General features: G+C 55.6%; 230 protein-coding genes, 3 tRNA genes and 4 rRNA genes (2 of these 237 running past the window's edge). 87 read left to right on the forward strand and 150 right to left on the reverse strand.

The window, feature by feature from the left end; all coding sequences use genetic code 11:
- On the forward strand, positions 1-878 hold the 3' portion of the coding sequence (gene aaeR / locus FA92_RS15660; RefSeq protein ID WP_013359201.1) for an HTH-type transcriptional activator AaeR. 40 nt of this gene lie to the left of the window's left edge; the window shows 878 of its 918 coding nt (coding positions 41-918); its start codon lies off the left edge, out of view; the stop codon is at positions 876-878.
- Positions 879-911: 33 nt separating this feature from the next.
- On the opposite strand, the gene tldD is transcribed toward aaeR, so the two are convergent.
- From tldD to csrD, 8 genes are all read right to left on the reverse strand, one after another.
- Positions 912-2357, reverse strand: coding sequence for a metalloprotease TldD (gene tldD, locus FA92_RS15665; protein ID WP_033784121.1), 1446 nt, complete (start codon positions 2355-2357; stop codon positions 912-914).
- Positions 2358-2421: 64 nt separating this feature from the next.
- Positions 2422-6252, reverse strand: a complete 3831-nt coding sequence (gene yhdP, locus FA92_RS15670; RefSeq protein WP_033784122.1) for an AsmA2 domain-containing protein YhdP — start codon at positions 6250-6252, stop codon at positions 2422-2424.
- Between the two features lie 132 nt (positions 6253-6384).
- Entirely contained in the window at positions 6385-7854 is a 1470-nt protein-coding gene (rng, locus tag FA92_RS15675; protein WP_003855268.1) for a ribonuclease G, read from the reverse strand.
- Complete coding sequence (locus FA92_RS15680) at positions 7844-8437, reverse strand: Maf family protein (protein ID WP_013359204.1); 594 nt, start codon at positions 8435-8437, stop codon at positions 7844-7846. The genes rng and FA92_RS15680 overlap by 11 nt, the downstream gene beginning before the upstream one ends.
- Positions 8438-8445: 8 nt before the next feature.
- Positions 8446-8934: a rod shape-determining protein MreD gene (mreD, locus tag FA92_RS15685; protein ID WP_013359205.1), complete on the reverse strand. Its 489-nt coding sequence runs from the start codon at positions 8932-8934 to the stop codon at positions 8446-8448.
- Complete coding sequence (gene mreC, locus FA92_RS15690) at positions 8931-9959, reverse strand: rod shape-determining protein MreC (protein WP_013359206.1); 1029 nt, start codon at positions 9957-9959, stop codon at positions 8931-8933. The genes mreD and mreC overlap by 4 nt, the downstream gene beginning before the upstream one ends.
- Positions 9960-10107: 148 nt before the next feature.
- On the reverse strand, positions 10108-11151 hold the full coding sequence (gene mreB, locus FA92_RS15695; RefSeq protein ID WP_003855260.1) for a rod shape-determining protein MreB: 1044 nt from the start codon (positions 11149-11151) through the stop codon (positions 10108-10110).
- Positions 11152-11462: 311 nt separating this feature from the next.
- Positions 11463-13412 carry an RNase E specificity factor CsrD gene (csrD, locus tag FA92_RS15700; RefSeq protein ID WP_033784123.1) on the reverse strand — a complete coding sequence of 650 codons (1950 nt, stop codon included), beginning with the start codon at positions 13410-13412 and terminating at the stop codon, positions 11463-11465.
- 284 nt (positions 13413-13696) lie between these two features.
- Here csrD and msrP point away from each other — a divergent pair, with 284 nt between their 5' ends.
- From msrP to FA92_RS15770, 14 genes are all read left to right on the forward strand, one after another.
- Positions 13697-14701 carry a protein-methionine-sulfoxide reductase catalytic subunit MsrP gene (gene msrP, locus FA92_RS15705; RefSeq protein WP_013359209.1) on the forward strand — a complete coding sequence of 335 codons (1005 nt, stop codon included), beginning with the start codon at positions 13697-13699 and terminating at the stop codon, positions 14699-14701.
- Positions 14702-14704: 3 nt separating this feature from the next.
- The gene (msrQ, locus tag FA92_RS15710; protein ID WP_033784679.1) at positions 14705-15307 is read left to right on the forward strand and encodes a protein-methionine-sulfoxide reductase heme-binding subunit MsrQ; all 603 of its coding nucleotides are present in this window, start codon (positions 14705-14707) and stop codon (positions 15305-15307) included.
- 232 nt (positions 15308-15539) lie between these two features.
- Positions 15540-15992 carry a type II 3-dehydroquinate dehydratase gene (gene aroQ / locus FA92_RS15715; protein ID WP_033784680.1) on the forward strand — a complete coding sequence of 151 codons (453 nt, stop codon included), beginning with the start codon at positions 15540-15542 and terminating at the stop codon, positions 15990-15992.
- Positions 15993-16017: 25 nt separating this feature from the next.
- The gene (accB, locus tag FA92_RS15720) at positions 16018-16479 is read left to right on the forward strand and encodes an acetyl-CoA carboxylase biotin carboxyl carrier protein (RefSeq protein ID WP_013359212.1); all 462 of its coding nucleotides are present in this window, start codon (positions 16018-16020) and stop codon (positions 16477-16479) included.
- Positions 16480-16490: 11 nt separating this feature from the next.
- Positions 16491-17840: an acetyl-CoA carboxylase biotin carboxylase subunit gene (gene accC / locus FA92_RS15725; RefSeq protein WP_033734071.1), complete on the forward strand. Its 1350-nt coding sequence runs from the start codon at positions 16491-16493 to the stop codon at positions 17838-17840.
- A gap of 72 nt (positions 17841-17912) precedes the next feature.
- On the forward strand, positions 17913-18155 hold the full coding sequence (locus FA92_RS15730; protein WP_033784124.1) for a YhdT family protein: 243 nt from the start codon (positions 17913-17915) through the stop codon (positions 18153-18155).
- Entirely contained in the window at positions 18145-19590 is a 1446-nt protein-coding gene (panF, locus tag FA92_RS15735; RefSeq protein WP_013359215.1) for a sodium/pantothenate symporter, read from the forward strand. The genes FA92_RS15730 and panF overlap by 11 nt, the downstream gene beginning before the upstream one ends.
- A 16-nt stretch (positions 19591-19606) precedes the next feature.
- The gene (gene prmA, locus FA92_RS15740; RefSeq protein ID WP_033784125.1) at positions 19607-20488 is read left to right on the forward strand and encodes a 50S ribosomal protein L11 methyltransferase; all 882 of its coding nucleotides are present in this window, start codon (positions 19607-19609) and stop codon (positions 20486-20488) included.
- A gap of 367 nt (positions 20489-20855) precedes the next feature.
- On the forward strand, positions 20856-21821 hold the full coding sequence (dusB, locus tag FA92_RS15745) for a tRNA dihydrouridine synthase DusB (RefSeq protein WP_013359217.1): 966 nt from the start codon (positions 20856-20858) through the stop codon (positions 21819-21821).
- Positions 21822-21844: 23 nt separating this feature from the next.
- Positions 21845-22141 (forward strand): DNA-binding transcriptional regulator Fis, encoded by a 297-nt coding sequence (fis, locus tag FA92_RS15750; protein ID WP_003855228.1) that lies wholly within the window; start codon positions 21845-21847, stop codon positions 22139-22141.
- A 544-nt stretch (positions 22142-22685) separates the two neighbouring features.
- On the forward strand, positions 22686-23711 hold the full coding sequence (locus tag FA92_RS15755) for an amino acid ABC transporter substrate-binding protein (RefSeq protein WP_033784126.1): 1026 nt from the start codon (positions 22686-22688) through the stop codon (positions 23709-23711).
- A gap of 68 nt (positions 23712-23779) precedes the next feature.
- Complete coding sequence (locus FA92_RS15760; RefSeq protein ID WP_033784127.1) at positions 23780-24958, forward strand: amino acid ABC transporter permease; 1179 nt, start codon at positions 23780-23782, stop codon at positions 24956-24958.
- Positions 24959-24973: 15 nt separating this feature from the next.
- On the forward strand, positions 24974-26074 hold the full coding sequence (locus tag FA92_RS15765; RefSeq protein WP_013359220.1) for an amino acid ABC transporter permease: 1101 nt from the start codon (positions 24974-24976) through the stop codon (positions 26072-26074).
- A gap of 8 nt (positions 26075-26082) precedes the next feature.
- Positions 26083-26844, forward strand: coding sequence for an amino acid ABC transporter ATP-binding protein (locus FA92_RS15770; protein ID WP_013359221.1), 762 nt, complete (start codon positions 26083-26085; stop codon positions 26842-26844).
- A 202-nt stretch (positions 26845-27046) separates the two neighbouring features.
- On the opposite strand, the gene rrf (FA92_RS15775) is transcribed toward FA92_RS15770, so the two are convergent.
- The 7 genes from rrf (FA92_RS15775) to FA92_RS15805 form a co-directional block, all read right to left on the reverse strand.
- Positions 27047-27162 (reverse strand): 5S ribosomal RNA (gene rrf / locus FA92_RS15775).
- Between the two features lie 34 nt (positions 27163-27196).
- Positions 27197-27272 (reverse strand) — tRNA-Thr (locus FA92_RS15780).
- A 14-nt stretch (positions 27273-27286) separates the two neighbouring features.
- A 5S ribosomal RNA gene (gene rrf / locus FA92_RS15785) occupies positions 27287-27402 on the reverse strand.
- A 90-nt stretch (positions 27403-27492) separates the two neighbouring features.
- A 23S ribosomal RNA gene (locus FA92_RS15790) occupies positions 27493-30401 on the reverse strand.
- A gap of 207 nt (positions 30402-30608) precedes the next feature.
- Positions 30609-30684, reverse strand: a tRNA-Ala gene (locus FA92_RS15795).
- 141 nt (positions 30685-30825) lie between these two features.
- Positions 30826-30902, reverse strand: a tRNA-Ile gene (locus tag FA92_RS15800).
- Between the two features lie 74 nt (positions 30903-30976).
- A 16S ribosomal RNA gene (locus tag FA92_RS15805) occupies positions 30977-32516 on the reverse strand.
- The 16S, 23S and 5S rRNA genes sit together here with 3 tRNA genes alongside, the layout of an rRNA operon.
- A 491-nt stretch (positions 32517-33007) precedes the next feature.
- On the opposite strand from FA92_RS15805, the gene FA92_RS15810 reads away from it, so the two are divergent.
- Positions 33008-33562 carry a gamma carbonic anhydrase family protein gene (locus FA92_RS15810; RefSeq protein ID WP_013359223.1) on the forward strand — a complete coding sequence of 185 codons (555 nt, stop codon included), beginning with the start codon at positions 33008-33010 and terminating at the stop codon, positions 33560-33562.
- Here FA92_RS15810 and FA92_RS15815 read toward each other — a convergent pair.
- The 6 genes from FA92_RS15815 to dprA are packed head-to-tail and all read right to left on the reverse strand — an operon-like array spanning position 33529 to position 37323.
- Positions 33529-33786, reverse strand: a complete 258-nt coding sequence (locus FA92_RS15815) for a DUF1488 domain-containing protein (RefSeq protein WP_033784128.1) — start codon at positions 33784-33786, stop codon at positions 33529-33531. The two genes, FA92_RS15810 and FA92_RS15815, sit on opposite strands and share 34 nt — an antisense overlap.
- Positions 33783-34601, reverse strand: a complete 819-nt coding sequence (gene aroE / locus FA92_RS15820; protein WP_033784129.1) for a shikimate dehydrogenase — start codon at positions 34599-34601, stop codon at positions 33783-33785. Before aroE ends, FA92_RS15815 begins: the two co-directional genes overlap by 4 nt.
- A gap of 3 nt (positions 34602-34604) precedes the next feature.
- Positions 34605-35177, reverse strand: coding sequence for an L-threonylcarbamoyladenylate synthase type 1 TsaC (gene tsaC / locus FA92_RS15825; protein WP_013359226.1), 573 nt, complete (start codon positions 35175-35177; stop codon positions 34605-34607).
- Between the two features lie 3 nt (positions 35178-35180).
- On the reverse strand, positions 35181-35729 hold the full coding sequence (locus FA92_RS15830) for a type I DNA topoisomerase (RefSeq protein WP_033784130.1): 549 nt from the start codon (positions 35727-35729) through the stop codon (positions 35181-35183).
- Between the two features lie 24 nt (positions 35730-35753).
- Entirely contained in the window at positions 35754-36227 is a 474-nt protein-coding gene (gene smg / locus FA92_RS15835) for a DUF494 family protein Smg (RefSeq protein ID WP_033784131.1), read from the reverse strand.
- A complete protein-coding gene (gene dprA / locus FA92_RS15840) occupies positions 36199-37323 on the reverse strand; it encodes a DNA-protecting protein DprA (protein WP_033784132.1) in 1125 nt (374 codons plus the stop codon). Before dprA ends, smg begins: the two co-directional genes overlap by 29 nt.
- Positions 37324-37438: 115 nt before the next feature.
- Between dprA and def the strand changes: the two genes are divergently transcribed.
- From def to mscL, 5 genes are all read left to right on the forward strand, one after another.
- A complete protein-coding gene (def, locus tag FA92_RS15845; protein ID WP_033784133.1) occupies positions 37439-37951 on the forward strand; it encodes a peptide deformylase in 513 nt (170 codons plus the stop codon).
- Between the two features lie 20 nt (positions 37952-37971).
- Positions 37972-38916 (forward strand): methionyl-tRNA formyltransferase, encoded by a 945-nt coding sequence (gene fmt / locus FA92_RS15850; protein ID WP_033784134.1) that lies wholly within the window; start codon positions 37972-37974, stop codon positions 38914-38916.
- Positions 38917-38965: 49 nt separating this feature from the next.
- Entirely contained in the window at positions 38966-40267 is a 1302-nt protein-coding gene (gene rsmB / locus FA92_RS15855) for a 16S rRNA (cytosine(967)-C(5))-methyltransferase RsmB (protein WP_013359232.1), read from the forward strand.
- An 18-nt stretch (positions 40268-40285) separates the two neighbouring features.
- Positions 40286-41662, forward strand: a complete 1377-nt coding sequence (gene trkA, locus FA92_RS15860; protein ID WP_013359233.1) for a Trk system potassium transporter TrkA — start codon at positions 40286-40288, stop codon at positions 41660-41662.
- A 124-nt stretch (positions 41663-41786) separates the two neighbouring features.
- Positions 41787-42197, forward strand: coding sequence for a large-conductance mechanosensitive channel protein MscL (gene mscL / locus FA92_RS15865; RefSeq protein WP_013359234.1), 411 nt, complete (start codon positions 41787-41789; stop codon positions 42195-42197).
- Here mscL and FA92_RS22790 read toward each other — a convergent pair.
- From FA92_RS22790 to rpsJ, 32 genes are all read right to left on the reverse strand, one after another.
- Positions 42133-42429, reverse strand: coding sequence for an alternative ribosome-rescue factor A (locus FA92_RS22790; RefSeq protein WP_071822199.1), 297 nt, complete (start codon positions 42427-42429; stop codon positions 42133-42135). The two genes, mscL and FA92_RS22790, sit on opposite strands and share 65 nt — an antisense overlap.
- Before the next feature lie 59 nt (positions 42430-42488).
- Entirely contained in the window at positions 42489-42905 is a 417-nt protein-coding gene (zntR, locus tag FA92_RS15870; RefSeq protein WP_033784135.1) for a Zn(2+)-responsive transcriptional regulator, read from the reverse strand.
- On the reverse strand, positions 42906-43277 hold the full coding sequence (locus FA92_RS15875) for a DUF1992 domain-containing protein (protein WP_033784136.1): 372 nt from the start codon (positions 43275-43277) through the stop codon (positions 42906-42908).
- 95 nt (positions 43278-43372) lie between these two features.
- On the reverse strand, positions 43373-43759 hold the full coding sequence (gene rplQ, locus FA92_RS15880) for a 50S ribosomal protein L17 (protein ID WP_003850180.1): 387 nt from the start codon (positions 43757-43759) through the stop codon (positions 43373-43375).
- A 40-nt stretch (positions 43760-43799) separates the two neighbouring features.
- Positions 43800-44789 (reverse strand): DNA-directed RNA polymerase subunit alpha, encoded by a 990-nt coding sequence (gene rpoA, locus FA92_RS15885; protein WP_003850179.1) that lies wholly within the window; start codon positions 44787-44789, stop codon positions 43800-43802.
- Positions 44790-44814: 25 nt separating this feature from the next.
- Positions 44815-45435 (reverse strand): 30S ribosomal protein S4, encoded by a 621-nt coding sequence (gene rpsD, locus FA92_RS15890; RefSeq protein ID WP_008927131.1) that lies wholly within the window; start codon positions 45433-45435, stop codon positions 44815-44817.
- Positions 45436-45468: 33 nt separating this feature from the next.
- On the reverse strand, positions 45469-45858 hold the full coding sequence (gene rpsK / locus FA92_RS15895; protein ID WP_004160563.1) for a 30S ribosomal protein S11: 390 nt from the start codon (positions 45856-45858) through the stop codon (positions 45469-45471).
- A 16-nt stretch (positions 45859-45874) separates the two neighbouring features.
- Entirely contained in the window at positions 45875-46231 is a 357-nt protein-coding gene (gene rpsM, locus FA92_RS15900) for a 30S ribosomal protein S13 (RefSeq protein WP_003850176.1), read from the reverse strand.
- Positions 46232-46377: 146 nt separating this feature from the next.
- Entirely contained in the window at positions 46378-46494 is a 117-nt protein-coding gene (rpmJ, locus tag FA92_RS22795) for a 50S ribosomal protein L36 (protein ID WP_010252805.1), read from the reverse strand.
- A gap of 32 nt (positions 46495-46526) precedes the next feature.
- The gene (secY, locus tag FA92_RS15905) at positions 46527-47858 is read right to left on the reverse strand and encodes a preprotein translocase subunit SecY (RefSeq protein WP_003850175.1); all 1332 of its coding nucleotides are present in this window, start codon (positions 47856-47858) and stop codon (positions 46527-46529) included.
- 7 nt (positions 47859-47865) lie between these two features.
- Entirely contained in the window at positions 47866-48300 is a 435-nt protein-coding gene (gene rplO / locus FA92_RS15910; RefSeq protein WP_003850168.1) for a 50S ribosomal protein L15, read from the reverse strand.
- A 3-nt stretch (positions 48301-48303) separates the two neighbouring features.
- Positions 48304-48483 carry a 50S ribosomal protein L30 gene (gene rpmD / locus FA92_RS15915; protein WP_003850166.1) on the reverse strand — a complete coding sequence of 60 codons (180 nt, stop codon included), beginning with the start codon at positions 48481-48483 and terminating at the stop codon, positions 48304-48306.
- A 5-nt stretch (positions 48484-48488) separates the two neighbouring features.
- Positions 48489-48989, reverse strand: a complete 501-nt coding sequence (gene rpsE / locus FA92_RS15920; protein ID WP_003850164.1) for a 30S ribosomal protein S5 — start codon at positions 48987-48989, stop codon at positions 48489-48491.
- Between the two features lie 14 nt (positions 48990-49003).
- Positions 49004-49357, reverse strand: a complete 354-nt coding sequence (rplR, locus tag FA92_RS15925) for a 50S ribosomal protein L18 (RefSeq protein ID WP_003850163.1) — start codon at positions 49355-49357, stop codon at positions 49004-49006.
- 9 nt (positions 49358-49366) lie between these two features.
- Positions 49367-49900 (reverse strand): 50S ribosomal protein L6, encoded by a 534-nt coding sequence (gene rplF, locus FA92_RS15930; protein WP_013359237.1) that lies wholly within the window; start codon positions 49898-49900, stop codon positions 49367-49369.
- Between the two features lie 13 nt (positions 49901-49913).
- Positions 49914-50306 carry a 30S ribosomal protein S8 gene (gene rpsH, locus FA92_RS15935; protein ID WP_003850158.1) on the reverse strand — a complete coding sequence of 131 codons (393 nt, stop codon included), beginning with the start codon at positions 50304-50306 and terminating at the stop codon, positions 49914-49916.
- A gap of 32 nt (positions 50307-50338) precedes the next feature.
- Entirely contained in the window at positions 50339-50644 is a 306-nt protein-coding gene (gene rpsN, locus FA92_RS15940; RefSeq protein WP_008927132.1) for a 30S ribosomal protein S14, read from the reverse strand.
- A 14-nt stretch (positions 50645-50658) separates the two neighbouring features.
- Complete coding sequence (gene rplE, locus FA92_RS15945) at positions 50659-51198, reverse strand: 50S ribosomal protein L5 (RefSeq protein WP_003850155.1); 540 nt, start codon at positions 51196-51198, stop codon at positions 50659-50661.
- 14 nt (positions 51199-51212) lie between these two features.
- Entirely contained in the window at positions 51213-51527 is a 315-nt protein-coding gene (rplX, locus tag FA92_RS15950) for a 50S ribosomal protein L24 (protein WP_003850150.1), read from the reverse strand.
- 10 nt (positions 51528-51537) lie between these two features.
- A complete protein-coding gene (gene rplN, locus FA92_RS15955) occupies positions 51538-51909 on the reverse strand; it encodes a 50S ribosomal protein L14 (RefSeq protein WP_006120590.1) in 372 nt (123 codons plus the stop codon).
- A gap of 248 nt (positions 51910-52157) precedes the next feature.
- Positions 52158-53510 carry an 8-oxoguanine deaminase gene (locus FA92_RS15960; protein ID WP_033784137.1) on the reverse strand — a complete coding sequence of 451 codons (1353 nt, stop codon included), beginning with the start codon at positions 53508-53510 and terminating at the stop codon, positions 52158-52160.
- Positions 53511-53868: 358 nt separating this feature from the next.
- Positions 53869-54123: a 30S ribosomal protein S17 gene (gene rpsQ, locus FA92_RS15965; RefSeq protein WP_003850147.1), complete on the reverse strand. Its 255-nt coding sequence runs from the start codon at positions 54121-54123 to the stop codon at positions 53869-53871.
- Positions 54123-54314, reverse strand: a complete 192-nt coding sequence (gene rpmC, locus FA92_RS15970) for a 50S ribosomal protein L29 (RefSeq protein WP_003850146.1) — start codon at positions 54312-54314, stop codon at positions 54123-54125. Before rpmC ends, rpsQ begins: the two co-directional genes overlap by 1 nt.
- Positions 54314-54724: a 50S ribosomal protein L16 gene (rplP, locus tag FA92_RS15975; protein WP_008927134.1), complete on the reverse strand. Its 411-nt coding sequence runs from the start codon at positions 54722-54724 to the stop codon at positions 54314-54316. Before rplP ends, rpmC begins: the two co-directional genes overlap by 1 nt.
- 12 nt (positions 54725-54736) lie before the next feature.
- Positions 54737-55435 carry a 30S ribosomal protein S3 gene (gene rpsC, locus FA92_RS15980; RefSeq protein WP_008927135.1) on the reverse strand — a complete coding sequence of 233 codons (699 nt, stop codon included), beginning with the start codon at positions 55433-55435 and terminating at the stop codon, positions 54737-54739.
- A 17-nt stretch (positions 55436-55452) separates the two neighbouring features.
- On the reverse strand, positions 55453-55785 hold the full coding sequence (gene rplV, locus FA92_RS15985) for a 50S ribosomal protein L22 (RefSeq protein ID WP_008927136.1): 333 nt from the start codon (positions 55783-55785) through the stop codon (positions 55453-55455).
- Between the two features lie 13 nt (positions 55786-55798).
- Positions 55799-56077: a 30S ribosomal protein S19 gene (gene rpsS / locus FA92_RS15990; protein ID WP_001138115.1), complete on the reverse strand. Its 279-nt coding sequence runs from the start codon at positions 56075-56077 to the stop codon at positions 55799-55801.
- Positions 56078-56093: 16 nt separating this feature from the next.
- A complete protein-coding gene (gene rplB / locus FA92_RS15995; RefSeq protein ID WP_013359239.1) occupies positions 56094-56915 on the reverse strand; it encodes a 50S ribosomal protein L2 in 822 nt (273 codons plus the stop codon).
- 17 nt (positions 56916-56932) lie between these two features.
- The gene (gene rplW / locus FA92_RS16000; protein ID WP_033784138.1) at positions 56933-57235 is read right to left on the reverse strand and encodes a 50S ribosomal protein L23; all 303 of its coding nucleotides are present in this window, start codon (positions 57233-57235) and stop codon (positions 56933-56935) included.
- Entirely contained in the window at positions 57232-57837 is a 606-nt protein-coding gene (rplD, locus tag FA92_RS16005) for a 50S ribosomal protein L4 (RefSeq protein ID WP_003850711.1), read from the reverse strand. The genes rplW and rplD overlap by 4 nt, the downstream gene beginning before the upstream one ends.
- A gap of 10 nt (positions 57838-57847) precedes the next feature.
- On the reverse strand, positions 57848-58477 hold the full coding sequence (rplC, locus tag FA92_RS16010; protein WP_003850712.1) for a 50S ribosomal protein L3: 630 nt from the start codon (positions 58475-58477) through the stop codon (positions 57848-57850).
- Between the two features lie 32 nt (positions 58478-58509).
- The gene (gene rpsJ / locus FA92_RS16015) at positions 58510-58821 is read right to left on the reverse strand and encodes a 30S ribosomal protein S10 (RefSeq protein WP_001181005.1); all 312 of its coding nucleotides are present in this window, start codon (positions 58819-58821) and stop codon (positions 58510-58512) included.
- Positions 58822-59214: 393 nt separating this feature from the next.
- Between rpsJ and FA92_RS16020 the strand changes: the two genes are divergently transcribed.
- On the forward strand, positions 59215-59982 hold the full coding sequence (locus tag FA92_RS16020) for an A24 family peptidase (RefSeq protein WP_033784139.1): 768 nt from the start codon (positions 59215-59217) through the stop codon (positions 59980-59982).
- On the opposite strand, the gene bfr is transcribed toward FA92_RS16020, so the two are convergent.
- The 11 genes from bfr to fkpA all read right to left on the reverse strand — a co-directional run bounded on the left by bfr (position 59969) and on the right by fkpA (position 68210).
- Positions 59969-60442 carry a bacterioferritin gene (gene bfr, locus FA92_RS16025; protein ID WP_013359241.1) on the reverse strand — a complete coding sequence of 158 codons (474 nt, stop codon included), beginning with the start codon at positions 60440-60442 and terminating at the stop codon, positions 59969-59971. The two genes, FA92_RS16020 and bfr, sit on opposite strands and share 14 nt — an antisense overlap.
- 100 nt (positions 60443-60542) lie before the next feature.
- Positions 60543-60737 (reverse strand): bacterioferritin-associated ferredoxin, encoded by a 195-nt coding sequence (bfd, locus tag FA92_RS16030; RefSeq protein ID WP_033784140.1) that lies wholly within the window; start codon positions 60735-60737, stop codon positions 60543-60545.
- A 172-nt stretch (positions 60738-60909) separates the two neighbouring features.
- On the reverse strand, positions 60910-62094 hold the full coding sequence (tuf, locus tag FA92_RS16035; RefSeq protein WP_013359243.1) for an elongation factor Tu: 1185 nt from the start codon (positions 62092-62094) through the stop codon (positions 60910-60912).
- Between the two features lie 68 nt (positions 62095-62162).
- Positions 62163-64277, reverse strand: coding sequence for an elongation factor G (gene fusA / locus FA92_RS16040; protein ID WP_033734130.1), 2115 nt, complete (start codon positions 64275-64277; stop codon positions 62163-62165).
- Positions 64278-64367: 90 nt separating this feature from the next.
- Complete coding sequence (rpsG, locus tag FA92_RS16045; RefSeq protein ID WP_009087603.1) at positions 64368-64838, reverse strand: 30S ribosomal protein S7; 471 nt, start codon at positions 64836-64838, stop codon at positions 64368-64370.
- A 96-nt stretch (positions 64839-64934) separates the two neighbouring features.
- The gene (gene rpsL, locus FA92_RS16050; RefSeq protein WP_003852912.1) at positions 64935-65309 is read right to left on the reverse strand and encodes a 30S ribosomal protein S12; all 375 of its coding nucleotides are present in this window, start codon (positions 65307-65309) and stop codon (positions 64935-64937) included.
- Positions 65310-65433: 124 nt separating this feature from the next.
- Positions 65434-65721 carry a sulfurtransferase complex subunit TusB gene (tusB, locus tag FA92_RS16055; RefSeq protein WP_033734132.1) on the reverse strand — a complete coding sequence of 96 codons (288 nt, stop codon included), beginning with the start codon at positions 65719-65721 and terminating at the stop codon, positions 65434-65436.
- Positions 65722-65730: 9 nt separating this feature from the next.
- Positions 65731-66090 (reverse strand): sulfurtransferase complex subunit TusC, encoded by a 360-nt coding sequence (tusC, locus tag FA92_RS16060; protein WP_033784141.1) that lies wholly within the window; start codon positions 66088-66090, stop codon positions 65731-65733.
- Positions 66090-66476 carry a sulfurtransferase complex subunit TusD gene (tusD, locus tag FA92_RS16065; protein WP_033784142.1) on the reverse strand — a complete coding sequence of 129 codons (387 nt, stop codon included), beginning with the start codon at positions 66474-66476 and terminating at the stop codon, positions 66090-66092. Before tusD ends, tusC begins: the two co-directional genes overlap by 1 nt.
- Positions 66476-67198 carry a transcriptional regulator gene (locus tag FA92_RS16070; RefSeq protein ID WP_013359249.1) on the reverse strand — a complete coding sequence of 241 codons (723 nt, stop codon included), beginning with the start codon at positions 67196-67198 and terminating at the stop codon, positions 66476-66478. The genes tusD and FA92_RS16070 overlap by 1 nt, the downstream gene beginning before the upstream one ends.
- 166 nt (positions 67199-67364) lie before the next feature.
- Positions 67365-68210, reverse strand: coding sequence for an FKBP-type peptidyl-prolyl cis-trans isomerase (gene fkpA, locus FA92_RS16075; RefSeq protein ID WP_033734136.1), 846 nt, complete (start codon positions 68208-68210; stop codon positions 67365-67367).
- 269 nt (positions 68211-68479) lie between these two features.
- Here fkpA and FA92_RS16080 point away from each other — a divergent pair, with 269 nt between their 5' ends.
- Positions 68480-68698: a SlyX family protein gene (locus FA92_RS16080; protein WP_013359251.1), complete on the forward strand. Its 219-nt coding sequence runs from the start codon at positions 68480-68482 to the stop codon at positions 68696-68698.
- Positions 68699-68795: 97 nt separating this feature from the next.
- Here FA92_RS16080 and slyD read toward each other — a convergent pair whose 3' ends face one another.
- From slyD to kefG, 4 genes are all read right to left on the reverse strand, one after another.
- Positions 68796-69356 (reverse strand): peptidylprolyl isomerase, encoded by a 561-nt coding sequence (slyD, locus tag FA92_RS16085; protein WP_033784143.1) that lies wholly within the window; start codon positions 69354-69356, stop codon positions 68796-68798.
- Between the two features lie 197 nt (positions 69357-69553).
- A complete protein-coding gene (locus tag FA92_RS16090) occupies positions 69554-69748 on the reverse strand; it encodes a YheV family putative zinc ribbon protein (RefSeq protein WP_010253033.1) in 195 nt (64 codons plus the stop codon).
- A 23-nt stretch (positions 69749-69771) separates the two neighbouring features.
- Entirely contained in the window at positions 69772-71580 is a 1809-nt protein-coding gene (gene kefB, locus FA92_RS16095) for a glutathione-regulated potassium-efflux system protein KefB (protein WP_013359253.1), read from the reverse strand.
- Positions 71581-72132 (reverse strand): glutathione-regulated potassium-efflux system ancillary protein KefG, encoded by a 552-nt coding sequence (kefG, locus tag FA92_RS16100; protein WP_033784144.1) that lies wholly within the window; start codon positions 72130-72132, stop codon positions 71581-71583.
- Positions 72133-72244: 112 nt separating this feature from the next.
- Here kefG and FA92_RS16105 point away from each other — a divergent pair, with 112 nt between their 5' ends.
- Positions 72245-74149, forward strand: coding sequence for an ABC transporter ATP-binding protein (locus tag FA92_RS16105; protein WP_033784145.1), 1905 nt, complete (start codon positions 72245-72247; stop codon positions 74147-74149).
- 31 nt (positions 74150-74180) lie between these two features.
- On the opposite strand, the gene tauD is transcribed toward FA92_RS16105, so the two are convergent.
- From tauD to tauA, 4 genes are read right to left on the reverse strand one after another with little or no spacing between them, the layout of a single operon-like run.
- Positions 74181-75020 carry a taurine dioxygenase gene (gene tauD, locus FA92_RS16110; protein ID WP_033784146.1) on the reverse strand — a complete coding sequence of 280 codons (840 nt, stop codon included), beginning with the start codon at positions 75018-75020 and terminating at the stop codon, positions 74181-74183.
- The gene (tauC, locus tag FA92_RS16115) at positions 75017-75844 is read right to left on the reverse strand and encodes a taurine ABC transporter permease TauC (protein WP_013359257.1); all 828 of its coding nucleotides are present in this window, start codon (positions 75842-75844) and stop codon (positions 75017-75019) included. Before tauC ends, tauD begins: the two co-directional genes overlap by 4 nt.
- Positions 75841-76608 (reverse strand): taurine ABC transporter ATP-binding subunit, encoded by a 768-nt coding sequence (tauB, locus tag FA92_RS16120; protein WP_033784147.1) that lies wholly within the window; start codon positions 76606-76608, stop codon positions 75841-75843. Before tauB ends, tauC begins: the two co-directional genes overlap by 4 nt.
- 9 nt (positions 76609-76617) lie before the next feature.
- Entirely contained in the window at positions 76618-77595 is a 978-nt protein-coding gene (tauA, locus tag FA92_RS16125; protein WP_033784681.1) for a taurine ABC transporter substrate-binding protein, read from the reverse strand.
- A gap of 236 nt (positions 77596-77831) precedes the next feature.
- Here tauA and FA92_RS16130 point away from each other — a divergent pair, with 236 nt between their 5' ends.
- Entirely contained in the window at positions 77832-78812 is a 981-nt protein-coding gene (locus FA92_RS16130) for a LacI family DNA-binding transcriptional regulator (RefSeq protein WP_033784148.1), read from the forward strand.
- 1 nt (position 78813) lies between these two features.
- Here FA92_RS16130 and FA92_RS16135 read toward each other — a convergent pair whose 3' ends face one another.
- Complete coding sequence (locus FA92_RS16135; RefSeq protein WP_033784149.1) at positions 78814-79416, reverse strand: LysE family translocator; 603 nt, start codon at positions 79414-79416, stop codon at positions 78814-78816.
- A 57-nt stretch (positions 79417-79473) separates the two neighbouring features.
- On the opposite strand from FA92_RS16135, the gene FA92_RS16140 reads away from it, so the two are divergent.
- The 3 genes from FA92_RS16140 to FA92_RS16150 all read left to right on the forward strand — a co-directional run bounded on the left by FA92_RS16140 (position 79474) and on the right by FA92_RS16150 (position 81644).
- Entirely contained in the window at positions 79474-80490 is a 1017-nt protein-coding gene (locus tag FA92_RS16140) for a hydrolase (protein ID WP_033784150.1), read from the forward strand.
- Positions 80491-80494: 4 nt separating this feature from the next.
- The gene (locus FA92_RS16145) at positions 80495-80713 is read left to right on the forward strand and encodes a YheU family protein (protein WP_013359263.1); all 219 of its coding nucleotides are present in this window, start codon (positions 80495-80497) and stop codon (positions 80711-80713) included.
- 61 nt (positions 80714-80774) lie between these two features.
- Positions 80775-81644, forward strand: a complete 870-nt coding sequence (locus tag FA92_RS16150; RefSeq protein WP_013359264.1) for a phosphoribulokinase — start codon at positions 80775-80777, stop codon at positions 81642-81644.
- A gap of 544 nt (positions 81645-82188) precedes the next feature.
- Here the strand turns inward: FA92_RS16150 and FA92_RS16155 are convergent.
- Positions 82189-82593, reverse strand: a complete 405-nt coding sequence (locus FA92_RS16155; RefSeq protein ID WP_013359265.1) for an OsmC family protein — start codon at positions 82591-82593, stop codon at positions 82189-82191.
- Between the two features lie 303 nt (positions 82594-82896).
- On the opposite strand from FA92_RS16155, the gene crp reads away from it, so the two are divergent.
- Positions 82897-83529: a cAMP-activated global transcriptional regulator CRP gene (gene crp, locus FA92_RS16160; RefSeq protein WP_003852956.1), complete on the forward strand. Its 633-nt coding sequence runs from the start codon at positions 82897-82899 to the stop codon at positions 83527-83529.
- Positions 83530-83586: 57 nt separating this feature from the next.
- Positions 83587-85662, forward strand: coding sequence for a YccS/YhfK family putative transporter (locus FA92_RS16165; protein ID WP_013359266.1), 2076 nt, complete (start codon positions 83587-83589; stop codon positions 85660-85662).
- A gap of 1 nt (position 85663) precedes the next feature.
- Here FA92_RS16165 and FA92_RS16170 read toward each other — a convergent pair whose 3' ends face one another.
- The 5 genes from FA92_RS16170 to ppiA all read right to left on the reverse strand — a co-directional run bounded on the left by FA92_RS16170 (position 85664) and on the right by ppiA (position 89008).
- Positions 85664-86884 carry an aspartate aminotransferase family protein gene (locus FA92_RS16170; RefSeq protein WP_013359267.1) on the reverse strand — a complete coding sequence of 407 codons (1221 nt, stop codon included), beginning with the start codon at positions 86882-86884 and terminating at the stop codon, positions 85664-85666.
- Between the two features lie 81 nt (positions 86885-86965).
- The gene (locus tag FA92_RS16175) at positions 86966-87541 is read right to left on the reverse strand and encodes an aminodeoxychorismate/anthranilate synthase component II (protein ID WP_033784151.1); all 576 of its coding nucleotides are present in this window, start codon (positions 87539-87541) and stop codon (positions 86966-86968) included.
- A gap of 41 nt (positions 87542-87582) precedes the next feature.
- On the reverse strand, positions 87583-88176 hold the full coding sequence (locus FA92_RS16180) for a putative adenosine monophosphate-protein transferase Fic (protein WP_033784152.1): 594 nt from the start codon (positions 88174-88176) through the stop codon (positions 87583-87585).
- Positions 88166-88336 (reverse strand): YhfG family protein, encoded by a 171-nt coding sequence (locus FA92_RS22800; protein ID WP_013359270.1) that lies wholly within the window; start codon positions 88334-88336, stop codon positions 88166-88168. The genes FA92_RS16180 and FA92_RS22800 overlap by 11 nt, the downstream gene beginning before the upstream one ends.
- Before the next feature lie 99 nt (positions 88337-88435).
- Positions 88436-89008, reverse strand: coding sequence for a peptidylprolyl isomerase A (ppiA, locus tag FA92_RS16185; protein ID WP_003852970.1), 573 nt, complete (start codon positions 89006-89008; stop codon positions 88436-88438).
- A 261-nt stretch (positions 89009-89269) separates the two neighbouring features.
- On the opposite strand from ppiA, the gene tsgA reads away from it, so the two are divergent.
- Positions 89270-90448 carry an MFS transporter TsgA gene (gene tsgA / locus FA92_RS16190; RefSeq protein ID WP_013359271.1) on the forward strand — a complete coding sequence of 393 codons (1179 nt, stop codon included), beginning with the start codon at positions 89270-89272 and terminating at the stop codon, positions 90446-90448.
- A 35-nt stretch (positions 90449-90483) separates the two neighbouring features.
- On the opposite strand, the gene FA92_RS16195 is transcribed toward tsgA, so the two are convergent.
- Positions 90484-91761 carry a cytosine deaminase gene (locus tag FA92_RS16195; RefSeq protein WP_033784153.1) on the reverse strand — a complete coding sequence of 426 codons (1278 nt, stop codon included), beginning with the start codon at positions 91759-91761 and terminating at the stop codon, positions 90484-90486.
- 221 nt (positions 91762-91982) lie between these two features.
- Between FA92_RS16195 and nirB the strand changes: the two genes are divergently transcribed.
- Genes nirB through cysG form a run of 3 tightly spaced genes read left to right on the forward strand, consistent with a single transcriptional unit; the run spans position 91983 to position 96256 of the window.
- The gene (gene nirB, locus FA92_RS16200) at positions 91983-94523 is read left to right on the forward strand and encodes a nitrite reductase large subunit NirB (RefSeq protein WP_033784154.1); all 2541 of its coding nucleotides are present in this window, start codon (positions 91983-91985) and stop codon (positions 94521-94523) included.
- Positions 94520-94846 carry a nitrite reductase small subunit NirD gene (gene nirD, locus FA92_RS16205; RefSeq protein ID WP_013359274.1) on the forward strand — a complete coding sequence of 109 codons (327 nt, stop codon included), beginning with the start codon at positions 94520-94522 and terminating at the stop codon, positions 94844-94846. The genes nirB and nirD overlap by 4 nt, the downstream gene beginning before the upstream one ends.
- A gap of 45 nt (positions 94847-94891) precedes the next feature.
- A complete protein-coding gene (gene cysG, locus FA92_RS16210) occupies positions 94892-96256 on the forward strand; it encodes a siroheme synthase CysG (RefSeq protein WP_033784155.1) in 1365 nt (454 codons plus the stop codon).
- Between the two features lie 55 nt (positions 96257-96311).
- Here cysG and trpS read toward each other — a convergent pair whose 3' ends face one another.
- The 12 genes from trpS to pilM form a co-directional block, all read right to left on the reverse strand.
- Positions 96312-97313 (reverse strand): tryptophan--tRNA ligase, encoded by a 1002-nt coding sequence (gene trpS / locus FA92_RS16215; RefSeq protein ID WP_013359276.1) that lies wholly within the window; start codon positions 97311-97313, stop codon positions 96312-96314.
- A gap of 16 nt (positions 97314-97329) precedes the next feature.
- A complete protein-coding gene (locus FA92_RS16220) occupies positions 97330-98007 on the reverse strand; it encodes a phosphoglycolate phosphatase (RefSeq protein ID WP_033784156.1) in 678 nt (225 codons plus the stop codon).
- Positions 97991-98674 carry a ribulose-phosphate 3-epimerase gene (gene rpe / locus FA92_RS16225; protein ID WP_013359278.1) on the reverse strand — a complete coding sequence of 228 codons (684 nt, stop codon included), beginning with the start codon at positions 98672-98674 and terminating at the stop codon, positions 97991-97993. Before rpe ends, FA92_RS16220 begins: the two co-directional genes overlap by 17 nt.
- 67 nt (positions 98675-98741) lie before the next feature.
- Complete coding sequence (gene dam, locus FA92_RS16230) at positions 98742-99557, reverse strand: adenine-specific DNA-methyltransferase (protein ID WP_013359279.1); 816 nt, start codon at positions 99555-99557, stop codon at positions 98742-98744.
- A gap of 93 nt (positions 99558-99650) precedes the next feature.
- Positions 99651-100703, reverse strand: coding sequence for an SPOR domain-containing protein (locus tag FA92_RS16235; RefSeq protein WP_033784157.1), 1053 nt, complete (start codon positions 100701-100703; stop codon positions 99651-99653).
- Between the two features lie 72 nt (positions 100704-100775).
- Positions 100776-101864, reverse strand: a complete 1089-nt coding sequence (aroB, locus tag FA92_RS16240; RefSeq protein WP_033784158.1) for a 3-dehydroquinate synthase — start codon at positions 101862-101864, stop codon at positions 100776-100778.
- Positions 101865-101902: 38 nt separating this feature from the next.
- Complete coding sequence (gene aroK, locus FA92_RS16245; RefSeq protein ID WP_003852989.1) at positions 101903-102424, reverse strand: shikimate kinase AroK; 522 nt, start codon at positions 102422-102424, stop codon at positions 101903-101905.
- Between the two features lie 361 nt (positions 102425-102785).
- Complete coding sequence (hofQ, locus tag FA92_RS16250) at positions 102786-104057, reverse strand: DNA uptake porin HofQ (protein ID WP_072008988.1); 1272 nt, start codon at positions 104055-104057, stop codon at positions 102786-102788.
- A complete protein-coding gene (locus FA92_RS16255; RefSeq protein WP_033784159.1) occupies positions 103996-104379 on the reverse strand; it encodes a DNA utilization family protein in 384 nt (127 codons plus the stop codon). Before FA92_RS16255 ends, hofQ begins: the two co-directional genes overlap by 62 nt.
- On the reverse strand, positions 104369-104866 hold the full coding sequence (locus FA92_RS16260) for a hypothetical protein (RefSeq protein WP_033784160.1): 498 nt from the start codon (positions 104864-104866) through the stop codon (positions 104369-104371). Before FA92_RS16260 ends, FA92_RS16255 begins: the two co-directional genes overlap by 11 nt.
- Entirely contained in the window at positions 104859-105401 is a 543-nt protein-coding gene (locus tag FA92_RS16265; RefSeq protein WP_033784161.1) for a PilN domain-containing protein, read from the reverse strand. Before FA92_RS16265 ends, FA92_RS16260 begins: the two co-directional genes overlap by 8 nt.
- The gene (gene pilM, locus FA92_RS16270) at positions 105401-106207 is read right to left on the reverse strand and encodes a pilus assembly protein PilM (protein WP_033784162.1); all 807 of its coding nucleotides are present in this window, start codon (positions 106205-106207) and stop codon (positions 105401-105403) included. Before pilM ends, FA92_RS16265 begins: the two co-directional genes overlap by 1 nt.
- A 117-nt stretch (positions 106208-106324) precedes the next feature.
- On the opposite strand from pilM, the gene mrcA reads away from it, so the two are divergent.
- Positions 106325-108874, forward strand: a complete 2550-nt coding sequence (gene mrcA / locus FA92_RS16275; protein ID WP_033784163.1) for a peptidoglycan glycosyltransferase/peptidoglycan DD-transpeptidase MrcA — start codon at positions 106325-106327, stop codon at positions 108872-108874.
- Between the two features lie 75 nt (positions 108875-108949).
- Here the strand turns inward: mrcA and nudE are convergent, their stop codons facing one another.
- Positions 108950-109513, reverse strand: a complete 564-nt coding sequence (nudE, locus tag FA92_RS16280) for an ADP compounds hydrolase NudE (protein ID WP_033784164.1) — start codon at positions 109511-109513, stop codon at positions 108950-108952.
- A gap of 391 nt (positions 109514-109904) precedes the next feature.
- On the opposite strand from nudE, the gene FA92_RS16285 reads away from it, so the two are divergent.
- From FA92_RS16285 to pckA, 5 genes are all read left to right on the forward strand, one after another.
- Positions 109905-112040 (forward strand): intracellular growth attenuator family protein, encoded by a 2136-nt coding sequence (locus tag FA92_RS16285; protein ID WP_033784165.1) that lies wholly within the window; start codon positions 109905-109907, stop codon positions 112038-112040.
- A gap of 56 nt (positions 112041-112096) precedes the next feature.
- The gene (gene yrfG / locus FA92_RS16290; protein ID WP_033784167.1) at positions 112097-112744 is read left to right on the forward strand and encodes a GMP/IMP nucleotidase; all 648 of its coding nucleotides are present in this window, start codon (positions 112097-112099) and stop codon (positions 112742-112744) included.
- 13 nt (positions 112745-112757) lie between these two features.
- Positions 112758-113159 (forward strand): ribosome-associated heat shock protein Hsp15, encoded by a 402-nt coding sequence (gene hslR, locus FA92_RS16295; protein ID WP_013359290.1) that lies wholly within the window; start codon positions 112758-112760, stop codon positions 113157-113159.
- A 50-nt stretch (positions 113160-113209) separates the two neighbouring features.
- Positions 113210-114076, forward strand: coding sequence for an Hsp33 family molecular chaperone HslO (gene hslO / locus FA92_RS16300; RefSeq protein WP_033784168.1), 867 nt, complete (start codon positions 113210-113212; stop codon positions 114074-114076).
- Between the two features lie 368 nt (positions 114077-114444).
- Positions 114445-116064: a phosphoenolpyruvate carboxykinase (ATP) gene (gene pckA, locus FA92_RS16305; RefSeq protein WP_013359292.1), complete on the forward strand. Its 1620-nt coding sequence runs from the start codon at positions 114445-114447 to the stop codon at positions 116062-116064.
- Positions 116065-116103: 39 nt separating this feature from the next.
- On the opposite strand, the gene envZ is transcribed toward pckA, so the two are convergent.
- Positions 116104-117471 (reverse strand): two-component system sensor histidine kinase EnvZ, encoded by a 1368-nt coding sequence (gene envZ / locus FA92_RS16310; protein ID WP_013359293.1) that lies wholly within the window; start codon positions 117469-117471, stop codon positions 116104-116106.
- On the reverse strand, positions 117468-118187 hold the full coding sequence (gene ompR, locus FA92_RS16315; RefSeq protein WP_003853014.1) for a two-component system response regulator OmpR: 720 nt from the start codon (positions 118185-118187) through the stop codon (positions 117468-117470). Before ompR ends, envZ begins: the two co-directional genes overlap by 4 nt.
- Before the next feature lie 535 nt (positions 118188-118722).
- Between ompR and yjbE the strand changes: the two genes are divergently transcribed.
- From yjbE to FA92_RS16335, 4 genes are all read left to right on the forward strand, one after another.
- The gene (gene yjbE / locus FA92_RS16320; RefSeq protein WP_013359295.1) at positions 118723-118971 is read left to right on the forward strand and encodes an exopolysaccharide production protein YjbE; all 249 of its coding nucleotides are present in this window, start codon (positions 118723-118725) and stop codon (positions 118969-118971) included.
- A gap of 179 nt (positions 118972-119150) precedes the next feature.
- Complete coding sequence (gene greB, locus FA92_RS16325) at positions 119151-119624, forward strand: transcription elongation factor GreB (protein ID WP_013359296.1); 474 nt, start codon at positions 119151-119153, stop codon at positions 119622-119624.
- Positions 119625-119727: 103 nt separating this feature from the next.
- On the forward strand, positions 119728-122055 hold the full coding sequence (locus tag FA92_RS16330) for a Tex family protein (RefSeq protein WP_033784169.1): 2328 nt from the start codon (positions 119728-119730) through the stop codon (positions 122053-122055).
- Between the two features lie 128 nt (positions 122056-122183).
- The gene (locus FA92_RS16335; protein WP_033784171.1) at positions 122184-123869 is read left to right on the forward strand and encodes a sugar phosphorylase; all 1686 of its coding nucleotides are present in this window, start codon (positions 122184-122186) and stop codon (positions 123867-123869) included.
- Here FA92_RS16335 and FA92_RS16340 read toward each other — a convergent pair whose 3' ends face one another.
- Together FA92_RS16340 and bioH are read right to left on the reverse strand one after the other, a co-directional pair.
- The gene (locus FA92_RS16340) at positions 123870-124139 is read right to left on the reverse strand and encodes a YdgH/BhsA/McbA-like domain containing protein (protein ID WP_003853019.1); all 270 of its coding nucleotides are present in this window, start codon (positions 124137-124139) and stop codon (positions 123870-123872) included.
- Positions 124140-124309: 170 nt separating this feature from the next.
- Positions 124310-125086: a pimeloyl-ACP methyl ester esterase BioH gene (bioH, locus tag FA92_RS16345; RefSeq protein ID WP_033784172.1), complete on the reverse strand. Its 777-nt coding sequence runs from the start codon at positions 125084-125086 to the stop codon at positions 124310-124312.
- Positions 125087-125120: 34 nt separating this feature from the next.
- Between bioH and gntX the strand changes: the two genes are divergently transcribed.
- Positions 125121-125801, forward strand: coding sequence for a DNA utilization protein GntX (gntX, locus tag FA92_RS16350; RefSeq protein ID WP_033784173.1), 681 nt, complete (start codon positions 125121-125123; stop codon positions 125799-125801).
- A 58-nt stretch (positions 125802-125859) separates the two neighbouring features.
- Positions 125860-126435 (forward strand): Fe-S biogenesis protein NfuA, encoded by a 576-nt coding sequence (gene nfuA / locus FA92_RS16355; RefSeq protein ID WP_010253194.1) that lies wholly within the window; start codon positions 125860-125862, stop codon positions 126433-126435.
- Between the two features lie 35 nt (positions 126436-126470).
- Here the strand turns inward: nfuA and malQ are convergent, their stop codons facing one another.
- The 5 genes from malQ to glpE all read right to left on the reverse strand — a co-directional run bounded on the left by malQ (position 126471) and on the right by glpE (position 133091).
- The gene (gene malQ / locus FA92_RS16360) at positions 126471-128552 is read right to left on the reverse strand and encodes a 4-alpha-glucanotransferase (RefSeq protein ID WP_033784175.1); all 2082 of its coding nucleotides are present in this window, start codon (positions 128550-128552) and stop codon (positions 126471-126473) included.
- Positions 128553-128561: 9 nt separating this feature from the next.
- A complete protein-coding gene (gene malP, locus FA92_RS16365) occupies positions 128562-130967 on the reverse strand; it encodes a maltodextrin phosphorylase (protein ID WP_033784176.1) in 2406 nt (801 codons plus the stop codon).
- A 155-nt stretch (positions 130968-131122) separates the two neighbouring features.
- Complete coding sequence (locus FA92_RS16370) at positions 131123-131881, reverse strand: DeoR/GlpR family transcriptional regulator (protein ID WP_013359303.1); 759 nt, start codon at positions 131879-131881, stop codon at positions 131123-131125.
- A 32-nt stretch (positions 131882-131913) separates the two neighbouring features.
- Positions 131914-132735 carry a rhomboid family intramembrane serine protease GlpG gene (gene glpG, locus FA92_RS16375; protein WP_033784177.1) on the reverse strand — a complete coding sequence of 274 codons (822 nt, stop codon included), beginning with the start codon at positions 132733-132735 and terminating at the stop codon, positions 131914-131916.
- 29 nt (positions 132736-132764) lie between these two features.
- Complete coding sequence (glpE, locus tag FA92_RS16380; RefSeq protein WP_049788879.1) at positions 132765-133091, reverse strand: thiosulfate sulfurtransferase GlpE; 327 nt, start codon at positions 133089-133091, stop codon at positions 132765-132767.
- A gap of 230 nt (positions 133092-133321) precedes the next feature.
- On the opposite strand from glpE, the gene glpD reads away from it, so the two are divergent.
- From glpD to mdcH, 9 genes are all read left to right on the forward strand, one after another.
- Positions 133322-134827 carry a glycerol-3-phosphate dehydrogenase gene (gene glpD / locus FA92_RS16385; RefSeq protein ID WP_013359306.1) on the forward strand — a complete coding sequence of 502 codons (1506 nt, stop codon included), beginning with the start codon at positions 133322-133324 and terminating at the stop codon, positions 134825-134827.
- Positions 134828-135182: 355 nt separating this feature from the next.
- The gene (gene mdcA / locus FA92_RS16390; RefSeq protein ID WP_033784179.1) at positions 135183-136838 is read left to right on the forward strand and encodes a malonate decarboxylase subunit alpha; all 1656 of its coding nucleotides are present in this window, start codon (positions 135183-135185) and stop codon (positions 136836-136838) included.
- On the forward strand, positions 136839-137699 hold the full coding sequence (locus FA92_RS16395; protein ID WP_033784180.1) for a triphosphoribosyl-dephospho-CoA synthase: 861 nt from the start codon (positions 136839-136841) through the stop codon (positions 137697-137699).
- An 8-nt stretch (positions 137700-137707) separates the two neighbouring features.
- Entirely contained in the window at positions 137708-138007 is a 300-nt protein-coding gene (gene mdcC / locus FA92_RS16400) for a malonate decarboxylase acyl carrier protein (protein ID WP_033784182.1), read from the forward strand.
- A complete protein-coding gene (locus FA92_RS16405) occupies positions 138000-138833 on the forward strand; it encodes a biotin-independent malonate decarboxylase subunit beta (RefSeq protein ID WP_013359311.1) in 834 nt (277 codons plus the stop codon). The genes mdcC and FA92_RS16405 overlap by 8 nt, the downstream gene beginning before the upstream one ends.
- Positions 138833-139633 (forward strand): biotin-independent malonate decarboxylase subunit gamma, encoded by an 801-nt coding sequence (gene mdcE / locus FA92_RS16410; RefSeq protein ID WP_033784183.1) that lies wholly within the window; start codon positions 138833-138835, stop codon positions 139631-139633. Before FA92_RS16405 ends, mdcE begins: the two co-directional genes overlap by 1 nt.
- A 133-nt stretch (positions 139634-139766) precedes the next feature.
- Positions 139767-140726: an AEC family transporter gene (locus FA92_RS16415; RefSeq protein ID WP_013359313.1), complete on the forward strand. Its 960-nt coding sequence runs from the start codon at positions 139767-139769 to the stop codon at positions 140724-140726.
- Between the two features lies 1 nt (position 140727).
- The gene (locus FA92_RS16420) at positions 140728-141345 is read left to right on the forward strand and encodes a malonate decarboxylase holo-ACP synthase (RefSeq protein ID WP_033784185.1); all 618 of its coding nucleotides are present in this window, start codon (positions 140728-140730) and stop codon (positions 141343-141345) included.
- Entirely contained in the window at positions 141342-142244 is a 903-nt protein-coding gene (gene mdcH / locus FA92_RS16425; protein WP_033784186.1) for a malonate decarboxylase subunit epsilon, read from the forward strand. Before FA92_RS16420 ends, mdcH begins: the two co-directional genes overlap by 4 nt.
- Here the strand turns inward: mdcH and FA92_RS16430 are convergent.
- The 6 genes from FA92_RS16430 to glgB all read right to left on the reverse strand — a co-directional run bounded on the left by FA92_RS16430 (position 142234) and on the right by glgB (position 152818).
- Complete coding sequence (locus FA92_RS16430; RefSeq protein WP_033784187.1) at positions 142234-143160, reverse strand: LysR family transcriptional regulator; 927 nt, start codon at positions 143158-143160, stop codon at positions 142234-142236. The genes mdcH and FA92_RS16430 overlap by 11 nt on opposite strands.
- 228 nt (positions 143161-143388) lie before the next feature.
- Positions 143389-145836 (reverse strand): glycogen phosphorylase, encoded by a 2448-nt coding sequence (glgP, locus tag FA92_RS16435; RefSeq protein ID WP_013359317.1) that lies wholly within the window; start codon positions 145834-145836, stop codon positions 143389-143391.
- A gap of 19 nt (positions 145837-145855) precedes the next feature.
- The gene (gene glgA / locus FA92_RS16440) at positions 145856-147289 is read right to left on the reverse strand and encodes a glycogen synthase GlgA (protein ID WP_013359318.1); all 1434 of its coding nucleotides are present in this window, start codon (positions 147287-147289) and stop codon (positions 145856-145858) included.
- Positions 147290-147352: 63 nt separating this feature from the next.
- Complete coding sequence (glgC, locus tag FA92_RS16445; protein ID WP_013359319.1) at positions 147353-148645, reverse strand: glucose-1-phosphate adenylyltransferase; 1293 nt, start codon at positions 148643-148645, stop codon at positions 147353-147355.
- A 10-nt stretch (positions 148646-148655) separates the two neighbouring features.
- A complete protein-coding gene (gene glgX / locus FA92_RS16450; protein WP_033784189.1) occupies positions 148656-150638 on the reverse strand; it encodes a glycogen debranching protein GlgX in 1983 nt (660 codons plus the stop codon).
- Entirely contained in the window at positions 150635-152818 is a 2184-nt protein-coding gene (gene glgB / locus FA92_RS16455) for a 1,4-alpha-glucan branching enzyme (RefSeq protein WP_033784191.1), read from the reverse strand. The genes glgX and glgB overlap by 4 nt, the downstream gene beginning before the upstream one ends.
- 221 nt (positions 152819-153039) lie before the next feature.
- Here glgB and FA92_RS16460 point away from each other — a divergent pair, with 221 nt between their 5' ends.
- The gene (locus FA92_RS16460) at positions 153040-153312 is read left to right on the forward strand and encodes a hypothetical protein (RefSeq protein WP_033784193.1); all 273 of its coding nucleotides are present in this window, start codon (positions 153040-153042) and stop codon (positions 153310-153312) included.
- A gap of 415 nt (positions 153313-153727) precedes the next feature.
- Here FA92_RS16460 and asd read toward each other — a convergent pair whose 3' ends face one another.
- Positions 153728-154837, reverse strand: coding sequence for an aspartate-semialdehyde dehydrogenase (gene asd, locus FA92_RS16465; RefSeq protein ID WP_013359322.1), 1110 nt, complete (start codon positions 154835-154837; stop codon positions 153728-153730).
- Between the two features lie 217 nt (positions 154838-155054).
- Here asd and FA92_RS16470 point away from each other — a divergent pair, with 217 nt between their 5' ends.
- The 4 genes from FA92_RS16470 to FA92_RS16485 all read left to right on the forward strand — a co-directional run bounded on the left by FA92_RS16470 (position 155055) and on the right by FA92_RS16485 (position 157094).
- On the forward strand, positions 155055-155648 hold the full coding sequence (locus FA92_RS16470) for a YhgN family NAAT transporter (RefSeq protein WP_013359324.1): 594 nt from the start codon (positions 155055-155057) through the stop codon (positions 155646-155648).
- A gap of 128 nt (positions 155649-155776) precedes the next feature.
- Positions 155777-156358 carry a hypothetical protein gene (locus FA92_RS16475; RefSeq protein ID WP_013359325.1) on the forward strand — a complete coding sequence of 194 codons (582 nt, stop codon included), beginning with the start codon at positions 155777-155779 and terminating at the stop codon, positions 156356-156358.
- Positions 156355-156780: a hypothetical protein gene (locus FA92_RS16480; RefSeq protein ID WP_013359326.1), complete on the forward strand. Its 426-nt coding sequence runs from the start codon at positions 156355-156357 to the stop codon at positions 156778-156780. The genes FA92_RS16475 and FA92_RS16480 overlap by 4 nt, the downstream gene beginning before the upstream one ends.
- The gene (locus FA92_RS16485; protein WP_081463855.1) at positions 156777-157094 is read left to right on the forward strand and encodes a DUF805 domain-containing protein; all 318 of its coding nucleotides are present in this window, start codon (positions 156777-156779) and stop codon (positions 157092-157094) included. The genes FA92_RS16480 and FA92_RS16485 overlap by 4 nt, the downstream gene beginning before the upstream one ends.
- Before the next feature lie 24 nt (positions 157095-157118).
- On the opposite strand, the gene gntU is transcribed toward FA92_RS16485, so the two are convergent.
- From gntU to FA92_RS16505, 4 genes are all read right to left on the reverse strand, one after another.
- Positions 157119-158459: a gluconate transporter gene (gene gntU / locus FA92_RS16490; protein WP_033784194.1), complete on the reverse strand. Its 1341-nt coding sequence runs from the start codon at positions 158457-158459 to the stop codon at positions 157119-157121.
- 2 nt (positions 158460-158461) lie between these two features.
- Positions 158462-158998: a gluconokinase gene (gene gntK / locus FA92_RS16495; RefSeq protein ID WP_033784195.1), complete on the reverse strand. Its 537-nt coding sequence runs from the start codon at positions 158996-158998 to the stop codon at positions 158462-158464.
- A 140-nt stretch (positions 158999-159138) separates the two neighbouring features.
- Positions 159139-160134, reverse strand: coding sequence for a gluconate operon transcriptional repressor GntR (gene gntR, locus FA92_RS16500; RefSeq protein ID WP_033784196.1), 996 nt, complete (start codon positions 160132-160134; stop codon positions 159139-159141).
- Between the two features lie 102 nt (positions 160135-160236).
- Positions 160237-160932, reverse strand: coding sequence for a pirin family protein (locus tag FA92_RS16505; protein WP_013359331.1), 696 nt, complete (start codon positions 160930-160932; stop codon positions 160237-160239).
- A gap of 348 nt (positions 160933-161280) precedes the next feature.
- Here FA92_RS16505 and FA92_RS16510 point away from each other — a divergent pair, with 348 nt between their 5' ends.
- Positions 161281-161775, forward strand: a complete 495-nt coding sequence (locus tag FA92_RS16510; protein WP_033784198.1) for a GNAT family N-acetyltransferase — start codon at positions 161281-161283, stop codon at positions 161773-161775.
- A 316-nt stretch (positions 161776-162091) separates the two neighbouring features.
- Here the strand turns inward: FA92_RS16510 and ggt are convergent, their stop codons facing one another.
- Positions 162092-163843 (reverse strand): gamma-glutamyltransferase, encoded by a 1752-nt coding sequence (gene ggt, locus FA92_RS16515; protein WP_033784200.1) that lies wholly within the window; start codon positions 163841-163843, stop codon positions 162092-162094.
- Positions 163844-164051: 208 nt separating this feature from the next.
- Here ggt and FA92_RS16520 point away from each other — a divergent pair, with 208 nt between their 5' ends.
- Positions 164052-164339, forward strand: coding sequence for a DUF2756 domain-containing protein (locus FA92_RS16520; protein ID WP_013359335.1), 288 nt, complete (start codon positions 164052-164054; stop codon positions 164337-164339).
- Here the strand turns inward: FA92_RS16520 and ugpQ are convergent.
- From ugpQ to FA92_RS16570, 10 genes are all read right to left on the reverse strand, one after another.
- Positions 164336-165079 (reverse strand): glycerophosphodiester phosphodiesterase, encoded by a 744-nt coding sequence (gene ugpQ, locus FA92_RS16525; protein WP_013359336.1) that lies wholly within the window; start codon positions 165077-165079, stop codon positions 164336-164338. The two genes, FA92_RS16520 and ugpQ, sit on opposite strands and share 4 nt — an antisense overlap.
- Positions 165076-166149 carry a sn-glycerol-3-phosphate import ATP-binding protein UgpC gene (locus FA92_RS16530; protein ID WP_013359337.1) on the reverse strand — a complete coding sequence of 358 codons (1074 nt, stop codon included), beginning with the start codon at positions 166147-166149 and terminating at the stop codon, positions 165076-165078. The genes ugpQ and FA92_RS16530 overlap by 4 nt, the downstream gene beginning before the upstream one ends.
- A 1-nt stretch (position 166150) precedes the next feature.
- Complete coding sequence (gene ugpE / locus FA92_RS16535; protein ID WP_033784201.1) at positions 166151-166996, reverse strand: sn-glycerol-3-phosphate ABC transporter permease UgpE; 846 nt, start codon at positions 166994-166996, stop codon at positions 166151-166153.
- A complete protein-coding gene (ugpA, locus tag FA92_RS16540; RefSeq protein WP_033784202.1) occupies positions 166993-167880 on the reverse strand; it encodes a sn-glycerol-3-phosphate ABC transporter permease UgpA in 888 nt (295 codons plus the stop codon). The genes ugpE and ugpA overlap by 4 nt, the downstream gene beginning before the upstream one ends.
- Before the next feature lie 53 nt (positions 167881-167933).
- Complete coding sequence (ugpB, locus tag FA92_RS16545) at positions 167934-169250, reverse strand: sn-glycerol-3-phosphate ABC transporter substrate-binding protein UgpB (RefSeq protein ID WP_033784203.1); 1317 nt, start codon at positions 169248-169250, stop codon at positions 167934-167936.
- Between the two features lie 499 nt (positions 169251-169749).
- A complete protein-coding gene (gene livF / locus FA92_RS16550; RefSeq protein WP_013359341.1) occupies positions 169750-170463 on the reverse strand; it encodes a high-affinity branched-chain amino acid ABC transporter ATP-binding protein LivF in 714 nt (237 codons plus the stop codon).
- Between the two features lies 1 nt (position 170464).
- A complete protein-coding gene (livG, locus tag FA92_RS16555) occupies positions 170465-171232 on the reverse strand; it encodes a high-affinity branched-chain amino acid ABC transporter ATP-binding protein LivG (protein WP_013359342.1) in 768 nt (255 codons plus the stop codon).
- A complete protein-coding gene (locus FA92_RS16560) occupies positions 171229-172500 on the reverse strand; it encodes a high-affinity branched-chain amino acid ABC transporter permease LivM (protein WP_033784204.1) in 1272 nt (423 codons plus the stop codon). The genes livG and FA92_RS16560 overlap by 4 nt, the downstream gene beginning before the upstream one ends.
- Positions 172497-173423 carry a high-affinity branched-chain amino acid ABC transporter permease LivH gene (livH, locus tag FA92_RS16565; protein ID WP_009087789.1) on the reverse strand — a complete coding sequence of 309 codons (927 nt, stop codon included), beginning with the start codon at positions 173421-173423 and terminating at the stop codon, positions 172497-172499. The genes FA92_RS16560 and livH overlap by 4 nt, the downstream gene beginning before the upstream one ends.
- Before the next feature lie 134 nt (positions 173424-173557).
- A complete protein-coding gene (locus FA92_RS16570) occupies positions 173558-174670 on the reverse strand; it encodes a branched-chain amino acid ABC transporter substrate-binding protein (protein WP_013359345.1) in 1113 nt (370 codons plus the stop codon).
- 395 nt (positions 174671-175065) lie between these two features.
- Here FA92_RS16570 and panM point away from each other — a divergent pair, with 395 nt between their 5' ends.
- A complete protein-coding gene (panM, locus tag FA92_RS16575) occupies positions 175066-175461 on the forward strand; it encodes an aspartate 1-decarboxylase autocleavage activator PanM (protein WP_013359346.1) in 396 nt (131 codons plus the stop codon).
- A 60-nt stretch (positions 175462-175521) separates the two neighbouring features.
- On the opposite strand, the gene rpoH is transcribed toward panM, so the two are convergent.
- The 4 genes from rpoH to ftsY all read right to left on the reverse strand — a co-directional run bounded on the left by rpoH (position 175522) and on the right by ftsY (position 179966).
- Positions 175522-176379 carry an RNA polymerase sigma factor RpoH gene (gene rpoH / locus FA92_RS16580; protein WP_003852201.1) on the reverse strand — a complete coding sequence of 286 codons (858 nt, stop codon included), beginning with the start codon at positions 176377-176379 and terminating at the stop codon, positions 175522-175524.
- 239 nt (positions 176380-176618) lie between these two features.
- On the reverse strand, positions 176619-177608 hold the full coding sequence (ftsX, locus tag FA92_RS16585; protein ID WP_033784205.1) for a permease-like cell division protein FtsX: 990 nt from the start codon (positions 177606-177608) through the stop codon (positions 176619-176621).
- Complete coding sequence (gene ftsE / locus FA92_RS16590; RefSeq protein ID WP_013359348.1) at positions 177598-178266, reverse strand: cell division ATP-binding protein FtsE; 669 nt, start codon at positions 178264-178266, stop codon at positions 177598-177600. The genes ftsX and ftsE overlap by 11 nt, the downstream gene beginning before the upstream one ends.
- A 5-nt stretch (positions 178267-178271) precedes the next feature.
- Positions 178272-179966, reverse strand: coding sequence for a signal recognition particle-docking protein FtsY (ftsY, locus tag FA92_RS16595; RefSeq protein ID WP_033784683.1), 1695 nt, complete (start codon positions 179964-179966; stop codon positions 178272-178274).
- 231 nt (positions 179967-180197) lie between these two features.
- Here ftsY and rsmD point away from each other — a divergent pair, with 231 nt between their 5' ends.
- Positions 180198-180797: a 16S rRNA (guanine(966)-N(2))-methyltransferase gene (gene rsmD / locus FA92_RS16600; protein ID WP_033784206.1), complete on the forward strand. Its 600-nt coding sequence runs from the start codon at positions 180198-180200 to the stop codon at positions 180795-180797.
- Entirely contained in the window at positions 180787-181059 is a 273-nt protein-coding gene (locus FA92_RS16605) for a DUF1145 family protein (protein WP_003852192.1), read from the forward strand. Before rsmD ends, FA92_RS16605 begins: the two co-directional genes overlap by 11 nt.
- A 24-nt stretch (positions 181060-181083) precedes the next feature.
- Here FA92_RS16605 and FA92_RS16610 read toward each other — a convergent pair whose 3' ends face one another.
- A complete protein-coding gene (locus FA92_RS16610; RefSeq protein ID WP_033784207.1) occupies positions 181084-181440 on the reverse strand; it encodes a DUF2500 domain-containing protein in 357 nt (118 codons plus the stop codon).
- A gap of 137 nt (positions 181441-181577) precedes the next feature.
- On the opposite strand from FA92_RS16610, the gene FA92_RS16615 reads away from it, so the two are divergent.
- On the forward strand, positions 181578-182207 hold the full coding sequence (locus FA92_RS16615; protein WP_033784208.1) for a lysoplasmalogenase: 630 nt from the start codon (positions 181578-181580) through the stop codon (positions 182205-182207).
- Positions 182208-182300: 93 nt separating this feature from the next.
- On the forward strand, positions 182301-184577 hold the full coding sequence (locus FA92_RS16620; RefSeq protein ID WP_033784209.1) for a zinc/cadmium/mercury/lead-transporting ATPase: 2277 nt from the start codon (positions 182301-182303) through the stop codon (positions 184575-184577).
- A 52-nt stretch (positions 184578-184629) separates the two neighbouring features.
- Here FA92_RS16620 and tusA read toward each other — a convergent pair whose 3' ends face one another.
- Entirely contained in the window at positions 184630-184881 is a 252-nt protein-coding gene (gene tusA, locus FA92_RS16625; protein WP_010253330.1) for a sulfurtransferase TusA, read from the reverse strand.
- A gap of 204 nt (positions 184882-185085) precedes the next feature.
- Here tusA and FA92_RS16630 point away from each other — a divergent pair, with 204 nt between their 5' ends.
- On the forward strand, positions 185086-185751 hold the full coding sequence (locus FA92_RS16630) for a 7-cyano-7-deazaguanine/7-aminomethyl-7-deazaguanine transporter (RefSeq protein WP_033784210.1): 666 nt from the start codon (positions 185086-185088) through the stop codon (positions 185749-185751).
- Positions 185752-185868: 117 nt separating this feature from the next.
- Positions 185869-186423 (forward strand): DcrB family lipoprotein, encoded by a 555-nt coding sequence (locus tag FA92_RS16635; protein ID WP_033734745.1) that lies wholly within the window; start codon positions 185869-185871, stop codon positions 186421-186423.
- A gap of 293 nt (positions 186424-186716) precedes the next feature.
- Here FA92_RS16635 and iolE read toward each other — a convergent pair whose 3' ends face one another.
- The 3 genes from iolE to iolD form a co-directional block, all read right to left on the reverse strand.
- Positions 186717-187613 carry a myo-inosose-2 dehydratase gene (iolE, locus tag FA92_RS16640; RefSeq protein WP_033784211.1) on the reverse strand — a complete coding sequence of 299 codons (897 nt, stop codon included), beginning with the start codon at positions 187611-187613 and terminating at the stop codon, positions 186717-186719.
- Between the two features lie 47 nt (positions 187614-187660).
- Positions 187661-188671, reverse strand: a complete 1011-nt coding sequence (locus tag FA92_RS16645) for a Gfo/Idh/MocA family oxidoreductase (RefSeq protein WP_033784212.1) — start codon at positions 188669-188671, stop codon at positions 187661-187663.
- Positions 188672-188733: 62 nt separating this feature from the next.
- Positions 188734-190674, reverse strand: coding sequence for a 3D-(3,5/4)-trihydroxycyclohexane-1,2-dione acylhydrolase (decyclizing) (gene iolD / locus FA92_RS16650; RefSeq protein WP_033784213.1), 1941 nt, complete (start codon positions 190672-190674; stop codon positions 188734-188736).
- A 544-nt stretch (positions 190675-191218) separates the two neighbouring features.
- On the opposite strand from iolD, the gene iolC reads away from it, so the two are divergent.
- Both iolC and FA92_RS16660 read left to right on the forward strand, forming a co-directional pair.
- On the forward strand, positions 191219-193132 hold the full coding sequence (gene iolC, locus FA92_RS16655) for a 5-dehydro-2-deoxygluconokinase (RefSeq protein WP_033784684.1): 1914 nt from the start codon (positions 191219-191221) through the stop codon (positions 193130-193132).
- Positions 193133-193693: 561 nt separating this feature from the next.
- Complete coding sequence (locus FA92_RS16660) at positions 193694-194542, forward strand: MurR/RpiR family transcriptional regulator (protein ID WP_033784214.1); 849 nt, start codon at positions 193694-193696, stop codon at positions 194540-194542.
- A gap of 79 nt (positions 194543-194621) precedes the next feature.
- On the opposite strand, the gene iolB is transcribed toward FA92_RS16660, so the two are convergent.
- The gene (gene iolB / locus FA92_RS16665; protein WP_033784215.1) at positions 194622-195440 is read right to left on the reverse strand and encodes a 5-deoxy-glucuronate isomerase; all 819 of its coding nucleotides are present in this window, start codon (positions 195438-195440) and stop codon (positions 194622-194624) included.
- 112 nt (positions 195441-195552) lie between these two features.
- Positions 195553-197058, reverse strand: coding sequence for a CoA-acylating methylmalonate-semialdehyde dehydrogenase (locus tag FA92_RS16670; protein ID WP_033784216.1), 1506 nt, complete (start codon positions 197056-197058; stop codon positions 195553-195555).
- A gap of 420 nt (positions 197059-197478) precedes the next feature.
- On the opposite strand from FA92_RS16670, the gene FA92_RS16675 reads away from it, so the two are divergent.
- Entirely contained in the window at positions 197479-198294 is an 816-nt protein-coding gene (locus FA92_RS16675) for a TIM barrel protein (RefSeq protein WP_033784217.1), read from the forward strand.
- A gap of 84 nt (positions 198295-198378) precedes the next feature.
- Here FA92_RS16675 and FA92_RS16680 read toward each other — a convergent pair whose 3' ends face one another.
- Positions 198379-199593, reverse strand: coding sequence for an MFS transporter (locus FA92_RS16680; protein WP_033784218.1), 1215 nt, complete (start codon positions 199591-199593; stop codon positions 198379-198381).
- A 276-nt stretch (positions 199594-199869) separates the two neighbouring features.
- Here FA92_RS16680 and FA92_RS16685 point away from each other — a divergent pair, with 276 nt between their 5' ends.
- The gene (locus tag FA92_RS16685) at positions 199870-200925 is read left to right on the forward strand and encodes an AI-2E family transporter (RefSeq protein ID WP_033784219.1); all 1056 of its coding nucleotides are present in this window, start codon (positions 199870-199872) and stop codon (positions 200923-200925) included.
- On the opposite strand, the gene FA92_RS16690 is transcribed toward FA92_RS16685, so the two are convergent.
- Positions 200914-201597 carry a FadR/GntR family transcriptional regulator gene (locus FA92_RS16690; RefSeq protein WP_033784220.1) on the reverse strand — a complete coding sequence of 228 codons (684 nt, stop codon included), beginning with the start codon at positions 201595-201597 and terminating at the stop codon, positions 200914-200916. The genes FA92_RS16685 and FA92_RS16690 overlap by 12 nt on opposite strands.
- A 148-nt stretch (positions 201598-201745) precedes the next feature.
- Here FA92_RS16690 and uxuA point away from each other — a divergent pair, with 148 nt between their 5' ends.
- The 5 genes from uxuA (at position 201746) to FA92_RS16715 (ending at position 208941) form a co-directional block, all read left to right on the forward strand.
- The gene (gene uxuA / locus FA92_RS16695; RefSeq protein WP_013359369.1) at positions 201746-202930 is read left to right on the forward strand and encodes a mannonate dehydratase; all 1185 of its coding nucleotides are present in this window, start codon (positions 201746-201748) and stop codon (positions 202928-202930) included.
- A 282-nt stretch (positions 202931-203212) separates the two neighbouring features.
- Entirely contained in the window at positions 203213-204820 is a 1608-nt protein-coding gene (locus FA92_RS16700) for an EAL domain-containing protein (protein ID WP_033784221.1), read from the forward strand.
- 438 nt (positions 204821-205258) lie between these two features.
- The gene (gene proP / locus FA92_RS16705; RefSeq protein ID WP_033784222.1) at positions 205259-206764 is read left to right on the forward strand and encodes a glycine betaine/L-proline transporter ProP; all 1506 of its coding nucleotides are present in this window, start codon (positions 205259-205261) and stop codon (positions 206762-206764) included.
- Between the two features lie 127 nt (positions 206765-206891).
- Positions 206892-207869: a porphobilinogen synthase gene (hemB, locus tag FA92_RS16710; RefSeq protein ID WP_033784223.1), complete on the forward strand. Its 978-nt coding sequence runs from the start codon at positions 206892-206894 to the stop codon at positions 207867-207869.
- A 103-nt stretch (positions 207870-207972) separates the two neighbouring features.
- Entirely contained in the window at positions 207973-208941 is a 969-nt protein-coding gene (locus tag FA92_RS16715; protein WP_013359373.1) for a sensor domain-containing diguanylate cyclase, read from the forward strand.
- 26 nt (positions 208942-208967) lie between these two features.
- On the opposite strand, the gene FA92_RS16720 is transcribed toward FA92_RS16715, so the two are convergent.
- Entirely contained in the window at positions 208968-209990 is a 1023-nt protein-coding gene (locus FA92_RS16720; RefSeq protein WP_033784224.1) for an alpha/beta hydrolase, read from the reverse strand.
- A gap of 345 nt (positions 209991-210335) precedes the next feature.
- Here FA92_RS16720 and FA92_RS16725 point away from each other — a divergent pair, with 345 nt between their 5' ends.
- The gene (locus FA92_RS16725) at positions 210336-210836 is read left to right on the forward strand and encodes a helix-turn-helix domain-containing protein (RefSeq protein WP_013359375.1); all 501 of its coding nucleotides are present in this window, start codon (positions 210336-210338) and stop codon (positions 210834-210836) included.
- On the opposite strand, the gene FA92_RS16730 is transcribed toward FA92_RS16725, so the two are convergent.
- Positions 210837-211496, reverse strand: coding sequence for an epoxyqueuosine reductase QueH (locus FA92_RS16730; RefSeq protein ID WP_013359376.1), 660 nt, complete (start codon positions 211494-211496; stop codon positions 210837-210839).
- A 271-nt stretch (positions 211497-211767) separates the two neighbouring features.
- Here FA92_RS16730 and FA92_RS16735 point away from each other — a divergent pair, with 271 nt between their 5' ends.
- Complete coding sequence (locus FA92_RS16735; protein ID WP_013359377.1) at positions 211768-213156, forward strand: sugar porter family MFS transporter; 1389 nt, start codon at positions 211768-211770, stop codon at positions 213154-213156.
- 15 nt (positions 213157-213171) lie between these two features.
- Here the strand turns inward: FA92_RS16735 and FA92_RS16740 are convergent, their stop codons facing one another.
- On the reverse strand, positions 213172-213849 hold the full coding sequence (locus FA92_RS16740; RefSeq protein ID WP_033784225.1) for an SDR family oxidoreductase: 678 nt from the start codon (positions 213847-213849) through the stop codon (positions 213172-213174).
- 227 nt (positions 213850-214076) lie between these two features.
- On the opposite strand from FA92_RS16740, the gene FA92_RS16745 reads away from it, so the two are divergent.
- Positions 214077-215096, forward strand: a complete 1020-nt coding sequence (locus tag FA92_RS16745) for a LacI family DNA-binding transcriptional regulator (protein ID WP_013359380.1) — start codon at positions 214077-214079, stop codon at positions 215094-215096.
- A gap of 58 nt (positions 215097-215154) precedes the next feature.
- On the opposite strand, the gene FA92_RS16750 is transcribed toward FA92_RS16745, so the two are convergent.
- Positions 215155-215982, reverse strand: a complete 828-nt coding sequence (locus tag FA92_RS16750; protein ID WP_033784226.1) for a hypothetical protein — start codon at positions 215980-215982, stop codon at positions 215155-215157.
- Between the two features lies 1 nt (position 215983).
- Positions 215984-216181, reverse strand: a complete 198-nt coding sequence (locus FA92_RS16755) for a hypothetical protein (protein ID WP_013359382.1) — start codon at positions 216179-216181, stop codon at positions 215984-215986.
- Between the two features lie 293 nt (positions 216182-216474).
- Between FA92_RS16755 and FA92_RS16760 the strand changes: the two genes are divergently transcribed.
- Complete coding sequence (locus FA92_RS16760; RefSeq protein WP_033784227.1) at positions 216475-217461, forward strand: aldo/keto reductase; 987 nt, start codon at positions 216475-216477, stop codon at positions 217459-217461.
- A gap of 7 nt (positions 217462-217468) precedes the next feature.
- Here the strand turns inward: FA92_RS16760 and FA92_RS16765 are convergent, their stop codons facing one another.
- The gene (locus FA92_RS16765) at positions 217469-218653 is read right to left on the reverse strand and encodes an NAD(P)/FAD-dependent oxidoreductase (RefSeq protein ID WP_013359384.1); all 1185 of its coding nucleotides are present in this window, start codon (positions 218651-218653) and stop codon (positions 217469-217471) included.
- Positions 218654-218896: 243 nt separating this feature from the next.
- On the opposite strand from FA92_RS16765, the gene pitA reads away from it, so the two are divergent.
- Complete coding sequence (gene pitA / locus FA92_RS16770) at positions 218897-220399, forward strand: inorganic phosphate transporter PitA (protein WP_133163748.1); 1503 nt, start codon at positions 218897-218899, stop codon at positions 220397-220399.
- Between the two features lie 36 nt (positions 220400-220435).
- Here the strand turns inward: pitA and uspB are convergent, their stop codons facing one another.
- The gene (gene uspB, locus FA92_RS16775; protein ID WP_013359386.1) at positions 220436-220771 is read right to left on the reverse strand and encodes a universal stress protein UspB; all 336 of its coding nucleotides are present in this window, start codon (positions 220769-220771) and stop codon (positions 220436-220438) included.
- A 414-nt stretch (positions 220772-221185) separates the two neighbouring features.
- Here uspB and uspA point away from each other — a divergent pair, with 414 nt between their 5' ends.
- Complete coding sequence (gene uspA, locus FA92_RS16780) at positions 221186-221623, forward strand: universal stress protein UspA (RefSeq protein ID WP_013359387.1); 438 nt, start codon at positions 221186-221188, stop codon at positions 221621-221623.
- 60 nt (positions 221624-221683) lie between these two features.
- Here uspA and rsmJ read toward each other — a convergent pair whose 3' ends face one another.
- Positions 221684-222430: a 16S rRNA (guanine(1516)-N(2))-methyltransferase RsmJ gene (rsmJ, locus tag FA92_RS16785; RefSeq protein ID WP_033784229.1), complete on the reverse strand. Its 747-nt coding sequence runs from the start codon at positions 222428-222430 to the stop codon at positions 221684-221686.
- An 8-nt stretch (positions 222431-222438) separates the two neighbouring features.
- On the reverse strand, positions 222439-224481 hold the full coding sequence (prlC, locus tag FA92_RS16790; protein WP_013359389.1) for an oligopeptidase A: 2043 nt from the start codon (positions 224479-224481) through the stop codon (positions 222439-222441).
- Positions 224482-224887: 406 nt separating this feature from the next.
- On the opposite strand from prlC, the gene FA92_RS16795 reads away from it, so the two are divergent.
- Complete coding sequence (locus FA92_RS16795) at positions 224888-225730, forward strand: 23S rRNA (adenine(2030)-N(6))-methyltransferase RlmJ (RefSeq protein ID WP_033784230.1); 843 nt, start codon at positions 224888-224890, stop codon at positions 225728-225730.
- 6 nt (positions 225731-225736) lie between these two features.
- Positions 225737-226555, forward strand: coding sequence for a CPBP family intramembrane glutamic endopeptidase (locus tag FA92_RS16800; RefSeq protein WP_033784231.1), 819 nt, complete (start codon positions 225737-225739; stop codon positions 226553-226555).
- On the opposite strand, the gene rnz is transcribed toward FA92_RS16800, so the two are convergent.
- Positions 226552-227463, reverse strand: coding sequence for a ribonuclease Z (gene rnz, locus FA92_RS16805; RefSeq protein WP_033784232.1), 912 nt, complete (start codon positions 227461-227463; stop codon positions 226552-226554). The two genes, FA92_RS16800 and rnz, sit on opposite strands and share 4 nt — an antisense overlap.
- Positions 227464-227591: 128 nt before the next feature.
- On the opposite strand from rnz, the gene gorA reads away from it, so the two are divergent.
- Positions 227592-228944 carry a glutathione-disulfide reductase gene (gorA, locus tag FA92_RS16810; RefSeq protein WP_033784233.1) on the forward strand — a complete coding sequence of 451 codons (1353 nt, stop codon included), beginning with the start codon at positions 227592-227594 and terminating at the stop codon, positions 228942-228944.
- 110 nt (positions 228945-229054) lie between these two features.
- Here the strand turns inward: gorA and FA92_RS16815 are convergent, their stop codons facing one another.
- The 3 genes from FA92_RS16815 to FA92_RS16825 all read right to left on the reverse strand — a co-directional run.
- Entirely contained in the window at positions 229055-229951 is an 897-nt protein-coding gene (locus FA92_RS16815) for an alpha/beta hydrolase (RefSeq protein ID WP_013359394.1), read from the reverse strand.
- Positions 229952-230119: 168 nt separating this feature from the next.
- Complete coding sequence (locus FA92_RS16820) at positions 230120-230464, reverse strand: hypothetical protein (RefSeq protein WP_033784234.1); 345 nt, start codon at positions 230462-230464, stop codon at positions 230120-230122.
- 22 nt (positions 230465-230486) lie between these two features.
- Positions 230487-230686 carry the 3' portion of a cation:proton antiporter gene (locus FA92_RS16825; RefSeq protein ID WP_033784235.1) on the reverse strand. 1147 nt of this gene lie beyond the right edge of the window, so only the last 200 of its 1347 coding nucleotides appear in the window; the start codon falls outside the window, past its right edge; it ends in the stop codon at positions 230487-230489.

Raw genomic sequence — 230686 nt, forward strand, 5'->3', positions numbered from 1 at the left:
TCGAACTCGGTTCGTTTACTGCTGCGGCGCGTCAGCTCCATCTGAGCGTCTCATCCATCAGCCAGATCGTCGCGAAACTGGAGGATGCATTGCAGGTTAAGCTGCTGAATCGCAGTACCCGCAGTATCGGGCTGACCGAGGCGGGTAAAATCTATTATCAGGGCTGCCGACGTATGCTGGCGGAAGCGACGCAGGTGCATGAACAGCTCTACGCGTTTAACAATACGCCGATTGGTGTGTTGCGCATTGGCAGCTCTTCGACCATGGCGCAGAATGTGTTAGCCGGTATGACCAGCGATATGCTGCGGGAGTATCCGGGGCTGAGTGTGAACCTGGTTACTGGCGTTCCGGCCCCGGATTTGATTGCGGATGGTCTGGATCTGGTGATTCGGGTGGGCGCATTAAAAGATTCCAGCCTCTTTTCGCGTCGTCTTGGCGCGATGCCGATGGTGGTATGCGCCGCAAAAAGCTATCTGGCCCAGCACGGCACGCCGGAGAAGCCGGGCGATATCGATAATTTTTCCTGGCTGGAATATAGCGTACGGCCCGACAACAATTTTGAGCTGATTGCACCAGAAGGCTTAGTCACCCGCCTCGCGCCACAGGGGCGTTTCGTGACCAACGATTCGCTGACGCTGATTCGCTGGCTCAAGTCGGGCAATGGCATCGCCTATGTGCCGATGATGTGGGTGATTGATGAGATCACCGCAGGCGAGATCGATATTCTGTTTCCGCACTATCAGTCCGACCCGCGTCCGGTGTATGCGCTCTATACCGAGAAGGATAAACTGCCGCTGAAGGTGCAGGTCTGCATCGATTATCTGACCGACTATTTTGAACAGGTGGCTGAACAGTATCAGCAGCACCGTAAAAGCTAACAACCCGCCGGGCGGCGGGTTGTTGAGGTCACATCAGGCGGTGCCGCCGATGGTCAGTTTATCCAGCTTCAGGGTTGGCTGACCGACACCGACCGGCAGGCTCTGACCCTCTTTACCGCAGACGCCCACGCCTTTATCCAGCGCCAGGTCATTACCCACCATTGAGATCTGCTGCATCGCTTCAATGCCGGAGCCAATCAGCGTCGCGCCTTTGACCGGTTTGGTGATTTTGCCCTTCTCAATCAGATAAGCCTCTGAGGTGGAGAAGACAAATTTGCCGGAGGTGATATCCACCTGACCGCCACCAAAGTTCGGCGCATAGATGCCGTATTCAACGCTCTCAATAATATCCTGTGGCGATGACTTGCCTGCCAGCATATAGGTGTTGGTCATGCGCGGCATTGGCAAATGCGCGTAGGATTCACGGCGTCCGTTACCGGTCGGGCTGACGCCCATCAGTCGCGCATTCAGCTTGTCCTGCATGTAGCCTTTCAGCACGCCGTTCTCAATCAGCATGTTGTACTGACCGGGAACGCCTTCATCATCGACCGCCAGTGAGCCGCGCAGACCTTCGAGGGTGCCGTCATCCACCACGGTACAGAGTTCAGAGGCAACCTGCTGACCGATTTTACCGCTGAACACCGAGGTGCCACGGCGGTTGAAGTCGCCTTCCAGACCATGACCGACTGCCTCATGCAGCAGCACACCAGGCCAGCCAGCACCCAGCACCACCGGCAACGCGCCAGCAGGTGCCGCCACGGCTGAGAGGTTAACCAGCGCCATACGCACCGCCTCACGCGCCCATGCATCAGCACGTACGTCGCCATTTTCATCTTCAAGGAAGAACGCATAGCCGGTACGTGCACCGCCGCCGCTTGCGCCGCGCTCACGCTTGCCCTGATCTTCAACCTGGACGCTGATAGAGAGGCGAACCAGCGGACGAACGTCTGCCGCCAGCGTGCCATCAGTGGCCGCCACCAGCACCTGCTCGTAAACACCGGTCAGGCTGGCATTGACTTCCTGCACGCGCGGATCAGCCGCACGGGCGACTTTATCGACGCGATGCAGCAGGGCAATTTTGTCTTCACGCGTCAGGCTGCTCAGCGGATCGACCGCCGAATAGAGCGAACGGTTCATCACGGCAGAAAGCGTATGGGCCTTGCCGTTTCCCTGTTCGCGTACAATGCTGCGAGCCGCTTCAGAGGAAAGACGCAGCGCATTCAGCGTAATCTGGTCGGCATAGGCGAAGCCGGTTTTCTCACCGCTGACCGCGCGCACGCCGACGCCCTGATCGATATGGTATGAGCCATCTTTAATGATTTTGTCTTCCAGCACCCAGGATTCGTGAAAGCTGGACTGAAAATAGAGATCGGCATAATCCAGACGACGTTCTGAAAGCTGCCCTAACAGGGAAAATAGGTCCTGCTGATTAATGCCGTTAGCAGTCAGTAACTGCTCACTTACCAGGTTCAGAGTCATCGTTTCTCACTCATTATGTGCTCAGATAATCATAGCCTGCGGTAATTCCGGTACGGCGTCAAATTCACTTGTTGTCTGTTTCACGCGGTTTACGCAGCACTTCATTGATTTCCGGTTTATCCAGCGGGCCACTGATGTGATAACGCAGCAGCGATATCTTGTTCCACAGGGGTCCCAGAACTTTACTGGCGGCAAATACCGCCGCGCCAATCACCGGATTAATGGCAAAGGCAGTCGCTACGCCGACAGAGGCAGAGATCTCAGGCGCAACCACCGCTTCCATATCTATCTGACGTTTCACCAGGTCGAGATTGCCCTGCATGGCGATGTCTGCTTCCAGTCCATCCACCAGCAGGTTATCGGTGCGCATGACGCCGTTTTCGATCCAGGCCGTGCCGTTAATCGAATCGAAATAGAACGAGTTGGTAAAGGTGTCGCTGAAGTCGAAGCGCAGCTTGCGCAGCAGCGCATCGAAGCTCACCAGTCGCAGGATTTTTCCCGCCGTGCCGGTGTTCACATCCGCGATCTGGCCTTTGCCAAAGTGGGTCTTAAGGGTGCCGCTCAGCGTCTCTGCCGAGGGCTGCCACGGTGCAGAGCGCCAGTGCAGGTCGTAAGCAATATCAAAAGGCGCATCGCGCAGCGGGGTATTCACGCCAAACCAGTTGGTCGCATTATTAATATTCGGCCCCTTAAGCGTGCCCTTCAGCGAGGTGCGCTGGTCGTCCGCGCGATTAACCCACTCACCGTTAATTTTAAGCTGCGAGCTGCCGGTATCCACTTTTCCGTTAGTAAGCGCTAACGTATCTCCTTTAGGCTGCAGCATCGCGGAGACCTGACCATATTTCTGGCCCAGTACCCAGCACTCTTTACAGCGCAGCTGTAAGGCGGGCCACTGACTGAAGTTAATGTTTGTGGTTTGCTGAGAAGACGCTTTGCCGCCCTTGCCTGCCTCGTTTTCCCATTGCGGATTGTAGTAGAGGTAATCGAGGTTCACCTGCCATGGTGCTCTGGGGGCCATCGCCAGTTCACCGCGCAGCTCTTTCGCATTGACGCTGACCTGACCTCGGCCACCTGAACTTTGTGCCAACGTCGCCTCAACCTCATGCCATTGCTGTCCGGCCAGCGTAACCGCAGGACTGCGCAGCGTAATGTTACCCGGCAGTGTAACGCCACCGGTCTGGAAGTCGCTCCCGCCGCCCGACACACCCGCTCCCGCAGAGCCGCCTGCAGCCATCATCGCTACCCAGGCCTCACCATCCAGCGCGGGCAGATTCAGTACCATGCCCTCATGATCAGGTAGCGCAGGCGTTTTCTGTGCATCATTCAGCCAGATGCCACGATCAACGCGCAGCGTCGGCTCCAGCAACCAGCGGCTGTTAAAACGGTGGTTTGCATCGACGCTGCCGCTGAGATCGAAATGGTTCAGGTCGCCGCTGGCCTGAATGGCAACTGGCATCGCCTCACCGGCTTTTTTATCGAGTGATGCAGGTAAGTGACTGCTTACTTCTTTGGCATTACCGTTCAGCGTCACGTCATAACGTGCCCCGCCATGATGCGGCAGCGTAATATTGACGTCCCCCTGCCACGGCAGATGCCCGCCGAGCTGCTTGCTGACAGCTGCCGGAACCTGGCTGATTTTCGCGGGTTGCCAGTCGCCCTGAAGTTTGACGTTAACGCCAAAGTCATCCGGATTCTCCCGGGTGCTGAAACGGACGCCCATCGGCTGCCCAAACCAGTTCGCCCGCAGGTCCTCACTGGCCAGATTGCCGTTGTCATAACGGAAGCGGCCAGAAAGATTGTTGATGGTGGTTTTTAACGGTTTGATAAACAGCGAATTGTTATTGAGATCGACATTGCCGCGGGCGTGGACCTGCTCTCCATCCAGTGGAATATCCAGATTCAGATGACCACCGACACGGCCTTTAATTTCCAGTTGCTCCAGCGCGGCACCCAGTGACGGCTTAAGCGGCGTCTGATCGAAATAGTCAGCGATCTGCTGGCCTTCACCACTGATATCCCCGTCGATGATCAGTTTTTCTTTCAGGTAGTCAGGGATCACCGCCGTGACGTTGCGAGCATCTACTTCGCCCAGTCTGGCCACTGGCGCTTTCATCCACAGACCGTCGTTCAGGAAATTGAGGTCGACATCGAGATTGCTCAGCGCCGGCCATTTGGGCTGAAATGCATAGGTCGCCTGGCGAAGCGGCACCCAGACCTGGAACATGCCATCATTGTGCTTGAAAGGGAACAGCGCCGGGTTACCGGCAAACAGCAGCGTGGCGTTGTCCACCCTGCCACCCTTCACTGCCCCACTCAGATAGTGCGTCAGGCTGTTACCCATCAGCGGCACCGGGAAGTAGCGCCAGGCATCGCCCGCATCGGTAAGCCGGATACCCGCCAGAATATCCAGACGGGGCTCGCCGCCGCTATTCTGCTGGTAGCTGAAGTCGCCGCGCGCCCAGAGTGAGCGCGCTTCGAGGTCAAGGTTTTCACCCGCCAGCGTCAGGCCATGTTCATCTTTAAGCCAGCGCAGTGCCCCGGTCACCCGCTTAATCTCTAAGGGTGCCTGGAACATGTCGCCATAGGGGACGGTTGCCGCGCCCATATCCACACTGACCTGACCATGGCTCAGGCTGCCGCGTGCTTCTCCACTCAGGTGACTGATGCCCGGCAACAGTTTCCAGTGCTGCCAGCTGAAATCACGCCACTTCACCTGTAAGCGGGTTTTTTCAGGCTGCTGTAATGGAATATCCAGCGCCAGGCCATCGATGGTGCCCTGTGGCTGCAGCGTCTGCCAGTTTTCAAACAGCGTCGGAGAGAGCGGCGCAAATAACGGAACGATCGGCGCAATATGACTCAGCACCAGCTGTGTGGCGCGCACCCGCACTTCCTGCTGACCATCCGGCCCCAGCAACTGCTTATCTTCAGGACGCCATAGCAGCGAGAAGTGACCGGCAGGCCAGGCCTCGCCGTCAGTACTGAGCCGCGTCTGCGGCACATTGACCACCCAGCCATTCTGGAAGCGTGACAGATGCGCGGTCAGCCCATCGACTTCTATGCGGTGTCGTCCGGTTTCGCCCTGCCAGCTGGCGCCGCCCTTGCGCAGCAGCAGATCGCCAGCATAGATGTCGCCATCACGCAGGTTAACCCAGGCCGCCAGGCTGAAGCGGGCGCTGTCCAGCCGAGTATTGTCGCGCACCCAGCGGCCCAGCCATGGACGCATGTCGACATCGTCGGCCTGCATCCAGATGCGGCCGTCATTAAGTAAACCGTTGCTGTCGTTAAGGTCGAGCCGCACCTGAACCACGCCGTGCTGACCGGTAAAGCTCGACAGACTGACTTCGCCTTCGGCGCGATGGCGGTTATCTTCATTGACCCAGGTGAGTCGGGGGATCGCCAGCTCAGCATGCTGGCCGGAAGGCGTACGGAAACGAATGGTGCTGTCGCGCAGGTCAAAGTGGTCAAACTGACGCAGGAAAAGTTCGTTAATCTGCGCCGGACGGAAACTGTTTTTCTCTTTGTCGTTGTCGAGTAAGGGGCGATTCGTGTCGAGGTGCAGCTGCCAGAAGGTCAGATCGCGGAACTGCCAGCGCCAGTGCAGCAGAGACTGCCAGACGTCGAGCGCCAGATTGATACGTTTAATCGTGAGTTTGCCGTTTTCATGCAGATCGACGCTGAGGTCACGAACCTGCAGGGTTGGGCCGAAATTCTCCCATTTACCCTGTAACTGGCTGGCGTTGACCGGCACATCCGTTTTGTCGGAGATGAATTGCAGAAGGTTGTTGCGATAGCTGTCGAGATGCGGCATCACCAGACGCAATCCGCTGACCAGCAGCGCGACAATCACGATGATTGCCGCGACCAGCAGTAACAAAATCCTCGGCAACTGCCTCACTCACGCCTCTCCTTGTGTTCCGTAAACGACGGATAGTTGGTTCTCATACCCGACCGTCTTCGAATAAAAGCGTTAAAGATACGCATTTTATCCCAAACAAGGGCGTTTATTCAGCCCGATTACGGGCTGACGTTACATCATTACCACGTCGAACTGCTCCTGAGTGTAGAGCGCTTCAACATGAACTTTCACCTGCTTACCCACAAAGATTTCCACTTCAGCCAGCGCATGAGACTCGTCGGTTTTTAGCGCCTCACCGACTGTCGGTGAAACATAGACCAGGAAACGGTCAGAATCATAAGCGTGGTGAACCCGCACAATCTCACGCATGATTTCATAGCAGACCGTTTCAACCGTTTTCAGCGTGCCGCGCCCTTTGCAGACCGGGCAATCCTGGCACAGGACATGCTCAATGCTTTCACGGGTACGCTTACGCGTCATCTCCACCAGACCCAGCGCCGAAAAACCATTAATCCCGGTTTTAACCCGATCTTTACTGAGCGCGCTTTCCAGTGAATGCAGTACCCGGCGTCGATGGTCTTCATTGCTCATGTCGATGAAGTCGATAATGATGATACCGCCCAGATTACGCAGTCGCAGCTGACGCGCAATCGCCTGAGTGGCTTCAACATTGGTGTTGAATATCGTCTCATCGAGATTGCGATGCCCAACAAATGCACCGGTATTAATATCGATAGTCGTCATCGCTTCGGTCTGATCGATGATCAGATATCCGCCTGACTTTAGTTCAACTTTGCGATCCAGCGAGCGCTGAATCTCATTTTCAACGTCAAACAGGTCAAAAATAGGCTGTTTACCGTTGTAGAGCTCCAGTTTACCGGCCATCTCCGGAATATATTCGCCGGTAAATTCCACCAGCATGTCGCAGGTCAGACGCGAATCGACCCGAATGCGATCCAGCGCTGCGCCCGCGAAATCACGCAGGATACGCTGCGCCAGGGCCAGCTCGCCATAGAGCAGACAGCGGGTCTGGTTGCGCTTTTTACGCTCGCTGACTTTGGTCCAGAGACGTTTGAGAAAAGCCGCGTCCTGCGCCAGCTCCTCTTCGCCGATCCCTTCTGCGGCAGTGCGGATGATAAAACCGCCCAGATCGTCGCAGTAATCCGCCACCACCGCTTTAAGCCGATCGCGCTCTTTCTCACTCTCGATGCGCTGAGAGACACCGACGTGCGATGCGCCAGGCATAAAGACCAAGTAACGCGAAGGCAGGGTAATGTCGGTGGTCAGTCGGGCACCTTTGGTGCCCAGCGGATCCTTGACCACCTGAACCACCAGATCCTGTCCCTGACGCACCAGCTCGGCGATATCGCGCACGATGAAATTTTTCTTTTCATCGCCCGCCACACATTCCGTATGCGGCATGATGTCAGAAGCGTGCAGAAAGGCGGCTTTTTCCAGGCCGATATCGACAAAGGCGGCCTGCATGCCGGGCAGAACACGGCTTACCCGTCCTTTGTAAATATTGCCAACAATGCCGCGCCGCGCTTCGCGCTCAATATGGATTTCCTGAAGGATGCCGCCATCAATGTAAGCAACGCGTGTTTCAGAAGGCGTGACGTTAACCAGTAATTCAGCCGTCATGTTGACCCCTTACGGCACGCAGTGACTGGAAATGGCTGAGCAGTTCCGCTGTCTCAACTAACGGTAATCCGACCACTGCATGATAACTTCCATTAATTTTGCGGACAAAGTTTCCTCCCCTGCCCTGAATACCGTATGCACCCGCTTTATCCATTGGCTCACCGGTCGCGATATAGTCGTCGATGTCGCTCTCAGTTAAGGTGCGGAATGTCACATCAGTCGTCACGATGCAATCCAGCGCCTGCTGGCTGTCGGCCAGCGCCACTGCCGTCATGACCTGATGCGTATGACCGGAGAGTTTACGCAGCATCGCGTGGGCATCGGCGGCATCGCGCGGTTTTTCCAGCACGTCACCATTCAGCACGACAATCGTATCTGCGCCCAGCACCGGCAGATCCTGCGCGGCCAGTTTTACGCCCGCCTGCGCTTTGTCATTAGCCAGACGGCGGACATAGCTCTCAGCCGCTTCATTCGGCTGACGCTGTTCTTCAACGTCAGTCACGATGCGCTCAAATGTCAGGCCAAGTTGAGTTAACAGCTCACGACGACGCGGTGAACCGGAAGCAAGATAGAGGGTTACCATAAATTTCCTTATTGAACAGCGAACTGACGACGAATTTTTCTCATAAGTAAGAATAGCCAGGGCCAGAGAATACCGTCGACGACACTGCTCCAGAAAATTTCAGGTCGGAATGAAACGTTGATTACCAGGAATTCAGCCCAGAAGACAATTACATCCATCGCCAGTGACAGCACCATAACCATTAACGCTTGCTGCCACAACGCTAAGTTGCGGAATAACTGGAACTTAAAGGCTATCAGGTAGGCGATGATACTGAGTGCCAGCGCACGTACGCCCAGCGTGGATCCGGCAATCAGATCCATGATAGCACCCAGCATAAATCCGCTGCCGACGTTGACCCGATGCGGCAGTGCGAGAACCCAGTAGATAAGGATGAGCAGCAGCCATGAAGGCCGGAACATATAAATTTCATCCGGCCATGGCATGATCTGCAGGACTAACGCGACCAGGAAAGAGAGCCAGATGACCCAACGTCCCTGGCTGCGATATCGACTCAAGGCTGCCCCCCGCGTGAACGCGAGGAGTTGCTCTGTCCGCTACTGCCACTGCTGCCTGTTGATGGAGCAGGCGGCCCCATCTGTGCGGTGGGTGCAGGCGGACCCATTTCACCCGCAGGCGGTAAGACCTGCGGCATCATCTGCATCAGACGCTCATTCGCAACGCGATGAACCTCATCCTGCGGCAGCGGCATATCGCCATTGCGATCTGCGCCCCACAGCAGCAGCAGATAACGCAGACGCTGCAGACCCGCGGTCGGATGCGCCTGAATCACCGTGTAAGCGCGCTGAGTATCCACTTTCACTGAGGAGACCACGCCCACCGGATAACCCTCAGGGAAACGACCACCGATACCTGACGTCACCAGCACATCGCCGACCCGAATGTCCGTATTACCCGGCAGATGCTCAAGCTGGAGATCTTCAGTACAGCCGTTACCCGCGGCAATCACACGAATGTCATTACGCAGCACCTGAATAGGCAGCGCATGTGACGCATCGCAGATCAGCAGAACACGGCTGGTGAGCTGTCCGACGGCGATAACCTGACCGACCACGCCTTTATCACTGATGACCGGCTGACCTTCATAGACACCGTTAACGCTGCCTTTGTCGATCACCACCTGGTCGGTGTAAGGATCGGTGCCGGTGGAGATCACCTGCGTCACCATCTTTTGCTCATCCTGACGCAGCGGTGAACCCAGCAGTTCACGCAGGCGTGCGTTTTCCTGCTTATATTGCCCCAGCATTAGCAGGTTACTGTTTTTCAGGAAGAGCTCACGACGTAACGCTTTATTTTCCTGCTCCAGCTGCTGACGCGACGCCAGCGACTCCGACACGCCATCCAGCAGCTGACGTGGCCCATTAGCCAGGAAGTAAAACGGACTGACCGACGTATCCAGATAGTTGCGTATTTGGGTGAAAGAGCTCACACGGCTGTCGGCAATGATAATGGCAATTGCCACAATGACCGCCAGGAAAAGACGCAACTGCAGGGAAGGTCCCCTGCTAAAAATCGGCTTCATATAATCTGCGTGATCCTCGACAACAGGAGAGGAAGCGACGGCAAAACACCGTGCTTCCCTGGGCTGAACGCACTGTACCGGCACAGATTTCGCCGGTTCACATGCCACTCCCTCGCATGATCATTGCGTTCTCAGCCGGTTGAGGCAATTATTCTTCGCTGAACAAATCGCCGCCATGCATGTCGATCATTTCCAGCGCCTTGCCGCCACCGCGCGCCACACAGGTCAGCGGATCTTCAGCAACAACAACCGGAATACCCGTCTCTTCCATCAGCAGGCGATCCAGGTTGCGCAGTAATGCACCACCACCGGTCAGCACCATACCGCGCTCTGAGATATCGGAGGCCAGCTCAGGCGGACACTGCTCAAGAGCAACCATCACCGCGCTAACGATGCCGGTTAACGGCTCCTGCAGCGCTTCCAGAATTTCGTTGGAGTTCAGCGTGAAGCCGCGCGGTACACCTTCTGCCAGGTTACGGCCACGCACTTCAATTTCACGGACTTCATCACCCGGATAGGCTGAACCGATCTCATGCTTAATACGTTCTGCGGTCGCTTCACCGATCAGTGAACCGTAGTTACGACGCACATAATTAATAATAGCTTCATCGAAACGATCGCCACCAATACGTACGGATGAGGAGTAGACCACACCGTTCAGGGAGATCACCGCCACTTCGGTAGTACCACCACCGATATCAACGACCATTGAACCGGTCGCTTCAGAAACGGGCAGACCTGCACCAATGGCTGCAGCCATCGGCTCTTCAATCAGAAAGACTTCACGCGCGCCGGCGCCCTGAGCGGATTCACGAATCGCACGACGTTCTACCTGCGTAGCCCCGACAGGTACGCAGACCAGCACACGTGGGCTGGGACGCATAAAGCTGTTGCTGTGAACCTGCTTGATGAAGTGTTGCAGCATCTTTTCGGTCACGAAGAAGTCAGCGATAACGCCATCTTTCATCGGACGGATAGCGGCAATATTGCCTGGCGTACGGCCGAGCATCTGTTTGGCGTCATGACCTACGGCCGCGACGCTTTTCGGTGAACCGGCACGGTCCTGACGAATAGCAACCACGGAAGGCTCGTTCAGCACGATGCCCTGTCCTTTTACGTAAATCAGGGTATTCGCGGTACCCAGGTCAATGGACAAGTCGTTGGAAAACATGCCACGAAATTTTTTAAACATACTAAGGGATAATCCTGCAAGCTGGGGGCGGAAAATAAAATCCGCTTACTTTACCAACCACACGAAGCTGCCACAAGGCGCAAAAACGTTCTGCTTCGGTGAAAAAAGACGCCTGATTGCGTTTAAGTCATCTGAACCCGCGATCCGTAGCAGCAGAATGGCGACCAGACGCCATCAGTGCTGCATTTGCCGTGATTTCCGCTTGCCATGCCCGACATAAAATTTAACATTTCCGGCACGATGGTTATGGGTTCAGATGCGGCTTAACATTAAAAAAAACCGTCAATTTCTGTCATTACGGCAGCAAATCATTAAATACGGTAACGTTGGGAATACTTCTTCACGTTACTGTTAACCGGAAGCGAAGGGGCAAAAAAGTCGCCCTGCCCGCCTGCCACACCTAGCGCCACTAATGTCTGCCACTCCGCTTTAGTGCGGACACCGGTAGCAAACACCTGAATACCCGTGGACTTACAGACCTCCAGCAGACTCTGTACAAACAGCTGATTGGCGGTCCGCCGTTCAATGTTGCGCACCAGACCCGCATCAAGCTTGATCAGTTCCAGCGGCAGGTGTCGTATATAGGCGCTGCTGACGACGGTTAAACCCGCCTGATTTACCGCTACCCGACAGCCAAAAGCCTTAAGTGCACGGAATACTGGCGTTAAATGGTCGATGTGTTGACAGACATCTGCCTCGGCAAGTTCAAATAAAAATCGTTTTCTTTGTGATTTGGGGCACTGCAGCAGCATATTCTGCAGCCAGAGGACAAATGAACGTTGCAGGAGAGAGGTTATCGTCACCGGCATCACCAGCGTCTCTTCCGGCCAGAGTTCAGAGAGTGCCGCGATGCGCGTGACCATCTGACGATCCCAGCCATCAGCCATACCGAGCTGCTGCACCAGCGGCATATATTCTGCGGCCAGCACCTCTTTATCGCCATCGAAGATGCGGGTCAGCATGACCCGATGCTGTACCTTGCCTTCGGTATTCACGGTGGGTTTATGGTACAGCCGCGGACCGCCGCGACTAAGCGTGTTCTCCAGCAGGGTTCGCCAGCGCACGCTACCCCGTCCGGCGTCCTGAGGATTTCCTTCGCCATTAGTCCAGTTATTACCCCCCAGCAGTGCCGCACGTCGTGTGGCCATTTCGGCATTTTCTATCACCTGCAGGACGGTCTGCCCGCTGTGCCAGGCAGTGATACCGATGTGGATCAGATCATCGCGATTGACCAAGTGCATCGGCGGCAGAGAATCAACAGCATTGATCAGCTGATCGGCAATACTGTTTGCCTCTTTAAGACTGCGATGCGGCAGTAATACAGCAAAATCACTGCGAAAATAGCGTGCCAGCAAGGCGCCGGGATAGCGCAGCACAAAGGTAGAGAGCATGTTGACGAAATTGAACAGGTACTCCTCAACCAGCGCCGGCTCCAGTGAATCTTTCAGCGCGTCCAGATCGGGCAGGCGCACCATCATCACTACACCGTGGGTACCGACAGCTTCCTGATCTTCCAGCAGGGTCGCGAGCTGATTATCAAAGAACAGCCGGTTGTTAAGGCCAGTGCGTCCATCCTGCGCGGCAAAGGTGCGGATCAGCGTGTCGATACGCAGACGCTGTTCGCCCGCTTCCTGAAGATCCGCCAGCAGTACATCCATCGCGCGACTCGCTCTGGGTGGCCACTCATCCACATCCCGTTTCGGCACGACCCCGCGTTCGCCGTTGATAATCGCCTCTGCCCGTACTTCAAGATGCTCCATGCCACGCCACTGACGGCTGAGCCAGCGATGCATCATCAGCAACAGCAGACTCATCACCAGCATGGCCGTAAACAGAATGCCCAGCGTAGAGGTACCGGTGAATGAGCGCAGCCAGGTTTTGGCAGGATCAAGGGTGACAACCCGCAGCTGCAAACCGGTCTGATGCATCAAAGGCACATCGACCTGGATAAAACGATTGGGTTCGTCTTCCAGCATCTGGTTTTCGTGTCGGGAGAGTGTGAGGAAAGTCTGCCTGCCGTTATGAAGGGAAATCTGCTCGGCATTCATTATGGGCATCATGCGCGTAAGCCAGTTATGAAGCTGTTCTGGCGTCTCGGAGAACATCGCCTGATCGACCTCGGTCGCCAGCACCTGCGCCCGATGTTCAACCCGCTGATGACTGAACCAGAAAACACTGAATGCGCAGCCTGCCAGCATTAATGACATCGCCAGCAGGCTTAAAAAGGTAATAAACGCAGATAATTTTGTGGTTAATCGCATCCCTGTGCCTGTATTGCTGCGGTGATAACCGGATCACCCCACCTTGTACCGTCAGCCTGACGAAAACGCGAGCAAAATAGCATAATTTGCCGCTGCCGACAGCGCCGAGTCGCATGAAGCCGAAGTATATCGTCGGGACAGGATTGCTGATGTTGATCCCGACACTTTTCAGCGCATTCTCATCGCGCAGGCCAGCCAGGAAATTTCACATTTTCAGGGCGAAACTGGCTGATATCAGCGATAGTCATCATGCTGGTTGATGACATCCTGTCTGGAGAAGCCCCATGAAACGCATACCCTGTCTGACCGAAGCCGACGTAACGCCGGAAAGCATATTTAATATGAAGCGCCGCCAGGTGCTGAAAACACTGGGACTGAGCGCTGCGGCGATGGGTATGCCGGGCGTGGCAAATGCCGATATCCTCAGCTGGTTCAAAGGCAACGATCGCCCACCTGCCCCAGCAGGCCGGCCGCTCGACTTCACCAAACCGGCGCAATATCAGGCCGATCTGACACTGACGCCTGCGGATAAAGTTTCTGGCTACAACAATTTCTACGAGTTCGGGCTGGATAAGGCCGATCCGGCTGCCAATGCCGGAACATTGAAAACAGAGCCCTGGAAACTGACCATTGATGGCGAAGTGTCGAAGCCCGTAACCCTGGATATGGATGACATCTTCAAACGCTTTGCTATGGAGCAGAGAATTTATCGCATGCGCTGCGTGGAGGCCTGGTCGATGGTGGTGCCCTGGGTAGGCTTTGAGCTGAATAAACTTCTCTCGCTGGCGGAACCCACCAGCAAAGCGCGCTTTGTTGCCTTTCAGACGCTCTACGATCCCGAGCAGATGCCGGGCCAGAAGGATCGCTTTATTGGCGGTGGCCTCAATTATCCCTATGTCGAAGGTTTGCGTCTGGATGAAGCAATGCATCCGCTAACCATACTGACCACCGGTGTCTATGGCAAAGCGCTGCCGCCGCAGAATGGCGCGCCGATTCGTCTGACGGTGCCGTGGAAATATGGCTTTAAAGGCATTAAGTCGATCGTCAAAATCACGCTGACCGACAAACAGCCGCCAACCACCTGGAACCAGATTGCCGCCGACGAGTATGGTTTTTATGCCAATGTGAATCCCCACGTTAATCATCCACGTTGGTCACAGGCGACAGAGCGGTTTATTGGCCCAGGCGGCAGTCTGAAGGTCGAACGTCAGCCAACGCTACTGTTTAACGGCTATGCCGAACAGGTGGCGTCGCTCTACCGCGGCATGGACTTACGGGAGAATTATTAGGTGGTGCGCCTGTCGATAAAACAGATCATGTGGCTCAAGGTGATTCTGCACCTGGCAGCCCTGTTGCCGCTGGTCTATCTGGTGCTTGCCGCGATGCAGGGTGGTCTGAGTGCGGACCCGGCAAAAGATATTCAGCATTTTACCGGCCGCATGGCGCTGAAGCTGCTGCTGGGTACGCTGCTGGTTTCACCACTGGCACGCTACGGCAGGCAGCCGTTATTAATCCGCACCCGGCGCCTGCTCGGCGTCTGGACGTTTGTCTGGGCCTCTCTCCACCTGCTGAGCTACTACCTGCTGGAATTGGGCGTGGATAATCTGCGTCTGCTGGGCAGCGAACTCATCTCCCGGCCCTATCTGACACTGGGAATTATCAGTTGGCTGATATTACTGGCTCTGGCGGTAACGTCGTTTCAGCGCGCTCAGCGCAGGCTTGGTAAACGCTGGCAAACCCTGCACAACGCGGTCTATCTTGTGGCGATTCTGGTACCGATTCACTATATCTGGTCGGTAAAAACCGTGTCCCCGCAGCCACTTATCTATGCCCTCCTTGCTGCATTGCTGTTAGCCTGGCGTTACAAAAAATTTCTCAAATGGTGGCCCCGCTAGCACTTCACCCGTTGTTTTCCTCTGCTGTTTTCTGATAAAAGATGTGGCCCGCAGGCCACATCCGATCATCTTCGCAGATAAGACCAGTATTTTGCTGCGAAATGACACGAAACGGATATAATGCCCGGCTTTATTGCTCGTCGGGTCTTCTTTTTCAGCCTGAAAGGTGACAAATGAAGATTCGCAAGGTATTTTACGCGATGCCTCAATGATTGCGGGAGATGGCAGCACGATGGCGCATAAATTACATATTCTGCTTTTAAACGGGCCCAACCTGAATCTGTTGGGAACACGTGAACCTGAGAAGTATGGTCATTCCACGCTGAGCCAGATCGTTGATGATTTGACGCGTCGGGCAGACCAGTTGAATGTGGAATTGAGCCACCTGCAAACCAATGCTGAATTTCAGCTGATTGATCGCATTCATGAGGCCAAAGGCAATGTGGATTACATCATCATTAATCCTGCCGCGTTTACCCATACCAGTGTCGCACTGCGTGATGCCCTGCTGGCGGTAGAAATACCGTTTATCGAGGTTCATCTCTCAAATGTGCATGCCCGCGAGCCCTTCCGTCATCACTCCTATCTTTCTGATGTTTCTGCTGGCGTGATCTGTGGGCTTGGCGCTGACGGCTACACATGGGCTTTACAAACGGCAGTAAAACGCCTGTCTCAAACTAATTAATCAAACTGAGTACGGAACCCCACTCATGGATATTCGTAAAATTAAAAAACTGATCGAACTGGTTGAAGAGTCTGGCATTTCTGAGCTGGAAATCTCTGAAGGTGAAGAGTCCGTTCGCATCAGTCGTGCACCTGCAAACGTGGGTTACCCGATGATGCAGCAGGCTTACGCTGCGCCGGTTCAACAGCCTGCTCTGGCGACAGCCGTTGCCCCTGTTGCAGCCGTTGCCGAAGCGGCACCGGCTGAAATCAGCGGTCACATCGTGCGTTCACCAATGGTAGGTACCTTCTACCGTACGCCGAGCCCGGATGCGAAAGCCTTTGTGGAAGTTGGCCAGAAAGTGAATGCCGGCGATACCCTGTGCATCGTCGAAGCTATGAAAATGATGAACCAGATCGAAGCTGACAAATCAGGTGTGGTGAAAGCTATCCTGGTTGAAAGCGGTCAGCCGGTCGAATTTGACGAGCCACTGGTTATCATCGAGTAACGGGGCAGATCATGCTGGATAAAATTGTTATTGCTAACCGTGGTGAGATCGCACTGCGCATTCTGCGTGCCTGTAAAGAACTGGGCATCAAGACTGTTGCGGTACACTCAAGCGCGGATCGTGACCTGAAGCACGTGCTGCTGGCAGACGAAACCGTCTGCATCGGCCCGGCGCAGTCAGTCAAAAGTTACCTCAACATCCCGGCGCTGATCTCTGCAGCAGAGATCACCGGCGCGGTGGCGATTCACCCTGGCTACGGCTTCCTCTCTGAGAATGCGGATTTTGCTGAGCAGGTTGAGCGCTCCGGCTTTATCTTTATCGGCCCGAAAGCAGATACCATTCGCCTGATGGGTGACAAAGTTTCTGCAATCAATGCGATGAAGAAAGCAGGCGTCCCGACCGTACCCGGTTCTGACGGTTCGCTGACGGATGATATGGAAAAAAACCGTGCCTTTGCCAGGCGCATCGGTTATCCGGTCATCATCAAAGCGTCTGGCGGCGGCGGCGGTCGTGGTATGCGCGTAGTGCGCGGCGACAAAGATCTGGAAGAATCCATCAACATGACGAAAGCGGAAGCCAAAGCGGCTTTCAACAACGACATGGTCTACATGGAGAAGTATCTGGAGAATCCGCGCCACATCGAGATTCAGGTACTGGCTGACGGTCAGGGCAACGCGATCTATCTGGGCGAACGTGACTGCTCCATGCAGCGTCGTCACCAGAAAGTTGTCGAAGAAGCGCCAGGCCCAGGCATCACAGAAGAACAGCGTCGCTTTATCGGCAACCGCTGTTCCCAAGCCTGTATTGAGATTGGCTATCGCGGCGCAGGTACCTTTGAGTTCCTGTACGAAAACGGTGAGTTCTACTTCATTGAGATGAACACCCGTATTCAGGTAGAACATCCGGTAACCGAGATGATCACCGGTGTGGACCTGATCAAAGAGCAGCTGCGTATTGCTGCCGGTCAGCCACTGTCAATTAAACAGGAAGATGTGATCATTCGCGGACATGCGGTCGAGTGCCGTATCAACGCTGAAGATCCAGTCACCTTCCTGCCAAGCCCGGGTAAAATCACCCGCTTCCACGCGCCAGGCGGTTTTGGCGTGCGCTGGGAGTCGCATATTTACTCAGGCTACACCGTACCGCCTTATTACGACTCCATGATCGGCAAGCTGATCACCTATGGCGAAACGCGTGACGTGGCTATCGCTCGCATGAAAAATGCGCTGGCGGAACTGATCATCGACGGTATCAAAACCAACGTTGAACTGCAGATGAAAATCATGTCCGACGAAAACTTCCAGCACGGTGGAACCAATATCCACTATCTGGAGAAAAAACTCGGCTTGCACGAGAAATAATCGCAACGCTGAGTCAGTCTGAGGCCGGTTAATCCGGCCTTTTTCTTTTGCCGCTGGCGTTAAGGTTGAATCATGGATGCTCGTTTTATACAGGCACATAAAGAGGCGCGCTGGTCGCTTTACCTCACACTGCTCTGGCTCGCTGCCTGGGGGCTCTCTGCCTGGCTGGGTGGCAGTGAAATCGGTGTTACCGGCCTGCCGCGCTGGTTTGAACTCTCCTGCCTGTTTGCTCCCCTGTTGTTCATTTTTCTGTGCTGGATGATGGTGCGGGTGATTTTCCGCGACATGCCGCTGGAGGATCAAAGTGAACAGTGAAATTATCCTGCCATTACTGATTTATCTGGTGCTGATTGCCGCGCTGTCGGTATTTGCCGTCCGTAAAAAGCGTGAAGGCAGCTTCCTGACTGAATATTTCCTTGGCAGCCGCTCAATGGGCGGATTCGTACTGGCGATGACGCTCACTACCACCTATATCAGCGCCAGCTCATTTATCGGGGGTCCCGGTGCCGCCTACAAATATGGGCTGGGCTGGGTATTACTGGCGATGGTGCAGGTTCCCGCCGTCTGGCTGTCGCTGGGTGTACTGGGGAAAAAGTTTGCCATTCTGGCACGCAAGCATAATGCGGTAACGCTGAATGATATGCTCTATGCCCGCTATCAGAGCCCGCTGCTGATCTGGCTGGCGAGTCTGAGTCTGCTGATTGCCTTTATCGGTGCCATGACGGTGCAGTTTATCGGTGGTGCACGGCTGCTCGAAACCGCCGCTGGCATCCCGTATGACACCGGCCTGCTGATTTTTGGTGGCACCATCGCGCTCTATACCGCTTTCGGTGGATTCCGTGCCAGCGTACTCAATGATGCCATGCAGGGCATTGTAATGCTGATTGGCACTTTTCTGTTGCTGTTCGCAGTGATTCATCAGGCAGGTGGCCTGAGCACGGCGGTGCAGAAACTGCATGACATCGATCCGGCTCTGCTTTCACCACAGGGGCCGGGCGAGATTATTACGCCAACCTTCCTCAGTTCGTTCGTTGTGCTGGTCTGCTTTGGGGTGATTGGCCTGCCGCATACGGCGGTGCGCTGTATCTCTTATAAAGACAGTAAGGCCGTCCATCGGGCCATTATTCTGGGCACTATTGTCGTGGTGGTGTTGATGCTGGGCATGCATCTGGCCGGTGCGCTGGGCCGCGCGGTACTGCCGAATCTGACCGTGCCGGATAGCGTCATTCCGACGCTGATGATCACTGTTCTGCCACCGTTAGCGGCCGGACTGTTTCTGGCAGCCCCGATGGCCGCAATTATGTCGACAATCAATGCCCAGCTGTTACAGGCTTCAGCCACGCTGATTAAAGATCTCTACCTGCGTGTCGCCCCGCAGCAGCTGGAAAATGAGTCACGGCTGCGGCTGTTATCTGGCACCATTACCTTCGCACTGGGTATCCTGCTGCTGATTGCGGCATGGAATCCGCCCGATATGATTATCTGGCTCAACCTGCTGGCATTTGGCGGCCTGGAGGCGGTTTTCCTCTGGCCGCTGGTTCTGGGCCTCTACTGGGAACGTGCCAATGCCGCAGGCGCCATCACCGGCATGGTAACAGGTGGAGGCTGCTACGCTTTTATGGCGAGCCTTAACCTGCAGATTCTGGGTTTTCACCCTATCGTGCCCTCCCTGCTTTTAAGCCTACTGGCATTTCTGGTGGGCAACCTGTTTGGACGCGCGCCGCACGTGGCCGACGCGCCGCAACATTGACGGAAAGAGAGACGTTATGCCGTGGATTCAAATCAAAATTAACAGCTCAGGTGAACATGCGGAAACGCTGAGCGATGCGCTGATGGAGATCGGTGCGGTTTCAGTCACCTTTCAGGATACCAACGACACGCCAGTGTATGAGCCGCTGCCAGGCGAAACGCGCCTGTGGGGCGACACCGACGTTATCGGCCTGTTCGATGCAGAAACAGATATGGCCCTGATTACTGCCGAACTGGCGCAGCATCCGCTGCTGGGTGACGGTTTTCGTCACCGGATCGAACAGATCGAAGATAAAGACTGGGAGCGCGAATGGATGGAAAACTTCCACCCGATGCGCTTCGGCGAGCGTCTCTGGATCTGTCCGAGCTGGCGTGATGTGCCGGATCCTGATGCCGTCAACGTCATGCTCGATCCCGGTCTGGCCTTTGGCACCGGTACGCATCCCACCACCTCGCTCTGTCTGACGTGGCTTGATGGGCTGGATCTGGAAGGCAAAACGGTGATCGATTTCGGCTGTGGATCCGGGATCCTGGCGATCGCCGCCCTGAAGCTGGGCGCGGCTCAGGCGATCGGCATTGATATCGATCCGCAGGCTATTCAGGCCAGCCGGGATAATGCTGAACGCAACGGTGTCTCCGATCGCCTGTCGCTCTATCTGCCCCACCAGCAACCTGACAATCTGCAGGCTGATGTGGTGGTAGCCAATATCCTGGCAGGCCCGCTGCGTGAACTGGCACCGTTGATCGGGGTACTGCCGAAGTCTGGCGGTCACCTGGGTCTTTCGGGCGTGTTAGAGAGCCAGGCGGAGAGCGTCTGTGAGGCCTATGCCAGCGAGTTCACACTCGACCCGGTTGCGGTCAAAGAGGAGTGGTGCCGGATTACCGGGATTAAATCCTGATTTTAACGTTAGTTCGTTTGCGCTGATATCGCCGTCGCCGTAACAAAGCGGCTTAACAGAATATTCAGCCAGCCCGTAGCGTAAGTTGCGGGCTTTCCCGATTTCAAATGGATGCTTGTATCGTTAATCACGGCATGTGACGTTTTTTATCTGGCGAATTGACGTACTTTTCTGGAATAACTTTTGCTCACAATTTCAGCATAAATAGCTAAATCATTGTTATTTAACATTATTAATGAATAACACCGATCATCATCCGGATTTCATTGATCTTTCTTGCTGATTGTTCAAAGTTTGGCCTTTCATCTTCCTGCAAAAATGCGTAATATACGCCGCCTTGCAGACACAGTATGGCCATTCTGACTTCATGCGTATTGGAAACCTCCAGCTGAGAAATCGACTGATTGCAGCACCGATGGCCGGTATTACCGACAGGCCGTTCAGGACGCTGTGTCACGAAATGGGTGCAGGCATGGCAGTTTCTGAGATGCTGTCTTCTAACCCGGAAGTCTGGGCTAGCGACAAATCTCGATTACGTATGGTTCACAGTGATGAGCCAGGCATTCGCGCCGTGCAAATTGCCGGTTGCGATCCCAGTGAAATGGCGCAAGCTGCACGCATTAATGTTGAGGCTGGTGCACAGGTCATCGACATTAATATGGGATGCCCTGCCAAGAAGGTTAACCGCAAAATGGCGGGTTCAGCCTTGCTGCAATATCCCGCCGTGGTGGAGTCTATTCTCTCCGCAGTGGTTAATGCAGTGAATGTGCCGGTTACGCTGAAAATTCGTACTGGCTGGGATCCTGAAAACAGGAACTGTGTCGCGATTGCCCAATTGGCTGAACGCTGCGGTATACAGGCTCTGACGATACATGGTCGCACTCGTGCCTGCCTGTTCAACGGAGAAGCTGAATATGACAGCATTCGGACAGTTAAGCAGAGTGTCTCCATTCCGATTATCGCGAATGGAGACATAACTGACCCGCATAAAGCCAGAGCGGTGCTCGACTATACAGGGGCCGATGCTCTGATGATAGGACGCGCTGCTCAGGGAAGACCGTGGATCTTCCGGGAAATCCAGCATTATCTGGACACTGGGGAGTTGCTTGCCCCGCTGCCGATGGCAGAGGTCAAGCGCTTGCTTGTTTCGCATATACGTGAGCTGCACGACTTTTACGGTTCAGGCAAGGGATACCGTATAGCGCGAAAGCACGTCTCCTGGTACCTGCAGGAGCACGCCCCGAATGACCAGTTTCGGCGCACATTCAACGCCATAGAGGATGCCAGCGAACAGCTGGAGGCGTTGGAGGCATACTTCGAAAATCTTGCGTAACGAAATAAAGAGCTGAAAGAACTATGTTCGAACAACGCGTAAATTCTGACGTACTGACCGTTTCTACCGTTAACTCACAGGATCAGGTAACTCAAAAACCTTTGCGTGATTCGGTTAAACAGGCACTGAAGAACTATTTTGCTCAACTGAATGGTCAGGATGTGAGCGACCTGTATGAGCTGGTTTTGGCTGAAGTCGAGCAGCCTCTGTTGGACATGGTGATGCAGTACACCCGTGGCAACCAGACCCGTGCTGCCCTGATGATGGGTATCAACCGCGGTACGCTGCGTAAGAAATTGAAAAAATACGGCATGAACTGATTTTTAGTTCTGTCTGTTAATCACGCCAGCCTTCGGGCTGGCGTTTTTATTTGTGCGTCATCGCACAAAGTAACGGCAGGGAGAGTGAAACAGTTGCCTGTCGTATGGTAACTATAGTTGCAATCGCTGGCGTGATATTTCATCCCCTCGCTTTCGTCCGATCTGATTTGATTTAAGTAATGTCCTGCCTCCAGCTTTTCTGCCTATGCCCGTCACTACTAGGCATGTGACGTCCTGCGCATAAAAAAGCAACGTCTTCTCTTCATACATTTCTGCCTGAGCGAGCGCTCACACTGCTCTCATATAGTGAAACTATTTGCACTAAATGTGATCGGGTCGACTCGCATTGCTTCCTTTTGGTGCGCCATATTAGCGAAACTTTCCAGGTGCTTCTGATTATTAACCGTTCTTTCATACGAATTCAGGATTCTGCAAACCTGGCATCAGCTTTGCAGAGTCGTGGATGGCTGACCGCCACAGACAGGAAAAACGCACACCAAAGTGCGCAAACATAACAACATGATCCCGCCACACAGGATGCTTTATGAAAAAGATGATGCTCTCTACGCTGATCGCTGCCGCCTCGCTGGTTGCCATTACTCAGCAGGCACACGCAGGCACCACACTGGATGCGATAAAGAAAAAAGGTTTTGTTCAATGTGGAATCAGTGACGGCCTGCCGGGCTTCTCCTATGCAGATGCTGGTGGCAAGTTTACCGGTATCGATGTGGATGTGTGTCGTGCTGCCGCCGCCGCGGTATTCGGCGATGCGACCAAAGTGAAATATACCCCGCTGACCGCAAAAGAGCGTTTTACCGCGCTGCAGTCAGGTGAAGTGGATGTACTTTCACGTAACACCACCTGGACCTCATCGCGTGATGGCGGCATGGGCTTCCTGTTTGCGGGCGTGAACTATTACGACGGCATCGGCTTCCTGACTCACCAGAAAGCCGGTCTGAAAAGTGCGAAAGAGCTGGATGGTGCCACCGTCTGCATTCAGGCGGGAACAGACACCGAGCTGAACGTGGCAGACTTCTTCAAAGCCAACAAAATGCAATATACGCCGGTGACTTTCGACCGCTCTGACGAGTCAGCTAAGGCGCTGGACAGCGGTCGCTGCGATACGCTGGCGTCTGATCAGTCTCAGCTTTATGCCCTGCGCATCAAGCTCGGCAAACCCGATGAATTTATCGTCCTGCCAGAAGTGATCTCCAAAGAGCCGCTGGGACCCCTGGTGCGTCGTGGTGATGATGACTGGTTCACCATCGTCAAATGGTCGCTCTATGCCATGCTGAATGCCGAAGAGATGGGCATCAACTCGAAGAATGTTGATCAGATGACAGCTAAGCCGACCACGCCAGATATGGCGCATCTGCTGGGTGCTGAGGGTGACTTTGGTAAAGATCTGAAGCTGGATAACAAGTGGGCCTATAACATCATCAAACAGGTCGGCAACTATCAGGAAAGCTTTGACCGTAACGTCGGTAAAGACAGCGCACTGAAGATCGCGCGCGGTCAGAATGCGTTGTGGAACCAGGGCGGGATTCAGTACGCACCACCGGTACGTTAACAGACCTCACCAATCGGGCACCGTATTCTGCGGTGCCCTACCCCAGCTTTCGTTACTGAGGTTTCAACATGTCACAACGCCCAACCGTGAAAAGGGATTTTTCATTTGGTAATCCCACGGTTCGCGCCTGGATTTATCAGTTCATCGCCGTCGTCGCGGTGCTTGGTGTGGTGGGTTATCTGGTGCATAACACCATTATCAACCTTGCCAATCGCGGCATTACATCAGGGTTTGGATTTCTTGAGCGCACTGCCGGTTTCGGCATCGTTCAGCATCTGATTGAGTACACAGAGGGAGATACATACGCGCGCGTGTTTCTGGTCGGATTAACCAACACGCTGCTGGTCTCTGCACTCTGTATTGTTTTCGCGTCGATTCTCGGATTCGCGGTCGGTCTTGCCCGCCTTTCTGATAACTGGCTGCTGCGGAAGCTCTCGAATATCTATATCGAAACCTTCCGTAATATCCCGCCTCTGCTGCAAATCTTCTTCTGGTACTTCGCGGTATTACGCAATCTGCCAGGCCCGCGTCAGGCGCTGAATGCGTTTGATCTGGCCTATGTCAGCAATCGCGGACTCTACGTCCCGTGGCCGACCTATGCACCAGGCAGCTGGCCGTTTGTTATCGCACTGCTGCTGGCCGTGGCTGTCAGCTATGGCCTGTACCGCTTTAACCGTCAGCATCAGCTGAAAACCGGTGAGTTACGTCGTACATGGCCCGCCGCTGTTGCAATGCTGATCCTCTTTCCTTTGCTTGCGCACCTTGGGTTTGGTGCAGCAACGCACTGGGATGTGCCGCAACTGCGCGGGTTCAATTTCCGTGGCGGCTCGGTGATGATTCCGGAGCTGGCGGCGCTGACCCTGGCACTGTCGATCTATACCTCGTCGTTTATCGCTGAAGTCATCCGCTCGGGGATTCAGTCGGTGCCGCATGGTCAGCACGAAGCTGCACGCTCGCTGGGTCTGCCGAATCCGGTGACGCTGCGTCAGGTGATTATTCCGCAGGCCATGCGCGTCATTATCCCGCCGCTGACCAGCCAGTATCTGAACATTGTGAAGAACTCCTCACTGGCAGCTGCTATCGGATATCCCGATATGGTGTCGCTGTTCGCGGGATCGGTGCTGAATCAGACCGGTCAGGCCATCGAGACGATTGCTATCACAATGGGCGTTTACCTGATTATCAGTCTGCTGATATCGCTGCTTATGAACTTCTACAACCGCAAAATTGCGCTGGTTGAGCGTTAAGAGAACGGGATAACTATGTCTGTCACTACGCATGAAACGCCCCCCGTGCCGACGACGCCTGTCAGTCGCGCCTGGCTTTGGGCTCGTAAAAACCTGTTTTCCAGCTGGTTTAACACGTTACTGACGCTGTTTTGCATCTGGGTTATCTGGCACGTCATTCCGCCTGCGCTGAACTGGCTGGTCTTTCAGGCAAACTGGATTGGCACTACGCGCGCCGATTGCACCAAAGAAGGTGCCTGTTGGGTCTTTATCCATGCGCGTTTCGGTCAGTTCATGTATGGGCTTTATCCACATGAGCTGCGCTGGCGTATTAACCTGGCGCTGGTGATTGGTCTGCTGTCGATTGTGCCGATGTTTCTCAAAAGCCTGCCCTATCGTGGACGCTACATTGCGGCCTGGGCCGTCATCTATCCGGTGATTGTCTGGTTCCTGCTGTATGGCGGCTATCTGGGACTGGAACGTGTGGAAACACGTCAGTGGGGCGGGTTAACGCTGACGCTGATTATCGCGTCGGTCGGTATTGCCGGTGCATTGCCGCTGGGCATCCTGCTGGCGCTTGGCCGTCGCTCACGGATGCCGGTGGTCCGCACGCTGTCGATTATCTTTATTGAGTTCTGGCGTGGCGTGCCCCTGATTACCGTACTGTTTATGTCATCGGTGATGCTGCCGCTGTTTATGTCTGAAGGCACCACCATTGATAAGCTGGTGCGTGCCCTGGTCGGTGTAATCCTGTTCCAGTCCGCCTATGTGGCGGAGGTGGTGCGCGGTGGCCTGCAGGCATTGCCGAAAGGTCAGTATGAGGCTGCAGAATCGCTGGCGCTGGGCTACTGGAAAACGCAGATGCTGGTCATTCTTCCCCAGGCACTGAAGCTCACCATCCCTGGCCTGGTTAACACCATCATCGCACTGTTTAAAGATACCAGCCTGGTCATCATCATTGGTCTTTTCGATCTGTTCAGCAGCGTCCAGCAGGCAACGGTCGATCCGACCTGGCTGGGCATGTCGACTGAAGGTTATGTCTTTGCTGCACTGGTCTATTGGATTTTCTGTTTTAGCATGTCGCGCTACAGCCAGTATCTGGAAAAGCGCTTTCACACCGGGCGTACATCGCACTGAGGTTTTACATGACTGACTCTATGACACACTCTTCCGACGCGTTGATGATTTCGCTTGAGAACGTGAATAAATGGTACGGGCAGTTTCACGTACTGAAAGACATCAACCTGCAGGTTAAACCCCGAGAACGCATCGTGCTGTGCGGCCCTTCCGGCTCCGGCAAATCGACCACGATCCGCTGTATCAACCATCTGGAAGAGCATCAGCAGGGGCGTATTGTTGTTGACGGTATCCACCTTAATGACGACGTGCGTAACATCGAGCGCGTACGCACAGAAGTGGGGATGGTATTCCAGCACTTCAATCTCTTCCCACATCTGACCGTATTGCAGAACTGCACGCTGGCACCTTCCTGGGTGAGAAAGATTCCAAAGAAGGAAGCGGATGAACTGGCTATGCATTATCTGCAACGCGTGCGTATTGCTGAGCATGCGCATAAGTTTCCGGGTCAGCTTTCCGGCGGACAGCAACAACGTGTCGCTATCGCCCGCTCACTCTGTATGAAACCCAAAATTATGCTATTTGATGAGCCAACGTCAGCGCTGGATCCTGAGATGGTTAAAGAGGTGCTGGATACGATGATTGGTCTGGCTGAGGATGGGATGACCATGCTGTGTGTCACCCACGAAATGGGCTTTGCCCGAACGGTGGCTGACCGGGTGATCTTCATGGATCGAGGTGAGATCGTTGAAGTTGCGCCACCGCAAGAGTTCTTTGCGAATCCTCAATCGGAGCGTACCCGGGCGTTTTTATCGCAGGTTATTCACTGATTACCGACTCCGTTCATCTTACTACCCGGCCTGGTGCCGGGTTTTTTATGGCCTGACCAGCAGGTGCATTGAGCTGACTAACTGGATGCGATGATAAAGGTAAGGGACAGAAGGCTGATAAGAGGAGGTTTTATTGCAGATTATCGGCTTGCCACAACGAAAAAAGCCCTTCGCATATGCGAAGGGCTCTCTCTTATTTGATGCCTGGCAGTTCCCTACTCTCGCATGGGGAGACCCCACACTACCATCGGCGCTACGGCGTTTCACTTCTGAGTTCGGCATGGGGTCAGGTGGGACCACCGCGCTACAGCCGCCAGGCAAATTCTTTTATTTACCGAACTCGTGTCTTAACTGGTGCTGATACCCAGAGTCGAACTGGGGACCTCACCCTTACCAAGGGTGCGCTCTACCAACTGAGCCATATCAGCACACTAAATTTGATGCCTGGCAGTTCCCTACTCTCGCATGGGGAGGCCCCACACTACCATCGGCGCTACGGCGTTTCACTTCTGAGTTCGGCATGGGGTCAGGTGGGACCACCGCGCTAAAGCCGCCAGGCAAATTCTGTCTCCGCGCCGCCACAGGGGCCGCGCAGAATATCCGGTACAAGGCTGAAAATCTGTCTCTCAAAAACGCCTCTGGCGTTGTAAGGTTAAGCCTCACGGGTCATTAGTACCGGTTAGCTCAACGCATCGCTGCGCTTACACACCCGGCCTATCAACGTCGTAGTCTTCAACGTCCCTTCAGGACCCTCAAGGGGTCAGGGAGAACTCATCTCGGGGCAAGTTTCGTGCTTAGATGCTTTCAGCACTTATCTTTTCCGCACTTAGCTACCGGGCAATGCCATTGGCATGACAACCCGAACACCAGTGGTGCGTTCACTCCGGTCCTCTCGTACTAGGAGCAACCCCCCTCAATTCTCCAGCGCCCACGGCAGATAGGGACCGAACTGTCTCACGACGTTCTAAACCCAGCTCGCGTACCACTTTAAACGGCGAACAGCCGTACCCTTGGGACCTACTTCAGCCCCAGGATGTGATGAGCCGACATCGAGGTGCCAAACACCGCCGTCGATATGAACTCTTGGGCGGTATCAGCCTGTTATCCCCGGAGTACCTTTTATCCGTTGAGCGATGGCCCTTCCATTCAGAACCACCGGATCACTATGACCTGCTTTCGCACCTGCTCGAGCCGTCACTCTCGCAGTCAAGCCAGCTTATGCCATTGCACTAACCTCACGATGTCCGACCGTGATTAGCTGACCTTCGTGCTCCTCCGTTACTCTTTAGGAGGAGACCGCCCCAGTCAAACTACCCACCAGACACTGTCCGCAGCCCGGGTAACGGGCCTACGTTAGAACATCAAACATTAAAGGGTGGTATTTCAAGGTTGGCTCCACGCAGACTGGCGTCCGCGCTTCAAAGCCTCCCACCTATCCTACACATCAAGGCTCAATGTTCAGTGTCAAGCTGTAGTAAAGGTTCACGGGGTCTTTCCGTCTTGCCGCGGGTACACTGCATCTTCACAGCGAGTTCAATTTCACTGAGTCTCGGGTGGAGACAGCCTGGCCATCATTACGCCATTCGTGCAGGTCGGAACTTACCCGACAAGGAATTTCGCTACCTTAGGACCGTTATAGTTACGGCCGCCGTTTACCGGGGCTTCGATCAAGAGCTTCTCCTTGCGGATAACCCCATCAATTAACCTTCCGGCACCGGGCAGGCGTCACACCGTATACGTCCACTTTCGTGTTTGCACAGTGCTGTGTTTTTAATAAACAGTTGCAGCCAGCTGGTATCTTCGACTGGCTTCGGCTCGGGGAGTAAATCCCTCCACCTACGCGCCAGCGTGCCTTCTCCCGAAGTTACGGCACCATTTTGCCTAGTTCCTTCACCCGAGTTCTCTCAAGCGCCTTGGTATTCTCTACCTGACCACCTGTGTCGGTTTGGGGTACGATTCTGTGTTACCTGATGCTTAGAGGCTTTTCCTGGAAGCAGGGCATTTATCACTTCAGCACCGTAGTGCCTCGTCGTCACGCCTCAGCGTTGATAAGGGACCGGATTTACCTGGACCCTCCGCCTACACGCTTAAACCGGGACAACCGTCGCCCGGCTGATATAGCCTTCTCCGTCCCCCCTTCGCAGTAACACCGAGTACAGGAATATTAACCTGTTTCCCATCGACTACGCCTTTCGGCCTCGCCTTAGGGGTCGACTCACCCTGCTCCGATTAACGTTGAACAGGAACCCTTGGTCTTCCGGCGAGCGGGCTTTTCACCCGCTTTATCGTTACTTATGTCAGCATTCGCACTTCTGATACCTCCAGCATGCCTCACAGCACACCTTCGACGGCTTACAGAACGCTCCCCTACCCAACAACGCCTAAGCGTCGCTGCCGCAGCTTCGGTGCATGGTTTAGCCCCGTTACATCTTCCGCGCAGGCCGACTCGACCAGTGAGCTATTACGCTTTCTTTAAATGATGGCTGCTTCTAAGCCAACATCCTGGCTGTCTGTGCCTTCCCACATCGTTTCCCACTTAACCATGACTTTGGGACCTTAGCTGGCGGTCTGGGTTGTTTCCCTCTTCACGACGGACGTTAGCACCCGCCGTGTGTCTCCCGTGATAACATTCCTCGGTATTCGCAGTTTGCATCGGGTTGGTAAGCCGGGATGGCCCCCTAGCCGAAACAGTGCTCTACCCCCGAGGATGAGTTCACGAGGCGCTACCTAAATAGCTTTCGGGGAGAACCAGCTATCTCCCGGTTTGATTGGCCTTTCACCCCCAGCCACAGGTCATCCGCTAATTTTTCAACATTAGTCGGTTCGGTCCTCCAGTTAGTGTTACCCAACCTTCAACCTGCCCATGGCTAGATCACCGGGTTTCGGGTCTATACCCTGCAACTTAACGCCCAGTTAAGACTCGGTTTCCCTGCGGCTCCCCTATACGGTTAACCTTGCTACAGAATATAAGTCGCTGACCCATTATACAAAAGGTACGCAGTCACCCCCATAAAGAAGGCTCCCACTGCTTGTACGTACACGGTTTCAGGTTCTGTTTCACTCCCCTCGCCGGGGTTCTTTTCGCCTTTCCCTCACGGTACTGGTTCACTATCGGTCAGTCAGGAGTATTTAGCCTTGGAGGATGGTCCCCCCATATTCAGACAGGATACCACGTGTCCCGCCTTACTCATCGAGCTCACAGCACGTGTGCTTTTGTGTACGGGAGTATCACCCTGTACCCTGCGACTTTCCAGACGCTTCCACTAACACACATGCTGATTCAGGCTCTGGGCTGCTCCCCGTTCGCTCGCCGCTACTGGGGGAATCTCGGTTGATTTCTTTTCCTCGGGGTACTTAGATGTTTCAGTTCCCCCGGTTCGCCTTGCAGCACTATGTATTCATGCTGCAATGATGCACAGAGTGCACCGGGTTTCCCCATTCGGACATCGACGGCTGTAGCGGTTCATATCACCTTACCGTCGCTTTACGCAGATTAGCACGTCCTTCATCGCCTCTGACTGCCTGGGCATCCACCGTGTACGCTTAGTCGCTTAACCTCACAACCCACAGGCGTTTTACAACGCTGTAAGCTGCAAGCATTTGAGAGACTCGAACGCATCGTATTTTTCATTCTTATTACGGAGAATGAAAACGACACGTCGTTTCAATTTTCAGCTTGTTCCGGATTGTTAAAGAGCATAATACTTCGCAGCACACCGTTGCCGGTACGCTCTGAAGTATTCAGAAAAACAGTTAAAACGGTATGGTGGAGCTAAGCGGGATCGAACCGCTGACCTCCTGCGTGCAAGGCAGGCGCTCTCCCAGCTGAGCTATAGCCCCATACAGTTACTGCAGAGACCACTACTACCAGGAGTAACATTCTTCATGTAAAGAATGCGATTTTTTCTCAGGCAAGGCGTGTCGATGCGAAGCATAGTGAACTATGCGAGCCGTCGACACAACGCAGCATGAGGACAAATCTGGTAGGCCTGAGTGGACTTGAACCACCGACCTCACCCTTATCAGGGGTGCGCTCTAACCACCTGAGCTACAAGCCTGTAGAGGTTTTTTCTGCTCGTTACTTTTTATCAGACAATCTGTTGTGGACACTGCGCGGGAAGGTATCTTCAGGTAAGGAGGTGATCCAACCGCAGGTTCCCCTACGGTTACCTTGTTACGACTTCACCCCAGTCATGAATCACAAAGTGGTAAGCGCCCTCCCGAAGGTTAAGCTACCTACTTCTTTTGCAACCCACTCCCATGGTGTGACGGGCGGTGTGTACAAGGCCCGGGAACGTATTCACCGTGGCATTCTGATCCACGATTACTAGCGATTCCGACTTCACGGAGTCGAGTTGCAGACTCCGATCCGGACTACGACGCACTTTGTGAGGTCCGCTTGCTCTCGCGAGGTCGCTTCTCTTTGTATGCGCCATTGTAGCACGTGTGTAGCCCTACTCGTAAGGGCCATGATGACTTGACGTCATCCCCACCTTCCTCCGGTTTATCACCGGCAGTCTCCTTTGAGTTCCCGACCGAATCGCTGGCAACAAAGGATAAGGGTTGCGCTCGTTGCGGGACTTAACCCAACATTTCACAACACGAGCTGACGACAGCCATGCAGCACCTGTCTCAGAGTTCCCGAAGGCACCAAAGCATCTCTGCTAAGTTCTCTGGATGTCAAGAGTAGGTAAGGTTCTTCGCGTTGCATCGAATTAAACCACATGCTCCACCGCTTGTGCGGGCCCCCGTCAATTCATTTGAGTTTTAACCTTGCGGCCGTACTCCCCAGGCGGTCGACTTAACGCGTTAGCTCCGGAAGCCACTCCTCAAGGGAACAACCTCCAAGTCGACATCGTTTACGGCGTGGACTACCAGGGTATCTAATCCTGTTTGCTCCCCACGCTTTCGCACCTGAGCGTCAGTCTTTGTCCAGGGGGCCGCCTTCGCCACCGGTATTCCTCCAGATCTCTACGCATTTCACCGCTACACCTGGAATTCTACCCCCCTCTACAAGACTCAAGCCTGCCAGTTTCAAATGCAGTTCCCAGGTTAAGCCCGGGGATTTCACATCTGACTTAACAGACCGCCTGCGTGCGCTTTACGCCCAGTAATTCCGATTAACGCTTGCACCCTCCGTATTACCGCGGCTGCTGGCACGGAGTTAGCCGGTGCTTCTTCTGCGGGTAACGTCAATCGGTGCGGTTATTAACCGCATCGCCTTCCTCCCCGCTGAAAGTACTTTACAACCCGAAGGCCTTCTTCATACACGCGGCATGGCTGCATCAGGCTTGCGCCCATTGTGCAATATTCCCCACTGCTGCCTCCCGTAGGAGTCTGGACCGTGTCTCAGTTCCAGTGTGGCTGGTCATCCTCTCAGACCAGCTAGGGATCGTCGCCTAGGTGGGCCATTACCCCGCCTACTAGCTAATCCCATCTGGGTTCATCCGATAGTGAGAGGCCCGAAGGTCCCCCTCTTTGGTCTTGCGACGTTATGCGGTATTAGCCACCGTTTCCAGTGGTTATCCCCCTCTATCGGGCAGATCCCCAGACATTACTCACCCGTCCGCCACTCGTCACCCGAGAGCAAGCTCTCTGTGCTACCGTCCGACTTGCATGTGTTAGGCCTGCCGCCAGCGTTCAATCTGAGCCATGATCAAACTCTTCAATTTAAGTTTGATTTGCTTAAACAAGTTAAGCGGTGCTCATCTGTAAAACGTCATAATGAATTTCATTATGTGTTCACTCGTGAGGCTTTGATATTTTATTACGTCCTGAGACGCTGATATCAATCCTGCGAGTGCCCACACAGATTGTCTGATAAATTGTTAAAGAGCAGTGCGAACAGTGCGCTAGCGTCCTGTCGCGAGGTGGCGTATATTACGCTTTCCTCCTGCAGAGTCAACCTCTTTCTCAGAAGTTTTTCTCCGGCGGCGCAGTCTCCTGTGCCTCTCAGCCCGTTTCCCGTTGCCGGTGTTCCGTGTCGATGGAGGCGCATTATAGGGATCCCGTTTGAGAGCACAACCCTTTTTTAGGATCTTTTATCTGAACGGTTATAAATGATCCAGATTGGTGAGATCGCCAGCGACCCGCGTCAGAATTGGCTTGTCAGCTGGCTAAAATGGCATCAGGCTGCAGTGAAAATAGAACAAAGGAGAACAAGATGACTTCCGCCCTACGTCCCTATAAAGATCTTTTCCCGCAAACGGGCCAGCGCGTTATGGTCGATCCAAGCAGTGTTGTCGTCGGTGATGTGATTATGGAGGATGACGTTAGCATCTGGCCGCTGGTTGCGATAAGAGGTGATGTGAATCAGGTCCGCATTGGTGCCCGTACTAACGTGCAGGACGGCAGTGTTCTGCACGTCACGCATAAATCAGCCGCCAACCCCCAGGGCTTCCCTCTTATTATCGGCGAGGACGTCACCGTCGGGCATAAAGCGATGCTACACGGCTGTACCATTGGCGATCGCGTGCTGGTCGGAATGGGATCGATTCTGCTGGATGGCGTAATAGTAGAAGAAGAGGTAATGATTGGTGCCGGAAGTTTGGTGCCGCCCGGTAAAAGGCTGGAAAGCGGCTATCTCTACCTGGGTAGCCCGGTAAAGCAGGTCAGGCCGCTGAATGACAGTGAAAAGGAAGGTTTACGCTATTCCGCTAATAACTATGTTGGCTGGAAGGATGATTATCTGGCGGGAGATAACCAGATCCAGCCCTGATTATCTACATCATCCTGACGAATGGCCGCTTCGGCCTCATCTTCCAGATCCCAGCGATGGTGCTGAAACAGCGTCATCGCCTCTCCTTCACCAAAACGTGAATTCAGCGAATCGCGGCTGATTGCACAATTCAGCCGTATGCCGTTGACCAGTACTGGAAAACAGACCGCGTTCAGTTCAGCGTCATAGGTTTCCTCATCCGGGAACTGTATCGCCTGATTCATGGCTGCATGGCCTGCTTAAGCTGAGCAATCACGGGCGTGATTTCCGGCATCACACCGTGCCATATGTAGAAAGCATACGCAGCCTGACCCACCAGCATCCCCAGTCCATCGGCCAGATGATAAGTCCCTTGCGCCTGACACCAGCGTAAAAAAGGCGTCAGCCCGCTTTGGTAAAACATGTCGTAGCAGCGCACTTCAGAATGGATAACCTCTGCAGGTAAAGGAGGCGTTTCTCCATTCACACCACTTGAAGTGGCGTTGATGATCAGATCAAAGCGCTGATCCGCCAGCTGCTCAAAACCAGATGCCCGGATAGCCCCGCTCGCGCTAAACAGGTTCGCCAGCTCTTCAGCGCGCGCGGCGGTACGATTGACGACGGTCAGTGTCACGCCTGCTGAAAGCAGCGGCAAGATAACACCGCGTGCGGCCCCGCCCGCTCCCACCAGCAAGACATTGTCGCCAGCGTTGATCATATTCAGCCGTTCAAGATCGCTTAACAGGCCGATACCATCCGTGTTGTCTCCCAGGATCTGCCCATCACTGAGCTTTTTAACGGTGTTTACCGCACCGGACAGAGCTGCACGTTCGCTGAGCTGATCGGCAAATTCCCATGCCTGCTGTTTGAAAGGTAACGTCACGTTGGCACCACGACCTCCCTGTTCGAAAAAGGCAGAAAGCGATTGAGGAAAACCATCAACCGGGGCACAGATGCAACCATAGCGATGCTCAATGCCCGTCTGCTCAGCGAAGGCCTGATGGATCAGCGGCGATTTACTGTGGCTGATCGGATTACCGAAAACGGCGAATTGATCCATGAATTAACCCTGACGTATGAGTTCGCCGCTAATGACATCGCGGATTTCAGAAGGATTGAGCCGTCCACCCGTTTTCCCCGACAGAACCGGGAACGGCTCACCAAACTGCTGCTTCACTTCTTCAGCCGTACGGCAGGGAGGCTGACCTGACAGGTTTGCGCTGGTCGAGACCAGCGGTTTGCCAAACGCCCGACATAGCGCCTGAACATCCGGATGGTCACTGACGCGAATGGCCAGGGAATCAAACTGTCCGGTAAGCCAGCGAGGCGTCTGTGGCGGCACAGGCACGACAAAAGTCACCGGGCCGGGCCAGCAGGCAAACATCCGCTCTCGCTGGACTACAGAAAGTTCGCGCGCCGAGATGTAAGGCTCAAGCTGACTGTAATCAGCCGCAATCAGGATGAGCCCCTTCTCTACCGGGCGCTGTTTCAGCGCCAGCAACGCCATAACGGCAGATTCACTGTCAGGGTCACAGCCCAGACCAAATACGGCTTCCGTAGGATAGGCGATGACCGCCTGACGATTCAGATGCTCTAAACAGGTCTCAAGTGAATCGGCGAGGTGTTGATTTTCCATGGTCTATGAATTCTCTTCAGCGATGGCTTTGCCACAACTCTTACTGGCGCAGAAGCGCTTAACGCCCTGCGCCGTCTTTTTCTCAACTAACAGCGGATACTCACAATAAGGACAGATTCCGGCAACGGGTGTCAGATTGACGACAAACTGGCAGGCCGGATAACGATCGCAGGAGTGAAACGTTTTGCCATAACGGGAACGCCGCTGAACTAACCGGCCTTCATGGCACTGTGGACAGGCCAGCGAGGTTTCATCCGGTTTATCGATGGTTTCTGTGTATCCGCATTCCGGATAGAGGCTGCAGCCGATAAACATACCAAAACGTGCCTGCCGCAACACTTTATCCGCACCGCATTCAGGACAGGCGTGTCCTTCCAGCACTTTGACCACATGGCCATCGGCCTGACCTTTTAAAGGTCGAATGTAGTCACAAGCTGGGTAGTTCGCGCAGCCCAGAAAAGGACCGTGTTTACCGGAACGGATAACCAGTTCTGCCCCGCAAGCGGGGCAGGGATCCTGTTTACGCACGGTGAAGAGTGCAGCTTTACTCATAGCGATCAATGCATGAAAGGAAATTTAATGCAGCATACCTTCATTGGCGTCGAATAGCAGTTCTTCCATCTGCTGATAGGCATTTTCACATCCCGGGATGTTGAACAACACCATTAGCACTACCCATTTGAGATCCTCCAAATCAAACTCAGAGGTATCCAGCGCCATGATACGTTCGATGACCATTTCACGGGTTTCCAGGTTCAGCACCTGAATCTGCTCCAGGAACAGCAGGAAACCACGGCTGTCAGCATCTAAACGTTTGCTCTCTTCATCGGTATAAATACGCATGGAGAGCGGATCATTTGTCAGTAAAATTGGTGCTACCAGACCTTCCTGATAGTCAGCCAGTCTTTCTAACCAGTTCAGCGCACTGTAAACATCTTCACGATGGAACCCGGCATCCGTCAGGTCATCTGTCAATCTGTCCTGATCAACACCCATTTCTGCTTCGTTGTGGATATATGTCTCAAACAAGTACATCAGTACGTCGAACATGGCATGCCCTCCTCAATCGGACATAGCCGCCGGGTACAGCTGCGATCCATCCTGCTAATTCCAGTTCCAGCAACTGAGCTGAGATAACTGGCACAGATTGGCCGGCACGTTCAGCGACAACGTCAACAGGTGTAACATCATCTCCTACGTTAGCCAACACATCAGCAAATGGCAATGGAGCATCGTCCCTCACCTCAGAATAAATTTCATCCGCCTGAGCCATGGGTAGCCAGTTAAGTGCATTTGCCAGATCTTCTGCGATGTTATTGGGATGAGCCACCAGCAGCGCGCCCTGCTGAATCAGCCAGTTTACGCCTTCGCTTAACGGGTTACCGAGTGCGCCAGGTAAGGCATAGACATTACGATTTTGCTCCAGCGCATAGCGAGCCGTCACCAGTGAGCCACTTTTCAGCGAGGCTTCTACCACCAACACACCGTGGCTCAGGCCGCTAATGATACGATTACGGCGTGGAAAATTAAGGGGATGCGGTATGGTGGTCAGTGGAAACTCAGAAACGATAGCACCGCCCTGCCCTACAATCTCTGCGGCAAGACGGGTATGGTTTTTGGGATAAAGATGCTGCAACCCGCTTCCTAACACCGCCACCGTTTTACCGCCCACGTTAAGTGCGGCCTGATGCGCAACGCCATCAATACCCCGCGCCAGTCCGCTGGTGATGGTCAATCCGCCCAGGCTTAAATGCTGGGTAAACCAGTCACACCAGTAACGGCCATAGTGAGAGCTGTTCCGGCTTCCTACAATTGCTAACTGTGGTGTACTGATAACAGCAGGATCGCCATCAATATAAAGCAGCGGCGGAAAGCGATTGGTTTCTTTAAGACGGGCTGGATAAGCTGCATCCAGAGCGGTAATCAGATGATGAGCCGGACTCTGCGCCAGCCAGGAACAGACTTCCTCAATATTTTTTTCATTAAATTCATAATATTGCTGCCGCTGGCTGGCATCTAACCCAAGCCGGATAAGCTGCTCATCGTCTGCCAGTCCGGCACCTGTCTGCTGCGCCACGTCAACCCAGCGTTTTCCTGTCATTCCGGTGACGGCCGCCAGCCGCACATACTGCCCTGTTTTGTCCATCTCCTGCTCCCTGATCGCCCTTGCTTCCTGCCGCACAATGCTGTCAATCAGGCCTCGAAAAGTCTACAATATGAGGCAGTAATCTTTTCTTAACCGAATACAGATCTGGATATTTATGTCAGTTTTGCAGGTATTACATTTCCCTGACGAGCGTCTTCGCAAAGTCGCTTCGCCCGTTAAAGAAGTTAACGCAGACATTCAGCGTATCGTTGATGATATGTTCGAGACGATGTATGCCGAAGAAGGTATCGGTCTTGCGGCTACGCAGGTCGATATTCATCAGCGCATTATCGTGATTGATGTCTCTGAAAGTCGTGAAGAGCGTTTAGTCCTGATTAACCCTGAGCTGCTGGAAAAAAGCGGCGAAACCGGTATTGAAGAGGGTTGCCTCTCTATTCCGGAACAGCGCGCGTTTGTTCCACGTGCTGAGCGGGTAAAGGTTCGCGCACTTGATCGTGATGGTAAAAGTTTCGAGCTGGAAGCCAGCGAGTTACTGGCCATCTGCATCCAGCATGAGATTGATCATCTGGAAGGCAAACTGTTTATTGATTATCTGTCGCCTCTGAAGCGGCAACGAATCAAAACTAAGTTAGAGAAACTGGCGCGTCAGAACGCGCAGGCTTCCTGAGATCTTAAGAAGGGATAAACGTGTCTGCCCCGCTAAAAATCATCTTTGCCGGCACACCTGACTTCGCAGCGCGTCATCTTGACGCGCTGCTTGCTTCTGAACATCAGGTTATCGGCGTATTCACCCAACCCGACCGTCCTGCGGGCCGCGGTAACAAACTCACGCCGGGCCCGGTCAAAACGCTGGCGCTGGCACATGACATTCCGGTTTATCAGCCTAAGTCACTGCGACCTGAAGAAAATCAGCAGCTGGTCGCTGATCTGAAGGCAGACGTGATGGTCGTTGTGGCCTACGGATTAATTCTGCCAAAGGCCGTACTGGATATGCCACGTCTCGGCTGTATCAACGTTCATGGTTCGCTGCTGCCGCGCTGGCGTGGAGCCGCGCCTATTCAGCGCGCACTGTGGGCTGGCGACAGCGAAACCGGCGTGACCATCATGCAGATGGACGTGGGGTTAGACACCGGCGATATGCTGCATAAGCTGGCTTGCCCGATTACCGCTGAAGATACCAGTGCAACGCTCTATGACAAGCTGGCACAGCTTGGTCCACAGGGGCTGCTGGATACGCTGACGTTACTGAGCACAGGACAGGCTTCACCTGAAAAGCAGGATGAAACACTGGCCAACTATGCTGAGAAACTTAGCAAAGAGGAAGCACGTCTCGACTGGACCCTCTCTGCAGACCAGCTTGAACGTTGTATTCGCGCGTTTAACCCGTGGCCGATGAGCTTTTTCACCATTGATGATCAACCCGTAAAAGTCTGGCAGACAAGCGTTCTGCCGCACAGCGATCGTTCGCCGGGTGAAATTATCAGTGCGGATAAGCATGGCATACAGGTCGCGACGGCTCAGGGTGTACTGAATCTGCTGCAGTTACAGCCTGCCGGTAAAAAACCGATGTCGGCTCAGGATCTTCTCAACTCGCGCCGGGAATGGTTTGAACCTGGAACCCTTCTCGACTGACTCCCAGGCCCGGTCACTCACCGGGCCTTTTGTTTGATGACAAAACCCTATGACTAAATCTATCAACCTGCGAAGCCTTTCCGCTCAACTTATTGAGCGTGTGGTCGACAAAGGCGAATCCCTGAATACCGCACTGCCGGCCGCCCAGAAAAAACTCTCTGACAAAGATAGCGCGTTAGTGCAGGAAATCTGTTTTGGCGTATTGCGCACATTGCCGCAGCTTGAAGCGCTGATCGGCAGACTGATGGAGCGTCCACTGACCGGCAAACAGCGGGTTCTGCACTATCTGATCATGGTCGGGCTTTATCAGCTGGAATATACCCGTGTGCCTGCCCATGCCGCACTGGCAGAAACCGTCGCGGGCGCCGAAGTCCTGAAGCGTACCAGCCTGAAAGGCTTGTTAAATGGTGTATTACGCCAGTTTCAGCGCCAGCGGGAAGAGCTGCTTGCCAGCATTCAGGATGGTCCACAGCGTTATCTTCATCCGGGATGGCTGCTAAAGCGGTTACAGCATGCCTGGCCTGAACAGTGGCAGCAGATCGTCGAAGCCAATAATCTTCGTCCGCCGATGTGGCTGCGGGTTAACCGCCAGCACCACAATCGTGACGCATGGCTGGCCATGCTGGTCGAAATCGACAGAAATGCACAACCCGCTGACGACGTACCGGATGCGCTGCGGCTTGACGCGCCTGCCCCGGTCAGCCAGCTACCCGGCTTTGATCAGGGTTGGGTGACCGTGCAGGATTTATCCGCTCAGCGCTGTGCTTTGCTGCTTGAACCGCAAAATGGCGAACAGATTCTGGATTTATGCGCGGCGCCTGGCGGTAAAACGACCCACATTCTTGAAATTGCGCCGGAAGCAGAAGTGATGGCCGTCGACGTAGATGCGCAGCGCCTTAAACGTGTTGAGGAAAATCTGCAGCGGTTGGGCATGAAAGCAGACGTTAAACAGGGTGATGGACGAACGCCGCAACAGTGGTGCGGTGATCGTCAGTTTGACCGTATTCTGCTGGATGCGCCCTGCTCTGCGACCGGTGTAATCCGACGCCATCCTGATATTAAATGGCTGCGTCGCGATCGCGATATCGCCGAGCTGGCAAAGCTTCAGAGTGAAATTCTTGACGCCATCTGGCCGCACCTGAAACCAGGCGGTACGCTGATTTATGCCACCTGCTCGATCCTGCCTGAAGAGAATCATCAGCAGATTGAGGCTTTCCTGCAACGCCAGCACGATGCTCAGGCAGAATCCCTCAGGGGTGCGCCGGCGAACGGCTTGCAGGTATTCCCGCAGGCCGAAGGCGGAGATGGTTTCTTCTACGCTAAGCTGATAAAGAAATCGGGTACAAACTGAGATGAGTATTGATAAGCGATGAAAATAATCATTCTGGGTGCAGGACAGGTTGGCGGAACCCTGGCAGAAAATCTGGTCGGTGAAAACAACGACATTACGGTGGTCGATACCGATTCTTCACGTCTGCGTCATCTGCAGGATAAGTTCGATTTGCGCGTTGTTCAGGGCCATGGTTCCCATCCGCGAATTCTGCGTGAGGCGGGTGCGGAAGATGCCGACATGCTGGTTGCCGTAACCAACTCGGATGAAACCAACATGATCGCTTGCCAGATTGCTTATTCGCTTTTCAATACCCCGAATCGCATCGCCCGTATCCGCGCGGCCGACTATTTGCGCGATGCAGACAAGTTGTTTATACCTGAAGCAGTGCCTATTGATCATCTGATCTCACCTGAGCAGCTGGTAATCGACAATATCTACCGGCTGATTCAGTATCCTGGCGCATTGCAGGTGGTTAACTTTGCTGAGGGAAAAGTCAGTCTGGCAGTGGTAAAAGCCTATTATGGCGGGCCGCTGGTAGGAAATCCGCTCTCGATCATGCGTGAGCACATGCCACACATCGATACACGCGTAGCCGCTATATTCCGGCAGGATCGTCCTATTCGTCCGCAGGGTTCAACCATTGTAGAAGCAGGTGATGAAGTGTTCTTCATCGCTGCCAGTCAGAATATTCGTGCGGTGATGAGTGAAATGCAGCGGCTGGAGAAACCTTATAAACGGATTATGCTGGTCGGTGGCGGCAACATCGGTTTCGGTCTGGCGCAGCGGCTTGAGAAGCACTACAGCGTTAAGCTGATTGAGCGGAATCCCCAGCGCGCAGCGGAACTTGCAGAACATCTGCATGACACTGTGGTGTTTTATGGCGATGCGTCCGATCAGGAGCTGCTCGCTGAAGAGCACGTTGAGCAGGTCGATCTGTTTATCGCCGTCACCAACGATGATGAAGCGAACATCATGTCAGCCATGCTGGCGAAAAAGATGGGTGCGAAAAAAGTGATGGTACTGATTCAGCGCCGCGCTTACGTCGATCTGGTCCAGGGCAGCGTCATCGATATCGCTATTTCCCCTCAGCAAGCCACGATCTCTGCTCTGCTGGGTCATGTGCGCAAAGCGGATATCGTGGGCGTTTCATCGTTACGACGCGGTATTGCAGAGGCGATCGAAGCGATAGCGCATGGTGACGAGTCGACGTCACGCGTTGTGGGTCGTTCGATTGATGACATCAAATTGCCGCCAGGGACTATTATTGGCGCAGTCGTTCGTGGTGATGATGTGATGATTGCCAATGATAACCTGCGTATTGAACAAGGCGATCATGTCATCATGTTCCTGACCGATAAGAAATTCGTGTCAGATGTGGAACGCCTCTTCCAGCCGAGTCCGTTTTTCCTGTAAATGCCGCTTTTACAGGCTAACTCAGCATGCTGCATGCAAAACTGCCGCTTAAATGGCTGTGTTGATGGCAAAAACAGTGAGGTTTGTTAGACTTTATGGCGTTGGCTTAGGCAAGGAGATAAGTATGAGTTTAATCAAAGAGTTTCGTGATTTCGCAATGCGCGGCAATGTAATGGATTTAGCCGTGGGTGTCATCATCGGTGCAGCATTCGGTAAAATCGTTTCATCATTAGTCGCTAATATCATCATGCCACCATTAGGCTTGCTGATCGGCGGAGTCGATTTCAAATCATTCGCATGGGTTCTTAAGCCCGCAACAGGCGATGCGCCAGCTGTTGTTATGCAGTACGGTATCTTCCTTCAGACCATCTTTGATTTCGTCATTATCGCTTTCGCGATCTTTATGGCGATTAAGTTGATGAATCGTCTGTACAAGAAAAAAGAAGTGGAGAAGCCAGCCGCTAAACCGTCTAACGAAGAAGTCTTACTGACCGAAATCCGCGATCTGCTGAAACAGCAGAATACCCGGGTATAGTGAATAAGCCGCCACGAAGGCGGTTTTTTACTGTAAAAGCAGAAGGGCAGTGATAAGACGCTTTCTTATCACTGCCCTCCCATCCAGTCCCCTTACCATGTTTCTCTTTCCGCTTAAAACTGCCTTTACCCTTTTGCTTCTGCTCAATACGTTGTCGAAATAACGGGTCGTGCAGCAGTGCCTGAATCGCGTTATCGCGAATTTGCCCTTTAGTATGCTGATATTTACTCATAAAGCCTCCTGTTGAGATGGTCAGATACTCTATTCCTTTGCAGCAAAATAACAAGATGCTTATTTACTCAACGCCTCTCCACGCTCCAGCGCCTCAAGAATTGAGCACGAAATGCTACTGTGACTGTCACCACAACACGCATCCGAGAGGTGTCGCAAAGAGCGCTGCATCGTTTCTAATTCTGTGATCATCTGAGCCACTTCACTTAGCCGTTTTTCAACGATCGCTTTTGATTCCTGACAGGTATGATGCGCAGGATCGACCCGGATGGAAAGTAGCTCTCTGATGGCTTCAAGGCTAAACCCGAGTTTACGACCGTAGCGGATAAATTTCAGACGCTGAAGATCGGCCTCGGTATATAGGCGAAATCCCCCTTCCGTACGACCGTCATGATCCATCATCTGCTGTTTTTCATAAAAACGGATGGTGTCTGGCGTGACGTCAGCAAGCTTAGCTAACTGTCCGATGCGAAACATCTACTTCTCCTCGCTGAAGTGATTCTGAAGGGCTGTCGAATAATCGCCATGCAGAAAATCCGTGCTCATACCCGCCTGGCGTAATCGCAGCGCCAGCAACTGAAGCCGATGACAATGATCCTGATAGTGATGATCCGCGGGATCGAGCTGGCGAATAAGATCGTTCACTTCCATCGCCTCCCGTCTTAACTCCAGCTCCGGCGGCAGAAAGCCCGCGTTTTTCAGTAGCCGGTAGCCCGCTCTTAATTCAGGAGGAACATGGCTGTCATCATCCAGCTGTAATGGCTTTCCAGAGCCCGGAAGATTGCTAAGCTCACCCTTTTCCAGCGCTGCCTTAATATGCTGTTCCGCAAGTTCATCAACCAACCACATAATCGGCTCCTTTGAACATGAAAGACATCTTTCTAAGGTAGTAAATTTCAGGCAATAAAAAACCCGCCGAAGCGGGTTTTTTACGTTGCTACAGATTACTCTGCGGCTGCTTCTGCTTGAGCTTCTGGACGATCAACCAGCTCGATGTAAGCCATCGGAGCGTTGTCACCAGCACGGAAGCCACACTTCAGAATACGAGTGTAACCACCGGCACGGCTCGCGAAACGCGGGCCCAGCTCATTAAACAGTTTTGCCACGATCTCGTTATCACGAGTACGGGCGAATGCCAGACGACGATTAGCTACGCTGTCGGTCTTGGCAAGAGTAATCAGCGGCTCAACTACGCGACGCAGTTCTTTGGCTTTCGGCAGAGTCGTTTTGATGATCTCATGACGAACCAGAGAACCGGCCATGTTGCGGAACATAGCCTGACGATGGCTGCTGTTGCGGTTCAGTTGACGACCACTCTTACGATGGCGCATGACCTTATCCTTCTCAGTGAAACCTTAACCTGTGATCTGATTATTCATCAGCAATGCTTGCTGGCGGCCAGTTCTCGAGGCGCATGCCCAGAGAAAGACCACGCGAAGCCAGCACATCTTTAATCTCAGTAAGAGATTTTTTACCAAGGTTAGGCGTTTTAAGCAGCTCAACCTCGGTACGCTGTACCAGATCACCGATGTAGTGGATAGCTTCTGCCTTGAGGCAGTTAGCAGAGCGGACAGTCAATTCCAGATCGTCAACAGGGCGCAGCAGGATCGGATCGAATTCTGGTTTCTCTTCTTTGACTTCCGGCTGACGTACATCACGTAGGTCAACGAAAGCTTCAAGTTGTTCTGCCAGAATGGTTGCCGCACGACGAATCGCCTCTTCAGGATCGATTGTGCCGTTGGTTTCCATTTCGATGACCAGCTTGTCCAGGTCGGTGCGCTGCTCTACACGCGCTGCTTCAACATTGTAGGCGATACGGTCTACAGGGCTGTAGCAAGCGTCAACTAACAGGCGGCCGATTGGGCGCTCATCTTCTTCCGAATGAATTCGGGCAGAAGCCGGCACATAGCCACGTCCACGCTGAACTTTGATACGCATGCTGATAGCAGCGTTCTCATCGGTCAGATGGCAAATGACATGCTGAGGCTTGACGATTTCGACATCACCATCATGGGTAATGTCGGCTGCAGTCACAGGGCCAATGCCAGATTTATTCAGGGTCAGAATAACTTCATCTTTACCCTGAACTCTTACCGCCAGCCCTTTCAGGTTGAGCAGGATTTCCAGGATATCTTCCTGTACGCCCTCTTTGGTGCTGTACTCATGAAGTACACCATCAATTTCAACCTCGGTCACCGCGCAACCCGGCATGGATGAAAGCAGAATACGGCGCAGTGCGTTACCAAGAGTATGGCCAAAGCCACGCTCTAAAGGCTCAAGGGTCACCTTGGCGTGCGTCGAACTCACTTGCTCGATATCTACCAGGCGCGGTTTTAGAAACTCTGTCACAGAACCCTGCATTGTGTCCTCTCTTTGGTACTAAGCCTTACTTGGAGTAAAGCTCGACGATCAGGTGTTCGTTAATGTCCGCAGACAGATCAGTACGTTCAGGAATACGCTTGAACACACCTTCCATCTTAGTCGCATCAACTTCCAGCCAGGTTGGCTTTTCACGCTGCTCAGCCAGCTCCAGAGCGGCCTTCACGCGAGATTGCTTTTTGGCTTTCTCACGGATGCTAACGACATCATTCGGAGATACCTGATAAGAAGCGATGTTAACAACGCGGCCATTTACCAGAACAGACTTATGGCTCACCAGCTGACGTGCTTCTGCACGAGTGGCACCAAAGCCCATACGATAAACTACGTTGTCCAGACGACCTTCCAGCAGAGCCAACAGGTTTTCACCGGTGTTGCCTTTCAGACGAGCTGCTTCTTTGTAATAGTTACGGAACTGACGCTCCAGCACGCCGTAGATACGACGAACTTTCTGCTTTTCACGTAACTGACCGCCGTAATCAGACAGACGCGGTTTACGCGCACCATGCTGACCAGGGGCTTGTTCAATCTTACACTTGGAATCAATCGCGCGAACGCCAGACTTAAGGAATAAGTCAGTGCCCTCACGACGGCTCAGCTTGAGCTTAGGACCCAAATATCTTGCCATTTTCTTTCTCCAACTATCCTAAAAAAACGGGCGTTATACGCGACGTTTTTTCGGCGGACGACAACCGTTATGAGGGATCGGAGTCACATCAGTAATATTAGTGATGCGGAAACCAGCGGCGTTCAAAGCACGAATCGTAGATTCGCGACCTGGACCCGGACCCTTTACCATAACTTCCAGGTTCTTAATTCCGTAATCTTTTACCGCTTCTGCACAGCGCTCTGCAGCGACCTGAGCAGCAAACGGAGTGGATTTACGTGAACCGCGGAAACCGGAACCACCGGCGGTTGCCCAACCCAGTGCGTTACCCTGACGATCAGTAATGGTAACGATGGTGTTGTTAAAAGAAGCATGGACATGAGCCACGCCATCTGAGACTTGTTTTCTTACACGCTTGCGTGCACGAACTGGTGCCTTTGCCATTATTTACTCACCCCGATTATTTCTTGATCGGTTTACGCGGACCCTTACGGGTACGTGCGTTGGTCTTAGTACGCTGACCGCGAACCGGAAGACCACGACGATGGCGCAAACCACGGTAGCAACCAAGGTCCATAAGACGCTTGATGCTCAGGGTGATTTCACGGCGCAGATCACCTTCTACAACGAATTTCGCAACTGCATCACGCAGCTGATCAATTTGTTCTTCAGACAGCTCACTGATCTTAACATTTTCAGCAATACCCGTTGAAGCGCAGATGGCTTTTGAACGGGTTTTACCGATACCGAAGATCGAAGTTAATGCGATAACGGTATGTTTTTGATCAGGAATGTTAATGCCTGCTATACGGGCCACTATGCACTCCTATAATTAAACAAGCACGTCCCATGCTGAAAAGCCCGTTTTCAGGATACTCAAATGGAAACGTACTGACATACAAAAGATTGGCTGGCTAATCTAGCCAGCTCAACCCGACTTTGCAAGAAAAATATGTGACAAAATCAGCCTTGGCGCTGTTTATGCTTTGGCTCGGCGCTGCAGATCACACGTACGACACCGTCGCGACGAATGATTTTGCAGTTACGACATAATCTCTTGACGGAAGCACGAACTTTCATTTTTACTCTCCGTAACTTCTCAACCAACTGAATTAACGGCCGTAGCCTTTCAGGTTAGCTTTCTTCAGTGCCGACTCATACTGACTGGACATCATCAGAGTTTGCACTTGAGCCATAAAGTCCATGATGACGACAACTACGATGAGCAGTGAAGTACCGCCAAAGTAGAAGGGAACCTTCATCGCATCACGCATGAACTCCGGGATAAGGCAGATAAAAGTAATATACAGCGCGCCGATTAAGGTCAGTCGCGTCATTACTTTATCAATATACTTCGCCGTTTGCTCTCCCGGACGAATTCCCGGTACGAATGCACCAGACTTCTTCAGGTTATCTGCTGTTTCACGTGGGTTGAAAACCAACGCCGTATAGAAGAAACAGAAGAAGATGATTGCAGTCGCATAGAGTAGCACATAAAGCGGCTGTCCTGGCTGCAAATACAGCGAAATTGTTGTCAGCCAGTTCCAACCGGTACCGCCCCCAAACCACGATGCAATCGTTGCCGGGAACAGAATAATGCTGGAAGCAAAGATGGCTGGAATAACGCCCGCCATATTCACTTTCAACGGTAAATGTGTGCTCTGTGCAGCGTAAACGCGACGACCCTGCTGACGTTTTGCGTAGTTCACCACAATGCGGCGCTGACCACGTTCAACGAAGATAACAAAGAAGGTCACTGCGAATACGAGTACTGCAACCAACAGCAACAGAAGGAAGTGCAGGTCGCCTTGCCGCGCTTGCTCGATGGTATGGCCAATGGCCGGCGGAAGACCCGCAACAATACCTGCGAAGATAATGATCGAAATACCGTTACCGATACCACGCTCAGTAATCTGTTCGCCCAGCCACATCAGGAACATCGTTCCTGAGACCAGACTCACAACAGCGGTAAAGTAGAAAGCAAAGCCTGGATTCATGACCAGACCTTGCATCCCTGGCATATTCGGCAGACCGGTAGCAATACCGATCGACTGAAATATGGCCAATACCAACGTACCGTATCGGGTGTACTGGCTAATCTTACGACGGCCAGCCTCACCTTCTTTCTTAATTTCCGCTAACGCTGGATGAACCACCGTTAATAACTGGATGATAATCGATGCCGAAATATACGGCATGATACCCAGTGCGAAAATAGAAGCACGGCTGAGAGCACCACCAGAGAACATGTTAAACATTTCAATGATGGTGCCACGCTGTTGCTCAAGCAGTTTGGCAAGTACAGTGGCATCAATACCAGGGATTGGAATAAAAGAGCCAATACGGAAGACAATGAGTGCGCCGATTACAAACAGCAGTCTGCGTTTCAGCTCACCAAAGCCGCCTTTGGCACTTTGAAAATCTAATCCCGGTTGTTTAGCCATCTGCTACTTATTCCTCGATTTTACCGCCAGCAGCTTCGATTGCAGCACGAGCACCTTTGGTGACACGCAGGCCGCGAACCGTTACCGGTGTAGATACTTCACCAGACAGAATTACTTTAACGAATTCAATCTGAACACCGACAATGTTGGCTGCTTTCAGCGCGTTCAGGTCGACGATACCGCCTTCAACTTTCGCCAGATCAGACAGACGAATCTCTGTGGTGATCATTGCTTTGCGAGAGGTGAAACCGAACTTCGGCAGACGACGGTACAGAGGCATCTGACCACCTTCGAAACCGCGACGTACGCCACCGCCAGAACGTGAGTTCTGACCTTTGTGACCACGACCACCGGTTTTTCCGAGGCCAGAACCGATACCACGACCCAGACGCTTGGTAGCGTGCTTAGACCCTTCGGCCGGAGACAGAGTATTTAAACGCATCTCTTACTCCTCCACTTTAACCATATAGGAAACCGCGTTAACCATACCGCGTACTGCAGGCGTGTCTTCACGCTCAACGGTGTGGCCAATACGACGCAGACCCAGGCCAACCAGAGTGGCTTTATGCTTAGGCAAGCGGCCGATTGAACTACGGGTTTGAGTGATTTTAATAGTCTTAGCCATCGTGATTACCCCAGAATTTCTTCAACGGATTTACCACGCTTAGCAGCGACCATTTCCGGAGATTTCATATTGCCCAGGCCGTCGATAGTTGCACGAACCACGTTAATCGGGTTAGTAGAACCATAGGCTTTTGCCAGTACGTTATGAACTCCAGCGACTTCCAGAACGGCGCGCATTGCACCACCGGCGATGATACCGGTACCTTCTGAAGCCGGCTGCATGAACACGCGGGAACCCGTGTGTGCACCTTTAACAGGGTGCTGCAGGGTGCCGTTGGTCAGCGCGACGTTAACCATGTTGCGACGGGCTTTCTCCATCGCTTTCTGGATCGCTGCTGGAACTTCACGCGCTTTACCGTAACCAAAACCTACGCGACCATTACCATCACCTACCACAGTCAGTGCTGTGAAGGAGAAGATACGACCACCTTTAACAGTTTTAGAAACACGGTTTACCGCGATCAGTTTTTCCTGCAGTTCGCCAGCTTGTTTCTCGATGTGTGCCATCTTAGACCTCTACCTTAGAACTGAAGGCCAGCTTCACGGGCAGCATCTGCCAGTGCCTGGACGCGACCATGATATTGGAAACCGGAACGGTCGAAAGAAACACCAGTGATGCCTTTTTCGATTGCGCGTTCTGCGATAGCTTTGCCTACTGCAGCTGCGGCTTCTTTATTACCGGTATACTTCAGTTGTTCAGTGATAGCTTTTTCTACAGTAGAAGCAGCGACCAGAACTTCGGAACCGTTCGGGGCGATTACCTGTGCGTAAATATGACGCGGGGTACGATGTACCACCAGGCGAGTAGCACCCAGCTCTTTGAGCTTGCGACGTGCACGGGTCGCACGACGGATACGAGCAGATTTCTTATCCATAGTGTTACCTTACTTCTTCTTAGCCTCTTTGGTACGCACGACTTCGTCGGCGTAACGGACACCCTTGCCTTTATAAGGCTCAGGACGACGGTAGGCGCGCAGGTCCGCAGCAACCTGACCAATCAGCTGTTTATCAGCGCCTTTCAGCACGATCTCAGTCTGAGTTGGACATTCTGCAGTGATACCCGCGGGCAGCTGGTGATCGACTGGATGAGAAAAGCCCAGAGACAGGTTTACCACGTCGCCTTTAACGGCTGCACGATAACCTACACCAACCAGCTGCAGCTTCTTAGTGAAGCCTTCGGTAACACCGATAACCATTGCGTTCAGCAGCGCGCGAGAAGTACCCGCCTGCGCCCAGCCGTCAACGAAACCTTCGCGCGGAGCGAAAGTCAGAGCGTTGTCAGCATGCTTAACTTCAACAGCATCATTGATAGTACGAGTCAGCTCGCCGTTTTTACCTTTAATCGAAATTACCTGACCGTCGAGTTTTACCTCTACGCCGGCAGGAACAACGACAGGTGCTTTAGCAACACGAGACATATGTATCCTCCGATTACGCTACGTAGCAGATAATTTCGCCACCAAGACCTGCCTGGCGCGCTGCACGATCAGTCATGACACCTTTAGATGTAGAAACTACAGCGATGCCCATACCAGCCATTACCTTTGGCAGCTCATCTTTTTTCTTATAGATGCGCAGGCCAGGACGGCTTACTCGCTGAATGCTTTCTACAACAGCTTTGCCCTGGAAATACTTGAGAGTAAGTTCCAGTTCCAGCTTGATGTCGCCTTCGATTTTGAAATCTTCAATATATCCTTCTTCCTTCAGAACGTTGGCAATTGCCAATTTCAGCTTGGAGGAAGGCATGGTGACCGCAACTTTGTTCGCGGCCTGACCGTTACGGATACGGGTCAGCATATCCGCGATCGGATCTTGCATGCTCATCTGTGTTACTCCCGTGATTCAATTGGTGACAATTACCAGCTAGCCTTTTTCAGACCCGGAATTTCACCGCGCATGGCGGCTTCGCGGACCTTGATACGGCTCAACCCAAACTTCCGCAGGAAACCGTGCGGACGACCTGTTTGACGGCAGCGGTTACGCTGACGTGAAGGGCTGGAATCACGCGGCAGACTCTGCAGCTTCAGAACAGCATCCCAACGGTCTTCGTCGGAAGCGTTCACATCAGAGATGATCGCTTTCAGTTCAGCGCGTTTAGCGAAGAATTTGTCTGCTAATTTTGCACGCTTAACTTCGCGCGCTTTCATAGATTGCTTAGCCATTAAGTAACCCTACCTTACTTACGGAACGGGAAGTCAAAGGCAGCCAGCAGAGCACGGCCTTCATCATCAGATTTCGCAGTAGTGGTAATGGTGATATCCAAACCACGAACGCGATCGACTTTGTCGTAGTCGATTTCTGGGAAGATGATCTGCTCACGTACACCCATGCTGTAGTTGCCACGACCATCGAATGACTTAGCGGACAAGCCACGGAAGTCACGGATACGTGGAACTGCAATGGTGACCAGACGCTCAAAGAACTCCCACATGCGCTCGCCACGCAGAGTTACTTTACAGCCGATCGGATAGCCCTGACGGATTTTGAAGCCTGCAACTGATTTGCGTGCTTTGGTGACCAGCGGTTTTTGACCGGAGATTGCTGCCAGGTCAGCTGCTGCGTTATCCAGCAGTTTCTTGTCAGCGATCGCTTCACCAACACCCATGTTCAGGGTGATCTTCTCGACCCGAGGGACTTGCATGACAGAATTGTAGCCAAACTCTGTCATGAGTTTCTGGACTACTTCGTCTTTGTAGTAATCATGCAGTTTCGCCATCGTACTACTCCAAATTACTTGATAGTTTCGCTGTTAGACTTGAAGAAACGGACTTTTTTGCCGTCTTCGAATCTAAAGCCTACACGGTCAGCCTTACCAGTTGCCGCGTTGAACAGTGCAACGTTAGAAACCTGAATAGCAGCTTCTTTTTCAACGATGCCACCTGGTTGGTTCAGGGCCGGAACCGGCTTCTGATGTTTTTTAACCAGGTTGATACCTTCAACGATGACCTTACCAGAAGACAGGACATTCTTAACTTTACCGCGCTTACCTTTATCTTTACCGGTTAACACGATAACTTCGTCGTTACGACGGATTTTAGCTGCCATTGTTCGCTCCTTAGAGTACTTCTGGTGCCAGAGAGATAATTTTCATGAACTTTTCAGTACGAAGTTCACGAGTTACCGGCCCAAAAATACGCGTACCGATAGGCTGCTCACTGTTATTGTTCAGAATAACGCATGCATTACCATCGAAGCGAATGACAGAACCGTCCGGGCGACGAACACCCTTCCTGGTGCGCACCACTACCGCCTTCAGGACATCACCTTTTTTGACTTTACCACGAGGAATTGCTTCCTTGATGGTAACTTTGATGATGTCACCGACGCCTGCGTAGCGACGGTGCGAGCCACCCAGAACCTTGATACACATTACGCGACGTGCACCGGAGTTGTCGGCGACGTTCAGCATAGTCTGTTCTTGGATCATTTTAGTGCTCCGCTAATGTCAACTACTACTTCGGGACCTAAACCTCAGGTCGTTAGAAAGCCCCATAATTGAGGGCGCGGCATTGTAACACCGGTTCTCACAGATGGGTAGAAAAAATAAACGGCTCTCAATCGAGCCGCTGATTTTCCCTGATGACAGGGAGGGCGTATTCTAGGGAATAGTGCGAACAGTAGCAAATGTAATCTGCCTTATTTTTCGTCGCCTCCCTAATAAAGTGCCCTTCTGACTCAACTAACCAGTTTTCTGGCCAGTTGGTTATGCTGATGCAGCACGGCTGGCAGTTCAATTCCGGCCAGTTGTCCGTCACGCACCCTGACTTTTCCGTTGATGATGCTGTAAGCGACCTGCCCCGGATTACAGAACACCAGGGCGGCGACAGGATCGTGCCCTGCCCCGGCAAGACCAATGCGATTCAGGTCAAAGATCGCCAAGTCAGCCATCATGCCCGGTGCAATGGCGCCCACGTCGTCGCGATTCAGCACTTTTGCTCCACCCAGCGTCGCCAGCTCCAGAGCCTGACGTGCCGTCATCGCATCCGGGCCGAAACCCACGCGTTGCAACAGCATCGCCTGACGTACCTCTGCCATCATGTCTGAGCTGTCATTGGAGGCTGACCCATCCACGCCCATACCGACATGGACACCGGCATCACACATGTGGCGTATCGGTGCAATACCCGAACCGAGACGCATGTTTGAACAGGGGCAGTGTGCGACGCCGGTTCCGGTACGTGCAAAGAGCTCCATACCATGCTGATCCAGTTTTACGCAGTGTGCATGCCAGACATCCGGCCCTACCCAGCCGAGGTCCTCAACGTACTGCGCTGGCGTCATGTTGAATTTCTCGCGGCTATAGCGGATATCGCTGTCGTTCTCCGCCAGATGAGTATGCATCGAGACGTTGAAGCTGCGTGCCAGTGCAGCGGACTGCTTCATCAGCTCATGACTGACCGAGAACGGTGAACATGGTGCCACCACGATGCGTAACATCGAGCCGTGGCTGTCATCGTGATAGCGCTCAATCACACGCTGCGTGTCCCTGAGGATGGCGGCTTCATTCTCAACCAGCGAATCAGGCGGCAGGCCACCCAGGGATTTACCGACGCTCATGCTGCCCCGGCTGGCATGGAAACGCATGCCCATTAACGCTGCAGCCTCAATGCTGTCGTCAAGCTTACAGCCGTTAGGGTAGACATAGAGATGGTCACTGGTGGTGGTACAACCGGAAAGCATTAACTCGGCCATCGAAATCTGCGTTGAGATATGAATCATCTCAGGTGTCAGATTCTGCCATAGTGGGTAGAGGTGGGTAAGCCAGTTGAACAGTTCGCCGTTTTGTACCGCAGGAATAGCCCGGGTCAGGCTCTGATACATGTGATGATGCGTATTAATCAGGCCAGGTATAACAATGTGTCCCCGCAGATCGATAATCTCATCTGCGCTATCGGGTAACGATCCTGCTTCCCCGACCGCAACGATCTGATTTCCTTTAATCAGAATACTGGCGTTCCGTATTTCCCGCCGGTCGGCATCCATGCAAACCACGCATTCAGCATTCTTCAGTAACAGAGTTCGTTCCATGCTATTGCCTGTGGGTTGAGATTGTGTGCTACCCGATAATAGCGGCAAGCTTTTGGCAGAGCTAATCGCAGGTAACGCAGCTAACAGTGGCAGCTTTATCAGTGACCGGCGTAAGCGGTCAGGACTCTCCATTTTCACAGCACATTTCCTTGTACAGTTATGATAACCCAGACCTTTATGGCCTACAGCTTTCAGGCCTCATTGCCTGAACCGTCTCAGCTTAGACCTGACAATCTGCTAAATTTTTGAGCACCATCAAATCTGCTCTGTCACAGGCACAAATGGATCAACCCCCGATTACAGGCAAAAAAAAACCCCCTGCCGAAGCAGAGGGTTTCCTCAGAGAATACAATTCTTATTACAGAACCGCTTTCTCGATTACGCGAACCAGGGTCCAGGATTTAGTCTTGGACAGTGGACGGCATTCGCGGATTTCTACCACGTCACCAATTCCACATTCATTGTTCTCGTCATGGATGTGCAGCTTGGTCGTACGTTTGATGAATTTGCCGTAGATCGGGTGTTTCACAAAACGTTCGATAGCAACAACTGCAGATTTCTGCATTTTGTCACTTACTACACGACCCTGCAGAGTACGGATTTTATCGGTCATTACGAACCCGCCTTCTCAGTCAGTAAAGTCTTAACGCGTGCAACATCACGGCGAACCTGTTTCAGCAGATGAGTCTGCTGCAGTTGGCCAGATGCTGCCTGCATGCGCAGGTTAAATTGCTCACGCAGCAGATTAAGCAGCTCAGTGTTCAGCTCTTCAACGCTTTTTTCACGCAGCTCAGTTGCTTTCATTACATCACCGTCTTAGTTACAAAGGTGGTTTTGATAGGCAGTTTTGCTGCTGCCAGCTTGAATGCTTCACGGGCCAGCTCTTCTGGTACGCCGTCCATTTCATACAGGACTTTACCAGGCTGGATCAGGGCAACCCAATACTCTACGTTACCCTTACCTTTACCCATACGCACTTCCAGCGGCTTCTCGGTGATCGGTTTGTCCGGGAATACTCGGATCCAGATCTTACCTTGACGCTTAACTGCACGGGTCATAGCACGACGTGCTGCTTCGATCTGACGAGCAGTCAGACGACCACGGCCAACAGCTTTCAGACCGAAAGTACCGAAGCTGACATCCGTACCCGCAGCCAGACCGCGGTTACGGCCTTTGTGCACCTTACGGAATTTCGTACGCTTTGGTTGTAACATCAGCGACTCTCCTTACTTACGGCCTTTACGCTGCTGCTTTTTAGGTTGAGCAGCCGGTTCCGGTTGTTCAACAGCAGCCATACCACCCAGGATCTCACCTTTGAAGATCCATACCTTAACGCCGATTACACCATAAGTGGTGTGCGCTTCAGAGGTGTTGTAGTCAATGTCAGCACGCAGTGTGTGCAATGGCACGCGACCTTCACGATACCATTCGGTACGTGCGATCTCAGCGCCACCCAGACGGCCGCTAACTTCAACTTTAATACCCTTCGCGCCAAGACGCATGGCGTTCTGAACTGCACGCTTCATAGCACGACGGAACATCACACGACGCTCCAGCTGTGAAGTGATGCTGTCAGCTACCAGTTTCGCGTCCAGTTCCGGCTTGCGGACTTCGGCGATATTAATCTGTGCAGGAACGCCAGCGATTTTCGCGACGACCGTGCGCAGTTTTTCTACATCTTCGCCTTTCTTACCGATAACGATGCCCGGACGAGCGGTGTGAATAGTCACACGGATGCTCTTCGCTGGACGCTCGATAACGATACGAGAGACAGATGCTTTAGCCAGTTCTTTAGTCAGGAACTGACGTACTTTAAAATCGCTGTCCAGGTTGTCAGCGAATTCGTTGGTGTTCGCAAACCAGGTAGAGTTCCATGGTTTTACAATACCCAGGCGAATACCATTAGGATGTACTTTCTGACCCATTGCTAGTCTCCAGAGTCTCAGCGATCGGACACAACCACAGTAATGTGGCTGGTGCGCTTCAGGATGCGATCTGCACGACCTTTGGCACGCGGCATAATGCGTTTCATGGTCGGACCTTCATCAACGAAAATTTTCGTGATTTTCAGATCGTCGATATCAGCGCCATCGTTGTGTTCGGCGTTAGCAATGGCAGATTCCAGAACTTTTTTGACCAGTACAGCCGCTTTCTTATTGGTGTAGGTCAAAATGTCCAGTGCCTGCGACACTTTCTTACCGCGAATCAGGTCAGCAACAAGGCGAACCTTCTGAGCAGAAGAACGAGCGTGGCGATGTTGAGCTAAAGTTTCCATCTCTTCCTCCTACTTATTTCTTCTTGGCTTTTTTATCAGCCGCGTGACCGCGATAAGTACGTGTCGGCGCGAATTCACCCAGTTTGTGACCAACCATTTCGTCGGAAACAAAGACAGGAACGTGCTGACGACCATTATGGACAGCGATGGTCAAACCGATCATGTTAGGAAAGATCGTTGAACGACGGGACCAAGTGCGCAAAGGCTTCTTGTCACCGCTTTCCACCGCTTTCTCTACCTTCTTCAGCAAGTGCAGGTCAATAAAAGGACCTTTCTTGAGAGAACGTGGCATGGCTTATCCTCTAATATTATTTGCTACGGCGACGTACGATAAACTTATCGGTACGCTTGTTGCTACGGGTCTTCTTACCTTTGGTCTGAACGCCCCACGGAGTTACCGGGTGCTTACCAAAGTTACGACCTTCACCACCACCGTGCGGGTGATCAACTGGGTTCATCGCGGTACCACGAACGGTCGGACGAACACCACGCCAACGGGCTGCACCAGCTTTACCCAAAACGCGCAGCATATGCTCAGCGTTGCCGACTTCGCCCAGTGTTGCGCGGCAGTCAGACTCGACTTTACGCATTTCACCTGAACGCAGACGCAGGGTAACGTAAGAACCTTCACGCGCAACGATCTGCACGTAAGCACCAGCTGAGCGAGCAATCTGACCGCCTTTGCCTGGTTTCATTTCTACGTTATGCACGGTTGAACCCACCGGGATGTTACGCATCGGCAGTGTGTTACCTGCTTTGATCGCAGCATCAACGCCAGATTGGATCTGGTCGCCGGCTTTCAGGCCTTTAGGGGCCAGGATGTAACGGCGCTCGCCGTCTTTGTACAGAACCAGTGCGATGTTCGCAGAGCGGTTCGGATCGTACTCAAGACGTTCAACGGTTGCCGGGATACCATCTTTGTTGCGTTTGAAGTCAACAATACGGTAAGCCTGCTTGTGACCACCACCGATATGACGGGTAGTGATACGACCATTGTTGTTACGGCCACCGGATTTGCTGTTTTTTTCTACCAGCGGGGCAAATGGTTTGCCCTTGTGCAGCTCCGCGTTTACCACTTTAACTACATGGCGACGACCCGGAGATGTCGGTTTACATTTAACAACTGCCATTGTCTTTCTCCTCCGACTTACTCAGCGCCGCCAGTGAAGTCCAGATTCTGGCCTTCTTTCAGGGTGACGTAAGCTTTTTTCCAGTCGCTACGACGACCGATACGCTGTCCTTGACGCTTAACTTTGCCCTTAACTACCAGGGTGTTTACGTCTTTAACTTCAACTTCGAACAGTTTCTCAACAGCAGCAACGATCTCTGCTTTGGTCGCGTCATTAGCAACTTTGAGAACGATGGTATTAGTTTTTTCCATCGCGCTAGATGCTTTTTCAGATACGTGCGGCGCGCGCAGTACTTTCAGCAGACGTTCTTCACGGATCATGCCAGCATCTCCTCAACTTGCTTAACTGCATCAGCAGTCATAACGACTTTGTCGAAGGCGATCAGGCTAACTGGGTCGATACCGGATGCATCACGCACGTCAACCTTATACAGGTTACGCGCAGCCAGGAACAGATTCTCATCCAGTTCACCGGTGATGATCAGCACGTCTTCCAGAGCCATGTCTTTCAGTTTCTGTACCAGCAGCTTGGTTTTCGGTGCTTCTACAGCAAATGATTCGACAACGATCAGACGATCTTGACGTACCAGCTCGGACAGGATGCTTTTCAGCGCGCCGCGGTACATCTTTTTGTTAACTTTTTGACTGTGGTCCTGCGGCTTCGCAGCAAAGGTCACGCCACCTGAACGCCAGATTGGGCTCTTTACAGAACCTGCACGCGCACGGCCGGTGCCTTTCTGACGCCATGGCTTTTTGCCTGAACCGGTTACTTCGGCGCGAGTTTTCTGCGCACGAGTACCCTGGCGGGCGCCAGATGCGTAAGCAACAACAACCTGGTGAACCAGCGCTTCGTTGAAATCACGACCGAAGGTAGTTTCGGAAACAGTCAGCGCGCTCTGCGCGTCTTTCAATACTAATTCCATTGCTATCCCCTTACGCCTTCACAGCTGGTTTAACGATCAGGTCGCTACCGGTAGCACCGGGAACTGCACCTTTAACCAGCAGCAGGTTGCGCTCAGCGTCAACACGTACTACGTCCAGACTCTGAACGGTTACGCGCTCATTACCCAGCTGACCTGCCATTTTCTTGCCTTTGAACACTTTGCCCGGAGTCTGGTTCTGACCGATAGAACCCGGAACGCGGTGAGACAAGGAGTTACCGTGAGTAGCGTCCTGGGTACGGAAGTTCCAGCGCTTAACGGTACCGGCGAAACCTTTACCTTTAGAGGTACCGGTTACGTCAACTTTCTTAACTTCAGCGAAAATCTCAACGCTGATGCTCTGACCTACAGAGTACTCTTCACCTTCAGCGGTGCGGAATTCCCACAGGCCACGGCCAGCTTCAACGCCAGCTTTAGCAAAATGACCAGCTTCAGGTTTGGTCACACGGTTTGCTTTTTTAGCACCGGTGGTAACCTGAATTGCCTGGTAACCATCGTTTTCCAGGCCTTTGACCTGAGTAACGCGGTTCGCTTCAACTTCGATTACGGTGACGGGGATAGAAACGCCATCTTCAGTGAAGATGCGGGTCATGCCCACTTTTTTACCGACTAAACCAATCATTGTTTCAACCTCTCAATCGCTCGATGACCTGATTAACCCAGGCTGATCTGCACGTCAACACCGGCAGCCAGATCCAGACGCATCAGAGCATCAACCGTTTTTTCAGTTGGCTCAACGATGTCTACCAGACGCTTGTGAGTGCGGATTTCGTACTGATCACGCGCATCTTTGTTAACGTGCGGAGAGATCAGAACAGTAAAACGCTCTTTGCGGGTTGGCAGCGGGATTGGACCACGAACCTGCGCACCAGTGCGCTTGGCGGTCTCAACGATTTCCGCGGTTGATTGATCGATCAGACGATGATCAAACGCTTTAAGACGGATACGGATTCTTTGGTTCTGCATGAGACCAGAGCTCCAAACTTTTTATAGACGAAAAAAATTACTACTCGAGCCCATTACGATTGATGGGAGAGTGTAATCGTTCAGCATATAACTCCCCAATTGGGAGTATTGTCAGGCGGCCTATATTTCAGCCGTCTGCGATTCTGCTCGAATCGCGCCTGCAATATCTGCAGGCCCGCGCATTATACGTAAATCTGTTCAGGAAGCAACCCGTGTTGCGGTTTTCCCTGTTAAATAGTGGCCGGTTCGTGCGGCACGCGTCGCAATGCATTGCCACAGAGCGGTTAAACCACAAATTTTGTTGCGAGCACTTTTCCGCCGTTATTTATCCATGGATGACACAGAATAAGAAGCCGATGAAAGTGCTCTTAACTTCTCATCCGGAGCAGCATCATGTCACTGTTCACTCAATTCATAGCACTCGCTGGCGGAGGCGCACTGGGAAGCTTTCTTTCGCTGGCCTGTGTGCGCTTCTCACCTGCCCTCTCGCCCGCTCAGTGGTTTGTCGCACTCTGCTTTCCCGGTTCACGGTGTGATTGTTGTCAGCAGCGCCTGCTATGGCGCGATACGCTGCCATTGATTAGCTGGCCATGGTTAAGAGGCCGGTGCCGCTTCTGTCATCATCCGTTCGGTGCGAAAAGCTTTATCACTGAATGGCTGGTCGCAATACTTTGCCTGCTGGTGCTGCAAAGCTTCACCGATCCTGCCGACGCTATCTTCATCATTACTGCCTCCAGCCTGCTGCTTCTGGTGGCTGCCATTGATCGCCACCACTTCTGTATACCTGACCCGCTCAGCTATCTGCTGCTCTGGCTGGGATTACTTCACGCCACCGTAACCGGAAATGAAACAGCAGCGATATGGGGCGCCCTGTCGGGCTACTGTACATTATGGCTACTTGCCTGGAGCTATCGGCAGGTTCGGGGCCACGAAGGATTGGGTTATGGTGATATGAAGCTTTTCGCGGCGTTAGGGGCGTGCTGTGGATGGCAGGCACTACCCTGGATTGCACTGGGAAGCACTTTTCTGGCACTGGCGACAATTGTAATGCTGCAGCGTCGGGGGATAATTCAGGGGAAAAGCCCGCTGCCGTTTGGCCCTTTCCTGGCCATTGCGGGCTGGGTAACGATCGTGCTGCAGACCCGATTCACTCTTCTTTGATTTGAGCCTGCAGATAGTTCTGGATGCCCATCTTCTGGATTAACTCAAGTTCCGTTTCAATCCAGTCGATGTGATGCTCTTCATCAGCCAGGATTTCAATCATCATGTCACGACTGACATAGTCATGTACCTTGTCAGCATAGGAGATGGCCTCACGCAGATCTTTAGCGCCTTCCAGCTCCAGATTCAGGTCTGAACTCAGCATCTCCTCGACGTCTTCACCAATACGCAGACGTCCCAGATCCTGAAGATTTGGAATGCCCTCAAGAAAGAGTATGCGTTCAATGTATTTGTCAGCATGCTTCATCTCGTCGATCGATTCGTGATACTCCACATCGTTGAGGCGCGTCAGCCCCCAGTTTTTAAACATGCGCGCATGCAGAAAGTACTGGTTGATGGCAACCAGTTCATTTCCAAGCAGTTTATTAAGATGACTGATAACTTTGATATCGCCCTTCATTGTTAACCCTCCGCGTCTGGTTTATTAGAGCGTAGATGTGGTTAAAAAGAAGTCAAAAAAACGCGACAGATATTGTGGGTATTCACACATCCAGGGGCAGTCAGGCTATCTCTTTATAGAGCGGGGCATGCTGCATCTCTTCATCCATAATCTCACGCGCAGCACGAACGCATTTGCCACACTGTTTGCCTACCGGAACAAACTGGCGCAGCTGCTGAATAGATTTGGGCTGATATCGACGCACAACTTCACGAAGGGTTTTATCACTGATGGCATTACACAGGCAGACGTACATTGATTCATCACTCGGGTACATTTTCTGTACACAGTGTAAATGCGAATCGTTTTTATTTCAAACCTACCCTTTGCAGGGTTATGACCATTTTCAGAGCAAAAAAAAGAGCACCGGAGTGCTCTTTTTCACTGTGTTGCAATGGCCGTTTGCACGACCACAGCAGGTATCACAATTAAGCGATAACTTTAGCAACAACACCCGCGCCAACGGTACGGCCACCTTCGCGGATTGCGAAGCGCAGACCTTCGTCCATTGCGATTGGGTGGATCAGGGTAACAACCATTTTGATGTTGTCGCCTGGCATGACCATTTCAACGCCTTCTGGCAGCTCTACTGAACCGGTCACGTCAGTGGTACGGAAGTAGAACTGTGGACGGTAGCCCTTGAAGAACGGAGTATGGCGGCCACCTTCGTCTTTAGACAGAACGTAAACTTCTGACTCGAACTGGGTGTGTGGCTTGATTGAGCCTGGCTTAGCCAGAACCTGGCCACGCTGGATGTCTTCACGCTTGATACCGCGCAGCAGAACACCACAGTTTTCGCCTGCCTGACCCTGGTCCAGCAGCTTACGGAACATCTCAACACCGGTACAGGTTGATTTAGCAGTATCTTTGATACCAACGATTTCAACTTCGTCGCCGACTTTAACGATGCCGCGCTCAACACGACCGGTAACAACGGTACCACGGCCAGAGATTGAGAATACGTCTTCGATTGGCAGCAGGAACGGCATGTCGATCGCACGCTGTGGTTCTGGGATATAGGTATCCAGATGCTCAGCCAGTTCGATGATTTTCGCTTCCCACTCAGCTTCGCCTTCCAGCGCTTTCAGAGCAGAACCACGAACGATTGGAGTGTCGTCGCCTGGGAAGTCATAGGCTGACAGCAGGTCACGCACTTCCATCTCAACCAGTTCCAGCAGCTCTTCATCATCAACCATGTCACATTTGTTCAGGAACACGATGATGTAAGGAACGCCAACCTGACGACCCAGCAGGATGTGCTCACGGGTCTGTGGCATCGGGCCATCAGTCGCAGCAACAACCAGGATCGCGCCGTCCATCTGCGCAGCACCGGTGATCATGTTTTTCACATAGTCGGCGTGGCCTGGGCAGTCAACGTGTGCATAGTGACGTGACGGGGTTTCATACTCAACGTGTGAAGTGTTGATGGTGATACCACGTGCTTTCTCTTCTGGTGCGTTATCGATCTGATCGAATGCACGAGCCTGGCCGCCGTAAGTTTTAGACAGTACGGTGGTGATAGCTGCAGTCAGGGTGGTTTTACCGTGGTCGACGTGACCGATGGTGCCCACGTTTACGTGCAGTTTGTTACGCTGAAATTGCTCTTTCGCCATGGCGATAATTCCTTACGTTGTGCCTTCGCCATCTGGGTGAAGGCATCAGTTCAAATTTAAACCGTAGCTTATTTGCTACGAGCTTCAATAACGGCCTGCGCTACGTTGTTCGGCGCATCGTCATACTTCAGGAACTCCATGGAGTAAGAAGCACGACCTTTGGTCAGAGAACGCAGCTGAGTTGCGTATCCGAACATCTCAGACAACGGAACTTCAGCGTGAATCTGAACGCCAGTAGCGTTAGATTCCTGCCCTTTGAGCATACCACGACGACGGCTAAGGTCACCGATGACATCACCCGTGTTCTCTTCTGGCGTTTCAACTTCAACCTTCATGATAGGCTCAAGCAGAACAGGTGTCGCTTGTTTAAAGCCTTGTTTGAAGGCAATAGACGCGGCCAGTTTAAACGCCAGTTCTGAGGAGTCGACATCATGGTAAGAACCGAAGTGCAGACGCACGCCCAGATCCACAACCGGATAACCAGCCAGAGGGCCTGATTTCAGCTGCTCCTGGATACCTTTGTCAACCGCAGGGATGTATTCACCAGGAATCACACCACCTTTGATGTCGTTGACAAATTCGTAACCTTTCGGGTTCGAACCTGGCTCCAGTGGGTACATGTCGATAACAACATGACCGTACTGACCACGACCACCAGACTGCTTGGCGTGTTTACCTTCAACATCGGTAACTTTGTTGCGAATCGCTTCACGGTAAGCAACCTGTGGTTTACCCACGTTTGCTTCAACGTTGAACTCACGCTTCATGCGGTCAACGATGATGTCGAGGTGCAACTCACCCATACCCGCGATGATGGTCTGGTTAGATTCTTCATCAGTCCATACGCGGAATGATGGGTCTTCTTTCGCCAGACGGCCCAGAGCCAGACCCATTTTTTCCTGGTCAGCTTTGGTTTTTGGTTCAACGGCGATAGAGATTACCGGCTCCGGGAACTCCATGCGCTCAAGGATGATGACGTTCTCTGGGTCACACAGGGTGTCACCAGTGGTCACATCTTTCAGGCCGATTGCAGCTGCGATATCACCCGCACGGACTTCTTTGATCTCTTCACGCTTGTTAGCGTGCATCTGAACGATACGGCCCAGACGCTCACGGTTTGACTTAACCGGGTTGAACACGGTGTCGCCAGTGTTAACAACACCAGAGTAAACGCGGAAGAAGGTCAGGTTACCTACAAACGGGTCAGTAGCGATTTTGAACGCCAGTGCAGCAAACGGCTCGTTGTCGTCTGAGTGACGAACAGCCGGCGTGTCTTTACCGTCGTCCAGCATACCGTTGATCGCGGTAACGTCAGTCGGTGCTGGCAGATATTCAACAACTGCATCCAGCATCGCCTGAACACCTTTGTTCTTAAATGCAGAACCACAGGTTACCAGGATGATTTCGTTGTTCAGAACACGCTTACGCAGAGATGTTTTGATCTCTTCTTCAGTCAGTTCTTCACCACCGAAGAATTTCTCCATCAGCTCATCAGAGCCTTCAGCAGCGGCTTCAACCAGCTTCGCACGCCATTCTTCAGCCAGTTCCTGCATATCAGCTGGAATATCTTCGTAAACGAAGGTCACACCCTGATCTTCGTCGTTCCAGTTGATTGCTTTCATTTTCACCAGGTCAACAACACCGGTGAATTTCTCTTCTGCGCCGATAGCCAGCTGCAGAGGAACTGGAGTTGCGCCCAGACGAACTTCCATCTGGTTAACAACTTTCAGGAAGTTAGCACCCATGCGGTCCATTTTGTTAACGAACGCAATGCGTGGAACTTTGTATTTGTTAGCCTGACGCCATACGGTCTCAGACTGTGGCTGAACGCCACCAACTGCACAGTAAACCATTACCGCACCATCAAGCACACGCATAGAACGTTCTACTTCAATGGTGAAGTCAACGTGTCCTGGGGTGTCGATGATGTTGATGTGGTGTGGTTCGAACTGCTTAGCCATACCAGACCAGTAACAGGTGGTCGCAGCGGAAGTGATGGTAATACCACGTTCCTGTTCCTGCTCCATCCAGTCCATGGTTGCTGCGCCGTCATGTACTTCACCGATTTTGTGGTTTACACCGGTGTAGAACAGAACGCGTTCGGTAGTGGTAGTCTTACCGGCGTCGATGTGCGCACTGATACCGATGTTACGGTAGCGAGCAATGGGTGTTTTACGAGCCATTTGATTCCTCGGTTTTTCGGACGTTCAAAATTAGTCAACCCCAGCGGGTTGGCCCTTTGGGCGCCCGCTGGTTTAACAACTACGCGACTGTTACCAGCGGTAGTGAGCGAACGCCTTGTTGGCTTCAGCCATACGGTGAACGTCTTCACGTTTCTTCACTGCAGTACCTTTGTTCTCTGCAGCATCAGAAAGTTCGTTCGCCAGGCGAAGAGCCATTGATTTATCACCGCGTTTACGAGCAGCATCTACGATCCAGCGCATTGCCAGGGCATTACGACGAACCGGACGGACTTCAACTGGTACCTGATAAGTAGAACCACCAACGCGACGTGACTTAACTTCGACAGTCGGACGCACGTTTTCCAGCGCTACTTCAAAGGCTTCCAGGGAGTTTTTACCTGAACGCTGAGCCAGGGTCTCAAGCGCGGTATAAACGATTGATTCTGCAGTAGATTTTTTACCATCTACCATCAGGATATTTACAAATTTGGCCAGCAGCTCTGATCCGAACTTAGGATCTGGCAGAATTTTACGCTGACCAATGACGCGACGACGTGGCATGGAAATACTCCGTTGTTAATTCAGGATTGTCCAAAACTCTATGAGTTTATTATGACATTTAATTTAAAACGTTTGGCCTTACTTAACGGAGAACCATTAAGCCTTTGGCTTCTTCACGCCGTACTTGGAGCGAGCCTGCTTACGGTCTTTAACACCTGAGCAGTCCAGCGCGCCACGAACGGTGTGGTAACGCACACCTGGCAGGTCTTTTACACGACCGCCACGGATCAGGATCACAGAGTGTTCCTGCAGGTTATGACCTTCACCGCCGATGTAGGAGGTAACTTCAAAACCGTTGGTCAAACGCACACGGCAGACTTTACGCAGTGCGGAGTTTGGTTTCTTAGGAGTGGTGGTGTACACACGAGTACAAACGCCACGTTTTTGCGGGCAAGCTTCCAGCGCCGGCACGTTGCTCTTTGCAACTTTGCGGACGCGTGGTTTGCGAACCAGCTGGTTAACTGTTGCCATTAAATAGCTCCTGGATTTGCTTTTGCTTCGTAAACACGTAATAAATCGCCTCGTAGAATTACGAGGAGGCAGAATTTTAGGGCTGAGTCAAAGGGGTGTCAAGAAATAACCAGGTTTTAGCCGATTACCAGACCATTTGTTGCGGATGCCTGATCGTTAGCGTGACAAAGCCAGTATAGTCTACAGACTGCACGCTGCTCGAAATTTGTTCAGTAAGTCCGCGCGCCTGGACATCCTCAGCAAGCACCCATAGCGTTGCTTTACACGCTGACAACTGCGCCAATGCGCGACTGCCTGCTAAGGCAGCCAGCACGCCATCCTGCAGCAGCAGCAGGTCATCCCCCTCACCCGCGATTAAAAGCAGGGTTTCGAGGTCACAGTGTGCCGGTGAATGCATTAAGGTGTGCAGCATTAACGTCTCTTAAAAAGTCAGAATGCGATCGTAGCTGGCCAGCGTCTGACGCAGCTCCGGCGCGTCCAGTAGCGTAACATCCAGCAACCGGTCAGCGTCAACCGCTAATCCACGCGTTATCAGCGATGTCCGGCAGAGATAACACTGTTCAATGTCATATAGCGCCAGCACGCCAAAGGTCGCGGCATAGTGACGGCTCTTAATCGCCTCAGGCTGCTGGTGCAGATTGAGCTGCAACACGCCATCGCCGATAAAAAACAGGCCGATATCTTCACTGAGTGCCCCCGTGGCCAGCGCGGCATCCAGCCCTTCGCGCCCTGCACTGCTACCGTGCGGGGCCTGGGTAAAGACAAATGCGACACGATTCATCAGAACTGCACCACGCGTTCACAGCTCAGCGCCGCTTCCGCCAGCGCACCCAGGCCACTCAGCGTAAAGCCTGGCTGCAGGTTACTGCCCGCCAGCTGGAGTCGGGCCACTTCCTGCTGATCGCTGACGCCACGCCGCAGCGCAGCCGCGACACAGATGTTCAGTGCCACACCCTGCTCCTGATGTAATGTCTGCCACGCGCGCACCAGATCAAACTCATCACTGGCCGGTGCGGTTAGCTGATTAGCGTTCAGCACCCCTTCGCGATAGAAGAATACGCTGTCAAGCTGATGGCCCGCCGTCAGCAGCGCGCGGGCGAACAGATATGCACTGGTCGCCTGTTGCGTCCCGTAAGCCGGGCCGGTGACCAGCAGGGTATAGCGCATTACCGATCCTGTCCCTGGAAGTCGCCATTTTTAAACTGGCGGATGTAAAGATAAACGGTGTGCTTCGAGATGTTCAGCCTGTCCGCCACCTGGTTGATGGCATCTTTAATGTCGAAGATTCCCTTCTCATACAGGTTCAGCACAATCTGGCGATTCTTGGCGTTGTTCGACACATTGCGATCCGCGCTCACCTCTTCAATGGTGAACTCCAGCGTCTGCATCACCAGATCGTCGACCGAACTGGCGAAGTTGACGTTGGAATCAACCTGCTGCATTTCTGGCGGCATAAAGGTCGACATGATCTGTGAGAACGGCACATCGAGGTTCATGTTGATGCAGAGCAGGCCAATAACCCGTTGCTGACGGTTACGGATCGCAATGGTGACCGACTTCATCAGCACGCCGCTCTTGGCACGCGTGAAATAGGCACGTGACACGTTGCTGTCCGCGCCATGCATATCATGCAGCATACGCAGGGCCAGGTCGGTAATCGGCGAACCGACTTTACGACCAGTGTGTTCACCATTGGCGATACGCACGGCCGAACACTTTAGATCTTCAAGCGAATGCAGGACAATTTCACAATGCGAGCCGATCAACATCGCCAGGCCATCCACGACAGCCTCGTACGATTTCAGAATATCGTAATCAGTTTCTTCGAACGGGCGCTGCTCCAGAAGATCGAAGTCGCTCAGTTCACCCGGATTGAATGGATTAGACATTGAAGAGTATCACCCTGAATGGCTGGAGCCTGTCACAGCGGCTTATGGGCAGACTCAATATTGGGATAATTAGGCAGGCATTAGTCTGGCAAATGTCGTCGGCTTATGCCAGAGGTTTGTCGTGAAGCTAAAATGAAACCGCCGCCCGGAGGCGGCGGTCAGCAGATTACTGCGCTTTTTGTGCAGCAGCAGGCGCAGGGGCCTGTGCTTTTTCATCTGCTTTAGGCGCGGGTTTGATATCAAGCAGTTCAACATCAAAGACCAGGGTGGAGTTAGCGGGGATACCCGGAACGCCGTTTTTGCCGTAAGCCAGATTCGGTGGGATCACCAGCTTGATCTTGCCGCCTTTCTTCACGTGCTTCAGACCTTCAGTCCAGCCTGGGATAACACCGTCCAGACGGAACGAGAGTGGCTCGCCACGGGTATAAGAGTTGTCGAATTCATTACCGTCGATCAGCGTACCTTTGTAGTTCACCACGACAGTGTCGCTGTCTTTAGGTGCGTCGCCAGTACCTTCTTTCTCAACTTTATACAGCAGGCCGCTTTCGGTTTTCTTCACGCCGCTCTCTTTAGCAAATTTGGTTGCGAAAGCGTCGCCCTTTTCAGCGTTCTCTTTCGCATCTTTTTCCATTTTCGCTGAGGCTGCGCCTTTCACGCGGCCTTCAAAGGATTGCAGCGTCTGCTCGATCTCTTCGTCAGACAGTTTGCTCTTGCCACCAAACGCATCCTGAACACCAGCAATCAGCTGCTGCTTATCCAGTTTGATGCCCAGTTTTTCCTGCTCCTTCAGGGAGTTGTCCATGTAGCGACCCAGTGAAGCACCCAGTGCGTAGGCAGACTGCTGGTCTTCATCTTTGAAGGCCGCATTCTTAGGTGCCTGAGGCGCGGACTGTGGCGCGGCAGCTGGTGCAGCCTGTGGCGCTGCAGCGGTGTCTGCTGCCATTGCCATTGATGCATTCAGTGCAACAGCCATGGTGGTAGCTAACAATGTGACTTTAAACAGTGATTTCATCCATTCTCCAAAACCGAAGCGTCTAACCTCGGGAAACATTGCGGACTTCAGGGCCCACACTATAACTTTACGTGGCAGTGTCGAACACTCCCACAATGTAATTACCCGGTCTACCTCCGACCTTTATAACATCGGGAAGTTTCATCAGAGATGATGCCGCGCTGCCTTTTTTCAAGCGCATCGCCTCCGGGCGTGAAAAAAACAGGTGATTCCTGGCATTCAGGTCGTAGAATCACGCCCTGAGTCGCACCTTAACAGAGGAACAGGTCATGCAACAATCTGAGTGGGAACAGCGTCTGGAGACGTTAGAAAGTAAACTGGCCTTTCAGGAGATGACCATTGAGCAGCTGAACAGCGCGGTGGTTCAGCACGAGCTGGAGATGAACAAGATGCGTGAGCAGATGCGCATTTTGACCGACAAGCTCAAAGCGAATGCGCCCTCGATGGTCGCCTCACAGTCTGAAGAGACGCCACCGCCACACTACTGATGGTGGGCGGTATCTGGCCCTGGCTCAGCCGGGCCGAACCAGAGTATCAGCCAAAAGAAAGGCCACCCGGCGGTGGCCTTTAAAGGTCTGTTGAGACTTAGTGGCTGCAGCCGCAACCGCCAGTACCACAACCGCCTTTACCGTGATCATGGTCGTGGTCGTGGTCGTGGTCGTGGTCATGATGATGGCCATCTGCACCGTGAACGTGGCCATGAGCCAGTTCTTCCGGTGTGGCTTCACGGATAGCGACCACTTCAACGTTGAAGTTCAGATTCTGTCCTGCCAGCATGTGGTTACCATCAACCACGACGTGATCGTCTTCCACTTCGGTTATTTCTACCGGTACCGGACCCTGATCGGTCTCTGCCAGGAAGCGCATGCCAACCTGCAGTTCGTCAACGCCCATGAAGACGTCTTTAGGAACGCGCTGCACCAGGTTGTCGTCGTACTGACCGTAGGCATCGTTTGCCGGGATATGCACGTCAAACTTGTCGCCGGCAACGTGGTTTTCCAGCGCATTTTCCAGACCAGAAATCAGGGAACCATGACCGTGCAGGTAGTCTAACGGTGCACTCACCGGTGACTCGTCAACTAACACGCCGTCTTCTGTACGTACCTGATAGGCCAGGCTTACCACCAGGTCTTTTGCTACTTTCATGATATCTCCTAACCGTTGAGAGCTGAGATCCCGTCTCATTGGTCTATTCTTGCGTGCAATAACACCAACCAGAAAGGTTCGGGGTTGAGTGCAAGAGGGGTTTCACTTTCTCTTGCGACTTCAGCCTTAATGGCGTCAATTGTAACGGAATTCAATCCCGCTGTAAGTTTAAGCGTGAAAAAAGCTGCCCGATTCCGCTATTCAGGATGGAAAATGCCGATAACCTGCTCATTGGTCCGAACCTGATCGCGCGCCTGCTTATCTGCCTCACGCATCTGATGACCACATTTCACACACTCCACCACATCGACATTGTTTTCACGCCACATCGCCAGCGTGTCCTTCTCCTGGCAGTGCGGGCATGTCGCACCGGCAATAAAACGTTTACGCATTAGCTTCTGCCTGTTTAAAAAGGTTATTGATCATCGTCCCAGCCGTCGATCTGCCGTTTTTCACGCTGCATTTCACGCTGGAAGATATCTTCCAGTTCACGCCGCGCTTCACGGACACGTGAAGCCTGTGCAGCGCTTTCAGAGAGCGTCGGCACCAGCTCGCGAAGCATCCGCATATCAAGCCGGCGAAAATGCTGCTGAGCGCGATGCGCCTGATGGGGATGCATCCCCAGCGACATTAATGTCTTACGGCCCAGCTCCAGCGCACTGGAGAAGGTCTCACGCGAGAACTGCGTGACGCCTGCCTGCAGCAGCTCATGCGCTTCCACACGGCCCCGGGCGCGCGCCTGAATCTGCAGCTGCGGAAAATGCTGCTGGCACAGATGCACGATAGTCATCACATCTTCCGGCTCATTACAGGTGATCACAATCGACTGGGCGCTGGCTGCACCGGCGGCACGCAGTAACTCAAGCTCGGTGGCATCACCGTAATAGACCTTGTAGCCATATTTGCGCATCAGACTCACCACACTGATGTCGCGTTCCAGCACGGTAATGCGTTTGTTATTCGCCATCAGCAGGCGGCCTATCACCTGACCGAAGCGACCAAAGCCCACCACAATGACCTGCGGCTGATCATCTTCGACAAAGTGTTTCTCTGCATTTTCGTCCGGCTCATTAAAGCGGCGTGCCAGCAGTCGGTCGATACCCTTCATCAGCAACGGCGTGGTCATCATCGACAGCGTCACCGTCACCAGCAGCATCGGCAGTTGATCGCCTGAGAAGAGCTTTGCCGACGAGGCCGCTGAAAAGAGCACAAAGGCAAACTCGCCGCCCTGACTCAGTACGCCCGCGAACTGCTGTCGCTCGGAACTGCGCAGGCCATAAATGCGCGCCAGCAGATAGAGCACCAGTGTTTTCACTGCCACCAGCGTCACCACGCCTAGCAGGATGGTCACAATATGGGTATAGAGCACACCGAGGTTGAGCGCCATCCCCACCGAAATAAAGAACAGGCCCAGCAGCAACCCCTTAAACGGGTCGATAGCGACTTCCAGCTCATGCCGGTATTCACTTTCTGCCAGCAGGATCCCGGCAATGAAGGTGCCCAGCGCCATCGACAGGCCCAGCGCATCCATGAACAATGCGGAACCCAGCACCAGCAGCAGCGACGCCGCGGTAAAGACTTCGCGCACGCCTGATGCCGCGATGTAACGGAAGATCGGCCGCAGCAGATAGCGTCCGCCCACAAGCATGCCGGCAAACGCCAGCACTTTCATACCGACCTTCATCCAGTCGATGTGACCGCTGTCGGTGCCGGCCAGCAGCGGGATCAACGCCAGCGCCGGGATGACCGCGATATCCTGAAACAGCAGCACCGAAAAGCCCAACTGCCCCGCTTCGCTGCGGTTCATGCCTTTATCCATCATCAGCTGCAGCGCCATGGCGGTCGAAGACATCGCCAGACCAATCCCGCCGATAATTGCCGCCTGCCAGCTAAAGTCGGTCAGCCATAATAAGCCGCCCAGAATAGCCGCTGAGAAGATCACCTGCGCCGCGCCGACGCCAAAAATGGAGCGGCGCAGCGCCCACAGCTTTGCCGGATTCAGCTCCAGCCCGATAATAAACATCAGGAAAACCACGCCGAGCTCAGAGAAATGAAGAATCTCATCGACGTCGCTGATAAAGCCTAAACCCCACGGGCCGATAGCGATACCCGCCACCAGATAGCCCAGAACAGCACCAATACCGAGGCGAGCCGCCACCGGCACAATCAATACCGCCGCGACCAGATAAATCACCCCGGCGGTCAGCAGCGTTTGCCCTTCCATCTATACCCCTCCATTCGGCAGCGGTGCTGCCAGCCAGTCGCCATAGGCGCGGGCATAATTTTTCATTAACTCCGGACTCTGCCGACGCGCCCAGTAGACGATCATCGGCGGCATCCAGTGCATACGGCACATCTGCGCGGTCAGCTCAAAAGGACGCATAATGTCATTGAGCGAATAGCGGTTCAGACCCTGCTGTTTAAAGGCACTTTCCGGTTCTCCGGTCGTCACCACGCTGCGCCAGTACTTGCCTTCGAGCGCATTGCCATCCACACCATTGGCGAAACCGCGTGACAGAACGCGATCCAGCCACTCTTTCAGCAGTGCCGGACAGCTATAGGTATAGAGCGGATGCTGGAAAATGATGACGTCATGTTCGCGCAGCAGCTGTTGTTCATAGTGAATATCGATAAAAAAATCCGGATAGGTCGCGTACAGATCGTGCACGGTGACGTGTTCCAGTGCCTGAGCCGGCTGTAGCAGAATCCGATTTGCGATCGAATCCTGTGATTCCGGATGAGCATAAAGCAGCAAAACCCTGGGTGGCTGCGACATCCTTTCCCTCCAAAGCGTCGTCATTGGTGCGGTTTTCCGCTACCATGCACGACGCAGCAAAATCTCATTATGTTGCCAGTAAATTAACATATTCTGACGATACGGCGCTTACATGATTGTCTTCTCAGCCTTACAAATTCGCCGCGGCATCCGCGTCCTGCTCGACAATGCCACCGCCACCATCAATCCCGGTCAGAAGGTCGGGCTGGTGGGTAAAAACGGCTGTGGGAAATCCACGCTGCTGTCGCTGTTAAAAGGTGAAATCACCAGCGATGCCGGTACCGTCACGTTTCCTGCGCACTGGGCGCTGGCCTGGGTGAATCAGGAAACTCCCGCGCTGGATAAAGCTGCGCTGGAGTACGTGATTGATGGCGATCGCCAGTTCCGCCAGCTTGAAGCAGAACTGGCGGACGCCAATCTGCGCGACGATGGCAATGCCATCGCGCTGCTGCATGGCAAGCTGGATGCGGTGCAGGCGTGGAGCATTCATGCGCGCGCCTCAAGCCTGCTGCACGGTCTGGGCTTCAGCCAGGAACAGCTGCAGCGTCCGGTCAGCGACTTCTCCGGTGGCTGGCGCATGCGCCTCAACCTGGCCCAGGCGCTGATTTGTCGTTCCGATCTGCTGCTGCTGGATGAACCGACCAACCACCTCGATCTCGATGCGGTGATCTGGCTGGAGCGCTGGCTGAAGAGTTATGAAGGCACGCTGATCCTGATCTCGCACGATCGTGACTTCCTCGATCCGGTCATCGACAAAATTATCCATATCGAACAGGAGTCGATGTTCGAATACACCGGCAACTACAGCTCCTTTGAGCGGCAGCGCGTCGCCAAACTGGCTCAGCAGCAGGCGCTGTATGAGAGTCAGCAGGAGAAAGTGGCGCATTTACACAGCTACATTGATCGCTTCCGTGCGCAGGCCACCAAAGCCAAGCAGGCGCAGAGCCGCATCAAGATGCTGGAGCGCATGGAGATGATCGCGCCGGCCCATGTCGACAATCCGTTCAGCTTCACCTTCCGCAAGCCGGAGAACCTGCCTAACCCGCTGATGAAGATGGAGAAGGTCACCGCGGGCTATGGCGACCGTATCATTCTCGACGCCATCAAGCTCAACCTGGTTCCGGGATCGCGCATCGGCCTGCTGGGACGTAACGGCGCCGGTAAATCGACCCTGATTAAGCTGCTGGCGGGTGAGCTGGAAGCGATGGACGGCAAGATGGGGCTGGCGAAAGGGATTAAGCTCGGTTACTTCGCCCAGCATCAGCTGGAGTACCTGCGGGCTGACGAGTCGCCGCTGCAGCATCTATCGCGCATTGCACCTCAGGTGCTGGAACAGCAGCTGCGTGACTATCTGGGCGGCTTCGATTTCCGTGGCGATAAAGTCACTGAAAACACCGAGCGCTTCTCCGGCGGTGAGAAAGCGCGACTGGTGCTGGCCCTGATTGTCTGGCAGCGCCCTAACCTGCTGCTGCTCGATGAACCTACCAACCACCTGGATCTCGATATGCGTCAGGCGCTGACCGAAGCGTTGATCGACTTCGAAGGTGCGCTGGTGGTGGTGTCGCACGACCGTCACCTGCTGCGCGCCACCACCGACGATCTCTATCTGGTGCACGATGGCAAAGTGGATGTGTTTGAGGGCGACCTCGAAGATTATCAGCAGTGGCTGAGCGATCTGCAGAAACAGCAGGTGCAACAGGATGCCGCACCGAAGCAGGATAACGGCAATAGTGCCCAGGCGCGTAAAGATCAGAAGCGCCGCGATGCCGAACTGCGCACCCAGACGCAACCACTGCGCAAAGAGATCGAGAAGCTGGAAAAGCAGATGAGCAAATGGCAGAGCCAGCTGGCCGATGCCGAAGCGCAGCTCTCAGACAGTGCAATTTATGAGCCGAGCCGTAAAGCGGACCTGACCACCGCGCTGCAGCGTCAGGCGGAGAGTAAGTCTGCGCTGGAAGAGGTTGAGATGGCGTGGCTGGAGGCCCAGGAACAGCTCGAACAGATGATGGCTTCATAAATAAACTCTCCCCGCTCGCGGGGAGAATCTTTTAACGCGGTTTATCGCCCAGCACCGTTGCCCGCTGCATGATGCGCCGGGCGGGATAGTAGTCGGCATTGGCATAATGCTGCGTCACCCGATTATCCCAGATAGCCAGATCGTCTGGCTGCCAGCGCCAGCGCACCTGAAACTCCGGTTTGGTGGCATGCGCAAACAGGAAGCCTAGGACCGCATCGCTCTCCTTCTCGCTTAAATCCACAATCCGAGTGGTAAAACCCTCGTTCACAAACAGCGCTTTTTTACCGCTGACCGGATGCGTGCGGATCACCGGATGCTGCACCGGTGGATGCTTCGCCACCGCCTGCTGCCAGCGCTGATGCTCCTCCTCGGTTTTGCGGTACTTATATTCCTGGAATGACTTTTTGAAATCATGCTCGGCACTCAGGCCTGCCAGCATCTGCTTAAAAGGCTCAGAGAGCGCCTCGTAGGCCGCAATGCCGCTGGTCCAGAGCGTGTCACCGCCAGCCTCCGGCAACACTTTTGAGGCCAGTAAAGCGATAGCCGGTGGCGTGTCGATAAAGGTGACGTCGGTGTGCCAGTTGTCGTTATCCGGCGGATTATCCTGATGCGTATCCAGCACGATAATCTCCTCAACGCCTTCTGCATGGGGATAGACCGGATGGATATGCAGGTCGCCGAAGCGGATCGCCAGGGCGCGATGCTGTTCCGGCGTAATTTTCTGGTCACGCAGAAACAGCACCTGGTGGCGCAGCAGGCCATGGTAAAGCTGTTCAAACTGCGCATCACTTAATGGGCGAGAGACATCCAGGTTTGAAACCTGCGCGCCGATATAGGGGCCAAGCGGGGTAAAACTGATACGTTCATTCATGACTGTTCTCCACTCCAGGGCGTCAGACGGCGCTGCAACGCGCGGAGCCCGAGTTCTAAACTAAAAGCGATAAAGGCGATCACTGCGATACCCGCCAGCACCACATCGGTGGCGAGAAACTCTCCCGCTGACTGCACCATAAAACCGAGACCCCGCGTGGCGGCAATCAGCTCCGCCGCCACCAGCGTTGACCAGCCCACTCCCAGACCAATGCGCAGACCGGTCAGAATCTCCGGCAGCGCGCCCGGCAGGATCACCCAGCGCAGCAGTTGCCAGCGGTTAGCCCCCAGCGAACGAGCGGCGCGAATACGTACCTGCTGCGTGTTACGCACCCCGGCCAGGGTAGAGAGTGTCACGGGTGCGAAGATCGCCAGATAAATCAGCAGGATTTTCGAGGTCTCACCAATGCCGAACCAGATAACCATCAGCGGCAGATAGGCGAGTGGCGGAATCGGACGATAAATTTCAATCAGCGGATCGAGCAGGCCGCGAGCGACCGGGCTGAGGCCCATCAGAATCCCCACCGGAATACCGATAGCGGCAGCAGCCGTCAGCGCAATCAGCATCCGCGTCAGGCTGGCGGCCAGATGCTGCCACAGCGTGGCATCCATAAAGCCCTGCGCGCTGGCAATTACCAGCAGCTTGCTGAACACCTGCTGCGGCGACGGCAGGAACAGCGGAGCAATCAGGCCCAGCGCGGTGACGCCCCACCAGAGCAGTAACAGCAGAGAGAGGCTCAGCACGCTCAGCGTAAAGGCGGTTGAAAACGGCCAGCGCAGCCGACGGCGCACCGGCAGAGACTTATCGTGGATTAACGCGCTCATGCAAACGCCTCCCGCTGATCAAATACCCGGCTCAGCACATATTCGCGCTGGGCGATAAACTGCGGATCGGATTTGATGCTGCGGCACGACTCTCCCGCAGCAAAACGGCGGCCAAAGTCGGGCCGTAGCCGCTCCACGATACGGCCCGGTCCGGGCGACAGCAGAATCAGTTCACTGGCGAGGAAAATCGCCTCTTCTATATCGTGTGTAATCAGCAGGATCTGCTTACCGCTGTCGCGCCACAGCGTCAGCAGCAGGGTCTGCATCTGCTCACGGGTAAAAGCATCCAGTGCGCCAAACGGCTCATCCAGCAGCAGCAGTTGCGGATCGGTGGCCAGCGCGCGGGCAATACCTACCCGTTGACGCTGACCGCCGGACAACTGCCAGATGGCGCGCTTTTCCGCCCCTTCCAGCCCAACCTGCCTGATGAGTTTCCGCGCTATGGCCTCACGTGCCTGGCGCGGCATCCCCGCCAGCTGCAGGCCAAAGGCGACGTTATCCAGCACGTTGCGCCACGGCAGTAACCCTTCATGCTGAAACACCACGCCGCGCTCCGCGCCTGGCCCGGTCACCGGCTGGTTATCCAGCGTGATGCTGCCCGACTCCACCGGCAGGAATCCGGCCACCAGATTAAGCAGCGTGGTTTTGCCACAGCCGGAGGGGCCGAGCACGACCAGCAGTTCCTGGCTATCCAGTTGCAGATTGATATCCTGCAACACTGGCTGTCCGGCATAACGGGCATTAAGGTGAGCGATGCGCAGCATAGTGCCTCCTTACGGTTTAACTAATGGCTCGATGAAGCGGGAGGTTACATAACTGCTGTAGTCGTTATCCGCCTGCGGCACCCGGCCCTGCGCTTTCAGGAACTGCGCGGTATCGACGATCGCCTTATTGACCGGCTTGCCCAGCTGCTCAACCTGCTGCTGTGCCGTCAGGTAGGTATTGCCCCTCACCAGACCCGGCACCTGCGCTTCCGGCACGCCGCTCAGGCGTGAGAGTTTGCTGAGGTTATCAGGCTGCTTCAGCCAGCTGTCGGGACTGTTAAGGTAGGCCTGCTGCGCATCGATCGCGCTGCGGGCAAAGGCGGTCACGATCTCCGGGTGCTGTTCGGCAAAATCTTTGCGGACTACCCAGACATCCAGCGTCGGTGATCCCCAGCTTCCCACTTCCGCAGAGTCGGTTAACACCTTGCCTTCTTTCTCCAGCTCATTGACTGCGGGCGCCCAGACGTAAGCACCATCAATATCGCCACGCTGCCAGGCCGCGATAATCGCTGGCGGCTGCAGGTTTATCAGCTGCACCTGTGACGGCTTAATGCCCCAGTGTTTCAGTGCAGCCAGCAGGCTATAGTGAGTAGTAGAGATGAACGGCACCGCAATGCGTTTGCCAATGAGATCTTTAGGAGAGGTAATGGTCTTTTTTACCACCAGCGCTTCAGAGTTGCCCAGCTGAGAGGCGAGTAAAAACGCTTCAATTGGCAGTTTCTGCGCTGCTGCGACCGCTAACGGACTGGAACCGATGTTGCCAATCTGGACGTCGCCGGACGCCAGTGCGCGTAAGACGCCTGCACCGCTGTCAAACTTACGCCAGTCAACGCTGGCCCCGCTCTCTTTCGCAAAATTGTTGTCAGCCTGCGCCACTTTCGCGGGTTCGGCTGAGGTCTGGTACGCCACGGTGACATTGACCGCATCTGCCCGAAACGCCAGCAGTGCCAGCGCTGCGGCTAAAAAAGTTAAACGTGTTGCTGCCATGATCATTACCCCGCCGTTTTTATAGTGGAGGTAGTGTCTGCGGCCGCTATAGTTTCATAAAGGAATTAAAAATTATCCCTAATAGAAATAAGTTCTTAGATCACTATCTGCAAAACTAAGCTAAAAATCGCAAATGCTGAAAATAGCTAAAGTAAGCAAAAATGTCAGGCGCTCACATTATCCCTGTGCTATTGATATGCGTTCCCAATTTTTGCCTGTTAAGGTCTCTGTATCCGATGTCGATCGAGAAAGTCGCTCAGCTGGCTGGCGTCTCCAAAGCCACGGTATCGCGCGTTCTCAACGCGCATCCCGGTGTAAAGCCCGATACGCGTGAGAAAGTTCTGGCGGCAATCTCTGCCTGCGACTATCAGCCCAATCTGCTGGCACGTCAGCTGCGTACGGCGCAAAGCAACATGCTGCTGGTGCTGATCTCGGATATCACTAACCCCTTCTGTTCACGCGTGGTTCAGGGCATCGAGGCCGAAGCGGAACTGCATGGCTATCATATCCTGCTCTGTAACTCCGCCTCGCAGCTCCAGCGCGAAGCCGCCTATCTGAGTCTGCTGACCGGCAAAGTGGTGGATGGCGTGATTACCATGGATGCGGCCTCCGGCTTACAGGATTTGCAGGCGCTGATCGCCGGAGCCCCTTGGGTGCAGTGCTGTGAATTTAATCCTGACATTCCCGCCTCCTCAGTCAGCATTGATCACCTTGAAGCAGCGCGTGACACCGTCCATTACCTCGCTGGTAAAGGGCGTAAACGCATCGGGCTGGTCAATGGCGACATGCGCTATCTCTACTCGCATCATCGTGAAAAAGGCTACCGGCAGGCGATTGAGGAGCTGGGGTATGCGTGGTCCGGCGTTTCTTATACCTGTGAGATCTCCCCTGAAGCAGGCAGTCAGGGGCTGAGGGAGTTGATGGCGCTGCCGGAACCGCCTGATGCGGTGTTTGCGGTATCAGATGTACTGGCGGTGGGCGTGGTTCATGCGGCGCTGGAAGCAGGTCTGTGCGTGCCGGAAGATCTGGCGGTCGTCGGGTTTGATGGCGTGCCGTTTACCCGCAGCCTGAATCCACCGCTGACCACCATTGAGCAGCCGATGAATCAGCTCGGCGCGCGCAGCGTGCAGCTGCTGCTGCAGAAGATCCGCAATCCGAATGCGCCAGTGATTCGTGAGGTACTGCCCTGGACGCGCGTTGAACGCGCATCCAGCTGATTCAGTGCCAGATTAACAGCACGCAGGCCGCAGTCAGCAGCCCCATAGCCAGGTTAAAGATTTTCCAGGCGCGACGGCTGCGCAGAATGCGGCCGATCATCGCGCCAAATGCCATCCAGATCACGCCTGACACCAGATTAACCAGAAACATGCCGACGCTTATCGCCATCACTGAATGACGATATGCATCACCCGGCAGACTGAAGCTGGCGACCGCGCCCAGCGCCATCAGCCAGGCCTTAGGATTGATAAGCTGCAGCAACCCACCCTGCCAGAACGGCATCGGCGCATCCGGTGCCTGATCGGTTTCCAGCTTTTCATAGCTGGACGTCGCTATCTTCCACGCCAGCCAGAGCAGATAGAGGCTACCGGCGATCTTCAGCACCAGGTGCAGCGACGGATAAAGCAGGATCAGACCGCCAACGCCAAAGGCCACCATCAGCAGCATCACCTGCATGCCGATCATGATGCCGATCATCAGCGGAATGGTACGCAAAAAGCCAAAATTAGCGCCTGAGGCAGTGAGTAACATATTATTAGGCCCGGGCGTAATCGCCGCGACCCAAAGAAAGCCCAACATTGATAAGAAAAGACTCAGTTCCATGGCAATCGGGTACTCCTTACCCTGCAAGAAAAAACTTATCGAAGCTAACAGTGTGATATGGAACAGACAAGCTTTTACCACATGAAATTTACCGGACTGCAAAACGAGCAATTCACGCCGCCTGACAGCCTGCGTAACGCCCACCTGCAGACAATGCTGCCGCGCCTGCTGCGTCGCCGTGTCACGTTCGCTCCTCACTGGCAGCGACTCGATCTGCCGGATGGCGACTTCGTCGATCTCGCCTGGAGCGAAGACCCACAGCAGGCGCAGCATAAACCGCGCGTCGTGCTGTTTCATGGGCTGGAGGGCAGCTTTCACAGCCCCTATATTCATGGCCTGATGAACATCTGCCGTGCGCGCGGCTGGCTGGCAGTAGTGATGCATTTTCGCGGCTGCAGCGGCGAACCTAATCGGCTGAACCGTATTTATCACTCCGGCGAAACGGAAGATGCCCGCTTTTTCCTGCACTGGCTGCGAACGCGCTGGGGCCAGGTGCCGACCGTTGCCATCGGTTTTTCGCTGGGCGGCAATATGCTGGGCTGCCTGCTGGGCCAGCAGGGCGCAGCTGCCGAAGTGGATGCAGGCGTCATTGTCTCCGCCCCGCTGCTGCTGGAGCCGTGTAGCGTAAAACTGGAACGCGGCTTCTCACGCTTCTATCAATACTATTTGCTGGCGCAGCTGAAGAAAAATGCCCGCCGCAAACTGCACGCCTGGCCGGACACGCTGCCGGTCAATCTGGCGCAGCTAAAAGCACTGCGGCGACTGCGCGATTTTGATGATGCGATTACCGCCCGTGCCCACGGTTTTGTCGATGCAGCCGATTACTATCATCGTGCCAGCGCCATGCCCTGGCTGAAGCACGCAGAGAAACCGCTGCTGATCATCCACGCCAAAGACGATCCCTTTATGAGTGATGAGGTGATCCCGCACAGCAGCCAATTATCTGCCACTATTACTTATCAACTGACACCACACGGCGGCCACGTCGGTTTTGTCGGCGGGACATTACGCCAGCCCGAAATGTGGCTGGAACAGCGCATCCCGCAGTGGATCGCCCCTTTTCTGGATAACTGATCTCGTGATTATTCCCTGGCAACAGGTCTCTCCTGAGACCCTTGAAAATCTGATTGAAACCTTTGTGCTGCGTGAAGGCACTGACTATGGCGAGCATGAACGCAGCCTGCTGGACAAGGTGGCTGACGTGCGACGCCAGCTGGAAACCGGTGAAGTAGTGCTGGTGTGGTCGGAACTGCATGAATCGGTCAATATCATGCCGCGCAAAGAATTTCGTGGCTGATGCACCCGGCACCCTTTCATGATAACAATGCTCATCGTCCGACCTCACAGGGAGCTTTTCTATGTCTGCACGTCATCCCATTATCGCGGTGACCGGTTCCAGCGGCGCAGGAACCACTACCACCAGCCTGGCGTTCCGCAAAATCTTTCAGCAGCTTGACCTGCACGCGGCGGAGCTTGAAGGTGACAGCTTTCACCGCTTTACCCGCCCGGAAATGGATATGGCGATTCGTAAGGCGCGCGACCTGGGACGTCATGTCAGCTACTTCGGCCCGGAAGCCAATGACTTTGGCCTGCTGGAGCAGAGCTTTAAAGAATATGGTCACAGCGGGCAGGGGCAGTCGCGTAAATATCTGCACACCTACGATGAAGCCGTGCCGTGGAATCAGGTACCCGGTACTTTCACGCCCTGGCAGCCGCTACCGCAGAACACCGATATTCTTTTTTATGAAGGATTGCATGGCGGCGTGGTGACGGCGCAGCACAACGTGGCGGAACAGGTCGATCTGCTGGTGGGCGTGGTACCGATTGTTAACCTGGAGTGGATTCAGAAGCTGGTGCGCGACACCGGCGAGCGCGGTCATTCACGTGAAGCAGTGATGGATTCCGTGGTGCGCTCAATGGAAGATTACATCAACTACATCACGCCCCAGTTTTCACGCACCCATATCAACTTTCAGCGCGTTCCAACCATCGATACTTCCAACCCGTTCGCAGCCCGCGCCATTCCGTCACTGGATGAGAGCTTTGTCGTGATTCACTTTCAGGGGCTGGAGGACATTGACTTCCCTTACCTGCTGGCAATGCTGCAGGGTTCGTTTATCTCGCACATTAATACGCTGGTGGTGCCTGGCGGCAAAATGGGGCTGGCGATGGAGTTGATCATGGGCCCGCTGGTGAAACGGCTTATGGAAGGTAAACGGATAGAATAAGAGGTCAGCAAAAAACCCTCAGATAGCAGATGCCTTTCGCAAAAATGTAAAACCGGCTTTTCTGCGGATAAAGGCTTACTGCTGAGCAGGCTTCAGGGAGCATACGCCTTTCGCAAAGACGCAAAACCGCCATCCCTGGCGGGCTCAGCGCGGGCCATCCCTGGCCCGCTATGCTTTGCTACAGGCGTATGCTCCCTTCGCTTCACGTCCGGCAGCCGCATCCGGTTTCAGGGAGGTCGCTACAGACACACCCTGAGCACAACGAATCTGACAGCAGCATATAAGCTCAACACGCAGGGAACCGGGTCAGAAGAGGAAAGCGTCCCACGCCTGGGACAAAAACGCCTGGAGCGTTTTTGAACAACGCAACGCGTTGGCCCGGTCACGGGCGCACCTCAGGGATGAGGTGCGTAATTGCGCGGGCCGAGCATGCCATGGATGGCGGTTTTTGCGTCTTTCCGATCTGACCCGGTTCTCTGCGCAGGCACAGTCTTAAAGCAACCTGCAGCAGACACTGGAAGTGAAGTTAGCAGGTCTGCAATGACTACAGCTCAACCACCTCATAGCTATGCGTAATTGTCACACCTTTACCCAGCATGATGGCCACAGAGCAATATTTTTCCGCCGAAAGATCGACGGCGCGTGAGACCGCTTTATCCTGGAGCGCTTTTCCACTCACGATAAAATGCAGGTTGATGTGCGTAAAGATTCGCGGCGCCTCTTCACGACGTTCTGAGGTCAGTTTTACTTCACAATCAGCCACATCGTTGCGGCCTTTTTGCAGAATTGAAACCACGTCAATCGCGCTGCATCCGCCCGCCGCCATCAGCACCATCTCCATTGGGCTGGGCGCTTTATCACCCGAATTGCCATCCATCAGTATCTGATGGCCGGATGAGGATTCTCCGAGGAATGTCAGCCCTTCTACCCATTTCACTCTTGCCTGCATGATTTTTGCTCCGGAATACGCTGTTTTGTCGCCAGAGTACGCTTTCACCTGGTAAACAGCAATCCAGAGAAATCCGCCCGTAGCTGAAGCGAGACAACAGAAGACAGTCGGCAAAAGCTGTGCTACAAACAGTGCTGAAAATATTTTTCGTCACCCAATGGCGAAGCCGGGAAGAATGATGCGCACTGCGCCTGATGCGGCCCGAATAATTTCCTGAAAAGGAAACGCTTGAAGCTTTCACCGCCTGACAGGGAAAACTGCCCCCTGTATTTTGGGCACGATTACAACAGAGGATAATAGCGAATGGTTCTCGGCAAACCGCAAACAGACCCTACACTCGAATGGTTCCTGTCCCATTGCCATATTCACAAGTATCCATCCAAAAGTACGCTGATTCACCAAGGTGAAAAAGCAGAAACGCTTTACTACATCGTGAAAGGTTCCGTCGCGGTTCTGATTAAAGATGAAGAAGGCAAAGAGATGATTCTTTCCTACCTGAATCAGGGCGATTTTATTGGTGAGCTTGGCCTGTTCGAAGAAGGTCAGGAGCGCAGCGCCTGGGTACGTGCGAAAAGCGCGTGCGAAGTAGCGGAGATTTCTTACAAGAAATTCCGTCAGCTGATCCAGGTTAACCCCGACATCCTGATGCGACTCTCCTCGCAGATGGCGCGTCGCCTGCAGGTCACGTCTGAAAAAGTGGGTAATCTCGCTTTCCTCGATGTCACCGGACGCATTGCACAGACTCTGCTTAACCTGGCGAAGCAGCCAGATGCCATGACGCATCCCGACGGCATGCAAATTAAAATCACTCGTCAGGAAATTGGCCAGATTGTGGGTTGTTCACGTGAAACCGTGGGCCGTATTCTGAAGATGCTGGAAGATCAGAACCTGATCTCCGCACACGGCAAAACCATCGTCGTTTACGGCACCCGCTAATTCCTGTCATCCACGGCGTGATGGCAACATCACGCCGTTATTGTTTGTGTTGGGCCGATGTGGCGTCGAATCATTTACCATCCTGAAGTTAACTACGCCTTGCGGCAAACGCTGGTGCTCTGTCTGCCGGTGGCGCTGGGCTGGCTGGCTGGCGACCTGCAAAAAGGTCTGCTGTTCTCGTTAGTGCCCGCCTGCTGCAATATCGCCGGTCTTGATACTCCGCATAAACGCTTCTTCAAACGTCTTATTGTAGGCGGCAGCCTGTTTGCCCTCGGCAGCTTCCTGATCCAGTGGCTCACTCTGCATGCGATTCCACTGCCGCTGATCCTCTTCGCTATGCCTTTGCTGCTTGGCGTCACCGGTGAAATCAGCCCGCTGCATGGCCGTCTGCTGCCCGGCACCCTTATTGCCGCGATCTTTACCCTCAGCCTGATTGGCCGCATGCCCATCTATGTCACTCCGCTGCTCTATATCGGCGGCACGCTCTGGTATGGAGTATTTAACTGGTTCTGGTTCTGGCTGTGGAAAGAGCAGCCGATGCGTGAGAGCCTGAGCCTGATCTACCGCGAGCTGGCCAACTACTGCGACGCCAAATATACCCTTCTGACGCAGCTGACCGATCCCGAAAAAGCGCTGCCGCCGCTGCTGGCTCACCAGCAGAAAGTGGTCGATCTGATCAACACCTGTTATCAGCAGATGCACATGCTGTCGGCAAGCCGCGATCACAGCCATAAGCGGCTGACGCGCGCTTTTCAGGTGGCACTCGATCTGCAGGAGCATATCTCGGTCAGCCTGCACCGCCCGGAAGAGGTGCAAAAGCTGGTGGAGCAGAGCCATGCTGAAGCGGTGATCCGCTGGAATGCCAAAACCATCTCGGCCCGGCTGCGGGTACTGGCGGATAACATCCTTTATCACCAGTTACCCGACCGCTTTGCGATGGATAAACAGCTCGGCGCGCTGGAGAAAATCGCTCATCAGCACCCCGATAATCCGGTGGGTAACTTCTGTCTTTATCACTTCAACCGCATTGCGCGCGTGCTGCGCACCCAGAAGCCGCTTTACCAGCGCGATCTGATGGCAGACCGCCAGCGCCGCCTGCCGCTGTTACCGGCGCTGCGCAGTTATCTCTCATTTCGCTCGTCGGCGCTACGCACGGCGGGTCGCTTTGCGGTGATGCTGATGCTGGGTAGCGCACTGGCGCTGTTCTTCAACATCCCTAAACCCTACTGGATCCTGATGACCATTATGTTCGTCAGCCAGAACGGCTACAGCGCCACCCGCGTCCGTATCCAGCACCGGGCGCTGGGCACCTTTGCAGGACTGGTGATTGCGGCTGCCACGCTGCGGCTGGCGGTGCCGGAGTCACTGGTACTGCTGATCATGCTGGCGATCACCTTTATCAGCTATCGCTTTACCCGCCAGTTCTATGGCTGGTCGATGATTGGCTTTACGGTTACGGCGGTTTACTCGCTGCAACTGCTGTCACTGAATGGCGCGCAGTTTCTGCTGCCGCGACTGATGGATACGCTGATGGGCTGTCTGATCGCCTTTGGCGGGATGCTGTGGCTGTGGCCGCAGTGGCAGAGCGGCTTATTGCGGCAGAACGCCCACGACGCGCTGGAAACCTATCAGGATGCGCTGCGGCTCTTGCTGGGCGATGAACAGTCGCCAGAGAAACTGGCTTATCAGCGCGTGAAAGTGAATCAGGCACACAATGCGCTGTTTAACTCACTGAATCAGGCGATGCAGGAACCGGCATTCAATTCCCGCTATCTGAGTGATATGCGGCTCTGGGTCACCCACAGTCAGTTTATCGTCGAGCATATCAATGCAATCACGATTCTGGCGCGCGAGCACACGATGCTGACCGCCTCGCTGGCTCAACGCTATCTGCAATCCTGCGAAATTGCGCTGCAGCGGTGTCAGCAGCGGCTGGAATATGATGGTGAAAGCTCACAGGTGAATCTGCTGGATGACCTGGAGAACATCAGTGAAGGACCGATCACGGTGGTGGAACAGCATGTGCGGCGCATTCTCGATCACCTGAGCGTGATGTACACCATTTCATCGCTGGCGTGGAACCAGCGACCGCAACATGGCCGCTGGCTAATCAGACGCTTACGTAAAAACTAAGCTAGCCGTTGAGTACTTTGCCGACGGCGGTGGCGAAGCGGCGCATGCCCTCTTCAATGTCAGCAGGTTCGATGATCAGCGACGGAGCAAAGCGCATCACATCGGTGCCCGCCACCAGCACCATCACCCCTTCAGCGGCAGCTGCATTCAGAATGTCGCGCGACCTGCCGGCATGCTGAGGTTTCAGCGCCGCGCCAATCAGCAGACCTTTCCCGCGAATGTCACTGAACAGGTCATACTTCGCGTCGATGGCCTGTAGCGCCGTAACAAAGTGCTGGCGACGCATCTCAACGCCCGCCAGCACGTCTGGCGTATTGATGATATCCAGCGCCGTTTCGGCGATGGCGCAGGCCAGCGGATTACCGCCATAGGTGGTGCCATGCACGCCTGGTGCCATAGTCGAAGCGATCTCATTGGTGGTCAGCATGGCGCTCACCGGGAAACCGCCGCCCAGCGCTTTGGCTGAGGTCAGAATATCGGGCTGGACGCCATAATGCTCATAGGCGAACAGCTTGCCGCTGCGTCCCATACCGCTCTGCACTTCGTCCAGTACCAGCAACGCCTGATGCTGATCGCAAAGTGCACGCAGTCCCTGCATGAATTCCTGCGTCGCGGGCATGACGCCGCCCTCACCCTGAATCGGTTCAACCACAATGGCACAGGTGTGATCGTCGATTACCGCTTTCACGGCGTCCAGATCATTGAACGGCACGTGGACAATATCCGCCGGTTTCGGGCCGAATCCATCAGAATATTTTGGCTGGCCGCCGACCGTAACGGTAAACAGCGTCCGGCCATGAAAGGCATTGTGAAACGCGATGATCTTACTTTTGAACGGGCTGTGGCGTTTGCAGGCATAGTAGCGCGCCAGCTTAAACGCCGCTTCGTTGGCTTCGGCACCGGAGTTGGCGAAGAAAACGCGATCGGCAAAGGTCGCCTGAATTAACTTACTGGCGAGACGCAGTGCCGGTTCGTTGGTAAAGACATTACTGGTATGCCACAGCGTTTCGCCCTGGCTTTTCAGTGTTTCTACCAGCGCAGGATGGCAGTGTCCAAGTGCGGTAACGGCAATACCACCCGAGAAGTCGATATACTCTTTGCCCTGCTGATCCCATACGCGACTGCCCTTGCCTTTTACCGGCACAAACTGCGCAGGTGCATAAACAGGCAAAATAACGTTATCGAACGTCTCCCGCGTGACCGCCATTTTTTCCGCTGCCATTAGTTACCCCATTTGAATGATTGTTGTGCAACATTGAAATAATAATCACAAAATATGCATAAAAAATCACTCAAAGGCAACTTATTGCGCAAGGAAATTGCGCAGCAGCTGATGTCCCTGCTCGCTGAGAATGCTTTCGGGATGGAACTGCACGCCTTCCAGCGCCAGGGTTTTATGGCGGAATCCCATAATTTCGTCAGGCTCGCCGTCACGCACCGTCCAGGCCGTCACCTCGAACGCATCGGGCAGGGAATCGCGCTGCACAATCAGCGAGTGGTAGCGGGTCACGGTAAGGGGATTATTGAGATTTCGGAACACGCCCTGGCCGGTGTGCTGAATCGCGGAGGTTTTGCCGTGCATCACCTGACGCGCCCGCACCACCTTCGCGCCATAGGCCTGCGCAATCGCCTGATGGCCCAGGCAGACACCCAGCACCGGCACGTTACCGGCGAAATGCCGAATCGCCGCCAGCGAGATGCCCGACTCTGACGGCGTGCAGGGACCAGGAGAGATGACCAGATGGGTCAGCGGTAACGCTGCCATCTGCTCCAGGGTGATGGCATCATTGCGCACCACCTGAACCTGCGCGCCCAGCTCGCAGAAGTATTGATAAAGATTCCAGGTAAAGGAGTCGTAATTGTCGATAAGCAGCAGCATGACGCGTCCAGAATGATAAACCGCGCCGCTATTCTACGCGGTTAAGCCGCCTCACTCACCACTTTCGCAAACACCTGCTCCAGCGGAGTCAGGTCTCCGGCTACACCCGCCTGATTAGCGGCTTTCCAGCTTTCAGCATCCGTCTCTTCCCAGTTCAGCAGATAACCGGCATGCAGCGCCAACTGCTCAAAGAAAATCCGCTGCGCCCGGCCATTTCCATGACGGAAAGGATGCAGCATATTGATTTCGCAGTAGTAATGAGCGATGCGCTGAATAAATTCGTCACGCGGCAACTCAGCCAGGCCTTTCTCCTCTTCCAGCGCGGCCATCAGCGCGTTACCTTCCTTTTCGATATATTCAAAATGGCAGAACGGCGTCTCATCACGCCAGATATCGATGGTGCGCAGTTCGCCAGCCCAGCTGTAAATGTCCTGGAACAGCGTGCGGTGGATCTGGCGCAGGTAAGGCAATCCGGGATTACGCGGCCCCAGTTCCAGCGTGGCGGCACGCGCTGCACTGAAGCTCAGCTCCGCCTTGCGCAGTTGCGCGGCGTCATGAATGTCGGCCAGATTTTTCAGCACCGTGTCATGCTGCCACAGGTAAGGATCCTGGGTCACAGCGGTATTAGAGTCCATATTGCCTCCTCAGTGACGCCAGGCGTGCAGCCGCATCTTCACTGTTCAGGCTGGTTTCATTCGGCGCAAAGCCTTCCAGCTTACAGCTGGCCTGATAGCTGGCGCTACGCCGCTGTTGCCACAGAGTGACCTTCTGTTTTTCGGTGAGTTTGTTCGCCATACCGCCTCCTGCTCAGGTTTTTGCCCTAAGTATAAGAGCAAATTCTGGCTTTGCCGGAAGCGACAGGCGGTCGCCATCCGCAGATGGCGACAAAAAGCGTTAAGGCAGGACTTTGGCAGAGAGGATAACTACCGGTTTGGACGGCACATTCTGGTACGGACCCACATCTTTGGTCGGAACCTGAGAAATTTTTTCAACCACATCCTGACCTTTCACAATCTTACCAAATACGGCATAGCCGAAATCGCGCTGGCCGTGGTCGAGGAAGGCATTATCCGCAACGTTGAGGAAGAACTGGCTGGTGGCACTGTCTTTATCGGCAGTACGCGCCATAGAGATGGTACCGCGCAGGTTACGCAGTCCATTGTCCGCTTCGTTTTTAATTGGCGCGTTGGTCTGCTTCTGCTGCATATCCGTGGTGAAGCCACCACCCTGCACCATAAAGCCCGGGATCACGCGATGAAAAATGGTGTTGTTGTAAAAACCGTTGTTGACGTAATCAACAAAGTTTTTCACAGAAACCGGCGCTTTCTGGTTATTCAGTTCGAGTTCGATATTGCCGGCGGAGGTGGTGAGCAGAACGTGGGTGTCACCTTTTGCGGCCAGCGCTTGGGCGGAAACGGAAGAGAGCGCTAACAGGGTGATGGCCGCTGTTAAAGTACGTTTAAACATGAAAGATTCCTTACCTGGGAGAGCGGGCACAAAAACGTGATTGATTGTAAAGAGACTCTATTCCATGAGCCAGCGTTTTACCTATATTTACGCTGTTGCGGCAAAAGCGCTGAGCAAACGTTAAACAACCGTAATTACGTGATTAAAATCACACAACACATGAAATATGGATCTGTAGTTTCACTGCTTGTTTATTAAGATCACAGTTCCGTTTACACTTTCTGACACTTTTTGGCACCCGGTTCTCAACAGGTTCAGAACATGACAAACCGTAATCGTATTGGCCTTACCTGGATAAGCTTCTTCTCCTACGCGCTGACCGGCGCGCTGGTGATCGTTACCGGCATGGTAATGGGCGATATCGCAAAAGATTTCCAGATCCCTATCTCCAGCATGAGTAACACCTTCACCTTCCTCAACAGCGGCATCCTGGCGGCGGTCTTCCTGAACGCCTGGCTGATGGTGATTGTGCCACTGAAGCGCCAGCTGATTTTCGGCTTCGTCCTGATGGTGCTGGCGATAATCGGGCTGATGACCAGCCGCGATCTGACCATATTCTCGCTCTGTATGTTTGTGCTGGGCGTGGTCAGCGGCATCACCATGTCGATCGGCACCTTCCTGATCACTCACATGTATGAAGGCCGTCAGCGTGGTTCACGTCTGCTGTTTACCGACTCCTTCTTCAGCATGGCGGGCACGCTGTTTCCGGTGCTGGCAGGCATTCTGCTGGCGCGTCAGCTGCCGTGGTACTGGGTCTACGTCTGCATCGGCGTTATCTACGTCGCCATCTTCGTCATGACGCTGTTTGTGGAGTTCCCGGTGCTGCGTAAGCCTGAGAACAGCCCGACCGTTGAGAAAGAGAAATGGGGTGTGGGCGTGCTGCTACTGGCTGTCGCGGCACTCTGCTACATCCTGGGCCAGCTCGGTTTTATCTCCTGGGTGCCGGAATATGCCACCAAAGTTATGGGCATGAACATCAATGACGCCGGGCAACTGGTGGGCAGCTTCTGGACGGCATATATGGTCGGTATGTGGGCCTTCAGCTTCCTGCTGCGCTTCTTCGATCTGCAACGCATTCTGATGGTGCTGGCGGGTCTGGCTACGATACTGATGTACTGGTTCGTCAGCAGCAGCGATGCCGGCATGCTGAAATGGATCATCATGATTCTGGGCTTCAGCTCAAGTGCTATCTATACCACCATCATCACTCTCGGCTCGCTCCAGACCAAAGTGGCGTCACCGAAGCTGGTGAACTTCATTCTGACCTGCGGCACCGTCGGCACCATGCTGACCTTTGTGGTCACGGCGCCTATCGTTGAGAAAAGTGGTGTGCATACCGCACTGGCGACGGCGAATGCGCTTTACGCCGTGGTATTTGTGATGTGTGCCCTGCTCGGCTTTGTCAGCCGTCATCGTACTCACGGTCACGTCACGCATTAATCCTTCAGGGCGGCGAGCGATCGCCGCCCTGCTCATTAACGTCGGAAATCTACGCGCTCCCGTTCCCGCCAGTAAATCTCACTTTCTGCAGGCTTCGTCTCCGCCACCACCACGCCACGACGCACTGAATAGCGCACCGGGACCTGCCTTCTTACCGCATCAAAACCGCTCTCTGCTGGCAATATAATCAGACTGGCCTCGTTGCCGCTCTGAATGCCATAGCCTGCAAGCTGCATCGTCTTCGCGCTGTTATGCGTAATCAGATCCAGACCCGCATCAATCTGCTCATAGCCCATCAGCTGACAGACATGTAATCCCATATGCAGTACCTGCAGCATGTTGGCGGTGCCCAGCGGATACCAGGGATCAAACACATCGTCATGGCCAAAGCAGACGTTGATCTCTGCCTCCAGCATCTCTTTTACCCGCGTAATGCCGCGCCGCTTAGGATAGGTGTCGAAGCGGCCCTGCAGGTGAATATTAACCAGCGGATTGGCGACAAAGTTAATGCCCGACAGCTTCAGCAGCCGGAACAGCCGTGAGGCGTACGCGCCATTGTAAGAGTGCATCGCGGTGGTATGACTGGCCGTCACGCGTGCGCCGTTGCCGTCGCGATGGGCCAGCGCCGCCACGGTTTCCACAAAGCGTGACTGTTCATCATCGATCTCATCGCAGTGAACATCGATCAGCCGGTCATAGCGGTCAGCCAGCGCAAAGGTTTTGTGCAGCGACCCGACGCCATATTCGCGGGTGAATTCGTAGTGCGGAATCGCACCGACCACATCCGCGCCCAGCCGCAGGGCCTCCTCCAGCAACGCTTCGCCGTTGGGATAAGAGAGAATGCCCTCCTGGGGAAACGCCACAATCTGGATGGTGATCCAGGGTGCCATCTCCGCTTTCACTTCCAGCATCGCTTTCAGCGCCGTCAGTGAGGGGTCTGACACGTCAACATGGGTGCGGACAAACTGAATGCCGTTGGCGATCTGCCACTTCAGCGTCTGCAACGCCCGCTGTTTGACATCTTCATGGCTGAGCAGCGCCTTTCGCTCGGCCCAGCGCTCAATTCCTTCAAACAGCGTGCCGGACTGATTCCATGCCGGTTCACCCGCCGTCTGGGTGGTATCCAGATGAATATGCGGCTCAATGAAGGGCGCGCAGGCTAAGCCGCCCTCGCCGTCCAGCGATTGCTCCACCGGAGAAGGCTGCTGCGGCTGGGCTGAAATCCGGGCTATTTTTCCGTCGGCGATTTCGATTTGCCACAATCCTTCCCGCCAGGGTAAACGCACGTTATTGATCCACTTAGGTGACAGCATGGCTGATTCCTTATCCGAAAAACCCGTGTGGTTAAAACTAACACGATTCATACCACCCGTGGCAATGCAGGATATTCAGCAGGTTAGCCGCGCCAGATAAAACTAATTAAAATCAACTATATACCTCTTAATGGGTATATGGCGTTGTGGTTGATGCATATCAATAAGCGTCAGAAAGGGCGCGCTATTGTAGCCGCAGATATCACAAATTTGAGGCAAAAATGAGCAAGCACAATGTCGTCGTTATCGGTAACGGCATGGTCGGCCACCGCTTCATAGAAGAGTTACTTGAGAAAGCGGAACCCGACCAGTTTTCGCTGACCGTCTTTTGTGAAGAACCCCGCGTCGCCTACGACCGTGTCCATCTGTCCGCTTACTTCTCCCATCACACCGCCGAAGAGCTGTCGCTGGTTCGTGAAGGCTATTACGACAAACATCAGGTCAATCTGCTGCTGGGCGAGCGCGCCATCACCATTAACCGTGATGAGAAGCTCATCCACTCCAGCACCGGGCGAGCCGTTCACTATGACACACTGATTTTTGCCACCGGCTCTTATCCGTGGATCCCGCCGATTAAGGGTGCCGAAGGCAGCGACTGCTTTGTCTACCGCACCATCGAAGATCTCAATGCCATTGAAGCCTGCTCGCGCCGCAGCAAACGCGGTGCGGTGATTGGCGGCGGCCTGCTGGGACTGGAAGCCGCGGGCGCGCTGAAAAACCTGGGTATTGAAACCCACGTTATTGAATTTGCGCCGGTACTGATGGCAGAACAGCTCGATCAGCAAGGCGGGGAACAGCTGCGTCGCAAGATTGAGCAGATGGGCGTGCGGGTCCACACCAGCAAAAACACCCAGCAGATAGTGCATCATGAGCACGGCGGTAAAACGCTGCAGTTCGCCGACGGCAGTGCGCTGGAAGTCGATTTCATCGTTTTCTCCACCGGCATCCGCCCGCAGGACAAACTGGCAAAACAGTGTGGATTAACTCTGGGTCCGCGCGGCGGTATCGCCATTGATGACCAGTGCCGCACCAGCGATCCCGCCATTTATGCCATCGGTGAGTGTGCCGCCTGGCAGAATCGCGTCTATGGCCTTGTGGCGCCGGGTTACAAAATGGCGCAGGTCGCCAGCGATCAGCTGCTGGGCCGCGATAATGCGTTTACCGGCGCGGACATGAGCGCCAAACTCAAGCTGCTGGGTGTCGATGTCGGCGGCATTGGCGATGCGCGCGGCACCACGCCAGGCGCACGCAGCGTGGTCTGGCTGGATGAAAGCAAATCGGTCTACAAACGCCTGATTATCAGTGAAGATCAAAAAGCTCTGCTGGGTGCGGTGCTGGTGGGCGACACCAGCGACTATGGCAACCTGCTGCAGCTGGTGTTGAATGGTATTCCGCTGCCGGATAACCCGGAAGCGCTGATTCTGCCAGCGGGCAGCGGGGAGAAACCGGCCATCGGCGTCGATTCCCTGCCTGACAGCGCGCAAATCTGCTCCTGCTTCGACGTCAGCAAAGGCGACATCATCAAAGCGGTTCAGGGTGGCTGTCACACCGTGGCCGCCCTGAAAAGCAGCACCCGAGCCGGTACCGGCTGCGGCGGCTGTATCCCCCTGATTACCCAGGTACTGAACAGTGAACTCAGTCGTCAGGGTATCGAGGTCAATAACCACCTTTGTGCCCACTTCGCCTGGTCACGTCAGGAGCTGTATCACCTGATTCAGGTTGAAGAGATTAAAACCTTTGATGAGCTGCTGGCCCGCTATGGTCAGGGTTACGGCTGTGAAATATGCAAGCCCGCGGTTGGCTCCCTGCTCGCTTCCTGCTGGAACGAATACGTACTCAAGCCGCAGCACGCGCCGTTGCAGGACAGCAACGACCTCTATCTGGGTAATATCCAGAAAGATGGCACCTATTCGGTCATCCCGCGCTCGCCCGGCGGTGAAATTACACCACAGGGACTGAAGGTGATTGGCGAGATCGCCGAACGCTACCAGCTCTACACCAAAATCACCGGCTCGCAGCGCATCGGCTTGTTTGGCGCGCAGAAAGACGATCTGCCCGCTATCTGGTCACAGCTGATCGAGGCCGGATTTGAAACCGGTCAGGCCTATGCTAAAGCGCTGCGTATGGCGAAAACCTGCGTCGGCAGCGCCTGGTGCCGTTACGGCGTGGGTGACAGCCTCGGCTTCGGCGTTATGCTTGAGAACCGCTATAAAGGCATCCGTACACCGCACAAAATGAAGTTTGGTGTCTCCGGCTGCACCCGTGAATGCGCAGAGGCCCAGGGCAAAGATGTCGGCATTATCGCCACCGAAAAAGGCTGGAACCTCTACGTCTGCGGCAACGGCGGCATGAAACCACGTCATGGCGACCTGCTGGCGGCAGATCTCGATCAGCAGACGCTGGTCACCTATCTTGACCGCTTCATGATGTTCTATATCCGCACCGCCGATCGCCTGCAGCGCACCTCGCTGTGGCTGGAGAGTCTGGAGGGTGGCATCGACTATCTGCGTAGCGTGATCGTGGATGACAAACTCGGCCTTAACAGCCAGATGGAACAGCAGTTCGCCGCGCTGCGTGCCAGCGTTCGCTGTGAATGGCAGGCGACGCTGGAAGATGAGAGCCAGCTGACGCGCTTTGCCCACTTTATCAATTCGCCGCAGCGCGATCCTGCCGTGCAGCGGGTGGCAGAGCGCGATCAGCATCGCCCGGCGCGCCCCGAAGAACGTATTGCCGTGACCCTGATTGAGGAGACCGAATCATGAGCCAGTGGAATCCGGTGTGCCCGCTGACGCAGATCCTGCCCGCCACGGGCGTCTGCGCGCTGGTCAAAGGCCAGCAGGTGGCTATTTTCCGCCCGCGCGACGATGAGCAGCTCTATGCCATCAGCAATATCGACCCGTTTGCCGATGCCAGCGTGCTGTCACGCGGCATTATCGCCGAACATCAGGATGCGCTGTGGGTGGCCAGCCCGCTGAAAAAGCAGCATTTCCGCCTCAGCGATGGCTACTGCATGGAGGATGAAACGCGCTCCGTGGCGGCCTGGCCGGTGCGGGTCAATGCCGGACAGGTTGAAGTCTGCCTGTAACGCCTGTTAACAGCCCGCCTTAGCGGGCTTTTTTAAGGACCTCTGATGGACTACTTCCCCTTGTTCTGCCGCCTGCAGGGCCGACGCTGTCTGCTGGTCGGCGCGGGTGATGTGGCGGAGCGAAAAGCGCGCCTGCTGCTGGAGGCCGGTGCCGATCTTTGGGTCGGAGCCCCCGATTTCTCCCCTGCCTTCCTGCAATGGGCGCAGCAGAAAGCCGTCACGCTGCTACCAGGGCATTTCGATCCCGCGTGGCTGACCGGCTGCTGGCTGGTGGTCGCCGCCACCAGTGATAACGAGGTCAATCAGCAGGTGGCTGACACAGCTGAAAAACAGCAGATCTTCTGCAATCTGGTGGATGCGCCGCAGCAGGCCAGCGCCATTATGCCGTCGATCATTGACCGCTCACCGCTGATGGTCGCCGTCTCTTCCGGTGGACGCGCGCCGGTGCTGGCGCGGCTGCTGCGGGAGAAACTGGAGGCGATGCTGCCGCAGCATCTGGGTCAACTGGCGCAGCTGGCGGGCGGCCTGCGCGATCGGGTGAAAAAGCAGTTCGGCTCCCTCAATGTCCGACGCCACTTCTGGGAGCGCTTTTTTAACAGCGAACGGCTGGCCCAGACGCTGGCTAACGGCGACGGTGAACGCGCGGATCAGATTACCGACGCACTTTTTAGCGCAGACCTTCCGCAACAGGGTGAAGTAGCGCTGGTCGGTGCCGGTCCGGGCGATGCCGGATTGCTCACACTCAAAGGCCTGCAGCTGATCCAGCAGGCAGACGTCATCGTCTATGACCGGCTGGTTTCCAATGAAATCCTGAATCTGGTGCGCCGCGATGCCGAACGCATCTTTGTCGGTAAACGCGCCGGACATCACTGCGTGCCGCAGGATGCGATCAACCAGTTGCTCTGCGAACAGGCACAGTGCGGCAAACGCGTGGTGCGGCTGAAAGGCGGCGATCCCTTTATCTTTGGTCGCGGCGGTGAAGAGCTGGAAGCGCTGGCACAGCTGAAGATTCCGTTCAGCGTGGTGCCGGGCATCACCGCGGCATCAGGCTGTGCGGCCTACAGTGGCATTCCCCTGACCCATCGCGATCATGCGCAGAGCGTCAGGCTGGTAACCGGGCATCTGCAGAAATCCGGTACGCTCGCCTGGCAGACGCTGGCGGCAGAACAGCAGACGCTGGTGTTTTATATGGGGCTGGGCCAGGCCGGAGAAATTCAGCAGCAGCTGATAAAACATGGGATGCGCAGCGATATGCCGGTGGCGCTGGTGGAAAACGGCACCAGCACGCGTCAGCGCGTGGTCACCGGGACACTGAACGAACTGGAAGCGTTAGCCGGTCAGGTGAGCAGCCCCAGCCTGATGATTATTGGCAGCGTGGTGAGTCTGCGCGACAGCCTGCGCTGGTTCTGAATGGGCAAATAAAAACGGCGGGCACAATGCCCGCCGTTTTTTATCCGCTCAGCCATTACGGCATCGCGACAAAGCCTACCGCTTCGTAAACCTTCTTCAGCGTTTCCTGCGCCTGTGCGCGTGCTTTCGCCGCGCCATCACGCATCACCTGCTCCAGCAGCGCTTCATCGTTGCGGAAGCTATGATAACGCTCCTGCAGTTCAGAAAGCATGCCCGACACCGCATCGGCTACTGCGCCTTTCAGGTGGCCATACATTTTGCCTTCGAACTCCTGCTCCAGTTCCGCGATAGTTTTACCGGTCACGCCCGACAGAATATCCAGCAGGTTAGAGACGCCTGCTTTCTCTTTGATGTCGTAGCGCACCACTGGCGGCTCTTCAGAATCGGTAACGGCGCGTTTGATTTTCTTAACGACCGCTTTCGGATCTTCCAGCAGGCCGATCACGTTGTTGCGGTTATCGTCAGACTTGGACATTTTTTTGGTCGGTTCCAGCAGCGACATCACGCGCGCGCCCGACTTCGGAATGAACGGCTCTGGCACCCGGAAGATATCGCCATATATCGCATTGAAGCGATGCGCAATATCGCGGCTCAGCTCCAGGTGCTGCTTCTGATCTTCACCGACCGGCACCTGATTGGTCTGATAGAGCAGAATGTCTGCCGCCATCAGCACCGGGTAGTCGAACAGTCCGGCGTTGATGTTCTCTTCGTAACGTGCTGATTTGTCCTTGAACTGCGTCATACGGCTCAGTTCACCGAAATAGGCGTAGCAGTTCAGGATCCAGCTCAGCTGCGTGTGCTCTGGCACATGCGACTGAACAAAGATGGTGCTTTTTTGCGGGTCGATACCACAGGCCAGATAGAGCGCCAGCGTATCCAGCGTCGCTTTACGCAGTGCAGCAGGATCCTGACGCACGGTGATCGCGTGCAGATCAACAATGCAGTAAATGCAGTGGAAATCATCCTGCATCTGCACCCACTGACGCAGCGCTCCCATATAGTTGCCAATGGTCAGTTCGCCGGACGGCTGTGCGCCGCTGAAAACGATGGGTTTCATACTTAAGTCCTGATATTTACAGCCCCAGTGTGGGCAAAAGTTCGTCGAAAGAGTCGAGGGTTAAATCGGGCTGGCTGGTGGCAATCGGCTCGCCATAGTTATAGCCAAAGGTCATACCGACGTTGGGTACGCCTGCCGCCTGCGCCGCCTGGATATCATTGCGAGAGTCGCCAACAAACAGCAACTCGTTCGGCAGTACGCCGAAGGTGCCCAACACCATGAAGATCGCTGCAGGGTGCGGTTTTTTAACCGGCACATCATCGCCACCGATAATCAGCGAAAACGCATCGGCAATGCCAAGCGATTCAAGCAGCGGTGCCACAAACGGCGTCGGCTTGTTGGTCACAATCGCCATCGGCAGCCCGGAAGCTTTTAAGGCATCCAGCGTCTGCTTCACCTGCGGGAACAGCGTGCTGCCCGCATCCACGGTGTCGGCGTAGTGGCGGTCAAACAGCGCGCGTGCATCACGCTGCTCTTCCGGCTGGGGCTCACGGCTCAGCGCAAAGGTCAGCGCACGGGCCATCATGATATCGGCACCATTACCAATCCAGGTTGAGACACGTTCAAGGCCCGCCTGCGGCAGGCGGAGATCGTTCAGCGTGCGGTCGATCGCATCGGCAAGGCCTGGCGCGCTATCCACCAGCGTGCCATCGAGATCAAACGCCAGCGCACGAATATCAGTGAAATGAGCCATTGGCTTTCTCCAGTTCGTTGCGCATATCGTCGATCACTTTTTTATAGTCAGGATGACCGAATATGGCAGAACCCGCGACAAACATATCTGCACCGGCAGCCGCAATCTCGCGGATATTGTCGATCTTCACGCCGCCATCCACTTCAAGACGAATGTTGTAGCCGCTCTGATCGATACGTCTGCGCGCTTCACGCAGTTTATCCAGGGTGCCGGGAATAAATGACTGACCGCCAAAACCTGGGTTCACGGACATCAGCAGAATGATATCCAGCTTATCCATGACGTAATCGAGGTAGCTCAGCGGGGTCGCCGGATTAAACACCATACCCGCTTTACAGCCGTGCTCTTTGATCAGTTGCAGGGTGCGGTCAACGTGCTCGCTGGCTTCCGGATGAAAGGTAATATAGGTGGCACCGGCTTTGGCAAACTCCGGGATCAGCGCATCGACCGGCTTCACCATCAGATGCACATCGATGGGGGCGGTGATGCCATAGTCGCGCAGTGCTTTCAGCACCATCGGACCCATGGTCAGATTAGGGACGTAGTGGTTGTCCATTACGTCGAAGTGAACCACGTCACCTCCGGCCGCCAGTGCTTTGGCTGTGTCTTCGCCCAGGCGGGCAAAGTCCGCCGACAGGATTGAAGGGGCCAGCAAATATTGTTTCATCCGATTCTCCCACTGTTGTGCGCCAGCACTTAGGCTGGCGTAATGCGTTGGTCGCGGACGAAACATACTAGCGATAAAGTGCCAGCAGTTCGTCGACCTTGGTGCGACCGGCTATGCTCCGGCTGATAGAACGCCGGGCTTTGACCACATGTAACACTGCATCCTGATACCATAAACGCGTCAGTGCAGTGTCGTGGTTAGAAATCAGTACCGGAATCCGGTGCTCCGACGCAGCCAGCTGTGCCGCTAACGCCGCCAGATTCTCCTGCTCACGCAGGCTGAAGCTGTTGGTATGATAAGCCGTAAAATTGGCCGTGGCCGACAGCGGTGCATAAGGCGGATCGCAATAGACCACCGAGCCTTTACCAGCACTGGTCAGGGTAACATCGTACGATTCACAGACAAACGTCGCTTTTTGCGCGCGCTCGGCAAACCATAACAGTTCGGCTTCCGGAAAGTAGGGTTTGCGATAGCGGCCAAACGGCACGTTGAACTCACCACGCAGGTTATAGCGGCAGAGGCCGTTGTAACAGTGACGGTTCAGATAGAGGAACAGCAGCGCACGCTGGTAGGCGTCGGTGCTGGTATTAAATTCGGTGCGCCGCTGGTAATAACAGATTTCGTTGTTACCTTCCGGCGTAAACAGCAGCTGCGCGTCACGGATGAAATCCGCAGTACGCGTTTTGACAATGTTGTAGAGATTAATCAGGTCGCTGTTGATATCAGCCAGATGGTAGCGATCAAATTCCGTGTTCAGAAACACCGAACCCGCGCCAACAAATGGCTCGACCAGACAGTCGCCTTGCGGCAGATGACGATGGATCTCTTCTACTAAGGGAAATTTTCCCCCTGCCCATTTCAGGAAAGCGCGATTTTTTTTCATGCTGTCGTGGTTATTACATCTTATTGTGAGGCTGTGGCTGGACCGACAGCAGATCTGCGCTTAAAACGGGGCCAGAGCCTGGCCCCACATCCGCTATTGGCTGGCTTCTTTCTTCACCTGGCTGACGGGTTTTACCCACGGGTTCTTCGCACGCACGTCTGCAGGCAGCGATGCTACAGCGCGTTTGGCATCGGCCGGTGTGGCATAGGAGCCACTCACCAGTACGTACCACGACTGACCGTTACGGGTGGTTTTATAGACGTGATATCCACTCAGATTTTGTTGCTTAGCCCAGGCATTCAGGCTTTCCGGCTTCGATGCACCACTCAGCTGCAGAGTGTAGCTGCCACCTGGCAGTGATTTGCTGGCTGAACTGCTGCCCGCAGCCGTGGTAGCTGGCGCAGAACTCACTGGCGTACGCGCTGGCGTGGTGTGCGTTTTGCTGTCACGGGTTACAGGCTTCGATGCTGTTTTATGCGATGAATCGTGCGCCGGACGAGCAGCGGTATTGGATTTGTTCGGTGTCTGACGGCCTGAAGGTGCCGTAACAGGATTAGCAGCCGTTCCGGCATTGCCGCTGACCGTTGCTGGCGCCGTTGGCAGTGAACTGCCGCCCTGCGTGCCCATCGCGGCACTGTCAACCTGCTGCTGCTGATTAGTCAGCGCGCTGTTCAGATCGCCCGGCAGCGTGACACGCTGCTGATTCGCAGGCGCATCAACCGGTGCGGCCTGGGTAGGCGTTGAAGCCACAGGCGGCATCGAGATGTCGCGCTGCGGATTAGAGGCAGCATCACCGCTGGTCGCCGCGTTATTTTCGCTGGTGGCGGGGGTAGTCTGCGCACCTGACGGAGGCGTCTGTCCACCGGACATGGAAGAGGAGCCGCCCAGGTCAATGTTCTTCTCGCTGCCGGAACCGCCATTGGTGGCAGGGGTTGTGCCCGCCGTGGCCGGTTTTTTCTCATCCGGGCCATTCAGCGCCGAACCAATCCCCAGTACCAGTAACAGCAGAACCAGGATCCCGACGCCCATCATGATACGCTGGCGCGAAACCGGTGTTTTGGCCGCAGTAGAGGACTTACGAGGGCGCGAGGGACGGCGGTCGCTGGCGTCAGGCTTTAACTCGTCTTCCGGTTTAAACTCATCCATTTTGGCTCCTCCGTAAAGCGGCATTCCGCACTGCGCACCCTGCGCGCCGCGTCACCACTCAACTGCTTAATCTCAGGGTTGCTGACAATCGTTAATTGCAGCCAGCACCATATCATGTGCCACGCCACCACGCACTTCAGAGCGGCCAATTGACAGCGGGAGTATCAGCCGCAGTTCGCCCGCCAGAACTTTTTTATCGCGCATCATGTGCGGCAGATACATCTCTGCATTCATTGCCTGCGGCCCATGCACCGGTAAACCGGCACGCCTGAACAGGGCAATAATGCGGTCGGTCTCTTCCGCCCGGAACTGTCCCAGACGTTCAGCCGTGCGTGCTGCCATTACCATGCCCGCCGCAATCGCTTCACCGTGCAGCCAGTTGCCGTAGCCCATGTGTGCTTCAATCGCATGACCAAAAGTATGGCCCAGATTAAGCAACGCCCGCTGACCGTTTTCACGCTCATCGGCCGCCACGACTTCAGCCTTCAGTTCACAACAGCGACGAATGCAGTACGCCAGCGCCTGTTCATCCAGCGCCAGCAGAGCATCGAGATTCTGCTCCAGCCACTGGAAAAACGCACCGTCGAGGATAATGCCGTACTTAATGACTTCCGCTAAGCCAGACGCCAGCTCACGCGCAGGCAGCGTCTTCAGACAGGCCGTATCAATCACCACTGACGCGGGTTGATAAAACGCGCCGATCATGTTTTTGCCCAGCGGATGGTTAACGGCCGTTTTGCCGCCAACTGAAGAATCAACCTGCGACAGTAAGGTGGTCGGTACCTGGATAAAGCGTACGCCACGCTGATAACTGGCCGCAGCAAAACCGGTAAGATCGCCAATGACGCCGCCGCCTAAGGCGACAAGCGTCGTATCACGACCGTGCGGCTTTTGCAGGAGCGCGGTAAAAACCTGATCCATCACGGCCAGCGTCTTATATTGCTCGCCGTCGGGTAAGATCACCTGATCCACTTTTACACCTGCCGCTGTCAGCCGCGCTGTCAGCTGGTCAAGATAGAGCGGAGCCAGCGTCTGGTTTGTCACCACCATGGCGTTTTCGCCCGCGGTCAGCGGCCAAAAAGAAGCCGGATCGTTAAACAGTCCGGCGGCGATAGTGATGGGGTAACTGCGTTCCCCCAGTGAGACGGTGATCTTCTCCATGATGCCCGATACCTGTTAAAAAGCCTTCGAACGTTGGATCAACTTTTTTCCAACATGTGGATAATCTGATTCGCCACCACTTTTGCACTCTGATCATCTGTGCGGATGGTGACATCGGCGATCTCTTCGTATAGCGGGTTGCGTTCGCCAGCCAGCGCTTCAAGCACTTCGCGCGGCGGTGAATCCACCTGCAGCAACGGACGTTTTTTGTCACGTTGGGTGCGCGCCAGTTGCTTCTCGATGGTGGTTTCAAGATAAACCACAACACCGCGGGCGGAGAGACGATTACGCGTTTCCCGGGATTTGACGGAACCACCGCCTGTCGCCAGGACGATGCCTTGCTTCTCGGTCAGTTCGTTAATGATTTTTTCTTCGCGATCGCGAAAGCCAGCTTCGCCTTCGACATCAAAAACCCAGCCCACATCCGCTCCGGTGCGTCGCTCAATTTCCTGATCGGAATCGAAGAACTCCATGTTGAGTTGCTGAGCCAACTGACGGCCAATAGTGCTTTTGCCGGCACCCATCGGCCCAACCAGAAAGATATTGCGTTTCTCTGCCATTTTGTCGGTATTACTAAGAATTCGTTAATGATACCCCGCGTTCAGCATTTGCTGGCGGGACAGGAACTGAGACCTCATGAGCGTTAGCAAGAGTCAGATGAAAAATTATCTCAACACTCAAGGCTGTTTGGCAACCGATTATATTGCCTTCAGCACATCCATTTCTGAATTGGCCTGTGTTCGCGAAACTGTAACGCGCCAGCGCTGCGTCTTTACACGCTGCTTACAGAGGAGTTTTCTGATCTGTTTGCCGGGATTTACCCTGCATAGACGGTTACACCGTATTGAAAATCGCTAAACCTTGTAAGCTAATTCCTCTCCTGCGTCAACGCAGATGGCCTTAAGGGACGCATTTTCCGTTTTATCCAGCCGTAAGCGCTGCTTCCCTGACCAATCGCGGCGTTATGAAGATCACCAGCTCTCTTTTTTTGCGCTGCTCCGATTGCTGATGAAACAACCCGCCAATCAGCGGCACATTTCCCAGCAGTGGCACTTTATTCTCTCCGTGACTGCGCTGCTGCTGAAAGATACCCCCTAACGCCAGTGTTTGCCCGTCACTGACCGTGACCTGCGTCTCAATTTCCTGTTTATCGATGGATAATATGTCACTGTCGCCGGTTCTGATGCTGCGACCCGGCATGTTCTGACTGATATGGATCTTCAGCTGGATGCGGCCACTCCCGGAAATCGTCGGTGTCACCTCCATGCCCAGCACCGCTTCTTTGAACTCGATACTGGTGGCACCGCTGTTTCCCGCCGACACTTCATAAGGTATCTCCGTGCCCTGCTTAATCGACGCGGTCTGCTGATGTGAGGTAAAGAGACGCGGACTGGCGATGATTTCAATCTGGTTCTCCTGCTCCAGCGCACTTAATTCCAGATCCAGCAGCTGACCGCCGATGCGCGCCAGCGCCATACCCACGCTGATGCCGGGTGAACTCACCGCCAGCGGAATATCCAGCCGGGGATGATGCAGGATGTCAGTCACGGCGGCGTCACCCGCCTGCAATCCCCACTTCACGCCCAGCTCCTGCAGATGCTCTTCGCTGATGGTGACGATATGCGCCGATAGCTCGATTTGCTCCAGTGGCAGGTCCAGCGCCCGTATCCAGCGTTCCGTCTCTTTCAACGCTGCCGCCGTATCGCGCAGTAACAGGGCGTTGGTGCGTTTGTCGACCGTCACGCTGCCGCGCGGTGTCATCAGCGACTGCCGTTCAGTCAGCAGGCTGGCATGCACCTCGCTGGCGCTGGCATAGCGCAATATCACGGCGCGCTGCTGCAAAGGCGTCTGCTGCAACTTTTCCTGCTGCTCCGCTTCCCGTGCCTGCTGCTGAGCCTGCTGCCAGCTCTCCGGATAGACCAGCAGCACATTATCCTGTTCTATCAGCGTCAGCTTTGCCATGCGCGCTACCAGGTCCAGCGCCTGATGCCACGGCAGGTTATCAAGCCGCAGCGATAACGACCCTTCCACCTCTGGCGCTATCATCAGGTTGACCTGCTGATAGTCAGCCAGCGCCTGTAAAATGCGCGCTACCGGCGCGTTATCAAATGTCAGGCTGAGAGGCTCCTCATCAGCGGCGTAAACCGGCAGCAGGCAGCTTATGAGCAGCAGCAGAGTAGCTATCCTTTTCATGCGAACGTCCTTTTAAGTAAAACGAAGTCTGTTGTGCAGTGCAGCTATTCGGTACCGCTAAGGAGAGATTGCGGCGGGTCATCTCAGCGAGTTGCCAGGGCGACAGGGGAAATGGCTTGCCTGTGCGGACTGCGACGCTCTCTCCCTGCGGGTTCACCAGCCAGGCATGAAAATGCATCTCACGGCCAATGATCCCCTGCAGATGCCAGCCGGTAAGCGGCTCCACGAGCGCCTCACAAATCGAACCGGCAACAGGACGGAACGGATCACGTGCCAGCACACCGCCACAGCACAGCAGTAAAATCAGCAGGCTATGGCGCATCGTCGGGCTCCAGCCAGAGTTGAGCCACCAGATACTGCGGCTGCGCCAGCAGCTGGAAATGCACCGGAAACGCCAGGGAAGCATCGGCAAGCTCGGCAAAAAGTGACTGAAACGCTGGCCACTGCAGATGCAGGGTCAGCGTGCGTGAAGGAGAATCCGGCTGCCACTCTTCCAGCTGATGACGCCGTGCCGCCAGCATCGCTTCCACTGCCCGGCCTGATGCGCCCGGTGCAGATCTGGCGGTCTGCATCGACTGCAGCTGCGCCTGCAACTGCGCTATATCCGGGTTCTGACCCCACTGCTGCTGCCGCTGTTCCAGGGTACGGTTCAACTGCAACAGTTTCTGCTGTTCAGCGATCAGCGTCTGCTGCTGTGGCCGCAACCAGAAAACCCATGAGATCAGTAACAGGCTGGCTGAGACGGCAGCGAGCATGCCGTAACGCGGAAGTGCAGCCATCTGCCACCAGCGATCCCACCACTCATTCATCAGTCACCTCCTTCACCTCTGCCCGCAGTGAAAAGCGATAATGACTATCAGCCTGACGCTTAACGCTGCCCTGCCTCACCTGACCAAACAGCGCGACGGTGGTTAACTGCTCACGGAACTGCCGGACCGCCGCCATATCCTGCGCCAGCCCCTCTAGCGTGAGACGATTGTCGCGCTTCTCCAGCCGGGTCAGCCAGGCGGTGTCAGGCAGTAACGCGGGTAAATCGAGCCAGAACTGATGCCATGCGGTCAGTTGCAATGCCTTCTGGCGCTGCTTCGCCTGCTGTTTTTGCACTGCCGTGCGCTGTGCCAGTAATGTCTTTTGCTGCGCCAGCTGCGCGTCCAGGTTTTCCAGCGCCTGCTGCTGTACCCTGCCCATCTGCGCCACCTGCTCACGCGCCTGACAGATGCGCCAGCTTTGCTGCATGACTCCCACCAGAACAGCACTCAGCATCAGTAACAGCACGACAAGGCTCTGTCGCCGCTGCTGTTGCTGACGGCGCTGCCGCCACGGCAACAGATTCACTGCGACCATCATTGATCTCCGTCGCGCAGCGCCAGCCCGGCCGCCAGCGCAAAGGCACCCGGACTTTCCGGTAACGGCGGCTGTTTATAAAGGAACAGATCAAAAGGGGAAAACGCGCGGGCATCAGCGGGCAGCGCAGAATTATCGGCTGAGCACCAGGCAACAGAACGGGCATCGGGGAAGGCCTGCTGCTGCAGTGCCGCAAGCGTGGTAGCTTCGCCGTTGTCAGCCGCGGTATGCACATCGCTCCAGAGCCAGCGGTTATCCTGCTGCAGCACCAGTACCGCACCCTCCTGCAGCGCGGCCTGCCGGGCCAGCCGCCTGAGCGCTTCGGTAGTCAGCTCGAACACCTGCGGCTTTAATCCCGCCTGCAGCAGTGGCGCTGCCCACTGGTCTATAATCTCCAGCCGGGCCGCCGTGACGCAGAGCTGGCCGCTCTGTGTGTCGGTGCGGTAATCCAGTGCCAGCGCAGCAGGCTCCAGCGGAAAGAGACGGCGCGCGGCCGCCTGCACATAGTGCCCCAGCGCAGGCTCATTGAGCGACTGTGCGGGCAGGGGAAGCTGGCGCTGCAGTACCAGCCGGGCGGGCAGCGCGACACGCAGCGAGTAACGACGCGGCAACCGCTGACGCCAGGCCGTTAAGGTTGCCAGTAATTCAGGCGAAGATTGCAGCACGCCGTTTCTTAACGTATCTTGCGGCAGCCGCTGCTGCCACCAGTGGCGTAGCTGCCAGCCATCACGACGAGGCTGGAGGGCCAGGGCACAAATCTGCCTATTCTGAATATCCAGCCCAATTTGCCAGGTATGAAAAGCCATGCGCGCGATCTCCTTATCGTCCGGGAAAGATGGACATATCAAAGCGTCTGGCTTGCCTTTATACTACCGCGCGGTTGTTTATAAACTGCTCAAACGACAAGAGATGGGAAATTCCAGGTGAAGTTCGTAAAGTATTTATTGATCCTTGCAGTGTGTTGCATCCTGTTGGGAGCTGGCTCGATTTATGGTTTATACAAATACATAGAGCCACAGCTGCCCGACGTAAACACGCTGAAAGATGTGCGTCTGCAAACCCCGATGCAGGTTTACAGCGCCGATGGCGATTTAATCGCCCAGTATGGCGAAATGCGCCGTATCCCTTTGACTCTGCAGCAAGTGCCACCTGTGATGGTGAAAGCGTTTATTGCGACCGAAGACAGCCGTTTCTATGAGCACCATGGTGTTGACCCTGTGGGTATTTTCCGTGCGGCCAGCATTGCGCTGGTTTCCGGTCATGCCTCACAGGGTGCCAGTACCATCACTCAGCAGCTGGCGCGTAACTTCTTCCTGAGCCCGGAACGCACTCTGATGCGTAAAATAAAGGAAGCGTTCCTGGCGATCCGCATTGAGCAGTTGCTGAACAAAGATGAAATTCTTGAGCTCTACCTGAATAAGATCTACCTCGGCTACCGTGCTTATGGCGTCGGCGCAGCTTCGCAGGTCTATTTTGGTAAGCCGGTTGACCAGCTGTCGCTGAGTGAGATGGCGATGATTGCCGGTCTGCCAAAAGCGCCATCCACCTTTAACCCGCTTTATTCACCGAGCCGCGCCCTGTCACGCCGCAACGTGGTACTGGCGCGTATGCTGGATCAGCATTACATCACGCAGCAGCAGTATGACGAGGCACGTAATACGCCGCTGGTAGCGAAGTATCACGGTCCGGAAATCGCCTTCTCTGCCCCCTATCTCAGCGAGATGGTGCGTCAGGAGATGGTGAAACGCTACGGCGACAATGCCTATACCGACGGTTACAAGGTTTACACCACTGTCACCCGCCGTCTGCAGGAAGCCGCTCAGACCTCGGTGCGCAATAACGTCATGGCTTACGATATGCGTCATGGCTATCGCGGCCCGACCAGCGTGCTGTGGAAAGTGGGTGAACCCGCCTGGGATCAGACGAAGATTGAGAAGGCGCTGAAGCCGCTGCCGGTCTATGGACTGTTGCATCCGGCCGTGGTCACAGAAGCACGCAGCGATGAAGCGACCGTGATGCTGAAAGATGGCAGCAATGTGTCGCTGGCACTGGCGGGTGTGCGCTGGGCACGTCCTTATAAGTCTGACACCGTGCAGGGCCCGACGCCGAAAAGCGTGACGCAGGTCCTGCAGGCAGGCCAGCAGATCTGGGTGCGTAAAGTGGGTGACGACTGGTGGCTGGGCCAGGTGCCGGATGTGAACTCGGCGCTGGTCTCGCTGGACCCGAATGATGGTGCGGTGCGCGCGCTGGTGGGCGGTTTCGCCTTTAACCAGAGCATGTTTAACCGTGCGACCCAGGCGCTGCGCCAGGTCGGTTCTAACATCAAGCCTTTCCTCTATACCGCCGCCATGGATCGCGGCCTGACGCTCGCCTCCATCCTGAACGATGTGCCGATTTCACGCTGGGATGCGGGTGCCGGGGCTGACTGGCGTCCGAAGAACTCACCGCCAACGTATGATGGTCCGATTCGTCTCCGTCAGGGACTCGGCCAGTCGAAAAACGTTGTCATGGTACGTGCGATGCGTGCGATGGGCGTGGACTACGCCGCAGAGTATCTGCAGCGCTTTGGTTTCCCGGCTCAGAACATTGTGCACACTGAGTCGCTGGCATTGGGTGCGGCCTCCTTCACACCGTTGCAGGTGGTGCGCGGCTACTCCGTGATGGCGAATGGCGGCTTCCTGGTCGATCCTTACTTCATTACCAAAATTGAGAACGAACAGGGCGGCACCGTATTTGAAGAGAAACCGAAGATCGCCTGTCCACAGTGCAATCTGCCGGTCATCTACGGTGAGACCAAAAAAGCGCTGGCGTTAAATGAAGAGAGCGTCGAGAACGTTGCTGCTTCAAATAACAACCAGAATCAGGCGGTTCCTCAGCCTGAACTGGAGCAGGTTCCTGCGCAGGCACAGCAGGGTGAGCAGCAATATGCGCCGCACGTGATCAATACCCCCCTCACCTTCCTGATTAAGAGCGCGCTGAACAGTAATATCTTTGGCGAACCGGGCTGGATGGGAACCGGCTGGCGTGCCGGGCGTGACCTCAAGCGTAATGATATCGGCGGCAAAACCGGTACCACCAACAGCTCGAAAGACGCCTGGTTCTCGGGTTACGGCCCTGGCGTGGTGACGTCAGTCTGGATCGGTTTTGATGATGCGCGCCGCAATCTGGGCCGCAGCACGCTCTCCGGTGCGATTCCCGATCAGATTTCGGGCTATGAAGGTGGTGCTAAGAGTGCACAACCGGCATGGGATGAGTACATGAAGAGCGCGCTGGACGGTGTGCCGGTACAGCCGTTAACCCCGCCGGATGGCGTGATCACAGTGACTATCGACCGCAGCACCGGCAAGCTGGCCAATGGCGGTGGCAACACTCGTCAGGAGTACTTCATCAATGGCACCCAGCCAACCGAATATTCGGTGCATGATGTGGGTACGACGATTATGGATAACGGCGAGAGTCACGAGCTGTTCTGATGTGACCCACATAATCGCACGATAAAAATGGCCGACTTTAAGTCGTCCATTTTTTTATTCAGTGACGCATCTTAATCAGTAATTCAGCCGCCCCTGTTTCACCAGCCATTCGCGTGCCATAAACAGCGCACTGACATTACGTGCTTCGCGGAAATCGGGTTCGTCCAGCAGCGACAGCATATCGCTCAGCGGCCAGCGGTGGACAATCAGCGGCTCCGGCTCATCGCCTTCCAGCTTTTCGGCGTAGAGACCTTCCGCTATCACAATATTCATCTTGCTGGAAAAATAGGAGGGGGCCATTGTGAGCTTACCCAGCGTGGTCAGCTGTTCGGCACCAAAACCCACCTCTTCTTTCAGTTCGCGCACCGCCGCTTCATTCACGGTTTCACCTGCATCGATCAGCCCTTTCGGAAAACCCAGCTCGTAAGTTTCCAGTCCGACGGCATACTCCTGAATCAGGATCAGATGGTCATCAATAATCGGCACAATCATCACCGCTTCACGCTCAGAGGGCTTCATCCGCTCATAAACGCGATGCGCCCCATTGCTGAAAGCCAGATCGACCGACTCAATAGTGAATAACCGTGAACGTGCCACGGCGGTGATATTGAGGATGTCGGGTTTTTTTGGAATTTTCATATCAGCCTCAAATTATTCTGCGTCGGCTATCTGGAGCGAATTAGCATACCTAACCACAGGCAATTGTGCGACAGTCAGGCAATGACGTTATCGTTGCATAGATTACAGCGATTGAATAACAGCCTTTGGTTATCAGGTAAGACTAAATTTGCATTAGTCAATATGCTGCGATAAGTTTCAGATAATACCGATATTTAATCCAGTCTGTGCCAGTTACCATTCGGGCAAGGCAGGGTTTAACAAATGCCAATAAGATATACGCTGGCACTATTTCATCGGGTGTCTGACTCCTCAGGGTTATATAATCTTCCGGAATGCCTCTTTTATAGTGAGCATAACCGGAGGCGAAAGTTTAAAGTGAAGGCAGCATTTTGGCTGAATTGAGCAGAGCATGAGCACAATCTTTATGATCCTGGCCATAGTGCTGACCTGTTCAATCCTGGCAGGTATTGGGTTCTGGTACGCTATGCGGCATCGCCCGCCGTTGGCGAAACCGCTGCCATTCATCAGCCCGCCCTGCCGTAAACTTTCTGCCCAGGAGCGTGAGGCGGTCGATAAATATGTCGCCGCGCTGGAAAAGCAGCCCCGTACCACGCTGACTACCGATAAGCGCAGCGCGCCTGAACGTCTGACACTGACGGCGCAGAGCAACAATGTCTATCCGGTTACCCGTGCCATTACCCGCTATGGCCTCTCTACTGACGATCCCCATAAATGGCGCTACTATCTGGATGAAGTTGAAGTTCATCTGCCGCCGCTGTGGGAACAGTACATCACCGACGAAAACTACGTTGAGTTAATCCGCACCCAGTCCATTCCGCTGGTGATCTCACTGAACGGCCACTCGCTGGTGGATTACGCCGTCGACCAGCAATCGCTGCCGACACTGATGCGCCCGGTGTCGACCAACGCTTCTATCCGCAAAGCAGAAACGGAAAATGTCGAACTGCTTCAGGTGCGCAAAGAGACAGCGGAAGAGTATCGGCTGTCACGGCCAGACGGCACGCGTGAAGCGGTGATGATCTCCCTTGCCTTCTTACTCTTCTTCTTCAGCCTGTTAGTGCCCACCACACTGATGATCTGGCTGGTGATGACGGGTACGGTAGCGATCGCGGCCAGTCTGTGGCTGCTTTATCGCATTCCCGGTGAGCGTGGACTGCGTGATATCCACTGCCTGCGCGGCGCGCCAAAGCGCTGGGGCCTGTTCAGCGAATCGAATCAGGAGCAGAGCAATATTACGCTGGGGATTATTGACCTGGCCTATCCCCCGCACTGGCAGCCCTATGTGGCACACGATCTCGGTCAGGTGACGGATGTCGAAATTTACCTCAACCGCCAGGTAGTGCGTCAGGGACGTTTCCTGTCGCTGCAGGATGAAGTCAAAAATTTCCCTATCCAGCGCTGGCGGAAAAACGTGGTGCTGGCCTGTGGTTCGCTGATAGTGCTGACCATGCTGGTCACCTGGATCCCGCTGGGTATGCCGATTAAGCTCAGTCTGGCCTGGGCCAGAGGCACTGACAGTCTGGAGGTCAACAGCGTCGATAAACTCAGCAGCGTGCCGCTGAATATTGGCGACAACCTCAAAGTGAGCGGCACCGGCATGTGTTCCGTGCCGGACAACTATCAGAGCAACCGCAGTTACGCCTATATGCCGTTTGACTGCTCGGCGGTCTACTGGAATAACGCCACGCCATTGCCGCAGCCACAATCTGACATCATTGATAAAGCCGCGGCGCTGCTGGATACCACGACAAAGCAGCTGCATCCGGAAACCAATACCGATCCCAAACTCAATCCACAGCTGGCGTCCGCGATTCAGAAGTCCGGCATGATTCTGCTGGATGATTTCTCCGATCTGGTGATGAAAACGCAGGATCTCTGCAATCAGCCGCAGGACTGTATGCGCCTGAAAAATGCGCTGGTGAACCTGGGCAATGCTAAAGACTGGGAAGCGCTGATGCGCCGGGCAGATTCCGGTCAGCTCAACGGCATGAATGTGCTGCTGCGGCCGGTAAGCGCCGAAGCGCTGGAAAATCTGGTCAATACCGCCACCTCGACCTTCTTTTTCCGTGAAACCCGTCGTGCGGCAGAAAATCTCAACAGCCCGCCGCCAGGGGGATTCCTGATCGTTAGCGACGAGGGTCGCCAGCTGGTGAATCAGCCACAGCCCACCGTGTCACTGTTTGATCTTGATCCACCCTCTCAGTGGCACGAGCTGCAACGTATTTCTGCCATGCTGCTGCACACGCCGTTCAGCGCCAGCGGCATCATTACTGGCATTTCTACCGATGCCAACGGCACACGTCACATCATGCTGCACAATGAACCGGATGCTATGGCGCAGTGGCGCTATCTCGGCACCGTATTGCTGCTGCTGGTGCTGCTGACCTGCGGCGTGATCAACGGACTGTTGGCGCTGCGTCGCATGCACCGTAATCGCCAGCGCATGATCGATATCCAGCAATACTACGACAAGTGTTTCAACCATAACCTCGGCACTTTGCAGAGCGTGCGCTCGATATTCTGAGCCCTGCCCTTCTGTGCTACCCTGTCGCCCGGTTTTTTACAGGGTCTGACACTACGATGCTCAACTGGTCTGAGATTGATACCGTGCTGCTTGACATGGATGGCACGCTGCTGGATCTGGCATTCGATCGCCACTTCTGGCTGGAGCATGTCCCTGAACAGCTCAGCCAGCAACGCGACATCACCCGTGCAGAAGCCGACGCGATCATCACGGAAAAGTATCAGGCCGTCGCTCATACGCTAAACTGGTATTGTCTGGATTACTGGGCAGAGGCGCTGTCGCTGGACATCCGTGCCATGACCTGGGCGATGCGCAGCCGGATCGCACTGCGTGACGATACGCTGCCTTTTTTGCAGGCCCTGCGTCGCGCCGGAAAGTCCACGATTCTGCTGACCAACGCGCATCCTTACAATCTGGACGTCAAACTGGCGCAGACAGGTTTAGCGCCGCACCTTGATTTATTACTTTCCACCCATACCTTTGGGTATCCGAAAGAAGACCCGCGTTTATGGCACGCGGTACAACAGCACACCGGCTTTTCTGCGCCGCGCACGCTGTTTATCGACGATAGCGAAGTGATTCTGGATGCTGCAACGTTATGGGGCATCGGCTGGTGTTTAGGCGTTAAGAATCCCGATTCGGGTCGTCCTGAACAAATCTTTCAGCGTCACCGCGCCACGGACGATTACCGGACGCTGATCTGAGTCAGGAGCAGTAATGAAAGAGAAAAGCAGCGAAGAGGTCCGCCTCGACAAGTGGCTGTGGGCAGCGCGCTTCTACAAAACCCGGGCGATGGCGCGGGAAATGATTGAAGGCGGCAAGGTGCATTACAACGGCCAGCGCAGCAAACCCGGCAAAGTGGTAGAGCTGAATGCGGAACTGACACTGCGTCAGGGCAATGATGAACGCACCGTGGTGGTGGCGGGTATCACCGCGCAGCGCCGTCCCGCCAGCGAAGCCCAGCAGCTCTATCACGAAACCGATGCCAGCATTGAAAAACGCGAAAAAATGGCGCAGGCGCGCAAGATGAATGCGCTGACTATGCCCCATCCCGATCGGCGACCTGACAAAAAAGAGCGTCGCGATTTGATGAAGTTTAAATTATCGGGCGATGAATAACGCCGTCTTCGCTGACGCACCATCGCCCCGTTCCAGTGAGAGAAAAAAATATGTCAGTCCAGGATCAACTGCACCGTTATCTGTTTGAAAATGCCGCCGTGCGCGGCGAGCTGGTGAACGTCTCTGACACCTGGCGTGAAACCGTGAAGAACCACAACTATCCGGCACCGGTTAAAACGCTGCTGGGTGAGATGCTGGTCGCCACCAGCCTGCTGACCGCTACGCTGAAGTTCGATGGCGAAATCACCGTGCAGCTGCAGGGTGACGGTCCGCTGTCGCTGGCGGTGATCAACGGTAACAACAATCAGGAGCTGCGCGGCGTCGCACGTATCAAAGGCGACATCGCGGACGACAGCACCCTGAAAAGCATGGTCGGCAATGGCTATCTGGTGATCACCATCTCCCCTGAAAAAGGTGAGCGTTATCAGGGCGTGGTCGGGCTGGAAGGTGACACCCTCGCGGCGTGCCTGGAAGATTACTTCATGCGCTCCGAGCAGTTGCCCACGCGCCTGTTTATCCGCACCAGCGACAAAGGCGCTGCCGGTATTCTGCTGCAGGTGCTGCCCGCGCAGGACACGGAGAAAGAGGTCTTCGAACACCTGGCGACCCTGACCGAAACCATTAAAACGGAAGAGCTGATCGATCTCCCTGCCAATGAGGCGCTGTGGCGTCTTTACCATCAGGAAGAGGTCACCCTCTACGATCCGCAGCCGGTGATCTACAAGTGCACCTGCTCGCGCGAACGCTGTGGCGAAGTGCTGACCACGCTGCCGCAGGAAGAAGTAGATGAGATCATCGCGGAAGATGGCAAAATTGACATGCACTGCGACTATTGCGGCTCAAACTACGTGTTTGACGCAGTAGACATTGCCGCCATCCGCAGCCACTCCCATGAGAATAACGACCGACTGCACTGATTAATCGGGCGGCGTCTGCCGCCTCTTCTCGATTCCCCCAGCCTATCCCCATAATTTTTCAGACAAATTATCTTTTTTTACTTTCATAACATCTTTTAAACGTTCGAAACATGGCCTTAACGCGCCCTGAGTCGCATTTTTAGATCACTGCCCTTTTTCCCTTAACGCAGAAGAGTAAACTGCGCGCGATCGTGCAAACGCCCGGAAGCCAGGGGCAGATGCCCTGAATAGCCCGGTTATCTTTGCAGGCTGTCGTAACGACGCGCAGTAAACCGTCAGTGATTCACCGCACCCGATACAACAGCCGGTGGCACGATCCCAACCTATCTCTGCTTTGCAGAACAGACACCGATTTAAGGAGCAGTAAAATGCGCGTTAACGGCCTGACCTCGCAAGACCTTGCCGCTTTGGGCATCGTGGATACCACGGAAGTGGTTTACAACCCTGATTACGACACGCTATTTCAGGAAGAGACGCGCCCGGACCTCGAAGGTTTTGCTCGTGGCACCCTGACGCAGAGCGGCGCGATTGCAGTAGACACCGGGATTTTCACCGGGCGATCGCCAAAGGATAAGTACATTGTGCGTGACGACACCACGCGCGATACCCTGTGGTGGAACGACCAGGGCACCGGCAAAAACGACAATCAGCCTCTGTCACAGGAGACCTGGAACGCGCTGAAAAGCTGCGTTACCCGCCAGCTTTCCGGCAAGCGTCTGTTTGTGGTGGATGCCTTCTGCGGTGCCAATGCCGATTCACGTCTGAGCGTTCGTTTTGTCACCGAGGTGGCCTGGCAGGCGCACTTCGTGAAAAACATGTTTATTCAGCCTACAGACGCTGAGCTGGCCGACTTCACGCCTGATTTTGTGGTGATGAACGGGGCCAAATGCACCAATCCGGACTGGCAGGCGCAGGGTCTGCACTCGGAGAACTTTGTTGCCTTCAATCTGACGGAACGCATGCAGCTGATTGGCGGCACCTGGTACGGTGGCGAGATGAAGAAAGGTCTGTTCGCCATCATGAACTACCTGCTGCCGCTGAAAGGCATCGCCTCAATGCACTGTTCAGCTAACGTCGGTAAAGCAGGTGATGTGGCGGTCTTCTTCGGCCTCTCCGGCACCGGCAAAACCACACTCTCCACCGATCCTGACCGCCAGTTGATCGGCGATGATGAGCACGGCTGGGACGATGATGGCGTGTTTAACTTCGAAGGCGGTTGCTACGCTAAAACCATCAACCTTTCTGAGCAGGCTGAGCCGGAGATCTACCGCGCCATTCGCCGCAATGCGCTGCTGGAAAACGTGGTAGTGCGCGAAGATGGCAGTGTTGATTACGCCGACGGCAGCAAAACAGAGAACACCCGCGTCTCCTATCCGATTAATCACATCGACAATATCGTGCAGCCGGTCTCAAAAGCGGGCCACGCGAAGAAGGTGATTTTCCTGACCGCCGATGCGTTTGGCGTGCTGCCACCGGTTTCACGTCTGACGCCGGAGCAGACGCAGTATCATTTCCTGTCAGGCTTCACCGCCAAACTGGCTGGCACCGAGCGTGGCGTGACGGCACCGACCCCGACCTTCTCCGCCTGTTTTGGCGCGGCATTCCTGACGCTGCATCCGACGCAGTACGCTGAAGTGCTGGTGAAGCGGATGGAGGCGTCCGGTGCGCAGGCTTACCTGGTCAATACCGGCTGGAACGGTAGCGGCAAACGCATCTCACTGAAGAATACCCGCGCCATTATCAATGCAATCCTGGCGGGTGAGCTGGATGATGCACCGACAGAAACGCTGCCAATCTTTAATCTGCAGATGCCGGTTGCGCTGGGCGAGCTGGACAGTGACACGCTCGATCCGCGTCGTAGCTGGGAAAGTGAAGAGAAGTGGACCGCTGCCGCCGAAGGTCTGGCACAGCGCTTTATTGATAACTTCGACAAGTATACAGATAACGCCGCAGGTGCTGCGCTGGTGAAAGCCGGTCCGCAACGCTAAAAGAACCGGCGCGGCAGTGATGCTGCCGCGCCGCGTTTATCAGTTTGAGATGCTGTTACTGCCATTGTTGTGACTCAGCGCCATCGTTTCCACTAACGGCAACCAGGCACGAATACGCAAGCCCCCGCGTTCGCTCTCGCCAATCTCCAGCGACCCCTGATGGGCATCGATAATCCGCTGTACAATCGCCAGACCGAGACCGGTTCCGCTGGTGCTGCGGGCGCTGTCGCCCCGCACAAACGGCTGGAACAGATGCGCCAGCTGATCCGGCTTGATGCCAGGTCCATCATCTTCCACCTGGAACCAGGCGCGATGCAGTTCCCGTCCGCTGCTGACCTTGATCCAGCCATTGCCGTATCGTGCGGCGTTGACCACCAGGTTAGCCAGCGCGCGCTTAATCGACAGCGGGTTGATATCCAGCATTAACTCTTCCGGCATCACCGCATTTTCGATTTCACGCTCGTAGCCACTTTCCGCCGCAACTACCTCACCCAGCACGCTGTTCAGATCGGCGCGCTCGGTCTGCATCTCCTGACCGGTGCGCAGGTAGTCGATGAACTGTTCGATGATGGCGTTGCACTCTTCGATATCTTTGTTAATCGATTCGGCCAGATAGCCATCCTGCTCGCTCATCATCTCGGTGGCGAGACGAATACGGGTCAGCGGCGTACGCAAATCGTGGCTGACGCCCGCCATTAACAGCGTGCGGTCATCCGCCAGCTGCTTCACCCCGGCCGCCATCTGATTAAAGGCACGCGTTACCGATCGCACTTCTGACGCGCCATACTCACGCAGCGGCGGCGGAATAATCCCGCGTCCCACCTGCAGAGCGGCGTGCTCCAGATCCACCAGCGGTCGGTTCTGGATGCGGATAAACAGCCAGGCACCGCCAATCGCCAGCAGCATAATCGCCAGGGTATAGCGGAACAGCGGTGAGAAGTCGCCCTGATGAATCTCTGTCAGCGGCACCCGCACCCAGATATCGGGCGACAGCCAGGTTTTCAGCCAGACTACCGGTGAGTTTTTGTTCACCTCAACCCGGACATCGGTCGGACCGCCGAGCTGCTGCCCCATCTGCTCGCTCAGGAATTCATAGTGCTGCGCCCAACGCAATCCGCTCTCCTCTGCTGCTGCATTGGTGTAGAGCGAGATCCCCAGTTCGCGGTAGATTTCCCGGCGAAACGCCGGGGGCACTTCCAGCTGCGTGCCATCTTCCAGCTGCAACCGGTCGGTCATCAGCATACGAACTTCGTAAGCGAGCACCTTATTGAACTGTTGCAGGCTGGGAAGAATGGCGAAGTTCAGCACCACCAGATAGGTCGTGACCAGGCTGACGAACAGCAGGGTAACGATCAGCAGCAGGGTGCGGGCAAACGAACTCCGTGGCGAGAAGCGCAGTCGCTTCATGCTTTACTGCCGTCCGGCACAAAGACGTAGCCCAGACCCCAGACGGTCTGAATATAACGCGGATGCGCAGGATCCTCTTCCACCATGCGACGCAGGCGGGAGATCTGGACGTCGATCGAACGTTCCATGGCACTGTATTCACGGCCACGCGCCAGGTTCATCAGCTTGTCACGGGACAGCGGCTCACGCGGGTGGCTTACCAGCGCTTTCAGCACGGCAAACTCACCGCTGGTCAGCGGCATCGGCTCATCTTCACGGAACATCTCGCGGGTGCCGAGGTTAAGTTTGAATTTACCGAAGGCGATAATCGCCTCTTCCTGCGACGGTGCGCCTGGCAGTTCGTTGGCCTGACGGCGCAGCACCGCGCGGATACGCGCCAGCAGCTCACGCGGGTTGAAAGGCTTGGGAATGTAGTCGTCAGCGCCGATCTCCAGCCCCACGATACGGTCCACCTCTTCGCCCTTGGCGGTCACCATGATAATGGGCATCGGGTTGCTCTGACTGCGCAGACGACGGCAGATAGAGAGGCCATCTTCGCCCGGCAACATCAGATCGAGCACCATCAGATGAAAGGATTCACGGGTTAACAGACGATCCATCTGCTCGGCATTAGCGACACTGCGCACCTGAAAGCCCTGCTCGGTGAGATAGCGTTCAAGCAGTGCACGCAGACGCATATCATCATCGACGACCAGAATTTTGTAGTTCTCTTGCATTTTCAACTCCCAAAGGCGCTATTGCCTGAGCCAACATTGTTAAAAAAAGATGCCTTATAGTGACAGTCATTAATGGTTTATATTCTAGCCAAAATTGTTACAAAGCATATTAAACAGGAGCTTATATTTGAATTAAGGTGATTTTGGGCCTGTTTTAACCCATTTGCCCCTGCCCGGCCCCTGATACGGCAAATCTGAAAAAAAGGCCCTGTTTCTCTGTATCACTGGCGTCAGAAGCGAGCCAGTTTTTAATCAATGAATCAATTCAGTGGGTTAGCAGATAATTTGACTTAATGATCAGCCATCATTGTAGATAAGCTCCAGATAATCTACCTCAACAGCGAAGCGGCAGCATAATATTCCAGTAAACCTGCGTAACGCCCCACGCTCCTCTCGGATTAGTTTCAGCGGCCCTATCAGCAAGGCCATTTTAAATTAAAGCCCTTTAAATCAATCAGTAAAGCCAACTTTTCGCCCCTCTCGTTTTGAACCAGACTGCTCTGGCAACATTCGATGTCTCAACGGGGAATACACAATGAAAAAAACAATTTTACTGCTGAGCGCGCTGGCATTAGGCAGCGTCAGCCCAGGTTATGCTGCCACAGCAACCGGTGAAGCCGCCGGTGCAGCAGCGACAACGACTGCAAAAGGTAACTCTGACGCCATCGGTGTGGGTGCAGTCGCAGCCCTGTTGGGCGTTGCGCTGGCCACCATGGGCGGCGGCGGCGGTGACGGTCACAGCACCGGCACCTCGACCACCACGGCGACTCACGCCGGAAAATAAGTTTAAGCATCTACTGGCTTCAGATTACTGGTTTGATTTTGAATCACAGCACCAACCCTTTCGCCGCCGGGGAAATCAACGTGGGTTTTTAGCCTTTAAAAACCCTTTCCCCGACTCTTTTTTGCTGCGCCCTCTTTGCCTTACACTGTCGCTCCTGAGATCACTGTGGCCGGTATAGCATGAAAACCCGACTTATTACCCGCGAAGGCTTCGATAAGCTAAAAGCGGAACTCGACTATTTATGGCGTGAAGAGCGACCGGAAGTGACGAAAAAAGTCACCTGGGCTGCCAGTCTTGGCGATCGCAGTGAAAATGCCGATTATCAGTACAACAAAAAACGGCTGCGTGAAATTGACCGCCGCGTTCGCTATCTGACCAAAAGTCTTGAACAGCTGCGTATTGTTGACTATTCCCCCCAGCAGGATGGCAAAGTCTTCTTTGGTGCCTGGGTGGAAATTGAAAACGATGAGGGCGACCTCAAACGCTTCCGCATTGTGGGCTACGATGAGATTTTTGGCCGCAAAGATTACATCTCAATCGACTCGCCGATGGCGCGGGCGCTGCTGAAAAAAGAGGTCGGCGATGCCGCCACCGTTGAGACGCCACTGGGTCCGGCACTGTGGTATGTCAATGCGATTGACTACCCGCAATAACGATTCAGATTATCGCTGAAAGCCGCCCGCGTCTCTGGCAATTTTGACCATCAATCCGTATAACTGTCGGCTATTTCTCAACCCGGAAAGCAAGACAGTCCTGATGATGAAAGTTCTGAGCCAGATAATTGCCAGTGAGCTACAGGCGCGACCAGAGCAGGTTGACGCTGCCGTTCGCCTGTTAGATGAAGGGAATACCGTGCCGTTTATCGCACGCTATCGTAAAGAGGTCACCGGCGGCCTGGATGATACCCAACTCCGCCAGCTGGAAACCCGCCTCAGCTATCTGCGTGAACTTGAAGAGCGACGCCAGTCGATTCTGAAGTCGATTGACGATCAGGGAAAACTGACTGACGACCTCGCCCGCGCCATCAATACCACCCTCAGCAAAACCGAGCTTGAAGACCTCTACCTGCCCTACAAACAGAAACGCCGCACGCGTGGACAGATCGCGATTGAAGCCGGTCTGGAACCGCTGGCAGACACACTGTGGCAGGATCCGTCGCACATCCCTGAGCAGCTGGCGGAGCAGTATGTCGATGCTGATAAAGGCGTCGCCGATGTCCGTGCCGCGCTGGATGGTGCCCGCTACATTCTGATGGAGCGTTTCGCCGAGGATGCCGCGCTGCTGGCCAAAGTGCGTAACTACCTGTGGAAAAATGCCCACCTGGTCTCACGCGTGGTGGAAGGCAAAGAGGAAGCGGGCGCGAAGTTCCGTGACTACTTTGATCATCATGAAGCGCTGAGCACCGTACCGTCGCATCGTGCGCTGGCAATGCTGCGTGGCCGCAACGAAGGCGTGCTGCAACTCTCGCTCAATGCCGATCCGCAGTTCGACGAAGCACCGCGTGAAAGCCACGGCGAAACCCTGATTGCTGAACACCTGAACCTGCGCCTGAATAACGCCCCTGCCGACAGCTGGCGTAAAGCCGTCGTGAGCTGGACGTGGCGCATCAAGGTGATGCTGCATCTGGAAACCGAACTGATGGGTACGGTGCGCGAACGCGCAGAAGATGAAGCGATCAACGTCTTTGCCCGCAACCTGCACGACCTGCTGATGGCAGCGCCGGCGGGGATGCGTGCCACCATGGGACTGGATCCCGGCCTGCGTACCGGCGTTAAAGTCGCTGTGGTCGATGCCACCGGCAAAGTCGTGGCGACCGATACCGTTTATCCGCACACCGGCCAGACCGCCAAAGCCGCTGCCGCTGTTGCCGCGCTCTGCATTAAGCATCAGGTCGAGCTGGTGGCGATTGGCAACGGCACCGCTTCCCGTGAAACCGAGCGTTTCTTCCTGGATCTGCAGCAGCAGTTCCCGCAGGTCACGGCACAGAAAGTGATTGTCAGCGAAGCTGGCGCATCGGTCTACTCAGCCTCCGAACTGGCGGCGCTGGAATTCCCGGATCTCGATGTTTCGCTGCGCGGCGCGGTGTCGATTGCCCGCCGTCTGCAGGATCCGCTGGCCGAGCTGGTGAAAATCGATCCGAAATCAATCGGTGTCGGCCAGTATCAGCATGATGTCAGCCAGAGCCAGCTGGCGAAGAAACTCGACGCTGTGGTCGAGGATTGCGTGAACGCCGTCGGCGTTGACCTGAATACCGCCTCGGTGCCGCTGCTAACCCGCGTCGCGGGCCTGACGCGCATGATGGCGCAGAACATTGTCGGCTGGCGTGATGAGAATGGCCGCTTCCAGAATCGTCAGCAGCTGCTAAAAGTGAGCCGTCTTGGGCCAAAAGCCTTTGAGCAGTGTGCGGGCTTCCTGCGCATTAACCACGGCGACAACCCGCTGGATGCTTCGACCGTCCACCCGGAAGCTTACCCGGTCGTGGAGCGTATTCTGGCCGCCACCGAGCAGGCACTGAGCGATCTGATGGGCAACGCGGGCAGCCTGCGTAACCTCAGCGCCCGCGATTTTATTGATGAACGTTTTGGTCTGCCGACCGTTACCGACATCATGAAAGAGCTGGAGAAGCCGGGCCGCGATCCCCGTCCTGAGTTCAAAACCGCGCAGTTCGCGGAAGGCGTGGAAACGCTGAACGATCTGACGCCGGGCATGATCCTCGAAGGTGCTGTCACCAACGTCACTAACTTCGGTGCGTTTGTGGATATCGGCGTGCATCAGGATGGCCTGGTCCATATCTCGTCGCTTTCTGACCGCTTTGTGGAAGATCCACACCAGGTGGTGAAAGCGGGTGATATCGTCAAAGTGAAAGTGATGGAAGTCGATCTCCAGCGTAAACGTATTGCCCTGACCATGCGTCTTGATGAGCAGCCAGGCGAAAGCAATGCACGTGGCGGCGCGAAGAATGCCGCCCCGCGCGAAGAGAAACGTCCGGCCGCCGGTAAAGGCCGTCCACGTCCGGTCAGCACGTCCGCGGGTAACAGCGCGATGGGTGATGCGCTGGCTGCGGCGTTCGGTAAAAAACGCTAAGCTTTTCAGGGGGCCATCAACTGGCCCCCTTTTCACACCCTTCTCCCCGGTTGAAAATCCCCGCCATCGCGCTACGCTAAAAAGATGCCTGTCATAAAAACAACACCTGCTGTGGCACCCAATTCACGATGGAAACGATCACCGATCTGATTGAGAAGATTTATGCTGGCACATTCCCGGAGGCGACCTTTGCGCGCCTGCAGGCTGACATCGCTACCGCCCGCGAGGCGATTAAGCTGCCACGTAAGGCACACTGGGATGAACAGGATGTGGTGCTGATCACCTACGCCGATCAGTTTCGGGAAGCCGGTAAACCCACGCTCAGCACCTTTTCCCGTTTCTATCAGCAGCATCTGCAATCCACGTTTCCGCTGGTCCACCTGCTGCCCTTTTTTCCCTGGTCGTCCGATGACGGCTTTTCGGTGATTGATTATCATCAGGTCGATCCGCAGTGCGGCGACTGGCAGGATATTGCGCGCCTGCATCAGGAAACCCGGCTGATGTTTGATTTCGTCTGCAACCACATGTCGTCACGGAGCGCCTGGTTCCGCCACTTTCTGGCGCAGGATCCCGGCTGGAACGATTTCTTTATCAGCATGCCGCCCGCCACCGATCTCAGTGCCGTCACGCGACCGCGCACTTCGCCGCTGCTGACGCCGTTTAAGATGGCCGATGGCGACGCCCGCTTTATCTGGACCACCTTCAGCGCCGACCAGATCGACCTTAATTTTGCCAATCCTGAGGTGTTGCTGCGCATGGTCAACGTGCTGCTCGACTACCTGATCCGTGGCGCTGACTATGTACGTCTCGATGCGGTCGGCTATATGTGGAAAACGCCCGGCACGCGCTGTATTCATCTGGAAAAAACCCATCAGCTGGTGAAGCTGTTTCGCGCCATTGCCGACCATGTCGCGCCTGGGACGGTGATTATCACCGAGACCAACGTGCCGCATCAGGACAACATCAGTTATCTGGGCAATGGGCACGATGAGGCGCAGATGGTCTATCAGTTTTCACTGCCGCCGCTGGTCCTGCATGCCATTCATACCGGATCGGCGCGCGCGCTGCGGCAGTGGGCGAGTTCGCTGGATCTCAGCAGCAACGACACCACCTTCTTCAATTTTCTGGCATCCCACGATGGTATCGGGCTGAATCCGGCACGCGGCATTTTGTCTGAGGTGGAGATTGTGGCGCTGGTGCGCGATCTGGCGCTGGAAGGCGCGCTGGTCTCCTATAAAAACAACCCCGACGGCACCACCAGCCCCTATGAAATCAACGTCACCTATCTGGATGCGTTAAATAGCGAAGCTGACGATGACGCCACGCGGCTGAAACGCTTTTTGCTGGCCCATGCGATTCTGCTGGTCTTTCCTGGCGTGCCGGCTATCTATATCCAGAGCATTCTGGGCGGCCGTAACCATTATGATGGCGTACGCGCAGCCGGGCACAACCGGGCGATTAATCGGCAGAAGTATGATTTGCAGCAGATTGAGGCGGCGCTGGCGGGCGATGACTGGCTGCGTCAGCAGGTTTATACCCGTCTTGGCCAGCTGATTCAGTTACGACGTCGCCAGCCTGCGTTTCATCCTGATAATCCGATGACGATCTATGACAGCGAAAATGCCGTGCTGGTGCTCAGCCGTCATCAGCCAGAGAGCGGCGACGGACTGCTGTGCGTGTTTAATCTCAGTGGACGGTCAGTGATGACGCAACTGCCGGTGGCGCATACGTTGCAGGATGTGGTGAGCGGAGAGAAAATTGATGGCACCCAGCCGGTTAAGCTGGATGCCTGGCAGTTCATGTGGCTACGTTAATTACTTGTAGACTTCAGCGGTGGCGCTGAATTTACCGTGTTCGCGACCGGCGATCACCAGGTAATATTTACCGCCTTTTTCGTCAGCGAGCTTAGACAGCACTTTTTTAGCATCCATTGGCGAGGTGGTTTCCGCCGTGGTGTTAACGGTGCCAATCTTCTGCAGGTTCATTGTCTTAACTTCTTCTTTGGTGACTTCTTTCGCTGCCATCGCAGAAAATGAAATCGCGCCCATCATCATTGAAGCCACAACCCATTTAAAAACCTTCATTATGTTTACCCTCATTCATGATCCATTGTGAGATGTAAGCAGCCGCTAAACGCGTAAGGCAGTATGGAACGGCATAGTCATTTCCGTGACTAATCACATAAAATTGCAGCGGCCTTGCTCACAGAGAGAAGTATTGCTGCTGTCAGCGATTTTGCCAATATAAAGCAGCACTATCCTGATAAATTACTGATAAAGTTAACAATATGCTGACAGAAGTTGTCAGGATGGGAAATAAAAGGTGCATGCGCTGCTTTTTCGATAACCACCGAAGGCGAATCTGGCAACATTTCATCTATCTCAGCGGCTATCCGGCGCGGCACCAGTCCATCCAGCGCCCCATAGAGTCGCAGGAACGGCAGCCTGATCTGCGGTAGCGCGTCGCGCAGATCGACCTGGCGCAGAATCTCCAGACCGCCATCCAGTACCGCTACCTCCGGCATCGGTTGTGACAGCACCACCTCTTTCAGCTGTCGCGCATCGGCACGCGCGGTTTCAGTGCCCAGCGTCTGCAGCGCCAGAAAGCGCTCTACCGTGCGCTGAAAATCGTTGCTGAGCATCTGCTGAAAGTTCTGCAGCGTCTCCGGTTTAATGCCGGGCCAGCGCTCTGTGGCGGTGAAACAGGGCGACGACGCCACGGTAATCAGTGCAGCCAGCTTTTCTGGCGCTGTCAGCGCCAGCTGCGTTGCCACCAGTCCGCCCAGCGACCAGCCCACGACTATCGCCTGCGGTGGCAGCAAAGGCAGTAGCTCTTCTGCCATCTGCGCCAGCGTCAGCGCACTAAAATCACCGCTCCGGCCATAACCCGGCAGATCGACCAGATGCAGGCGATAGTGCGGGCTGAGTCGCGGAATAATGCTTTGCCAGACTTCGGCATTCAGTCCCCATCCGTGCAGCAGCACAAGATCGCGTTTTCCTTCCCCGCAGGTGTGCCAGTAGAGCGACGTCATCAGTTACTATCCCGAAATTGATAAGGAGATCGCTATGCTAGCAATGCCCGCCCTGTGTTGGCTATGCCGGATGCCGTTACGGATAGCCCGGCACGGCATCTGCAGTTTATGCCTGCGCGGATTACCGCCGTTGCCATTGCTCTGCCCACGCTGCGGATTACCGGCAGGCTCAGCAAAGGTCGCCTGTGGTCGCTGCCAGCTTAAACCGCCTGCCTGGCAGGCGCTGGTCTGCGTCAATGACTACTGTCCGCCGTTCAGCCAGTGGGTTAATCAGCTGAAGTTTTCTCACATAACCGCACTCAGGGTGATGCTGGCGCGGCTGCTTTTGCTAAGCTGGCTGAATGTTTACCGGCGTGGCACGGTGCCGCGTCCCGATCTGCTGCTGCCGGTTCCGCTGCACCGGCGGCGACGCTGGCAGCGCGGCTTCAATCAGACGGTACTGCTGGCCGCTCCGCTGGCGCACTGGCTGGGATGTGAATGGCGTGAAGGTGTTTCCCGCAGGCGCAGGGGCGCATTACAGCATCAGCTCAGCGCCCGGCAGCGCCGCACCAACTTACGCGGTGCCTTCCGCCTTGAAATGGCGGTGCAGGGACGCCATATCGCCCTGCTGGATGACGTCATTACGACCGGCAGTACCGTAGATGAAATCAGTCGTCTGTTACTGGCGCAGGGTGCCGCCAGCGTGCAGGTCTGGTGCCTGTGCCGTACCTTGTAGAGCGTCATTGATGGGCGTATTATAACCAACTAAATTAGTAAACTATTGAGCAATCGACATGATCCGAATTACTGACTCTGCCCAGGAACATTTTTCTAAACTGCTATCCAAACAAGAAGATGGCACCCAGATTCGCGTATTCGTGATTAACCCGGGTACGCCAACAGCCGAGTGTGGCGTCTCTTACTGTCCGCCCGATGCAGTTGAAGCTACTGACACCGAACTGAAGTTCGAAAAGCTCTCTGCCTACGTTGATGAGCTGAGCAAGCCGTATCTGGAAGATGCCGAAATCGACTTCGTTACCGACAATCTCGGTTCACAGCTGACGCTGAAAGCGCCGAATGCCAAAATGCGTAAAGTCTCTGATGATGCGCCCATGGTTGAGCGCGTTGAGTATCTGCTGCAGGCGCAGATCAACCCACAGCTGGCTGGCCACGGCGGTCGCGTGTCGCTGATGGAGATCACCGATGAAGGTTACGCCATCCTGCAGTTTGGCGGCGGCTGTAACGGCTGTTCGATGATCGACGTGACCCTGAAAGATGGTATTGAGAAAGAGCTGCTGGCCGCCTTCCCGGAACTGAAAGGCGTGCGCGATATTACCGAGCATCAGCGCGGCGAACACTCGTTCTACTGATGATAAAGCGCGGCAGCCCGGCTGCCGCGCCCTTCTTACTTCTCTTTCTTTCCTGACTGACGCTGCTGACTCACGACCTTCAGTAACGCATTCACTTCCTTGTCCGCAAAAATCTCCTCCAGCGTTTTGCTCAGCTTGCGTCGCCAGTTAGGGTACTGATCCACCGTACCCGGCACGTTAACCGGCGTGGTCATTCCGAGCCAGTCCTCCGGTTGTAGCCCCAGCAGCGCACTGTCGGTATCCGCCAGGAAGCGATGGATCGCCCGGTTCAGCGCAGGCGTCATAGCCAGCTTCTCCGCCTTCTTCTGGCTGCGAGCCGGTAAGGCACCCGCCTGATGCAGCGCATCCAGCAGCGCCTGCTTCTGTGCGGCACGCTGCTCATGTAACGCTTTTACCGCATCGCCCGGATAAAGACCCAGCTTCTCGCCCAGTTCCAGATCGCCCTGCTCCCAGAAGCCGGTCAGCGTCGGCAGATCATGGGTACTGGCGCTGGCGATAGACTGACGTGGATAGTCTTCAGGGGCGCGATAGCGCTCATCTTTCTCCTGCTCAAACCACAGCACCTTCCATGAAAAGACGCCGCTTTTACGCAGCAGGCTGACGATCTCCTGAGGCACGGTGCCGAGGTCTTCGCCAATCACCATACAGCGCAGCCGGTGGCTCTCCAGCGACAGAATAGCCAGCAGATCGTTGACCGGATAGGCCACATAAGCACCTTTATCCGCCGTCTCTCCGGCTGGCACCCACCACAGACGCAGCAGCGACATCACATGGTCGATACGCAGCGCGCCACAGTCACGCATATTGGCGCGCAGCATGTCGATAAATGGCTGATAGGCGCGCGCCTGCATCACATGCGGATCCATCGGCGGTAAGCCCCAGTTTTGTCCCAGCGGTCCCAGACGGTCAGGCGGTGCGCCCACCGAGGCCTTGAGGCGATAAAGCTCCGGGTCGTGCCAGGTCTCCGCACTGCCTTCCGCCACGCCCACCGCCAGGTCACGGTAGAGACCGACGCTCATGCCCAGCGCCTGACTGTGCGCCCAGCAGCCTGAGAACTGCTGCTGCGCCAGCCATTGCAGCCACTGCCAGAAGGCGATCTCCTGTTCATGCTGTTCACACCACTGCTGCACTTCCGGCGACTGACTGTTGCGCCACGCCTCTGGCCAGGCAGGCCAGCCGCCCTGCTGCGACTTGTCTGCCTGCCGCTCCAGCTGTATGCCATCGTAGGCAGCCTGATAGCGCAGGCTGTCACCGCCGTCACGCACAAAAGCAGCAAAGGAGAGAGGCTCTTCGCTCTGGCTGTCACGCGCCTGAAAGTGTGTCCAGGCATGGCGCAGCGCCGCCAGCTTCAGCGCCATCACGGCTTCGTAGTCAACCTGCTCCGCCTCACGTGCTTTGGTCAGCGCCTTCTGTGTTTTCGCGCTTTTCCACCATTTCTGCGCCGCCGCGCTTTGCTGAAAATCGGTCACCTGACTGACGTCGATATAGATTACGTTCAGCCAGCGGCGCGATGACGGACTATACGGGCTGGCAAAACCGGCGCTGGCGGGATAGAGCGCATGCAGCGGATTCAGCCCGACGAAATCGCCGCCGCGTTCAGCCAGCTGCACCAGCAGTTGATCGAGATCGCCGAAGTCGCCGATGCCCCAGTTCTGTTCAGAGCGCACGGTATAAAGCTGAACCAGTGCACCCCAGCGTTTTTCTCCGGCCTCCAGCGCCGGAGGCAGATAGCAGCGGCGCGGTGCGACGATAACCCGCGTCTGCCAGCTTTTCTTTCCTTTAGTGAGCGTCAGCTGGTGATAACCCTGGGTCAACGGTCCCGGCAGCGTAAAAGGCTCCCCGGCGGTTAACTCACCGCTGTGCTGTTTGCCCTTTTCAGTCTGCAATTGCCAGCTGTAAGTGCCACTGCCCTGAGCCGTCAGCTGTCGCTTACTGCTGCCGCTGAACACCGCGACCGGCGGCAGCGGGGATTTACTGGCCTTCTGCGGTTCTGCCATCACCGCCAGCAGTGCGCGTTTGGTCTCATCGCTGACAGCCTCTTTCCTGCCGTTGACGTCGATGTAATCCAGTGAAATGCCTGCGGCACGGGCGGCCTGATCGAGTGAATTTTGCTTCATTGCTGCTCCTTAGCGCGGTGCCTGCCAGATACGTTGCTGATAGTCACGAATGGAACGGTCCGAACTGAACATGCCGGTTCGTGCCGTATTGAGGATGGCGGCGCGGGTCCAGCCTTCGGGGTCACGCCATAGCGCTTCCACCCGTTGCTGCGCCTCGATATAGGCCTGGAAATCGGCCAGCACCAGCCAGGGATCGCCGTGTTTCGTCAGGCTTTCCAGCATCAGGTCAAAGGCGTGCTTATCCCCGTCGCTGAATTTGCCCTTCTCCAGCGATTTCAGTAAATCGTCCAGCGGCTTGTTCTGCTTACGCACCTTTTTCGGGTTGTAGCCTTTCGCCTTGAGCGCCTTCACCTCATCCACGGTGTGACCGAAGATAAAGATGTTCTCCTCGCCCACCTGTTCGGCAATTTCGACATTAGCTCCATCCAGCGTGCCAATCGTCAGCGCACCGTTCAGCGCCAGCTTCATGTTGCCGGTGCCGGAGGCTTCATAACCGGCGGTGGAGATCTGCTCAGAGAGATCCGCTGCCGGGATCATCTGCTCGGCCACGGTGATACGGTAGTCGGGGATAAACACCACTTTGAGTCTGTCGCCAACCCGCGGATCGTTGTTCACCACCTCCGCCACTTTGTTAATGGCGTAGATGATATTTTTGGCGAGGTAGTAACCCGGCGCGGCCTTAGCCCCGAACAGGAATACCCGTGGTGTAAAGGTGACATCTTCCGGTTTATTAAACAGCGTCTGATAGCAGTAGAGGATATGCAGCAGGCTGAGATGCTGGCGCTTGTACTCATGCAGACGCTTGATCTGCACATCGAACAGCGCAGCCGGATTCACGATGATGCCGGTGTGCCGCGCGATATACTTTGTAAGCTGCGCTTTGTTCTGCTGTTTGATGCTGCGATAGCGCTGACGAAACGCCTGATCGTCGGCATAAGCCTCCAGACCGATCAATGCATCAAGGTTATTGGCCCACTCGGTTTTCAGCGTCTCATCAATCAGACCGGCCAGCGCCGGGTTACACTGCTTCAGCCAGCGACGCGGCGTAATGCCGTTGGTGACGTTATGGAATTTTTGCGGCCAGAGCTGGTGATACTCCGGGAAGAGATCGCTGACCACCAGACGGGAGTGCAGCGCCGCCACGCCGTTGACCGCAAAGCCGCTGACGACGCAGAGATTGGCCATCCGCACCTGACCGTCAGCCACCACTGCCAGCTTGTGCCACATCGCTTTGTCATCCGGCCAGCGCTGCTTCACCTGCGTCTTCAGTCGCTGATTAATCTCTTTAATAATCAGCATGTGGCGCGGCAGCAGGCTGCGCATCAGCTTCTCATCCCAACGCTCCAGCGCCTCCGGCATCAGCGTGTGGTTGGTGTAAGCAAACAACCGGCTGGTGATCTGCCATGCTTCATCCCAGCTCAGCTGATGCTCATCCAGCAGCACGCGCAGCATCTCCGGAATGGCAATGGTCGGATGGGTATCATTGAGCTGGATCACTTCGAAATCCGGCAGGCTGTGAATGCTGCGCCCCGCCAGATGGTGACGCCGCAGGATATCCGCCACCGCACAGGCGCACTGGAAATATTGCTGCATCAGGCGCAGCCGCTTGCCAGCCTGATGGTTGTCATTGGGATAAAGAACCTTGGTGAGCTTTGCCGCTTCGATACCGGGCTGCTCCGCCTGCAGGAAGTGGCCGTCATTAAAGGCGGTGAGATCAAACGGATGCGCGCTCACTGCCTGCCACAGGCGCAGCGGCAGCGTCACGCCGTTGCGGTAGCCGGTGACCGGCAAATCCCAGGCCTCACCGCGCAGCGTAAAATCGGGATGCCAGCGTACACCGCCGTTTTCCAGTTTTTCTACCCGACCGCCCATCGCGACGTCAACATCCAGCGCCGCGTTGTGGCGGAACCAGGGATAGCGTTCGCGCTGCCAGTCATCGGGCGCTTCAATCTGCTTACCCTCGTCAAAAGACTGGCGGAACAGGCCGTACTGGTAATTCAGTCCATGGCCGGTGGCGGACTGCCCTACCGTTGCCATTGAATCCATGTAGCAGGCGGCCAGCCGTCCCAGCCCGCCGTTGCCGAGCGCCGGATCGACCTCCTGCTCCAGCAGTTCGGTTAAATCGAGTTGCTGCTCAGCCAGCGCCGCTTTAACCTCGTCATACCAGCCGAGATTCAGCAGGTTGTTGCCGGTCAGACGGCCAATCAGAAACTCCATCGACAGATAATTAACGTGACGCTGCTGCACCGCCTGACGCGGTGCCGGTTGCGCGGCCAGCAGTTCTGCCAGCGCCGCGCTCACCGCCTGCCACGCCTGGTGCGGGGTCATCTGCTGTGCGGAGAGGAGACTTAACTGCTGCCACTGGCGGGTCAATGCGGCGTTAAAACGGGCTTTATTAAATTTTTGCTGCGGCATATCACTCCCTTCTGTTACGCAATGAGGTGAAGCAAAAATAGAAAGCGCACGGGCTGGCAACCGGGTGCCAGCAACCGTTAAGTAAAGACGTGAGTGAGGAAAAAAGCGACAGCAATCAAAGAAAAACGCCAGCCGGGCGGCTGGCGTAGCAGGAATCAGCAGAGTTCGAGGTGAACCTCATGCTGCTCAATCACTTTCATAACGCTGGCGGGCGGCATTTTGTCGGTGTAGAGATAGTCCAGCAGACTCATGTTGCCCAGGTTAACCATGGCGTTACGGCCAAACTTCGAGTGATCCACCACCAGCATCACGCAGCGTGAATTTTCAATGATGGCACGCTTGGTGCGGACTTCGTGATAGTCGAACTCCAGCAGCGATCCATCCATATCGATGCCGCTGATCCCCAGGATGCCGTAATCGAGCCGGAACTGGGAAATAAAGTCGAGCGTCGCTTCCCCCATCACCGCGCCATCGCGGGTCCGTACTTCACCGCCTGCGATGATCACCCGGAAGTCGGGTTTGCCCATTAACAGCATCGCCACGTTAAGATTGTTGGTCACCACACGTAAATCGCTGTGGTTGAGCAGCGCGTGCGCCACCGCTTCCGGTGTGGTGCCGATGTCGATAAACAGCGTGGCCCCATCCGGGATCTGGCTGGCAACACGCTGCGCAATCCGCGCTTTTTCCGCTGACCACATCATTTTACGATCGTGCCAGGCGGTATTCTCAGAGCTGGAAGGAAGCGCCGCGCCGCCGTGGTGACGCTGAATTTTGTTCTGATCGGCCAGATCGTTGAGATCGCGACGAATGGTTTGCGGGCTGACCTCAAAGTGATCCACCAGCTCCTCAGTACTGACATATCCCTGACGACGGACTAAATCGATAATCGCATCATGACGTTGCGTCTGCTTCACGTTCCTCTCCTGTTAACCCGCTTATATCCTGTCTAACGACGCGTGACGTGACGCGTATCCACCAGCGCCATCGCCAGCCCGACGACCAGACCGGCGACGTGCGCCGCGTTAGCAATCGCCAGACCAAAGACGCCGAACCAGCCAATCACCAGCCAGACCAGCGCAAATCCGATCAATCCCCTTTCAAGATAGACGCCGCTGTCAGGATCGCGCTCGCCGCGCAGCCAGCAGTAACCCATCAGCGCATACACCACGCCCGACAGACCGCCAAACCAGATGCCGCTGAACTTCGCCTGCAGCCAGCCGCTGAGCAGCGCCGAAATCAGCATAATCACGAACAGTTTGCCGCTGCCAAGGCGCTTCTCAACCGCCCCGCCGAGATACCACCACCACATCAGATTAAACAGGATGTGCAGCAGTGAAAAGTGCAGCAGCGCATGGCTGAACCAGCGCCAGACCTGCAGATGCTGGTCGGCATCCGGCCAGGAGAGCCAGGCCATCACGGTCTGATCGCCCATCACCTGCATCAGAATAAACACGACGATACAGAGCACCATCAGGGACATGGTCAGCGGACCGGCCCGCTCGCGGATGTTCGCCCAGATGTTGCTGTGCTCATAGCGCAGACCGCTGTCGGTCTTGCCGCTGTGCCAGCTGGCAGCCTGATAGCGCGGATGGTTAGGGTCGTGTAAAAACTGCTGAAGTTCGTTTTCGACCACTGAGATCTTGCTCTCGTCATCCAGCATGATGACGTAGTGATTTTCATGCTCGATGCGCAGCATGATGCCCTGCGTCGCCATGTAGTCCACAAACGCCTGCGCCATGCGCGGCTGATTAAACTGGGTAATGCGCATCAGTAACTCTCCATGTGACGGGCGGCAATTTATTCACTGCCGAGGGCAACCTGCTGAGGAAAGGCGGCACGCCAGGCATCAAAGCCGCCATCAATGCTGTAGGCCGCGCTGAAACCCTGTCCCAGCAGATATTGCGCCGCGCTTTTGCTGCTGTTGCCGTGATAGCACATTACCAGCACCGGCAGGCTGTGGTCTGCGCCACTGACAAAGTCGCTGAGGTTGGTATTGGTCAGATGCAGCGCGCCTGCCGCATGGCCCAGGGCATAACTTTGCGGATCGCGGATATCCACCAGCAGTGCACCCTCAGCCAGATGCGCCTGCGCCTGCTGCACGTTAATACATTCGAACATTTCCATAGAATCTCTCATAACAGCGTCGTCGTAATGGTGCGTAGTGTAACCCGAGAATCCACGCCGATAACCTGACAATCGTTACGGCTATCTGTTTTTTTGGTGGGCAGAATGTTAGCTATATCACGCAAAAATGTTTTTACCCGGTTAAAGACTGGCGTAAATGTTGGTTTGCGATTATGATTATGCTCGAAAACGAACATTAGAGAACTATTCCGAACATCGGAGGAGATGACGTGGAAACCAAAGACCTGATCGTGATCGGCGGCGGCATCAACGGTGCCGGCATTGCAGCAGACGCTGCAGGACGCGGACTGTCGGTGTTAATGCTGGAGGCGCGGGATCTGGCTTGCGCGACCTCCTCTGCCAGTTCAAAACTGATTCACGGCGGCCTGCGCTACCTTGAACATTACGAATTCCGTCTGGTCAGTGAAGCACTGGCCGAGCGTGAAGTCCTGCTGAAAATGGCCCCGCATCTGGCGTTCCCGATGCGCTTCCGTCTGCCGCACCGTCCGCACCTGCGTCCGGCATGGATGATCCGCACCGGCCTGTTTATGTATGATCATCTCGGCAAGCGTACCAGCCTGCCAGGCAGTAAAAGTCTGCGGTTTGGCGCGGATTCGGCCCTGAAGCCGGAAATTACGCGCGGATTCGAATATTCTGACTGCTGGGTCGATGATGCCCGCATGGTAGTACTGAATGCGCAGGAAGTGGTGAAGCGTGGCGGTGAAGTCCGTACCCGTACCCGTGTAACCCGTGCCTGGCGTGAAGGTGGCCTGTGGAAGGTTGAAGCGGAAGATGTCGATACCGGCAAAACCTTTACCTGGCAGGCGAAAGGCCTGGTCAACGCCGCTGGTCCATGGGTCAAGCAGCTGTTTGATGACAGCCTGAAGCTGAAATCGCCTTACGGTATCCGCCTGATCAAAGGCAGCCACATCGTGGTGCCGCGCGTTCATACCGAGAAGCAGGCTTATATTCTGCAGAACGAAGATAACCGTATCGTGTTTGTCATCCCGTGGATGGATGAGTTCTCCATCATCGGCACCACCGATGTGGAGTACAAAGGCGATCCTAAAAACGTCAATATCGACGACAACGAGACCGAATACCTGCTGAAAGTGTTCAACGGGCACTTTAAAAAGCAGCTGACCGCTGACGATATCGTCTGGTCTTACTCTGGTGTGCGTCCGCTGTGTGATGATGAATCCGATTCACCGCAGGCGATCACCCGTGACTACACGCTGGACGTACGCGACGATAATGGTCAGGCACCGCTGCTTTCCGTATTCGGCGGCAAGCTGACCACCTATCGTAAGCTGGCGGAACATGCGCTGGAAAAACTGGTGAAATACTACCCGAACGCCGGTCCGGCCTGGACCAAAAACTGCGTGTTGCCGGGTGGCAATATCTCCGGCACCCGTGAAGATTATGCAGCCAGTCTGCGTCGTCGTTATCCGTTCATCAGCGAAAATATGGCGCGTCACTTCTCGCGCACTTATGGCAGCAGCACGGAAACCCTGCTGGCTGGCGCGAAAAGTCTGGATGACCTGGGTGAGAACTTCGGACACGAGTTCTACGAAGCCGAACTGCGCTACCTGGTGCAGCATGAGTGGGTGCGTGAACTGGATGATGCTATCTGGCGTCGTACCAAACAGGGTATGTGGCTGACCAAAGAGCAGCAGGCTCGCGTTGCAGAGTGGCTGGCAGCGAAAGCGAAACCCGTTCTGTCACTGGCCTCCTGAGCAGAGAATTAAAATACAGAAAGCAGGCTTCGGCCTGCTTTTTTTATGGCATGTTCACCGGACCACTATTCAGATCTATTTCAGCGCTCACGACCAGAATAACCGCTAGATGAAAATTGAACATTGATCACACTTTTTTTTGTTAATCAGTTACGACCAGCAATATTCACTGCTGTAACTTTTACTTCATGTATCAGAGCCTAAACTCAACCCGTCGCTTATCTCTTCCCCCCTTTCTCTATCGTTACCTTAAATCTAACGTTCATTTTTTTTACTTAATTGAACGATGCATTAAGAAGGCTCAGACTTCCCTCAGCATAAACGAAGCAACAGCGATTCTAATCAGGAGGTTGAAATGAACACAGGCCAAACGCCTGCCCGGGAGTGGAACACACGCCGCAGTGAAAAAGCGCGCCGTATAGCTTCCTTTCCCCTTGATGGCAAAGTCATTCCTTCAGAAAGAGCTACCGAAGCACTGGAAACACTCATTGCACCAGGCGACCGCGTGGTGCTTGAAGGGAATAACCAGAAACAGGCTGACTTCTTATCCCGCACGCTGGCAGCGGTGAATCCGGCAAAGATTCACGACCTGCATATGATTATGCCCAGCGTCGGCCGCAGTGAGCATCTCGATATTTTTGAAAAAGGCATCGCCCGCAAACTCGACTTCTCTTTTTCCGGTCCGCAAAGTCTGCGCATGTCTCAGCTGTTACAGGATGGCCAGCTGGAAATCGGCGCTATCCATACCTATATCGAACTCTATTCCCGCCTCTATGTTGATCTCAGCCCGAATGTGGCGTTGATTGCCGGTTACAAAGCTGACCGCAAAGGCAACCTCTATACCGGCCCGAGTACCGAAGATACCCCGGCACTGGTGGAAGCCGCCGCGTTTCGTGACGGTATCGTGATAGCCCAGGTCAATGAACTGGTCGATGACGAAACCGACCTGCCTCGCGTCGATATCCCCGGCTCCTGGATTGACTACGTCATCGTCGCAGACAAACCGTTCTTTATCGAACCGCTGTTTACCCGCGATCCGCGCCTGATCAAACAGGAACATATCCTGATGGCGATGATGGCGATTAAAGGCATCTATGCCGAACACCAGGTGCAGTCGCTGAACCACGGTATCGGTTTTAATACCGCCGCGATTGAACTGCTGCTGCCAACCTACGGCGAGCAGCTCGGCCTGAAAGGCAAAATCTGTAAGCACTGGACGCTGAACCCGCATCCGACGCTGATCCCGGCGATTGAGAGCGGCTGGGTCGAGAGTGTGCACTGCTTCGGCGGTGAGCTGGGGATGGAAGAGTATATCCGCGCCCGTCCCGACATCTTCTTTACCGGCAGCGACGGCTCAATGCGCTCTAACCGCGCCTTCTGTCAGCTGGCCGGCCAGTACGCGGTTGATATGTTTATCGGTGCCACCCTGCAGGTTGATGGTCTGGCCAACTCCTCTACCGTGACGCGTGGTCGTCTTTCAGGTTTCGGCGGCGCACCTAACATGGGTCACGATCCCCATGGCCGTCGTCATGCAACGCCCGCCTGGCTGAACATGATCACCGAGCCAGACCCGATGCAGCGCGGTAAAAAACTGGTGGTGCAGATGGTCGAAACCTTCCAGGCAGGCGCAAAACCGACCTTCGTTGAAACCCTGGATGCGGTTGAGGTCGCCAAAACCTCCGGTATGCCGCTGGCACCGGTCATGATTTACGGCGATGACGTGACCCATGTGCTGACTGAGGAAGGCATTGCCTATCTCTATCGCGCAGAAAGTCTTGAAGAGCGTCGCGCTATGGTCGCTGCCGTTGCGGGCATTACCGACATCGGCCTGGGTGTGGATGCGGCACGCGTCGCAGCCCTGCGTAAAAGCGGCAAAGTGGTCTACCCGGAAGATATGGGTATCCGCCGCTCTGACGCCACGCGTTCACTGCTGGCAGCGGGCAGCGTCGCTGACCTGGTTGAATGGTCAGATGGCCTGTACAACCCACCTGCTAAATTCCGGAGCTGGTAAATGAAACTCCTGTCACAGACTCAAGCCGAGGCGCAGTCCAGCCAGCTTGCGACGATGGCGCGCGATTGTCTGATCGATGAAGCACGCCTGAGCCCTAAGCCGGGTCTGGTCGACAGTCGGGGAAACGGTGCGCATCAGGATCTGACGCTGGCGCTGATGGAGCGTTCCGCTCACAGCCTGATGCCAGCCTTTCTGGCGCTGGCCCGTCACAGCTGGCTGCGTCCCGCTGATATCGCCCTGCGCGAAACGGTAGGCCGCCTGGGCCGCGACGGTGAGCAGCAGATGATGGCGGCAACCGGCGGCGTTAACACCCATCGAGGCGCAATCTGGGCGCTGGGCTTGCTGGTGAGTGCCGCGGCCATGCACGGTGGCGCTGCCAGTGCCGACCAGCTGACCCGCACCGCCGCCGCACTGGCCAGCCTGCCCGACCGGGCTGCGCCAAAGCTGTTCAGCAAAGGGTTAAAAGCAACGCACCGCTATCAGGTGCCCGGCGCACGCGAAGAGGCGCAACAGGCGTTTCCTCACGTGATGAAGCTGGCGCTGCCGCAGCTGCTGACCAGCCGGGCGGTGGGTGCCAGTGAAAGTGAAGCCCGTCTTGATGCGCTGATGGCGATCATGACCTCGCTCAGCGATACCTGCGTGCTGTCACGTGCGGGTATGACCGGACTAGACGCCATGCAGCAGGGCGCACGCGCCGTACTGCTGGCGGGAGGCTGCCGCACAGCTGCAGGTCAGGTGGCGCTGTCGCAGCTTGATCGGCGCATGCTGGCGTTCAATGCTTCGCCTGGCGGGGCCGCCGATTTGCTGGCCGCGACGCTGTTTATTGATCGGGTCTGCTCGCCTGAACATTCTTATTTTTAGAGGCCATTATGGAACACATCACATTATCTTTACCTGCAAACCGCCTGCTCAATGGCAGAGCGCTGGCCGGGGTCGTTGGTTCCGGTGATATGGAAGTGCTGTACACCGCAACTGAAGGCCAGACACTGAACATTGATATCACCACCTCACTGGATAACAGCGACGCTCGCTGGAAGGCGCTGTTTGACCGCCTGAACTTAATTAACGGCCTGCCCGCAGGAAAGCTGATTATTCACGATTTCGGCGCGACACCCGGCGTAGCGCGTATCCGTATTGAACAGGTTTTTGAAGAGGTGAGCCATGCGTAACGATGCCAGTTTTATTGAATTACGGGCCCGTGAACGCGCCCATGCGCTGCTGGATGCAGGCAGCTACCGCGAACTGCTTGATCCCTTTGAAGGCATTATGTCGCCATGGCTGGCCCCGCAGGGCGTGGTGCCTCAGTCAGACGACGGCATGGTGGTCGCACGCGGCACCCTGAACGGTCAGCCTGCCGTGGTGGTGGCCATCGAAGGCACCTTCCAGGGCGGCAGCATGGGCGAAGTCTCCGGGGCGAAAATGGCGGCAGCGCTGGAGCTGGCGGCGGAAGACAATCGCAACGGCATTCCGACTCAGGCGGTGCTCTGCCTGGAAACCGGTGGCGTGCGCTTGCAGGAAGCGAATCTTGGCCTGGCGGCGATTGCGGATATTCACGCAGCGATTGTCGATCTGCGTCGCTACACCCCGGTTATCGGCATCGTCAGCGGCACCGTTGGCTGCTTCGGCGGGATGTCTATCGCTGCCGCACTCTGCAGCTACCTGATTGTCACGCGCGAAGCCCGTCTGGGACTGAACGGTCCACAGGTCATTGAGCAGGAAGCAGGCATTGAAGAGTATGACTCGCGCGATCGCCCGTTTATCTGGAGCATGACCGGCGGCGAAATCCGCTACGCCAGCGGCCTGGTCGATGCGCTGGTGAGTGACGGCATCAACGCGGTAAAAACCGCCATGAATGAGTTCATTGCCAAAGGCGTTCCGGCTCAGAACCGCAGCGATAACTATGCCGATTTCCTGTCACGTCTGTCGCAGTTTGATACCCGCCAGCAGGCGGATACCGCGCAGATTAAACAGCTTTTCGCCCGGGAGGAGAAATAATGACTCAGACAAGCAGCCGCGGTGCAACCTGGCTGGAAAAACTCGCACCCAATGCACAGCGTCTTAGCGGCCTGTGTGCCTCTGTTCAGGTGGCTGACGGCCAGCTCAATGGCGAAAACGTCCGCTTTATTGCCATCGTGCCCGATCCACAAAACCACTATCCGCGCGCCGCGCAGGGTGAAGTCGGTCTGCTGGAGGGCTGGACGCTGGCGAAAGTGGTGAATGAAACGCGCGAAGCAGACAAAAACAGTGCCGTAAAACGTCCGATTGTGGCGGTGATTGATGTGCCAAGTCAGGCCTATGGCCGCCGCGAAGAGGCATTTGGTATTCATCAGGCGCTGGCGGGTGCAGCGGGGGCGTATGCCAACGCACGCCTTGACGGTCATCCGGTGATTGGCCTGATTGTCGGCAAAGCGATGTCCGGTGCGTTCCTGGCACACGGTTATCAGGCTAACCGACTGATTGCGCTCAACGATCAGGGTGTGCTGGTGCATGCCATGGGCAAAGCATCGGCGGCGCGTATTACGCTGCGTTCCGTGGAAGCGCTGGAAAAACTGGCTGCGACCATTCCACCGATGGCTTACGACGTAAATAACTTCGCCACGCTGGGCCTGCTCTCCGATCTGCTGAACGTGGGCAATCCTGATGCGCCGTCTGACGCCGATGTGGCGATGGTTGAGATTGCGCTGCACAAGGCGATCAGCGACGCTCGCCAGGATCCGAGCCTGAAAAGCCGCCTCGGTGCCTCCAATCGTCACAGCTCCTCCCTGGTTCGCGAACGTATGCGCGCGGCCTGGTAATTAACTAAAAAAATAAACCTGCCGAAACCGGTCTGACGGGGCGCATCGCTAATTGCGCCCCGGAGCAGTGGCCGTGTTCAGAATTATAAACATCGCTGTTTTTTAAAGAGTTCTTCTTAAATACAGGTGATTTATGATTTATATAATTGTTCATGCCCTTGCTCCGATCTTTGTCATTATGCTGCTGGGTTTCTGGGCCGGTAAGGCCGGAATGGTCAACAACAAAGATGTCTCTCTGCTTAATATCTTCGTGATGGATTTTGCACTGCCCGCCGCGCTGTTCAGCGCCACGGTTCAGACACCGTGGCCAGGCATTGTGGCGCAGTGGCCGCTGATTGTGGTGATCACCGGTGCAATGTGGATTACCTATGGCACCGTCTATTTCCTTGCGACCAAAGTGTTCAAAAAGTCACCGCAGGATGCGGCCGTTCTGACGCTGACCGTGGCGCTGCCTAACTACGCCGCACTGGGACTGCCCATTCTGGCCAGCGTGCTGGGTGAAAATGCGGCCACCTCCCTCTCCGTGGCGGTGTCGATTGCCTGTGGTTCAGTGCTGCTCACCCCGCTGTGCCTGCTGATCCTGGAACGTGAAAAGGCGTTTGCCGCAGGTACCGAACACGGTTCAACGCTGAAAATGCTGCCGATCCTGATGTGGCGTTCAGTAAAAAAACCTATCGTGATGGGACCGTTGATTGGGGTGGTTCTGTCAGCGCTGGGCGTTAAAATGCCGGATCTTGTGCTGGCCGCGATCAAACCGCTGGGCCTGGCGGCCACCGCCGCTGCGCTGTTCCTGACGGGTGTCATCCTCTCTGCGCGTCAGCTGAAACTCAACGCCGTCGTCGGCGTCGGTACTGTGGCTAAGCTGCTGATTCAGCCCTTTATCGCCTGGGGTCTGGTACTGGCGCTGGGACTTAACGGTTCAGTCGCCATCACCGCTATCCTGATGATTGCGCTGTCGGCCGGTTTCTTCGGCGTGGTGTTCGGCAACCGCTTTGGCGTGCAGTCACCCGATGCTGAAGCCGTGCTGCTGTTAAGCTCAATTCTGTGTATTTTATCGTTACCGCTGTTCATCACGCTGACATCAGGAATGTAATATGAGTGCGCCGCGCCCCCACGATCTGCTCTGGCTGCGTCACAGTGACGCGTTAGCCGCGGTTAAAGAGAGCTGGGTCAGCCCGTTCTGGCATCCCGATCTGCCGGTGGTGGTACGGCGCGACCACCGTGAATCCGGTCTGATTCCGGTGGGTGTGCGCGGTGAACGACGTGAGCAGCGCGCCGCCGGCTGGATTAGTCCAGCCGATATTGTCCGGATGGTGACGCCAGAGAGGCTGGCAGAACGGACATGGCTGCTGGATTCACCCTTTACCGCTTATGCGCCGGTTCGCGCGGCGATTGCGCTCAGCGAGACTCTCTGGCCCTGGCACTGGGGCATTACCGGCAGCACCGGTTATGCGCTGGCGACGCAGCGACTTGTGCTGCACGCTGCCAGCGATCTTGATTTAGTGATCCGCGCGCCGCAGCCGCTGGCACCCGACGCGCTGCAACAGTGGCTGACGCAGACTGACGCACTGGACTGCCGGGTAGATACCCAGGTGGAAACGCCGTCTGGCGCGTTTGCGCTGAACGAGTGGCTGCGTGAGGGTCGCGTGCTGTTAAAAACCGATACCGGACCGATACTGACCGCTTCACCCTGGAGCAGGGAGAATCCATGAAAATACTCTTTACCTTTCCCGGCCAGGGCACCCAGCGTGCCGGGATGCTGCAGCATCTGCCCGACGGCGACGCGGTGTTAAACAGCGTGCGAGCGGTACTGGGCGACGAGACCGACCGGCTCGACAGCACTGATGCGCTGCGCCACACCCGCGCCGTCCAGCTCAGTCTGCTGATTGCGGGAGTCGCCTGGGCGCGCGAGCTGATCCGCCGTGGGGTGAAACCGGACATCGTCAGTGGTCTGTCGATTGGTGCATTTCCCGCTGCGGTGATTTCCGGCGCGCTCGATTTCAGCGACGCCCTGCGGCTGGTGGCGTTGCGCGGCGATCTGATGGAACAGGCCTATCCGCAGGGCTATGGCCTGACCGCCATCACCGGTTTAACGCTGAATCGTCTGGAGAAGCTACTGGCTGGCAGCAATACCTACATCGCCAACCTGAATGCGGAAACGCAGATTGTCATTGCCGGTCGTGACGAGGATATGGCTGTCGTGGCGCAGAAAGCACTGGATGCCGGTGCCAGTAAAGCCGTTAAACTCGCGGTGAGCGTGCCGTCGCACTGCGCGCTGCTGGATAAACCCGCCGCTGAACTGGCGCGCGCATTTGAGTCCGTCAGCCTCTCGCGGCCCGATTGCGCTTACCTCAGCGGCTCCACCGGACGGGTGATTTGGGAGCCGGAAAAGATTGCTGACGATCTCGCCTTTAATATGGCGCGCACGGTGCAGTGGAATGATGCGATGGTTTCAGCTAATCAGCGCGATGCCCGACTGGCGATTGAGATGCCGCCTGGCAATGTGCTGACCGGCCTGACGCTGCAGGCGGGCTGGCAGGGCGAAGCGATTTGTCTGGAGCGTAACAGTATCGACGTTGCGCTGCATCTGGCTAAACGACTCAGTCAGTAAGGCTGCGGGCGTACATCCGCCCTTCTGCCGCCAGGGCCAGCAGGTCATTATCGCGTTCGCGACGGTGTGAGTAGACAATCGAAATCTGCTGACGCATCTGATAAGGCTCAGCCAGCGGCAGCAACTGAATGTTATTTTCATACACCTTCTTCATCCGTCCGGGGATCAGCGCCAGGCCAATGCCCGCCTGCACCAGGCTTATCATTGAGAAGATGTCATTTACCTGCGTGACCATGCGCGGTTCAAATCCGGCTATCTGAAACGCCTCCTGCGAACCGGTATAGGTGGCAAATCCCTCAGCCAGTGAAACAAAATCACGGTCGGCAAAATCACGCAGATCCACCGGGCCGGTTCCCTCCCGCGTCTCCCCGGCTGGCGCGGCCAGAAAGATACGGTCTTCAAACAGCGGAATCACATCAAAATGCGCATCGCTGAGTTCGCCGTCATCGGTGGCGATCAGAATGGCATCCAGCGCGTCATCTTCCAGCATGTTCAGCAGCATCTGATTGGAGCCCATGGTCAGATCAAGCTCCAGCGTGGGCCGGCGCAGTTTCATGCCCATAATCAGTCGGGGGATGGTTTCAAGCGTCAGCGAGTAGAGCGTGCCAAGCCGCAGACGACCCACACCGATACCCGCCACCTTGCGCGCCTCTTCAATACCTTTACCCATCAGGGTGGTCACGTCACGACAGTAGTCCAGCAGCGTCCAGGCGGCAGGCAACGGCACCAGGTTACGGCCTTTGTGGATAAACAGCGGACAGTCGATGCCCTCTTCCAGCGTGTGCAGCGCGCGGTGCACGCTGACGCTGCTCAGGGCCAGCGCTTCCGCCGTGCGGGCGATATTCCCTTTGCTCATAAACATCATAAAGACGCTGAGCTTGCGAAAGGTAATTTCCTGATTGATGTTGTCACTCATGGGCCGCGGTTGCCTGTCGGGTCGTTTTGCTTTCCCGCATAGTAGCGATTCTCAGCCAGGGTGTAATGATCTGGCTCGCTCTGCGGGCAGATACAGGCACAGAAATCATGAGATGCTGAACCCTGTGAAAAAGGGTGAGGGATGGCGGGAGGGTCAGAAGAGAAGATGGCAATGTGGCGGCCGGTTACCCGGCCGCACAGAACGTCAGAAAGGCGTACTGCCCGGACCCTACAGCCTTATTGGTGTAATGTTCCAGATCTCATCGGCGTACTCCTGAATGGTACGGTCCGACGAGAAGTAGCCCATGCCGGCGATATTTTTCGCTGCGCGGCGCTGCCACTCATCCGGTTTACGATAGAGCGCATCCACCTTATCCTGGGTATCCACATAGCTGCGATAATCCGCCAGTAACTGGTAGTGATCGCCGAAGTTAACCAGAGAATCGAACAGATTGCGGTAGCGACCCGGATCCTGCGGGCTGAATACGCCAGAGGCAATCTGAGTCAGCACCTGATGCAGCTCATCGTCCTTTTCGTAATAGTCACGCGGGTTATAGCCGCCCTTACGCAGCGCTTCGACCTGCGGCGTGGTATTACCAAAGATAAAGATGTTCTCTTCCCCGACGTGATCCAGCATCTCAACGTTGGCGCCATCCAGCGTACCGATCGTCAGCGCACCGTTCAGCGCAAACTTCATGTTACTGGTGCCGGACGCTTCCGTCCCTGCGGTCGAGATCTGTTCAGAGAGATCGGCCGCCGGGATAATGATCTGCGCCAGGCTCACGCTATAGTTCGGGACGAAGACCACCTTCAGTTTGTTCTTCACCTGCGGATCGTTGTTGATCACATTCGCGACATCGTTGATCAGATGAATGATGTGCTTGGCGACGTAATAAGCCGACGCTGCTTTACCGGCAAAGATATTCACGCGCGGCACCCAATCCGCCTGCGGATCGGCCTTGATACGGTTGTAACGGGTGATCACATGCAGCACGTTGAGCAGCTGACGTTTGTACTCGTGAATACGCTTGATCTGTACATCAAACAGCGCGTTCGGGTCGAGCACCACATCCAGATTCTTCGCTACCCAGTCGGCCAGCCGACGCTTGTTCTGATGCTTGGCAACCGCGACTTTTTCGATAAACGCCGGATAGTCGATCTGGGCTTTCAGCTCATCCAGCTGGCTGAGATCGGTACGCCAGTTGCGACCAATCTCCTCATCCAGCACCTCTGACAGCGCCGGGTTCGCCAGCGCCAGCCAGCGACGTGGAGTGACGCCGTTGGTTTTGTTGCAGAAGCGGCCCGGGAACAGACGGGAGAAGTCGGCAAACAGTGACTGCACCATTAAATTGGAGTGCAGCTCTGACACGCCATTCACTTTATGACTGACGACGACGGCCAGCCAGCCCATGCGTATCCGGCGTCCATCGTTTTCGTCGATGATCGAAATGCGCGACAGCAGATCCAGGTCATCAGGATAGTGATCCTGAATCGTCTTGAGGAAGAAGTCGTTAATCTCGAAAATGATGCTGAGGTGGCGCGGCAGGATCTTACCGATCATATCGACCGGCCAGGTCTCGAGCGCTTCGGTCATCAGCGTATGGTTGGTATAGGAGAAGACCTGACAGCAGACGTCGAAAGCGCTGTCCCAGCTGAATTTATGTTCGTCAATCAGCAGGCGCATCAGTTCGGGGATCGCCAGCACCGGATGGGTATCATTCAAGTGAATGGCGATCTTGTCCGCCAGGTTGTCCCAGGTCTGGTGCATCCGCCAGTGGCGATTCAGGATGTCCTGCACGGTCGCGGAGACCAGGAAATATTCCTGACGCAGACGCAGCTCACGGCCTGAATAGGTGGAGTCATCCGGGTAGAGCACGCGCGACACGTTTTCAGAGTGGTTTTTATCTTCCACCGCCGCAAAATAGTCACCCTGGTTGAACTTGCCGAGGTTGATTTCGTTGCTGGCCTGCGCACCCCACAGTCTTAGGGTATTGGTGGCATCCGTGTCGAAGCCCGGAATGATCTGGTCATAGGCCATCGCCAGGATCTCTTCGGTCTCCAGCCAGCGCACCTTCGTGCCTTCATGCTGAACGCGACCGCCAAAACGGACTTTGTAACGGGTATTGAAACGCTGGAATTCCCACGGATTACCATATTCGAGCCAGTAATCCGGCGACTCTTTCTGCTCACCTTCCACGATGTTCTGTTTGAACATGCCGTAATCATAGCGGATGCCATAACCGCGGCCCGGCATGCCCAGCGTCGCCAGCGAATCGAGGAAACAGGCCGCCAGGCGACCCAGACCACCGTTGCCCAGCCCCGGATCGTTCTCCTCTTCCATCAGCTCGGCCAGATCCAGACCCATCTCATCCAGTGCCTGGTTGAGATCGTCATAGATCCCCATCGCCAGCAGCGCATTCCCTAACGTGCGGCCCATCAGGAACTCCATCGACAGGTAATAGACCTGGCGGACATCCTGAGAGAGCTGAGCACGGCTGGAACGCAGCCAGCGCTCCACCATCCGGTCGCGCACTGCCAGCAGCGAGGCGTTGAGCCACTCGTGCTTATTGGCGATCGAGGGATCTTTGCCGATAGTGAACATCAGTTTGTAGGCAATCGAATGCTTTAAGGCATCAACCGTCAACGTTGGTGAGGCGTAAGTGAAAGGTGCATTCATATCCAGTTTTCCCAATCCGTTACATCAAACGTTGGTAGAGATCACGGTAGGCTTGTGCGGCCACCTGCCAGCTAAAGTCCATGCCCATCGCCTGACGCTGAACGTAACGCCACAGTGAAGGACGGGACCACAACACAAACGCGCGCCGGATGGCCCGCAACAGCGACCAGGCATTGGCATCTTCAAAGCTGAAGCCACTGGCGATACCGTCGGCCAGGTTCTCCAGAGAGCTGTCATTGACGGTATCTGCCAGCCCGCCGGTGCGGCGCACTAACGGCAACGTACCATACTTCAGGCCATAAAGTTGAGTCAGGCCGCAGGGCTCAAAGCGACTCGGCACCACGATCACATCCGCGCCACCGACAATGCGATGGGAGAACGCTTCGTGATAGCCAATCTGCACACCCACGCTGCCCGGATGCTCCGCCGCTGCCGCCAGGAATCCCTGTTGCAGCTCGGCATCACCCTGTCCCAGCAGCACCAGCTGTCCGCCCTGCGCCAGCAGGCCAGGCAGCGCTTCCAGCACCAGGTCCAGGCCTTTCTGTTTAGTCAGTCGGCTGATCACGCAGAATACCGGCGCTTTATCATCCACCTTCAGCCCCATCGCCACCTGCAGCTGCCGTTTGTTTTCCGCTTTCGCTTCCAGCGTGTCGCGGTTATAGCGCGCACTCAGCAGCAGGTCGTGCGCCGGGTCCCAGATAGAGGGATCGACGCCATTGAGGATCCCGCTAAGACGGCCTTCCCGCATCCGCTGCGCCAGCAGGCTTTCCATGCCATAAGCAAATTCGGCAGAGGTAATTTCATGAGCGTAAGTCGGGCTCACCGCCGTAATGTGGTCAGCGTAAAAGAGTCCCGCTTTCAGGAAGGAGATCTGACCAAAGAACTCCAGCCCATGCATGTTAAAGAACGACCACGGCAGGCCAATCTCATCCATGTGATGCGCCATGAACAGCCCCTGGTATGCCAGGTTATGTACGGTGAAGACGGATTTAGCCGGACGACCACGCGCTTCCAGATAGGCGCAGGTCAGGCCAGCATGCCAGTCATGCGCATGCACGATCTCAGGACGCCACATAGAGTCCATGCCGCACGCCAGTTCACAGCCGACCCAGCCCAGCAGCGCAAAGCGCAGATAGTTGTCGACATATGCAAACTGCGACTCGTCATGGTAGGGACTGCCGGGACGATCGTAGAGGCCGGGCGCATCAATTAAGTAAATGCCCACACCATTAAATTCACCAAATAGCAGACGTATATGACCGGCAAATGTCTCTCGCTCCGTCACTACCTGGAGATCGGGTATGCCTTTGCGCAATGCGGGAAAAGCGGGCAACAATACCCGTGTATCCGTGCCGCCCGCAATCTGCGCCTGAGGTAATGCCCCGACTACATCAGCCAGTCCGCCCGTTTTCAGCAGCGGGAAAAGTTCTGAACAGACATGTAAAACCTGCATCCTCGACCTCATTAAGTTATCCGGCACGCTCCGCGTGCCGATTGCGTAAGTTCCGCTTATCGCTTACAGCCCCGCTTTGGCCAGCCTTGCCAGCATGGCGCGGGTGACCAGTACGATCCCTTCATCCGAACGGTGAAACCGGCGACTGTCTTCATCGGGGTTTTCGCCAATAACCATGCCCTCCGGCAGTTCGCAGGCGCGATCAATCACACAGCGACGCAGGCGACACGATCGGCCCACTACCACATCAGGCAACAGTACAGTTGAATCAATATTGCAAAACGAGTTAACGCGGACGCGTGGGAACAGCACGGAATTGACCACCACCGAACCGGAGATGATGCAGCCGCCCGATACCAGTGAGTTCATGGTCATCCCGTGACTGCCGGAACGATCCTGAACAAATTTGGCCGGCGGCAGCGGCTCCATGTGAGTACGAATCGGCCAGGTGACGTCATACATATCCAGCTCAGGCATCACCGAGGCCAGGTCAAGATTGGCGCGCCAGTAAGCTTCCAGCGTTCCGACGTCGCGCCAGTAAGGCGGCGCATTGTCATCGTTCTGGACGCAGGAGAGCGCAAAGGAGTGCGCATAGCCTTCGCCGCTTGCCACGATTTTCGGCAGGATATCTTTGCCGAAATCATGGTTAGAGCCTGGCGTCTGCAGATCCTCCTCCAGCAGCTCATAGAGATAGTCCGCGTTAAACACGTAAATCCCCATGCTGGCGAGCGACTGCGTGTCATCACCCGGCATGGTGGGCGGTTTCGCGGGTTTCTCCACGAAGTCGATCACCATGTTATCTTCGTCCACCGCCATCACGCCAAAGGCCGTAGCCTCATGTACCGGCACCGGTAAACAGGCGATGGTACATTTCGCCTCGTTCACCACGTGATCCAGCAGCATGCGTGAATAATCCATCTTATAAATGTGGTCCCCGGCAAGGATCACGATGTACTGCGCCTGATAGCGGCGAATTACATCAAGGTTTTGCGTCACGGCATCAGCCGTTCCGCGATACCACTGTTCGGTCGAAAAGCGCTGCTGCGCTGGCAGCAAATCGACAAACTCATTCATCTCTTCATTGAAGATCGACCAGCCACGCTGGATATGCTGAGTCAGGGTATGAGACTGATACTGGGTAATCACGCCAATCCGTCGGATACCGGAGTTGACGCAGTTGGAGAGGGCAAAGTCGATAATGCGGAACTTGCCGCCGAAATGCACCGCCGGTTTAGCACGTTTGGCCGTTAAATCGACCAGGCGCGTGCCGCGTCCGCCGGCAAGGATCAGAGCAACCGTCTGTGTAGGGAGCTGGCGGGCCAGCATCAGGTGATCTGTTCTATCTAACTTAACCATGTCTGACTCCTTATGATTGCTTTTGGAACACGCACACACCGTGTGCGGGACCATGCCAGACAGTTAGCAGGATGGGGTTATCGTCCCCGGCGAAAGGAGGAAGGGCACGCCATTCTCCGTCTGGTAACACGATGTCATTCACCGTATCCGTGGCGTTTATTGTTATTAACCAGCGGCCGGACAGCAGGATCTGCAATCTGTGCATCCCCTGTGCCCATTCATCGTGTTGCAGTGGCTGGCCACCGGCATTGAGCCACTGCACATTGCCGTCACCGTCCTGCCACCAGCGATCTGCGGTCAGCGCCGGAATGCGCTGGCGCAGAGCAATCAGTGCTGCGGTGAATCCGACTAATCCCTTCTCATCCGCCTGCCAGTCAAGCCAGCTCAGGGCGTTATCCTGACAGTAGGCGTTGTTGTTGCCGCGCTGCGTATGGCCGCGCTCATCGCCGGCCAGCAGCATTGGCGTGCCCTGTGACAGCAGCAGCGTCGTCAGCAGTGCCCGCACGCTGCGGCGGCGGCGTTCGATCACGTCAAAGCTGACGTTCAGCCCCTCTTTGCCGTGGTTGTGGCTGTAGTTATCACCGTGGCCATCGCGGTTATCTTCCCCATTCGCTTCGTTGTGTTTACGTTCGAAGCTCACCACATCCCACAGCGTAAAGCCGTCATGGGCGGTGATCAGGTTAACCGTGGCGTGTGGCGGCCGGTCATCATGCTGATAGAGATCGCTGGAGGCGGCAAAGCGCCGGACGAACTCGCCATTGCTCAAGCCGCCATGCAGCCAGTAACGACGCGCGGTGTCGCGAAACTTATCGTTCCATTCGGCAAACGGTGGCGGAAAACGGCCAACCTGATAGCCGTCAGGGCCGATATCCCAGGGTTCTGCAATCAGCTTGACCTGAGAGAGCAGTGGACAGGCGCTTATCGCCTCAAAAAAGGGTGCATCACGCTGGTAATCGGGTGTGCGGCCCAGAACCGGCGCAAGGTCAAAGCGGAAGCCGTCGACATGGCAGACGCGCACCCAGTAGCGCAGCGCCTCTAAGGTCCACGCCATCACCTGCGGATGGTGGATATTCAGCGTGTTGCCGCAGCCGGTCCAGTTCTGATAACCGCCCTGCTCATCGAGCCAGTAGTAGCTGGCATTGTCGATACCGCGCATCGAGATCGTCGGGCCAATCTCGTCCAGTTCGGCAGTGTGGTTGAACACCACATCCAGTAGTACTTCAATACCCGCGGCGTGCAGGCTCTTGACCGCCTGCTGAAACTCCTGCAACGGCGTCACACCCGGCTGACCGGAGGCGTAACGGGGATCCACCGCCCAGAGCGCAAAAGGGTTATAACCCCAGTAGTTGCTCAGGCCAAGCTGCAGCAATCGCGGTTCGCTGGCGAAGTGGGCCACTGGCAGCAGCTCAAGAGTGGTAATTCCCAGCTTGCGCAGGTAATCCACCATAACAGGATGACCCAGCGCCGCGTAAGTCCCGCGCAGCGTTTCCGGAATTTCCGGATGCTGCTGCGTCAGGCCGCGCACATGGGCTTCATAAATTACCGTGTTGCCCCAGGCCGTACGTGGCGCGACATCGCCCTGCCAGTCAAAATCTTCGGCTACCACCACACATTTAGGCGCAATCGCGGCGTTGTCATGCGGATCGGGCTGCGCTTCGCCGCCCTGAAACAGCGGGTCATCCGGAACATCGCCTTGCACCGCGCGGGCGCAGGGGTCAACCAGCAGCTTTGCCGGATTAAAGCGATGTCCCTGCTGCGGCGACCAGGGGCCATAAACCCGGTAGCCGTAGCGCTGTCCCGGTTTTAACGCCGGAACATAACCGTGCCAGATATCCCCACTGCGGCCAGGCAGGTCAAGACGCTGTTCTGCGCCCTGTTCATCAAACAGGCAGAGCTCTACGCGCGCAGCATGCTGTGAGAACAGAGTGAAGTTAACGCCTTTGCCATCGTAACTGGCACCCAGCGGTTCGGGATCGCCGGCAGTAATGGTCATTCAGCCTCCCGCACCAGCCAGACTGTTGCCAGCGGCGGCAGATTGAGACTCAGCGACTGCGGTCGTCCGTGACTCTCCTGCTCATCGGTATGCACCCGATGAATGCGCACGTCACTGCCGTGATACTCGTGCTGATCTGTGTTCAGCACTTCACGCCAGTAGCCAGGCTGATTAACGCCAAAGCGATAGCCCGGACGCGCCACCGGGGTGAAATTGCTGATGACGATCACTTCGTTGCCTTCACGGTCGCGGCGGACAAAGGCGAAGACGGAGTGTTCCGCATCGTTCACCACCAGCCACTCAAAGCCTGCCGGATCAAAGTCCAGCTGATGCAGCGGTGTGTAGTGCTGATAGGTGTGGTTGAGGTCGCGCACCAGACGCTGAACACCGTGATGCCAGTTGTCATCCCCTTCCAGCAGATGCCAGTCCAGGCTGACGTCGTGGTTCCACTCGCGGCCCTGAGCAAATTCATTGCCCATGAACAGCAGTTTCTTGCCCGGGAAGCCCCACATCCAGCCGTAGTAGGCACGCAGGTTGGCGAACTTCTGCCAGGCGTCGCCCGGCATACGATCGAGAATCGAGCGCTTACCGTGCACCACTTCGTCATGCGACAGCGGCAGCACAAAGTTTTCGGTGTAGTTGTACATCATGCCGAAGCTCATCAGGTTGTGATGGTGCTTGCGGTAGATGGGATCGACCTGCATGTAGTCGAACGTGTCGTGCATCCAGCCCAGATTCCATTTGAACCAGAAGCCCAGCCCGCCGCCTTCGGTCGGACGTGTCACGCCAGGATAGTCGGTGGACTCTTCAGCCATGGTTACCGACCCGGACGCGACGGTGCCGAGCGTGCGGTTGGTGTAACGCAGAAATTCGATCGCTTCGAGGTTCTCACGGCCACCGAACTGATTCGGCACCCACTCCCCTTCGTTACGGCTGTAATCGCGGTATATCATCGACGCCACCGCATCCACGCGCAGGCCATCAATGCCAAAACGTTCGGTCCAGTAGAGCGCATTGCCCGACAGGTAATTGCTTACTTCGCGGCGGCCAAAGTTGTAAATCAGGGTGTTCCAGTCCTGATGGAAGCCTTCACGCGGGTCGCTGTGCTCATAGAGCTGCGTGCCGTCGAAGCGCGCCAGACCGAAATCATCGCTGGGGAAATGACCCGGCACCCAGTCGAGCAGCACGTTGAGGCCCGCTTCATGGGCGGCGTCAATAAAGGCGCGGAACTCATCACGGGTTCCAAAACGGCGGGTCGGTGCATACATGCCTAGTGGCTGATAGCCCCAGCTGCCATCAAACGGATGCTCGTTGATCGGCAGCAGTTCGATATGGGTAAAGCCCATCTCTTTAACGTAAGGCACCAGCTGTTCAGCCAGCTCTTTATAGCTCAGCCAGAAGTTGTTGTCGGTGTGACGACGCCAGGAGCCCAGATGCACTTCATAGATGGAGATGGGCGCGTCAAAACCGTTGGCGGCTTTACGCTCCTCTTTCATCTCAACCGGCTCTGGCAGGCCACAGATCATCGACGCAGTTTGCGGGCGCATCTGCGCTTCAAAGGCGTAAGGATCCGCTTTGATGCGCAGTTCACCATTGGCATCGATAATTTCATATTTGTAGAGCTGACCGTTGACCGCGCCCGGTACAAACAGCTCCCAGATGCCCAGTTCCTGACGCAGGCGCATCGGATGACGGCGGCCATCCCAGAAGTTGAAGTCACCAACCACTGAGACGCGACGGGCGTTGGGTGCCCAGACGCAGAAGCGGGTACCGAAGACGCCATCGATGACGTCGCCATGCGCGCCCAGCGTCTCGTAAGGACGCAGGTGTGTTCCTTCCGCCAGCAGCCACAGATCCATCTCCTGCAGCAGCGGGCCAAAGCGATAGGCATCATCGACCAGATTTTGCTGGCCGTGCCAGTTCACCGCCAACTGGTAGCGGAAATGATTTTTACGGCGTGGAATGACGCCACTGAAGAAGCCGCGTGCATCCTCGCACACCAGCTGGGCCAGTTTACGCCCGGTGGAGGTTTCAATGACCCACACTTCGAGCGCTTCGGGGAGCAATGCCCTGACTTCCAGGCCTTGCTGAGTTCGGTGCATCCCTAGTAACGAAAAAGGGTCGGCATAATTACCCGCAAACAGGGCATTGATCGCATCGCGATCGGGAAGCTCTGACATGACTTTCTTCCTGTGATAATTGGCAGCCGAAATGAACGCAACATAGCCTGTCACGCTTCACCTGCGCTGCTCTTCATTGAGCCATACGTACAACGACAAAGAAGTCAGGCCATTCCGTGGGAAAATTTTTTTGCCGTGTACCACAACCATTTAGTCCGGAAAGCACAAGAGTGACCTGTGGCACATCATGGTTAAATCATAGCTTGGTCGCGGCAGTTGCCATGGACTTAAGCAAAATATTCTTTAGCGATCGGCAAAAAAGGGAAGCTGATCACTTAGTAAGCGAAACGGCAGGCTATTTCCCATACGAAACAGACAAAAAAGGCCGGTTAAATCCGCGGATTAGTGTCATTTATGCTGCCCGGCGTGTCCGGATGAAAGACGCTGCATTCTTCACCGGACTGGAACATCGTCTCTGCCGCCGGACAATGTCAGAAACCGGTGTGATGAGCGCAGACGGTGATGGAGAAAAGCTACCTGATAACTTGTTGTAAAGCGATGGTTAACGACATGTTTATAATCGGCTTAGCGATAAGAGCAGATAATGGCCAGGACACAGGGCACCTGTACTTCATCCTGCTCAGCATCTTCGTGTCGCCTGCTCTGTATCACAGGCAGAGTAACATTGTCGTTATGACTCAACGCCCTGACTGCACAGACACTTTGTAAGGATGCAAAAAGAATGGGTTATCGAAAAACAGGTTAAGCACGCCATACAGCCAGACGCCAGTCATCAGTGGCCCTACAAGCCATGAAGTACAGAGCGGTATGTTGCTTAAAACGCAATAACACCATTCCAGGCCAGTCAGCAAAAAAGCCCGCAACCATCAATGATGATTACGGGCTTTCATATAGCCATCCGATCTTTTTGTCTTATCCGATTGGCATGACTCAGGCGATGTTTGCTGGTTAGTTGGTCAGCAACCGCAGCATGCGACGCAGCGGTTCGGCAGCGCCCCATAACAGTTGGTCGCCTACCGTGAAGGCGGAAAGGTACTCCGGCCCCATGTTCAGTTTACGCAGACGGCCAACCGGCGTGGTCAGCGTGCCGGTCACGGCGGCAGGCGTCAGTTCACGCATCGTCAGCTCGCGATCATTCGGCACCACTTTGACCCACTCATTATGGGAGGCCAGCAGCTGTTCGATTTCAGCCAGTGGCAGATCGCGTTTCAGCTTCAGGGTAAACGCCTGGCTGTGGCAACGCAGCGCGCCGACGCGCACGCATAATCCATCAACCGGGATGACCTTAGAGGTGGCGAGGATCTTGTTGGTCTCCGCCTGGCCTTTCCACTCTTCGCGACTCTGACCGTTTTCCAGCTGCTTGTCGATCCACGGAATCAGGCTGCCCGCCAGCGGGACGCCGAAGTTGTCGGTTGGTAAGGTGCCGGAACGGGTGAAGTCGGTCACGCTACGCTCGATGTCGAGGATGGCGGAAGCCGGGTTCTGCAGCGCAGGCGCAACGTGATCGTGCAGCATGCCCATCTGGGTCAGTAGTTCGCGCATGTGGCGCGCACCGCCGCCAGAGGCTGCCTGATAGGTGGCAACCGAGGCCCACTCCACCAGATCCTGCGCAAACAGGCCGCCCAGCGACATCAGCATCAGGCTGACGGTACAGTTACCGCCGACAAAGGTTTTGATGCCACGGTCAATGCCCTGGCGAATCACAGCATGGTTGACCGGATCGAGAATGATGATGGCATCATCCTTCATGCGCAGCGTAGAGGCCGCATCAATCCAGTATCCCTGCCAGCCGCTGGCGCGCAGCTTTGGATAGACGTCACTGGTGTAGTCGCCGCCCTGGCAGGTGATAATGATATCCAGCGCGCGCAGCGCTTCAATATCAAACGCATCCTGCAGGGTGCCCTGCTGTTTGCCCGCAAACGCGGGTGCCGCCTGACCATGCTGCGACGTCGAGAAGAAGACCGGATTGATTGCATCAAAATCACGCTCTTCACTCATGCGGGACATCAGCACTGAGCCGACCATGCCGCGCCAACCAACAAAACCTACATTCTTCATGTCGTGTCCGTCTAAGGCAGTTACACCTGCTTTTCATTTCAGAGGAGAGAGCCGCGTGCTATTTTCACGCCGCTCTGCGTAATAATAGGATTTACCTGTGTCCCCTCACTCTACAAAATGCAGGCCGGGTAGCAAGTGAATTAATTCGATTACGCTAACTTTTTCAGCAGCGTAACTAATAACTCCGCTTTTTCGCGAACAACATGGCGCAAAACCGATGACTGAAATGATTTCGGCAACAATATTATTGTTGTTAATTATGGATCCACTGGGCAATCTGCCGATTTTTATGTCGGTTTTAAAGCATCTGGAGCCGAAACGGCGGCGGGTGGTGCTAATCCGTGAAATGCTGATTGCCCTGATCATCATGCTGCTGTTCCTGTTTACCGGCGAACGCATCCTGGCGTTTTTGAATCTGCGCACCGAAACCGTGTCGATTTCTGGCGGGATCATCCTGTTTCTGATCGCCATCAAGATGATTTTCCCGTCGGCTGAAAGCAGCAGTTCTGGCTTACCGGCGGGCGAAGAACCGTTCCTGGTGCCACTGGCGATTCCACTGGTGGCCGGGCCATCGCTGCTGGCCACATTGATGCTGCTGTCGCATCAGTATCCGCATCAGATGTCGCATCTGGTGGGTGCGCTGCTGATCGCATGGGGCGTAACGGTCGCTATTCTGCTGATGTCAGGTCTGTTCCTGCGTCTGCTGGGCGATAAGGGTGTGAATGCGCTGGAGCGTCTGATGGGATTAATACTGATTATGCTGGCAACCCAGATGTTCCTGGATGGCATTCGCGCTTATCTGAAGTTGTAAGCACACCTTTGTCTCTTTACCCTGCCAGGCCGGCAGGCAGCCACATTAATCCAGCCTGTTTATCACAAAGTCACAGCGTTGAAATGAACAATAATATTTATATAATGCTGTAAAAAAAGGAGGTTTCTATGGCGGGCAGTATCGAAAATTATGCCGGGACAGGCGTCTTTATTATCGTTGAGCGGCTTTACAGCAGGGATGGGCCGAACTGGCACGGTGTTGGCGCCTCCATGATGCAGATTCACAAAATGGTTTACCAACTTTATCATAAACAAGATGTTTATCTGGAAGGCGAGAAGATCGAACCCGACAGCGCGACGGTTTGGCAGCGTTTAAAAATCCTGTTTGGCGCGGATTTAGTGCAGAAAAATGCAGCCGATAACAAGATCTGCTTTTCCCTCGACTACGCAGGTTCCCGCTTTGTCACTACGCCTTTATCAGGTATCGACTCAAAAAGAATCCCGGATTTTTTGACCAGAGAATATACCCTGCCTGGCCGCAACGTGCTGGCGTTTGGCAGCGATCCTTTTCCGCATGTTGGCCTTTATGGCCGTTCAGATGCCCGCTTTGTGATGGCGGAGGGCGGTAAAGGTGACCCGACCGCCGCCGCGAAATACGATGCAAAAAGTAAACAGCTGGTGATGGTGGACCCCGGAAAAGAGCTGCCGCAGCTGATGCAGCGTTTGAAAACCTGGAGGGAAATGCAATGAGATTGTTATTACCCTTTTTTTTCGGCGCGCTCTATCTGATTACAGGTTACTTCTCCCTTCAGGAAGTCCTGCAGTATGCCAACAGCGGGCATTCAGGGGTGATCACAGATATGCGCAGTTATCTGGTTGCCCCGCTACTCTGCGCGCTGTTCTGGCTGCTGGTTTATCTGGTAGCCTGGTGGGGTTTCAGAAAAATTGCCTTCCTGTCCGTAGCTAAAGAAACAGCCTTTCAGGCGCTATTCTTTCTGGCAAATATCTTCTGTTTAGCTGGCTTAACCGTATTATCCGTCTCGGGACAGAAAGCGGCGTTGAATGACGTGCAACTGATGCAGGTTGACGTTACTGATTTTGCCTGGGTTTACTTACTTGCCGCCGCCATTACGCTGGTTAGTTTTGCGCTGATAAGAAGAAAATGGGCATGAACAGGCTGCTGCAGATTATCAAAAGCTGTCTGCTGCGCACGTTTAACTATCAAGGGCGTGAAGGAAGGACGAGCTATTTTATTTTCCTGCTGTTCCAACTGGTCTGGTTCTGCAGTTATCTGCAATGGTTAACCGGGCCAGAGCATGAAATAGGCTTAACCGCGCTGCTGCTGTTTATTTTGCCTGTTTTTTCCTGCGGAGTGAGGAGAATAAATGACGCAGGCTATTCACGCGGCGTCATTGTCCTTTTGGTGGTAGCGCCTTATTTGCTGTTCCCTTTTTTACTCTTCCCCCGCTCGCGGGAAAAAACCTGACGGGCAGATAGCCCGTCAGGTTGGTCAGGAAAGCAGTTCGAATGCAATCATCCCGACGATCGCGCCCACGGTGCCGAGAATGGTCTCCATCAGCGTCCAGGTCTTCAGCGTTTCCGCTTCGCTGGCCCCGGTGAAGCGGCCAAACAGCCAGAAACCGGCATCGTTTACATGACTGATGATGATAGAGCCACCGCCGATGCAGATCGACAGCGCCGCCAGTTGCGCACCGCTGTAATGCAGCGGTTCAATCACCGGCATGATTAGCCCGACGGTGGTCAGACAGGCGACCGTCGCCGACCCCTGAATCACCCGCACCGCGCCCGACAGAATAAAGCAGGCCAGCGCGATCGGCAGACCCGCGCCGGTCAGCGCATTGCCCAGCACCGGCCCTACGCCGGAATCCACCAGCACCTGCTTAAATACACCACCCGCGCCAATCACCAGCAGGATAATTCCGGCCGGTTGCAGCGCGCTGCCGCACACCTGCATCACCCGCTCTTTATCCATACCCTGACGGTAAGCCAGACCATAAATCGCGACCAGCAGCGCCAGCAGGATGGCGGTGAAAGGATGGCCGATAAATTCCAGCCACTCGTACAGCGTGGTGCCTTCGGTCGTGAAGCGTGCGCCGATGGTTTTCAGGCCGACCAGCACCAGCGGGAACAGGATCAGTGAGAGGCTGAAGCCAAACGACGGCAGCTTGCTCTCATCGACATCCGGCTGATGATCTTCCGGCGGTGCGCTGAACGTCACGTGATTGCCGATAAAGTTGCCAAACAGCGGCCCGGCAATCAGCATGCCCGGGATCGCCGCGCAAAGACCCAGCAGGATCATCCAGCCAAAGTCCGCGTGCATCTGTGAAGCCAGCAGCATCGGAGCCGGTCCGGGCAGCAGGAACGCCGCCGACGCGGCCACACCGGCAAACAGTGGAATGACCAGCTTCACCAGATTGCCGCCGGTACGCCGCGCCACCGCAAACGCGATGCTGATTAACAGCACCACCGCCACCTCAAAGAAAAGCGGCAGCGCGCAGATCAGACCGGCAATCCCCATTGCATAATGGGCGCGGCTCTGACCAAAGGTTTTCAGCATCCGGATGGCGATCTGATCCACGGCGCCGGTTTCATGCAGGATTTTGCCGAACATCGCGCCCAGCGCGACCACAATGGCAAGGAAGCCGAGCGTGCCGCCCATCCCCTTCTGCATGGTTTCCGCGATTTTGTTCAGTGGCATGCCGGAGAATAGCCCGGCACCGATGGAGACTAACATCAGCGCGACAAAGGCGTGCATACGGGCCTTCATCACCAGAAAAAGCAGCAGCAGGACGGAGCCTGCTGCGGTCAAAACGAGTGTTGCGGTATTCATCTCTAATCCTGGCTGATAGCGTCCTGGATAGTCGCAACCGTAGCCGCCACCACCTCGTCCAGTGAATGCGCGATATCCACGACCAGGACATCCGGCTCATCACTGCCCGGCTCTTCCAGCGTGGCAAACTGGGTGACCAGCATTTGCGGCTTGAAGAAGTGGCCTTTACGCGCCTTCAGGCGGGCTTCGATGGTGTCAAAATCGCCTTTCAGGTAAACGAAACGCAGGTTATCGTTGCCCTGACGCAGAATGTCGCGATAACTTTTTTTCAGAGCTGAGCAGACAATGATGGAGATCGCCTGGGTGCGCTGCATGGCAAACGCGGCATCGTTCAGCGCCTGTAACCACGGCTGGCGATCGCTGTCATCCAGCGGATGACCATCGGCCATCTTCAGGATGTTGGCGCGCGGGTGGAGAAAATCACCGTCAAGAAAAGCGGTATTCAGCTGGTGAGAGACCTGGTTGGCGACAGCAGACTTTCCGCTGCCTGAAACGCCCATCAGGATAAAAACGTGATGCGACGGGGATTGCGTTGTCATTTTTCTGCTCCGGCAGGTGAGAATTTGCCAATGTTACCGATAACAATGTCGTTTCTCATTCTCCTGGCCGGTTAACAGCCTGGCAACCTTTTTACCAGAAAAAGCATGAAAGTGTGAGCTGACTCATAAAAACATCACAATCAGATGCTGCCACCTTCACTGATCTCAAAACCGATATCCCGCAGCGGATCATCACTGCTCTCACCGGCAATGCGCGCCAGCAACATCGCCGCCGCTTCACGTCCCATGCGGTCGCGCGGCGTCAGCACTGTCGCCAGCTGTGGTGTGACGACCTGACTGATATCATGGCCGTGAAAACCCGCTATCGCCATCTGAGTGGGTACCTGCAATCCCTGGCGCTGGCACTCAAACATCGCGCCGACCGCCAGGTCATCATTGGTACAGAACAGGCTATCCGTTTCAGGATAGAGACGTTGTGCTTCACGCAGCAGATCGCCACCGGCGCTGAATGATGAGGCATCCTCCATCATCACGCTGTGCGGCATCAGACCCGCTTCGCGCATGGCGATTTCATAACCGCGCTGCTTTTGCAGCGTGCGTTCATCAAGGCGTGCGCCAAGGTAGACGGTGTGACGATGGCCTTTGCTGAGGATTGCCTGTGTCATCTGCCGGGCCGCTTCGACGTTATCAAAGCCGACCGCCATGTCTAGGCAGGGTGTAACGCTGTCCATCACCTCAATCACCGGAATACCGGCCACTTCCAGCATACGCAGCGTGCCTGGCGTGTGGGTGCGTTCGGTGAGGATAACGCCATCGATGTTCCAGCCCAGCAGCGAGCGCAGTTGCAGCTCCTCTTTTTGCGGGTTGTAACCAAAGTGGGCGACCAGCGTCTGATAGTTGGCTTCGTCAGTGACGGCTTCAATGCCGCGCAATACGTCAGCAAAAACCTGGTTGGTGAGCGACGGCAGCAGCACACCGATGGCACGGCTGGTCGCGTTAGAAAGCATATCGGGGGCGCGATTGGGGATATAACCCAGCTCATCCAGTGCCACTGCAATCTTGTCCCGCAGGGCAACAGAGACCTGCTCAGGATTACGCAGGTAACGGCTGACGGTCATTTTAGTAATGCCGACGCGATCGGCAACGTCCTGTAATACCGGTCTTTTCTTCTTCATCGTAGCGCCTGGGATCGCCCTGAAAGCTAAAGTACGATGAGTCTATCACTTTTCTGTCACAAAATTCCTAACCGGGCGCGACGAGGCGCGCCCGTTATCTGCTTAGACAGGTGGCAGATCAAACAGCAGGACTTCGGCCGCCGAGCTGGCTTCAATCGTCAGCGCGCTTTCGTCCCAGATCGCCAGGGCGTCGCTGGTGGTGACCGCGTTGCCGTTAACGGTAACATCACCTTTCACGACCTGAATCCAGATACGACGTCCCGCATCAATCGCAACGTTATCCTGCTCACCGGCAGCCAGTACCCAGCGCGACAAGGTCATGTCCTGATAAACTTTCAGCGACCCTTCACGGGCATCCGGGCTTAACACCAGCTGGCGTCCCTGCACATCCGGGAAGCGGCGCTGATCGTAGCGTGGCTCAATACCGGTACGCTCAGGAATGATCCAGATCTGATAGAGGTGCAGCGGTTCGCTTTCGCTGGCGTTGTACTCAGAGTGACGCACACCGGTGCCGGCACTCATGATCTGGAACTCCCCTGCCGGGATCTGCTCTTTGTTGCCCATGCTGTCCTGATGCTCAACCGTACCGGAAAGCACGTAGGTCAGGATTTCCATATCTTTATGCGGATGGGTGCCAAATCCCTGACCGCCATCGATCACATCTTCATTGATGACCCGCAGCGCGGAGAAACCCATGAAGTTCGCATCGTGATAGCTGGCGAAAGAGAAGGTGTGCCAGCTATCCAGCCAGCCATGGTTTGCGTGACCGCGTTCTTCAGCTTTGCGTACATAGATCATGTTCAAATCTCCTCAATGTTTTTTATAGTGTGTCCCTGAGGCGGTTTGATTGATAGCTGAAAAACTTCACTCCTCTGTTCAAATTCATTGAATGATCGTGCAGGAGTGGCTGAAAAGCATTGAAGGAGAGCAGGCAAAAAAAAAGCCAGCATCTAAGCTGGCGAAATAATACTGGAAGCAATGTGAGCAATGTCGTGCTTTTCCAGGCTGTCGGGCGACCTCCCGGAAACGCATGGCAATAATAATCATTATCATTCGCGTCTGTAAAGTCATTTTCACTTTTTTAGCTTGATTAATGATCTGAATACCTTGATGTTTAAAAGGTTTTTATGGGCTAAAGGAGCGATCATGAGTGAAATAGTTGTCCGCCACGTCATGCCAGAAGATGCTGCTGCGCTGCACAGGATCTACAGTCAGCCAGATACCCAGGCCAGCACGCTGCATCTGCCTTACTCATCACTACAGATGTGGCAGACCCGCCTCGCTTCGCCACAGCCCCATTCACATCTGCTGGTGGCCTGTATTGATGAGGACGTAGTCGGTCAGTGTGCACTGCACGTAGAAGAGCGCCCCAGACGCCGTCACGTCGCCTCGTTAGGGATGGGCGTGGATGAGCGTTACCGGCAGCGAGGCGTCGGCACTGCACTCATGCGTGAAATGGTCTCGTTGTGCGACAACTGGCTACAGGTGAGCCGGATGGAGCTGACGGTGTTCGTCGATAATGGCCCGGCCATCGCCCTGTATCAGCGTTTCGGTTTTGAGATTGAGGGAACGGCTAAAGGATTCGCCATACGGCACGGTGAACTCATCGACGCGCATTATATGGCGCGGGTTAAAGCCTGACGTGTGATGATGAAAAAGGTCACCTGCTGGTGCCCTTTATGCTGAAAACCCTGGCACGGTTCGCTGTCAGTCATCGCCTGCACAGGAAACGGGGTCAGATCGGAAAGACGCAAAAGCCGTCATCCATGACACGCTCGGCCCGCGCGATTACGCACCTCATCCATGAGGTGCGCCCGTATCCGGGCCAACGCGTTGCGTTGTTCAAAAACGCTCCCGGCGTTTTTGTCCCAGTCGCGGGACGCTTTCCTCTTCTGACCCCGTTCCCTACGCGTTAAGCTTATTTATTGCTGTCAGATTCACCTGGGTCAGGTTTGTATCAGTAACCCGCACTCAAATCATCAATGCTGCGCGGATCCGAAGCACCATACAGCATGCCATCCGGCCCAATCATGATGCTCTGCGTACTGCCCATCGACGGCAGCACTTTCACATGCTGGCCTTTAGCTTCCTGCAGACGCAATGTATCAGGGCTGAAGCCCTTCTCCACCCGCAGCTGATCCGGCAGCCACTGATGATGGAAGCGTGGTGCGTTGGTGGCTTCCGCCACGTTCATCCCGAAATCAATGCTGTTCACCACCATCTGCAACACCGTGGTGATAATGCGGCTGCCGCCCGGACTGCCGGTCACCAGCCAGGTTTTGCCGCCTTTAGCGACGATGGTCGGCGACATTGATGACAACGGACGTTTCGCCGGCTGCACCGCATTCGCTTCCCCGCCCACCAGCCCGTAGACATTGGGCGTGCCCGGCTTGGCGGAGAAGTCATCCATCTCATTATTCATCAGGATGCCACTCTTGCCCGCTACAATTCCGCTGCCGAAATAGGTGTTCAGCGTGTAGGTGACCGCAACGGCATTGCCCTGCTTATCCACCACTGAGAAATGGGTGGTCTGGTTGCTTTCGTAAGGTTCGAGCTTGCCCGGTTTGATCTCACTGGAAGGCCGCGCCTTTGCCACGTCAATCTGCTGCGCCAGCGTTTTAGCATAGGCTTTACTGGTCAGCGCCTGCCAGGGCACCTTCACGAAATCGGGGTCGCCGAGATATTCCGAGCGGTCCGCGTAGGCATATTTTTCCGCTTCCGCCATCACCTGCATGGCGTCAGCGCTGCCAAAGCCCATCTTCGCCAGATCGAAGTTCTCCAGGATATTGAGAATCTGCACGATGTGGATACCACCGGATGAGGGCGGTGGCATTGAGAAGACTTCATAACCGCGGTAGGTACCACTGATGGGCTGACGCTCGACCGCCCGATAGGCCGCCAGGTCAGCTTTGCTGATCAGCCCGCCGTGCTGCGCCATCTCGCCGGCGATCTCATCCGCGATTTCACCTTTGTAAAAGGCATCCGGCCCCTGGCGGGCAATCAGTTGCAGACTGTGCGCGAGATTGTTCTGCACCAGCCGATCGCCCTTCTGCCACGGCGTGCCGTCCGGTTTGTAGAAGATCGCTTTGCTGTTGGGATGGGTAATCAGCACCTCTTTGCCGTAGGTCTTCAGGTCATCCGCCAGCGCATCGTTGACTGGAATACCGTCACGCGCCAGTCTGATAGCCGGTGCCAGCAGAGTGCTCAGCGGCAGAGTGCCATATTTCTGCGCAGCCAGCGCCAGTCCAGCGACGGTGCCCGGCGTGCCGGAGGCGAGATGAGAAGTCAGCGACAGCTTACTGTCGGCGTTGCCCTGCTTATCAAGGAACATGTCGCGCGACGCATGGCCCGGCGCCATTTCACGGAAATCGATAGCAGTAGCGCGACCAGAGGCGGTGCGCAGCAGCATAAAGCCGCCTCCGCCCAGGTTGCCCGCCTGCGGATGGGTCACGGCCAGCGCAAAGCCCACGGCGACCGCGGCATCCACCGCATTCCCGCCCTGACGCAGAATTTCCACGCCCACCTGGGTTGCCAGCGCATCCACCGACGCCACCATGCCGTGCTGCGCTTTTACCGGGTGAAAAGTATCACTGTCCACACCGTAGGAGACCGGCGGAGCCTGAGTGGGCGCGGCGTTCGCGCCTGCCACCACGGTAAAACTCATCACCAGCGACCAGCTAAGCTGACGCACTGTCTGCTGCATTTTCATCCTGCCACCATCCCATGTTGTTATTTACATTTTTTTATCATTTCTGCAAGTGCCTACAAATACAGCAAAATAACCGGGGTTAAGTCAAATCAGGAATACATCTGAAAGTAAGGTCTGTGATATCGCGTAAACTTATGGGTGCGACCCTGATATCGGTGTGCGCCGTTGTGCACCCAAAAAACCTGTCGCGATAAAGGAAGGAGGAAAGATGAAAAAGTGGATGATTGTTTTAGCCGCCCTGCTGCCTTTCGCCAGTCAGGCGAACACGCTGAACAGCACCAACGATCCGAATAAACCGGGTTATAACCCGAGTCAGCAGCGGATGCAGTCGCAGATGCAGAGCCAGCAACAGCAGCAACAGCTGAAGCTGCGCCAGGATCAGCAGCGTCAGACGCAGGACATGCAGCGTAAAATGCAGGAGCAGCGCAACAGCGCCCAGCAGCGGGTGATTACCACGCAGCCGGGCCAGCAGAACCAGAATCCGAATCAGAACTAATGAAAATCGGGGCCAATGATGTCGATGCTGTCAGTACAGATGGCATCGACGCCCCACTTCAGCAATTCCCGCGCCCGGTCCGGGCTGTTCACGGTATACACCAGAATCTTCAGTCCGCCTGCTTTAAGTTCGGTGACCCGCTCAGCGGTCAGGACCTTGTGATTGAGATGAATGGAGACGCACGCCAGCGCGCTCGTTTTCTCCTGCCACTCGGGATCCCAGCTGTGCGACAGCAGGCCACGCGGCAACTGCGGCTCGACCTGCATCGCCGCTTCCAGCGCCTCAAAAGAGAACGACGAGAGCAGCGGTGCGGTCTGATCCTGCCACAGAATCGCGGCAGCCTGCGCCACGGCGCGTCCGGTTTCAGCGTCGCTGCCGGTGGTCGGTTTGATCTCGATGTTCGCCATCATCTGATGCTGACGACAGCGTGCCGCTACTTCGTCCAGCCGCGCCAGCTTTTCGCCGGTAAATGCGTTGCCAAACCAGCTGCCCGCATCAAGCTGCGACAGCTTCTCCCACGGCAGCTGACCTGCCACGCCCCAGCCGTTGCTGGTGCGATCCAGCGTGTCGTCATGCAGCAGGAAGATCTGCGCATCCATTGATAATTTGGCATCAAACTCAATCATTTGATGACCATACTTTGCGCCGACATCAATTGCCGCCAGGGTGTTTTCCGGTGCCAGTTTACCGCCACCGCGATGGGCAACGATGCGGGGATAGGGCCAGTGTTGTGTGCTCATTCCAGACGCTTTCCATGGGTTGAATCGAAGAAGTGTAACGCATCTGACGGCAGATGCAGCCACAGCGTACTGCCTGGCTGCGGCCGTTCGCTGTGGGCTAAGCGTACCACCAGTGGCGTGTCCCCGATGCGACCATGTGCCAGATTATCGGCGCCCAGCATCTCCAGCGTATCGACGCGTAGCGGTACGCCGCCCTGCTCACGGCTGCTTTGCCGGATATGCTCTGGCCGGATACCCAGCACCACCGGCTGATTAGCCCATTTCGGTTTACTGTCACTGAGCGGCAGTGCATGCGAGGCATCGAGATTAAAGCGCGAACCATCGCTGCTGATCTGCCCTTTCAGCAGATTCATCGCGGGCGCGCCGATAAACGAGGCGACAAACTGGCTGGCGGGACGTTCATACACGTCGACCGGCGTGCCGATCTGCTCGACGACACCTTTATTCATCACCATCACCCGCTGCGCCAGCGTCATCGCCTCAACCTGATCGTGCGTCACATAGAGACTGGTGGTCTGTAAGCGGCGATGCAGCTGCTGCAGCTCCAGCCGCATCTGCACCCGCAGGCGGGCGTCGAGATTAGACAGCGGCTCATCGAACAGAAACACCGCCGGTTCACGCACGATGGCGCGCCCCATCGCCACGCGCTGGCGCTGTCCGCCCGAAAGCTCGCGAGGCCGGCGCATCAGCAGGTGATCCAGCTCCAGACTGCGCGCCGCGTCGAGCACCCGCTGGCGGATCTGCTCTTTGCCCATCCCACGGATTTTCAGGCCATAGGCCATGTTCTCCTCCACCGACATATGGGGATAGAGCGCGTAGTTCTGAAACACCATCGCAATGCCGCGATCTTTCGGCTCTTCCTGAGTGACACGCCGGTTGTCGATATAGATATCACCGGAGGTAACGCGCTCCAGTCCGGCCACCATGCGCAGCAGGGTCGACTTCCCGCAGCCGGATGGCCCGACCATCACCATAAACTCGCCGTCATTGATGGTGACGTTCAGCGGCTGAATGATCTGATTTTTGCCATCGTAGGACTTGGTTACTGCCTGAAGGGTTACGCCTGCCATCTTATTTCTCACTCTCAACCAGACCGCGCACAAAGGCACGCTGCATGACTAACACCACCGCCAGCGGTGGGATCAGGGTTAATAACATTGCCGCCATCACTTCGTTCCACTGGGTTGGCGATCCGCTGGAGGAGATCATGCTTTTGATCCCCGCCACCGCGGTGCCGAGGCTGGCGTCATTGATGATCAGCAGCGGCCAGAGATACTGGTTCCAGCCGTAGATAAAGGTGATCACGAACAGCGCCGCCAGATTGGTTTTCGACAGCGGCAGAACAATGTCGATGAAGAAGCGCATCGCACCGGCACCGTCGATGCGCGCCGCTTCCACCAGTTCATCCGGCAGTGACATAAAGAACTGACGAAACAGAAAAGTGGCGGTCGCTGAGGCCATCAGCGGCAGGGTTAAGCCGCTGTAGCTGTCGAGCAGATTAAGGTCGGCAATCACCTGTACCGTGGGGAAGATACGTACCTCAACCGGCAGCATCAGCGTGATGAAGATCAGCCAGAAAAAGAGCGTGCGCAGCGGAAAGCGAAACCAGACCAGGGCAAACGCCGACAGCATCGACACGGTGATTTTGCCGAAGGTGATGCCCAGCGCCATGATCATGCTGTTGAGCAGCATCAGACCAAACGCCGGTCCGCTGCCGTTGACGCCGTGCGTCCAGATGCGCGAGATGTTCTCCCACAGATGCGTACCCGGCACCAGCGTCATCGGCACCTGATAGACCGCCTCGTTATCCAGCGTCGCCGCCACGAAGGCGACATAAAGCGGGAACAGGATGGTGAGCACGCCCAGCACCAGCACGATGTGGCTGAAGAGATCCAGCCCGCGTCGATTCTCAATCATTGGTATTGCACCTTACGTTCAACAAAGCGGAACTGGAGCACCGTCAGCCCGATGACCAGCAGCATCAGCACCACCGACTGCGCCGCGGATGAGGAGAGATCCAGACCGGTAAATCCTTCGCGATAGATTTTATAGATCAGCGTGGTGGTCGCCTGCACCGGCCCGCCGCCGGTTGCGGCATCGATCACCGGGAAGGTATCGAAGAAGGCGTAGATCAGGTTCACCACCAGCAGAAAGAAGCTGACCGGCGTAATCAGCGGCAGAGAAAGGTTGAAGAAGCGACGCACCGGCCCGGCACCGTCGATGGCGGCGGCTTCCACCAGCGATTTGGGGATTGATTGCAGTGCGGCGAAGAAAAACAGGAAGTTGTAGCTCATCTGCTGCCAGATCGACGCCAGCACAATCAGGAACATCGCCTGACCGCTGTTCTGCGCATAGTTCCAGTTGTAGCCGATGTGGTTCAGCAGATAGCTGAACAGGCCCAGACCGGGGTTAAACAGAAACATCCAGAGCACCGCGGCCACCACCGGGGCAACGGCGTAGGGCAGCAGCAGCAGGGTCTGATAGAGGCGGCGCAGTCGCACCACATAATCCACCAGCGCCGCCAGCAGCAGCGAAAACACCATGCCGAAGACCGTGACCATGCCGCTGAATTTGATGGTGGTCCAGAACGAATCCAGATAGTAGGGATCGGCAAACAGGCGTCTGAAGTTTTCCAGCCCGACAAAGCTGCTGAAGATGCCAAAGGGATCGAGACTTTGCAGCGAATACCACAGCGCTTCACCGGCAGGCCAGAGAAAGAAGATGGCGGTAATCAGCAGTTGCGGCAGCACCAGAAGATAAGGCAACAGGCTGGTGCGAAAGACCGGACGGGATGAAGACATGGCATACCTGACGTCAGAAAAGAGGGGCCAGCCTGGGCTGGCCAGGGGAGAGATTATTTCATTTGCTGCTGGAAGCGGCGCAGCAGCTCATTGCCGCGTTTCACTGCGTTATCCAGCGCGCTTTGCGGTGACTGTTTACCCGTCCAGACGCTTTCCAGCTCCTCGTCGATCACGGTACGAATCTGCGGCATGTTGCCCAGACGCATCCCTTTGGTGAACGCCAGTGGCGGCTTGTTCATCATCTGGCGGGTCGCGATATCTGCTCCCGGATTCTTATCGTAGAAGCCCTGCTGTTTCGTCAGCTCGTAGGCGGCGGTGGTAATCGGCAGATAGCCGGTTTTCTGATGCCATTCCGCAGCGATTTCCGGTTTAGCGAGGAACTGCATAAACTCGGCCACGCCTTTATAGGTTGCCGCATCTTTGCCTTTCATCACCCACAGGCTGGCACCGCCGATCAGGGCGTTCTGTGGCGCATTCGGCACGGTGTCGTCATACGGCATCATGCCGACGCCGAAGTTGAATTTAGCGTAATGACGGATATCGGCCAGCGAACCGGATGAAGCGGTAGTGATGCCGCAGTCGCCGTTGTAGAACTTGGCGGTGGACTCATCTTTGCGGCCAAAGTAGGTGAAGTCCCCTTTCTTATTCATCGCTTCCAGCAGGTCGATATGACGAACCTGCACCGGCTTGTTGAACTCCAGCACCGCGTCGAGGCCGTCAAATCCGTTGTTCTCCGTCGCCACCGGCAGAGCATGCCAGGCACTGAAGTTTTCGATCTGGATCCAGCCCTGCCAGCCGCTGGCGTAACCACAGCTCAGGCCTGCTTTGCGCAGTGCCGCGGCATCGGTCGCCAGCTCCTGCCAGGTTTTCGGTGGCTGGTCCGGGTTCAGACCCGCTTTTTTGAAGGCGTCCTTGTTGTAATAGAGCACCGGCGTCGAGCTGTTGAACGGCTGAGAGATCAGCTGACCTTTACTGTCGCTGTAGTAGCCCGCCACCGTGGGTACGAACTGTTTTTCATCAAAGGGGATGCCGGCATCTTTGAAAACCTGATGCACTGGCACAATCGCCTTAGAGGCCATCATGGTCGCCGTACCGACTTCATAGACCTGCAGCACCGCAGGCGCTTTACCACTGCGCACGGCCGCAATCCCTGCCGCCAGACTCTGCTCGTAGTTACCTTTGTAGGTCGGAACAATTTTGTAATCGGGATGCGTCTCGTTAAAACGCTGTGCCAGCGAATCCACTTCTTTGCCTAACTCGCCTTCCATAGAGTGCCAGAAGGGGATCTCAGTGGCGGCCATGGCATGGCTGCTGAGCGTCAGACCGAGCAGCACGCTCATCAGGCTACGACGAAAGGTAACGACGGACATAGAATTTTCCTGTGCAGGTAAATACGCGTGAAATCACGGATTTCTGGTTCGCGAAGTAACATGACACGGGGAAATGACGGATTAATAACAGGCAGATGACAGCGGGGTGACAGGCTTTATTGAGGAAAAGAGGACGCTGGCAGCACGGCGGCAAAACGCCCACGCTGCCAGTTTTTAGTTACATAAATTGCAGAGCAATTGGAAGCTGAAAAGGCATGACTGAGGTTTTCACTTCACTGAAGTCGAAGGCCGTCGGCGGCCCCACTCAAACCAACACTCAAGGCCGTCGGCGGCGCAGCCAGGTTGCGGGCGGACAGCGCGCAGCCACCGGAGCGTACACGTAGTACGTGAGGATGGCGAGCACTGCCCAACCGGAGCCTGGCAAGTAAGCCAGGCCCATGCACACCAAAGTGCACAGCCACCGGAGCGTACTCCTAGTACGTGAGGATGGCGAGCACTGCCCAACCGGAACCTGGCAAGTAAGCCAGGTCGTGCCCCATCAGGCACCTAAGTAAGCGCTGCGGACGGCTTCGTTGGAGAGAAGAGCTGCACCGCTATCTTCGAGCACGACATGCCCGTTCTCCAGCACATAGCCCCGATCCGCCAGCTTCAGCGCCTGATTCGCATTCTGCTCCACCAGGAAAATCGTCATCCCTTCGCTGCGCAACTGCTCAATGGTGTCGAAGATCTGCTGAATAATGATCGGTGCCAGTCCCAGCGACGGCTCATCCAGCAGCAGCAGGCGCGGCTGGCTCATCAGCGCACGGCCAATCGCCAGCATCTGCTGTTCGCCGCCTGACATCGTTCCGGCGCGCTGGATTTTACGCTCCTCCAGCCGCGGGAAGAGTTCATACACGCGCTTAATCCGCGTCAGATACTCCGGGCGGCTGGCAAAAAAGCCGCCCATCGCCAGGTTCTCTTCCACCGTCATGCGCGAAAACACCCGCCGTCCCTCTGGCACGATGGCGATTGCTTCACGCATAATGCGCGCCGTTTGCCAGTCGGTAATCGCTTTGCCATCAAAGGTGATAGTGCCCTGGGTCGCGCGGGGTTCGCCGCACAGCGTGCCCAGCAGCGTGGTTTTTCCGGCTCCGTTAGCGCCAATCAGGGTGACAATTTCGCCCTGATTGATATAGAGGCTGACGTTGTGCAGCGCCTGAATTTTGCCGTAGTGAGCGCTGACGTTCTCAATGGTTAACATCGCATTTGCCATCTCAGGCCTCTCCTAAATAGGCACGAATGACATCCGGATTATTACGAATCTCCTCCGGCGTTCCGTTAGCCAGCGGCGTTCCCTGATTAACCACGTAAATACGGTCAGAAATACCCATCACCAGCTTCATATCATGTTCAATCAACAGCACCGACACCTTGTGTTCGCCACGCAGCTCCGCAATCAGCGCGTCCAGCTCATGGGTCTCTTTCGGGTTAAGACCCGCTGCCGGTTCATCCAGCATCAGGATCTCCGGGCGCGTCACCATGCAGCGCGCAATCTCCAGCCGACGCTGCTGACCATAGGCCAGATTACCCGCCTGACGGTTTGCCAGATCCAGCAGACCCACCCGCTCCAGCCAGGTCGCCGCACGATCCAGCGCCTCGCTCTCACTGCGGCGAAACGCCGGGGTTTTCAGCAGGCCGGAAAATACGCCGCTTTTCAGATGCTGATGCTGCGCGACCAGCAGGTTCTCAATCACGGTCATCTCACGGAACAGGCGGACGTGCTGGAAAGTCCGCACAATGCCCATCCGCGCAATCTTCTGGCCCGGCAGCCCTTCCAGATGCTGCTCACGCAATTTGATCGTGCCGCCGGTGGGCTTGTAAAAGCCGGTCAGGCAGTTGAACACGGTGGTTTTACCGGCACCGTTGGGGCCAATCAGTGAAACGATCTCCTGCGGACGCAGCTCCAGTGCCACATTGTTCACGGCTAACAGACCGCCGAAGCGCATCATCAGGCCTTCAACGGCTAATAAAGGCTGAATCATGCCTGTTCTCCTTTTTTAGCGGCTCTGAGCTTCAGATGCGGACGCTTCATCGGTAACAATCCCTGCGGACGCCAGATCATCATCAACACCATCAGGCCACCCAGCACCAGCATGCTGTACTCATTAAGATCGCGCATCAGCTCGCGTGACACCACCAGCAGAATGGCGGCCAGAATCACCGCAAACTGCGAGCCCATCCCACCCAGTACCACAATCGCCAGCACAAAGGCGGACTCGACAAAGGTAAAGGACTCCGGACTGACAAAGCCCTGACGCGCCGCGAACAGACTACCGGCAAAGCCCGCAAATGCGGCACTGATGGTAAAGGCGGTCAGCTTGATGCGGGTCGGACTCAGGCCCAGTGAACGGCAGGCAATCTCATCCTCGCGCAGCGCTTCCCAGGCCCGGCCCAGCGGCATCCGCAGCAGCCGGTTGATCACAAAAAGCGTCAGTACTACCAGCAGCAGCGCCACCAGGTAGAGAAAGATGATGCGGTCGCTGGGATCGTACTTCAGCCCAAAGAAGTTGTGGAAAGTATCCCAGCCGCCTTCACGCGGCGTACGGCCAAACTCCAGACCAAACAGCGTCGGTTTAGGGATCTGGCTGATGCCATTTGGCCCGCCGGTCAGGGCGGTATTGTTCAGCAGCAGAATACGTACGATCTCACCGAAGCCCAGCGTCACAATCGCCAGATAGTCGCCGCGCAGTCGCAGTACCGGGAAGCCCAGCAGCAGGCCAAACAGCGCCGCAACCATGCCAGAGAGCGGCAGGCACTGCCAGAAGCCAAGACCGTAATAGTGGTTCAGCAGCGCAAAAGTATAAGCGCCGATGGCGTAGAAGCCGCCATAACCCAGTACCAGCAGGCCAGAAAGACCGACCACCACGTTTAAGCCCAGACCGAGCATCACGTAGATCAGCGTCATGGTAGCGATATCGACGGTGCCGCGTGACACCAGGAATGGCCAGGCAACCGCCGCGATAATCAGCACCGCCATCACCAGCTTCTGCTTCGGCGTCGAGCCATCCAGACCAGGCAACACCAGCGCCGGACCGGAGATTTTCTTTAGGCCGCTTTGCCAGATCGGACGCAGCAGCTGGAACAGAAACACCACCGCACAGCCTGCGGCGATCCAGTTCCAGCGCACGCTACCGGCGTTCTGCACCACCAGATTCGTGCCATCCAGATTCAGGCGCAGTCCCATAAAGAAGGTGGCCAGCACCAGCAGCATCAGGGAAGAGATCAGGGCGTTGATAAAAGAGGTCTTCATACTTTTTCGACCTCCGGACGGCCCAGAATCCCGGTCGGCATCACCAGCAGCACCACAATCAGCAGGGCAAACGAAACCACATCTTTATATTCCGTGCTGAGATACGCAGAAGTCAGCGCTTCAGCAATCCCCAGCACCAGGCCGCCAATCATGGCACCCGGAATACTGCCAATCCCACCCAGCACGGCAGCGGTGAAGGCTTTCATGCCCGCCATAAAGCCGATGAAGGGGTTGATCGAACCGTAAAACTGGCCCAGTAATACGCCCGCGACTGCCGCCATCGCGGCACCGATCACAAAGGTCAGCGAGATCACGCGGTCGGTGTTAATCCCCAGCAGGCTGGCCATTTTCAGGTCTTCTGCGCAGGCGCGACAGGCGCGGCCCATGCGGGAGTAACGGATAAAGGTGGTCAGCGCCAGCATCGCCAGGAAGGTCACCACCCAGATCACAATCTGCATGGTAGAGATGGTCGCGGCAAAACCGTTGCTCTCGCCTACCGTCCACTGTCCGGTGATCAGGCTCGGCAGCGCCAGGTCGCGTGAACCCTGGGTCAGGCTGACGTAGTTTTGCAGGAATATCGACATCCCGATGGCGGAGATCAGCGCAATCAGGCGCTTGGATGAACGCACAGGCCGGTAGGCGACGCGCTCAATGCTCCAGCCGTAAGCGCTGGAGATAATGACTGCCATCACAAAGCCAGCTGCAATCATCAGCCAGGTGGTGTCGATGCCCATCATCATCAGGGCGGCAATCACGATAAAGGAGACATAGCTACCGATCATGTAAACCTCGCCGTGGGCGAAGTTAATCATGCCGATAATGCCGTAAACCATGGTGTAACCGATGGCGATCAGCGCGTAGGTGCTTCCCAGGGTCACACCATTAAACATCTGCTGAATAAAATAGAGGAACTGCTCGGACATACCTTGACCCTTACTTAACCGATCGCAGGCGATCGGGGTACAAAAAACGCCTGGCAGACGGGCACCAGGCGTTCGTGTCGCTGGTCAGGGGAAACCGGTTATCCGGCTTCCCGCTCACCACAAAACAGCCTGGTTTATTTCACAGCGGTCGAGGTGCCATCGGCATGCCATTTGAAGACGCCGAATTCAAAGCCCTTAAGATCGCCCTTCTCATCCCAGTTCAGGTTGCCCATCACGGTTGGGACCGCAGCGCCTTCCTTGAGGTTTTTCACGATAGCGTCCGGCTCTGCGCTCTTGCTGCGCTCCATGCCGGTTGCCAGCGACTGCAGTGCTGCATAGGTGGTCCAGACGAACGGGCCGGTCGGATCCAGTTTCTTCGCTTTCAGCGCGTCCACAATCGGTTTGTTGGTTTCAACCTGGTCGTAGCGTTTCGGCAGAGTCACCAGCATGCCTTCAGAGGCTGCACCGGCGATGTTCGACAGCGAGGCGTTACCCACGCCTTCTGGTCCCATAAATTGAGTTTTCAGACCCGCAGCGCGCGCCTGACGCACGATCTGCCCCATTTCCGGGTAGTAACCGCCGAAATAGACGAAATCGACGTTCTCTTTCTTGAAGCGGGCCACCAGCGTAGAGAAATCTTTATCGCCTGCGGTGATCCCTTCAAACATCACGATATTAGCGCCCTGCTTTTTCAGGCTCTCCTGCACGGAGCGCGCCAGGCCTTCGCCATACTGCTGTTTGTCATGCACCACAGCGATACGCTGCGGTTTCAGCTCGGTCATGACGTATTTCGCGGCGGTCGGCCCCTGATCGGAGTCGAGGCCGGTGGTGCGCATAATCAGTTTATAGCCACGGGAAGTCAGGTCAGGTGCGGTCGCGGCCGGGGTGATCATCAGCACGCCTTCATCTTCATAGATGTCAGACGCCGGCTGGGTGGAGGAAGAGCAGAGGTGGCCGATGACATAGCGGATGCCGTCGTTAATCACCTTGTTTGCAACCGCAACCGCCTGTTTCGGGTCACAGGCGTCGTCATATTTCACCGCTACCAGCTTGTTGCCGTTAACGCCGCCTTTGGCATTGATATCTTCAATCGCCTGCGTTGCGCCGGCGAACTGCATGTCGCCGTACTGCGCCACTGGACCCGACATTGCGCCGACAATGGCCACTTTGATATCTTCAGCCAGCGCCGCATGGCTCATCGCCAGTGCTACACATCCCGCCAGTAATGCGCGACCTTTCATTTTCATCCTGACTACCCCATTTGTTTTGTCGTGTATGTTGTGAGTGCTTGCGTTGCCAGATAAAGTCGAAAACTGATTAATGATGAATGAGTTAGCGTACTTTTCTGACATTTATTAGTAATAAGGCTTTATTTTTCAGGTTATTAAACAGGAAGTTTCTTCTGTAAATCAACTGACACATTCAGAATTGACCGGGTTAAACAGCATAATACACTGGATGCAACGGCCGGTTTATAACCACTTTGCCAGCGCGTTATGCTGGATTGATCGCCCGCTATCCAGGTTTACTCCTGTTATCCTGGCATCCAGGCCATCTTTTGACCTGTTTTATTGATGAAAATGTGGTGGCCCTCTGGTTGTATACTTTCGCTACACTTTCCCCTTTTTTAGAGGTTTTTGTTATGAAGCTCACTATCCAGCGCCTGACTGCGCTGACGCCGCAGGACCGCATCGATCTTGGCAAAGTCTGGCCGGATCTGGAGATGGAAAAACTGGAACAGGGTTTGAGTGAGTCTCATCGTCTTTACGCGGCGCGTTTTAACGACCGCCTGCTGGCGGGTTTGCAGCTGGAAATTTCCGGCATCCACGGCAAGGTTCACCGGCTGGCGGTGCGCGATGTCACCCGGCGACGCGGGGTAGGCCAGTATTTGCTGGAGGAGACGATCAGGCAGAATGGTTCAATCGCGGACTGGTGGATTGCCGATGATGGCAGTGACGATCAGCAGGTACGCGCGGCGTTTATGCAGGCGTGTGGCTTCAGGGCGCAGAGTGACGGCTGGATACGGGCGGCAGACTAGCCGGACGCAGAAAACAAAAAGGGCGACATCATCTGTCGCCCCTTAAGGTGTTGAAGTGCGTTACGCTTCAATCGCCATACGCAGTTTCTTCATAGCGTTCTTTTCCAGCTGCCGGACACGTTCGGCGGATACGCCGTACTGATCGGCCAGCTCCTGCAGCGTGGTTTTATTGTCTTCGTCCAGCCAGCGGGCGCGAATGATGTGCTGACTACGCTCATCCAGACCTTCCATCGCATAGCTCAGCTTGTCAGCCGCGTGCGCATCCCAGTTGTCCTCTTCGATGCCGTCGGCAAAGTCAGAGGTTTTATCCTGCAGATACAGCACCGGTGCCATAGAACGGCCTTCGCTGCTCTCGTCGTCGGCAGACATATCAAAGGTCATATCCTGCGCGGCCATACGCGATTCCATTTCGCGCACGTCTTTGCTGCTTACGCCCAGCTCGCGCGCAACCATCTCGACTTCGTCCTGATTGAACCAGCCCAGACGCTGCTTGGTTTTACGCAGGTTAAAGAACAGCTTACGCTGTGCTTTGGTGGTCGCGACTTTCACGATACGCCAGTTACGCAGCACGTATTCGTGAATCTCCGCTTTAATCCAGTGCACGGCGAACGAAACCAGACGCACGCCCACTTCAGGGTTGAAGCGACGCACCGCTTTCATCAGGCCGATGTTACCTTCCTGGACCAGGTCAGCCTGTGGCAGACCATAGCCGGAGTAATTACGAGCGATATGAACTACAAAGCGTAGGTGTGACAGGATCAGCGTCTTAGCTGCTTCCAGATCGCCCTGGTAATGCAGCCGTTCAGCCAGCGCTTTTTCCTCTTCTGCCGAAAGCATCGGCCAGGTATTCGCCGCCCGGACGTAAGACTCCAGGTTGCCAAGAGGAGCAATAGCTAAAGTTTGCATTTCTTTGGTCATTCAAACCCTCACATATTCAGTGGAATTGCCGCACATTTCCCTGCGCAGACGATACATTACGTCAACGTCACGCGAGATCCGAAAGCAATCTGTGCTACTTAGAGTGATAAAGTTATCCACAAGTTCAATTATAGCAGTGAATATTTTACACACAGATGACAGGAAGGGAAGAGGGGAAAATCCTCTGCACCCACCATCGGTAGCAGAGGACCATTATAACAAAAAAATGTTGCAGGCGTTTACTGCGGCGTAAATCGACGTAAATGTTGTACCGTCGCCAGCCAGGCTGCGACCCAGCCGATGATGGCCGCAATCAGCAGCAGCAGTAGCGCTTCATCCCAGGAAAAGCCTTCCAGCGAGAAAGTGGTACCAAATACGGTTGCCACACTGGCGACGACCGACTGCAGACGCAGCACCAGCACTTCTGACAGCAGCAGCGACAGAACTGCCCCACTGAAGCCCAGCAGCGCTCCGCCGTAGAGGAACGGACGCAGGATAAAGCCGTCAGTGGCACCAATCAGCTTCTGCACGTTAATGGTGTCGCGCCGGGCAAAGATGCTAAGACGGACGCTGTTACCGATCACCAGGAAGACCGCTACAATCATCAGCACGCCAATCATTGAGGCGATTTGCCCCACCAGCCCGGTCAGCGCCGCCAGCCGCGCAAACCAGCTGTCATCCATTCGCACTTCATCCACGCCCTGCACTTTGCTCACCCGATCGCGCAGGCTCTGCATGGTGTCTGAGTTCTGGAAGTTGAGTTTAGGCGTGATGATGGTCACCGCAGGCAGCGGATTCTGCTCCAGCATATCCATTGCGCCACCAAAGCCTGACCAGTTACGGAATTCGTTTAGCGCCTCTTCCCGCGTCAGGTAGTTGACGTTATCCACGCCTTCAACCTGCTTGAGCTGTGCCACCACATTTTCTGCCGCCGTATCATCCAGCGTTTTGGAGAGATAAACGGTCAACTGCGGCGCCGGATACCACTGTGTGGCTGCCTGGCTGACGTTTTTCCACACCATGTAGCAGACGCTGGGCAGCGTCAGTGAAATAGCGATGACCATTACTGTCAGCAGCGTGGCCAGCGGCTGACGCCACATGTCCGAAAGTGTGCCTCGCAGCGCATAGCGCCACTGCTCCTGCCAGCCGCCCTTCAGCGCTTTACTCTTCGACTTCGACGGCTGCTTCGCTTTCGGTGCAGCCGGACGTTTAATGCGTTTATTGACCATCGTGGCCTCCGTGCAGACGTCCCTGATTCAGCGTCATCATCCGGTAGTTGCGTCGGGCGATCAGGCCGCTGTCATGCGTCGCCATCAGGACGGTGACGCCGACGCGGTTAAACTCTTCAAACAGGCGCAGAATGTCTTCTGACAGCGCATCGTCAAGGTTACCGGTCGGTTCATCGGCCAGCAGCACGGCCGGCTTGTTCACCACCGCACGGGCGATGCCCACACGCTGCTGTTCACCGCCCGAAAGCTGAATCGGATAACTTTTCGCTTTGTCGAGCAGGCCCACTTTATCCAGCGCCGCCGAAACGCGACGACGGATATCCTCACCGCTGGCACCGGAAATAATCAGCGGGATCGCCACATTGTCATAAACCGACCGATCCATCAGCAGGTGGTGATCCTGGAAGATCATGCCAATCTGACGACGCAGGAAAGGCACCTCACTATTACGCAGGCGGGAAATGTCATGGCCGCTGAACCAGATTTTTCCGGCACTCGGGCGCTCAATGCCACAAATCAGCTTCAGCAAGGTACTTTTACCGGCACCGGAGTGGCCGGTCAGAAACGCCATTTCGCCGGGACGCAGATGGAAATCTACCCCCTGCAGCGCCTGACGTCCGCCGAGATATGCCTTACTGACCTCTTCAAAGCGAATCATCCTAATTAGTCCTCTCGGGCAAACAGTGCCTCAATAAAATCTTCCGCCTTAAACGGCCGTAAATCTTCAATGCCTTCACCGACGCCGATGTAGCGAATCGGAATACCGAACTGATCGGCCACCGAGAAGATCACGCCGCCTTTGGCGGTGCCATCCAGCTTAGTGAGCGCAATCCCGGTCAGGCCGACGGCTTCATTAAACAGTCGGGCCTGGCTGACCGCATTCTGTCCGGTGCTGGCATCCAGCGTCAGCATCACTTCGTGAGGCGCGGAATCATCCAGCTTTTTCATCACGCGGGTGATTTTCTTCAACTCTTCCATCAGGTGCGATTTGTTCTGCAGACGACCCGCCGTATCGGCTATCAGCACGTCAACGCCGCGTGATTTCGCGGCCTGAATGGCATCGAAGATCACCGAAGCGGAATCTGCGCCGGTATGCTGCGCAATGACCGGAATGTTATTACGCTGGCCCCACACCTGCAGTTGCTCAACCGCCGCGGCGCGGAAGGTATCACCGGCCGCTAACATCACGGACTTGCCCTCGGCCTGATACTGGCGCGCCAGCTTACCGATGGTGGTGGTTTTACCCACGCCATTGACGCCCACCATCAGGATGACAAACGGCGTTTTGCCTGACACGTCCAGTGGCGCATCCACTTTCGCCAGAATCGAGGCCATCTCTGCTTTCAGCAGGCCGTAGAGCGCTTCCGCGTCACGCAACTGCTTGCGGTTTGCCTGCTGGGTCAGGTTGTTGATGATGCGGCGCGTGGTATCCACGCCCACATCCGCAATCAGCAACTGCTCTTCCAGCTCGTCAAACAGGTCATCATCAATCTTTTTGCCACGGAACAGGCTGACAAAACCGGAACCGAGGTTCTGACGGGTCTTGACCAGGCTGCGCTTCAGGCGGGCAAAGAAACCCTCTTTGCTGGGACGCTCCTGCTCCTGCACGATGAGCGGCGCGGCGGCCAGCGGCAGATCGCTGACGGTATCGGATAACGATTCAGTCGGTTCCTGGTCAGTGACGTCGGCGTCACCCAGAGACAGTGCGGTCAGCTCTTCGTCGGTCAGCGGCGCGTCTGCTTCGCTATCCTGAGTTTCAGCGATCGCTGCGTCATCCTGCACCTGTGGCGTGAGCACTTCGTTGTTCAACGGGGCTTCGCTGTGCGGGGGTTCGACGATCTCTGCATCGCCCAGCGCCAGCGCCGTCAGCTCTTCTTCGCTTAACGGCGCCTCGGTTTCGCTGTGCGGGATGTCAACGATTTCTGCGTCGCCGAGCGCCAGTGCCGTCAGCTCCTCTTCGCTTAACGGCGCGTCTGCGGGTTCCGCATCAGCGATCGGCGTAACCACATCGTCGGCGTCGATAACCGGCGCCGCGTCATGTTCAGGTGCAGCAACTTCCAGTAGCGCTTCAGAGTCGGCCTCAATCGGCTCAGCCTCATCCAGCACCGCGGGTGCTGATTCATGCGGCGCTGCCGCAGTGACTTCCGCCTCACGCTGCTGTCCGGCCACCGTTTCGGTGATGACGACAGTCTCTTCCGCTTGTGCTTCAGCCTGGCTTAATGCCGGGGCTTCCTGTTCTGTCTGCTGCTGTTCGGGCTGAGCGACCTCTGGTGTCTGCTCCTCTGCTGCAGGTTGTTTCTCTTCCTCTTTGCCAAATCCCAGCCAGGAAAAAAAGCCACGTTTTTTCTCTTTTGCCATTGTGTGACGACACTCCTCGATGGCTTTGTCCCGGTCGCGCGTGGTTTCCAGGGGTAAATCAATGAAATTGGTCAGCGCCAGACCGGCGTAAACCGCAGAATAATGCATGACTTCAGCAACTCAGTAGTCTAACACTTTCCAGCCAGCTCACCACAGCACCCTTTTTTAACGTTTCTTCTCACCGATTCGCCCGTTAAACTACGCAACAAATTATGACGAGTTGTGAGCAAGATGAATAAAAACCCCCGCAGTACAGGCGGTGCCGGGCAGATTCGCATCATTGGCGGTCAGTGGCGCGGACGCAAATTGCCGGTGCCGGACAGCGCCGGACTGCGCCCGACCACCGATCGGGTTCGCGAGACGCTGTTTAACTGGCTGGCCCCGGTGCTGCCAGAGGCGCGCTGCCTTGATTGCTTTGCCGGTAGCGGCGCATTAGGACTGGAAGCGCTGTCGCGTTACGCGGGATCGGCGACGTTGCTGGAACTGGAACGTCCGGTGGCACAGCAGTTAACAAAAAATCTGCAGACGCTGCGCGCTACGAATGCCACCGTGGTTCAGACCAATGCGCTAAACTGGCTGGCACAGGCGGGTACACCCTTTGACGTGGTGTTTATCGATCCGCCGTTTCGTCAGGGATTGCTGGAGCAGACGCTACAGTTGCTGGAGCAGAATAACTGGCTGGCCGATCAGGCGCTGATTTACGTCGAAAGTGAAGTGGAAAATGGCGCACCGCCGGTGCCGCCAGAGTGGGATCTTTATCGCGAGAAAATAGCCGGACAAGTGGCTTATCGTTTGTATCAACGTCAACAGGAGACGCAGGATGTTACTTAATTTGGGGCGTCTGTTGATGCTATGCGTGTGGGGATTTTTACTGGCTAATCTGGTCCATCCCTACCCGAAGCCACTGACTTATTTTATCAACGTTGCACTGATCTTCATGATCCTGATGCATGGTCTGCAACTGGTATTACTGCGCACGACGCAGACCAAAGATGCACCGCCGATTGACCGCGTCACCCAGGCGAAAGTGTTTCTGTTTGGCGTGTTTGAACTGGTCGCCTGGCAGAAGAAAAACTTCCCTCGCAAAAAGTAGTGTCGGGCGGGCGCAATGCCCGCCTTACTGCACGGGCGTGAAGCTGATAAAGCGCGTGCCCTGCATCTTCAGCTCTCCTCTCGCGCCTTTATCCAGCTGATGATACTCCCCCACTTTAAGCCGCACTTTGATGTCGCTGTCACCGTTCAGCGGATGAAACAGCACCTCATACCGCATCTCTTCCCCGGCGATGACTTCACGCTGCCGTGAACGACGATTAGGCGAAGGGAATTCACGTTTGGTTTTGACTTCAGCCTGCAGAGCACGCGTGGGGGAGGCATCATTCACCGCAGCCTCACGCCGTTGTTTAATAAACTGACGACTCGCTAGCACGGCAATAATCGCCAGAACGATGATAAAGATTAACGGTGGTTTGCTCATAGCGCTCTCATGCCTGTTAAATCAGGCGGCAAAGCATACAACCAGAGTTGCCTGATTGTCACATCTCAGAGGCTTAACCTAAACTGGAAGGGATATTTTGGGATCTTTCACCATTTTGAGTAAAAAAGGGAGAAACAATGCTCTGGTCTTTCCTCGCTGTACTTTTCTCCGGCTGGCTCTATGTCGATGCCACCTATCGCGGCCCACAATGGCAGCGCTGGCTGTTTAAGCCCGTCACGCTGCTGCTGCTGGTCGGGCTCGCCTGGCAGGCTCCGGTGCTGCAAACCACGGACTATCTGATTCTGGCCGGTCTGGTTGCGACACTGGTCGGTGATGCGTTAACGCTACTGCCGCGTCAGCAGATGCTCTATGCCGTCGGGGCGTTTTTCCTGTCGCACCTGCTCTATACGCTCTGCTTCGCCGCCAGCATGACCATGACCTTCTTCTGGCCGATTCCGCTGACGCTGCTCATCATCGGTGCCGCTCTGATTGGCATCATCTGGAGCCGACTGGAGGATCTGCGCTGGCCTGTCTGCACCTTTATTGGCATGACGGTAGTGATGACCTGGATAGCGACCGAGCAGTACTTCTTCCGTCCGACCGATTATAGCTTCTCGATCATGGCCGGTGCCGGTCTGCTGCTGCTCGCCAACGCGGTCTGGTTTATCTCGCACTATCGTCGTCGCTTCAGCGCTGACAGCGCGATTGTGGCCGCCTGCTACTTTGCCGGTCACTTTATGATCGTGCGTTCACTGTGGGTCGTCTGAAAAATTAGTCTTGACTCTGGAGTTCACTCCAGAGTGTAGGATAAGGGATGAGCAACGTTGCTCATCCCGCGACTCTTACACTCCGGAGGTCATATGCATCAACATCACGCCTGTGGCTGCGGCAAACCGCGTGCCAGCCACGCCGCAGCAAAACCGCTGTGCCAGGTTCGTCAGGCCCGTCCACTCTCTCTTTCTATTCATGCTGCTACGCCCGTGACGGCGGATACGGCAGGCTGCTGCTGTGACTGCAACAGCAGCCCTGGCAATGAGGCCGACACTGCTGAGGAAAGCGACCGGCGAGGTGCCTGGCCCTTTAGCTGGCAAATCAGCGGCATGGATTGCCCGGGCTGCGCCCGCACCATTGAAACCGCCGTCCGCCAGGTAAACGGCGTGACCGATGCCCGCGTACTGTTCAGCAGCGAGAAGCTGGTGGTGAACGCTGACAACGATGTACAAAGCGCCGTTGAACAGGCGGTAAAAAAAGCCGGTTTCCAGCTTGCTACACCTTCGGAGACGCCGTCCGCAAGCTCGCGCTGGCAGCAGAACCGGATACTGATTTTGCTGGCGCTGCTGGTGCTCGCCAGCAGCGTTCTCAGCCAGTTTGCACCCGTCTGGGGCGATCGGCTGTTTGTGCTGACCACCCTGGTCGGCCTGGTCCCGGTCGCGCGCGGTGCCTGGCAGCGTCTGCGCAGCGGATCGCCTTTTACCATTGAGACATTAATGACGCTGGCGTCGGCAGGCGCGTTGATCATTGGCGCGCATGCAGAAGCCGCCATGGTGCTGGTGCTGTTTCAGCTGGGCGAACAGCTGGAAAGCTATGCTGCCTCCAGGGCACGCAGCGGCGTCACCAGCCTGATGGCGCTGCGGCCTGAATCGGCGATTCGCCTGAAACAGGGCAAGCGCAGTGAGGTGCCGCTGGCGGCGCTGCAACCGGGTGATGTGATTGAAGTCGCGGCGGGCAGCCGTTTGCCGGTCGATGGCTGTTTAATCAGCCCGCTCGCCAGTTTCGATGAAAGCGCGCTGACCGGTGAGTCACTGCCGGTCACCCGCGCCAGCGGTGAAAAAATCCTGGCCGGTGCCACCAGCGTGGATCGGCTGGTGACGCTGGAAGTGGTGTCAAAACCGGGGGAAAGCGCGATTGACCGTATCCTGCAGCTGATTGAGGAAGCAGAAACGCACCGTGCGCCGGTTGAACGCTTTATCGATCAGTTCAGCCGCATCTATACGCCGCTGGTGATGCTGCTGTCGCTGCTGGTGATGGTGGTGCCACCCCTGCTCTTCGCAGGCGACTGGCAGCCGTGGATCTACAAAGGACTGACCCTGCTGCTGATTGGCTGCCCCTGTGCGCTGGTGATCTCTGTGCCAGCCGCGATTACTTCCGGGCTGGCTGCGGCGGCGCGTCAGGGTGCACTGATTAAAGGTGGTGCGGCGCTGGAACGCCTGAGTTCGCTGCGCAGGATGGCCTTTGATAAAACCGGCACCCTGACGCTGGGCAAGCCCCAGCTGACGCAGATCCTGCGGTTTGGCACAGCCAGCGAGTCAGAGATGCTGGCGTTAAGCGCTGCGGCGGAACAGGGTGCGACCCATCCGCTGGCCAGCGCTATCGTGGCGGCCGCGCAGGCGCGTGATCTGGTCATTCCTGACGCGCAGGATCAGCAGGTACAGGCGGGACGCGGCATCAGTGCGCGGGTCTCAGGCCAGCAGATTCAGCTGCTGACGCCCGGCCATACGCCCGGCCTGACGCCGCAGCAAAGCGCGCAGATTGCGCAGCAGGAAGCCGAAGGTGAAACCCTGGTGGTACTGATGCGCGATGGCGAGGCGCTCGGTGCGCTGGCCCTGCGCGATCAGCTGCGCGACGATGCCGTGGAGGCGTTAAAAGCGCTGAAAAAGCTGGGCATTGAGAGCCTGATGCTGACCGGCGATAACCCGCGCGCGGCAGCAACCATTGCTCACCAGCTCGATATTGATTATCGCGCCAGCCTGCTGCCTGCCGATAAGGTGGCGGCCATCCGTGAACTGAGTCAGCAGCAGCCGCTGGCGATGATCGGAGATGGCATTAACGACGCCCCGGCGATGAAAGCAGCAACGCTGGGCATTGCGATGGGCAGCGGCACCGATGTCGCGCTGGAAGCGGCCGATGCGGCCCTGACGCGGAATCAGCTCAGCAACCTGGCCCCGATGATTGCGCTGGCGCGTCGTACGCGGCGCATCATCCGCCAGAATATCGGCATTGCGCTGGGGCTGAAGGCGATTTTCCTGGTCACCACCCTGCTGGGTCTGACCGGACTCTGGCTGGCGGTGCTGGCAGATTCCGGTGCGACCGCGCTGGTCACCGCCAACGCGCTGCGGTTACTGCGGCGCCGCGACTGAGTAAAAGGTTCTGTCTGAAGAGTAGGGTTAACGGCGGCCTGAACGGCTGCTGTTAACCCGCCATACCTTTGCGGATCAGAAACTGATAGGGCAGCGTGTCGGTCTGCTGTGCCAGCAGGCCATGTTCCATGAAGCGGCAGAAGCCGGGAATATCGCGGGTCGTCGCCGGATCATCGGCGATAATCAGTAACGTCTCGCCATCCTGCAGGCTGCGTACGGTTTTGCGCACCATCATCACCGGCTCCGGGCAACGCAGGCCACGGGCGTCCAGCTGATGGTCGGCAGAGGAAAAAGCATCGCTCATAATCAACTCGGTTCAGGTAAAGGGCGCTCATTCTAGCGCGTGTTGGCGGTGAAGCAAGGCGATAACGATTGCGTTAAAATTAACCATTGCATAAAAAGCACAACGCGGTAATATGCCGCCGCTTTTTGCTCATAAAACTGCCAGGCGCTGCCCGAACAGCGTCCCGCAATGGGTTCCCTCACCCCAACATTAAAAAGGTTGAATATGCTCGCATTTTCTTCACGTCAGCGCATGCATGCGCTTTTCTGGTTATCGCTGTTTCACCTGCTGGTGATCACCTCCAGTAACTACCTGGTTCAGTTGCCGATCTCTGTCTTTGGCTTCCACACCACCTGGGGTGCGTTCAGCTTTCCGTTTATCTTCCTGGCGACCGATCTCACCGTGCGTATTTTTGGCGCACCGCTGGCCCGACGCATTATTCTGGCCGTGATGATCCCGGCGCTGTTTATCTCTTACGCTGTCTCGGCGCTGTTCTATCAGGGTGAATGGCAGGGCTGGCAGGCGCTGGAAGTGATGAACCTGTTTGTTGCCCGTATCGCCTGCGCCAGCTTTATGGCTTATGCACTGGGTCAGATCCTCGACGTTCATGTATTTAACCGTCTGCGTCGTCTGCCTCAGTGGTGGATAGCACCCGGCTGCGCCATGTTCCTGGGGAATATCAGCGATACGCTGGCCTTCTTCTTTATCGCCTTCTATAAAAGCCCCGATGCGTTTATGGCGCAGCACTGGGTCGAGATCGCCCTGGTGGATTACAGCTTCAAAGTGCTGATCTGCATGGTCTTCTTCCTGCCCGCCTACGGCGTACTGCTCAATGCTGCGCTAAAACGTCTGGCTGAACGCCAGACCGCCCGCCAGGTCAATTTCGGCTAATATCCCATACGGTTTCCGTTACTATCCGCTAAGATCTTCTGACAATCATCAGGTTGCGTTTGCAACCTGATTCCTGTTGTATTAATGCCTGACTGGAAACTTAAAAAAGGGATTCTGATGCGCAACCTGGTGAAATATGTAGGAATGGGTTTACTGGTACTTGGCCTGGCGGCCTGTGACCAGAAGAAAGATGAAGCGGCGAACGACAACGGCGTCAGTGCCAGTCAGTCGGCGCAGACCGTCACGCTGATGGATGGCAAACTGAGCTTCTCACTGCCACCAGGCATGTCAGATAAAAGCGGTAAACTGGGTTCGCAGACCACGAACATGCACGTTTATGCGGATGAAACCGGAGCCCGCGCCATTATTGTGATTGCCGGTGACCCGACCAGTGACGGGCTGGATGTGCTGTCGAAGCGCATGGAACAGCAGCAGCGCAACCGCGATCCGCAGTTGCAGGTGGTGTCGAACAAATCTGTGACGCTGAAAGATCAGCCCGCTCAGCAGCTGGATACCGTGATTTCTGCCAACAACCAGACTTCATGGTCTTCCGTGGTTCTGGCAAAAGTGGATGGCAAACTGGTGACGCTGCAGATTACGCTGCCAGGCGATAACCAGCAGCAGGCCCAGAGCGATGCTGACAGCATTGTGAAAAGCATTACGCTGAAGTAAAACAAAAGGCGGGCTTCCCACAGGGAAGCCCGCCTCAGACTGCTGACAAACCCACATCAGGGTGAGTCTGGCAGCAATGAATAAACTCAATGCGCAGGGAACACGGTCAGAGGAGGAAAGCGTCCCGCGGCAGGGACGGCGCGGGCCGAGCATGCCATGGATGGCGGTTTTTGCGTCTTTCCGATCTGACCGTGTTCCCTTCGCAGGCTCGGTCTTACCGCTACCGAGCTGGACTTTGTCAAAAATCTCAATGCTGGCTTCCCACAGGGAAGCCAGCCTTTATTCAGAGCACGTTATAACCCTGTATTTTCCCGAATATATTTCCGCGCTTTCACCGCATACTCAAACGGATTGGCCAGCGCCGGATCCTGCTCCGCTTCCACCACCATCCAGCCTTTGTAGCCGTAATCGTCCAGGATTTTAAACACTGGCTTAAAGTCGATCACGCCATCGCCCGGCACGGTAAAGGTGCCCTTTTTCACCCCTTCCAGGAACGAGAGATGATTCTCGCGTACCTCAGCGACCACCTCATCACGCACATCCTTGAGATGCACGTGGAAGATGCGCGGCAGATATTTTTCCAGTACCGCCAGCATCTTCTGCTGGGAGCCTTCGGAGTAGTAGACGTGGCCGGTGTCATAGAGCAAACCAACCTGCTCGTCGGTCATCGCCATAAACCGGTCGATCTCTTCAGTGGTCTGAATGCCGGTGCCCATGTGGTGATGCAGCGTCACGCGCATCCCCTTCTCTGCTGCGATGCGAGCCAGTTCGTTGTAGCCTTCTGCGGTTAACCGCCACTCTTCATCGCTGAAAATCGCTTTCTCTTCAAACACTGCCAGCGTGGTGCCCTGAATACTTTTACTCTGCTCAGAACAGCCAATCACCCGCGCGCCCATCGCATGCAGGAAGTTCATATGCTCGATGAACTGTTCGATGGTTTTCTCTTTGTCGCCGTTGGCAAAAAAGGTGCTGAACCAGGCGTTGCAGATTTCGATGCCGCGAATATCGAGCATCGGTTTCAGAATCGCCGGATCGCGCGGATATTTGCTACCCACTTCACTGCCGGTAAAGCCCGCCAGCGCCATCTCACTGACGGTCTGCTGGAAGGTATTTTCACTGCCGAGATCCGGCATGTCATCGTTGGTCCAGCCGATCGGCGCGATCGCCAGTTTTACATTCTCTTTGTTCATCTTCTTATTCCCGGATGGAGCGCGGCCAGGCCGCAGAGAGAGCTAAATCAGTTATAGAAAGCAGGACGTGGTGGCATCTCTACCGGCTCAATCGCACCACTGTTCTGCGCTTTGATGCAGGCATCGGCGGCCACGGAGGCGGCGAAGCCATCCCAGGCAGAAGGACCGGTAAGCTGACCCGCTTTGATGTCATTGATAAACGCCTGCAGCTCAACGTCATACGCCTCAATAAAGCGATCTTTCCAGTCCACCAGAATGGTATTCGACAGGCGGGCATCTTTGCGAAGCTGCACCGAAGAAGGCTCTGGCAGGCGGGCAATACCCTCTTCACCGACCACTTCACACTGAATGTCATACCCGTAAGCGCAGTTAACGAAGATCTCGACGTCGATGCGCACCCCTTTGTGGGTTTCGAACAGGACGATCTGCGGGTCTTTCAGCTGACCATGGGTCTTCGACGTCACGCGCGGGAAGATCACCTGTACCGTTTTATAGTCGTCACTGGTCAGCCAGCGCAGCACATCCAGCTCATGGATCAGGGTATTCGTGATCGCCATAGGCGTGGTGTAGTTCTCCGGCACGGTCGGGTTACGGTGCGCGCAGTGCAGCATCAGCGGCTCACCGATATCGCCATCGGTGATCACTTTTTTCAGGGCGCGATAGCCCGCATCGTAAGGACGCATAAAGCCGACCTGCACCAGGCGTTTACCCGCCTGAATCTCTGCATCCACCACCCGGCGGCAGCCTTCGGCACTCATCGCCAGCGGTTTTTCACAGAAGACCGGTTTACCGGCGGCAATCGCCGCCAGGGTGAACTCTTCGTGGGTCGGATCCCATGAGGTGACCAGCACCGCATCGACGTTGGGTGACTGAATCACATCGTGACCATTTTCAAACACCGCCGCCTCAATATTCAGGCGTTGCAGGGCAGCACGCGCGCCGTCGACATTGATATCAGAGACAGCAACCACCTGAGCCCCCTGCAGCACATGGCTGCAGCGGCGAATATGTTCCTGACCAATTGCACCTGTACCAATGACGCCAAGTTTCAAAGTCATAATTACACCTGTGTAGGGTTCGTACGGAGAAGAGGAAAACGGGCCGCAGCACGGCCCGGAAATCAGTATTTGCGCGCCTGATCCAGATGGCTGTTGAGCTTGTCCGCCACCGCCTGAGCGCGTTCGGTTTTCGACGCCTGCGCCACGCCGACATGCCACCAGCTGAAATATTTGTGGATCATGGTTTTTGGCAGCACTTTGATGTCGATAAGGGTGGAGACCGTCTGGGTGCGGGCATCTTCCAGCGCCGCTTTAAGCTGTTCCAGGCTGGTGACGCGATAAGTTTTGCAGCCATAACCGGCAGCAATAGCCGCGAAATCGACCGGGATAAAGCCGCCGTCCAGCCTGCCGCTTTCCGCGTTACGGAAACGGAACTCGGTGGTGAAGCTGTCCATACCGTGTTCCATCTGCAGGTTGTTGATACAGCCGTTAGTCATGTTATCCAGCAGCACGACGTTGATCTTCGCCCCTTCCTGAATCGAGGTGACCAGCTCAGAGTGCAGCATCATAAAGGAGCCGTCACCGACCAGCGCATAGACCTCGCGCTGCGGCTGCGCCAGTTTTGCACCCAGCGCGGCATTGACTTCATAGCCCATGCAGGAGTAGCCATATTCGACGTGGTAGGCGTTGTAATCTTTGGTGCGCCAGACGCGCTGCAGGTCGCCCGGCAGGCTGCCTGCGGCGGCTACCACGACCGCATCTTTCGGCAGTTGCTCATTTAAGGTGCCGAGCACGCTGCTTTGCGTCAGCAGTGACTGGGTCAGGCGGTTAAATTCTGCGAACACCGCTTCGCGGTCGAGATGGTCAGCAATCTCTGGCACAAAGTCGCCATCGTGATATTCCACCTGATAGACGCGCTGCGTCTCTTTCAGCAGCTGGCTCTGCGCCTGCTCAATCTGGCTGCCCCAGTCATTACTGTAGTGCTGTGAGGCCAGTGCAGCGGTGAGCGCGGTCAGCCCTTCACGGGCATCGGCCAGCAGCTGCACGCCATCGAGCTTGTAGCTGTCGAAGTTGCTGACGTTAATGTTCAGGAAGCTGACATCGGGATGCTGGAAAATCCATTTCGATGCGGTGGTAAAGTCGGTGTAGCGGGTGCCGATGCCGATGACTAAATCGGCCTCTTTCGCCAGCAGGTTCGCGGCCAGACAGCCGGTTTCGCCTACGCCGCCGACATTCAGCGGATGGTCAGAGACCAGCGTGCCCTTGCCCGCCTGCGTCTCGGCAAAGGGGATCTGATAGCGCTCGGCAAACTGGCGCAGCGCCTCGCCCGCTTCAGAGTATTTCACCCCGCCGCCGCAGATAATTATCGGCTTGCGCTTACGGTTAATCAGCGTCAGGGCATCCGCCAGCTGCGCCGCGACCGGCAGGCGGCGATCCAGACGGTGCACGCGTTTCTGGAAGAAGTAGTCCGGGTAATCCCAGGCCTCACCCTGCACATCCTGCGGCAGCGACAGCGTGACCGCGCCGGTTTCGGCCGGATCGGTCAGCACGCGCATGGCATTGATACAGGCGGACATTAGCTGCTCAGGACGGCTGACGCGATCCCAGTATTTGCTGACGGCGCGGAAGGCGTCGTTGGTGCTGATGCTAAGATCGTAGCTCTGCTCAATCTGTTGCAGCACCGGATCGGGCTGACGGGTGGCGAAGACGTCGCCGGGCAGCAGCAGCAGCGGAATGCGATTAGCGGTCGCAGTGGCGGCGGCAGTAATCATGTTAGCCGCACCCGGTCCCACAGACGAACTGCAGGCGATAATCTGACGGCGCAGCGACTGACGGGCAAAGCCGGTGGCAGCATGGGCCATGCCCTGCTCGTTACGACCCTGCCAGACCACCAGATCGCCGCTATCCTGTTCCAGCGCCTGGCCCAGCCCCAGCACGTTGCCATGGCCGAAAATCGCGAAGATGCCTTTGACGAACTTCGTCTCAGTGCCATCAACATCGATGAATTGATTATCAAGAAATTTAACCAGCGCCTGTGCCGTGGTCAGTCTGATTGTGCCCATGTTTCTTCCTTACATGCTGGTGGACCCCGACTTCCGCGACAGCGCGCAAGGCGTTGTCATTGGCGGAAAAGCGGCCGGAATAACTGAAACGTGAGGCGATTATAAACAAATATATTTTTCATAAAACACGATTACAGAAGAAACATTTCATTTTGCGAGTGAGATCAAATTTAACGATGGCAACAGGTCTGGCGGGCGATCACGACGGGGAAATCTGGAACGTTTAGCAGAGAGTGGTTCATGATGAAAAAAATCATTTCAATGGGGCAGCTTGCCTGACTGGCGTACGGATTCCTGCGATCGCCTTCACAACCCTGACATACCGCACATCGTGACAGCAGAGACCGCGCAGGCGGGAGGCAATCAGGAGTTTTACCTGGTTCACAAAATTGCGATGGATATTTCATTTCATATTGAATATGGAATTTTTATTCCTCATACTTCTCTCATAGCCAGCCAGATACCCACAGACCCGGAAGCAGAGCCTGCCTGGATCGATCTTTTCGCCCGCCAGCTCTGCGAATCACAGAAGGAAACCACAGGTATGAGTACACAACAGAAGCCGCTTGATGTGATTTGTATCGGGCGCATCGCCGTTGATTTTTATGGCCAGCAGATTGGGGCACGGCTGGAAGATGTCACCTCCTTTGCTAAATATCTGGGCGGATCATCGGGCAACGTCGCTTATGGCACCGCGATTCAGGGGCTGAAATCGGCGATGCTGGCGCGGGTGGGAGATGAGCACAATGGTCGCTTTCTGCGTGAGGAATTGCAGCGCGTGGGCTGTAACACCGATGCTCTGATCACCGATGCAAAACGCCTGACCGGCATGGTGATTCTGGGGATTAAAGATGAAGAGACTTTTCCGCTGATTTTCTACCGTGATAACTGCGCTGATATGGGTCTGGTACCGGGCGATATCGACGAAGGCTTTATTACCTCGTCCCGCGCGGTGGCAGTCACCGGCACGCACTTATCTCATCCGCAGACCCGTGAAGCGGTGCTGAAAGCGCTGGATATCGCCCGCCGCAATGGCCTGCGAACGGCGCTGGATATCGATTACCGCCCGGTGTTATGGGGACTGACTTCTCTGGGTGACGGTGAAACACGTTTCATTGAGTCGTCTCAGGTCACTCAGCAGTTGCAGGAAGTGGTGCACTATTTCGATTTGATCGTCGGCACCGAAGAGGAGTTTCATATTGCCGGTGGCAGCACCGATACCCTGACTGCGCTGAAGAACGTGCGTCAGGCGAGCCAGGCGACGCTGGTCTGCAAACGCGGTCCGCTGGGTTGCGTGGTGTTTGAAGGTGAAATTCCGGATAGCTGGGAACAGACTCAGCTGCACACCGGCGTGCGCGTCGACGTGCTCAACGTGCTGGGCGCGGGCGATGCCTTTATGTCTGGCCTGCTGCGCGGCTGGCTGAATGATGAAGGCTGGGAGCAGGCGTGCCGTTATGCTAACGCCTGTGGCGCGCTGGTCGTGTCACGCCACGGCTGTGCCCCTGCCATGCCAACCAAAGCGGAGCTGGATGATTTCCTGAGCCGCGACACAGAGGTGAAACGTCCCGATCTCGACAGTCGTCTGAACCATCTGCACCGTGTGACCACCCGTAAGCAGCAATGGCCGGAGCTGAACGTGTTCGCTTTTGACCATCGCAAACAGCTGGCGGATATGGCGCAGGAAGCGGGCGTTGATGAGAGCCGTATTCCACAGCTGAAACTGCTGCTGCTGGAAGCCGCTCAGCAGGCGGCCAGTGAGGCGGGATTAGAGAACAAAAGCGGCATTCTGGCGGATACCACGTATGGTCAGAAAGCCCTGAATGCCATCACGGGTAAGAAGTGGTGGATTGGCCGCCCGATCGAGCTGCCCAGCTCACGTCCACTGCGTCTGGAGCATGGCAACATCGGCTCGCAGCTAATCGACTGGCCCGCCGAGCATGTCGTGAAATGTCTGGTGTTTTATCATCCGCATGACAGTGCTGAACTGCGCAAAGAGCAGGATGACCTGGTGCTCGACGTCTGGAAAGGCTGTAACAAAAGTGGCCATGAGCTGCTGCTGGAAGTAATTCTTCCCGAGAGCAACCCGGATAAGAATGAAGCCTATTACCTTGATATACTGAGTCATTTCTACAGTCTGGGTATTCAGCCGGACTGGTGGAAACTGCCTCCGCTATCCGCAGAGAGCTGGCAGGCGATCAGTCGTCTGATTGAGGAGCAGGATCCTCTCTGTCGCGGCATTCTGTTGCTGGGTCTGGATGCACCCGAAGAGAAGCTTAAAGCGGGCTTCGCTGCGGCGGCCAACGCGCCATGGGTAAAAGGTTTTGCGGTGGGTCGCACCATCTTTGGTCAGCCTTCGCGTCAGTGGTTGCAGGGTGAACTGGACGATCAGGCACTGATTGAGACCGTAAAAGGCAACTATCTGCGGCTGATTGCGTACTGGCGCGCTGCCCGCGCCTGATTTGCTGCTCTGCACCAGGCTGTCTCAACCGCGATGGCCTCAGACTGCTGACTCACTCAAAGCAGGGTGAATGTTGCAGCAACGAATAAGCTCAACGCGCAGGTAACACGGTCAGAAGAGGAAAGCGTCCCGCGCCAGGGACAAAAACGCCGGGAGCGTTTTTGAACAATGCAGAGCGTTGGCCCGGCAACGGGCGCACCTCATGGATGAGGTGCGTAATCGCGCGGGCCGAGCGGCCATGGATGGCTTGAGCGACTTTCCGATCTGACCGTGTTACCTGAGCCTGTGCGGACTCATAGCAGGCAGAGACAGATGTTTTAGTAATATCACGCCATCCCAACCGGGATGGCGTTTTACTGGTTACCCTTAATCCCTGCTGTCATTTCATCCCGGTTTTCACCCTGTCATTGCCCGCCTGGGCGCGCTAAAGCCAATCTGTGAACCATTTCATAAAGCCATGAAATAAACCGCTTCGTTGACGCAAACAAATGAAATTTTCCATCCATCTGATACTATAGCGCTCATTATGCAGCCATTATTCTAATGATACGGGCAGAAGTGATGAACAATAATCCCACCCAACTTTCTCTCTTGCAGGACGATATTCGTCGCCGCTACGAAACGCTGAGCAAGCGTCTTAAACAGGTTGCGCGCTACATCCTTGATAACAGTAACAGTATTGCTTTCGATACCGTCGCCTCGATTGCTCAGCAGGCCGATGTACCACCGTCGACGCTGATCCGTTTTGCGAATGCGTTTGGCTTCAGCGGCTTCAACGAAATGAAACAGGTTTTTCGTCAGCACCTGATGGAAGAGACGGTCAACTATACCGAGCGCGCGCGTCTGTTTCGTCAGACCTCAACGGACGACAGCGCCAGTGCGCCTGAGAGTCCGGCGGAAATCCTCAACGTCTTTACCATGGTGAACAGCCAGGCGCTGCAGCAGCTGGCGATGCAGGTGAATCCTGAGCAGCTGAACAAAGCAGTAAAACTGCTGAATGAGGCTGAGAACATCTATGTAATTGGCCTGCGTCGCTCGTTCAGCGTCGCCTCCTATCTGGTCTACGCGTTGCGTCATCTGGAGCGTCGTGCGTTTCTGATTGATGGTCTGGGCGGGATGTTTACCGAGCAGCTCAGCCTGGTTAATCCGAAAGATGTGGTGATTGCGATCAGCTACTCGCCCTATGCGCGTGAAGCGGTCGAGGTCGTCGAAATGGGGGCCAAGCGTGGCGCGCATCAGATCGCCATTACCGACAGCCAGGTCAGCCCGCTGGCTGCCTTTAGCGATGTCTGCTTTGTGGTGCGTGAAGCGCAGGTCGATGGCTTCCGTTCGCAGGTCGCCTCACTCTGCCTGGCACAGACGCTGGCGGTGTCACTGGCGCTGAATAACGCCGATAGTTCCGCTCAGTAACCTGCGTTTCGCACAGTAAAAAGGGCAGCCTGATTGGCTGCCCTTTTTTACAGGCATGCGCTGATAAAACCGCTGAGCCTTACTCTGATCGTGGATAGCTGTCGCTGTTCACCCAGGCGTGATCTTTTTCCCAGCTGAATTTCCACAGCCGTACCGGCCCTGCCATCACGTTCAGATAGTAGTTGTTGTATCCGGCCAGCGTCGCCACCGGATGATAGCCACGCGGCACCATCACGACGTCGCGGTTATAGGGTGCCATACAGGCATCCAGTGAGCGATCGTCAGTGTAAACGCGCTGCATGGCAAAACCAGGTTCCGGATCGAAACGGTGATAGTAGGTCTCTTCCAGGTAGGTTTCGTTTTCACTCTCCTCCTGATCATGCTTGTGGCTGGGATAGGAGCTGGTATCGCCTTCGTTGGTATAAACCTCCACCACCAGCAGACTGTCAGCGGGTTCAGTATCAGGCAGGATATTATGCACCAGACGCTGGTTGCGCCCTTTACCGCGATGCTCAACACCGACATCGGCTGGCGCAATCAGTCTTGCAGGCAGATTGCCCTGACCGGGCGCGTTACAGACGGCCAGCTCAAGATCGCTGTCAGCATAGACTTTCACTTCATCGTCATGCGGCACATACACGGAATACGGCGGCACGCGTTCGAAAGGCGACATGCGCTTACCGATTCTGGGAAACTCAGCATGGCGGGTTTTCACCGAGGCCAGCCCGGCCACCAGCACCAGACACAGCTCTTTGTCACCGCTGGTCAGGCGCAGAGTTTCACCTTTTTTCAGCAGATAAGCATCAAAGCCAACATAACGCCAGCCAGCACGCTCAGGCGTGACATGCTGAATACGGCCCTGTGCGTCCGGGGCCTGTGCTTTCGACAGTAAAGACATCCTGATCCTCCTCTCTGTCACGATTGACGCTGCGGTCATTTCACGGGCGAGGTGCCCGCGAACAAAGCGACCGGCAGAGTCTCCTGCCGGTCGCGATCAGCGTTGAAATAGATCAGCCTAAGGTTGGCATACTGAATTCAGACACGGTCTGCTGACCGGACGGCCAGCGCACGGTGGCGGTTTTCATGCGGGTATAGAAACGCACGCCATCCGGCCCGTGAACATTAAGCGCGCCAAACACGGAACGCTTCCAGCCACCGAAGCTGTGGAATGCCATCGGCACCGGAACCGGCACGTTAACACCGACCATGCCCGCTTCAACGTTCTGCACAAACTCACGCGCGGTGTGACCGTTGCTGGTGAAAATTGCGCTGCCGTTACCAAACTCATGGCTGTTGACCAGCTGCAGCGCGCTGTCGTAGTCCGGTGCACGCATGATGCTCAGCACCGGCCCAAAAATCTCTTCACGCCAGATCACCATCTCAGAGGTGACGTTATCAAACAGCGTGCCGCCAACGTAGTAACCTTCGGCGTGACCTGCAACCTGCACGTTACGACCATCGACCACCAGCTTCGCGCCTTCCTGCTCGCCTTTGTCGATGTAACCCAGCACCTTCTTCTGATGCGCGGCTGAGACAACCGGTCCCATCTCATTTTCATCGGCACCCTGATTGATCCCAGGACCGATCCGCAGCGCTTTCACCAGTGGCGTCAGACGGGCAATCAGCTTGTCAGCTGTGTCATCGCCCACCGCGACCACAACCGGCAGCGCCATGCAGCGTTCACCGGCCGAGCCAAACGCACCGCCCATAATCGCGTTAACGGTGGCATCCAGATCGGCATCCGGCATAACGATAGCGTGGTTTTTCGCCGCGCCAAACGCCTGCACCCGCTTACCGTGGGCGCTGGCGGTTTTATAGATATGCTCAGCCACACCGGACGAGCCGACGAAGCTCACCGCTGCGATGCGCGAGTCTTTATAGAGCTGCTCAGCATCTTCGTTAGAGCTGTGCACCACGTTGAATACGCCATCCGGCAGGCCCGCTTCGGTCAGCAGCTCGGCCATGCGCACGGCCGCAGAGGGATCCAGCGCCGGTGGCTTCAGAACAAAGGTATTACCGCAGGCCAGCGCGATCGGGAACATCCACAGCGGCACCATCGCCGGGAAGTTAAACGGCGTAATACCCGCTACGACACCCACCGGCTGCATCAGCGAAAAGCTGTCAACGCCGCCGCCGACGTTCGGGGAATATTCACCTTTAAGCAGATGGGGGATCCCGCAGGCAAACTCAATCACTTCAATGCCGCGCGTCAGTTCACCTAACGCATCAGACCAGACTTTGCCATGCTCAGAGACAATCAGCGCCGCCATCTCTTCACGATGCTGCTCCATCAGGGCTTTAAAGTTAAACAGAACGCGGGCGCGACGCAGCGGCGAGGTTTTTGACCAGGCAGCAAATGCGTCATGCGCGACACCAATCGCCTGGGCCACTTCATCGGCGGTACTTTGCGTCAGTTCACGTACCACTTTGCCGGTTGCCGGATCGTAAACAGGAATGGTTTCGTTGCTGGCGCTGAACGTCGTTTTGCCGCCAATAAAGTTACCTATGATTGTCATGATGTTGCCTCTTAAGATGGTTAAGTTCCCTGCAGACGGGCCCTGTGGCCTGCCACACTGCCTGACCAGGCAAACCTGAAAGCGTGCTATGAAGCTATTACAGTGGAATAAATTTTTCAAATAGTTCTTTTTGGAAAATTTGCTTTTAGCGGCACGGATCGCATTTTTGCCGCCCTCAAGCCACTGACGATGTCCTGATGGCAGGAGGCGTTTACCCGCGCTCAGCCTTAGTCAGGCAGGCGAAAAGCAGAGGCGGATAGAGCGGGTATTCCTGCGAAGTTGATCCAGCGTTTATGCATCGGACTGAAACGGAATATGAAATTAATGCGAGACCGATCTAATAATCTGCATTTCATAATTCACTATTAATGAAATAAATGTTTTCTTTAGTCCATCCTTCTCCTGTCCCGGAGTCAGCGCATGGCCATCGATCCCACCCGTTTCTGTATCAACCGCAAAATTGCGCCCCGGCTCTCGCTGGAGGCCTTCTTTCAGCTGATTCAGCGTCTGGGGCTGAGCAAGGTCGAACTGCGTAATGACATGCCGGGCGGCAGCGTCACCGATGACCTCAGCACCGATCAGCTGCGCGCCCTGGCGGATAAATATCACATCGATATCGTCACGATTAATGCGCTCTATCCCTTTAACCGGATCGATGACGCGCTGCTGACGCGGGTGGAGTCGCTATTACAGACAGCACAACAGATCGGCGCAAAAGCACTGGTGATGTGTCCGCTGAATGAGGGGATTGCCGTGTCGCCTCAGCAGACGCAGGCGGCAATGCAGCAGCTGGCGCCGCGCTTTGCACACTATGGCATTCAGGGGCTGGTCGAGCCGCTGGGGTTTCCGGTCAGCTCACTGCGTTCGATCGTACAGGCGCAGCAGTTGATCGCCGCGGCGGATGTGCCCTTCAGGCTGCTGCTGGATACCTTTCACCATCATCTCTATGAACAGGCTGAACAGGAATTTCCGGCGGGTATCGATATTGACCAGATTGGGCTGGTGCATCTTTCGGGTGTGGAAGATCGGCGCCCGACTGCCGAACTGACCGACGACGAACGCATCATGCTGAGTGACAACGATGTGCTGAAGAGCGTGGTGCAGGTTAAACGGCTGGAGATACTCGGCTACAAGGGCGTCTACGCTTTTGAGCCGTTCTCCGGTCAGCTCAACAACTGGACACCGGCGGAGATTGAACGCCAGATCCGCCACAGTATTGAACTGCTGCAGGCCTGAAACCTGTTCGCGCCCGAAATTTATTGGTTTATCTGTGTCTGAAAAGACGTTATGGCCCGCTGCTGGGCCATTTTTTTATCCTGATCAATCCCCGCTTACGGGCTCTGAAGCCTGACGCCGCTGCAGGCGCAGCGTGCAGAAGAAAGCGACGCAGACCAGCAGCGCCGTGAGCAAGTAGACGCGTGAGACACCGGCATAATTCATGATGAATCCGGCCAGTGGCCCGGTTATTCCCAGCGACAGATCCATAAAAGCGGTATAGGTCGCCAGGGCGCTGCCCTGATTCTGCTGCGGCACCACTTTTACCGCCACCACGCCCAGTGCCGGAAACACCAGTGAAAACCCGGCGCCGGTCATAAACGCGCCCGTTTTTGCCATCCACGGATCGCCTGCGGCGGCGACCAGAAAGAGCCCGGCAGCCTCAACCGCCAGACAAACGCTGGCGACCCGCAGGCCACCGTGACGGTTAATCGCATTCGGGAACAGCAGGCGCGCCCCGACAAAAGCGCCGCTGAACAGGGAAAGCGCAAAGGCGGCTCCCTCCCAGCCTTTATCCTGATAGAACAGCGTGATAAAGGTGGCAATCACGCCGAAACCCGCTGACCCCATCGCCAGAATCGCGCCAAAGCCAGCGATTTTCCCCAGCACCGCCCGAAACGGCAGCGGTCTGGCGCGGCTGGCTTTTACCGCCGGACGCGGGACCGCGCAGACGATGCCAACCACGCAGATGGCCACAATCACCAGCGATAGCCACAGCAGCCCGCCGGCCCGGAAGATCACCACGCCCAGCGGCGCACCTATCGCCATCGCGCCATAGGTGACGATGCCGTTCCAGGAAATTACGCGGCCAATGTGCAGTGAACCGACCCGCGCTACCCCCCACAACGAAGTGCCGGTGCCGGTAAAGCTCTGGCCCACACCCAGAATCAACCGGCCCACACAGAGCAGTATCAGGCTCCAGAGCGGGGATGCGATCAGCGCCGCCAGCAGAATACACAACCCGCTAATCAGACAGCCCACCAGGCCCGTCACCACCACTTTCTTTGGCCCCCAGAGATCGGCATAGCGCCCGGCATGTGGCCGGCTCAGCAGCGTCGCCACATATTGCAGGCTGATCACCACGCCCGCCCAGAATGCGCTGAAGCCCAGCTGGTCATGCACCCAGCCAGGCAGGACCGCCAGCGGCAGACCAATGGTGAGATAGCTGGCAAAGTTGTAGGCGACGATAGAGAGGATCAGCAGCGAGATGTTCAGGCTTCCGGATGGAGCATTCTGTTCCGCTGCAGGCTGTTCAGGCATAGGTTCTCGCACGTAGTTGGCTGAATGATAAGGTTTATCCTTTAACTATACCTGCTTTCGCCACCGGCGCATCACACTGGCACGGTTATCGGGCAGTAAAACGCGGCGCAAAAACAGGAACAGCAGGAGGTCGCGGTCCTGCCGTTATAGCTGAGTGCGGTGGCGCTGATTATCACGCTATTATGCCGCCGCGCTTTACCGTTTCTCTGATAAATCAGATTGTTAATTTTCTTTCAGCTACACTTCCAACAGCCAGATTACGTCACGGGAGAGGCAATGAGCGAGCTGCAACGGGAAAAGATTGGACAAAATATTCTGATAAAACTGGCGATGCTGGTCATCATTCTTGCCGGGGTTCGGGCCGCGTCCGATATTCTGGTCCCGCTTCTGCTGGCGGCGTTCTTTGCCATTGTGCTCAACCCGCTGGTGACAATGCTGATGCGTCGTGGCTTCCGCCGTGGACTGGCGATTGGGCTGGTCATTACTGTGATCTTCTGCGGTATCCTGCTGCTGGGTGCCATCATCGCCAGCTCAATGAGCGAGTTTTCTGACCTTTACCCGCAACTGCGCGCCACCATGGAACAGAAAATGACGGTGCTGCAACATCTGGCAGCGGGCTTTCATCTCAATATTTCTACCGACGCGCTGGTGCAGCGTTTCGATCCGAATACCATGGTGAACCTGGCGAGCGCGGCGCTCAGCGGCTTTTCGGGTGCGATGACCAATACTGTGCTGCTGGTGCTGACCGTGGTCTTTATGCTGTTTGAGGTTCACCATCTGCCTTACAAAATGCGTAACGCGCTGGTGAACCCGAAAATTCGTATCGCCGGGCTGCATAAGGCGCTGAAAGGTGTGACGCACTATCTGGCGCTGAAAACCCTGGTGAGTCTCATCACCGGCATCGCCGTCTGGCTGAGTCTCTATCTGCTGGATGTGAAGTTCGCGCTGCTGTGGGGCGTCGTGGCCTTTATCCTCAACTATATTCCTAATATCGGCCCGATTATTGCCGGCATTCCGCCCTTTCTGCAGGCGCTGTTACTGAACAGCCTGTTTGATGCCGCGATGGTGGCTGCGCTGTTTACCGCGATTCATATGGTGTTCGGCAATATGCTGGAACCGCGCCTGATGGGTCGCGGCCTGGGCTTATCAACGCTGGTAGTGTTCCTGTCTCTGATCTTCTGGGGCTGGCTGCTCGGTCCGGTCGGCATGCTGCTCTCGGTGCCGCTAACCAGCATTACCAAAATCCTGATGGAGACCACGCCGGGCGGCAGCCGTCTGGCGATTATGCTCGGCACCGGACGACCTAAACGCGTCCGGGGACTAACCAAGTAGCCGCTGCTGCACGTGCTGCAGATGGCTCTCCATCGCCTGGCGAGCCGCTGCTTCATCGCCTGCCACAATCGCGTCGGCAATCTGCTGATGATCAGCGTTCATCGCCTGCGCAAAGCTGTTATCGGCATAATGGCGTTCCAGCCGCTGCACATGCGGGCTGTGACGCCGGTTCCAGAGCTGCTCCAGCAGGTCGCGTAACACGTCATTACCGCTCATCTCGCCGATCAGCAGATGGAAGCGTTTATCCTGCTCCAGAAACGCCGCATCGTTTTCATTGTAGTGCTGCAGTTCAGCGGTCAGCGCCAGCAGTGCCTCTCGCTGTACGGCGGTACCGTTAAGGGCGGCAAATCCTGCCAGCATGCCTTCAAAGGCTTCACGCGCCTGCAAAAGATCCTGCAGGCTGCAGGTTTCACTCTCCTGCGGGATGGCGGCCTGTGGCAGCGGCTGAGCGACGTAGATACCGTTGCCGGTGCGGATATCGACCCAACCGGTCATCTCCAGCGCAATCAATGCTTCACGCACTGACGAACGGCTGACACCTAACTGTTTTGCCAGCTCGCGTTCGGGCGGCAGCAGGCCGCCCGCCACAAAATCACCGCGCGTGATACCGGCCATAATGGCGTTGGCGATCTGACGATACAGGCGCTCCGTCTTGATGACTGGCAGGCTCATTACCCTCTCCTTTTATTCCGCATAATCCGCTCACTTGCCGGATGCAGTTTGTCATGCTGCGATCCGGATCACGGCCCTGATGTGTCCACTATCATACTCTTGGCCCAGCGGCCTGACCACTGGGCCACATCACAGTTGAGGAGTAAAAATGGAACATACATGGCGATGGTACGGCCCGAACGATCCGGTCTCCCTGGATGATGCGCGTCAGGCGGGCGCAACCGGTATTGTGACGGCGCTGCACCATATCCCTAACGGTGAAGTATGGCCGGTTGAGGAGATTAAAGCGCGTCAGGCACTGCTGGCGGAAAAGGGTCTGGTCTGGTCGGTGGTGGAGAGCATCCCGGTTCATGAGGCGATCAAAACCCAGCGCGGTGACTACCTTCGCTATATCGCCAGCTATCAGCAGTCGATACGCAATCTGGCCGCCTGTGGCATCGATACCGTCTGCTACAACTTTATGCCGGTGCTGGACTGGACACGCACCGACCTCGCCTGGACGCTGCCGGATGGCGCAAAAGCGCTACGCTTCGACGCCGACGCTTTCGCCGCCTTCGAACTTTATCTGCTGCAGCGTCCGGGCGCGGAGCAGGATTACAGCGCGGCTGAACAGCAGGCCGCCGCTCAGCGCTTTGCCACCATGAGCGCTGAGGATAAAAGTACGCTGGTGCGCAATATTATCGCCGGTCTGCCTGGTGCCGAAGAGGGTTACACCCTGGAGCAGTTCCAGGCGCAGCTGGCACAGTATGACGGCATCGACAAAGCGAAACTGCGCGAGCATATGGCAACCTTCCTGCGCGCTATCGTGCCGGTTGCGGAGGAAGTGGGGATTAAACTGGCAGTGCATCCGGACGATCCACCGCGACCGATTCTGGGCCTGCCGCGCATCATCTCTACCCAGGAAGATATGCAGTGGCTGAAGGAAACCGTGGACAGTCTGCACAACGGTTTCTGCTTCTGTACTGGTTCCTATGGCGTGCGTGCCGACAATGCGCTGGTTGAGATGGCGGAAACCTATGCCGACCGCATCAACTTTGTCCACCTGCGCGCCACAAAGCGCGAGGCAAACCCCAGCAGCTTCCATGAAGCCGCGCACCTGGCGGGCGACGTCGATATGGTCGGCGTCATCAGGGTCATTCTGGCGGAAGAGCAGCGGCGGCGGCGGACGGGCAATCAGCGAGCAATTCCGATGCGCCCCGATCACGGCCATCAGATGCTGGACGACCTGCATAAACGTACCAATCCCGGCTATTCTGCCATTGGCCGGCTGAAAGGACTGGCTGAGCTGCGCGGCGTTGAAGTGGCGCTGAAACAGATCTATTTTGCTGATTAAGAATCACCTTTACCCTGCGTCCGCGTTCAGGCGGGCCAGGGTCACCCCAGGCGGCAGCAGCGATTCGTCCTTCTGCCCTGCCTCCCGTTCTCACCTATTTTTTTGCTGAATACCAATAAAGGCAAAACAACCTGTCAATAAAATGTAAAGTCTGGTCGATAATTGACCTGAGTCAGTTCAGTTGATCGCAAAAACGCTAATCTGCACCGCCCGGAGAAATGCTATGCTGCGCCACTGATTAGCCCCTCCGTATAATACCAATAATATCCAGAGGATTTAGCGGTGCCGCTACTGAAACGAAAACGCGACTACGCCAGGCTGGTGATTATTATCTCCGGCGTGCTGCCTCTGATTATTGGCATTTTTTTCACGGCCCTAGATGCGCGCCACACCGTGCGGCAGCAGCAGGTGAACGCGGCAAAGACGCTGTTATCTCAGGCCGAGAGAATGAGCGACAGCGCCTGGAATATGATTACTGAGCTGCGCCAGTTTCAGCATCAGCCCTGCAGCCAGATTGAAAACCAGTTACAGCGCATCGGTGCGCTGAATCCCTATTTTCGCGCCATTGGTAAAATGGAAGAAAACAGAATTGCCTGCTCTTCAGCCTATGGTACGAAGCCTGCTTTTCTGAGCGATATGATCATGCGTGATGCGCCGGTCACCGGAAAAGCCTGGTGGAGCCTGTCGATTGCCGGAACGGCGGGTGTGCCGGACCGTCCCGCAGTGATTTTTATGCGCGATCTGCCCGATGGTGAGGGGTTCTGGGCAGTCGTTGATGGCCAGTATCTGATCGATTTTATGCGCGCCATCAGCAGTACCCATCTCTATCATTTCAGCATGGAATTTAACGACGGCGCGCCGATCTCGTTTGGCGATCCGCAAATCGCCCTGTCCGGCTGGTTTGAACCGCTGATTTATCAGGCCAGCTCCAGCCGCTATCCGCTCTCTGTCACCCTTATTGCCTCACCCTCTGAGCTGATCCTGGCCTGGCGTCAGGTAATGTTGATCATCATGCCGATGGCGATCATTTTCTCGATTCTGTTGATGATGCTGATGGCGAACTGGCTGCAACGGCGTATTTCCTGGCGCGATGAGATTCGGCGGGCCATCGCCAGCGGTCAGTTCAGGGCGCACTATCAGCCGGTCTATGACAACCGGCTGCAGCGCTGTAGCGGCGCAGAGGCACTGCTGCGCTGGACAACGCCCGACGGTAACGGCATCCGGCCCGATATTTTTATCGGTGCCGCTGAAGCGGAAGGCATGATTGTGCCGCTTACCCGTCATCTGCTCGATTTAATTGCAGAGGATGTGCAGGCGTGGCAGGTTGAACCAGGCTTCCATCTGGCCATTAACGTGGCGGCCGATCATCTGCAGCACCCGGACTTTGTCGACGATATGCTGCACTTTGCTGACCGGGTTAAAGATAAGCAGTTCCTGATTACCCTGGAGCTGACCGAACGCAGCCTGATCAAAGATGGCGTTGAGGTGGCACGCAAGCTGGAGCAGCTGCGCGGTTGCGGAATGAAAGTGGCGATTGATGATTTTGGTACCGGTCACTGTTCGCTGAGTTACTTACAGACCTTCACCATGGACTATCTGAAGATCGATCGCGGCTTTATCAACGCGATTGAATCCCTGGAGGGCAGAACCCCGGTGCTGGATGCAATCATTCAGCTCAGTCATGAGCTTGAGCTGGAAGTGCTGGGGGAAGGCGTCGAGAGCGCATTGCAGTTCAGCTATCTGCAACGGCGCGGCGTGGTCTTCATCCAGGGCTTTTATTATGCCCGCCCGATGGACAACGCGGCGTTGATTGCCTGGCTCGCCAGACAGGGCGAACAGCTGGTTAAAGCGGATCACGCCCCTGAGACTCATCAGACAGCCAGCATCTGAACCGACCCTGAACTTAACAGGCTTGCCGCGCAATATCGGCGTCTGTGTGTCTTTCGTTAGGTCGCATGGCTTACTGCCACCCTGCTCTGTATAGCGAATAACCACCTGCGGCGTCGGTATCGCCGCTCATCACCCCTTCCCGCCCCCAATTTGCTGAAAAAAAAGGCGGTCGTCACGCAGCGTGATAATTTTTTTGCGCAGCTAATCAGCCGTATCAGTGGTAAAAATAGCCTGTATGTAGCCCAAACATGACAGATATCACACAAAAACGGTATACTCTGTCGCTGTTCGCAATAATAACAACAGTAATTATTGTGTCAGTGGGCGCGTAAACCGCGCTTATTTGAAGCTATGCTTAAATTTCTCAACGCAGCGGTCTGATGACTCACCGCGGCTCGCGCCGTTGAGGACTTTCGTGTTCCATTACAGGGTAATTCTATGAAATTGCGTAGGAAGCGTGTAAAACCAATTGGGATCGATGATGTGACCATCATCGATGATGCCCGTTTACGTAAAGCCATCACCGCGGCCTCTCTGGGTAACGCGATGGAGTGGTTCGACTTCGGTGTTTATGGCTTTGTGGCCTATGCACTGGGTAAAGTCTTCTTCCCGGATGCATCACCAGGCGTGCAGATGATCGCCGCGCTGGGTACCTTCTCTGTACCCTTCCTGATCCGTCCGCTGGGTGGTCTGTTCTTCGGTATGCTGGGCGACAAATATGGTCGTCAGAAAATCCTTTCCATCACCATCATCATCATGTCGGTCAGTACGTTCTGTATCGGCCTGATACCCTCCTATGCCTCCATCGGCATCTGGGCGCCGATTCTGCTGCTGTTAGCTAAGATGGCACAGGGCTTCTCGGTAGGCGGTGAATATACCGGTGCTTCAATCTTTGTCGCCGAATATTCGCCTGACCGTAAACGTGGCTTTATGGGGAGCTGGCTCGACTTCGGTTCGATTGCGGGCTTCGTGCTCGGTGCGGGCCTGGTGGTGCTGATCTCCTCCATTATCGGGGAAGAAAGCTTCCTTGAGTGGGGCTGGCGTCTGCCGTTCTTCGTCGCGCTGCCGCTGGGCATCATCGGTCTTTACCTGCGTCATGCGCTGGAAGAGACCCCGGCATTCCAGCAGCACGTGGACAAACTGGAACAGGGCGACCGCGAAGGCCTGCAGGATGGTCCGCAGGTTTCGTTTAAAGAGATTGCGACCAAACACTGGCGCAGCCTGCTCTCCTGTATCGGTCTGGTTATCGCGACGAACGTCACCTACTACATGTTGCTGACGTACATGCCGAGCTACCTGTCGCACAACCTGCACTACAGCGAAGATCACGGCGTGATGATTATCATCGCCATCATGATCGGTATGCTGTTTGTTCAGCCGATGATCGGCATGATGAGTGACCGTTTTGGCCGTCGTCCGTTTGTCATCATCGGCAGTATTGCCCTGCTGGTCTTCGCAATTCCCGCCTTTATGATGATCAACAGTGGCGTGCTGGGCCTGATTTTTGCCGGTCTGCTGCTGATGGCGGTGATCCTCAACGCCTTTACCGGTGTGATGGCCTCGTCACTGCCTGCGATGTTCCCGACGCACATCCGCTACAGTGCGCTGGCGAGTGCGTTTAACATCTCGGTACTGGTTGCCGGTCTGACGCCAACGCTGGCGGCCTGGCTTGTAGAAACCACCAGCAACCTCTACATGCCAGCCTACTATCTCATGGTGGTGGCGGTGATTGGTCTGATTACCGGTCTGTTCATGAAAGAGACTGCAAACAAGCCACTGAAAGGTGCGACGCCAGCGGCCTCAGACATGGAAGAAGCGCGCGAAATCCTGCAGGAGCACCACGATAACATCGAGCACAAAATCGAAGATATCGACGAAGAAATTGCCCGCCTGGAAGCGAAACGTAAAAACCTGGTGCAGCAGCATCCGGATATCAACGAGTAATCGTTCTGCTCTCCCGCCGCCCGGCGGGAGAGTCCTTTTCCACTCTTATTACCGCACACAAACCTTCATGCCTCGCGGGCAAAGAGAGTAAACTGTCGTCACTTTTTTCACCTGCGTAAGAATGAAAATGTCTGATTATTCCCTTATCCAGCGCCCAAGAAGATTGCGCGCCAGCGCTTCAATGCGTGAAATGTTCCAGGAGTCTTCTCTGAGCCTGAACGATCTGGCTCTGCCTATTTTTGTTGAAGAAGAAGTCGACGATTACAAAGCGATTCAGGCGATGCCTGGCGTGATGCGTATTCCGGAAAAACGTCTCGCCTTTGAGATTGAGCGCATCGCCAAAGCGGGCATTCGCTCGGTGATGACCTTTGGTATTTCGCACCATACCGATGCGACCGGCAGCGATGCCTGGAACGAAAACGGTCTGGTGGCACGCATGTCCCGCATCTGCAAAGACACCGTGCCGGAAATGATCGTGATGTCTGACACCTGCTTCTGCGAATACACCAGCCACGGTCACTGTGGCGTGCTCTGCGATCACGGCGTCGATAACGATGCAACCCTGGCCAATCTGGGTAAGCAGGCCGTGGTTGCCGCCGCAGCCGGTGCGGATTTCATTGCGCCGTCAGCGGCAATGGATGGTCAGGTTGAGGCGATTCGCCGGGCACTGGACGCGGCGGGCTTTACCCAGACCGCCATCATGTCCTACTCCACCAAATTCGCTTCATCGTTTTACGGCCCGTTCCGTGAAGCCGCCGGAACGGCGCTGAAAGGCGACCGTAAAACCTACCAGATGAACCCGATGAACCGCCGTGAAGCGATCCGTGAATCGCTGCTTGATGCGGCCCAGGGCGCGGATTCACTGATGGTGAAGCCGGCAGGTGCCTATCTGGATATTCTGCGCGACATTCGTGAACGCACCGAACTGCCGCTGGCGGCGTATCAGGTGAGTGGCGAATACGCGATGATCAAATTTGCCGCACAGGCCGGTGCCATTGATGAGCGTAATGTGGTGCTGGAAAGTCTCGGTGCGATTAAACGCGCCGGTGCGGACCTGATTTTCAGCTATTTCGCCCTTGATCTCGCAGAACAAAAAGTGCTCTGATCCCCTCCTCATAAAGAGCGTGGTTGCTATGTCACGCTCTTCTTCTTCGCCGTAAGGCAAACACCAGAACCTGGCTTCCGCTAAAACAATAAAGGTCTCTGTGATGAAAGCACCTGAAATCCCTGCCGACGAGGCACAACGTTTATCGCAGTTGCGTGCGCTGAACATAATGAACACGCCAGCGGAAGAGCGGTTTGATCGTTTAACCCGCCTGGCGCGCCGCCTGTATGACGTCCCTATCGCGTTAGTCAGCCTGCTGGAAAATGACCATCAGTGGTTTAAATCTGCTCAGGGCTATGAACCTAAAGGATCACCCCGCAACATCTCCTTTTGCGGCCACGCCATCCTGCAGGATGAGATCATGATCGTTGAAGATGCGCAAAAAGATGCGCGTTTTCATGATAACCCGCTGGTGACTGGCGAACCGCATATTCGCTTTTATGCAGGCTGTCCACTGCGTGCGCCCGGCGGCGCGAAAATGGGTACGCTCTGCATTATTGGTCGCGAACCGCGTCAGTTCAACGAAGAGGATCAGGCCACGATGCGCGACCTGGCCGCGATGGCCGAAGCGGAACTGGTCGCCTTTCAGACCGCCACCTGCGATGAGCTGACCCAGATTACCAACCGTCGCGGCTTTATGACGCTGGGGCAGATGGTTCTGAATGAGTGCCTGATGAAAAACCGGCCCGCCTGCCTGACCTTTCTCGATCTCGACAAGTTTAAGCAGATTAACGACACGCTGGGCCACCGTGAAGGCGACCGCGCGCTGATGGACTTTGCCGATGCGATGAAGGTGGTGTTTAAGCACTCCGATCTGTTTGCCCGTCTGGGCGGCGATGAGTTCGTGGTGCTGTTTAACGGCCTGCAGCAGCAGCAGAGCGAAGCGTTACTCGCCCGGTTCGACCATTATCTGCAACAGCAGTCAGTCAGTCTGAATCGTCGTTACCGCCTGCAATTCTCGTCCGGCGTGGTGGAGTTTGACGCAGCGCATCCACAGTCGCTGGAACAGTTGCTGCACGACAGCGATGAGCAGATGTACCTCAGGAAAAAGCAGAAACGCGTAGCGGTTTGAGATCAGGCGCCGCAGCGCCTGACCATTCAGGGCCGCGCCAGATCGTCGAGCAGCGTCTGATTAAACGTTGCCGGTTCTTCCATTTGTGGCGCGTGCCCCATCCCGGGAAATTCAATTAAGCGCGCGCCCGGAATACGTTTTGCGGCCTCTTTACCCAACACCGCGTAATCGCCCAGCCGGGTTTTGACCTTTGCTGAGGCGATATCACTGCCGATGGCCGTGGTGTCTGAGGTGCCGATCATCAGAGTGGTCGGGACTTTCAGATCGCCAAATTCATAAAATACCGGCTGCGTGAAAATCATGTCGTAGATGAGAGCGGAGTTCCACGCCACTTTCTGATGTCCCGGCCCGCTGTTGAGCCCGGCCAGCATATCGACCCACCTGTCATATTCCGGTTTCCAGCGCCCGACATAGTAGGTCTGCTGCTCATACTTCTTAATGCCCTCCGCGCTGAGTTTCAGTTCGCGCTGATACCACTGATCCACCGACCGCCACGGTGCGCCTTTGGCTTTCCAGTCCTCCAGCCCAATCGGGTTGACCAGCACCAGCTTCTGCGTCTGTTCCGGGTACATCAGCGCATAACGCGTGGCCAGCATTCCGCCCGTAGAGTGACCGATGATCACCGCCTTCTCCACACCCAGCCGGGCGAGCAGCTGATGGGTGTTTTCAGCCAGCTGCTGAAAGCTGTATTGATAGCTGGCGGGCTTGGTCGAGCTGCAGAAGCCAATCTGGTCGGGCGCGATAACGCGATAGCCCTGCTGACTCAGCGCGCGAATGGTCTCTTCCCACGTTGCACCACAGAAGTTTTTACCGTGCATCAGCACCACCGTTTTGCCGTTGGCCTGTTGCACCGGCTTCACATCCATATAGCCCATACTCAGCGTTTGCTGCTGGGACTGAAAATCGAAATGCTGCAGAGGATAGGGGTAATGAAATCCTTCCAGCTGTTCGCCATAAACAGGCGCGGCACTGGCGGGCGCATGCGCAAATAAAGCCAGCGAGGTGAGCAAAGCGGCAAGCGGTTTTTTCAACGCGTATGTCGGGCTCATCCGGGGTTCTCCAGGTTAAAGGTGAGTCGTAAGCCTGGCATGTCGCGGCAGAAAATCTATTGATGGTCCGTGCTATGGTGTTGATTTCACAGATGCTGGCCGCCTTAACCGCGAAGCGGCAAGCGAAATACTATGCTCGCGTTTATCGTTATCCGCCCGGGATCAATTATTCCCCTTATAATTAACAACAGACTAATTACAATTCATCTGTTTTATTAATAACTGCTGTTCATATGAATCTCTTCAGAGATAACGATTCAAATATTGAAAGAACTTTACGCAAAGAATAAGCACATTAAGATAAATAATTCATAATTCCGCTGAATTAAACAGGGGAGAACAGCTATGAAAGAAAACAGATATAACGAAAGCGTGATCGTCTCTATCACTGAGTGGATTAACAATAATCTCGACCAGCGTTTAAGCGTGGATGATATTGCAGAAAAAGCCGGGTATTCGAAATGGTATTTACAGAAACTCTTTGCCCGTTATCATAATGAAACGCTGGCGCGCTATATTCGTAAGAAAAAACTTAACGCCAGTGTGAATGATTTAAAAAACAGCCGCACGCCCATCATCAGCCTGGCGCTGAAATACCATTTTGAAAGCCAGCAATCTTTTACCCGCTCGTTTAAGCAGATTATGGGCTGCACGCCAAGCGCCTGCCGTAAACGACTGATGAGTGAAGAAGCGAAGCAGCAGATGGCCGACGTTGACGACCCCTGCGCGCTGTGCAGCTACGTCCGGCCAGGCAGTATAAAGCAGAGCTGTGGCGTAACAGTCCGGCCTGTTACGCGCTCAGCGCGCGGCTATGCGCAGGCAGATGCTTTCTGCGATATCAGTTAATCAGGATTCATCCGGCTGATAATATTGCACACCAATCTTAATACGCTCACGTCCCTGGGTGACGCGATGACGATTGGTGTCGCGCAGTGAATAGACGCAGCCGCAATATTCCTGCTGATAGAAGCTCTCGCGCTTGCTGATTTCAATCATTCGCGCCGATCCGCCACCTTTACGCCAGTTAAAATCCCAGTAGAGCAGATCCGGATACGCCGCCGCTGCGCGGACACCACAGCTATTAATCTGCTTCATATCTTTCCAGCGTGAAATACCCAGACAACTGGTCATTACCGGGAATCCGTTTTCATGGGCATAGAGTGCTGTGCGCTCAAAACGCATATCAAAGCACATGGTGCAGCGCTCACCCCGTTCCGGCGACCACTCCAGCCCGCGCGCCCGCTCAAACCAGTTATCCCGGTCGTAGTCAGCATCGACAAACGGCACGCCAAATTTCTCGGCAAAGCGAATATTCTCCTCTTTGCGCAGCTCATACTCTTTGAGCGGATGAATATTCGGGTTGTAGAAATAGATGGTGTATTCAATGCCGGAGGCCAGCATCGCTTCCATCACTTCCCCCGAACAGGGTGCGCAGCAGGAGTGCAGTAAAACTTTTTTATGGCCGCCCGGCAAGGGCAGCGGCTGACGCTGGAAAGGTTCAGACATAAGTACCTTCAATCAATAGCAGAAAGGCGGAAGTGTAATGCCGCAGGCGGTCAGTTGCAAAATCTGACCTGATGCAGGCTGCTTTGCATATTCGTGCCTTGGCTGCGGTTTCCCGTTTCTGCATCAACCTGCTGATCTCCGATGCTTTCTTTTCACAGCCATGTTGTGCGACCCCAGCGATAGCCGGAAGTGTGATCGGACCCACATTGATATCGACTATGTTTACATAACATTAACAATATTGACACTGAATCACCGCAAGGAGACTCGCATGGCCGCGGCTAAAAAATCGGGAAATCATCAGAACCGTTTTACCTGGTTCGTCTGTTTTATGGCGGCGCTGTCCGGCCTGTTGTTTGGTCTGGATATCGGCGTCATCGCAGGGGCCTTGCCGTTCCTGGCGAAAGATTTGCAGATTACCAACCATCAGCAGGAGTGGGTGGTGAGTTCGATGATGTTTGGTGCGGCGCTGGGTGCGCTGGCGGCGGGCTGGATGTCCTCAAAGCTGGGACGTAAGAAAAGCATGCTGGCGGGCGCGACGCTGTTTGTGATTGGTTCGCTGTGGTCCGCCTTTTCTCCCGATGTGGAGTCGCTGGTCTGTGCCCGTGTGATGCTGGGGCTGGCGGTAGGGATCGCCTCTTATACCGCGCCACTCTATCTGGCGGAGATTGCGCCGGAACGTATTCGTGGCTCAATGATTTCGATGTACCAGCTGATGCTGACCACCGGCATCGTGGTCGCTTATCTCTCCGACACCGCGTTCAGTTACAGCGGCAACTGGCGCGGGATGCTCGGCGTTATCGCTATTCCGGCGGTGATCCTGTTTATCGGCGTGCTGTTTTTGCCCAACAGTCCGCGCTGGCTGGCGGCGCACGGACGTTTCAACGAGGCGCAGCGCGTGCTGGATCGGCTGCGTAACAGCAGCGAACAGGCACGGGAGGAGCTGGAAGAGATCCGGGAAAGCCTCCAGGTGAAACAGCGCGGCTGGTCGCTGTTCCGCTCTAATGGCAATTTCCGCCGCGCGGTCTGGCTGGGGATGCTGCTACAGGTAATGCAGCAGTTTACCGGCATGAACGTGGTGATGTATTACGCCCCTAAAATCTTCAATATTGCCGGTTTCTCCAGCACCAGTGAGCAGATGTGGGGCACGGTGATTGTCGGGCTGGTCAACATGCTGGCCACGCTGATTGCCATCTTTTTTGTCGATCGCTGGGGTCGCAAGCCGATGCTGACCACCAGTTTTCTGGTGATGGCGGTGGGCATGGGCGTACTGGGCACGCTGCTGCATATCGGTGTCGAAACAGATTTCCGCAAATACTTTGCGGTCGCGATGCTGCTGATGTTTATCGTTGGCTTTGCAATGGCGGCCGGACCGGTCATCTGGCTGCTCTGTTCAGAGATTCAGCCGCTTAAAGGGCGTGACTTCGGCATTACTGCTTCCACCACCACCAACTGGGTCGGCAACATGATAGTGGGAGCCACTTTCCTGACGATGCTGGATCAACTGGGCAATGCCAACACCTTCTGGTTCTACGGCGCGCTCAACCTGGTGTTTATCGTGCTGACGATGATGCTGGTACCCGAGACCAAACATGTGACGCTGGAGCACATTGAACGCAACCTGATGAAGGGTAAGGCACTGCGGGACATCGGGGCGTAACCGCCCCGTATCAGCCTACCACTGCAGCTGCTGGCCGGCGTAATCGACGTAGTGATGACCCCCGCGTCCGCGCCATTGGGTCAGCTGCTGAACGATACCGGCGGCGCTCTCTTCTGCCGTCAGCGGCGCACTCTCGCCGCCCATATCCGTTTTCACCCAGCCGGGATGCAGCGTCAGCAGCGTCCCGTTCTGTGCTTCAACCGCCGGGGTCAGCGTGCGGCTCAGCATATTCAGTGCGGCTTTGCTGGCCGAGTAAATCGGCATCTGCGCCTCCGGATTTTCATTCAGGCTGCCGAGCTGGAATGAGGTCAGCGCCAGTACGCCCTCCGGCTTCAGCAGCGGCAGCAGAATCTCTGCAGTGCGAACCGGGGCTATCGCATTGGTCAGGAACAGCTGTGCCAGTTCCTGATCGTCACTCTGCGACACCTTCTGGTGCGAAGGCCCGGAAATCCCGGCATTGATCAGAATCGCATCGAACGCGTTGCCACTGAGCTGGCCCGCAAGCTGCTGAACCGCCGATGCGTCGGTCATATCCAGCGCCTGCCAGTCGATACCTGGCCTGTTGCCCTGTTCCGGAACACCGCTGCGATGGGTGGCTGTAACCTGCCAGCCGTCACCGGCAAACGCCTGCACGACCGCCAGACCGATACCGCGTGAAGCACCAATAATCAGAACTTCTTTTTGCTGCGCCATATTCACTCCTCGTTAATTGTCTCGCTACAAGCTTAACGGTATTTCCGCCCGGACAGCGGCCCGCTGTGCTTTTTAACCTGACGACCGCACTGAGGGTAAAAGCGCATGGCGCAACGCTGTTGATGGTTTTCCATCAACAAATCACTTTATCTTTTACTTTTAACCGGTTAGAAGAGATAAACAGTCTGGCAGGCAGCAGCTAATCGCCATTTACGCGTGGAGTCTTAATGAAAAAGCTCACCTTAGAGGTGGTGGCAAAAATGGCGGGCGTCGGGATTGCGACGGTTGACCGGGTGCTGAATGAGCGCGGCGGCGTCTCGCTGGAGACCAGCCGCAAAGTTCTGAAGGCCGCGCGTGAAGCGGGACTCCGGCGTCTGCTGCCAGAGGAGTATCAGCATCCGTGGCAAATCGAAGTCTTCCTTAGTAACAACGGCTCATCCTTTTTTCAGCAGCTCACCACCTGTTTCAGCGAGATCGCCAGTCAGCTTGGCTATCGCCGCCTGAAGCTGCACAAAACGCTCGTGGCCGAAGCGCAGCCCGAGCAGCTGGCGCAGAGCATTGTCGCCCGCAGCAGCACCCGCGACGGCATTATCGTGTTTGCACATGACTCACCGCCTGTCTATCGGGCACTGGCACTGTGCCGCAGCCGCAATGTGCCGGTGATCACCATCGTCACCGATCTGCCCGACGCTGACCGCCTGTGTCATGTTGGCATCGACCAGTATCAGGCAGGCCGCACCGCGGGCCTTCTGATGAGTAAAACCCTGAACCAGCCCGGCGACATTCTGATGGTCAGCGGCCGCTTTGATTATCGCGCCCACCGTCAGCGTATCGCCGGCTTCCGTGAAGCCATGGAGCAGCGTGCGCCGCAGCGTTATCTGCGTGAGGTGCTGTCGGGTCAGGATCAGCGGGAAACCATCCGCAGCGAGCTGGCCCGCAATCTGCGTTCGTCACAGGCGATTGCCGGGGTCTACAACACCGGCATGGGCAACACGGACGTCAGCGATACCCTGCGCGCTCATCAGCTGCTGGGTAAATGCACCTACATCACCCATGAGCTTTATGATGTGACCCGTCAGCTACTGCTGAACGATGAAGTGGCGTTTACGCTGGATCAACATGCCCGGCAGCATGCCCGATTAGCGATCGATCTGATGCTGAGTCATCTGGAAACCGGCTATCAGCCAGATGTCTATCAGGCGGGTAAAGTCGCGTTCCGGCTGTTTACGGCGGAAAATATGGTGTGAGATGAACCCGGTTTCCCCTGATGAGACAATTTAATCAGGGAAAACCAGGTGAGCATTCTTAATCCGACTCGTCACGGCTTTCATTGCTGTCCGGACTGTCGTCATCATTACCCTGACTCTTCTCCACTTCCTGCGGATGTCCCATCGAAAGTGCCGTGGCGCTGGCCGGATCGAACAGTGACAGACTCTCAATCTGGTCCACCATAATCACTTTACGGAACGACATCGCATCTTTAGGCTTCGAGTCGAGCGTGATCTCATGCTCGGCGTACCATTTGCTGTAGTTATGCTCTACCGCCAGCTTCAGCGTTTTGCTGTCGCGATAGCCGCTCAGCATCGGGATCAGCACGATGTTTTTGGTGCTCTCATATTCAAAGGTCGAGGCATGCACCATGCCGATGTAAATACGGCGCGACTTCAGCGTAATCCACGCCAGCTCGCCCTCTTCCATGCACTGAAACAGCAGTTGCTCCACGCCGTTGGATCGTGACAGCCGCTGATAGAGATCTTTACGCCCTGATACATTCAGGCGTGCGCTGCCCGCCCAGTTTGAGCGATAGAGGCAGAGCAGAATGGCGAAGGCGAGCATAATGACAACCGGTGCCTGGATGCCCAGGAAACTCCAGTTCATGAACTCCACCTGCCACTTCAGATGCACGCCGGGGATCATCTGCAGGGCATTGGCGATACCGGACATACAGAGCAGCAGCAGCCAGACGATGCCAGTGGCGAACACGCCCTGCAGAACAAAAATACAGCCGTAAAGCGCGACCAGAAAATAGACATCCCAGCCCGACGAGCGGCGGATTTTAAAGCGGCTGTTTAAATCACGGCTGGTGTACCAGTAACCACTGACCATCAGCACCATAAATATTGCGGTACCCACCTTACACTCCCTTTAACGTATTCACATGGCGGGCAAAATCTTCGTGGACTTCCTCACTCAGCGTATTGACCGAGATATTGCCGTTCTCATCAATAATGATGCGCTCACCTTCGGCGATGGAGTCGTTGATATCCTGACGGGTCATGATCTGTAGAAACTTCTCGGGACTGGCAAAGACCGACTTAACAAATTTAAACATAGCGATCCACTTGTTGGCCTGAAAATTGAAGTATGTGACCGAATCCACACTCTCGCCTGTTTAATTTCAGGTGAAATTTCTTAAAATCAATTAATTAGCGAAGCGGCATCCACACGATCCGGCCTGTTTTTTGCAGAAATCTTCAACGTAACCAGCAGCCTGCCGCAAAAAGCCTCCTGTTTATACGGGTCTGGTATGCAACAACGCCGAAACGCCTCACCGCCGGAAAGCGCTAAGCTCAATGGTTAGCCCTTTTCTGTCACCCTGTCTGAAACGCATCGAGGAAGGTTTGCATGAAATTACGAACACTGGGCCGAACCGGTCAGCGCGTCTCTGAAATTGGCTTTGGCGCATGGGCCATTGGCGGAACCTGGGGAGAAGTGAGCATGGAGGATGCCAAAGCCGCGCTGAACGCCGCGCTGGATGCGGGCATCACCTTTATTGATACCGCCGATGTCTATGGCGATGGCCGCTCCGAAAAGATTATCGCGGAGGTACTGAACCAGCGCCGCGGGGAACGCCCGTTTGTCGCCACCAAACTGGGGCGTCGCCTTTCACCGCACGTGACTGAGGGCTACAACGCCGAAAATCTCAACGCCTTTATCGATCGCTCACGTGAAAATCTGCAGACCGAAACGCTGGATCTGGTGCAGCTGCACTGCCCGCCGACCGAGGTCTACTACAACCCGGACGTCTTCGCGGTGATGGATGAGATGGTGGCCGCCGGGAAAATCCGTCACTACGGCGTCTCAGTTGAGAAAGTCGAGGAAGGGCTGAAGGCGCTGGAATTTCCCAACGTCTCGTCGATTCAGCTGATCTACAACATTTTCCGCCAGCGTCCGGCGGAACTGCTGCTGCGTGAGGCAAAACGCCGTGATGTGGCGATCATCGCCCGTGTGCCACTGGCTTCAGGTCTGCTGACCGGTAAAATGAATGCCGACAGCGTGTTTGCCGCTGACGACCATCGCACCTTTAACCGCAATGGCGAAGCGTTCGATAAGGGCGAGACTTTCTCCGGCGTGCCGTATGAGGTGGCGCTGGAAGCGGTTGAGGAGATTCGTCGCTTCGTGACGGGTGATACCACCATGGCGATGTTTGCGCTGCGCTGGATCCTGATGAACGAAGATGTCAGCGTGGTAATCCCTGGCGCGAAAAATCGCGAACAGGCTGAAGCCAATGCCCGCGCCAGCGATGTCGATGCGCTCTCTGAGGAGACGATGGCAGCGCTGAAGCAGATCTATCAGGAGAAGATCGCGCCTCACGTGCATCAGCGCTGGTAAACGCGCGTTACAACGCCTGGGCGCAGGCCCAGGCGGAACTCCAGGCCCACTGGAAGTTATAGCCGCCCAGCCAGCCGGTGACATCGGCCACTTCGCCAATAAAGTAAAGCCCCGGCACCGCACGCGCCTCCATGGTTTTCGAGGAGAGCTGCGTCGTATCCACGCCGCCCAGCGTTACTTCCGCCGTACGATAGCCCTCTGTGCCGTTTGGCTGGATGCGCCAGGCGTGCAGCGTCTGCGCCAGCTCAGTTTGCTGTTTGCTGTTGAGCTGCTTCAGCGTGATGTCCGGCACCACCTTCAGCGCCTGCAGGACTTCCACCAGGCGCTTCGGCAGAATTTTCGCCAGGCTGTTTTTCAGGCTGAGATTCGGATGTGCTTCACGCTGTGCCGTCAGAAACGCCTCAAGCGGTGTGGCGGGCGACAGATCGATAGTGACGAATTCACCCGGCTGCCAGTAGCTGGAAATCTGCAATACCGCCGGACCGGACAGGCCGCGATGGGTGAAGAGCATCGCCTCTTTGAAGCGGGTGCCATCCTGCGCATCAATCGTGGTCTCCAGCGCCACGCCTGACAGCGTCTGCAGCTGCTCCAGCAGCGGCTTGTGCAGAGTAAAAGGCACCAGCGCCGCCCGCGTCGGAAAGACGCTCAGGCCGAACTGCTCCGCAATTTTATAGCCAAATGGCGAAGCCCCCAGACCTGGCATCGACAGGCCGCCGCTGGCGATGACCAGCTTCTCCGCCTGAACCGTACTGCCGTTGAGTTGCAGGGTATAACCGCTTTCATCGCGCGCCACGCTGAGCACTTCACTGCGCAGCCGCAGGGTGACATTGCCCTTGTCACATTCGGCCAGCAGCAGATCGACAATCTGCTGAGCCGAGTCATCACAGAAGAGCTGACCCAGGGTTTTCTCATGCCAGGCAATACCATGACGATTGACCAGATCGATAAAATCCCACTGGGTATAACGCGCCAGCGCCGATTTACAGAAGTGGGGATTGTGCGACAGATAGGCCGCCGGTTCGGTATAGAGGTTGGTGAAGTTGCAGCGGCCACCGCCCGACATCAGAATCTTGCGTCCCGGCTTTTTGCCGTTATCCAGCAGTAACACGCGGCGTCCCCGCTGTCCGGCCTGGGCGGCACAGAACAGACCGGCGGCGCCGGCACCAATGATGATAACGTCAAACTGTTCCACTGCGGTTCACTCACTTAACTGGAAAGGCGCAGATTGTAGTGATCTGCTCACTGAGACGCCAGCGTCAAAAAATTGCCGTAAATGTGTCATATTGTATCTGCTTAATATCTAACCCTTTTTAGCTGAGTTACCCTTCAGCCTTACGACGAAAGGTCAAATTAACGCTATATTTTCCTTTCCCATACAGCACGTTGTCGCGGATAATGCGCCGCGTTCATGTCCTCCAAAAATGGCGTAACGTTTATGCTACATCTGTTTGCTGGTCTAGACCTCAGTACTAGCCTGTTATTGGTTCTTGCCCTGCTGTTTGTATTGTTTTACGAAGCGATCAACGGTTTCCACGACACGGCCAACGCAGTTGCGACGGTCATCTATACGCGTGCCATGCGTGCCCAGCTTGCTGTGGTGATGGCGGGTGTATTCAACTTCCTTGGCGTGCTGCTCGGTGGATTGAGTGTCGCTTACGCTATTGTTCATATGCTTCCCACCGATCTGTTGTTAAATGTTGGATCGGCTCACGGTCTCGCCATGGTGTTTTCTATGCTGCTGGCGGCGATTATCTGGAACCTCGGCACCTGGTATCTCGGTCTGCCGGCCTCAAGCTCCCATACCCTGATCGGCGCCATTATCGGTATCGGTCTGACCAACGCCCTGATGACCGGAACCTCGGTAGTTGATGCACTCAACATCCCGAAAGTCCTGAACATCTTCCTTTCTCTGATCCTGTCGCCGATTGTCGGCCTGGTGATGGCGGGCGGCTTGATCTTCATTCTGCGTCGCTACTGGAGTAATACCAAAAAGCGTGCGCGTATTCATATGACGCCTGCTGACCGCGAGAAGATCGACGGCAAGAAAAAGCCGCCGTTCTGGACCCGTATCGCCCTGATTGTTTCGGCAATTGGCGTGAGCTATTCGCACGGCGCGAATGACGGTCAGAAAGGCATTGGCCTGATCATGCTGGTCCTGATTGGCGTGGCTCCGGCCGGTTTCGTGGTAAATATGAATGCCTCCGGTTATGACATTACGCGTACCCGCGATGCGGTTAATCACCTGGAGCAGTATTACCAGCAGCATAACGCCTCGCTGACGCACATCATCCAGATGGCACCGCCTAAGCTGCCAACGCCGGAAGAAGTGCCAGCGACCAGCCCGCAGGAGTTCCACTGTGACAGCGCACGCGCACTGCAGGCGGTTCAGCGTGCTCAGGTGTTGCTGAATAATCTGCAGAGCTACGATCAGCTGACGGTTGATCAGCGCGGCCAGATGCGTCGTCTGCTGCTGTGTATCTCAGACACCGCCGATAAAGCGGCCCGTCTGGAAGAGACATCACCGGATGACAAGCGCTTCCTCAATAAGCTGAAAAGCGACCTGCTTGGCACCATTGAGTATGCGCCGATCTGGATTATTGTGGCCGTCGCGCTGGCGCTGGGGATCGGCACCATGATTGGCTGGCGTCGTGTTGCCACCACCATTGGTGAGAAAATCGGTAAAAAAGGCATGACCTATGCACAGGGCATGTCAGCGCAGGTGACCGCCGCAGTGTCGATTGGTGTCGCCAGCTATACCGGCATGCCCGTCTCCACTACGCATATCCTCTCTTCATCCGTAGCCGGTACGATGCTGGTTGACGGTGGCGGACTGCAGAGCCGGACCATCAAGAACATCGCCATGGCGTGGATCTTCACCCTGCCGGTCTGTATTCTGCTGTCAGGTTCGCTCTACTGGATTGCCTTGAAACTGGTGTGATGCCAGCAGACAAAAGGGCGACATAAGTCGCCCTTTTTAATGCCAGATCGCCAGAGCCACCAGACTTATCACTACCAGTCCGCACAGTGCACTGGTCAGAAGAAACTGCCCCCGCACCCGCTCGCAGCGCCGGATAAACTCATCGTCATGATGATCAAGATAGCGCTTTGCCCAGATATAGGTGACGAGCCGCACCTGCTTGCTCGGCTGACCGTGAGAGGTGAAGAATCCCGCCCCATCGACATACTGATACAGCAGCGGATCACAGCCCCGTAATACCGCCAGCAGGGCACGCAGCGATGAAAAATAGCGCGCCATATTCACGATACACACCACACAAAGAGCCCAAAAAAGCGCAATAGTGTTGATCATATTCTCCCCCTCCCGACTGGCATCGCAGCAACAGACTCAGCGTCAGACACTGTATCCGCCTGCAGAAAAAACCAGCCACTGAATCACCGGACTGCGAAAATTTTCGACCCCTGAGCGGCTGCGAACCGGACCGCCTTTTTTCAGTGTAGGAGAGTTCTTTACATTTTTTCCAACGATGATTTTCGTTCAGCGCGAGTAAATCTGGCATAGCCTTGATCTTATTCATAAGCCAGGCGGCAACGGCAGCATTTGCAGTGAGAGAAGGCTATACTCAGAACATAACAACATCATCACCTGCAACGCAGGTAGACACTTTGGTGGCGCTCATCGCCCGCTCGCGCAAAGGATTTCGCTAAGCTGTGACGCGGCAGGAACACCGGATGCCATCCTTAATCTCGTGAAAGGAGTTTTATCATGGCTTATAAACACATCCTGATTGCAGTAGACCTTTCTCCCGAAAGTCAGTTACTGGTGGATAAGGCCGTCTCGCTGGCTCGCCCGTACGATGCCAGAATTTCCCTGATTCACGTTGATGTGAATTACTCCGACCTCTACACCGGCCTGATTGATGTCAACTTAGGGGATATGCAGAAGCGCATCTCTGAAGAGACGCATACGGCACTGAAAGGGTTATCAGATGCCGCGGGCTATCCGATCAGCGAGACGCTGAGCGGCAGTGGCGACCTCGGCCAGGTGCTGGTTGATGCGATCAAAAAATATGACGTTGACCTGGTGGTGTGCGGTCATCATCAGGATTTCTGGAGCAAGCTGATGTCTTCAGCTCGTCAGTTGATCAATACCGTGCATATCGACATGCTGATTGTGCCGCTGCGCGATGAAGACGAGGCGTAATTCAGCCGCTTAAATGAATAAAGCCGGCACGGAGCCGGCTTTTTTATACGTTTAAATCGGTTAAAGCGGAGGATAAATATCAAAGCGATGGCTTTTGGTTACGACCGCCGCCTGCGTCACGACACCCGCCAGCGGCGGTGCATAGTCTGGCCGCTTCACCACAATCCGTTTCTTCGCCAGCCGCCGGGCCGGTTCCAGTAGCGCATCGGCATCTTCATCCGGCCCTACCAGCGACTGAAAGACTCGCATCTCCTTTTTTACCAGCGCACTTTTCTGGCGATGGGGATACATCGGATCAAGATAGACCACATCCGGCTGCGGCGTAATCTCGCCCAGCGCCTGCGCACTGGCTGCATGAATCAGCGTCAGGCGGTCGCGCAGCCAGGGGCCAATTTCCGCATCCTGATAACCGCGCTGCAGGCCATCTTCCAGCAGCGCAGCCACGACAGGATGGCGTTCCAGCATCCGCACCCGGCAGCCGAGCGCCGCCAGCACAAACGCATCACGTCCAAGTCCGGCCGTCGCATCCACCACATCCGGCAGATAGCCGCCTTTAATGCCAACCGCTTTGGCGACAGCTTCGCCACGTCCACCGCCGAAGCGACGGCGATGCGCCATTGCCCCGGTGACGAAATCAACAAAAATACCGCCCAGCTTTGGCTCATCACGCTTGCGCAGCTCAAGGTGCGTCGGCGTTTGCACCAGTGCCAGCAGCGCGTCTTCCTCGTGCTCCAGCTGCCAGCGCTGCGCTAAACGTGATAAGGCGCCGTCTCCGGCGCCTGATTCATCGAGCAAACAGATTTTCACGAACCGACTTATCCCTGAATGCCGTAATGTTCCAGCATCGCATCGAGCTGTGGCTCACGGCCACGGAAGCGTTTGAACAGCTCCATCGGCTCTTCAGAACCGCCACGCGTCAGGATGTTATCCAGGAACGACTGACCAGTTTCACGGTTAAAGATGCCCTCTTCCTCGAAGCGGGAGTAAGCATCCGCCGCCAGCACGTCCGCCCACAGATAGCTGTAGTAACCTGCTGCATAGCCACCGGCAAAGATGTGGCTGAAGGCGTGCGGGAAACGGCCCCATTCCGGACTCGGAACGACTGCTACGCGGCTTTTCACTTCGCGCAGGGTTTCCAGAATCTGTGCGCCTTTCTCCGGATTAAACTCGGTATGCAGACGGAAATCGAACAGGCCGAACTCCAGCTGACGCAGGATAAACAGCGCGGCCTGATAGTTTTTCGCCGCCAGCATTTTATCCAGCAGTTCTTTCGGCAGCGGTTCGCCGGTCTCAAAGTGACCGGAGATAAAGGCCAGCGCATCCGGCTCCCAGCACCAGTTTTCCATGAACTGGCTTGGCAGTTCGACCGCATCCCATGGCACACCGCTGATACCGGAAACGCCAGGCGCTTCGATGCGGGTCAGCATGTGGTGCAGGCCGTGACCAAACTCATGGAACAGGGTAATCACTTCGTCATGGGTGAACAGCGCAGGTTTGCCTTTCACCGGACGGTTAAAGTTACAGGTCAGGTAAGCAACGGGCTTCTGCAGGCTGCCATCGGCTTTACGCATCTGGCCCACGCAGTCATCCATCCAGGCACCGCCACGTTTGTGCTCGCGGGCGTAGAGGTCGAGATAGAAGCTGCCGCGCAGTTCACCGGTTTCATCGAACAAATCGAAGAACTTCACGTCAGGATGATAAACCTCAACGTCGGTACGCTGCTTCGCAGTGATACCGTAAATGCGTTTCACCACTTCGAACAGACCGGCGACCGCGCGCTCTTCCGGGAAGTAAGGACGCAGTTGCTCATCGCTGATGGTGTAGAGATGCTGCTTCTGCTTTTCACCATAATAAGTGAGATCCCATGGATTCAGTTGCTCAACGCCATGCTCTTTCTGCGCGAAGGCGCGCAGCTGCTCCAGCTCTTTTTCACCCTGCGGACGGGCGCGTTCAGCCAGGTCATTCAGGAAGTCGATCACCTGAGACGGGCTTTGCGCCATTTTGGTCGCCAGCGATTTATCCGCGTAGGAGTCGAAGCCCAGCAGCTGAGCCAGCTCGTGACGCAGCGCCAGCTCTTCCGCCATGATAGGACCGTTGTCCCATTTACCGGCGTTCGGACCCTGATCGGAAGCACGCGTCGCATAGGCGCGATACATCTCTTCGCGCAGCGCCGCGTTATCGCAGTAGGTCATGACCGGCAGATAGCTTGGAATATCCAGCGTCAGCAGCCAGCCTTCCTGCTCTTTGGCTTCAGCCTGAGCTTTCGCCGCCGCCAGCGCGCTTTCCGGCATACCGGCCAGCTCGCTTTCATCGGTGATCAGCTTGCTCCAGCCCATGGTCGCATCGAGCACGTTGTTGCTGTAAGCCGAACCCAGCTCAGAGAGGCGCGCGGCGATTTCGCCATAGCGCTGCTGTTTATCCTTTGGCAGGCCGATTCCAGAGAGTTCGAAATCACGCAGGGCGTTATCGACCGCTTTCTTCTGCGCCAGATCCAGTGCCGCGTATTGATCGCCCTCTTTGAGGTTGCGATACGCCTGATACAGCCCTTCATGCTGACCGACCCAGGTGCTGTATTCAGAGAGCAGCGGCAGCGTCTGCTCATAGGCTTCACGCAGCTCCGGGCTGTTTTTTACCGAATTAAGATGGCTGACCGGGGAGAAAATACGGCTCAGGCGATCGTCGGTTTCCGCCAGCGGCTGAACCAGGTTATCCCAGGTGTACGGCGCACCCTGCGCCACCACTTTTTCGACTTCTGCGCGGCATTGGCTCAGCACTTCCGTCACGGCAGGAACAACATGTTCAGGCTGGATAGCAGAAAAAGGGGGGAGCGTAAAAGATGTCAGTAGCGGATTGGTCATAGCGCAGTCCTTTATCGATGTATGGGGCGCAGCGGGTCGCGCAACGCAATCTAAGTAACATGCGGCTTAGTGTAGTGAAAATCAATGGGGGTCAGGATGAGGTGGGGAAGAAACGCGCGAATGCCTACCCGAAAGCCCGCTGCTTTTAAACTATGGCTGCGATTGCGATGAGCGCGTCGGGCAGCTTTCCGTACCTGCATGCCTGCAACAGGATGCCGCGCCCTGTAATCCCGATTTGTTATCACGCTTCTGGCCCATCGCCAGGCCATCCCTGATATAATCGCGGATTCTCATGCTTTTCCTGCGTCGGTTGCTGTGCGTCGTTCTGTAGGTAATACGTGAGGTAATAATTGGTATAAATTGATTTTCCATCAATTAAAACCTTATACATTCAACAGGATAAACAATGCTGAGTTATCGCCATAGCTTCCATGCGGGCAACCACGCCGACGTGCTGAAGCACACTGTTCTGAGCCTGATCATCACGGCGCTGAAAGAGAAAGAGAAACCGTTTTTCTACCTGGATACCCATGCGGGCGCAGGCCGCTACCAGCTGAGCGGCGAGCACGCCGAGCGTACCGGTGAATATCTGGAAGGCATCGCGCGTATCTGGCAACAGCCCGATGCACCGGAACTGCTGCAACCCTATTTTGACGCCATCGGTGCGCTGAATCGTGGCCCTTCTCTGCGCTACTATCCGGGTTCACCGCTGATTGCCCGTCATCTGCTGCGTGAAGATGACCGGCTGCAACTCACCGAGCTGCACTCCAGCGACTATCCCCTGCTGCGCAACGAGTTCAGCAAAGACAACCGCGCGCGCGTCGACCGTGCCGACGGTTATCAGCAGTTAAAATCGAAACTGCCACCGCCGTCGCGTCGCGGTCTGGTGCTGATCGACCCGCCTTATGAGATGAAAAGCGACTACCAGGCAGTGGTGAAAGGCATTCAGGAAGGTCATAAACGGTTTGGCACCGGCATCTTTGCGCTGTGGTATCCGGTGGTGTTACGTCAGCAGATCAAACACATGCTGCGCGACCTGGAAGCAACCGGCATCCGCAATATCCTGCAGATCGAACTGGCTGCCCGTCCGGACAGCGATCAGCGCGGCATGACCGCCTCCGGCATGATCGTGATTAACCCGCCGTGGAAGCTGGCCGATCAGATGAATACCCTGCTGCCATGGCTGCACAAAAAACTGGTTCCGGCCGGTACCGGTCACTTCGTGGTGAACCAGATCGTTCCTGAATAACCGATTATGTGGATTCTGCTGGCAGGCGCGCTGGGCGCGCTGCAACCCGCCCGGCGGCTGGCGCTACTGCTGTTAGCGCTCGCTGCGCTGCTGGGGTTTTATCACGACGTCCTGACATGGCCAGTGCTGCCGCTGCTGGCCGGGATCGCGGCACTGGTCGCGCTGCGCCGCTTTGACCCAATCCGTTCCCGGCAGCACATTCTGAGTGAAGCGCTGCTGGTGCTGATTTCGCTGGGATTGTTCCTCCATCTTTTTCCCGGCTTTCACAATCCCCTCGTCGTCGATGAGGTTAAGGTGGGCGTACAGAGCCTGCCGTTCAGTTTCTCCTTCAACTTCGATAAAGCGCTGATCCCCTTTGTGCTACTGGCCTGCCTGCCGACGCTGTTCCGCGCCCGGGCCTGTCCACCACGTTATCCGTGGATCGCTGCGCTGGCATTAATCGCCGCCGTGCCGCTGCTGCTGGGTAGCGCCGTGCTGCTGGGCGGTCTGGCCGTGGAGCCTCATTTTCCGCCCTGGCTGCCCGCGTTTATGCTGGCGAATCTGTTCTTTGTCTCGCTGGCCGAAGAGGCGCTGTTCCGGGGCTATCTGCAACAGCGGCTGAGCGAGAAGCTGGGTGGGTTGCCCGCGCTGCTGATTAGCACGCTGCTGTTCGGGCTGGCGCATGCAACCGGCGGCGTACTGCTGGTAGTTTTCGCGACGCTGGCCGGGCTGCTTTATGGTCTGGCGTGGCACTGGAGCGGCCGCTTATGGCTGGCAGCCGCCCTGCACTTCGCGCTTAACCTCACTCATCTGCTGCTGTTTACTTATCCGGCGCTGCATCACTAAACCGTAAACACCGCCAGGTCCGAGGCCAGCTCGGTGCGGGGGAAAATGGTCTGGCACTCCGCCAGCAGGCGGCTCATGTCCTTTGCCAGATAGCGGGAGCTGAAATGGGTGGCGATCATCCGCTTTGCCCCGGCGCGCTTTGCCACCTCCGCCGCCTGCAGGGTTGTGGAGTGCCCGCGCCCGTTGGCTTTCTCCACCATCGCCGCCTCCAGCGTGGTTTCATGCACCATCAGGTCAACCTCCGCCGCCAGCTGCAGCGCAACCTCCGTGGGAGCCGTATCGCCAAAGATGGCCAGCTTTTTACCGGGTGTCGCCGGGCCAAGGTAGTCAGCGCCGTTAATTACCCGCCCATCTTCCAGCGTCACACATTCCCCCTGCTTCAGCTGCTGGAACCACGGGCCGCGGGGCACGCCTTCGGCTTTCAGCCGCTCGGCATCCAGCAGGCCGGGTTTGTCATGCTGTTCAATGCGATAGCCAAAACACTCCACCGGATGGCTCAGCGGCCAGGCACTGATACGAAACTCACCGTCATCCAGCGTCCAGCCCGCCTCAATTTCAACAATGTTCAGCGGGTAGTCGGTGTAGGAACCGCTGATCGACAGCGCCGTCTCAACAAAGTTCTTCAATCCTCTGGGGCCATAAACCGTCATCGGTGAGGTCAGTCCGGCCATCGACCGGCTGGTGAGTAAGCCCGGCAAGCCGAAGATATGATCGCCATGCAGATGGGTGATAAAAATCTTATCCAGCTTTCCCGGTTTCAGGCTGGAGCGCATAAACTGTAACTGCGTGCCCTCCCCGCAGTCGAACAGCCAGGTTTCACCACTCAGCGCGCGGGTAAAGGCAATGGAGGTCACGTTACGTTGCAGGCTGGGAGCACCGCCGCCGGTGCCAAGAAAAGTAAGGTGCATGGTATGCTTCCCTGTAAGCGAGTGAAAAAACAGAACCCTATTACAATCATAGGCGCAAACTTTGCGTCATTTCGACCCGCAGCGTTACACTCAACCCCAATTTTTTATGCAACCGGATGGATACTTCAATGACCCGACATTTCGACTATCTCGCCATTGGCGGCGGCAGCGGCGGCATCGCCTCGATTAATCGTGCGGCTATGTATGGCCAGAAATGCGCCCTGATTGAAGCAAAAGAGCTGGGTGGCACCTGCGTGAACGTGGGTTGCGTGCCGAAGAAAATCATGTGGCACGCCGCGCAAATCGCCGAAGCTATCCATCTTTATGGCCCGGATTATGGCTTCGACACCACCGTCAATCGCTTTGACTGGGCCACGCTGGTCAAAAACCGCAGCGCCTATATCGATCGCATCCACAGCTCTTATGACAACGTGCTGGGTAAAAACAAAGTTGAAGTGATCAAAGGCTTTGCCCGCTTTGTCGATGCGCACAGCGTTGAAGTGAACGGCGAGATTATTACGGCTAACCACATTCTGATCGCCACCGGCGGTCGTCCGGTTCACCCTTCTATTCCGGGTGCGGAGTACGGCATTGATTCCGACGGCTTCTTCGAGCTGGACGCACTGCCAAAACGTACCGCGGTTGTCGGCGCGGGCTACATCGCGGTTGAGCTGGCGGGCGTCGTGAACGCGCTGGGGTCAGAAACCCACCTGTTCGTGCGTAAACACGCGCCGCTGCGCAGTTTCGATCCGCTGCTCACCGAGACGCTGGTCGAAGTGATGAACACCGAAGGCCCGGCGCTGCATACCGAAGCCATTCCTAAGGCTGTGATCAAAAACAGCGATGGCAGCCTGACGCTGCAGCTGGAAAATGGCAGCGACTACACTGTGGATTGCCTGGTCTGGGCGATTGGCCGTGAGCCTGAAACGGACAATCTCAATATTCAGGCCGCAGGCGTGGCGCTGAACGAGAAAGGCTATATCAGCGTTGATAAATTCCAGAACACCAATGTCTCAGGCGTCTACGCCGTAGGCGACAACACCGGTGCGGTTGAGCTGACGCCGGTTGCGGTTGCCGCCGGACGTCGTCTCTCTGAACGTCTGTTTAACAACAAGCCGGACGAGCATCTGGATTACAGCAACGTGCCGACCGTGGTGTTCAGCCATCCGCCGATCGGCACCGTAGGACTGACCGAGCCGCAGGCGCGCGAACAGTATGGAGACGATCAGGTGAAGGTCTATAAATCGTCGTTTACCGCCATGTACACCGCGGTCACCCAGCATCGTCAGCCGTGCCGCATGAAGCTGGTGTGTGTGGGTGCCGATGAGAAGATCGTCGGCATTCACGGCATCGGATCCGGTATGGATGAGATGCTGCAGGGCTTCGCCGTGGCGCTGAAGATGGGCGCGACCAAGAAAGACTTCGATAACACCGTGGCGATCCACCCGACCGCAGCGGAAGAGTTTGTGACGATGCGTTAATCCGCACCGGGCTTCAGAAACAGAACAGGCGACCTTAAGGTCGCCTGTTTTATTATGCCGTATCCACTTCCGCTTTCTGACCGTGCAGTGCAGCACCGCGTCAGTGCAATTCAGCTTACGCGATCCAGCCAGCGGACATACGCCTGATCCCACAACGCTGCGGGCGTTCCCGCTTTGCCGAGGCCAAATCCGTGTCCGCCTTTGCTGATCTGAATCAGCTCAACCGGCACGCGGTTGCGGCGACAGGTGTCGCGCATCAGCTCGGTGTTAAACGGATTGGAGGTGTGATCGTCCTCGGCCTGCGCCAGAAACGTCGGCGGATATTGCCGGGTCACGTAGTTCTGCACTGACCAGTTCGCCTCATCCTGCGGCGTGGCATTTTTGCCGACCATCATCAGATGCGTATTGGTGTGCTGATAAGGGGCTTCCAGGGTGATGACCGGATAGATCAGGCCCACGCTGTCGACTTTCGGCACCACTTCATCCAGCGGATCGATGGCCGGATAAGATTCAAAGTCTGGCCGCGCCGCCGCCAGCCCAAGCAGATGTCCACCCGCCGAGAAGCCGAGCACATGCACCTTGCGTTCGAAAGATCGCACCAGCCGGATGGCGCGTTGCGCATCCTGCAGTGGCGCCAGCCGACCCGCCTGCCACTTCTCATGCGGCAACCGGTAGCTGAGCACATAGGCAGTATAGCCACTGGCATTCAGCCAGCGCGCTACCGGCCAGGCTTCACGCGCCATGCCGATCCAGCGATACCCGCCGCCTGCGGCGATTAATACCGCTTCGCCATTCGGATTTTCTGGTTTAAACCGCTGAATCGCCGGGCTGACGATATTTGACCAGGATCCACTGCTGTTAATATGCAACTGGCCGGATGGGCCGCCGCCGCCGGGCGGATCGTCCGGCCAGAGGGGAATAATGTCATCGCGGGCAAATAATTTGCCGGTGGTCATGGAGAGCCCGAGCGCTCCCGTGCCGAGAATAAAGCGTCGACGCGTAATCATAATGCCTGTTGTGTGATGCCAGAGTAATGAGCAAGCCGTTGCGGCAGGCTACAGAAGAAGTAACAGATGCAAGTCTGGTGCCATGGGTGGCGATTATGTACGCAATAGCCCCAGGAAAGCCATAAAAAAACGCGCCGGGCAGGCGCGTTTTTATTTCATTCCGTATGGTTAATCTTCCTGCTGGAACTGCGCCATCACGGCCTGTTCACACTGCTGTTCGTTGACGCGCAGTTTGGCCCGCTCATCATCGCCAAGTTGCAGCCAGGCACTGGCCACTTCACGCGCGGACTCTTCATCAAATTCCGGCTGATTCATCGCCGACGGTGACTGGCCGCCCGCCACGGTCGATTTCATCTGCTCGACGTAATGATCTGCAGTGGCGACCTTTTTCTCGCCGCTGACAATGTGGCACAACTGACTGGCGTAAACATTCTGCTCAGTATCAGCGTCGTCCGCTGCCAGCGCGCTGCCGGAGGCAAGGAGGCTTAGCAGCACTATCTGAGTGACTTTCATTTTTAACTCCTGTTCGTTCAGGTTAAACCTTGCGCTGAAGGGCTTCGAGGCGCTTCTGACGCCAGTTCAGCAGCGGCGTCACGGTGGTGCCGTGAACCACCACGCTGCAGACCACCAGCGTTAACGCTATATTCGTCATGATTTCCATCTGCGGGCCTTGCATGCCGTGCGTCCAGGCATAGGCGATGTAGTTCAGGCTGCCAATTCCCCGGATGCCCAGCC

Origin of the sequence: Pantoea sp. 9140 (assembly GCF_000745295.1) — a bacterium.
In the GTDB taxonomy this organism is placed as follows: domain Bacteria; phylum Pseudomonadota; class Gammaproteobacteria; order Enterobacterales; family Enterobacteriaceae; genus Pantoea; species Pantoea vagans.

Coding starts and splice junctions, on each gene's coding strand:
- tldD (WP_033784121.1), bottom strand. CDS start 2,357: ATGACTCTGAACCTGGTAAGTGAGCAGTTACTGACTGCTAACGGCATT.
- rng (WP_003855268.1), bottom strand. CDS start 7,854: ATGACGGCTGAATTACTGGTTAACGTCACGCCTTCTGAAACACGCGTT.
- FA92_RS15680 (WP_013359204.1), bottom strand. CDS start 8,437: ATGGTAACCCTCTATCTTGCTTCCGGTTCACCGCGTCGTCGTGAGCTG.
- mreC (WP_013359206.1), bottom strand. CDS start 9,959: ATGAAGCCGATTTTTAGCAGGGGACCTTCCCTGCAGTTGCGTCTTTTC.
- mreB (WP_003855260.1), bottom strand. CDS start 11,151: ATGTTTAAAAAATTTCGTGGCATGTTTTCCAACGACTTGTCCATTGAC.
- csrD (WP_033784123.1), bottom strand. CDS start 13,412: ATGCGATTAACCACAAAATTATCTGCGTTTATTACCTTTTTAAGCCTG.
- msrP (WP_013359209.1), top strand. CDS start 13,697: ATGAAACGCATACCCTGTCTGACCGAAGCCGACGTAACGCCGGAAAGC.
- aroQ (WP_033784680.1), top strand. CDS start 15,540: ATGGCGCATAAATTACATATTCTGCTTTTAAACGGGCCCAACCTGAAT.
- accB (WP_013359212.1), top strand. CDS start 16,018: ATGGATATTCGTAAAATTAAAAAACTGATCGAACTGGTTGAAGAGTCT.
- accC (WP_033734071.1), top strand. CDS start 16,491: ATGCTGGATAAAATTGTTATTGCTAACCGTGGTGAGATCGCACTGCGC.
- FA92_RS15730 (WP_033784124.1), top strand. CDS start 17,913: ATGGATGCTCGTTTTATACAGGCACATAAAGAGGCGCGCTGGTCGCTT.
- prmA (WP_033784125.1), top strand. CDS start 19,607: ATGCCGTGGATTCAAATCAAAATTAACAGCTCAGGTGAACATGCGGAA.
- dusB (WP_013359217.1), top strand. CDS start 20,856: ATGCGTATTGGAAACCTCCAGCTGAGAAATCGACTGATTGCAGCACCG.
- fis (WP_003855228.1), top strand. CDS start 21,845: ATGTTCGAACAACGCGTAAATTCTGACGTACTGACCGTTTCTACCGTT.
- FA92_RS15755 (WP_033784126.1), top strand. CDS start 22,686: ATGAAAAAGATGATGCTCTCTACGCTGATCGCTGCCGCCTCGCTGGTT.
- FA92_RS15760 (WP_033784127.1), top strand. CDS start 23,780: ATGTCACAACGCCCAACCGTGAAAAGGGATTTTTCATTTGGTAATCCC.
- FA92_RS15765 (WP_013359220.1), top strand. CDS start 24,974: ATGTCTGTCACTACGCATGAAACGCCCCCCGTGCCGACGACGCCTGTC.
- FA92_RS15770 (WP_013359221.1), top strand. CDS start 26,083: ATGACTGACTCTATGACACACTCTTCCGACGCGTTGATGATTTCGCTT.
- FA92_RS15810 (WP_013359223.1), top strand. CDS start 33,008: ATGACTTCCGCCCTACGTCCCTATAAAGATCTTTTCCCGCAAACGGGC.
- FA92_RS15815 (WP_033784128.1), bottom strand. CDS start 33,786: ATGAATCAGGCGATACAGTTCCCGGATGAGGAAACCTATGACGCTGAA.
- aroE (WP_033784129.1), bottom strand. CDS start 34,601: ATGGATCAATTCGCCGTTTTCGGTAATCCGATCAGCCACAGTAAATCG.
- tsaC (WP_013359226.1), bottom strand. CDS start 35,177: ATGGAAAATCAACACCTCGCCGATTCACTTGAGACCTGTTTAGAGCAT.
- FA92_RS15830 (WP_033784130.1), bottom strand. CDS start 35,729: ATGAGTAAAGCTGCACTCTTCACCGTGCGTAAACAGGATCCCTGCCCC.
- smg (WP_033784131.1), bottom strand. CDS start 36,227: ATGTTCGACGTACTGATGTACTTGTTTGAGACATATATCCACAACGAA.
- dprA (WP_033784132.1), bottom strand. CDS start 37,323: ATGGACAAAACAGGGCAGTATGTGCGGCTGGCGGCCGTCACCGGAATG.
- def (WP_033784133.1), top strand. CDS start 37,439: ATGTCAGTTTTGCAGGTATTACATTTCCCTGACGAGCGTCTTCGCAAA.
- rsmB (WP_013359232.1), top strand. CDS start 38,966: ATGACTAAATCTATCAACCTGCGAAGCCTTTCCGCTCAACTTATTGAG.
- trkA (WP_013359233.1), top strand. CDS start 40,286: ATGAAAATAATCATTCTGGGTGCAGGACAGGTTGGCGGAACCCTGGCA.
- mscL (WP_013359234.1), top strand. CDS start 41,787: ATGAGTTTAATCAAAGAGTTTCGTGATTTCGCAATGCGCGGCAATGTA.
- FA92_RS22790 (WP_071822199.1), bottom strand. CDS start 42,429: ATGAGTAAATATCAGCATACTAAAGGGCAAATTCGCGATAACGCGATT.
- zntR (WP_033784135.1), bottom strand. CDS start 42,905: ATGTTTCGCATCGGACAGTTAGCTAAGCTTGCTGACGTCACGCCAGAC.
- FA92_RS15875 (WP_033784136.1), bottom strand. CDS start 43,277: ATGTGGTTGGTTGATGAACTTGCGGAACAGCATATTAAGGCAGCGCTG.
- rplQ (WP_003850180.1), bottom strand. CDS start 43,759: ATGCGCCATCGTAAGAGTGGTCGTCAACTGAACCGCAACAGCAGCCAT.
- rpoA (WP_003850179.1), bottom strand. CDS start 44,789: ATGCAGGGTTCTGTGACAGAGTTTCTAAAACCGCGCCTGGTAGATATC.
- rpsD (WP_008927131.1), bottom strand. CDS start 45,435: ATGGCAAGATATTTGGGTCCTAAGCTCAAGCTGAGCCGTCGTGAGGGC.
- rpsK (WP_004160563.1), bottom strand. CDS start 45,858: ATGGCAAAGGCACCAGTTCGTGCACGCAAGCGTGTAAGAAAACAAGTC.
- rpmJ (WP_010252805.1), bottom strand. CDS start 46,494: ATGAAAGTTCGTGCTTCCGTCAAGAGATTATGTCGTAACTGCAAAATC.
- secY (WP_003850175.1), bottom strand. CDS start 47,858: ATGGCTAAACAACCGGGATTAGATTTTCAAAGTGCCAAAGGCGGCTTT.
- rplO (WP_003850168.1), bottom strand. CDS start 48,300: ATGCGTTTAAATACTCTGTCTCCGGCCGAAGGGTCTAAGCACGCTACC.
- rpmD (WP_003850166.1), bottom strand. CDS start 48,483: ATGGCTAAGACTATTAAAATCACTCAAACCCGTAGTTCAATCGGCCGC.
- rpsE (WP_003850164.1), bottom strand. CDS start 48,989: ATGGCACACATCGAGAAACAAGCTGGCGAACTGCAGGAAAAACTGATC.
- rplR (WP_003850163.1), bottom strand. CDS start 49,357: ATGGATAAGAAATCTGCTCGTATCCGTCGTGCGACCCGTGCACGTCGC.
- rplF (WP_013359237.1), bottom strand. CDS start 49,900: ATGTCTCGTGTTGCTAAAGCACCTGTCGTTGTTCCTGCCGGCGTAGAG.
- rpsH (WP_003850158.1), bottom strand. CDS start 50,306: ATGAGCATGCAAGATCCGATCGCGGATATGCTGACCCGTATCCGTAAC.
- rpsN (WP_008927132.1), bottom strand. CDS start 50,644: ATGGCTAAGCAATCTATGAAAGCGCGCGAAGTTAAGCGTGCAAAATTA.
- rplE (WP_003850155.1), bottom strand. CDS start 51,198: ATGGCGAAACTGCATGATTACTACAAAGACGAAGTAGTCCAGAAACTC.
- rplX (WP_003850150.1), bottom strand. CDS start 51,527: ATGGCAGCTAAAATCCGTCGTAACGACGAAGTTATCGTGTTAACCGGT.
- rplN (WP_006120590.1), bottom strand. CDS start 51,909: ATGATCCAAGAACAGACTATGCTGAACGTCGCCGACAACTCCGGTGCA.
- FA92_RS15960 (WP_033784137.1), bottom strand. CDS start 53,510: ATGGAACGAACTCTGTTACTGAAGAATGCTGAATGCGTGGTTTGCATG.
- rpsQ (WP_003850147.1), bottom strand. CDS start 54,123: ATGACCGATAAAATCCGTACTCTGCAGGGTCGTGTAGTAAGTGACAAA.
- rpmC (WP_003850146.1), bottom strand. CDS start 54,314: ATGAAAGCAACTGAGCTGCGTGAAAAAAGCGTTGAAGAGCTGAACACT.
- rplP (WP_008927134.1), bottom strand. CDS start 54,724: ATGTTACAACCAAAGCGTACGAAATTCCGTAAGGTGCACAAAGGCCGT.
- rpsC (WP_008927135.1), bottom strand. CDS start 55,435: ATGGGTCAGAAAGTACATCCTAATGGTATTCGCCTGGGTATTGTAAAA.
- rplV (WP_008927136.1), bottom strand. CDS start 55,785: ATGGAAACTTTAGCTCAACATCGCCACGCTCGTTCTTCTGCTCAGAAG.
- rpsS (WP_001138115.1), bottom strand. CDS start 56,077: ATGCCACGTTCTCTCAAGAAAGGTCCTTTTATTGACCTGCACTTGCTG.
- rplB (WP_013359239.1), bottom strand. CDS start 56,915: ATGGCAGTTGTTAAATGTAAACCGACATCTCCGGGTCGTCGCCATGTA.
- rplW (WP_033784138.1), bottom strand. CDS start 57,235: ATGATCCGTGAAGAACGTCTGCTGAAAGTACTGCGCGCGCCGCACGTA.
- rplD (WP_003850711.1), bottom strand. CDS start 57,837: ATGGAATTAGTATTGAAAGACGCGCAGAGCGCGCTGACTGTTTCCGAA.
- rplC (WP_003850712.1), bottom strand. CDS start 58,477: ATGATTGGTTTAGTCGGTAAAAAAGTGGGCATGACCCGCATCTTCACT.
- rpsJ (WP_001181005.1), bottom strand. CDS start 58,821: ATGCAGAACCAAAGAATCCGTATCCGTCTTAAAGCGTTTGATCATCGT.
- FA92_RS16020 (WP_033784139.1), top strand. CDS start 59,215: ATGTCACTGTTCACTCAATTCATAGCACTCGCTGGCGGAGGCGCACTG.
- bfr (WP_013359241.1), bottom strand. CDS start 60,442: ATGAAGGGCGATATCAAAGTTATCAGTCATCTTAATAAACTGCTTGGA.
- bfd (WP_033784140.1), bottom strand. CDS start 60,737: ATGTACGTCTGCCTGTGTAATGCCATCAGTGATAAAACCCTTCGTGAA.
- tuf (WP_013359243.1), bottom strand. CDS start 62,094: ATGGCGAAAGAGCAATTTCAGCGTAACAAACTGCACGTAAACGTGGGC.
- fusA (WP_033734130.1), bottom strand. CDS start 64,277: ATGGCTCGTAAAACACCCATTGCTCGCTACCGTAACATCGGTATCAGT.
- rpsG (WP_009087603.1), bottom strand. CDS start 64,838: ATGCCACGTCGTCGCGTCATTGGTCAGCGTAAAATTCTGCCAGATCCT.
- rpsL (WP_003852912.1), bottom strand. CDS start 65,309: ATGGCAACAGTTAACCAGCTGGTTCGCAAACCACGCGTCCGCAAAGTT.
- tusB (WP_033734132.1), bottom strand. CDS start 65,721: ATGCTGCACACCTTAATGCATTCACCGGCACACTGTGACCTCGAAACC.
- tusC (WP_033784141.1), bottom strand. CDS start 66,090: ATGAATCGTGTCGCATTTGTCTTTACCCAGGCCCCGCACGGTAGCAGT.
- tusD (WP_033784142.1), bottom strand. CDS start 66,476: ATGCGCTATACCCTGCTGGTCACCGGCCCGGCTTACGGGACGCAACAG.
- FA92_RS16070 (WP_013359249.1), bottom strand. CDS start 67,198: ATGTCTAATCCATTCAATCCGGGTGAACTGAGCGACTTCGATCTTCTG.
- fkpA (WP_033734136.1), bottom strand. CDS start 68,210: ATGAAATCACTGTTTAAAGTCACATTGTTAGCTACCACCATGGCTGTT.
- FA92_RS16080 (WP_013359251.1), top strand. CDS start 68,480: ATGCAACAATCTGAGTGGGAACAGCGTCTGGAGACGTTAGAAAGTAAA.
- slyD (WP_033784143.1), bottom strand. CDS start 69,356: ATGAAAGTAGCAAAAGACCTGGTGGTAAGCCTGGCCTATCAGGTACGT.
- FA92_RS16090 (WP_010253033.1), bottom strand. CDS start 69,748: ATGCGTAAACGTTTTATTGCCGGTGCGACATGCCCGCACTGCCAGGAG.
- kefB (WP_013359253.1), bottom strand. CDS start 71,580: ATGGAAGGGCAAACGCTGCTGACCGCCGGGGTGATTTATCTGGTCGCG.
- kefG (WP_033784144.1), bottom strand. CDS start 72,132: ATGTCGCAGCCACCCAGGGTTTTGCTGCTTTATGCTCATCCGGAATCA.
- FA92_RS16105 (WP_033784145.1), top strand. CDS start 72,245: ATGATTGTCTTCTCAGCCTTACAAATTCGCCGCGGCATCCGCGTCCTG.
- tauD (WP_033784146.1), bottom strand. CDS start 75,020: ATGAATGAACGTATCAGTTTTACCCCGCTTGGCCCCTATATCGGCGCG.
- tauC (WP_013359257.1), bottom strand. CDS start 75,844: ATGAGCGCGTTAATCCACGATAAGTCTCTGCCGGTGCGCCGTCGGCTG.
- tauB (WP_033784147.1), bottom strand. CDS start 76,608: ATGCTGCGCATCGCTCACCTTAATGCCCGTTATGCCGGACAGCCAGTG.
- tauA (WP_033784681.1), bottom strand. CDS start 77,595: ATGGCAGCAACACGTTTAACTTTTTTAGCCGCAGCGCTGGCACTGCTG.
- FA92_RS16130 (WP_033784148.1), top strand. CDS start 77,832: ATGTCGATCGAGAAAGTCGCTCAGCTGGCTGGCGTCTCCAAAGCCACG.
- FA92_RS16135 (WP_033784149.1), bottom strand. CDS start 79,416: ATGGAACTGAGTCTTTTCTTATCAATGTTGGGCTTTCTTTGGGTCGCG.
- FA92_RS16140 (WP_033784150.1), top strand. CDS start 79,474: ATGGAACAGACAAGCTTTTACCACATGAAATTTACCGGACTGCAAAAC.
- FA92_RS16150 (WP_013359264.1), top strand. CDS start 80,775: ATGTCTGCACGTCATCCCATTATCGCGGTGACCGGTTCCAGCGGCGCA.
- FA92_RS16155 (WP_013359265.1), bottom strand. CDS start 82,593: ATGCAGGCAAGAGTGAAATGGGTAGAAGGGCTGACATTCCTCGGAGAA.
- crp (WP_003852956.1), top strand. CDS start 82,897: ATGGTTCTCGGCAAACCGCAAACAGACCCTACACTCGAATGGTTCCTG.
- FA92_RS16165 (WP_013359266.1), top strand. CDS start 83,587: ATGTGGCGTCGAATCATTTACCATCCTGAAGTTAACTACGCCTTGCGG.
- FA92_RS16170 (WP_013359267.1), bottom strand. CDS start 86,884: ATGGCAGCGGAAAAAATGGCGGTCACGCGGGAGACGTTCGATAACGTT.
- FA92_RS16175 (WP_033784151.1), bottom strand. CDS start 87,541: ATGCTGCTGCTTATCGACAATTACGACTCCTTTACCTGGAATCTTTAT.
- FA92_RS16180 (WP_033784152.1), bottom strand. CDS start 88,176: ATGGACTCTAATACCGCTGTGACCCAGGATCCTTACCTGTGGCAGCAT.
- FA92_RS22800 (WP_013359270.1), bottom strand. CDS start 88,336: ATGGCGAACAAACTCACCGAAAAACAGAAGGTCACTCTGTGGCAACAG.
- ppiA (WP_003852970.1), bottom strand. CDS start 89,008: ATGTTTAAACGTACTTTAACAGCGGCCATCACCCTGTTAGCGCTCTCT.
- tsgA (WP_013359271.1), top strand. CDS start 89,270: ATGACAAACCGTAATCGTATTGGCCTTACCTGGATAAGCTTCTTCTCC.
- FA92_RS16195 (WP_033784153.1), bottom strand. CDS start 91,761: ATGCTGTCACCTAAGTGGATCAATAACGTGCGTTTACCCTGGCGGGAA.
- nirB (WP_033784154.1), top strand. CDS start 91,983: ATGAGCAAGCACAATGTCGTCGTTATCGGTAACGGCATGGTCGGCCAC.
- nirD (WP_013359274.1), top strand. CDS start 94,520: ATGAGCCAGTGGAATCCGGTGTGCCCGCTGACGCAGATCCTGCCCGCC.
- cysG (WP_033784155.1), top strand. CDS start 94,892: ATGGACTACTTCCCCTTGTTCTGCCGCCTGCAGGGCCGACGCTGTCTG.
- trpS (WP_013359276.1), bottom strand. CDS start 97,313: ATGAAACCCATCGTTTTCAGCGGCGCACAGCCGTCCGGCGAACTGACC.
- FA92_RS16220 (WP_033784156.1), bottom strand. CDS start 98,007: ATGGCTCATTTCACTGATATTCGTGCGCTGGCGTTTGATCTCGATGGC.
- rpe (WP_013359278.1), bottom strand. CDS start 98,674: ATGAAACAATATTTGCTGGCCCCTTCAATCCTGTCGGCGGACTTTGCC.
- dam (WP_013359279.1), bottom strand. CDS start 99,557: ATGAAAAAAAATCGCGCTTTCCTGAAATGGGCAGGGGGAAAATTTCCC.
- FA92_RS16235 (WP_033784157.1), bottom strand. CDS start 100,703: ATGGATGAGTTTAAACCGGAAGACGAGTTAAAGCCTGACGCCAGCGAC.
- aroB (WP_033784158.1), bottom strand. CDS start 101,864: ATGGAGAAGATCACCGTCTCACTGGGGGAACGCAGTTACCCCATCACT.
- aroK (WP_003852989.1), bottom strand. CDS start 102,424: ATGGCAGAGAAACGCAATATCTTTCTGGTTGGGCCGATGGGTGCCGGC.
- hofQ (WP_072008988.1), bottom strand. CDS start 104,057: ATGAAAAGGATAGCTACTCTGCTGCTGCTCATAAGCTGCCTGCTGCCG.
- FA92_RS16255 (WP_033784159.1), bottom strand. CDS start 104,379: ATGCGCCATAGCCTGCTGATTTTACTGCTGTGCTGTGGCGGTGTGCTG.
- FA92_RS16260 (WP_033784160.1), bottom strand. CDS start 104,866: ATGAATGAGTGGTGGGATCGCTGGTGGCAGATGGCTGCACTTCCGCGT.
- FA92_RS16265 (WP_033784161.1), bottom strand. CDS start 105,401: ATGGTCGCAGTGAATCTGTTGCCGTGGCGGCAGCGCCGTCAGCAACAG.
- pilM (WP_033784162.1), bottom strand. CDS start 106,207: ATGGCTTTTCATACCTGGCAAATTGGGCTGGATATTCAGAATAGGCAG.
- nudE (WP_033784164.1), bottom strand. CDS start 109,513: ATGAAAATTCCAAAAAAACCCGACATCCTCAATATCACCGCCGTGGCA.
- FA92_RS16285 (WP_033784165.1), top strand. CDS start 109,905: ATGAGCACAATCTTTATGATCCTGGCCATAGTGCTGACCTGTTCAATC.
- yrfG (WP_033784167.1), top strand. CDS start 112,097: ATGCTCAACTGGTCTGAGATTGATACCGTGCTGCTTGACATGGATGGC.
- hslR (WP_013359290.1), top strand. CDS start 112,758: ATGAAAGAGAAAAGCAGCGAAGAGGTCCGCCTCGACAAGTGGCTGTGG.
- hslO (WP_033784168.1), top strand. CDS start 113,210: ATGTCAGTCCAGGATCAACTGCACCGTTATCTGTTTGAAAATGCCGCC.
- pckA (WP_013359292.1), top strand. CDS start 114,445: ATGCGCGTTAACGGCCTGACCTCGCAAGACCTTGCCGCTTTGGGCATC.
- envZ (WP_013359293.1), bottom strand. CDS start 117,471: ATGAAGCGACTGCGCTTCTCGCCACGGAGTTCGTTTGCCCGCACCCTG.
- ompR (WP_003853014.1), bottom strand. CDS start 118,187: ATGCAAGAGAACTACAAAATTCTGGTCGTCGATGATGATATGCGTCTG.
- yjbE (WP_013359295.1), top strand. CDS start 118,723: ATGAAAAAAACAATTTTACTGCTGAGCGCGCTGGCATTAGGCAGCGTC.
- greB (WP_013359296.1), top strand. CDS start 119,151: ATGAAAACCCGACTTATTACCCGCGAAGGCTTCGATAAGCTAAAAGCG.
- FA92_RS16330 (WP_033784169.1), top strand. CDS start 119,728: ATGATGAAAGTTCTGAGCCAGATAATTGCCAGTGAGCTACAGGCGCGA.
- FA92_RS16335 (WP_033784171.1), top strand. CDS start 122,184: ATGGAAACGATCACCGATCTGATTGAGAAGATTTATGCTGGCACATTC.
- FA92_RS16340 (WP_003853019.1), bottom strand. CDS start 124,139: ATGAAGGTTTTTAAATGGGTTGTGGCTTCAATGATGATGGGCGCGATT.
- bioH (WP_033784172.1), bottom strand. CDS start 125,086: ATGACGTCGCTCTACTGGCACACCTGCGGGGAAGGAAAACGCGATCTT.
- gntX (WP_033784173.1), top strand. CDS start 125,121: ATGCTAGCAATGCCCGCCCTGTGTTGGCTATGCCGGATGCCGTTACGG.
- nfuA (WP_010253194.1), top strand. CDS start 125,860: ATGATCCGAATTACTGACTCTGCCCAGGAACATTTTTCTAAACTGCTA.
- malQ (WP_033784175.1), bottom strand. CDS start 128,552: ATGAAGCAAAATTCACTCGATCAGGCCGCCCGTGCCGCAGGCATTTCA.
- malP (WP_033784176.1), bottom strand. CDS start 130,967: ATGCCGCAGCAAAAATTTAATAAAGCCCGTTTTAACGCCGCATTGACC.
- glpG (WP_033784177.1), bottom strand. CDS start 132,735: ATGCGCATTACCCAGTTTAATCAGCCGCGCATGGCGCAGGCGTTTGTG.
- glpE (WP_049788879.1), bottom strand. CDS start 133,091: ATGGAAATGTTCGAATGTATTAACGTGCAGCAGGCGCAGGCGCATCTG.
- mdcA (WP_033784179.1), top strand. CDS start 135,183: ATGAACACAGGCCAAACGCCTGCCCGGGAGTGGAACACACGCCGCAGT.
- FA92_RS16395 (WP_033784180.1), top strand. CDS start 136,839: ATGAAACTCCTGTCACAGACTCAAGCCGAGGCGCAGTCCAGCCAGCTT.
- mdcC (WP_033784182.1), top strand. CDS start 137,708: ATGGAACACATCACATTATCTTTACCTGCAAACCGCCTGCTCAATGGC.
- FA92_RS16405 (WP_013359311.1), top strand. CDS start 138,000: ATGCGTAACGATGCCAGTTTTATTGAATTACGGGCCCGTGAACGCGCC.
- mdcE (WP_033784183.1), top strand. CDS start 138,833: ATGACTCAGACAAGCAGCCGCGGTGCAACCTGGCTGGAAAAACTCGCA.
- FA92_RS16415 (WP_013359313.1), top strand. CDS start 139,767: ATGATTTATATAATTGTTCATGCCCTTGCTCCGATCTTTGTCATTATG.
- FA92_RS16420 (WP_033784185.1), top strand. CDS start 140,728: ATGAGTGCGCCGCGCCCCCACGATCTGCTCTGGCTGCGTCACAGTGAC.
- mdcH (WP_033784186.1), top strand. CDS start 141,342: ATGAAAATACTCTTTACCTTTCCCGGCCAGGGCACCCAGCGTGCCGGG.
- FA92_RS16430 (WP_033784187.1), bottom strand. CDS start 143,160: ATGAGTGACAACATCAATCAGGAAATTACCTTTCGCAAGCTCAGCGTC.
- glgP (WP_013359317.1), bottom strand. CDS start 145,836: ATGAATGCACCTTTCACTTACGCCTCACCAACGTTGACGGTTGATGCC.
- glgA (WP_013359318.1), bottom strand. CDS start 147,289: ATGCAGGTTTTACATGTCTGTTCAGAACTTTTCCCGCTGCTGAAAACG.
- glgC (WP_013359319.1), bottom strand. CDS start 148,645: ATGGTTAAGTTAGATAGAACAGATCACCTGATGCTGGCCCGCCAGCTC.
- glgX (WP_033784189.1), bottom strand. CDS start 150,638: ATGACCATTACTGCCGGCGATCCCGAACCGCTGGGTGCCAGTTACGAT.
- glgB (WP_033784191.1), bottom strand. CDS start 152,818: ATGTCAGAGCTTCCCGATCGCGATGCGATCAATGCCCTGTTTGCGGGT.
- FA92_RS16460 (WP_033784193.1), top strand. CDS start 153,040: ATGGACTTAAGCAAAATATTCTTTAGCGATCGGCAAAAAAGGGAAGCT.
- asd (WP_013359322.1), bottom strand. CDS start 154,837: ATGAAGAATGTAGGTTTTGTTGGTTGGCGCGGCATGGTCGGCTCAGTG.
- FA92_RS16470 (WP_013359324.1), top strand. CDS start 155,055: ATGACTGAAATGATTTCGGCAACAATATTATTGTTGTTAATTATGGAT.
- FA92_RS16475 (WP_013359325.1), top strand. CDS start 155,777: ATGGCGGGCAGTATCGAAAATTATGCCGGGACAGGCGTCTTTATTATC.
- FA92_RS16480 (WP_013359326.1), top strand. CDS start 156,355: ATGAGATTGTTATTACCCTTTTTTTTCGGCGCGCTCTATCTGATTACA.
- FA92_RS16485 (WP_081463855.1), top strand. CDS start 156,777: ATGAACAGGCTGCTGCAGATTATCAAAAGCTGTCTGCTGCGCACGTTT.
- gntU (WP_033784194.1), bottom strand. CDS start 158,459: ATGAATACCGCAACACTCGTTTTGACCGCAGCAGGCTCCGTCCTGCTG.
- gntK (WP_033784195.1), bottom strand. CDS start 158,998: ATGACAACGCAATCCCCGTCGCATCACGTTTTTATCCTGATGGGCGTT.
- gntR (WP_033784196.1), bottom strand. CDS start 160,134: ATGAAGAAGAAAAGACCGGTATTACAGGACGTTGCCGATCGCGTCGGC.
- FA92_RS16505 (WP_013359331.1), bottom strand. CDS start 160,932: ATGATCTATGTACGCAAAGCTGAAGAACGCGGTCACGCAAACCATGGC.
- FA92_RS16510 (WP_033784198.1), top strand. CDS start 161,281: ATGAGTGAAATAGTTGTCCGCCACGTCATGCCAGAAGATGCTGCTGCG.
- ggt (WP_033784200.1), bottom strand. CDS start 163,843: ATGAAAATGCAGCAGACAGTGCGTCAGCTTAGCTGGTCGCTGGTGATG.
- FA92_RS16520 (WP_013359335.1), top strand. CDS start 164,052: ATGAAAAAGTGGATGATTGTTTTAGCCGCCCTGCTGCCTTTCGCCAGT.
- ugpQ (WP_013359336.1), bottom strand. CDS start 165,079: ATGAGCACACAACACTGGCCCTATCCCCGCATCGTTGCCCATCGCGGT.
- FA92_RS16530 (WP_013359337.1), bottom strand. CDS start 166,149: ATGGCAGGCGTAACCCTTCAGGCAGTAACCAAGTCCTACGATGGCAAA.
- ugpE (WP_033784201.1), bottom strand. CDS start 166,996: ATGATTGAGAATCGACGCGGGCTGGATCTCTTCAGCCACATCGTGCTG.
- ugpA (WP_033784202.1), bottom strand. CDS start 167,880: ATGTCTTCATCCCGTCCGGTCTTTCGCACCAGCCTGTTGCCTTATCTT.
- ugpB (WP_033784203.1), bottom strand. CDS start 169,250: ATGTCCGTCGTTACCTTTCGTCGTAGCCTGATGAGCGTGCTGCTCGGT.
- livF (WP_013359341.1), bottom strand. CDS start 170,463: ATGGCAAATGCGATGTTAACCATTGAGAACGTCAGCGCTCACTACGGC.
- livG (WP_013359342.1), bottom strand. CDS start 171,232: ATGATTCAGCCTTTATTAGCCGTTGAAGGCCTGATGATGCGCTTCGGC.
- FA92_RS16560 (WP_033784204.1), bottom strand. CDS start 172,500: ATGAAGACCTCTTTTATCAACGCCCTGATCTCTTCCCTGATGCTGCTG.
- livH (WP_009087789.1), bottom strand. CDS start 173,423: ATGTCCGAGCAGTTCCTCTATTTTATTCAGCAGATGTTTAATGGTGTG.
- FA92_RS16570 (WP_013359345.1), bottom strand. CDS start 174,670: ATGAAAATGAAAGGTCGCGCATTACTGGCGGGATGTGTAGCACTGGCG.
- panM (WP_013359346.1), top strand. CDS start 175,066: ATGAAGCTCACTATCCAGCGCCTGACTGCGCTGACGCCGCAGGACCGC.
- rpoH (WP_003852201.1), bottom strand. CDS start 176,379: ATGACCAAAGAAATGCAAACTTTAGCTATTGCTCCTCTTGGCAACCTG.
- ftsX (WP_033784205.1), bottom strand. CDS start 177,608: ATGGTCAATAAACGCATTAAACGTCCGGCTGCACCGAAAGCGAAGCAG.
- ftsE (WP_013359348.1), bottom strand. CDS start 178,266: ATGATTCGCTTTGAAGAGGTCAGTAAGGCATATCTCGGCGGACGTCAG.
- ftsY (WP_033784683.1), bottom strand. CDS start 179,966: ATGGCAAAAGAGAAAAAACGTGGCTTTTTTTCCTGGCTGGGATTTGGC.
- rsmD (WP_033784206.1), top strand. CDS start 180,198: ATGAATAAAAACCCCCGCAGTACAGGCGGTGCCGGGCAGATTCGCATC.
- FA92_RS16605 (WP_003852192.1), top strand. CDS start 180,787: ATGTTACTTAATTTGGGGCGTCTGTTGATGCTATGCGTGTGGGGATTT.
- FA92_RS16610 (WP_033784207.1), bottom strand. CDS start 181,440: ATGAGCAAACCACCGTTAATCTTTATCATCGTTCTGGCGATTATTGCC.
- FA92_RS16615 (WP_033784208.1), top strand. CDS start 181,578: ATGCTCTGGTCTTTCCTCGCTGTACTTTTCTCCGGCTGGCTCTATGTC.
- FA92_RS16620 (WP_033784209.1), top strand. CDS start 182,301: ATGCATCAACATCACGCCTGTGGCTGCGGCAAACCGCGTGCCAGCCAC.
- tusA (WP_010253330.1), bottom strand. CDS start 184,881: ATGAGCGATGCTTTTTCCTCTGCCGACCATCAGCTGGACGCCCGTGGC.
- FA92_RS16630 (WP_033784210.1), top strand. CDS start 185,086: ATGCTCGCATTTTCTTCACGTCAGCGCATGCATGCGCTTTTCTGGTTA.
- FA92_RS16635 (WP_033734745.1), top strand. CDS start 185,869: ATGCGCAACCTGGTGAAATATGTAGGAATGGGTTTACTGGTACTTGGC.
- iolE (WP_033784211.1), bottom strand. CDS start 187,613: ATGAACAAAGAGAATGTAAAACTGGCGATCGCGCCGATCGGCTGGACC.
- FA92_RS16645 (WP_033784212.1), bottom strand. CDS start 188,671: ATGACTTTGAAACTTGGCGTCATTGGTACAGGTGCAATTGGTCAGGAA.
- iolD (WP_033784213.1), bottom strand. CDS start 190,674: ATGGGCACAATCAGACTGACCACGGCACAGGCGCTGGTTAAATTTCTT.
- iolC (WP_033784684.1), top strand. CDS start 191,219: ATGAGTACACAACAGAAGCCGCTTGATGTGATTTGTATCGGGCGCATC.
- FA92_RS16660 (WP_033784214.1), top strand. CDS start 193,694: ATGAACAATAATCCCACCCAACTTTCTCTCTTGCAGGACGATATTCGT.
- iolB (WP_033784215.1), bottom strand. CDS start 195,440: ATGTCTTTACTGTCGAAAGCACAGGCCCCGGACGCACAGGGCCGTATT.
- FA92_RS16670 (WP_033784216.1), bottom strand. CDS start 197,058: ATGACAATCATAGGTAACTTTATTGGCGGCAAAACGACGTTCAGCGCC.
- FA92_RS16675 (WP_033784217.1), top strand. CDS start 197,479: ATGGCCATCGATCCCACCCGTTTCTGTATCAACCGCAAAATTGCGCCC.
- FA92_RS16680 (WP_033784218.1), bottom strand. CDS start 199,593: ATGCCTGAACAGCCTGCAGCGGAACAGAATGCTCCATCCGGAAGCCTG.
- FA92_RS16685 (WP_033784219.1), top strand. CDS start 199,870: ATGAGCGAGCTGCAACGGGAAAAGATTGGACAAAATATTCTGATAAAA.
- FA92_RS16690 (WP_033784220.1), bottom strand. CDS start 201,597: ATGAGCCTGCCAGTCATCAAGACGGAGCGCCTGTATCGTCAGATCGCC.
- uxuA (WP_013359369.1), top strand. CDS start 201,746: ATGGAACATACATGGCGATGGTACGGCCCGAACGATCCGGTCTCCCTG.
- proP (WP_033784222.1), top strand. CDS start 205,259: ATGAAATTGCGTAGGAAGCGTGTAAAACCAATTGGGATCGATGATGTG.
- hemB (WP_033784223.1), top strand. CDS start 206,892: ATGTCTGATTATTCCCTTATCCAGCGCCCAAGAAGATTGCGCGCCAGC.
- FA92_RS16715 (WP_013359373.1), top strand. CDS start 207,973: ATGAAAGCACCTGAAATCCCTGCCGACGAGGCACAACGTTTATCGCAG.
- FA92_RS16720 (WP_033784224.1), bottom strand. CDS start 209,990: ATGAGCCCGACATACGCGTTGAAAAAACCGCTTGCCGCTTTGCTCACC.
- FA92_RS16725 (WP_013359375.1), top strand. CDS start 210,336: ATGAAAGAAAACAGATATAACGAAAGCGTGATCGTCTCTATCACTGAG.
- FA92_RS16730 (WP_013359376.1), bottom strand. CDS start 211,496: ATGTCTGAACCTTTCCAGCGTCAGCCGCTGCCCTTGCCGGGCGGCCAT.
- FA92_RS16735 (WP_013359377.1), top strand. CDS start 211,768: ATGGCCGCGGCTAAAAAATCGGGAAATCATCAGAACCGTTTTACCTGG.
- FA92_RS16740 (WP_033784225.1), bottom strand. CDS start 213,849: ATGGCGCAGCAAAAAGAAGTTCTGATTATTGGTGCTTCACGCGGTATC.
- FA92_RS16745 (WP_013359380.1), top strand. CDS start 214,077: ATGAAAAAGCTCACCTTAGAGGTGGTGGCAAAAATGGCGGGCGTCGGG.
- FA92_RS16755 (WP_013359382.1), bottom strand. CDS start 216,181: ATGTTTAAATTTGTTAAGTCGGTCTTTGCCAGTCCCGAGAAGTTTCTA.
- FA92_RS16760 (WP_033784227.1), top strand. CDS start 216,475: ATGAAATTACGAACACTGGGCCGAACCGGTCAGCGCGTCTCTGAAATT.
- pitA (WP_133163748.1), top strand. CDS start 218,897: ATGCTACATCTGTTTGCTGGTCTAGACCTCAGTACTAGCCTGTTATTG.
- uspB (WP_013359386.1), bottom strand. CDS start 220,771: ATGATCAACACTATTGCGCTTTTTTGGGCTCTTTGTGTGGTGTGTATC.
- uspA (WP_013359387.1), top strand. CDS start 221,186: ATGGCTTATAAACACATCCTGATTGCAGTAGACCTTTCTCCCGAAAGT.
- prlC (WP_013359389.1), bottom strand. CDS start 224,481: ATGACCAATCCGCTACTGACATCTTTTACGCTCCCCCCTTTTTCTGCT.
- FA92_RS16795 (WP_033784230.1), top strand. CDS start 224,888: ATGCTGAGTTATCGCCATAGCTTCCATGCGGGCAACCACGCCGACGTG.
- FA92_RS16800 (WP_033784231.1), top strand. CDS start 225,737: ATGTGGATTCTGCTGGCAGGCGCGCTGGGCGCGCTGCAACCCGCCCGG.
- rnz (WP_033784232.1), bottom strand. CDS start 227,463: ATGCACCTTACTTTTCTTGGCACCGGCGGCGGTGCTCCCAGCCTGCAA.
- gorA (WP_033784233.1), top strand. CDS start 227,592: ATGACCCGACATTTCGACTATCTCGCCATTGGCGGCGGCAGCGGCGGC.
- FA92_RS16815 (WP_013359394.1), bottom strand. CDS start 229,951: ATGATTACGCGTCGACGCTTTATTCTCGGCACGGGAGCGCTCGGGCTC.
- FA92_RS16820 (WP_033784234.1), bottom strand. CDS start 230,464: ATGAAAGTCACTCAGATAGTGCTGCTAAGCCTCCTTGCCTCCGGCAGC.